Raw genomic sequence first — 230686 nt, forward strand, 5'->3', positions numbered from 1 at the left:
GGTATAGTAGACAACCGTGGCTTTGACCTCCAGATCCGTCACAATAACACTATCGGCAAACTGGAATACAGCCTTACCGGTAACTTCAACTGGGCGAGGAACAAGATCATCAGGCTGGATGAAGTAGGATCAACGCCGGAATGGATGCGCCGTGTGGGCAAACCGATGGGCACCAAATTCGGCTTTATAGCAGACGGTTTCTACCAGGATTGGGATGAAGCCGCCAATGCTCCCTCGCCCAGCGCAGGTGTAGTAGCCCCCGGTTTCTTCAAATACAGGGACATTAATGGAGATGGCCGCATTACCCGCGCCGAAGACTTCGCTGTGATTGGCCGCAGCAACCTTCCCGAGATCATGTATGGCCTTAACATCTACCTGAAATACGGCAGCTTCGATTTCTCTACGCTCCTGCAGGGTGCTGCATTGAGCAGCGTATCGCTGGCTGGTACGTATGAAGGTTCCAGCGGCACCTCCGGTGTGGATGATAATACACCCTTTACCCGCACCTTCTACGGATACGGTAACTCTCCGTACTTCCTGGTTGAAAACGCCTGGAGGCCCGATAATCCGAATGCAGAGTTTCCCCGTCTTTCAGCATACAAAGCCCAGTTAACGGCTCATAACGCTCACATCAACTCCGGGTGGATCAGGAACAATGGCTATCTGCGTGTAAAGGCGATACAGCTGGGTTATACCGTGCCCAAAAAAGTACTGGACCGCGCCAAGATCCAGCAACTGAGAATATATGTTTCCGGCTCCAACCTCTTCACTTTTGACAAGCTGAAGTACCTGGACCCCGAAATGCCGAACGTGAATAACGGATTTTATCCCCAGCAACGTATGATGGCCGCTGGTGTAAACCTTTCATTCTAAAAAGTACAACGATGAGTAAAGCAACTTCAATTATAAAAAGATCAATCGTGCTCGCCGGCATCGTGGTGGCTGCACATGGTTGTAAGATAGATGTTACGCCAACAGACAAGTATACGGAAGAGGCCATTTTCAGGAACCCGGCAAACATGGAACTTTATGTGGCCGGCCTGTACGCAGAGTTCCAGACCTTTCAATTCGGGCAGTTTCCTATTGGCTACAGCAACGCCACTGATGCGCTGACCGATATTGAAAAATATACGTCCAGCGCCTCCGGCAACGGTACGGTAAACGTGCTGGCGGTAGACGCCGGCCGCGTAAATGCTGCCGGCCCCCAGCTGAACTACTGGAATACAGGGTATGCCCGCATCCGCCGGATCAACGAATTCCTCTTCGGTTTATACAAATATGCCAAGCTGTCTGATACAGAGAAGGAAATGTATGAAGCGGAAGCCCGTTTTGTACGCGGCTATACCTACTTCTGGTTGGTAAAACTCCATGGCAGCGTGGTACTGATGCCCGGTATTGAAGAATATAACAATAACAGCCGCCAGCGTTCCAGCGAAGAAGATTGCTGGAAATACATAGCCGCAGATTTTGAGTACGCTGCTGAAAGACTGCCTGTTACGCAAACCGCTTCCCGTACCGGCCGTGCTACCAAAGGCGCCGCCTACGGCATGCTGGCCCGCACCTGGCTGTACGCTGCATCAATTGCGGAATACGACAGGAAACAGTTTAACCAGGACGCGCTCACCGGTGTGAATGCTGCCAACGCAACGGCTTATTATGAAAAAGCCGCCGCCGCCGCCACAGAGGTGATCAAGCTGGGAGAAGAAGGACATTATGGGCTGGAAGCAAAATTTGCTGATGTTTTCCTGAAAAAAGACAGTAAGGAAGCCATTTTCAAACTGGATTACATAGCTCCCCAGTTCACGCACCAGTACGATTTCGGTTTTACCCCTCCGGGAGACATTCCCGGTCAGGGCATGGTATATGGTGTACCCACCGCCGAACTGGTGAACGAGTTCCAGATGGCAGACGGTTCCAAATTCAGCTGGAGCAACGCAACGCATGCTGCTAATCCATACAAAGACCGCGAGCCGCGTTTCTATGCCTCCATCCTGTACAACGGCGCATCCTGGAAAGGCCGTACCATTGACTCCAAGGAAGGCAACGGTATAGAGAACTTCACAGAATACGGCATTTCTACAGAACCCAAGCGGACCGTTACCGGCTATTATATCAAAAAAATGCTGGACTCCACCAACATCAACTTTATGCAGAACAAGAGCGTACAAAGCTGGCTGGAGTTAAGGTATGCTGAAATACTGCTGATAGCGGCTGAAGCGCGCGCCAAATCCAACAACATTCCCGGTGCGCAGGATGCCCTCAACACACTGCGCAAGGCCCGTTATATGCCGGAAGACGCTCCGGCAGACGTGCCCGGCCTGATGAAAGCCATTGAGCACGAACGCATCGTAGAGCTGGCGTTTGAAGGCCACCGCTACTGGGACCTCCGCCGCTGGCGCAAGGCGCACACCGTGCTGAACGGCGTACGTTTCACCGGCCACAAGATCACACCTGACGGCACCGGCTGGAAATACACCGTAGTATCTGCAGATAACGCAGACCGTCAGTTTACACCGGCACTGTACTACATACCCATCCCGCAAGACGAGATCATGAGGAACAGCGCCATCACCCAGATCCAGGGCTGGTAAACCTGTATTCACCAAAATCAGCAACAAAAACATTAACGGATGAAACGTAACTCATTTATCATATTATCCCTGGCAGCCGGCGCCTTCCTGGCCTCCTGCCGTAAAGCGGACGTGATCCAGCGTAACACGGCCAACCTCCTGAGCGACATCTTTGCCACCAACGATGGCAACGGGGGCAAGCGCCTGTTCGAACCCAGGTACAGCAACGATACCATCTATTTTGACATACCGTATTTCTACCCGGAAGACTCTGATGACGAAACAGACCTGTCCCGCATCATTCTCCGCGGTACCATTCCGGCAGATGCCAAGCTGACGCCTGCCATCGGCGGCTTCACAGACCTCAACCAACCCTTCCACTTTTCCGTGGTATCAGGTACAGGTGAGAAAAAGGACTATGTGGTAATGGGCAAGAAGGTAGGTAATGTGACCATCGAGAAGATCGCTATCAGCTTTAAGGACGCAGACAATACGGAACAACTGGTAGAAGGCGTGGTACAACCTTCCGGTGAAGTGCTCTTCTACATAATGCCCGGCACCGTCATGAACGGAACAACGCTCACCTACGAGATCAACAAACACACCACCGCTTCCCTTGGCCAGAACGCTGCCATAGATCTGGCGCAGCCGCAACCTTTCACCCTTACCGGTAAAGACGGGGTAGCCAAAACCTACACCCTCAAAACCGCGGAGCCCGTGAAGCTGGACTACGGTTTCGGCATCAACCGCAAACTCTGGAGCAAAACCGACGCGGAAATGGGCTTCACCGCCAACAATGAAGTGAGCCTTGCCGTAAGTGGAGACCACCTGGTGCTCACCCGCAGAACATCACCTTCCAAATACAGCGTTTACAACCGTTTCACGGGTACGTTCGTACGCGAGATGGTGAACCCTACCAACGGGGTGTCTTTCCAGATGGTGAACGATAATCAGGGCAACCTGCTCAGCGCCTCCTGGGCGCCGAAGAATGCCAAGTTCATCCTCTATAAATTCAAAAATGCACTGGACGATGCGCCGGTGAAGCTCATCGACTGGACAAACAACAACCCCACCGGCAGCACTGCTGACGCAGGCGTGGGCAGAAGGGTGAACGTGTATGGGGACCTGAATGGAGACGCCGTGATCATGGCGCCCGCGGGTTTCACCAACGTGATTTACCGCTGGTATATCAGGGGCGGTGTGGCTACCAGCCAAACGCCGGAAGTGATCAGCTATCCTTCCCTGGCCAACGGCGCCACGCACCTCGGGTATTATGCGGAAGTGCAGCCTGTTTCTGCAGAAACCAATGCCAACTACTGGATCAACTACCAGCAGGACATTGCCCTGGTAAACGGCTCCTCTCACCAGCGTATAGCAGCGTTTACCAGCGATGCGCGTATCTACGGCATCTTCCACATGCCTACTTCTTACGTGACGTTTAATAACGCTACCTACCTGGCCATCCTCAAATATGTGAATACGTACAACCTGAACCAGGTGCATATGTCCATATTTGACGTAACCAGCAGCTCAAAGATCAGTTTGCCTTTCACCGATCCGGCCTACGGTACTTTCAATGTGTTCAACTCCGAACAGATGACGGCGCCTAACAATGGCAACGGCACCGGCGACGTGGCAGTCGGGTTCTCTGACAACAATGAGAGAATGCAGGTATACTATCTTCTCACCAACGGCGGCGTAAGGGCACACGAGTTCACCACTTACGCTCCGTAACAAATCCTGAACACACATGAAACGCAATATTCTTTCCATATGTGCCATACTGGCGGCTATCATAACAGCCACCGTGGCCTGTAAAAAAGACAGTGCATCACCTCCGCCGGTTAACCCCGGTGGTGGTGATACCACGCCCACACCAAAACGGGACGTGATTGCCTGGGTAGATGCCCGCTCCAACGTGTTCGGCACCTACGGCCGCCTGAGCGATACCAATGAACTGAAAAAAGTGCTGGACACGCTGAAACTGGTGGGCGTGAACGGATTGGTGGTAGACGTGAAAGGCAGCAGCGGGTTCACCATGTACCCCAGCAGCATTGCCAAACAGATCACCTCGCTTGACGGGAAGTCGCTGCCCGCCAATGTAGACTATGCGGACTACATGCTCAAACAGGCCCGTGCCCGCGGCTTCAAGGTATATGCTTCTATTGTTACCATGGTAGAAGGAGATGGCGGCCGCAGAATAGGCACCATTTTCGAAGACCCGAACATGGCGCAGTACGAGTCTATTGTATGTGACATCAACGGTAACCGCAAGAAGGTAACGGAAACCGGCCGCAACGCCTTTGTGAACCCCGCGCAGCCTGCCGTGCAGGAGCGCGCGCTCAACATCATCAAGGAAATTGCCACCAAATATGATTTTGACGGGCTGATACTGGACTATTGCCGGTATACCGACATTGATGCGGACTTTTCCGATTTTTCCAAAAACGAGTTTATCAAATACCTGGAAACGAACTTCAATGATGACAAGGCGAAAGCCATGAAGTTCCCGCAGGACATTGTAGCCACCTGGAGGAGCAATGCCGGGCAAACGCTGCCCGCTACCACCGGCAAGTATTACAATAAATGGCTCATGTACCGCTGCTCCGTTATCCAGCAGTTTTTCATCAAAGCCAGGGAAACGGTGAAAGCCGCGCGCCCCGGCATGAAGTTCGGTACATACGTGGGCGCCTGGTACACCACCTATTACCAGGTGGGCGTAAACTGGGCCAGCAACGAGTATGATCCCTTCAACGACCAGGAGGTACGCTTTGACTGGGCCTATCCCAACTACGGCAAAACCGGTTATGGCGAGCAGCTTGACCTGCTGATGACCGGCAACTATTTTACCCAGATACGCCTGGCAGACAACCCTGCTACCGCACACCTCAAATACCACTGGTGGAGTGTGGAAGGTTCGCTGAACGGCGGTATGTACATCACCCGCAACAAAATGCCGCTGTACGGCAGTATAGATATGGGCAACGTAGACTGGGCAAATACCGGGGAGATCACCAAAGCCATTCAATACATATTGGGCAAAGCCAGCGGCGGCATTATGCTGTTTGACGTGGTGCATGTTTACGCACCGCAGTACAACCGCCTCAAACAACCGCTGTGGGACGCTGTGAAGAATGGGTTGAAGAATTAAGCATGCATACAGTGAAAATGATAACGGGGCCGGCAACAGCCGGCCCCTTGTTGAAAAAAAGCACATGAACCGTAGTAACAGTCTGGACGCGCTTCGCGGCTTCGCCATATTGGCAATGGTGCTTTCAAGCAGCATTGCTTTCGGCATTTTGCCTGACTGGATGTACCACGCGCAAACGCCTCCGCCATACCACAAATACAACCCGCAGCTGCCCGGCATTACCTGGGTAGACCTGGTGTTCCCTTTCTTCCTTTTCAGCATGGGGGCTGCCATTCCCCTGGCGCTGCAAAGGAAAATACGGGAAAACGCACCGGCTCTTCAGTTGTTTTGGCAGGTGGCGCAACGTTTTGCGCTGCTCATCTTTTTCGCCATATTCACCCTGCACGCCAGGGCCTGGGTACAGGCAAAACCTGCCGGAGCGCAGGAGCACCTGATTTCCATGGGCTGTTTTGCCTTGCTGTGCTTCATGTTTATCAGGATGAAGCCGCTCTGGCCTAAAATAGCGGCCTTTGCACTGGGCATCGGTTTCCTCTTTTACCAGCGGGTAGATATATACCAGAGTGATGTGATCATCATCGTATTGGCCAATATGGCCTTTTTCGGCACCATCATCTGGTACCTGACCCGCCGGCAGCCGCTGTGGCGTATAGGCGTGCTGCCTTTTGTGGCAGCGGTGTTTATTGCCGGGCAAACGCCGGGCGCCTGGGCGGAAGCAGTATACAACTGGTCTCCCGTACCCTGGATGTACAAGTTCTATTATCTCAAATACCTGTTTATCATCATTCCCGGTACCTTTGCCGGTGAATGGCTGCAGCAACCGGTTGCCGCCCCTTCTGCAACAGACAGGCGCAACTGGTTGCTCATTGCAGCGGGTACTTTGGCGCTGGTATTGATCAACGTTATTTTTCTCTTCAGCCGGCAGGTGGAGCTGAACCTGGTGCTGTCGGCCGGGGTAGGCGCCGCCATGCTGGTGTTGTGCAATAGAATGAAAGTGGCCGTGCTGCCCTGGAAAAATTATCTGCGGGCCGGTTTGTACCTGCTCTGGCTGGGCCTTTTCTTTGATTGTACGGAGGGCGGTATCAAAAAAGACCCTTCCAACTATAGTTATTATTTTGTAACAGGGGGCCTTGCATTCCTGGTGATACTGGGCTTTTGCGTGCTGGAGTATTACGGCTACGCTTCCCGCATCATCGGGTACCTGGCCAAAAACGGGAGAAACCCCATGGTGGCATATGTGGCAGGCAACCTGTTGCTGCTGCCGGTATTGCACCTCACCGGCGCCATCAGGCTATTTAGCGCCATGGAAAATAATGTGTGGCTGGGCATAGGGAGAGGATTGTTGTTCACAGGCATCGTATCTCTCGTTACCATATTTTTTGTGAACAGGAAATGGTTTTGGAAAACATAAAAAAGTATAAATGTCATTAAGCGTTCTCGACATCGGGATAATCATCGGGTATATTATCGCCATTTTGTTCCTTGGTTTTTATATTGCCAGAAAGGCCTCCAAAGACCTGCAAAGCTACTTCCTGGGCGGCAATAAAATGAAGTGGTATATGCTGGGGCTGAGCAATGCATCGGGCATGTTTGACATTTCAGGCACCATGTGGACGGTGAGCATCCTCTTCATTTACGGCCTCAAAAGCGCTTTCATTCCATGGCTGTGGCCCGTATGGAACCAGGTGTTCGTATTTGTGTACCTGGCCATCTGGATGCGGCGCTCCAACGTAATGACCGGCGCGCAGTGGATCACCTTCCGTTTCGGGGATGGCAAGGGCGCCCGCCTTTCGCACATCATCATCGTGATCTTTGCCGTAGTGAGCGTGATAGGTTTTATTGCCTACTTCTTTGAAGGCATCGGCAAGTTCTGTACCTCCATTCTGCCGTGGGACCTGGCCGTGAACATCGGCAGCTTTCATCTCTCTTCCGAAAGAAGCTACGCCCTTATTCTCTGCATTGCCACTACCCTTTATACCATCAAAGGCGGCATGTACAGCGTGGTGGCCACGGAGGTGATGCAGTTCCTCATCATGACCATTTCCTGCTTCGTGATCGGCTACATTGCCTATACTTCCGTAACGGCAGAGCAGGTGCAGGCCGCCATCCCTTCCGGTTGGGGAGATCTTTCCTTCGGCTGGGACCTGGGGCTTGACTGGACAAATACGCCCTTTCCCGCCGTAAACGAAAAAATAGCGGCAGACGGTTTCGGCCTGTTCGGCATCCTCATCATGATGATGCTGTTCAAAGGCATCTTTGCTTCCATAGCGGGCCCCGTGCCCAGCTATGACATGCAGCGCGTGCTCTCTACCCGCACGCCTGGAGACGCCGCCAAAATGAGCTTCACCACCATCTGGGTAATGTACATTCCCCGTTATCTCATGGTGGCTGCCTTTGCCGTGCTGGCGCTGGTGTACATGCAAACGGAGCTGGGCGCCCAGGGCAGCAGCATAGATTTTGAAAAGATTGCCCCGCTGGCCATCGCCAAATTTGTGCCTGCGGGCTTTAAAGGATTGCTGCTGGCGGGCCTGCTGGCCTCTTTCATGGGCACATTTTCCGCCTTTGTGAACTCCGCACCAGCTTACATCGTGAACGACATCTACAAAAAATACATCAACCCCAACGGTACCAACGAAAAATACATCCGCATGAGCATCATTTCCTCCTGTGTGCTGGTATTTGTGGGCATCCTGTTCGGGTTCATGGGCGCTTCGCTGAACAAGCTCACCCTCTGGATCACCTCCGCCCTGTACGGTGGCTACGCCGCTGCCAACTTCCTGAAATGGATCTGGTGGCGCTTCACCGGCTACGGCTATTTCTACGGTATGCTGTTCGGGCTCATTGCGTCTACCATCAAACTCTTCGTATTCCCTGATATTGTAGACATCTATGTATTCCCGCTCATTCTTGTTTTCTCCTTCATTGGCTGCATTGTGGGCACGTACATGTCGCCGCTGGTGAACAGGGAAGCGGTGAAAGCGTTTTATAAACAAACCAATCCCTGGGGCTTCTGGGGCCCTATCCGTAAGGAGGTGCTGGCAGAAGACCCCGGTTTCAAACCGAACAAGGATTTCAAACGGGATATGTTCAACATTGTGATAGGCATCATCTGGCAAATGGCCCAGGTAGTGATACCCATCTACTTCATGATCCGTGAAAACTACCAGATGCTGGGCTGGGTGATCATCTTCATTGCCACCACATGGCTGCTGAAGAAAACCTGGTGGAACCGGCTCGGGCAGGCAGATGAGAACTTTCAAAAACAAAATGCATGATAAAAAAGGCAACCATGGCTGCGCTATTGCTCGCTACCGGCTTTACGGCCGGCGCGCAGGCGGTAGACAGCACGTATGATAACAATCACTACAAGGAGCGGCTGGCGCTGTTTGCCAAAATGCCGAAGCAGAAAAAAGCCATCGTGTTCCTGGGAAACAGCATTACGGAAGCGGGGAAGTGGAATGAAATACTGCCCGGCCAGCCGGTACAGAACCGCGGCATCAGCGGAGATAATTCCTTTGGTGTAATAGCCCGCCTGCCGGAAATAGTTGCGCAGAAGCCTTCGAAAATATTTTTAATGATAGGAGTGAACGACCTGAAGCGTGAAGTGCCCGTACCGGTTATCATCAACAACTACCGGCGTATAGCCGGCATCATCAAACAAGGCTCACCCAAAACAAAAGTGGTGCTGCAGAGCGTGCTGCCGGTAAATGATACGATCCTGATAGAGGCGTTCAAAAAAGTGACCAATGCCAACGTGACCCTGTTAAATAATGCGCTGGAACAAATTGCAAGGGAAAACGGTTACACTTACGTAAACCTGCACGAAGCGTTTGCGGATGAAAAAGGGCAGCTGAAAAGAAGGGAAACGCCTGACGGGCTGCACCTCAAGGTAAGCTCCTATCCGCAATGGGTTGAATTTCTCCGCAGCAAAAAATTGTTATAATGAAAAGGATGATATTACTGGCCGCCTGCGCTATACCGGCTTTCGCCTTTGCACAAACGGTCCCGAAAATAGACAGCAGCTACGCCAACTGGTACTATGAAGGGCGTATGGAGCTGTATAACCAGCTGAACAACAAACCGGCAGACATTCTTTTCCTGGGCAACAGCATTACGGAAAGAGGGGAGTGGCATGAACTGCTGCCAGGTAAGAAGATTGCCAACCGCGGCATTGGCGGAGACAACACCTTCGGCGTGCTGGCCCGGCTGAACGGCGTGATACAACAAAAACCGAAGAAACTCTTCCTGCTCATCGGCATCAATGACATCGGGCGCGGCCTGCCCACAGAGGTGATCCTGAACAACTACAGGCGCATCCTCACTCAACTCACGCAAGGCCTGCCCAAAACGAAGATCATTGTGCAGAGCGTGCTGCCCATGAATGAGGCCAAACTGCCGTACGCCTACCTGAAGAACAAGGCGGATAAGATAAAGGCGCTGAATGAAGGCATTGTACCGCTCGCGAAAGAGTTCAATCTCACCTATCTCAACCTGCACGAGCTGTTTGCAGATGAAAAAGGAGAGCTGAAAGCAGATTATACAAAAGATGGCATTCACCTGGAGCCCGTGGCGTATGTAGATTGGGTGAACTGGCTGAAACAACATAAACAGTTATAGTATGAAGATCACAGGCACTTTCCTTGACGAGATCAGTCACGATATACCCCACCAGAACTGGGGCCGCGAAGAATGGGACCGTGACTTCGCTTACATGAAAGCCGTGGGCATAGACACGGTGATACTCATCCGCAGCGGTTACCGCCGCTTCATCACCTACCCGTCTGCCTACCTGCAAAAGCAGTTTGGTTGCTACGAGCCGCCGGTAGACCTGGTAAAGATGTACCTGGAGCTGGCGGACAAACACGGCATGCAGTTCTACTTCGGGCTGTATGACAGCGGGCATTACTGGGATACGGGCAATATGCAATCTGAAATAGATGCCAACCGCTACGTGATAGATGAGGTATGGCAGCAATATGGCCATTACAAGAGCTTCAAGGGCTGGTACCTGAGCATGGAGATCAGCCGCCGCACCAAGGGCGCGGTGGAAGCCTTTTCCACCCTGGGCAACCAGTGCAAGAGCATGAGCAACGGCCTGCCTACTTTCATTTCTCCCTGGATAGACGGGAAAAAGGCGGTGATGGCCGCTTCTGCCAGTCTTACGAAAGAAGACGCCGTGTCTATACAGGAGCATGAAAGAGAATGGAGCGAGATATTTGACGGCGTAAGAGGAGCCGTAGATGCCATTGCTTTCCAGGACGGTCATATAGACTATCACGAGCTGCCGGAATTTTTTGCAGTGAACAAAAAGATGGCAGACAAGTTCGGCATGCAATGCTGGACCAATGCGGAATCTTTTGACCGGGACATGCCCATCAAATTCCTGCCCATCAAGTTCGAGAAGCTGCGCCTCAAGCTGGAAGCCGCCCGGCTGGCCGGTTACGACAAAGCCCTGACGTTCGAGTTTTCTCATTTCATGAGCCCGCAATCTGCCTACCTGCAGGCCGGGCATTTATATAACCGTTATAAAGAATACATCGGAGCACTGAAATAACTCCTGCCAATTTTTAAAGAACAAACCTGATGAAACATTTAGCTGCTTTATACAAGCAAGAACTGCTGGAAAACGTGTTGCCTTTCTGGATCCAAAATTCTAAAGACGAGAAAAACGGAGGTTTTTTTACCTGCCTGGACCGCGAGGGGAAAGTATTTGATACAGACAAGTTTATGTGGCTGCAGGGCCGGGAGGTGTGGATGTTTTCCATGCTGTACCACAAAGTAGCACCTAACGAACAATGGAAAGAAATGGCCCTGCATGGCGCCGCATTTATGCAGAAGTATGGCCGGGATGCGCAGGGCAACTGGTATTTTTCCCTGACGGAAGATGGCAGGCCCCTGGTGCAGCCATACAATATATTTTCAGACTGCTTTGCCGCCATGGGCTTTGGCGCCTTGTACAAAATAGACCCTAAACAGGAGTACTATGATATTGCCAAAAACACTTTTGAAAATATCCTGCGCCGCCGCAACAATCCCAAAGGCCAGTATACCAAACAGATACCCGGCGCCCGCAACCTGAAGAATTTTGCCCTGCCCATGATACTCTGCAACCTTTCCCTGGAGCTGGAGCACATTCTGGGCAGCGAAAAGGTGAACGAGTTCATCCCGGAAGTGCTGGAAGAGGTGATGGAAGTATTTTACCAGCAGGAACAAAACCTGATCCTGGAGAACGTGCTGGAAGACGGCAGCTTTTCAGACTCCTTTGAAGGCCGCCTCATCAACCCCGGCCACGCCATAGAGGCCATGTGGTTCATTATGGACCTGGCCGTGCGCCTCAACGATCCCGCGCTGGCGCAAAAAGCCACAGACATAGGCCTGCGTATGCTGGAATATGGCTGGGACAAAAAGTACGGCGGTATCTTCTATTTTATGGATATCTACAACCACCCGCCCCAGCAGCTGGAGTGGGACCAGAAGCTCTGGTGGGTACACCTGGAAACGCTGGTGTTCCTGGCCAAAGGCTGGCAGCTCACGGGTAGCGAGGCCTGCAAGGCCTGGTTTGACAAGGTGCATGAATACACCTGGAAACATTTCAAGGATGCGGAATATCCCGAATGGTTTGGCTATCTTAACCGCCAGGGAGAGCCGCTGCTGCAACTGAAGGGCGGTAAATGGAAAGGTTGTTTCCACGTGCCGCGCGCCTTGTTCCAGGTATGGCAAACGCTTGAAAAGGCGCCCGCCTTCAGCGGTACGCCCAGTATTGTTTAAAATGGAACGTATGAAGAGATTATTAGTATTATGCTGCCTTTTATGCTGCGGCCTGGCGCAGGCCCAAACCCGGTTCTATTACAAGGATTCCCTGTATGCTGACCATTACGCCCCACAGGGCAAGCCTAACGGCATATCTGTTATGTTCATCCACGGCGGTGGTTTCTCCGGCGGAGACCCTGCCAACCAGCGGCCCTTTGCCGAAGGCATGAGCAAACGCGGATATAATGTATTTGTGATCTCTTACCGCCTTTATATGAAAGGCCGTACCTACAATTGCAGTACGGTAACGCACGAAAAGCTGAAGGCTTTTGAAGTGGCTGCCGAAGATGGTACTGACGCCGCAAGGTTCATACTCGACCGGGCAGATTCACTGCAGGTAGACCCGCAGAAATTCTTCCTGGCCGGCAGCAGCGCCGGTGCGGAAGCCGCCCTGCAAATGCTGTACAATCCCTTTTCCGCTGCAGGCAAAGGCCGTTACGCCTACTTCAGCGAACGCCCCCGTTTTGCCGGCGTGCTCCTGTTTGCAGGCGCCCTGGTAGATATCAACGCCATGCGGCCTGATAACTGGGTGCCCACCTTCCTCATGCACGGCACTAAAGATGCCACAGTGCCTTATGGCACTTCCGCGCACCACTCCTGCAAGGCAGATGCGCCGGGCTGGCTGATACTCTTCGGTTCCAAAACCCTGTACGAAAAAGGGAAGGAGTGGAATAAACCGGTAGTGCTCTACAGTTATAAAGACCGGCAGCACGAGGTTTCCAATTACATGTTCCGCGAGTTTGACAAGATGGACAAGTTTATGCGGGATGTGGCGGCTAAGAAGAAGATAGGGGCGAAGGAGGAAGTGATAATTTATTAACTATCAGTTATTTAAGTAGTAGTAAAAAGGCAATGTGCATTTTTTGCACATTGCCTTTTATATATTATTCTTTATTTTGATAATGATAAATGGACGTTTTACTATAGTTGTTATTCTAGTTAAACGCATTAATCAGGTTTACCACTACTTTGGTCATTACATCCTTTTCTTCCGGCTTGCTTTCTGCTATCATTAATGTAAGTGCCACCAGAGCGTTATCTGCAATACGTTTGCTACCGTCTTGCCGGTACAACAGGTGGTTTTTTTCGAGAAACCATACAAACAGGAATGCGGCAATGCGTTTGTTGCCATCGGAAAAGGAATGGTTTTTTATGGTGAAGTACAGAAGATGAGCTGCTTTCTCCTCCACGCTGGGATATAATTCTTTCCCATCAAACGTCTGGTAAATGACAGACAGAGAGCTTTTGAACGAATCATCCTTTTCATTGCCGAATAGAATACTGCCGCCGAATTTTTGCTTCAGTCCATGTGAGTTTTTTGCACATGCTTCTTTGTTAAATATAAAATGGGCATATCACCCTTTCTTCACCTCCACCTTCAACTCGCCCTTTACCTCATTCCCCAATCCTTTCAGCGCAATCCTGTTCAGTCCGCCGGGCCAGCTTCTTTCCAGCCGCGGGTCATTGTTATCGATATGCTCCACGCCGGCTTCCAGTTTCTTTGCATCGTAATGCAGCGTGAGCGTGAACCCGTCACCTTCCAGCTTGATCTGGCCGGGGCGGGTTACGGTAGCTTTGCAGGCGGTGAGCAGATGTAATACCGGCGGTGTCTGGAGTGCCTCAAGGGTATAATTGTCCGTAATCACAAAGCTGCCGCCGCGGTTCATGCGGTAGCCTCTTTTCCATGATTTCACCTTGGCGGCTTCGGGGTATGCCGAGGCAATGTCTGCGCTGAAGGTGACGGCTTTAGGTGTGGCGGAGAAAGCTGCCGCCGTGGCCTTGTAATTGCGGCCGGCGTGTTGGGCGGTGCCGTTGATCTCCGGCAGGTTGTGGTAGGAAGACTGCATGGTCCAGATCTTGTAACGGTCAGGGCTGAACGTCTGGCGGGTATAGGTGCCTACGCCGGCGTCTACCAGGCAGGGTTTGCCGTCATAATAAAGAATGAAGGTGCCTACGTCGTTATGATTGTGAGACTCCGCATTGTGGCCGCCTTTTGCCGCAAAATAGAAGCCGCGCTGGCTGCCGGGGTATTCCCGCGCAATGGCCACTTCTGTTTGCGGGTACCAGTGTGAGTTGATCAGCGGCTCGCGGGGCGTGTAGGCCATGATCTCTTTCAGGTTCATGAGGTCTGCGATCACGGCCTCTATGGTACCGGAAGGGGGATGCGTGTCCATACTGTCCTGGTGAGCGTACCAGGAGCCGAAGCCCATCATCACATCATCCCCGATGGCTTTGCCGTAGCGGTATACCATGCCTTCATTCACGCCGCCTTTGGCGCTGGCGTCGGCAAAGTTTACGTAGTAGGGTGCGTTGATGTATACATTGCTGATGTAGTTGCCCATGTTCTTGATCAGCGGGTGGCTGAATACGTTGAGCTTACCGCCTGTGGCGTGCTGCAGCAGCTCCAGGCACTCAAAGTATTTGCCGCCGGCATGGCTCCAGTAGGAGGGGCCTTCGTCACAGGCGCCGTCAGCATGGTAGGAATTGGTGAATTTGTCGATAGAGGTGATGGCCTTGTAGATGTATTTGCTGCGCCGGGCGGCGTCATCTTCCAGCAGCAGGATGCACTGCATCACGTTGTAGTTCACCCAGGGGTTCCAGTTGTTCATGGGCCTGTCGCTGAAGCCCATCCACCAGAAATCGTTGCGCGTGTAGTAGGGCTCCAGTATTTTTTCCCGCACTTCGTGCCGGATGCGGGCAGAAACCAGCGGGTTCACCTTGTCCAGCAGCGGCCTGAAATAATAATGCACCCAGGAAAGGAGGGCGCCGGCATCTGCGGAGCCCAGGTCTATCACCGGGCGGGTGATGTCTGGCAGCAGGTCTGCATTTTTGGTAACGGGCAGGTGAGCGGAGAGCGCCCAGCTGCTTTGTTCGCTGATGGCCCATATGCCGTTGATCAGCTGGTCTGTGAATCGGCCCTTGCCTTCCGCCAGTTCTGCCAGCGCCAGGTTTTGCAGCGCTTTTTTCCGGGCGCCGTTAGGGTTCTGCATCACATCCCGGTTGCCGGTGCGGGTAAAGGCCATGAAGTCAGTGGCTTTTACTACGTCCCAGTTGAATTTCAAAGCTTCTTCGCCTCGCTGGATGAGTTCCGTGCGGATGGCGGGCGGCAAGTTGTTCCAGAAATTGCGGTCACTGTAGGCGGGGAGGCTTACCCAGGACTGGTCTTTAATCAACATGGCGTCTACCTGCTGCGGCGTATAGCGGCTGGTGAGCAGGTTTTTGTGATCTTGCGCCAAAACGTGGAATGATAGCTGCACCAGCAAGGTGAGCGTAATGAAAATAGTTTTCACGGTATAAATGTTTTCCTTAAAAATAACATCTATTCCGTTGGGATCAAACCGGTTTTATTTCTGCTTCAGCTTGTTGAGATTGATCTTGAAGGTCTGGCCTACGGGCAGGCTTTCATCCAGTATCACCACGTGGCGCGGGCCCCATTCCTCCACCTTGTCTGCCGCAATGATGTAGGATTTATGGATGCGCACAAAGCAGCTGGCGGGCAGCAGCTTTTCCATTTCGGCGGTGGTGGCGTTCACGATGAGGCATTTGTTTTCCAGGTATACCTTCACGTAGTTGCCCATGCTTTGTACGTAGTAGATATCTGCCGGGTCTACCGCGGTTTGCGTGCTGCCGGTTTTGAGCAGCAGCGGCTCTTCCGGTGGGGCGCTTACCGGGGCTTCCTGCTGCAGTATCTTGTTGACGGCTTTCAGGAAACGGGGAAAGCTGATGGGTTTCAGGATGTAGTCTACCACGTCATACTCATAACTTTCCAGTGCAAACTCGCTATATGCGCTGCAAAGAATGATGCGGGGGTGGTTGTTGTTGAGGGTTTTCAACAGGTCAAGGCCGCTCAGCTCCGGCATGTTGATGTCCAGGAACACCACGTCTACCTTCTCCCGGTGCAGGAAGTTGGCGGTTTCCATGGCATTATAGCAATGCCCTACTATCTGTAAAGCCTGTACCTTTTCAATATGGGCTTCCAGCACATAATGCGCCCCGGGTTCATCATCTACGATCAGGCAGCGGAGTACTTGCATGTCGGTCTAAGGTTAAGATCAGTTCTGTATAATAAATATTGTTCTCTTCATTGGTGATGAGGGTATGCCGCTTGGCATACGCCAGCGCCAGGCGTTGCTTCACGTTATTCAGGCCAACGCCCGTCGAAGATACGGATTGTTTATTGTCCGGCACCGTATTGCGGATCTTCATATGCAGCACTTCACCCTTTATTTCCAGCTCTACCTTGATGTAGGAGGCGGACATGGAGGAGGGGGCGTATTTGAAGGCATTTTCCACGAAGGCGATCAGTATCAGCGGGGTGATCATCAGGTCTTTTTCATGCCCTTTTTTCTTGAAGTTCACCTGGCAGCGCTGCCGTACCCTGGCCCTTTCCAGGTGTACGTAATTGCGGATGAACTGCAGCTCGTCTTCCAGCGGCACCAGCTGCTTGCGGGAGCTTTCCAGCTGGTAGCGCATCAGCTCTGAAATGCTCAATATCAGCTCCGGCGTTTTATTGGGATAGCGGAGGCTCACCCCGTACAGGTTGTTGAGGGTATTGAAAAAGAAGTGGGGGTTCAGCTGGCTTTGCAGGTATTGCAGCTCCTTTTCCCGCAGCAGCAGCGAGTTGCGCAGCTCATGCGTTTGGAAGGTGGCGCCCCGGTACAGGAACCAGAGGCCGATGCCTATCAGCAGGGCGGCGGCGGCAAACACCAGGTCTCCTACCCATATCACGTTGCGGTCAGACTGGAATACATTCGTCCGCAGCAAGTAGGTCACAACAGTGTTAAGTGTCAGCCAGCCCGCCAGCAGTGAAAAATAGCGCCAGTACCGGCCGTGCATCAGTATCTGGAGCATAAATTTGTTATGCAGCGCGCACATCACGTATATAAAGGCCAGGGATACACTCTGGCAGAGGTACAGGCGGGTGTTGGTGATAGGTTCATATTGCAGGTTGATCAATACGTTCACGGTGATCAGCACTATCAGTAACAGGATGTTCACCACCCAACTGTTATTGAATATGTTCTTCAGGCTCATACGCCCGGCAATTTAAGACGATCCGCGCGGAAAGGGCCCGTTTTTGTGATATCCCGCATTCGTCAGGGGATAAAGCGGGCTCAATTAGAAAATTTCAAAAAACAGGCCCCTTTTGCGGTTTTTTTGCAATAAAATGGGGTTTGGCCAAAAATTAGTTTGATTATCCGGATTAGTTCCTAAATTTGCACTCGAAAATTATGAACATTCACGTACATACACATCATCACCATACTTGCCAGCGCGGTAAGCAGGGAATGCTGTAGTATGCATGCAACAGATATTCACCATAGAAGGCTTACCGCATCCCGGTAGGCCTTTTTTGTTTCAAACCGCTGAAAAAAAAGAACAAATGAAACTGCGAATCGCCATTCAAAAGTCAGGCCGCCTGCACGAAGATTCTATCAAGCTGCTGAAAGAATGCGGCATAGACATCAACAACGGCGTGAACAAGCTCAAGACAGAAGCCTCCAACTTCCCGCTGGAAGTGTTTTTCCTCCGCGATGACGATATTCCGCAGTACGTGGAAGACGGCGTGGCAGACATTGGCATTGTTGGTGAAAACGTAGTGCTGGAAAAGAACCGCCCCCTGCGCACCGTAGAAAAGCTGGGCTTCGGCAAATGCCGCCTGGCCATGGCCGTGCCCAAAGGCATGGAATACACCTCCATCCGCGATCTGAACGGGCAGCGCATTGCCACCAGCTATCCTGTTATTCTGCAAGACTTTCTCAAAAAGATGGATATCACCGCCGAAATACACGAGATCAGCGGTTCCGTTGAAATAGCGCCCGGCATCGGGCTGGCTGATGCCATCTGCGACCTGGTGAGCAGTGGCTCCACCCTGTTCATGAACGGCCTGAAAGAAGTGGAAACCATTCTGCGCTCCGAGGCCGTGCTGGTGAGTCACGACCGGCTTACTCCCGGCCAGCAGCAGTTGCTGGACAAGCTCCTGTTCCGTATACAGGCGGTGAAAAAGGCCAAGAACAATAAATACGTGCTGCTCAACGCGCCCAATAACAAGCTGCCGGAGATCATAGGCCTGCTGCCGGGCATGAAAAGCCCCACCGTGCTGCCCCTGGCGGAAGCCGGCTGGAGCTCCGTGCATTCCGTGCTCAATGAAAATGATTTCTGGGACATCATCGAAAGCCTGAAAGCCGCCGGTGCGCAGGGCATACTGGTAGTGCCCATTGAAAAAATGGTGGTGTAACTCAAAAACGTTCGTTATGCAAGTGATCCGATACCCGGAAAAAAATACCTGGAACACGCTGCTGCGGCGCCCTGTGCTGGACACGCGGCAGCTGGAGGCCACCGTGTCCGCCATTCTTGACGATGTAAAAACCAATGGCGATGCGGCCGTACTGAAATACACCGCCCAATTTGATAAAGTGGAGCTGGCGGACCTGCGGGTAGACGCCGAAGAGTTTGCCGCGGCAGACGCTGCGCTGGACGAGCCGCTGAAAAACGCCATCCGCCAGGCGGCGGCCAATATTGAGGCCTTTCACCGGGCGCAGGTGGAAGAAGTGACGATGATCGAGACCATGCCCGGTGTGCAATGCTGGCGCAAACCGGTAGGCATAGAAAAAGTAGGCCTCTACATCCCCGGCGGTACCGCCCCGCTGTTCTCCACCATCCTGATGCTGGCTATCCCCGCGCGCCTGGCCGGTTGCAGCGAAATAGTGCTGTGTACCCCTCCCGGCCGCAACGGCCGCGTTCACCCCGCCGTGCTCTGGGCCGCGCACTACACCGGCATCACCCGGGTGTTCAAAACCGGCGGCGTTCAGGCCATTGGCGCTATGGCCTTCGGTACAGAAAGCGTTCCCAAAGTATACAAGATATTCGGCCCCGGTAACCAATATGTTACCTGCGCCAAACAGCTGGTGAACAGCGCCGGCACGGCTATAGACATGCCCGCCGGCCCCTCTGAAGTGGCCGTGTTCGCTGATGAGGCCTGCGTGCCTGCCTTTGTGGCGGCAGACCTGCTCTCGCAGGCGGAGCACGGGCCAGACAGCCAGGTGCTGCTGGTGAGCACCTCGGAAACCGTCATTGCCGCCGTGCAGGCGGAGGTAGAAACCCAGCTGGAGCAGCTGCCCCGCAAAGACATGGCCACCCAGGCCCTGGGCAACAGCCGCCTGGTGCTGGTCAAAGACCGGGATGAGGCTATGGACCTGCTGAACGAGTATGCGCCTGAACACCTCATCATGGCCTGCGAGAACGATGAAGCGCTGGCCACCCGCGTGGTGAACGCCGGCTCCGTGTTCCTGGGCAATTACTCCCCTGAAAGCGCGGGAGACTATGCCTCCGGCACCAATCACACCCTGCCTACCAACGGCTATGCCACCGCCTACAGCGGCGTCAGCGTAGACAGTTTCGTGAAAAAGATCACCTTCCAGCGCCTCACCCGGGAAGGCCTGCAAGCCCTGGCCCCCGCCATTGAGGCCATGGCTGCGGCAGAAGGGCTGGAAGCGCACAAAAACGCAGTAACCATCAGAATAAACCCGTAATTGACCGTCATGTTCGACCTGAATAATATCTTAAGAGACAACATCAAACGCCTGGTACCTTACTCCTCCGCCCGCGACGAGTTTAAAGGCGAAGCCTCCGTATTCCTGGACGCCAACGAAAACAGCTTCGGCTCCCCCTTGCCGGTGGCCTATCATCGTTACCCGGACCCTATGCAATGGAAGGTGAAGTACCGCATAGCGGATATCAAAGGCGTACCGCCGCAGAACATTTTTCTCGGTAACGGCAGTGACGAAGCCATAGACGTGCTGTTCAGGGCTTTCTGCCGCCCCGGCGTGGATAACGTGGTACTATGCCCGCCCACCTACGGCATGTATGAAGTGAGCGCCAACATCAATGATGTAACCATCCGCAAAGCCACGCTCACGGAAGACTTTCAGCTAGACCTGGAAGCCATGGAAGCGGCCATAGACGGGAACACCAAGCTCATTTTCATCTGTTCCCCCAACAACCCCACCGCCAACGCCATCCGCAAGGAAGACATTGAAATGGTGCTGAACAACTTTGACGGCATTGTGGTGGTAGATGAAGCCTACATCAACTTCTCCAAACAGAAAACCCTCATACAGGAGCTGATGGAGTACCCTAACCTGGTGATACTGCAAACGCTGTCCAAAGCCTGGGGCCTGGCCGCTTTGCGCGTGGGCATGGCCTTTGCCAGCGAAGACATCATCAACGTGTTCAACAAGGTAAAGCCGCCCTATAACATCAACCAGGCCTCACAGGAGCTGGCGCTGGAAGCCCTGAACAATATAGACCAGGTGAACGCCTGGATCAGGGAAACGGTAGAAGAGCGGGGCAAGCTGGAAGAAGCGCTGCCGCTGCTGCCCATCGTGGAAAAGGTATACCCCAGCGATGCCAACTTCCTGCTGGTGAAAACCACGGATGCCAACGGCATTTACAACCAGCTGGTAGAACAGGGCATTATTGTGCGCAACCGCTCCAAGGTAGAGCTTTGCGCCGGCTGCCTTCGTATTACCGTAGGCACGCCGCAGGAAAATATTGAATTGCTCAACGCTTTAAAATCCATTGCCGCAAAATGAAACGCGTATTATTCATAGACAGGGACGGTACCATGATCAGGGAAGTGCCGCCCACGTACCAGATAGACAGCCTGGAGAAAGTGGAATTCTACCCCAAGGTATTCACTTACCTGGGCAAAATAGCGCGGGAGCTGGATTATGAGCTGGTGATGGTCACCAACCAGGACGGGCTGGGCACGGACTCTTTCCCCGAAGCCACCTTTGTAGCGCCCCACCAGCACATTATGACCTCCTTTGCCAATGAAGGCGTTCATTTTTCCGCGGTGCACATAGATAAAAGTTTCCCTGACGAGAACAAACCCACCCGCAAACCCGGCACGGGCATGCTCACGCAGTACTTCTCGAAAGATTATGACCTGGCCAACTCCTTCGTGATAGGAGACCGCATCACAGACGTGAAGCTGGCGCAGAACCTGGGCGCAAAGGCCATCTGGCTGAATGAAGGCACCTCCCTGGGCGCGGCCGAAGTAACGGACGAAGGCGGCCTGAAAGACGTGGTAGCCCTGGAAACCACAGACTGGGCAAAGATCTACGAGTTCCTGAAAATAGGCCTGCGCACGGTCAGCCATACCCGCACCACCAAGGAAACAGACATCCGTATCGACCTCAACCTGGATGGTACCGGCAAGGCCAGCATCCACACCGGCCTGGCCTTTTTTGACCATATGCTTGACCAGATTGCCCGCCACGGCAGTATAGATCTCAGTATTGAAGCCAAGGGAGACCTGCATATAGACGAGCACCACACTATAGAAGATACCGGCATTGCCCTGGGAGAAGCCTTTGCCATGGCCCTGGCGGATAAAAAAGGCACGGAGCGGTACGGCTTCTGCCTGCCTATGGATGATTGCCTGGCGCAGGTAGCCATTGACTTCGGCGGCCGCAACTGGATTGTGTGGGATGCGGAGTTCAAGCGGGAAAAGATAGGGGAGATGCCCACGGAAATGTTCTTCCACTTTTTCAAATCCTTCTCTGACGCCGCCAGGTGCAACCTGAACGTGAAGGCGGAAGGGCAGAACGAGCACCACAAGATAGAGGCCATCTTCAAGGCCTTTGCCAAAGCGGTGAAAATGGCCGTAAAACGCAATCCGGACAATATGCAGCTGCCCAGCACCAAAGGGGTGCTGTAAACATTTCAGTAATATGATCAAAATAAAATTTGCATTTTCCGGGAATTCGCCTCATATTTGCGATCACAATGCAAATGATCAATACATACAAACTTTGGTGGCACGCAGAAGGTCTTTCCGCTGTGTAGCAGTGCCGCGTTTGTATTTGAAATACTTGAAGAAGGCTCGCTGTACACAGCGGGCCTTCTTCTTTTTATGCTTTTAACTGATTTTATACTTAAAGATGAAACGCATCCAGGTAAAAACAAGATCGAAACATATGCTGGCAGACGTGTTCACCCCCGTGAGCATCTACCTCCGCATTCGCGACAAGTTTCCCGGCTCCATACTGCTGGAAAGCACAGACTCCCATGCCAGCGAGAACAGTTTTTCCTTCATCGGCATCAAGCCGGTGGCCGGCATAGAAGTGACCTCTACAGACGTGTTTGAGTTCAAATACCCCGGCCAGCCCGTAGAGCGGAAGCAGCTCAAGAGCCGCCAGGAGGTGCTGCGCGAAATGGATGCCTTCCTGAAAAGTTTCTCCTTTAGTGAAAAATCTCCCCTGCCTTTTGCAGAAGGCCTGTTCGGGTACAGCACCTATGATTCCGTTCAGTTCTTTGAAAAGATCGCTTTTCAGAAAAGGGGCGCCGCCGGCAACACCATCCCGCTGATGCGTTACCGTTTTTACCAGTACGTGATCGCCATCAACCACTTCAAGGACGAGATGTACCTCATAGAGAACCAGGTAGACGGGCTGGAGAGCGAGTTTGACTACGTGGAATCGCTCATCCGCAATAAAGACTTCCCCAGCTATCCCTTCCAGGCCAAAGGCCAGGAAGAAAGCAACCTGACAGACCAGCAGTATATGGATATGGTAGAGAAAGGCCGCCAGCACTGCTTCCGGGGAGATGTGTTCCAGATAGTGCTGTCACGCGCGTTCAACCGCGGTTTTTCCGGGGATGAGTTCAACGTGTACCGCGCCCTCCGTTCCATCAATCCTTCCCCTTATCTTTTTTATTTTGATTATGGAGATTATAAGCTGATGGGCTCTTCTCCCGAAGCGCAGCTCATCATCAAAGACCGCAAGGCGGTGATCCACCCCATAGCCGGTACTTTCAGGCGTACAGGTAACGATGAGCAGGATAAAGAGCTGGCCGCCCGCCTGCTGGAAGACCCCAAGGAAAACGCGGAGCACGTTATGCTGGTAGACCTGGCCCGTAACGATCTCAGCCGCCATGCCACCAACGTGGAGGTGGAAACCTACCGGGAAATCAAATACTACTCCCACGTTATTCACCTGGTGAGCGAAGTGACCGGCCAGCTGGAGCCCGGCAGCAGCCCCTTTGACATACTGGCGGCCACTTTCCCCGCAGGCACCCTTTCCGGCGCGCCCAAATACAAGGCCATGGAGCTGATAGACGCCTATGAGCCTACGGCCCGCGGCTTCTACGGCGGCTGTGTGGGTTTTGTAGGGTTCAACGGCAACTTCAACCACGCCATCATGATCCGCTCCATCCTGAGCAAGAACAATACGCTGTACTACCAGGCCGGCGCCGGCGTTGTGGCCCAGTCTGTGGCCAGCTCCGAGCTGCAGGAGGTGAACAATAAACTCAATGCATTAAAACAGGCCATAGAACTGGCCCAAAATATATGATATGAAGATTCTGGTGTTTGATAATTACGACTCCTTTACCTATAACCTGGTACACCTGGTGGAAAAGATCATCGGGGAGAAAGTGACCGTGGTGCGTAACGACGAGATCAGCCTGGATGAGGTAGACGCCTATGACAAGATCATTCTTTCACCCGGCCCCGGCATTCCTGAAGAAGCAGGCTTGCTGCTGCCGCTCATCAAACGGTATGCGCCCTCCAAATCCATCTTCGGCGTGTGCCTGGGCCAGCAGGCCATAGGCGAGGCGCTGGGCGCAAAGCTCACCAACCTTTCCGAAGTATACCATGGCGTAGCTACGCCGGTAAGCATTGTATCCCGCAGCGGCCGCCTGTTCAGCAACCTGCCTGATACCCTGGAAGTAGGCCGCTACCACTCCTGGGTGGTAGATGAAAAAACGCTGCCCGCGGAGCTGGAAGTGACCGCCCGTGATGAGCACGGCTACATCATGGCGCTGCAGCATAAACAATACGATGTAAGCGGCGTGCAGTTTCACCCGGAAAGCGTGCTCACGCCGGAGGGAGAACGGATATTGCGCAACTGGTTAGGCCTCTGAAAGCAACCGGTCCCTGTCTTTAAAAAATAACGAGATGAAAAAGATATTAAACTACCTTTTTGAACATAAAAGTTTCAGCCGCCAGGCTGCCAGGGAAATACTCACCAGCATTTCCAAAGGCGCGTACAACGAAAGCGAGCTGGCCGCCTTCATGACGGTGTTCCTGATGCGCAGCATTACCATTGAAGAGCTGCTGGGCTTCCGCGATGCGCTGCTGGAGCTGTGCGTGCCGGTAGACCTGAACGGTCATAATGTGCTGGACATTGTAGGCACCGGCGGAGATGGCAAGAACACCTTCAACGTCTCCACGCTCTCCTGCTTCATTGTGGCCGGCGCGGGCGGCAAGGTAGCCAAACACGGCAACTATGGCGTATCTTCGATCAGCGGCGCTTCTAACGTGATGGAATCTGTAGGGTACAAGTTCAAGAACGATAACGCCAAGCTGAAACAGGAAATTGAAGAAGCGGGCATCTGCTTCCTGCATGCGCCGCTCTTTCACCCGGCCCTGAAAAACGTGGCCGGCGTGCGCAGGCAGTTAGGAGTGCGAACTTTCTTTAACATGCTGGGCCCCCTGGTGAACCCCGCTTTTGCGCAACACCAGCTCATTGGGGTGTACAGCCTTGAAATGGCCCGCATTTACAACTACCTGTTCCAGCAAACAGACAAACGTTTTGCCATTGTGCACGGGCTGGACGGTTACGATGAAATTTCCCTCACGGGAGATACCCGCATCATCACCAATGAAGGTGAGCAGGACTGGACGCCCGAAGCCCTCGGCAAACGGCAGGTGCACGCGCAGGATATTTATGGCGGCAATACGCCTGATGAAGCGGCGAAGATATTTATGAAAGTGCTGAAAGGAGAAGGCAGCTGGGCGCAGCATTCCGTGGTAATGGCCAATGCCGCCATGGGGCTGTACTGCCTGGAGAAGTATCCCACTTACGATGAGTGTTTCCAGGCCGCTGTAGAATCCCTGGAATCAGGCGCCGCGTACAAGGTGTACGAAAAACTGATAGCCCTGCAATAGCACTGTTTTTAAAAGAGGAAAATAAGACCATGAAGGACATACTGGCTGAAATAACAGCCCATAAAGTAAAGGAAGTAGCGGAAAGAAAAAAGGTACGCAGCGTGGAAGAGCTGCAGCGCAGCGCCGCATTCAGCCGAGATGCGCTTTCTCTCCGCAGCTTTCTCAAACAGCCGCACCGTACCGGCATCATTGCCGAATTTAAAAGGAAGTCGCCCTCCAAAGGCATCATTAACGACACCGCCGCCGTACAGGAGGTAACCGCCGCTTACGCCCGCAACGGCGCCTCCGGCCTCAGCGTGCTCACAGACCAGCAGTTCTTCGGCGGGTCTATGGATGACCTGCAGCAGGCGCGCGCCGTGAACAACATCCCCATTCTGCGGAAAGACTTTGTGATAGATGAATACCAGGTGGTAGAAGCCAAAGCCATTGGCGCAGATGTAGTGCTGCTCATTGCGGAATGCCTTACGGCGGAGGAGGTGAAGCACCTGGCCGCCTTTGCCCATAACCTGGGGCTGGAAGTGCTGCTGGAAGTGCACAGCGGAGACCAGTTGGAGAAGATCACCCCGCATACGCATCTCATCGGCATCAACAACCGCAACCTGAAAACCTTCCAGGTAGACATTCACCGCTCCATGGAGCTGCTGAAGCAGATACCCGCGGAATACAGCAAGGTGGCGGAAAGCGGCATGGACGATCCCGCTACCATCGTAACACTGAAACAGGCCGGCTTTGACGGTTTCCTGATCGGTGAGCACTTTATGAAAGCGGAAGATCCCGGCAATGCGTTCGAGCAATTTTCCCGTTCCCTGAAAGAAAAACTGGCGCAGCTATGAACCTGAAAGTATGCGGTATTACCCGGCAGGCAGACCTGGATGCACTGGTGCAGCTGGGGGTGAACTATGCGGGTTTTATCTTCTACAATAAATCCCCGCGTTTTGCCGGCAACAAGCTGCCCGGCCGCAGCGTGCGGGAAACGAAGAACATTGCCAAGGTAGGCGTGTTTGTGAATGCAGACCCTGCGCAGGTGGTGCAAACGGTGAAAGATTATGGTCTTGACCTGGTGCAGCTGCATGGAGAAGAATCGGTAGCCGTGTGTGAGCAGCTGCGTTTAACAGTGCCGGTCATCAAGGTATTTCACGTGGGCGATACCGAAGCCCATCTGCAGGCAGCACCCTACATGGCCGTGAGCGACTATTTCCTGTTCGATACCGCATCAAAGGAATACGGCGGCACCGGCCGCCAGTTCAACTGGGAGCTGCTGAACAGCTACGCGCTGGAGCAGCCCTTCTTTCTCAGCGGCGGCATTGGCCCGGCAGACGTGGACGCGCTGGCCCGGTGGCAGCACCGCTCCCTGTTTGCGCTGGACGTGAACAGCCGTTTTGAACTTTCTCCCGGCGTCAAAGACATGGACAAGGTAGCCGGTTTTCTACAATCAATAAAAAAATGAACAGATCATGGATATAGCGGTGAATACTTCGCAATCTAGGTATCATGTAAACAACAAAGGATATTTCGGCAACTTCGGGGGCGCATACATTCCTGAAATGCTGTACCCCAACGTGGAAGAGCTGCGGGAGCAATACCTGCAGATCATGGCAGACCCTGCTTTCCAGCAGGAGTTTGAACAGCTGCTGAGAGATTATGTAGGCAGGCCTTCCCCCCTGTATTTTGCCAGCCGCCTGTCCCAGAAGTACGGCGCGCAGATCTACCTGAAGCGGGAAGACCTGAACCATACCGGCGCGCACAAGATCAACAACACCATTGGCCAGATATTGCTGGCCAAACGCCTGGGCAAAAAACGCATCATTGCCGAAACCGGCGCCGGCCAGCACGGCGTGGCCACCGCTACCGTTTGCGCCCTGATGGGGCTGGAGTGCGTGGTGTACATGGGCAGCGTAGACATCCAGCGTCAGGCGCCCAACGTGGCCCGCATGCAGATGCTGGGCGCTACCGTAGTGCCCGCCACCAGCGGCAGCAAAACGCTGAAAGACGCTACCAATGAAGCCATCCGTGACTGGATCAACAACCCCGTAGATACGCATTACATCATCGGCTCCGTAGTGGGCCCGCATCCGTACCCTGATATGGTGGCCCGCTTCCAGTCTGTGATCAGCGAAGAGATCCGCAAGCAGCTGCTGGAAAAAACCGGTAAAGAAACGCCCACCTACGTGATAGCCTGCGTAGGCGGCGGCAGCAATGCGGCCGGCGCCTTTTTCCATTTTACGGACGAGGACGAAGTGGAGCTGATAGCCGTGGAAGCCGCCGGTAAAGGCGTGCATAGCGGGTTTTCAGCCGCCACCTCCCAGCTGGGCCGCCCCGGCGTGATACACGCCAGCAAAACCCTGCTGATGCAAACGGAAGACGGGCAGATCGTAGAGCCGCATTCCATTTCAGCCGGGCTGGACTATCCGGGCGTAGGCCCCTTCCATGCGCATCTGTACGAAAGCGGCCGCGCCGTGTTCCTCAGCTCCACAGACAATGAGGCCCTGGCCGCAGGTTACGAGCTGAGCCTGCTGGAAGGCATCATTCCCGCGCTGGAATCCGCCCATGCGCTGGCCAAGCTGGCAGACCTGCCCCTGAAGAAAGATGAAGTAGTGGTAGTGTGCCTCAGCGGCCGCGGAGACAAAGACCTTGAAACCTATATCAAACACTTAAAGTAAGGAGACCATGAACCGCATAGACCAATTATTCAGTACCAAGGGTCAGAACATCCTCAACATATATTGCACCGCCGGTTTCCCCGCCCTGAATGATACCGTAGCCGTTGTAGAAGCGCTGCAGCAGAGCGGGGCAGATATGGTGGAGCTGGGCATGCCTTTCTCGGACCCGCTGGCAGACGGGCCGGTGATACAAGACAGCAGCACCCGCGCCATTGCCAACGGCATGCGCCTCAGCGTGCTGTTTGAACAGCTGAAAGATTTCCGCAGCAAGGTGACCATCCCCGTTATCCTGATGGGCTACCTCAACCCCGTACTGCAGTTCGGCGTGGAGAACTTCTGCAAGGCCTGCGCCGCCGTAGGCATAGACGGCCTCATTCTACCTGATTTGCCGATGGACGAGTACGAGAACGAATACCGCCCGCTGTTCGAAAAATACGGCCTGCACCTCATTTTCCTCGTAACGCCCGAAACAACAGAAGCCCGCATCCGCAAAATAGACAGCCTGAGCAAAGGTTTTGTGTACGCCGTGTCTTCCTCCTCCACCACCGGCAAAAACAAAGACATGGCCGGGCAGGAAGCGTATTTTGCGCGGCTGAAGGCCATGGGGCTGAAAAACCCCGTGCTGGTAGGCTTCGGCATACGTGATAAAAGCACCTTCCAGGCCGCCTGCGCCAGCAGCAACGGCGCAATTATAGGCAGCGCTTTTGTGAAAGCCATCGAAAACAGTACTAACTTGCAGGCTGATATTGCAGGGTTTGTAAAAGGTATTCTTGCATAAGCGGCAAAAGAACGAAACAACATGAAAACAGCCATTCTCAAATACAACGCCGGCAACATCCGTTCCGTGCTCTTTGCCCTGGAAAGACTGGGAGTGGAAGCTACCGTGACGGACAACCCGGAGGAGCTGCGCAGCGCTGACAAGGTGATATTTCCCGGGGTGGGGGAGGCCAGCACGGCCATGAGCTACCTCAAAGAGCGCCGGCTGGACGAATTGATCAAAGACCTGAAGCAGCCTGTGCTGGGCATTTGCCTGGGCATGCAGCTCATGTGCAAACATTCCGAAGAAAATGACACGGCCTGCATGGGCATCTTTGACCTGCCCGTGAAAAAGTTCGAATCTCCCGTCAAAAACCTGCTCAAGATACCGCAGATAGGCTGGAACAACGTGGCCGGCCTGCACAGCGTCATCTTCGAGCATGTGCCTGAAAACGCCTACATGTATTTTGTGCACAGCTACTATGTGGCCCTGGGCCCTGAAACCACGGCCATTGCCAATTATATCATCAATTACAGCGCTGCATTGCAGAAAGACAATTTTTATGCGGTGCAGTTTCACCCTGAAAAATCGGCGGATGCCGGCCAGCAACTCATTGAGAGCTTTTTGAAATTGTAAGCGTGGAAATAAAACAGATCACTACAGACGAAACCCTGCGCCTGCGCAGGGATGTAATGTACCCGCACTGGAGCCTTGACCAGGTAAAGATGCCGCATGACGCGGAAGGGCTCCACTACGGCCTGTTCATGGACGGTGAGATGGTGTCCGTAGTATCCCTTTTCATCAGCGGCAGCTCCGCGCAGTTCCGCAAACTGGCTACCGCCGCGCATCACCAGGGAAAAGGCTTCGGCAAGGCGCTCATGCAGCACCTTACAGACGTATGCCGCCAGCACGGCGTGGCCACCCTCTGGTGCAACGCCCGCGCCAGCGCGGAAACCTTCTACCTGCGCCTGGGCTTCAAACGCATCAGCGAATTATTTTACAAAGACAATATTCCCTTCTATAAAATGGACATCAGCCTGGATGCGCCGCCCGCGCAGCGCTTCACCATCATTCCCGCCATAGACATCATTGGCGGCAAATGCGTACGCCTCACCCAGGGAGACTATGCGCAAAAAACCGTGTACAACGAGCAGCCGCTGGAAGTAGCCAAGGAATTTGAAGACGCCGGCGTAAAACGCCTGCACCTGGTAGACCTTGACGGGGCAAAGGCCGGTGCGGTAGTGAACTGGAAAGTGCTGGAGGCCATAGCCGGTAAAACCTCCCTGGTGGTGGATTTTGGCGGAGGTATCAAAAAAGACGCAGACCTGCGCATCGTGTTCGAATCAGGCGCCGCCCTGGCCACCATTGGCAGCGTGGCGGTAAAACAACCCGACCTGTTTTTCCGCTGGCTGGCTGCTTACGGGGCAGACAGGATATTCCTGGGCGCCGATGTGAAGGGAGAGCAGCTGGCCGTTGGCGGCTGGCTGGAAACCACGGATACCAGCATTTATGACTTCCTGCGCACCAACCTTGACAAAGGCGTGAAGGAAGTGTTCTGCACAGATATTGCCAAAGACGGACTGTTGCAAGGCCCGTCTACCGAATTGTATAAAAAGATCATTGCCGCCGTGCCCGGCATTCACCTCACCGCCAGCGGCGGCGTCAGCAATATGGCAGACGTAGAGGAGCTGCAGCAGGCAGGCCTGGCCGGCGTTATCATAGGCAAGGCCATCTATGAAGGAAAGATCACCATGGCCGAACTGAAAAAATTGTTATAACGCATGCTCACAAAACGCATCATACCCTGTCTTGACATCAAAGACGAACGCACCGTAAAAGGCGTGAACTTCGAGAACATCCGCGACGCCGGAGACCCCATTGAGCTGGGCGCCCTCTATGCCGCGCAAGGGGCGGACGAGCTGGTGTTCCTTGACATCACCGCCACTAACGAACGGCGCAAGACCCTCTCCGAACTGGTAACCCGTATTGCCCGGCACGTGAACATCCCCTTCACCGTAGGCGGGGGCATTGCTTCCGTAGAAGACGTTAGCGTATTGCTCAACGCCGGGGCAGACAAGGTATCCGTTAACACCGCCGCGTTCCGCAACCCGCCCCTGCTCAACGAGCTGGCCCGCGAGTTCGGCAGCCAGTGCATCGTACTGGCCATAGATACGCGTTTTGAGGAAGGAGACTGGTTCGTGTACCTCAACGGCGGCCGCGTGAAAACGGATGCCAGAACGGAAGACTGGGCCAGGGAGGCCGTAGACCGCGGCGCAGGGGAAATATTGCTCACCTCCATGAACAATGACGGTACCAAGCAGGGCTTTGCGCTGGACATTACCGGCCGCCTTTCCCAAAACCTCAACGTGCCCGTGATCGCTTCAGGCGGGGCAGGCACCATGGAGCATTTTGCGGACGTGTTCGAAAAAGCGCAGGCAGACGCCGCCCTGGCCGCCAGCATTTTCCATTACAAGGAAATGGAAATCCCCGCGCTGAAAAATTATCTTTACCAGAAAGGGATACAGATCCGTTTCTGATTATTATATATTTATTATATTTAAAGTGTTTTTGCCGATGCAGGTCAATTTTTCCAAGTCACCAGACGGGTTAGTGCCCGCCATCATACAGGATGCCATTACGTCTAAAGTGCTGATGCTGGGCTATATGGACCAGGAAGCGCTGGAGAAGACGCTGGCGGAGAAGAAGGTGACGTTTTACAGCCGTTCCAAACAGCGGCTGTGGACGAAGGGGGAGGAAAGCGGCAATTTCCTCCACCTCGTAAGCGCGGCGCTGGATTGCGACCAGGATACCCTGCTGCTGAAAGTGCACCCCGCAGGCCCTGTTTGCCACACCGGCGCAGACACCTGCTGGAACGAAGAGAACAAGGAACAGCAGGCCTTTCTGACCCGGCTGGAGCAGGTGATCCGTGACAGGAAAGCCCATCCCACGGAAAAATCCTACACCGCGTCTCTCTTTGCCAAAGGCATCAACAAAATTGCCCAGAAAGTAGGGGAAGAGGCCGTGGAAGTAGTGATTGAAGCGAAAGACAACAACAGCGAGCTGTTCCTCAACGAGTCTGCAGACCTGTTGTTCCATTACCTGATCTTGCTCCAGGCAAAAGATTTTACCCTGGAAGACGTTATAAACGTATTGAAAGAACGGCATAAATAGCAATATCCAATGAGAACTTTTGTGTGCATAGCGCTTTGTATGGCAGCCGCTTCGGCGGCACAGGCCCAGTTGAAGGTGAGCGGGAAAATTACATCGGCCGCGGAAGGGCAGAAGGTGTACTTTATGAGTGAAGATGGTAATACCAGGGATTCTGTGGCGCTGCCCGGCAGCGGTCAGTTCTCATTTGCTACCAAACACAAACCCGCCGCGGAAGATATGTTTGCCCTCTTCCTGGAAAACAAGCCATACCCCCTGCTGCTGGTGGCAGACAAGCCGGAAATTGAGGTGCAGGCCGGGGCGAAAGATTTTCCCGTGGCCAGCGCCGTAAAAGGCGGCCAGCAAACCCTGTGGATGCAGGCCTACCATAAAGCTTTCCAGCCCGTGCTCAGGCGCGTAAACGAGCTGAATGCCGAAGCAAAGAGCATTAACCCTGACGATGAGAACGCCAAACAGGCTTTCCGGGAAAAGGCGCTTGAGTTTGATGAAATGGTGGTGACCACCGGCGCCGGTTTTGTAAAACAACACCCCGCCGCCCAGGCCAGCCTCTTCATATTGAGCGGAGACCTGCGGGAACGCCTCAGCGTGGAGGAATTAGACCAGCTGTACCAGGGCCTGCAGCCGGCGCTCAAAAATACCCGTGCCGGCAAAACCATTGGCAGCAACATTGCCGAAGCCAAAAAGGAAAAAGCGGAAGCCGGCGTGGCAAAAGACTTTGAACAGAAAGACCCCTCCGGCAAGCTGGTAAAGCTCTCCTCTTTCAGGGGCAAATACGTGCTCATAGATTTCTGGGCCAGCTGGTGCGGCCCCTGCCGGGCGGAGAACCCCAATGTAGTACGGGCTTATAACAAATTCAGGAACAAGAACTTCACTATACTGGGTGTATCGCTTGACAAGAGCCGCGCAGACTGGCTGGAGGCCATCAAGCAGGACAATCTCACCTGGACGCAGGTATCTGACCTGAAAGGCTGGGCCAACGAAGCGGCGCAGCTCTACCGCGTGCAGGGCATCCCCCAGAACTTCCTCGTAGACCCCCAGGGCAAAATTGTAGCCGCCAACCTGCGCGGCAGGGCGCTGGAGCAAAAGCTGGCCGAAATATTGCAGTAGCCAACCGCCTATCAAAATGGGCTTGCTTTTCCCGGTGGGAATAGGCAAATTTGCCAGAGACTAGAAAAACAGTAATCAAGCATGAAGAAATTGTTGATGGCAGCGGTGCTTTTTAGCCCCGGTGCACTGTTTGCGCAGGGCAAGGTGAAGGAAGTTCCCTACCAGGTGGTAGGAAGCATCGCGCAACAGGAGAAACCGACCAAATTGTATTTCAGGGTGAGGAAAGACGGGAAGTGGGCTACAGACAGCGTGACCACCCCAGACGGCAGGTTCCTCTTTGCCGGTACCGTTCCGGAGCCTATGACCGCCCAGCTTTTTGCTTCCATCCCCTCTACGCCAGACAACCCCCTGGGCAGAAAAGAACTGGCCGTGCTCTTCCTGGGCCCCGGGGAAACAACCGTAAAGCTGGATAATATTGCAGACAAGCCGGAAGCCGGCGGCACCAAATACCAGGAAGCCTTTAACCAGTTAAACAGTCTTACAGATAACGTAGTGCGCCAGAGCATTGCGCTCAGCAAGGAGTACAGGGTGCTGTACAAGGCCAAGGACGAGGCCGGCATGAAGAAGCTGGAAACCCGCTTTGACGAGCTGGAGGCCAGCCGCAAGGCCATTATGCGCAAATACCTGGCAGACAATCCCAAATCACCCATAGGCATGTACGTGCTCACGCAGGTGGCAGGTTATGAGCTGGATGCTGACGAAGTGGAGCCCATCTTCAAGTCGCTGGCAAAAGACGCCCGCAACACACCCTCCGGCAAGCAGTTTGCCTACCGGCTGGAGCTGGCCAAGAAGCTGGCCCCCGGCCAGCCGGCTATTGACTTCAGCCAGAACAACCCTGAAGGCAAGCCTGTTACGCTGGCTTCTTTCCGCGGTAAATACGTGCTGCTGGATTTCTGGGCCAGCTGGTGCGGCCCCTGCCGTGCAGAGAACCCCAACGTGGTAAACGCTTTCAACAAGTATAAAGACAAAGGCTTCACCGTACTGGGCGTTTCTTTTGACGAAAGCAAGGAAAAATGGGAAGAAGCCATTGCCAAAGACCAGCTGAACTGGCCGCAGGTATCTGACCTGAAAGGCTGGGCCAATGAAGTGGGCAAGCTCTATGGCATCCGCGCCATTCCCCAGAACCTGCTGCTGGACCCGCAGGGCAAGATAGTAGCCAAAAACCTCCGCGGTGAGGCGCTGGAAAATAAACTCGCGGAACTCTTTCATTAATACCGTTGCATTTTAAAAATAGGGGGCCGGACGTATAGCGTCCGGCTTTTTTATTGATTTACAGGCTTTTACATGCCTTAGTGCGTCAAATTAAGGGTCATTTCTTCAAAATTGGCGTATAAGTAATTGAATATGTGTTGCTTGTAAAATCGCTAAAACGGCGTTTATGCCTAAAACACGCACTCCCTATGCACTATCCTGGGAGTATCCTGGGAGTAAGGTGGGAGTAACTACGGAGTAAGGTGGGAGTAACTACGGAGTAACGCTGGGGCAGCCATATGGCTGCCTCCTGGTATCCTGTGGGCGGCCTTATTTTCATAGTACGTTCTCCGCAGGTGTGCAGTACGTATGTAGTACCTATGTAGTACCCCTATATAAGAGGTACTACAAACGTACTGGAAAGGTACTGCAAACGTACTGCAAACGTACTGCAAATACCTTGGCGCCACCTTAGGGGATACCGCCTGCCTACAGGCTGCCTGCCGGCTGGCGCCTTTTGCCGGAAAGTCCTGGTAAAACTTTACAGGGGCAGGGAGCTCGTCCTGGAACAGGTTGACACCTTTGTCAGAAAGTCCTGGAAAAACTTTACAGGATATGGGGGCTTATCCTGGAACAGGTTGACACCTTTTGTCAGAAAAATTTATTTCCCTAAATATTTTGCATTTCTACGAAACATTCGTAGATTTACGACAGACTCGTAATTATGAGATGGTTTACAGGATGTTTGGTGTGGCTGCTGGTGACTTATACCGCAACGGCACAATACAGGATCACAGGCTCGGTAAAAGACGAAAAAGGCAAACCCTTGCCCTTTGCCAGCGCCTTCCTGAACCAGACCACCCTGGGAGACCGCACGGCGGAAAACGGGCAGTTCAGCATCAGCAATGTGCCGCCGGGTAAATACGAGCTGATCGTGTCTTATTTGGGCTATGAGCCGCAATTATTGCCGGTGGAAGTGAAGGCAGACATTACAGGCGTTGCCATTACGCTGAAGCCCAAGGCAGATGTGCTGAAAGAGTTTGTGGTTCGGCGGAATGTGGAGCGGGAACGCTGGCTGAAGGTGTTCGCAAACTTGTTTGTGGGTGAAAGCAGTTTTGCCCGGCAGTGCAAATTGTTGAACAGCGAGGTGATAGACCTGCAGTATGATGATTCGAAGCGTTTGCTCACCGCCAGTTCTGATGATTTTGTGGTGTTGGAGAACAGGGCGTTGGGGTACCGGGTGAAGTTTTTGCTGATCAGCTTCCAGTACAACATGAAATCAGGTTATTCGCTATACTACGGTAATCCGTTGTTTGAACCCATGAAAGCAAAGAACGCCCGGCAGCAGAAGCAATGGGAGAAAAACAGGGAAGCCGCCTACCTTGGCTCTACCATGCATTTTTACCGGAGCATGGCCGGCCGGCAGCTGGCGCAAGACGGGTTCAGCGTGCAGAAAATGGTGAGGAAACCGCGGGTAAAGGATTTTGTGCCGCCATCCCTGCCAGACAGCGCTGGTGTAAAAGTGCAGCCACCGCGCTTTTTTGACCGGGAGGTCAGCTATCTTTATACGGCGCAGCTGCCGTATGACAGCCTGATCAAACCCAGCGGCAACGGTCATTCTCTCATATTCAGGGATTACCTGTATGTGGTGTACACAAAAGAGAAGGAAGACCGGTTGTACGTGGAAAAGCACAAGCCCGGCCAGAAAACGCGGCCAAAAGAGCAGGTGTCCGTCATGCACATGCTGGCGCCGGAAGTGCCGCTGGATGAGAACGGCAACATTGGTTCACCGGTAGATATAGTAGTGGAGCAATATTGGGGCTGGGAAAAAATGGCGGAGATGCTGCCGCTGGATTATAAACACTGAATAATTTTTAATGTAAACATATGGAAAAGCTGACCAAACAAGAGGAAGCTGCTATGCAGGCTATCTGGAAAACGGGCAACGGGTTTGTGAAAGATTTCCTGGAAGCGCATGCGGCGCCCAAGCCTCCTTATACCACATTGGCGTCTACCATCAAGAACCTTGAAAAAAAGGGTTACCTGGAAGCCCGTAAAATAGGCAATGTGTATGAATACACGGCGTCCATTCAGGAGGGTGAGTACAAGAAAAAATTCATGAACGGTTTTGTGAAAGACTACTTCGAAAACTCCTACAAGGAGCTGGTCACCTTCTTTGCGAGGGATAAAAAGATCAGTCCGGATGAGCTGAAAGAGATCATCAGGATGATAGAGAAAAAGTAACAACGCCTGTTTATTCACGTTCATAATGCTTGCAGCATGCCTGAATTAATCATTTATCTCATCAAAGCCAATATAGCGCTCTGTCTTTTTTACCTGGCCTACCGGCTGGGGCTGCGCCGGCTTACGTTCTATACGCTCAACCGTTTTTTCCTCCTATCCGGTATCGTTTTCTCGTCTCTCTTTCCGTTGGTAGACGTGAATGATTTCTTTTCCCGGAATGAAGCGCTGGCCCAGCAGGTGATCACCTATGTGCCTGACCTCAATACCTGGCAGGCCACGCCAGACCCTTTCTCTCCCTGGGCCCTGCTGGAATGGGTTTTCTGGGCCGGGGTGGGCGTGATGTTCCTGCGGCTGATGATGCAACTGGCCTCCCTGTTGCTCCTGCACCGCAACACCGCGCCGGGAACAATGTTGCGCCACAACGTTCGCCTCATGGGAAAACCTATGAACCCCTTCTCATTTTTCCGGAACATATATATCAACCCGTCCCTGCATACAGAAAAAGAGCTGAAAGCCATCCTCGATCATGAGGCCGTTCACGTAAAAGAATGGCATTCTGCAGATGTGATGCTGGGAGAGCTGAACAATGTGTTCTACTGGTTCAACCCCGGCGCGTGGCTCATGAAAACTGCCATCAGGGAGAACCTGGAGTTTTTGACAGACCGCTCCATCCTGCGTTCCGGCATGGACCCCAAGGCGTACCAGTATAGCCTCATACAGGTCAATACTTCGCAATACGCCGCAGGCATTGCCAATAACTTCAACTTTTCGCACCTGAAAAACCGTATCAGGATGATGAATAAAAGAAGATCGTCCCGCCTGCACATTTACCGTTATGCCCTGCTGGCCTGCCTGGTGTGCGGGGTGCTGCTCTCGCTGAATTTCACCAAACCGGGCGCCGTGGTGGTGAACAACGTGGTGACAGACGTGAGAACGGCTATCACCGGCTCCGGCGCGGCAGTGAACGAAATGGTAACGGGCGTGGTAAGCGAAGTGAGAACGGCCATCAGCGGCCCGCAAAAAGATACTACCCCGCGCGGGAAGGAAGTATTGGAAGTGAGGGTAGTGAAAGATACGGTGAAGAAGGTGATGAATACCACTATTGTTGAACGCCGTACAGACGGAAAAATAGATACTGTGCAGTTGAGCTCTTCCGCAGCGGACCTGGACCTGAAAGAACACGATATTGTAGTTATCGGCAGAGATACGGGCGTGAGTATATTCAGCGGCAAAACCGCGAAGCTTGCAGGTAAGACGGCAGCCGTTGTGGTTACCGGGCGACCCCGCAATTTGTCCGGCGTGACGGCAAGTGACCAGCCTGCAAAAGCCCATGCAACAGCCGGCAGCTTGCAGGAAGTAACAGTAACAGGCTACGGTACCAGAACGTTGGCCGCAAAGCCTGCAACGGGCCATAGCGCCAGCGGAGGCAAGGTAACGGGTCTTTCCTTCAGGGGTGTTGCATCAGAAAACAAACCACTGGTAGTGCTGGACGGGGAAATTTATGAAGAAGAGCTCAACAACGTCAAGCCGGAAAATATTGAATCTATCAGCGTACTGAAAGGCTCTTCCGCCACCGCCCTCTACGGCAATGCGGCTGAGAACGGGGCAATCCTCATCACCACCAAAACCGGCAGAAAACGCAGCCCGCAGGAAGTTACCGCGCTTACCCTAACGCCCGCAGACCCGAATGCGCCGGTGGTAGTAGAAGGAAGGCGCAGGAACGGCATGCGTGTGCTGACCTTGAACACTACTACCGTTACAGCGGATTCTGTAAGAACAGTAACAGGCAAGCCCTCCCTGGAAGCAAAAGGCGCAGAAACTGTATCAGCCGTTTACCCTAACCCTACCAGCGGACTCGTAAATGTATCGTTCTATGTACCGAAAGAAGGGAACGGTTTTATGGAAGTGCGTGACATGGAAGGGAAGCAGGTATATTACAAATCCCTGCAGGGTTTTTCCGGTACCTACCGGGGCAGCATAGACCTGAAAAGGCGGCCTGCGGGTACTTATGTGCTGAATGTTTCATTGCCCGGCAACACCCGCATGACCTCCAAGATCGTGAAGCAATAAATTTCCGGAAACGGATTATTACGGCCGCCAGGTAATACATCCCGATCTATATTAATAAAGGGCTGCCCCGGCAAAGGGCAGCCTTTTTTGCTGCCGGCCTTTGCAAAAGTTACCTGTGCGCCCTGAACACACTGCGCGCGCAGCGGAAGCCCAGGTTAGACAGCCCCGAGGTGGGGCTGGTTTTCATTCTTGCGGAAACGCGGTAACCCCTGCAATATTCGTCGCTGCACATGAATGAGCCGCCGCGGATCACGCGTTTGGGCTCCGGGTCAAGCGGGTCGTGCGGCGCGTTGGCGCCCTGCGGGTTGAGGCGGCCCGGTGTTTCCTGTGCGTAATAATCACTGTTGTACCAGTCTGCCGTCCATTCCCACACGTTGCCGGCCATGTCATACAGCTGGTAGCCGTTAGGCGCAAACGATTTGACGGGGGCGGTGCCTTCAAAGCCGTCTTTCTTCGTGTTTTCGTAAGGGAAATGCCCGCTCCAGATGTTGGCTTTGGATTTACCCTCCTGCGGGATTTCGCTGCCCCAGGGGAAAGGCTGCCCTTTGAGCGCGCCTCTGGCCGCAAACTCCCATTCCGCTTCCGTGGGCAGGCGTTTGCCGGCCCAGGAGGCATAGGCCTGCGCATCGTTCCAGGAAACATGTACTACGGGGTAATTGTCTTTTCCTTCAATACTGCTGTTGGGGCCGTTGGGATGCCGCCAGTCTGCGCCGCGTACAAAGCTCCACCACTGGCTTACATCATTCAGGTCTACCGCCTCCTGCGTGGGAACGAACACCAGGGAGCCGGGCAGCAGCATGGCGCTGTCTGGCTCGGGGGAGCCGGGAGGCAGGGTTTGCATCAGCTCTGCTTTGGAAATAGGCTGTTCCGCGGTGGTAACGTAGCCGGTGGCGGCCACAAAGGCGCTGAACTCGGCGTTGGTCACTTCATGCCCGTCTATCCAGAAAGAATCCAGCTTTACCAGGTGGCGGGGGTACTCGTCCGGCATGCCGGTATCATCATCCGCCCCCATTTCAAATGCGCCCCCCGGTATCAGCACCATGGGGTTCAGCTTTTCCACTACGGGCGGTATGTCTTTTTCGTCTGTTGGGTGGCTGCCCGGCTGGCAGGCAGAAAAAATAATGGCCAGGGATATGGTAAAAAGAGTAGAAACCTGTTTCATACGGCGCAAAGGTACAACGCTGATTGTTAAATTGTTAAATTCCTGCCGGAAGTTCGGTGATGTCGGCTACATGTTACATATTACAGGAAGAAAACAACAAAAGGGCATCCGTATTGGACAAATTCAGCCGTAGCGATTTTGGGCCCGCGTTTAAATGGGGCGTGGCCATTTCGGCCTTTCAGAATGAAGGGGCGCATGATGCGCAGGGGAAAGGCATGTCTATCTGGGACGCTTTTACCGCCCGCAAAGGCAAGATCAAAGACGGCACTCACGCCCGCCATGCCTGCAATTTCTTTGAGCTGTACGCGGAAGATATTGCGCTGGCCAAACAGATGGGTTTTAACGTATTCCGTTTTTCCCTTTCCTGGTGCCGCATTATGCCCAACGGAACAGGGGCGGTTAACCAGGCCGGCATTGACTTCTACCACCGGGTAATAGACGCCTGCCTGGCCGCGGGCCTGGAGCCTTATGTAACCCTTTACCACTGGGACCTTCCCCAGGCGCTGGAGCAGAAGGGCGGCTGGTGTCACCGGGGCACGGTGTTCGCGTTTGAGGCTTTTGCCGCGCTTTGCGCGCGTACCTACGGGCACAAGGTGAAGAACTGGCTGGTGCTGAACGAGCCTTTTGGTTTCACCTCCCTGGGTTATATGCTGGGCGTGCATGCGCCGGGCAAATTCGGCCTTTCCTACTTTTTGCCGGCGGTACATCATGTGGCGCTGGCGCAGGCGGAGGGCGGCCGCGCCGTACGCGCGGAGACGCCGCAGGCCAGGGTGGGCACTACCTATTCCTGCTCACAGATCATTCCCTACACTACCAATAATAACGACCTGCAGGCGGCCCGCCGCGCAGACGCACTGTTTAACCGCCTGTTCATAGAGCCCGCACTGGGCATGGGGTACCCGGCAGACGCCTTCCCGCTGCTGAAACGCATAGAACGCCGCTACGCCCTCTGGCGGGATTGGGAGAAGCTGCCTTTCAGCTTTGATTTTATTGGCCTGCAGAATTATTTCCCGCTGGTGGTACGGTACAATGCGTTCATGCCGTATGTGCAGGCCTCCGAAGTGAAAGCCCGCTACCGCCAGGTGCCGCTCACCGGGCTGGGCTGGGAAATCAGCGGGCAGGGCATGTACAGCATCTTGCAGCAGTTTGCCGCCTACAAAGGCGTGAAGGAAATAATGGTAACGGAAAGCGGCGCCGCCTTTGATGATGTATTGCAGAACGGGGAAGTGAATGACAGGGCGCGGGTGGCATATTTTAAAGAATACCTCTCCGCTGTGCTGCTGGCAAAACGTAGCGGCGTACCCGTTACCGGTTATTTTGCCTGGACGCTCACAGATAATTTTGAGTGGGCGGAAGGGTACAAGGCCCGCTTCGGCCTGGTGCATGTAGATTTTGAAACACAGCGCAGAACTATGAAAGACTCCGGCAAGTGGTTCCGGGAGCTGCTGGCGCAGCCTGTGCAGCAGGGCGCAAAAGAGGTGCAGCGGTGAGTGGCGCCATCTGCAAAAATAAACCGGCGGGTAAAGGAAAACCGTTTTTTGGGGGAGAATGTATAAAGGTTTTGCAGAGCTCCGGTTCCCCGTTTACCCGCCGGCCTGTTATAGTTCCCTGCGTTTGAAGAACCAGTTGTCACGCAGGGAAAGGTGCAGCACCACGTTCAGGTAATTCTCTTTCACCAGTCCTTTCACGGCGCGCCCGCGCTGCCCGCCTTCCAGACCAATGTAATACCGCAAATGCCCTGTTCTGCTGGGCAGCGAGGCGCCGGCCGTAACGCCGAAATCTGTCAGCGGTTCGCCTTTCACGCGCAGGTAGCCGGTGGAGTAATTCACGCCGGCCTGCAGTATCAGCCCTTCCATGCGCGTGTTGAAATAATCCCGGTAAAAGGTGTATTCCATACCGCCGGCATATCTTTTGGCGGTGATGTATTTGTAATCTGATTTGTTCTCGTTCAGCCCCTGCCAGTTTTGCTGCCGGTAGTCCGCGAGCCAGGCCAGCTGCCCGTTGGAAATATGAATGCCCGCGCCTATCTGCTCCGGCAGCCGGTAGTCAACCGCCTTCCGCGTTTCTGTGTAAAGCACGTTCTGATCTGCGTCTTTCAGCGAGAAGTCCTGCGAGTTGACCAGCTGGCTTTGTAGGCGGTAGGTAAGGCCTGCGCCCAGCTGCCATTCACCCACCTGGCCGCTGTACTGCAGGCCGGTGTTGAGCTCAAAGCTGCGGTAAGCATTGTTTACTTCGGAATATACATCTTCCGTAGTGCCGCCGCCGCCCAGGCTGTCTGTGGTAGACACAGGGCCAAACAGCATGGCGGCAGACGCGCCGATGGAAAAGTTTTTGGTGAGCTGCACGGCGTTGGAAAAATACAGGCGGTTAATGCCGCCGCTGCCCTCCACCGCGTTGCGGATGGAAGAGCCGGTGCCTTCTATGGTGCGGGTGTTCAGCAGCTTGTAGTCTACGCGGCTGTAAGGCATCAGGCCCAGGCTCATGCCCCAGCGTTTGTGCGCTTTAAAACCCAGGGCAAATCTTTTGAACCCGATGTCTCCCGCGGTTTGATAGGAGGTGCTGGTATTGTACTGCACCGTTTTGCCGGCTACGGAGGCCTCAAAGAAAAACGTTTCCATGGGCAGGCGGCTATAGGAGGCCGGGTTCAGCTCGTTCAGGAAATTGTTGGAGCCGCGGCCAATACCGGCGCTGCCTACGCCAAAGCTGCGGCTGTAATCTTTTTCTTCCAGGTCGCCAATGCCGAAGGCGGAGTAAAGAGAGTTCACGCCTTTCTGCGCCTGTGCGTACAGGGTCAGCAAAAGAAGGCATCCGGTGGTAAAAAGTCGCATGGCTATTGGTATAAAAGGTAATAGATCTTTAGTTGGGCGCGGTGCTGGCTGTTTTTTCCATTGCCCAGCACCAGGCGGTTGAACTGCGTAACATATTCCCCGGCGGGGGGAGAAAGCAGCAGCCCGCGGTAGGTATAGCTGTCTGCGTTCATCATGGATTTGCAGTAGGTGGTTACATCGTACACGTAGCTGGTATTTTCAGGGTTCAGCTTGTCTGTTACCAGGCTGCCGTATTGAGACATGCCCAGCGCGGTGAGCAGGGTATCTCCCGAGGCCACCCGGTTTTTGCTGTCTGCCAGGCAAAGCGCCAGCCGCGGCGGCAGGGCTTCCCGCACATAAGTGCCGCTCACGGGCCGCAGCACCAGCTCCGCCCGCTGTATGCGGCCGTACCGCCCCAGCTCCTGCAGCGCGGAAAGAGAGGGGAAGTCCATCCGGACGAGGGCGCCGCTCAGCGCCTGCAGGTAAGCGCGGTTGCCTGTAGCTTCACTCGCCAGGCCGGCGCCCGGTTGCAGGCCTTCCAGCGGCGTGCCGCCGCGCTCCCGCTGTATGGCGTTGTATTGCAGCTCGGGCGTGGTCATTAAAAAATCCAGGTACTTTTCTTCTTTCTCATGCGTTACCACATGGTAGTGCAGGCGCAGGTAAAGGCTGCTGTCTGCCGCGGTGAAGCCGAACACCGCCGTGTTATTGCTGCCCCTGATGTGCAGGCCTTTAAAATATTCGCGGAAAAAATCTTCGGAAGATACTTCGGTGGCCTTGTTCTTCAACAGTGTAAACAGCTCCGCGCCTTTGGCATCGTTGAGCCGCAGGTGCAGCAGGTTACCCGCTGTGGGCGTTATCAGCACGGGCTGCGAGAACAGCGGCGTGCTGCTGTAAGAGAATTGCTGGTGGCTGAACAGCATGGTGTAATTCTCCGGCAATACCAGCGGCTGCTGCAGCTGGTATACCTGCAGGGTCTGCAGGGGCAATGTATCCCCATAGGCGTACCCGTTGGGTTTCATCACCAGCTCTATGGAATCATACACGGCGTTGTCTGCCAGCGTGCGCTCTGTGGGCAATGCTACGCGGAAGTAGCTGCCTGCGCTGATCTTTCCGAAGTATTCATCCGTATACACGCCGGCCAGCGCTATGCCGGTGCCGGAGGTGGCAATGGAATCAGGCTGCACGGTACGCATCTGTATCTCCAGCGTGTCCAGCAGCGTATACTGCACATGGCCGCCGTCCGTCACGTTATCATAGGTAAACCCCGCTTTGTCACACGCCGCGAAGCTGCACGCGGCCGCTACTCCCAGTAATATTTTTTGTACTTGCATAACGGCGCAATGATAATCAGCCTGCATGGGCTGCATACGGGTATTATGCCAGTGTGGGATATTTATCGATGAGTGCAGGCATATGGCCGGTGGTTGCCATTTTAAGGCCGTTTACAGGCCTTTTGCGGTAAAAGGATAAAACCCCGGTGTTGGCAGATGAAAAGGCCGTATTCATCCCCGTATGCCTCCTTTCCGTCTATTTTATCATACCTGTAACAGTTACCCCGATAATTTTGAAACCGTTAAAAAAAACAATTGTATGCACATTGCAAGAAACTATGGATGGATACTGGTGGGCCTGCTGGCAGCTTGTTCCAAAAGCGATTCTACGGACGATGAGACGGGTAACTGGGTGGAGGTATCGGAAATGAGCGGCAAGCCGCGTTCCGAAGCGGTGGCCTTTACCATTGGGGATACGGCTTACATCGGCACCGGGTACGACGGGGAAAAATATCTCCGAGATTTCTGGAAGTACACACCTTCCCGCGGCTGGAGCCAGATCAACGATCTGCCTGAACAGGCGCCTGTGCGCAGCAGCGCTACCGCCTTTGTGATCAACAATGTGGCTTATGTGGGCACGGGCTTTGACGGCCTGAACCGCCTGAACGATCTCTGGGCGTATTCTCCGGCTACGGGCAACTGGGCGCCCAAAGCGCCGCTGGCAGGGCCCAACCCCGCCATCAGCCTGGCGCGCCGGGATGCCGTGGGTTTTGCCCTGAAAGGCATGGGCTACATTGCCACGGGGAATGACGGCGGCGCGCTGAAAGACGTATGGCAGTATGACCCCGTGAAAGACGAGTGGAACGAGCGCCAGTCTTTCGGCGGTTCCAAACGCACGGAAGCCGTGGCCTTTGTAATTGCGGACAAGGCTTATATAGTGACCGGCACCAACAACGCCGAATACAAAACAGACTTTTACGTATACGATGCGGATGAAGACAACTGGACGCCTAAAAGACAGATCGCCAACCTGAGCGATGAAGATTATGACAACGACTATGATATTGTGCGCAGCAATGCCGTGGCCTTTGTCATGAACAACAAGGGTTATGTGGCCACCGGTTCCAAAGGCGGCCTTTCTGCCCACACCTGGGAGTATGACCCTGTTGCAGACCTGTGGACCAAGCGGCGTGATTTTGAAGGCGTGGCCCGTACCGGCGCCTGCGCCTTTACGCTGGGCGGCAAAGGGTATGTATTGGCAGGCCGCACTTCCAGCCTGCCGCTGGATGATATTTACAGGTTTGAACCGGACCAGGAGTACAATGAAAATGATTAAACGATTCCATCGCCTGGTGATGTTCACCGTGCCACCGGCCGCACTGTTTTTTTCCTGCCAGGGAAAGAAAGAAGGGCTCCGGCTGGCACCGGTGCACACCGGCAGCAGCTGGGGCTACCGCATCCTGCACAACGGCCGCCCCGTTATCTACCAGGCAGAAATTCCGGCAGTGGCCGGGCATCATCCATTCAGCAGTAAAGAAGAAGCCATGCGTGTAGGCAGCCTGGTATTGCATAAACTGCGGCACGGCCAGTCTCCCGCCGTAAGCCTGCGTGAGCTGGACAGTCTTCACATCCGGCCCCGTTAACTTTAACACTTAGTTAAGACTCGCACAGGGTGTTTTAACACTTGCTTAAGAGTATTGTGATGTATGTTTATCGCCGATTAGCGCCTATGGTCAGCATCAGGAACATATTCAGGAACAGGCTGGTAATTATCTCTATGCACATTGCTGCATGGACATGCATTTTCCTCTTTCCTTTCTTTGCTTACCGCATACAGGTGGCAGACCGGTCTTTCTTCATCAAGGAAGCCATCAACACCTTGTTCCTCGTTGGACTGTTCTACCTCAACGTGTACGTGCTGATACCGAAGTTCTTTACGCTCAAGCGCATCGGTATTTACATTGCGTGCGTGCTGGGGCTCATTATTTTTATTGCGATACAACAGGCGGTGGTAGAATACCGGTTCATGACCGCCATCATGGACCGGCCGCCTTTTTTTATAGCGGAAGGCGATTCTTCTTTTGTGCCCGCCCCGCCGCTGGAGATACCGCTGCCGGAAGGGGAAGACAGCGCGGTGTTGCAAACGGTGGCCTTTGGCGGCCCCGGCCCGGCGGTTGTTTCTAATGTTATATACCATGCAGATGACGAGCGTGGGCCCGGGCCTGCAATGGCCATCCGTACCGCGCGTGGAGACATTGTGGTAGCAGGCGGTGCGCATGTGATGGCGTTCCGTGACAGCATGCTGAGAAGAAACCCCATGCACTGGCGCAAGCGCCTCTACCGCAGCTGGCGCAGCCATGGAGCGGTCATAGACAGCGGTGTGGCCATCAGGGCCGTGCCGGCAGCTTTTACGGAAGCCATGCCCGCAAGGCCCTTCCGTGACGGGGTGTTCATGATGCATTTTTTCTTCCCTGAAATGCTCCGGAGGTCTGGCACCTTTGCCTTGCTCATGCTGTTCATGAGCGGCTTTATAAAGATTGCCATGGAGTGGTTCAAAAGCGAAAAGCAGCGCGAAGCGCTGAAGGTGGCTAACCTCAACGCAGAGCTGAAGTTCCTGAAGTCCCAGATCAACCCGCATTTCCTGTTCAACAGTCTCAATACCATCTATTCCCTGGCGCACCGCCGCTCCCCTGAAACCGAGCATGCACTCGTAAAGCTCTCCACCATTATGCGTTACATGATCTACCAGAGCAACGAAGACAAAGTGCCCCTGCAAACGGAGCTGCGGTATTTGCAGGATTATATAGACATACAGCGCCTGCGCATGGCGCGCAGCATACCCGTTGAAGTAACGGTGGAAGGAGAAGACGGCGCAAACCTTGAAATTGCGCCCATGCTGCTGATCCCCTTCGTGGAAAATGCTTTTAAACACGGCATCAGCTATACGGAGCCGTCTTACATACACATCCGCATGCACATCGGGCAAGACGGCGTATTCCAGCTGGTGGTACGCAACCGCCTTTTCAGGCAGCGCATGGCCGAAAAGGGCGGGGTAGGCCTCAACAACGTGTTGAAGCGCCTGAGCCTGCTGTACACAGATGCACATACTATAACTGTCAGAGAGCATGGAGAAGAATTTATTGCTGACCTTAAAATTGCGCTGAAACATGATGAAGTGTTTAGCTCTTGATGATGAGCCGCTGGCGTTGGAGATCATCGAGGACTTTGTTGCAAAGGCACCTTTTCCCATGCAGGTGAAAACATTCGAGAACGCCGCCCTGGCCCTCCGCTATTTGCAGGAAGAGCCGGTAGACCTGTTGTTCCTGGACATTAAAATGCCGGACATCACAGGCATCCAGTTCCTTAAATCGCTGAAGCACCCGCCTATGGTTATTTTCACCACGGCGTACGAAGAGTATGCCATGGACGGTTTTAACCTTGACGTGGTAGACTACCTGCTCAAGCCCATCCCCTTTGAGCGCTTCCTGAAAGCGGTTACCAAGGCGCAGGAGTACCAGCAGGTATCCCAGCCCAAAAGCATGGAGTACGATTATATTTTTGTAAAAACAGAGTACAAGATCATCAAGATCAACCTGGAAGACATCCTGTACATAGAAGCATTGAAAGATTATATCAAGATCTACACCAACAACCAGCCCGTGCTCACCCTCAAGAGCCTGAAGGCTTTTGAAAGCCGCCTGCCGAAAGACAAGTTCATGCGCGTGCACCGCTCTTACCTGGTGGCCATGAACAAGATCAATTCCGTAGAGCGCAACACGGTGATGATAGCCAACCAGAGCATTCCCATCAGCGAAGGCTACCGGGACAAGTTCTATGACGTGATCACCAAGTATTCATAAACAGCAATAGCAAAATTTATATACCTGATACCGGCATTTTTGTACTTTTATGTACCGGGCAATGGCCCGTTGTTATAAAAGTCAACCAAAAACTTGCCGAAAGAAGTACCACATAATGAAAGGGAGCTGTTGCAACGGGTAGCGGCCGGAGATGAAGGCGCTTTCCGCAGTCTGTTTGACGCCTACCGCAACAAGATATACTTTTATATTCTCCGCATGACCGAATGCCGCCAAACCGCGGAAGACGGGCTGCAGGACGTATTTATAAAGGTATGGCTGGAGCGCGCCGCCCTGGCGGAGGTGAAGAACTTCAACGCCTGGGTGTACCGCCTGGCGTTGAACCACACTATCAACGGCCTGAAGCGCCTGGCGCGGGAAACCGTTGTGCTCACAGAACTCGGCAGGCAGGAGCCCGCGGTGCAGGCGGCAGATGAGCAGTTTGCCCACCGGGAGCTGAAGCAGCTGCTGGACAGCGCGGTAGAAAAACTGCCGTCCCAACAGAAGCTGGTATACCACCTTAGCCGGGTAGAAGGCCTCAAACACAAGGAAATTGCCAGCCGCCTCAATATATCCCCCTTCACGGTAAAAAAGCACATGCAGCAGGCCCTGCACTTCATCCGGGAGCAGTTTGGCCATCACCCCGTTTCCCCCGTTGTTATCTGTATTGTCTTCAACTTGCTGGGAAAATAAAAAAATAGTTCCCGCTACTACTCCCAGGGTCATTTTCATTTGTCATACACTATAAGGGCCGCTGTACGCCGGCCGCTAAAGTATGTTGTATGCCTGTATCAAAACTGAAATATTTACTGGAAAAGCATTTCAATAAAAGCAGCACACCCGCTGAGAAGGAAGAGCTGGCGGCACTGCTGTTGCAGGCAGAGCAGGATGAGGAGCTGAAGGCCGCCCTGGAAGAAGCCTGGCAAAGCTATGCGCCGGCGGAGGAGTTGCCTGAAACAACGGCAGACCGTTTGTATGCCGGCGTGCTTGAACAGGCCGGCGGGCAACCGGTTATCCGCCGTTTGCCGCTGCTCCGGCGGCGTTGGCTGCGCTATGCCGCCGCGGTTGTTATGCTGCTGGGGGTGGGCGCCTTTTTCTGGCTGCGGCCGCAAAAAACAATGCAGCTGGCTACCCGCCACTCCGCCCCGGCCCGTACAGATGTGGCGCCCGGCAGGCCGGGCGCGGTGCTCACCCTGGCAGATGGTACCGAAGTGGTGCTGGACAGCCTGGGCAATGGCCTCATTGCCACCCAGAGCAGCAGCAGCGTGGTGCTGCAGAACGGGGTGCTGGCCTACAATACGGCCAATGCCGCAGATGGCCCCGCTGTATATAATACCATGACCACCCCGCGCGGGCGGCAGTTCCGTTTGTTGCTGCCAGACGGTTCCCTGGTGTGGCTCAATGCAGACAGCAAAATAAAATATCCCGCTGTTTTCGCGGGCAATGAACGGAAAGTGGAGATCACGGGCGAAGCCTATTTTGAAGTGGCCAAAAACGCCGCCATGCCTTTCAGGGTGCAGATCAACGAGCGTACGGAAGTGGAAGTGCTGGGCACGCATTTCAATATCAACAGCTATGAGGGAGAAGCCGGCATCAACACCACCTTGCTGGAAGGTTCCGTGAGAGTAACGGCAGGAGGGGAGCAGGCGGTGCTGCAGGCAGGAGAGCAGGCGCAGGTAAACAGCCGGCAACTGCGGGTGGTGAAGCATGTAGACGTAAACAGGGTCATGGCCTGGAAGAACGGCTACTTCCAGTTCGGCGGCATGGACCTGCCGGCCGTGATGCGCGAAATTTCCCGCTGGTACGATGTGGAGATCACCTACAAAGGCAAGGTGCCGCAGAAAGAATTTGCGGGTGAGATACCCCGCTCCATTTCATTGAAAAATCTGCTGCGGCTGATCGAGTTTGGCGATGTGCGGCTGGAAGTATCAGGCAACCAGGTAACCATTATAGGGCAATAGAACAGCACATAAAAAAACCGGGCTTCGATTGGCGTCTTGACCCGGTTACAATGTTCTGGCTACATGTAGACAATGCTACCCGTTTTCAGACTGGCATCCGGAACGGGATAGCAGATTTATTAACCAAAACCGTACAGCTAAACTATGAAATTTAATCTGTTCTTGCGGCCGGAAGCCATTTTTATGCCTTCTGACGGACGTGCCATGCCCCCATGGGCGGCTAAAATGTTCTTAGTTATGAAATTGACCTTCATCTTCTTGACTGTTGCATTTCTCCAGGTATCCGCCAGCGGGGTGGCCCAAACGGTTACCTTGTCTGAACGGAACGCTACCCTGGAAAAACTCTTTTCCCAGGTCAGGAAACAAACGAGGTTCAGCTTTTTTATTACAGACAACAACGCGCTGAAAGCCGCAAAGCCCGTCACCATCCACGTAAAGGGCGTACCGCTGCGGCAGGCGCTTGACATGATGCTGGCCGGGCAGCCGCTCACGTACCAGATATTTGACAGCGTGATTGCCATCAAGCGGCGGCCGCTGCCGCCGGAGCCTGCCGCCCCGCAGCCGGAAGCCATCCGGCAAAAGAAGCCGGTAAAAGGCCACGTAACCGGGGAAGACGGCAGCCCCATACCGGGCGTGTCCGTTCAGGTGAAAGGCACCTCCAGGGGCGCGGCCACAGATGCTGCAGGCAACTTTACGCTGGAGGTAGACAATGACGCCGTGCTGATCGTTTCGTTCATCGGCTACCAGACGCAGGAAATACCCGTGGCCGGTAAAAGCGATCTTAATATTCAGCTCAAAACGGCCACCTCCGGCCTCACGGAAGTAGTGGTGGTTGCCTACGGCAGCCAGAAAAAGGTAGACCTCACCGGCTCGGTGGCCAGCGTGAGCGGCAGCGAATTGAAACATACGCCTGCCGTGAGCGTTTCCAATGCCATCACGGGCCTGCTGCCCGGGCTGGTCACAAAAAACGTTACAGGAGAGCCGGGCCGGGATGACGCCACTATTCTCATCCGCGGCAGGAACACCACGGGGAACAACAACCCCCTGGTGGTGGTAGACGGTATACAGAACGCTTCCGGCTGGCAGCGCATCAACCCGAACGACATTGAGTCCATCTCCGTGCTGAAAGACGCTTCCGCAGCCATTTACGGGGCGCAGGCCGCCAACGGCGTTATTCTCATCACCACCAAAAGAGGCAACACCGGCAAGCCGACCATCAGCTACACCTACAACCAGGGCTTCACCCAGCCCACGCAAATACCTGAAATGGGCAACTCCGCCACGCTGGCGGGCTACTTCAACGAAATGCTGATCAAACAAGGCCAGCAGCCGCAATTCACGGAAGAAGAGATCAGGAAATTCGCAGACGGCTCAGACCCGGTGAACTATCCCAACGTAAACTGGTTTGATGAAGTGCTGCGGAAATTCAGCCCGCAAAGCCAGCATCACCTCAATGTAAGAGGCGGCAACAAAGACATCCGCTACCTGCTGTCCGGCTCGTACTCCAACCAGAACAGCATCTTCAAAAAAGGCAGCCACAACTTCAAGGTGTATTCCCTCCGCTCCAACCTGGATGCGCAGATCAACAAATACATCAAGGTAAGCCTTGATCTCAACGGCAATATAGATGAAGGCAATTATCCCGCCTTCAATACCACCGCTGCCGCCGCTACCCGGCAAATTTTCCAGGCGCTGAACAACAACCTGCCTTTCATGCCGGTGTATTACGCCAACGGCCTGCCGTCTGCCGGCGTGGAGCGCGGAGAGAACCCGGCCATCATGGCCTCGGATGCTACCGGCAACAGCAATAGCCGCATACAGCGCTTCTTTGCCAAAGCCGGTTTTGATATCAGCATCCCCTGGGTGGAAGGCCTGGGAGCGGACGGTTATTTCAACTACCGCAACGTAACCAGTATCGGGAAAAACTGGCAAACGCCGTGGACGGTGTATAACTACGATAAAGCCAATAATACCTACCTGCCCGTAACAGGCGGCGGCATTGTATTACCGCAGCTGACGCAGACCGTGGGCGTAGACAGGAACACGCTCATCAACCTGCGCCTGAAATATGAAAGGCGGTTCAATGAGCACTTCGTGAACACCTTTGTGGCCGTAGAACAATCAAAGGGGCGGAGTGACGATCTTTCCGCTTTCCGCCGCAACTTTATTTCCACCGAAATAGACGAGCTGTTTGCCGGCAGCCTCATTAACCAGGAAGCAGACGGTACGGCGCTTGAAACCGGCCGGCAGAACGTTTTTGGCCGCCTGCATTACGACTTCAGGGAGAAGTACCTGCTTGATTTTAATTTCCGGTACGACGGGTCTTCCAACTTCCCGGAAGGCAGACGGTTCGGCTTCTTCCCCGGCGTTGCGGTGGCCTGGCGCATTTCAGGAGAGAACTTTGTGAAAGAACGGTTCAGTTTTATAGACAACCTCAAGCTGCGCGCATCCATTGGCCAGATGGGGAATGACCTGATTGATCCCTTCCAGTTCCTCACTTTGTACACGCTGGGCAACAAGGGGTATAATTTCGGCCTGCCCGCCAGCCAGTCACTCGGCCTTACCGCCGGCGTTACGCCCAACCCCTTCGTAACCTGGGAAGTAGCCACCCTCAGCAACCTGGGCCTGGACGGTATTTTCTGGAACGGTTTGCTGGGCTTCACGTTCGATGTGTTCAAACAACGGCGCTCCAACATCCTGGCCACCCGCAACCTGGCCGTGCCTTCCTTTACGGGGCTTTCACTGCCCAACGAGAACATTGGCGTGGTGGAGAACAAAGGTTTTGAGCTGGAGCTGTCTCATGCCGTGAACAAAAAAACGTTGTCTTACCGTGTAAGCGGCAACCTGGCATATGCCGCCAACAAAGTGATAGAGATCAGCGAAGCCAGCAACGTGCCGGTATGGCAGAAGCAGGAAGGGCATGCCATTGACGCCGGCCGGTATTACATCAGCAAAGGCATCATCCGCACCAAGGAAGCGCTGGACAATATACCCGTAGTGCCCGGCACCAAAGTAGGAGACCTGCAATACGAAGACGTGAACGGAGACGGTACCATTACCGCCGCAGACCAGGTACGGCTAGACAGAACGAGCACGCCGCAGATCACCTACGGCGTGAACTTTTCAGTAGAATACAAAGCGTTTTCCCTCTTCGCCAATTTTGCCGGCGCCGCCAAATCGTGGCAGCCCCTGCGTTTCCAGGCGCTGCTGGGTTACAACGCCTTGCAGGAACTGCTGGAGAACCGTTATACGGAAGGCAGCATGAGCTCAAAGTATCCTACCCTGCCTTTACAGTCAGGCGTTAACTCGCTGGCCTCCACCTTCTGGCTCTACAACACATCATTCATGCGCCTCAAAACGCTGGAGATCGGCTACTCGCTGCCCGCGGGCCTGCTCAGCAGCCTGAAGATAGCCACCGCAAGGGTGTACGCCAACGGCAGCAACCTGTTCACGCTCTCCCGCATGAAGCTGGTAGACCCGGAAGGCACCAACGGAGACGGGTTCTTTTACCCGCAAAGCCGCATCTATAACCTGGGCATCAACGTTACGTTCTAAAAGCAATGATCATGAAATACATACAGCGATATATTCCAAAAGCCGCCATCCTGTTGCTGGCCCTGCACCTGCTGGCCGCCTGCAACAACAACCTGCTGGATACCCGGCCGCTGAACAAGTTTTCAGACAAGGTAGTATGGCAGGATGCGGCCCTCATAGAAACCTTCATCAACAACACGTACCGCGTGATGCCGCATGGTTTCCAGTTCAACTCCCGCCGTCTCTTCTGCCTGTCAGATGAAAGCAAGCCCCGCGGCAGCGCTTCCTACAGCGTGATCAACGCGGGCAATATTTCCCCGTCTGCCCTGGGCCCACTTGATTATTGGGTGGGCACTTCCGCAGATCCCGGCTACTATAAATGCATCACGCAATGCAACCTGTTCCTGGCCAATACCGCCAGCTCACCGATAGACAGCGCGGTGAAAAAACGCATGACGGGCGAGGTCAAAGCGTTGCGCGCCTATGCCTACTTCGGGCTCATCAGCTTCTTTGGCGGCGTGCCGCTCATTACCACGCCCTTTTCACTGGACGATGATTTCAACCTGCCCCGCAACAGCTATGATGAATGCCTGAATTTTGTATTGACGGAGCTGGATGAGGCCATTAGCATGCTGCCCCTGGAGTACGATGCCAAAAACCAGGGCCGCCTCACCAAAGGCGCGGCCATGGCTATCAAGGCAAGGGCTTTGCTGTATGCCGCCAGCCCGCTCAACAACCCGGAGAACAACCGGGAGAAATGGCAGAAAGCCGCGGATGCCGCCAAAGCGGTGATTGACCTGCGCGAGTACCAGCTGTACCCGAACTATAAAGACATGTTCACGGCCGCGCATGCCTACAACAGTGAAATGATATGGGTACGGCCCTTTAACCATGCGGTAGACCAGGAGAACGTGGGCATTGAGCTGCGCTTCTATCCCAACGGCTTTAACGGCTTTGGCCAGATAGACCCGCTGCAGAACCTGGTAGATCAATATGAAACGCTGAACGGCAAGCTGCCCGCGGAAGATCCGGCTTACAACCCGCAGCAGCCTTATATTAACCGGGACCCGCGTTTTTATGCCACCATCCTGTATGATGGCGCGCCATTCAAAGGCCGGGAAATAGAAACTTTTCTGCCCGGCGGCAAAGATTCAAAAGAAGGCCCGCTCTCTCCCTGGAATGCCAGTGAAACCGGCTATTACCCCAGGAAGTATATTGACGAGTCTGTCACCGATCCTAATTACAACAACGCCAGCGATCCGCCGTGGCCGTTTTTCCGCTACGCGGAAGTGTTGCTCAACTATGCGGAGGCCAGTTTCTTCCTGGGCCGGGAAGATGTTTGCCGGGAGTACATCAACCAGGTGCGGAGCCGGCCGGGCGTAAACATGCCGCCGGTTACCGAAAGCGGAGACGCGCTGCTGAAGCGCCTGCAGAACGAACGGTTCATTGAGCTGGCGTTTGAGGCACACCGGTACTTTGACGTACGCCGCTGGAAAATTGCGCCGCAGGTGCTGAACGTGCCGGCCAAAGGCATATCCATCCGGAAAGATGCCGGGGGTAATAAAACCTACAGCGTGTTTACCGTAGAGGAACGGCATTTTTATGACAAGAATTACCTGGTGCCCATACCGCAGGCCGAAATAGAAAAAGACCCGGCGCTGGTGCAGAACCCGGGGTATCAATAAAAAAAACCGGTGCAGTAAGTGCACCGGTTTTTTTTATGCAGAAGATGTTGTATCAGATCAGTTCTTTCAGCTTCGCTACTACTTTATCTACTTCCGCTTTGGTGTTGTGGCGGGAGAAGGAGAAACGCACCGCTACCTTGTTGGGATCGTTGTTGATGGCGCGGATCACGTGAGAGCCTGCATCCGCACCGGAGGTACACGCGCTGCCGCCGCTGGCGCAGATGCCGTTGATATCCAGGTTGAAGAGCAGCATTTCGCTCTTTTCTGATTTCGGGAAAGAGGCGTTCAGCACCGTGTAGAGGCTGCGGCCAAAAAGGTCTCCGTTGAAGGTGACGGAAGGGATTTGCTCCTGCAGCTGCGCCGCCATGTACATGCGCAGGTCATTGATGTAGCGGCTGTGCTCTTCGTGGTGTTCAGTAGCCAGCTCCAGCGCTTTGGCAAAGCCTACAATGCCGTACAGGTTTTCCGTGCCGGCGCGCATGTTGCGCTCTTGGGAGCCGCCGTGCACGTATGGCGTGATCTTCACGTTCTCGTTGATGTACAGGATGCCTACGCCTTTGGGGCCATGGAATTTGTGGCCGGCGCCGTTGATGAAATGCACGGGCGTGTTGCGGAGGTCAAAAGGATAGTGACCTACGGTCTGCACCGTGTCTGAATGGAAAATAGCATCGTATTCCTTGCAGAGGTTGCCCACCGCAAAGAGGTCCAGCAGGTTGCCTATTTCGTTGTTGGCGTGCATGAGGGATACCAGGCATCTTTCTTTGGAGCCGGCCAGCAGGGCGCGCAGGTCATCCATGTCTACATGCCCGTTGGGCAGCAGCTTCACCCAGGAGAGTTTGATCTCTTCCTTGCAATGCATATGCTCTACGGTGTGCAGGGTGGCATGGTGCTCAATAGGGGAGCTGATGATGTGGCGGCAGCCCAGGTCGCGGATGGCGGCTTGTATGGCCGTGTTGCTGCTTTCCGTTCCGCCGGAGGTGAAGAAGATCTCGCCGGGGTGGGCGTTCAGGATCTTTGCCACGCTTTTGCGTGCGCTTTCTATGCCCAAACGGGATTCGCGGCCGTATGAGTAAATAGAGGAAGGGTTACCGAACTTGTCGGTCATGTAAGGCAGCATGGCGTCCAGCACTGCTTTATCAAGCGCGGTAGTGGCCGCATTGTCAAAATAGATACGTTCCAAGATCGTGGTGGTTTGGTTTTTGATATAAAAGCGGCACAAATTTACGGAAAAGCGGTAAAAAAACAGGAACCGGTGAGGACGGGAGAAATGCCGTTTGTAATATTATTTTAACACTTCTCATTTTTGCTTCTCCTTCGCTTCTCCTTCGCTTCACGTTCGCTTGAGGTACCTTCAGGACAACTGTTAATATAGTATCATAAAAAAAGGCCCGGCCCGAAAGTAACGTACTTCCGGGCCGGGCCTTTATAAGCTGCAGTAAAGTTAAATAAATTCCTTGATATCCTGCATGATCTTCCGGGCTATGTTGTCTGCCGTGGTTTCGTTGTGGCTTTCAGCATAGATGCGGATGATGGGCTCCGTATTGGAGGTGCGCAGGTGCACCCAGTCTTTGTCGAACTCGATCTTGAGGCCGTCTTCCGTGTTCTGCGGCTGCTTTTTGTACTTGCCCTTGATCTTCTCGAAAATGGTCTTTACGTCAATGCCTTTGTCCAGCTCAATTTTATTCTTGGAAATAAAATAGTCGGGGTAGGAATTGCGCAGCGCTTTCATCTTCTTTTTGCTCTGGGCCAGGTGGCTGAGGAAGAGGCCGATGCCGATGAGGGCATCACGGCCGTAGTGCAGGTCAGGCACAATAATGCCGCCGTTGCCTTCGCCGCCTATAACGGCGTTTACGGCTTTCATCCTGTTCACCACGTTCACTTCGCCAACGGCGGAGGGGTGGTACTCGCCCCCGTTCCTGAGGGTAATATCTTTCAGCGCCTGGGTGGAGCTGAGGTTGGAAACGGTATTGCCCTTGCGGTGTTTGAGCACATAGTCTGCCACGGCCACCAGGGTATATTCTTCCCCGAACATGCTGCCGTCTTCACATACAAAGCAGAGGCGGTCTACGTCAGGGTCTACGGCAATGCCGAAGTCTGCTTCAGACTTGTTCACTTCATTGGAGAGCGCGGTGAGGTTTTCCGGGAGGGGTTCCGGGTTGTGGGAGAACTTGCCGTTCACTTCCCCGAAGAGCACTTCCACTTCCTTTACGCCCAGGGCTTTCAGCAGCGCGGGCACGTAAATGGCGCCGGTAGAGTTTACGGCGTCTACCACTACCTTGAAATTGCAGGCCTTGATGGCTTTCACGTCTACCAGCGGGTAGTTCACCACCAGGTCTATATGTTTCTGCAGGTAAGAATCGTCACGGCGGTAAGCGCCCAGCTTGTTCACGTCTGCAAATACAAAGTCTTCATTGGCGGCCAGCTCCAGCACTTCCGCGCCGTCTGTGCCGGAAATGAACTCGCCTTCCGCGTTCAGCAGCTTCAGCGCGTTCCATTCCCTGGGGTTGTGGCTGGCGGTGAGAATGATGCCGCCGGCGGCCTGCTCCATTTTCACGGCTATTTCCACAGTAGGCGTGGTGCTGAGGTCCAGGTCTACCACGTCTATGCCGAGGCCGTTGAGCGTAGATACCACCAGGTTCTTCACCATTTCTCCGGATATGCGCCCGTCACGCCCTATTACTACCTTTTTGTTGTCAGCGTTCTGCCGCAACAGCCATGTACCATACGCGGCGGTGAACTTTACCACGTCCAGCGGAGACAAACCTTCTCCCGGCCTGCCGCCGATTGTTCCACGAATACCAGAAATTGATTTGATCAGTGCCACAATTGTTGGATTTTTTTAGGAAGGCAAAGATAATCGATTCAATCTTTAATCAATCTGTTAATTTACATGTTCATGCTTCAAACCGCTTGTTGCGGCAATTAGACTATATTTGCAGCTACGTATAAAATTTTAAGAGAATATAATGGGTCATATTTGGTCTCGCATTCCCAGGTACATACGGTATATATTCATGCAAACCTTATACCTGTTTTGTTTCCTGGTGCTTTTCAGGCTGATCTTCTTCCTCTTCTTCTTTTCCAGCACCATTAAAGAACCGGGCGTAATAGCCAGGGCCTGGTACCTGGGCCTGAAGTTCGATATGCGGCTGGCGCTCATTATCATGATACCCGTGGGCCTGCTGGCCGTTATTGCGCGAGACAGGCTGTTTGGCACCGGCGCGTTGCGGCGGCTCAACTTCTGGTATTTTTTCACAGTATACCTGGTGCTGACCCTCTTTTATGTGGTAGACCTGGGGCATTACAGCTACCTGGGCCTGCGGCTGGAGCCGTCGGTGACCCGTTTCCTGGCCGCAGGGGAAAGAGCTACCAATGCGCGCATGATGTGGGAAAGTTACCCCGTGGTGTGGGGAGGGCTGGGCATTATTTTGCTCATGGCCTTTGTGCGTTTCTCTTACCGGAGCATTTACCGGCGTTATGCCGGCAAGGAAGGCACGCCCGTGCGCCCCTGGGGCTACGCCGGCTGGGTGATGGTGCTGGTACTGCTGTTTGGCGCCGGCATTTACGGCAACTTTGCCTGGTTCCCCCTGCGCTGGAGCCAGGCCATGTTCACGCGGGATAACGCGGTGACCAGCCTGGCCCTCAACCCTGTGCTGCACTTCGTTTCCAACATGAACCTGCAGGCAGACACCTTTGACGAAACCGCCACCCGCAAATATTACCCTTACATGGCCGGGTACCTGGGGGTAGACCAGCCGGATGCGCAAGCCCTCCACTTTGCGCGCAGCTTTCCGGGAGACAGCTCCAGACCGCGGCAGAACGTGATCATAGTGATGCTGGAAAGCGTGGGGGCCTCCATGACCAGCATGTTCGGCAACCCTATGCAGGCTACGCCCAACCTGCAGCGGCTGGCAGACAGCGGGGCGCTGTACCGCAATTTTTACGTGCCCGCCATGAGCACCGCCCGCACCGTATTTGGCGTTACCACCGGCCTGCCTGACGTGGTGAAGGTCAAAACCGCCTCCCGCCACCCGGCCATTATAGACCAGCGGGTGATCATGGACCAGTTCAGGGGCTATGAAAAATATTACCTCCTGGGCGGCAATACCAACTGGGCCAACATCCGCGCTGTGTTCACCAACAACGTGGAAGGCCTGCAGATCTTTGAAGAAGGCTACTTCAAGGCCCCCAAGGCTGACGTGTGGGGCGTGGCGGACTATGACCTGATCACTGAAGCAGACGAGATATTCAAAAAGGCGCATGACAGTAAAAAGCCGTTCATCGCCTTCCTGCAAACAGCAGATAACCACGAGCCCTATACCACTACCAGCGGGGCGGGAGACTTCAAACGCCTCACCGCCAAAGACGTAGACATGAAGCAGCTGAAGGCTTCCGGCTTTGTGAACATAGACCAGTTCAACGCCCTCCGTTACCTGGACTATAACGTGGGCCACCTCATGCAGCTGGCAAAAAGATCAGGTTACCTGGACAATACCATTTTTGTGTTTTTCGGAGACCACAGCGCCCGGCTGGACGCATATAACTTCATGCCCTACCCGGAGTTCGAGATGGCCACCTACGTCACGCACGTGCCCTGCATCATCTATAACCCCAAAACCATGGCGCCCCGGCAGGTGGAAACCGCGGGCAGCCTGCTGGACGTGTACCCCACCGTGGCTGAAATGACCGGCGTGCCCTACACCAACTACACCCTGGGCAAAAGCCTGCTGGATACCACCGGGGCCGCGCAGCGCTTTGCGTTCATCCAGTACGTGCGGGGCCTTAACGGCTATATAGCCGCCGTTAACGGGCAGTATCTTTACGAAATAGATTCCAAAACCGGTGCAGCGGGGCTGTATGACCTGGGGGCAGACGCCCAGAAGAACGTACAGCATCAAAACCCCGAACTGTCACGCCAAATGGATAACTTAACGCGCGGGTTTTATGAAAGCGCCCGATATTTGATGTTCAATAACAAGAAGCAATAGCGAGATGGAAGTTGCGAAACAATGGTTCAAAGACTGGTTCAATTCTCCTTATTATCACCTGCTGTACAGCAACAGGGACGAGAAGGAGGCGGCATCATTTATTGACAAGCTGGTGGATTACCTGCACCCCGCCCCCGGCGCTGCCATGCTGGATGTAGCCTGCGGCAGGGGCCGCCATGCCAGGTACCTGGCAGACAAAGGTTTTAACGTAACCGGCATAGACCTCTCCGAAGAGAGCATTGCCGCGGCCCGCAAGCTGGAGAACGATCACCTCAGCTTTTTCCAGCATGATATGCGGCTGCCTTTCCGCATCAACTATTTTGATGTGGTGTTCAACTTCTTCACCAGCTTCGGTTACTTCGAAACACGGCATGAGAACGAGAACGCGCTGCGTACCCTGGCCAACGCGCTGAAGCCCGGCGGCCGGCTGGTGCTGGACTACCTCAACAGCGTATACGTAGCCGCCCACCTGGTGGTGGACGAAGTGAAGGAAAAAGATAACGTGGTGTTCGACATCAGGAGGGAAATGGACAAAGGCAAATTTCTCAAACAGATCAATATACTCGACAAAAAGCAGCTGCTGCGCAGCGAATACACGGAGAGCGTGAGCGCCTTTACGCGGGAAGATTTTGAAGAGATGTTCGCCAAACAGGGGCTGCAGATCACCGATGTTTTCGGGGACTATCATTTTAACGCGTTTGACCGGCAGCATTCTCCGAGGCTGGTGCTCATTGCGCAAAAACCGAAAGGCTAATGGAAAACCTGCTGACCTGGGACCTCAAGCTGTTCTTTTATATCAACGGCAAATGGAACAACGGCTTCCTCGATTTTCTGCTGCCCTGGCTGCGGGAGCCCTATCTCTGGGCGCCGCTGTACCTGTTCCTCGCCATTTTTGTGATCTACAACTTCGGCTGGCGCGGCTTTTTCTGGATCGTGCTCTTTATTGTCACCTTTGCCATTACAGACCAGGCCAGCATGTTCTTTAAAGACGCCGTGGCGCGCCTGCGGCCCTGCCGCGATCCTCTCATTGCCCCATACGTAAGGGTGCTGGTGAACTACTGCCCGCAAAGCGGCAGCTTTACCTCCTCCCATGCCGCCAACCATTTTGGCCTTGCAATGTTTTCTTTCATAACTTTAAGGCCACGGATAGGGAAGTGGGCCTGGCTGTTTTTCCTTTGGGCAGCCGTGATCTGCTACTCCCAGGTGTACGTGGGCGTGCACTACCCGCTTGACGTGGTGGGCGGCGCATTGCTGGGTATGCTGGCCGGGTTGCTGAGCGGCGGATTTTTTCAAAGAAGGATCAGACTGGAACTGGACAAAACAACATGAACTTTACATACCTGATACTCATACTGGCCGCAACCATCGGCGGGGGCATGATTCCCATGCTGGTCAAACGGGTACATCCCAACCTGCCTATTTACCTGCTGGCATTCACCGGCGCTTTCCTTTTCGGCATCACTATCATGCACCTGCTGCCGGAAGTGTACCACGAGCTGGGGCACTCCGCCGGTATTTACATAGTGCTGGGCTTCTTTTTGCAGGTGTTCCTGCAGCAGCTCAGCCACGGCATGGAGCACGGGCATACCCACCTGCCCGGCGGCAACCATCATCACGTAGCCGTAATGCCGCTGCTCATCGGCCTTTCCATTCATGCTTTTATGGAGGGCATACCGCTGGGTTTTCATTATGAAGACAAATCCGCCCTGCCTTCCCTCATGCTGGGGGTGATGGCCCACAAGGTGCCCGAAGCGCTCACGCTCATCACCGTGATGATGCATGCCCATCAAAGCAAGGCGCAGCTGTGGCGCATCCTCCTGATCTTTTCCATTATCACTCCCTTATCAGCCATATTGGCCGCTACGCTGGGCCAGCAATTCCACGTGGTGACGGATTCACTCGTGTACCTGGTGGCGCTGGTAATAGGGGCCTTCCTGCACATTTCCACCACCATTTTCTATGAAAGCGGCACCAAACACCACGAGCTGAGCCGCAGGAAAATAACCGCCATTGCCGCAGGCATCGCTTTGGCATTTGTTACGCTGATATTTGAATAATTTTTTATTTTTAGGCTTATAATTATGGAAGTCGTCATTATCCTCGTCCTTATTTTGCTCAACGGTATCTTCTCAATGGCGGAGATAGCCTTGGTGTCCGCCCGCAAAGTGCGGTTGGAAAACGCAGCCAGGCAAGGGGACGAAAAAGCCAAAGCAGCACTGAAACTGTCTAACAACCCGGATACGTTCCTCTCTACGGTGCAGATCGGCATTACGCTCATCGGTATCTTAACGGGTTTGTACTCCGGAGAACAATTGAAGGAAGACGTAAGGGGGTATATCAGCACCATTCCTTTACTGGCGCCCTACAGCAACGGCATTGCTACCGCCCTGCTGGTAATTGTGATCACCTACCTCACCCTGGTACTGGGTGAGCTGTTCCCGAAACGCATCGGCCTGGCCAATCCCGAAAAGATAGCCAAAGCGCTGGCCCAGCCCATGCACCTCCTTTCCCGCATCACCTTTCCCTTTGTATGGCTGTTAAGCCGTTCTACCAACGTGCTGGTACGTATTTCCGGGCTGAAACGCACTTCGGAAAGCAATGTAACGGAAGAAGAGATCAAGGCCATCATCAGTGAAGGCACCTCTTCCGGCGCCATAGAAGAAACCGAGCAGGAGATCATTGAACGCGTTTTCCACCTGGGAGACCGCAACATCACTTCCCTCATGACCCACCGTACAGATATTGTATGGCTGGACGTTACGGAAGAAGGAGAGAGCTACAAACGCAAGATCAAGGCTTCCCCCCACTCCGTATACCCGGTATGCGAGGGGCAGATAGACCACATCAAGGGCATTCTCACCATCAAAGACCTGTACGCGGCCGGCAACCTGGCCGTGCTGAAAGACGTGATGAAGAAACCCCTTTTCATCCCGGACAACAATACCGCCTACCAGGTACTGGAAAAGTTCAAGGAAACCCAGATACACGCCGCGTTCATTGTAGACGAGTACGGCACCTTCCTGGGCATGATCACCCTGAATGACATCCTGGAGGCCATTGTGGGAGACATGCCGGAAACCGGGCAGGATGACTACAACATGGTGAAACGGGAAGACGGCAGCTACCTTATAGACGCGCAGATACCGTTTTATGATTTCCTCAGCGAATTTGACATGGAAGACCTGATGGCGGAATTTGAGCAGGAATTTGACACCCTGGCCGGCTTCATCCTCCATCACTTGGAACATATTCCCCAAACAGGTGAAAAGCTGGAATGGCGCAATTTTACCTTCGAGATCGTAGACATGGACGCTCACCGCATAGATAAAATATTGGTTACGCCCCCTGAAAATATAGCCGAAGAGTAATACTTTTACACCGGAGAACGCTGCCTGTATGCCAACGGGTGGCGTTTTAAGGTTTTTATACTAACTTTGGGCACTTTTTTATATAAACAAATAATTTAATCTAACATAATGGTCGTACTAGGAAGTAAGATGCTTTCCCTGGAAGAAGTGCATCGGGTGCTGTTTGAAGGCGAGGAGCTGGTGCTGGACGAAGCTGCTGTAGAGCAGGTGAACGAGAACTTCAGGTTTCTGAAACAATTTTCCGCAAAAAAGCTTATTTACGGCATTAACACCGGTTTTGGCCCGATGGCGCAATACCGCATTTCCGAAGAAGACACTTTTCAACTTCAGTATAACCTCATCCGCAGCCACAGCAGCGGGGCCGGCAAGTGCCTGGCGCCGGTGCTCACCAAAAGCCTCATGATTGCCCGCCTCAGCAGCTTCATGCAGGCCCACTCCGGCGTGCATAAAGACGTGGTGTACCTGCTGCGTGACCTGATCAACCATAACATTTACCCCTGCATATACGAGCACGGCGGCGTAGGCGCCAGCGGAGACCTGGTGCAGCTGGCCCACCTGGCCCATGCCCTCATTGGCGAAGGCCACGTGCTGTACGAAGAAGAGATACGCCCCGCCGCGGAAGTGTACAAACAGCTGGGCCTCAAGCCCATGCAGGTACACGTGCGGGAAGGGCTGGCCGTTATCAACGGCACTTCCGCCATGACGGGCATTGCCCTGGTGAACATCATTGAGGCCCGCAAGCTGCTGATGTGGAGCTGCGCCCTTTCCGCCATGATCAACGAAGTGGTGGAAGCGTTTGATGACCACCTCAGCTATGAGCTGAACATCGTGAAAAAACACGCCGGCCAGAACGCCATTGCGGAGCTGATGCGCGCCATGCTCAAAGGCAGCAAGATGATCCGCCACCGGCCAGACCACCTGTACAAAGAGCTGGAAGAAGAGATATTCAAAGACAAGGTGCAGGAATATTACTCCCTGCGCTGCGTACCGCAGATACTGGGGCCTATTTATGATACCCTGGCCCATGCGGAAACCATTGTGGTGGGAGAGCTGAACTCCGTGAGCGATAACCCGGTGGTAGACCACCATCACAAAAACGTGTACCATGGCGGCAACTTCCACGGGGACTATATTTCCCTGGAAATGGACAAGGTGAAAATTGCCATGACCAAGCTGTCCATGCTCAGCGAGCGCCAGCTCAACTACCTGCTGAACGACAAGCTGAACCACAAGTTCCCGCCCTTCATGAACCTGGGCAAGCTGGGCTTCAACTTCGGCATGCAGGGCGTGCAGTTCACCGCCACCTCTACCGTGGCGGAGAACCAGACGCTGAGCTTCCCCATGTACATCCACAGCATTCCCAACAATAACGATAACCAGGACATTGTGAGCATGGGCTGCAACGCCGCGCAAATGACCTACAAGGTAATAGAGAACACGTTTGAAGTGCTCACGGTACAGATCATGACCCTGCTGCAGGCGGTAGATTACCTCAACTGCCAGGACAGGCTCTCCGGCTTCTCCCGCAGGATCTACCAGGATGTGCGGGCTATTTTCCCTAAATTTATAGATGACGCTCCCCGGTATGCAGACGTACAGCAGATAAAGGCTTACCTGATGCGCCATGAACCCTCTGTGGTAACGGAGCCCAAAACCGGCAAACGGCAGAAAAGTTCCGTGCAGTAAATTGGCGGGCAAACGAAAAGAACAAATAACGAAAGATGATACGATGTGCATTGATAACAGGCGGTTCCCGCGGCATCGGCAGGGCGGTATGCGTTAAACTGGCGGAGCAGGGGTACCACATCCTGATCAATTACAAAGGCAATACGGCCGCGGCGGAAGAAACGCTGGCCGCCGTAAGGGCGAAAGGGGCAGACGGCGTCCTGCTGCAGTTCAATGTAGGCAGGGAAGAAGAAGTGCAGCAGGTGCTGGGCGCCTGGCTGGAAGCCAATAAAGACAAACAGATCGAGGTGCTGGTGAACAATGCCGGCATCAGGGAAGATATGATGATGTTCCAGATGAGCGCCGAAAAATGGAAAGGCGTGCTGGAATCCAGTCTTGACGGATTTTTCTACGTTACCAAGCAGGTGCTCACCGGCATGTTGCTGAAGCGCTACGGCCGCATCATCAACATGGTGTCTCTCTCCGGCCTGAAAGGCACGCCGGGGCAGGTGAACTACAGTGCCGCCAAGGCGGGCCTGATAGGCGCTACCAAGGCGCTGGCGCAGGAAGTGGCCAAGCGGAACGTAACCGTGAACGCCATTGCGCCCGGTTTTATCAGAACAGACATGACGGAGGGGCTGCCGGAAAAAGAGCTGTCTGCCATGGTGCCCATGCAGCGCTTCGGCACGGCGGAAGAAGTGGCGGAAGCGGTGGCCTTTTTTGCGTCAAAAGGCGCTTCCTACATCACCGGCGAGGTGCTGAACATCAATGGCGGCCTTTATTCCTGATGTATAAAATAGGGGTCATTCCCCGAAACAACGTTACAATTATTGTTTGGCCCGCATCCAAATTAGCGGTAAACAAGTTTATAAGCACATGAACAGAGTAGTGATTACAGGCATAGGTATTTACTCCTGCATTGGCAAAGACCTGGAAGAGGTACGGGAATCCCTGTTCCGCGGCCGTTCCGGTATTGTGCTGGATGAGGAGCGCAAACAGTTCGGCTACCGCTCCGGGCTTACGGGCGCATTGCCCCGGCCCGAGCTGAAGGGCCTGCTGGACCGCCGCGCCCGGCTCATGATGCCGGAGCAGGCGGAATATGCCTATATGTCTACCCGCGAAGCGCTGGCCAACGCCCGCATGGACCAGGATTACCTGGACAGCCGGGAGGTAGGGCTGCTCTTCGGGAACGACAGTTCCGCCCGGCCCACCATAGAAGCAACAGACATCATCCGCGAAAAGGGAGATACCATGCTGGTAGGCTCCGGCTCCGTGTTCCAGACCATGAACTCTACCGTGAACATGAACCTGGCCACCATTTTCAAGCTGAAGGGCGTAAACTTCAGCGTGAGCGCGGCCTGCGCCAGCGGCAGCCATGCCATTGGCCTGGGGTACATGTTCATCCGCAACGGCCTGCAAGACGCCGTGATCTGCGGCGGCGCGCAGGAAGTGAATAAATACGCCATGGGCAACTTTGACGCTATTGCCGCTTTTTCCGTGCGGGAAAACGAGCCCGCCAAAGCTTCCCGCCCCTTTGACCGTGACCGTGACGGGCTGGTGCCCAGCGGCGGCGCGGCCACGGTGATACTGGAAAGCCTTGAATCAGCACAGCGCCGCGGCGCGCCCATTTTGGGAGAAGTGTTGGGCTACGGTTTCTCCAGCAACGGCGCCCACATCAGTAACCCCAGCGTGGAGGGCCCCCGCCGCTCCCTGGAAATGGCCCTGAAAGAGGCCGGCCTGCAGGCTGCCGAAATAGGCTACATCAACGCCCACGCCACCTCCACCCCGGCGGGAGACGCCAGCGAGGCCAGGGCCATTCATGAAGTGTTCGGTGAGGCCCAAACCCCCGTCAGCTCCACCAAAAGCATGACGGGCCACGAGTGCTGGATGGCCGGCGCCAGCGAGATCGTTTACTCCATGCTGATGATGCAGCACGATTTTATTGCCCCCAATATTAATTTTGAGAACCCCGATGAGGATTCCGCCAAATTAAATATCATCAGCAGTACAATTAATAAAAACTTTAATATATTTTTGTCTAATTCCTTTGGCTTTGGGGGTACAAATTCCTCATTGATTGTAAGGAAATGGCAGTAAATCCTTATATGAGCATCCTGTAAAGGATTTTGTATAATTTTGCCGGAGCAAGCCCCATCAGAGGAAAACGGAGCGTGCTGTATTTGCTAATCAACCTATATCTGGAACACACTATTTATGGACATTAACGAGATTATCAAAAAAACGAATGCTTTTTTAGCGGAGGAATTTGAGGTTGCTCCGGAAAGCATAACCCCCGGGGGAGACCTGAAGTCTACCCTGGAGCTGGATAGCCTGGACTATATAGACCTGGTGGTGGCCATTGAAAGTAACTTCGGTTTTAAAGTGAAGCCGGAAGACTTCCAGGGTATCATTACCTTCCAGGATTTCTATGATTACGTAATTGCCCGTGTTAAACAAAAAGAGTTGGTATAATGCCTTCCTGGCAGGGTAAGTCCAAAGGAAATAAGCTGGGGTACAGGATCTTTATTGGTGTATTGCGGTATGGAGGAGTGCGGCCCGCTTATTTTCTCCTGGGTTTTGTTGTGTGCTACTACTGCCTGTTCTCCTGGCGCTCTACCCGGTCCATATTTCAGTATTTTCGCTATAAGATTGGCCAGCCCCGCATGCAAGCGCTGTTTAGCGTTTACCGTAACTATTACGTGTTCGGGCAAACGCTGATAGACAAAATTGTGGTGATGGGAAATATACCGAACCGTTTCACCTTCGAGTTTGACGGGGAGGAAAACCTGCATGGCCTGGTATCAGGGCAGCATGGTGGTATTATGCTGAGCGCGCACCTGGGCAACTGGGAAGTGGCCGGCCACCTGTTCACCCGCCTGAACACACGCATCAACATCGTGATGTTTGACGGGGAGCATGAGCGCATCAAAAGTTACCTGGCCGGCGTAACGGGTGGGCGGAATGTAAATGTCATTGTTTTAAAGGACGATTTGTCGCATATTTACGCCATCCACGACGCTTTGAGCAAGCGTGAGCTGGTGTGCATGCATGCGGACCGTTTCCTGGAAGGGAACAAAACCATGGAAATGCCTTTCCTGGGAGAAGCGGCCCGCTTTCCCATGGGGCCTTTTCTGCTGGCCGCCACGTTCAGGGTGCCGGTTTCATTTGTATTCGCATTCAAGGAAACCGCCACCCATTATCATTTGTACGCCACGCCGCCAAAGGTGTACCCCGGCGCCAAACAGGGCGGCCTGGAGCAGTCAATGGCGGATTTTGTGCAGGTGATGGAAAAAAAAGTGAAGCAGTATCCCCTGCAGTGGTTCAATTATTACGATTTCTGGTCTAAGGACTGATATGCATAACAACATGATCAATACAGAACATATTACGGAGTACATTCCGCAACGCCCTCCCATAGTGATGATCAGCCGCCTGCTGGAGGCAGGGGAGAAGAATATCCGCACCGGTTTTGATATTGCTGCGGATAACGTGTTTGTGGAAGACGGCCTGCTGCAGGCTCCCGGCCTGGTGGAGAACATTGCCCAAACCGCCGCCGCGCGTATCGGCTACCTGGCCAAAAAGAACAACACGCCGGTGCCCCTGGGTTTCATTGGCGCTATCCAGAACCTGGAAGTACTGGAGCTGCCCGCAGCCGGCAGCAGCCTGGAAACGGAGATAGTGATAGAACACGAAGTGTTCAACGCCACCGTGGTACATGGGGCCGTAAGGCAGGAGGGGAGAATAATGGCGCAGTGCGATATGAAAATTTTTGTTTCCCAATCAAAATAAACAATACAATGAAGAAAATCGTAATGCCCCTGCTGGCACTGGTAGTAAGTGTTTCAGCCGCCAGCGCACAAACCGCCAAAGACGTGTTCGACAGGTCAGTGAAGCTTACCTACCTGGGCCTCGACTTTACCAAAGCCCGTATTGTAGGTGACGCAGCCGCCAAAGTGGACGAGATCATTGACAACCACTACCCCAATATCAATCAGAAAGTGGTGAACGAAGCCAAGAAATTTGACATTGCCGGCGCGTTCAGAAGGGAAGAAGTGTCTACAGACATAGGCCCCGTGAACAAACGCAACGCTAAAATAGACCCTGACAATGTAAAGTCAGACAACTCTGATGATTACCAGGCCATGAAGCCTGAAGACGTGGCCGCTCTCGTGAAAGGTTTTGACTTTGCCGGCAAAAGCGGCATCGGCATCCTGATCGTAATGGACGGTATGAACAAAACCAAGAAGGAAATATCCGGTTACGTAACCCTGGTAGATATGAAAGCCAAAAAGGTGCTCTTCACAGAACGCGTGGAAGGCGGCCTGGGCATGGGCTTCGGTTATACCAACGTGTACCTCACCGGTATCAAGAAAATGATAGATGCCATTGAGAAGAAGAAATACACCGAGTGGAAATCTACCTACGGCGGGTAATTTGATCAAACTTTAAAATAATACATGCAACCTGTATTGAGCGACAGTGCGGAGGTAGTCATCCGGTTCAACGAAGCAGATCCCCTGGGTATAGTATGGCACGGCCACTATATCCGGTATTTTGAAGACGGGCGTGAGTCTTTCGGCGCTAAATACAGGTTGCGTTACCTGGATATTTTTGACCACGGGTTTACCGTGCCGGTAGTGAACGTGGAGTGCAATTACAAAAAGCCCCTGCGCTACGGGGATACGGTGGTGATAGAAACCAGGTACGTGAATACGGAAGCCGCCAAGATCCGCTTTGAGTACACCCTGTACAACAAGGCCACGCAGGAAGTAGTATGTACCGGCGCATCAGTGCAGGTGTTCCTGGACAAGGAGGCTTCTATGTTACAACTGACCATACCCGCCTTTTTTGCGGCATGGAAAAAACAGTGGGGAGTGGAATGATGGACGTATTTGCAGCTGCCGATAACATTATTTCGCCGCTGGGCGTTACCACCCGTTCAAACGTTGAGCAGGTGCTGAAAGGCGCCAGCGGTATCAGCCGCCAGCCCGGCGGCTGGTTTGGGGCGGTAATGCCCCCCGGTACCGTGGAGCCCCTGGCAGATGCCGCGCAGCTCCATGCCTATACCCGGTTTGAACAGCTGCTGATACTGAGTGTGAAAGACGCCCTTTCCCGCACGCACATCAGCCTGCAAAACGAGCGCACGGCGTTCATTGTATCTACCACCAAGGGCAACATTGCCCTGCTGGAAGAAGGAGATGTGCCCACCCTCCGCCTGCACAACACGGCGGAAAAAGTGGCCGCTTACTTTGGTGCAAAAAGCAAACCCCTGGTGGTCAGCAACGCCTGTATATCCGGGCTGCTGGCCATTCTCATAGGCCAGCGCCTCATCCGCTCCGGCAAGTTCGACCACGCGGTGGTATGCGGCGCAGACCTGTTCACCCCATTTGTGCTCTCCGGCTTCCAGTCTTTCCAGGCCGTAAGCGACGAGCCTTGCCGCCCTTTTGACGCCGCCCGTAAAGGCGTTACACTGGGAGAAGGGGCCGGCACAGTGGTGCTGACCAGTCAGACAACATCACTCGCAGGCACGGTGGCCCGCCTTGGCGAAGGCGCCTCCTGCAACGATGCCAATCATATTTCAGGCCCCTCCCGTACCGGTGAGGAGCTGGCGGGCGCCATCCGCAGAGCGGTGGCCGGCAGCGGCCTGCAGCCGGAGAACATCGGCTTTGTATCCGCCCACGGCACGGCTACGCTGTATAATGACGAGATGGAGGCCAAGGCCTTTCACCTGGCCGGCTTGCAGCAAACGCCGGTGAACAGCCTCAAAGGTTATTACGGCCACACCCTGGGTGCGGCCGGCCTCATTGAAGCCATTGTGGGCATGCACTGCATGTTTGAGGGCATAGTGCCGGCCACGGCCGGTTTTCAGCAGCCGGGCACCAGCCTTCCGCTGGCGGTGAGCGGCCAGCCGCAGCAGCGCCCCATGGAGCACTACCTCAAAACCACTTCCGGTTTTGGCGGGTGCAACGCCGCCATGGTGTTCAGCAAGATCAATTTGTAAATCATTTTTAAAAACGCATACCGCAAATGAATTTTTTTACCAAGGAAACAAAAACCGCGCTGCAGGCCAAGGAACAGGCCCTCTGGCTGGCATTTGCCCCTATTGCCTTCCAGGCCTCCAAAGCCCTGCGTGACCTGGGCATTCTGAAAGTAGTGGCAGACAGCGGTACCCAGGGTGTTACCATAGAAGAAATTCTGGACAAGGTACAGCTCTCCCGCTATTCCGCCCGCGTGCTGCTGGAAGCAGGCCTGGGCCTCGAAATGCTGATTGTCAACAATAAAAGATATACGCTCACCAAAACTGGGTTCTTTATCCTGAACGACCGGCTGACCCGCATCAACATGGACTTTTCCGCAGATGTTTGCTACAAGGCCATGTACCACCTGCAAGACAGCCTGGTGGAAGGCAAGCCCCGCGGCCTCCAGGAGCTGGGTACCTGGGAAACCATTTACCCCGGCCTTTCCCTGCTGCCGGAGCCGGCCCGCACCAGCTGGTTCAACTTTGACCACTATTATTCAGACCTCGCTTTCCCGGCCGTATTGCCCATTGTATTTGAGCAGAAACCGAAAAAGCTGCTGGACATTGGCGGCAACACCGGCAAATGGTCTATGGCCTGCGCCAATTATGACCCTGACGTGCAGGTAACTATTGTAGACCTGCCCGCGCAGGTGAACGTGGCCAAAAAGAATATTGAAGAAGCCGGCCTGCAGCACCGCATAGATTTTTACATCACCAACATACTGGACGAAAGCCAGCCTTTTGCGCAGGGGTATGACGTGATATGGATGAGCCAGTTCCTGGACTGCTTCTCCGAAGCGGAGATCATCAGCATTCTGCGGCGCTGCCGCGAAGCGCTGAATGACGGCGGCAGCATTTTTATACTGGAGCCTTTCTGGGACCGGCAGCAGTTCAAGTCTGCCGCCTTCTGCCTGCAGCAAACTTCGCTGTACTTCACGGCCATTGCCAACGGCAACAGCCAGATGTACCATACCGATGATTTCTTCAGCTGCATCCGCGCCGCCGGCCTGGAAGTAGTGCTGGAAAACAATGACGTGGGGCTGAGCTATACCTTGCTGAGATGTGTAAAAGCATAATAAATCATTCAAAATCCCAAAACATATGCAAACTGAAAAGGTGGATGTACTCGTAATAGGCGCCGGCCCCTCCGGAACGGTTGCCGCGTCCATAATCAACAAAGCCGGCTATAAGGTAAAGGTTGTGGAGAAACAGAAATTTCCCCGCTTTGTGATAGGGGAAAGCCTGCTGCCCCGTTGCATGGACGCACTCACGGAAGCCGGCTTCATTGAGGCCGTGGCCGCCCGTGGTTTCCAGAAAAAAACCGGTGCCAAGTTTGTCAAGAACGGCAAAATTTGCGACTTCACCTTTGAAGACCAGCACACCCCCGGCTGGACCTGGACGTGGCAGGTGCCCCGTGCAGACTTCGACAAAACCCTGGCAGACACCGTAGAGAAAATGGGCGTGCCGGTGGAATATGAAACAACCGTAACAGACATCAAATTCTTTGGCTCCGATTCTGTAACCACCGTGGAAGACATTCACGGCAATAAAAAGCAGATAGAAGCCCGTTTTATAGTAGACGGCAGCGGTTACGGGCGCGTTATTCCCAAGCTCTTCGGGCTGGATAAACCCTCCGTGCTGCAGCCGCGCAAGGCGCTCTTTGCGCATACCAACGATGTACGCCGCGCGATGGCAGACGAGCCTAACCGCATCACCGCCGTGGTGCACCAGAAAGGCGTGTGGATATGGATCATTCCCTTTTCCACCGGCGTTACCTCCGTGGGTTTTGTGGGAGACCACACCTTCCACGGCCAGTTTTCCGGTTCCAACGAAGAGCAGTTCCGCGCCATGCTGGAAGCGGAACCCCATACCCGTGAGCGTTTCAGGGACGTGGAGCTGGTGTTTGAGCCGAGAGTGCTGGAAGCCTGGTCTGCCACCACAGACCGGTTTTACGGAGACGGTTTTGTGCTCACCGGCAACGTAACAGAATTTTTAGACCCTATTTTCTCATCCGGCGTAACTTTGGCCACTGTATCCGCCCAGAAGGCGGCCAACCTGGTGGTGAAGAAGCTGCAGGGCGGGGAAGTGAACTGGGAGAAAGATTATATGGAGCCCACCATGCAGGGCGTGAACGTATTCCGTTCCTACGTGCTGGCCTGGTACGAAGGTACGCTGGACACTATTTTCTTCAGCAAAAACCCGGACCCGGTCATCAAACGGCAGATATGTTCCGTTTTGGCAGGGTATGTGTGGGACCAGAGCAACCCGTACGTGCAAAATCACGAAGAGGGGCTGAAACGCCTGGCCAGGCTCATTGAAGTAACAGATAAACTAAATTCACCGGCTTGAGTAACGTCAGCGCCTATATCAACGCATCCTGCATCGTCCGCGGCAATACCGTGGTGAAAAACGGCGTGCGTGCATATGAAGCGCCGCCGGGAGAAACGCTGCCGGAGTTTTTGCGCAGCCTGTATGACCGTTACAGCGGGCAGTATCCCAAATTCCATAAAATGGACCTGCTCAGCAAGCTGGGCTGGGCCGCTACGGAAATACTATTGCAGGAAGTGCCCATGGAGCAATACGCGCCGGAAGACACCGGCGTGATACTGGCCAACACCAGCAGCAGCCTGGATACGGACGAGCGGTACGCGGAAACGATGAAGGAGATAGCCAGTCCGGCGTTGTTCGTATACACCCTGCCCAACATTGTGATAGGGGAGATCAGCATACGCCACAAATTCAAAGGAGAGAACGCCTTTTTTGTGGCAGATGCTTTTGACATTCCTTTCATGACGGGCTACGTGCAGCAGCTGCTGAACGAGGGTACGCTGCAGGCGGCCGTTTGCGGCTGGGTGGAACAGTACCACAGCGGGCACGATGCGGCGCTGTTCCTGGTAGAAAAGCAGCCGCGCAACGGTTCGCTGCCGTTTACGGCCAACGAAGTAGAAAAATTGTACAGATAATTATATGGAAAAGTTGATGGCAGATCTGAAAGTACAGATCATTCAGCAGTTGAATTTGCAGGAAGTAAAACCGGAAGACATCGGAAATGACCAGCCCTTGTTCAAAGAAGGCCTGGGGCTTGATTCCATTGACGCGCTGGAGCTGATAGTACTGCTGCAGCAGCATCACAACATACGCATTGCCAACCCGGAAGACGGCCCGGAAATTTTTTATTCCGTACGCACCATGGCGGAATATATCACCGCAGAAAAAAGTAAACAGGGATGAGTGAGCAGGTGTGGATAGCAGGCGGCGAAGTAATTTGCGGCATAGGCCTCAACCTGGCGCATTGCCTGGACGCATTTGAAAAAATGCAGCCGGGCATGGGCGCCATGCAGCACCTGCGCTCTGCACACGCCAGCACTTTTCCCGTAGCCGAAGTAAAGGCAGGCAATGAAGAGCTGGCCGCCATGGCCGGCATGCCCGCCCACTGGAGCAGGACCGCCCTGCTCAGCATGATAGCCGCAAAGGCCGCCTGGAACAGCACCGGCCTGGGGCCCATTGCCCATTACAGGGTAGGCCTGGTATCTGCCAACACCGTAGGCGGCATGGACAAAACGGAGCATTTTATGGAGGCCTTCCTCCAGGACAATACCACCGGCCGCCTCCGCGAAGTGGTGCACCACGAGTGCGGCAGCATTACGGAACTGGTAGCTGACGCGCTGGGCGTCCGCCGCCACGTAAGCACCATCAGCACCGCCTGCTCTTCCGGCGCCAACGCGCTGATGTACGGCGCCCGCATGATACGCGCCGGTATGCTGGACGCGGTGATAGCCGGCGGCACAGACGCCCTCACCCGTTTTACACTGAACGGCTTCAACACGCTCATGATACTGGACCAGCAGAAATGCCGGCCCTTTGACGATACGCGCACCGGCCTCAACCTGGGAGAAGGCGCGGGGTACGTGGTGCTGGTGTCTGAGCGCCTGGCGGAGCAAACCGCCACCTGGTGCAGGCTCAGCGGTTTTGCCAATGCTAATGACGCCTACCATCAAACCGCCTCCTCACCGGAAGGCACCGGTAATTTTATAGCCATGCAGGGCGCGCTGAACATGGCCGGGCTGCAGCCTGCAGACATCGGCTACATCAACCTGCACGGCACGGGCACGCAAAACAATGACAGTTCGGAAGGCCTGGCCATTGTACGTTTGTTTGACGGGCAATACCCGCCGGTAAGCTCCACCAAAAGTTTTACCGGGCATACGCTGGGCGCCAGCGGCGGCATTGAGGCAGTATTTTCCGCCTATGCCCTGCAGCAAGGCATCATTTACCCGAACGCGCAGTTCACCACACGCATGAAAGAGCTGCCCTTTGCGCCGGTAATCACCTTTTCACGGGGTAACGCGCTGCGGCATGTGATGTCCAACTCATTCGGGTTTGGGGGAAATTGTTCAAGCCTGGTGTTTTCGAAGTAGGGAGGAACATAAAAAAAGTAGTCAAGCAAAAGGGAGGAACGCAAGTTTTTCTCTTTTACATTTTAATATGAAAGCATTCATACAAGGCACAGGCAGTATATCCGCACAGGATAGCACCGTATTTCCCGCCACCATACGGGAATACGAAGGCAACCGCCTGCCCGTTGCCGACCCTGATTACAAGCAGTGGATAGACATAAAGCAGATCCGCCGCATGGGCCGGGTCATCAAAATGGGCGTGGGCGCTTCTCACATCAGCCTGCAGGATGCCGGGCTGGCCATGCCTGACGCCATCATTACCGGCACGGCCTACGGCTGCCTGGCAGATACCGGCGTGTTCCTGAACAAGCTGGTTACCCAGCAGGAAGACATGCTCACCCCCACCGCTTTTATTCAAAGCACACACAACACCGTGGCCGGGCAGATAGCGCTGATGCTGGGCTGCCATGGCTACAACAATACATTTGTACACGGCGCTTTTTCCCTGGAAAACGCCTTGCAGGACAGCCTGCTTTTCCTGCAGGAAAACCCCGCGCGCAACATACTGGCCGGCGCGCTGGATGAGATCACGGAATATTCCCACACCATCCTTTCCCGCTTCGGGCTGTATAAAAATGCGCATACGCAGCAGCTGCTGCGCTCCGGTACGCCCGGCACCGTGGCCGGAGAAGGCGCCGCGTTTTTTGTGCTGGGCGCTGAAAAGAACGCACAGTCCAAAGCGGAGCTGACGGGCGTTGAAATGATCTACCGCCCCGCGTCTGTGGAAGAAACCGCCGCGCATATCAGCCAGTTCCTGCAGCGCCACGGCCTGCAGCCGGCAGATGTAGACCTGCTGCTCACCGGCAGAAACGGTGATGCGCATGGAGACGCTTATTACGAAAATATAGAAGGCACCCTGTTTGCCCGGCAGCCCGTGGCCGCCTTCAAACACCTCTGCGGGGAATACCCGACGGCCGCGGCCTTCGGGATGTGGATGGCCGTACAGGCCTTGCATACCGGGCAGGTACCGGCGGCAGCCATGTTCAAAGGCAATGCCCCTGCCGCGCTGAAACGGGTGCTGATCTGGAACCACCAGCATACCACCCATCATTCACTCATATTATTAACGGCATGCTGAGGTACTGGGTGGTCATATACATCAGTATTGCCGTAGCAGGCATGTTGCTTTTGCTGGGCTTCAGCCTCTGGGAAGCGCTGGTGCCCGTGCTGCTGCTCAAACTGGGTGCAGACGCCTGGGGCGCTATACGCGTAGATTCCAATTATTACATGAAGGTGCTGTGCAAAGCCCCCGCCACAGAAAAGGCCGTGGCCTTGTCTTTTGACGACGGGCCGGTTGACAGCTTCACCCCGCAGATACTGGACATTCTGAAGGAGCACCAGGTGCCCGCCGCTTTTTTCTGCATTGGGCGGCGCGTGGAGGAAGCGCCCGGTTTGGTGAGGCGGGCGCAGGAAGAAGGGCACCTCATCGGCAACCACAGCTACTCCCACCACACCCTGTTTGACCTTTACCCTGTATCTAAAATGAAGGATGACCTGCAAAAGGCCAACCGCGCCATAACAAGCGCCGCCGGCGTTCAGCCCATGTTGTTCCGCCCGCCGTACGGGGTTACCAACCCCATGCTGGCCCGCGCGGTAAAGGCTGCCGGTTACACGCCGGTGGGCTGGAGCATCCGCTCGCTGGATACGGTGATCAAGGAAGAAGACAAGCTGTTTGAAAAAGTGACCCGCAAGATAGCTGCGGGAGATATTTTCCTTTTTCACGATACGGCTGCGGCCACGGTGAAAATTCTGCCCGCCCTCATCAAACAGCTGAAGCGGGAAGGGTTTGCCATCAAAAGAATAGATGAACTGTTAAACATACCGGCTTATGCGTAGATGGATATTTTTAGGATGTTGTTTAATACTGGCGCTGCAAGCCGCGGCGCAAAAGGGTTTTACGCCCGTGGCCAATATGGAGCTGTTCAAACAGCAGTTCACAAAGGCCGCGCAGCAGACCCAAACCATCAAAAGTGATTTTGTGCAGGAGAAGAACCTGAGCATGCTGTCTGAAAAAGTGGTGAGCAAAGGGAAGTTCTGGTTCAAGAAAGAGAACAGGGTGAGAATGGAATATGCATCGCCCACCTATTACCTGATGGTGATCAACGGAAAGAACTTCCGCATCAAGGATGCACGGACGGACAAAAACATTTCCGCCAGCGGTAACAAACTGTTTGAGCAGATCAGCAAAATAACAGCAGACTGCGTGCAGGGCAATGTGCTGGGCAACAAGGATTTCACCGCCAAAGTGCTGGAAAACCCGCAGCACTACCTGTTGCAGATGACCCCGGTAGCCAAGGGCATGAAAGACTTTTTTTCCGGCATTGAGCTGCTGGTCAACAAAAAAGACCTGGCCGTGATCAGGATCACCATGCAGGAGCGCTCTGGAGACAATACCGTGATCAGCTTTTTACAGAGAGAAGTGAACGTAGCCATACCAGATGAACTGTTTGCGCTTAAATAGCCTGTTGCCTGCCTTGCTGTGCCTGCTGGCCTCCTGCGGCTCCGCCTACCGCCATTTGCAGCGTGCGGAGGGCAGCGCGGACTGCCTGGCGCCGTTCCGCCCGCGGTTTGATACCACCGTGCTGTACAATACGCAGGTAGACGTGCTGCAACATCATTTCTCCGGGCTGCTCTTGTTCAAGCCGATGGACAACGGCAGCATGCGGGTGGTGTTCCTGACGGAAACAGGCCTGAAGTTTTTTGATTTCGAGTTCGGGGAGAACGGCAGTTTCACCAAACACTACGTGCTTCCGAAGATGGATAAAAAAGCCGTGGTGAAAACGCTGCGGAAAGATTTTGAGATGATACTCATGCGCCAGCCGCCGGCCGGCGCCACCGTGTTAACAGACGGGCAGCACCGCTACACCGCTTTCCCGCTGCAGAAAGGGCAGATCTACTATATTACTGATATGAGCTGCAAAGAGCTGGTACGGGTGGAGAACGGAGGGCGGCAGCCGGTAGTGGAGGTGTTCATGAAAGAGTATAAGAACGGCTTGCCAGACAGTATACTGGTGCAGCATAAAAAAGTAACATTCAATATTTCATCACAACGCGTGTATCAATAATGTTAGCAGGAAAATTTTATACCATTGTTGCGCAGCAGCAGCCGGCAGAACAGGCGGTGCATACCACCATTGCCTGGAACGCAGACCATGATATTTTCAAGGGCCACTTCCCTGACCAGCCGGTGGTGCCGGGCGTATGCATGATGCAAACCATACAGGAACTGTTAAGCGGCGCCTCCGGTAAAAAGCTGGTGGTGAAAAAGGCCGCCAACATGAAGTTCCTGAACATGATAGACCCGCGGCAAACACCGCAGGTAACTGTTGAAATTACTTACACGGAAACGGAGGAAGGCTATAAGGCCAATGCCGTGATCAGGCACGATGCCACTGTTTTCCTGAAATTCCAGGGGCTTTTCCGGCAGTCATGACACAAGCGCCGCCATATGACCAGCAGTGCAGCATACAGAAGATCTGTGTGCTTATACCCACGTACAACAATGCCGGTACGCTGGGCGGCGTATTGCGTGACGTGCTGCAGTATACCAGCCATGTGATAGTGGTGAACGATGGCGCTACAGACCATACGGCCAGTGTGCTGGCGGAGTTCCCGGAGGTGAGGGTGGTGGCTTACGCGCCCAACCGCGGCAAGGGTATTGCCCTCCGCAGGGGCTTCCGGTATGCGCAGGAGAACGGGTATGATTATGTGATTACCATAGATGCGGACGGCCAGCACTTTGCCAGTGACCTGCCGGCGTTTTTCGATGCCGTGCGGCAAAAGCCCCGCGCCATCCTCGTAGGCGCGCGCAACCTGGAGCAGGAGAACATGCCCGGCAAAAACACCTTTGCCAACAAGTTCTCCAACTTCTGGTTTTACGTGGAAACGGGGCTGCGGGGGCCTGATACACAATCTGGCTACCGCCTGTACCCGCTCCATGCCATGAAGAAGATGTGGTTCATCTGCACCAAATACGAATTTGAGATTGAAGTGCTGGTGAAGAGCGCCTGGCGCGGCATCAAAATAGAATGGGTACCCGTGCAGGTGTATTACCCGCCCGCGGAGGAGAGGGTGTCACACTTCCGGCCGTTCCGCGATTTTTCACGCATCAGCGTGCTGAATACGGTACTGGTCACTATTGCATTTTTATACATCCACCCCCGCAACTTCATCCGTTTCCTGTTTTCCAAAGGCGGTTTGAAACAATTGCTGCGGGAGCAGCTGCTGATACCGGAAGAAAGCAATGCCACCAAGGCGCTGTCTATCGGCTTCGGGGTATTTATGGGCATAGTGCCCATCTGGGGTTTCCAGATGCTGACGGCGCTGGTGCTGGCGGCGCTGATGCGGCTCAACAAGGCGCTGGTGATCATTGCGGCCAATATCAGCATTCCGCCCATGATACCCATTATTGTGTACCTCAGCTTTTTGACCGGCCGCATGTATGTGCAGGAAGACGCTACCTGGGTGCTGTTCAGTAAAAACCTGAGCATAGCCGCCATGAAGCAGAACCTGTTCCAGTACGTGACCGGCAGTATTACGCTGGCGGCAATAGCTGGCGTGCTGGCCTGGGCGTTGGCTTACGTGCTGCTGGCGGTATTCAGGAAAAAACGTATTTCATAATTGAGACCATGGGAGTTTTTTTTATATCCATCTACAATTTCTTCAACGCACGCAAATGGCTGCTGTGGCTGTTCACGCTGAGCTGCTTTGTGCTGTGCGGCTGGCTGGCCTCCCGCATCCGGCTGGAAGAGGATATAACCCGCATTCTCCCCCGCGATAAAAAAATAGACCACCTCCAGCAGTTCATGCAGAACTCGAAGTTTGCAGACAAGCTGGTGGTAATGCTGGCCCAGCAGGACACAACCGCCCCCGCGGAGCCGGACAGTCTGGCCGCATTGGCGCAAGCCTTCACCGAAGGCCTGCAGCAGGCGCCCTTGCAGCCTTACATCAAAACCGTGCAGGGCCAGGCAGATGATGCATTGATGATGGAACTGGTACAGGCGGTGCAAAACCACCTGCCCCTGTTCCTGGAAGAAAAAGATTATACCGCTATAGACTCGCTCATTACCCCGCAGGCGCTGCAGCAGAAAATGGCGGACAACTACAACACGCTGCTTTCTCCCGCCGGGCTGGTGCTGAAACGGATGATCCAGGCAGACCCCACCGGTATTTCCTGGCTGGGCGTAAAGAAACTGGAACAGCTGCAGGCGGGCGGCCAGTTCGAACTGTACAACGGCTACGTGATCTCCAAAGACCACCGCAACATACTGCTCTTCATTACCCCGCAATACCCGCCCAATGAAACGGGAAAGAACAAACAGTTCCTCACCGGGCTGGACGCGCTGATAGATTCCCTGCACGCACAATACCCGCGGCAGCAGCTCAGTTACTTCGGCGCCACGGCCGTTTCTGTGGGCAATGCGGAACAGCTCCGGCAAGATACCTATTTCACGCAGGGCATTACCGTACTGCTGCTGATAGTATTGATAGCCCTGTTTTTCCGGAAAAAACGCGCGCCCCTGTTGGTGATGCTGCCGGTGGTGTTCGGCGCCCTGTTCTCCCTGGCCATGGTATACCTGCTGAAAGGGCAGGTGTCTGTCATAGCGCTGGGCGCAGGCTGCGTAGTGCTGGGCATTGCCGTGAACTATTCCCTGCATGTGTTCAACCACTACCGCCATTTGCCAGACATCAGGCAGGTGATCAAAGACCTGGCCATGCCCATGACGGTGGGCAGCTTCACCACCGTAGGCGGTTTCCTCTGCCTGCAGTTCGTGAAATCTCCCATGCTGCAGGATATTGGCCTGTTTGCCGCTTTCAGCCTTGTGGGGGCTTCACTGTTTTCCCTTATCATATTACCGCATTTGATTGCCGCCGGTAAAGCCGCGCCGGTGCGGGCAAAACATAATGTCATAGACCGGCTTTCCAGCTGGCGGCCGGAGCGCAACAAATACCTCGTATACGGCATACTGGCCCTGACGGTGCTGTTCTTTTTCACCGCCCGCCACGTAACGTTCGAGAGTGACATGATGCGCATGAACTTTATGCCGGAGCGCCTGCAAAAGGCAGAAGCACAGCTGAACCGCCTGAACGCCTTTGCCGCGCAGTCTGTTTACATGATATCTGAAGGCGGCACGCTGGGCGAGGCCTTGCAGCACCGCGAAGCCGCCGCATCAGCCATCAGCGCGCTGGAGCAAAAGGGCATTGTAAAACAGGTGAGCGGTACCGGCGGCCTGGTGTTGTCTGAACAGGCGCAGGCAGAAAAGATCGCGCGCTGGAAGGCTTACTGGACGCCGGAGAAACAAACCCGCCTGCTGCAGCTGCTGCGCGCGGAAGGAGCGCAATACCGCTTCCGGCCGGAGGCCTTTGACAACTTTGCCGCACTGCTCTCAAAAGATTACGCCCCCATGCCGCCAGAACAGTCCGAGCTGCTGCAGGTAAGCGGCATCAGTGATTATGTAACGCTGAAGCCCGGCGCCGCCTCCGTGATCAGCCTGCTGAAGGTAGACCCGGCGCAAAAAGCCGCCGTGTATGCCGCGCTGGAGCAACAGCCCGGCACCGTAGTGTTTGATAAACAATACACCGCCAACCGGCTGGCCGAAATTATCCGTGACGAGTTCAACACCATTGCCTGGATGACCTCACTGCTGGTGTTCTTTGCCCTGCTGCTCTCTTACGGCAGAATAGAACTGGCGCTCATCACCTTCATTCCCATGCTCATCAGCTGGGTGTGGATACTGGGCATTATGGGGCTCTTCGGCATCCCCTTCAACATTGTCAACATCATTCTCTCCACCTTCATATTCGGCCTGGGAGATGATTACAGCATATTCACCATGGACGGGCTGCAGCAGGAGTACAAGAACGGCAGCAAACACCTGCCTTCCTTCAGATCGTCTATCATCTTTTCCGCCATTACCACCATCCTGGGGCTGGGCGTGCTTATTTTCGCGAAGCACCCTTCCCTGCGCTCCATTGCGCTGATTGCGGTAATTGGCATCATGAGCGTAGTGCTCACATCCCAGGTGCTGATACCGCTGTTCTTTAACTGGCTCATCACCAACCGCGTGAAAAACGGCCGGCCGCCATGGAAGCTCTGGAGCTGGAGCAAATCCATGTTCGCGTTCACTTACTACGCCATGGGCGCGGTGTTGCTGACTATACTGGGCGTGTTGCTCACGCGCATCAATCCTTTCAATATTGAAAAAGGGAAGAAGATCTACCACCGCATTCTCAGCTCGTTTACCTGGAGCCTGCTGCATATCATGGGCAACATCCGCAAACGCACGATCAACACCACCGGTGAAGACTTCAAAAAACCGGCGGTGGTGATCAGCAACCACCAGAGCTTCTTGGACATACTGATGTCTACCGCCATGCATCCCAACGTAGTACTGCTCACCAACCAATGGGTATACAACTCGCCGCTGTTCGGTTATGTGGTGAAAATGGCGGATTATTATCCCGTGGCGGAAGGGGTGGAAGGCAGCATAGATAAGCTGCGCAACCGCGTGGAGAACGGCTATTCAATTGTGATCTACCCGGAAGGCACCCGCTCAACCGATACCAGCATTAAACGTTTTCATAAAGGCGCTTTTTACCTGGCGGAGCAACTGCAGCTGGACATTCTGCCCGCTGTGATACATGGTACGGCCTACACCATGTCCAAAAACGATTTTCTGCTGAAAGACGGTATTGTTACCATGAAGTACCTGCCCCGCATCAAGCCTGACGACAAGCGGTGGGGGGATAACTACAGCACCCGCACCCGCCTCATCAGCCGCTATTTCAAGCAGGAGTACGAGCAGCTGCGCCGGGAGATAGAAACGCCTGCCTACTACCGGGAGCAGCTGATTTACCAGTACCTTTACAAAGGCCCGGTGCTGGAATGGTACATGCGCATAAAAACGAAGCTGGAAAACAATTACGACCTCTTCCACGAGCTGCTGCCCAAAAGCGGCAAGATCATGGATATTGGTTGCGGCTACGGTTTCATGAGCTATATGCTGCACTTCCTGTGCCCGGAGCGGCAAATATTGGGAGTGGACTATGACGAGGAAAAAATTGCCGTGGCGCAGCACTGTTACCTGCGCGGCACGCAGCTGCGCTTTGAAGCGGCAGATATTACGCAGTACCCGCTGGAGCACCAGGACGCGTTTGTGATGCTGGACGTGCTGCATTACCTGCAGCCCAACGCGCAGGAGAAGCTGCTGCAGCAGTGCATCAGCAGGCTCAACCCGGGCGGCGTGATCATTGTAAGGGACGGGGATGCAGACCTGGCGGAACGCCATAAAGGCACCCGCCTGACAGAATTGTTCAGCACGCGCCTGCTGGGCTTCAACAAAACGGGCAACCGGCCGCTGTCTTTCTTCTCTTCCACTGCCCTGCGCAGTATTGTAGAGCGCAATGGCGCTACCATGGAGCGGATAGACAACACGCGGTACACATCTAACGTGATTTTTATTATCAAACATTCACTCAGCGAGCAGTATGCATAATTACGATGTAGTCATAATCGGCAGCGGCCTGGGCGGTTTAACCTGCGGAGCCATTCTGAGCAAGAACGGCTACAAAGTATGCGTGCTGGAAAAAAATAAACAGATAGGCGGCTGTTTGCAGACCTTCAGTCGTGACAAGACCGTGTTTGACTCCGGCGTGCATTACGTGGGCGGGCTGGAGCCGGGGCAGAACCTCCACCAGGTGTTCAAATACCTGGGCATTATGGACAAGCTGAACCTGAAACGCCTGGACATGGACTGTTTTGACCGCATTGCTTTCCACGATGACCCGAAGGAATACAAGATGGCCCAGGGTTACGAACACTTCATCCAGGGCCTGCTGCAAGACTTTCCGGGAGAAGAGAAGGCGCTGCGCGAATATTGCCGCATGCTGCGCCATATCTGCGACAAGTTTCCGCTCTATAACCTGCGCATGGGCGGTTTTGAAGAAAAGGAGTCGGTACTGGGCATAGACGCCGCCGAGTTTATCAACAGCCTCAGCAGCAACCGCCGCCTCACCGAAGTGCTGGCCGCCAACAATGCCCTGTACGCCGGGGTGGAAGGCAAAACGCCCATGTACGTGCATGCGCTGGTGCTCAACAGTTACATAGAAAGCTCCTGGAAGTGTATAAACGGCGGCTCGCAGATAGGGAAATGGCTGGCCAGGGGCATCCTGGAGAACGGCGGCACTATCCTGAAACACCAGCAGGTGAAAAGGATAGTGGCAGACGGGCCGGCGGTACAGTATGTTGAAACCGCCGCCGGCAAACGTTTCACCGCATCACACTTTATTTCCAACGTACATCCGGCCGCTACGCTGGACATGCTGGAGAGCGACGCCATCAGGCAAGCCTACCGCACCCGCATCAAATCTCTCGAAAACTCCAACTCCGCATTGATGGTGAACGCCGTGCTGAAACCCGGCATGTTCCCGCATATGAACTATAACTATTACTACCATAGCGCAGACAGTGTATGGGGCAGCCATGACTATACGCCAGACACCTGGCCCGGCAGCTATGCCATGTTCATCTCCCCGGAGCCGAAAGACCACCGCTTTGCCAATGCCCTTTCCATTATGTCTTATATGCACATCAGCGAAGTAGAGCAGTGGAAAGACACGTTCAATACCGTGTCTAGCGAAGCCAGCAGGGGAGCGGATTATGAGGCGTTCAAGAAAGAGAAGGCCGAGAGGGTGCTGGATATGGTGGAACAGCGCTTCCCCGTGCTGCGGCAATGCATACAGAGCTATTATGTGGCCACACCACTCTCTTTCCGGGACTACATCGGTACGGAAGACGGCTCCATGTACGGCATTATGAAAGACAGCACAGACCCGCTCCGTACTTTCATATCGCCGCGCACCAAACTGTCCAACCTGTACCTTACAGGCCAGAACCTGAACATGCACGGCATATTGGGCGTGAGCATGAGCGCGTTGGTAACCAGCGCTGAACTGCTCGATTTTGAGAAATTGTTGCACGAGATCAAGACAGCATAATATGGCGAACGGGAAAAAAACAGGGAAACGGATATTCAAAGGCTTTTTATACTTCACAGGCTTCCTGGCCTTGCTGCTGGCAGGCCTTTTCATTTATTTGTATATAGTGGCCCGCATGCCGCCGCCTGAAATTGCGGACAAGGGCGCCCTGGCCTGGCAGCGCCATGCGTTGGACAGTACGGCCTTTACGCTGGGCAACAGCTGGTTCCGCAAAAGCCGCAGCGGCCTGTATGAAATGTACGTGGAAGGCAAACCCTTTGAACGGGGCGTGGTGTATGGCAAGCTAGCGCAGGAGCTGGTACAGCGGCAGGAGGATCATTTTACGGAACAGATCGGCAAAATGGTCCCTTCAAAAAGTTACCAGCATTTCCTGAAATACCTCATTGGCTGGTTTAACCGGCATATGGACGAGAACGTGCCGGAAGAATATAAAGAAGAGATCTACGGTGTATCCTTTGCCGCGTCTGACGAGTATGACTACATCGGTTCCAACTACCAGCGCATCATGAACTACCATGCTGCGCACGATATCGGGCATGCCCTGCAAAACCTGGCGCTGGTGGGTTGCACCTCCTTCGGCACCTGGAACGGAAGGTCTGCAGACAGCAGCCTCATCATAGGCCGCAACTTCGATTTTTACGTGGGAGACAAATTTGCGGAAGACAAGATAGTGGCTTTCTACCGTCCCGAGAAAGGCCATCCGTTCATGATGATCACCTGGGGCGGCTTTACCGGCGTAGTGAGCGGCATGAACGCGCAGGGCCTCACCGTTACCATCAACGCCGCCAAGTCAGATATTCCCTCCGGCTCCGCCACGCCTGTATCACTGGTGGCGCGGGAAATACTGCAATACGCAAAAAATATTGAAGAGGCTTATGCCATAGCGCAGCGGCGAAAAATGTTTGTGTCGGAATCTTTCCTGATAGGCTCCGCTAATGACAACCGCGCCGCCATCATAGAAAAAACGCCTACGGAGCTGGCGCTGTATGACCCGAAGGGAGATGAAATATCCTGCGCCAACCACTTCCAGAGCAACAGCCTGGGCGCTTCCGCTTCCAACCAGGCGCAGCTGGCGGAAAGCGCATCCCCCTACCGCTATAAACGCCTGCAGCAGCTGCTGGAACGAAATGGCAAAAACACTGTAGCCAAAACAGTGGCCATTCTCCGTGACCAGAAAGGGCTGAATGATGCAGACATCGGCATGGGTAACGAAAAAGCGCTCAACCAGCTGATTGCCCACCATGCCGTGGTATTTGCGCCGCAGGAGCTGAAGGTATGGGTGTCTACCGCGCCCTGGCAGCTGGGTGAGTTTGTGGCCTATGACCTGCATAAAGTGTTTGCCATGAAAGGCCTGCCGGCCGATGTGGAGATATGTGACAGCACGGCCATCATTCCCGCAGATACTTTTTTGCAAACGGACAATTACCGGAAATTCGTAGATTTCAGGCGCTGGAAGGCCGCCTTTATGGATAAACAGCCGGTAGATGTGGAGCAGATGGTGGCCGATAACCCGCAGTATTACCATGCGTACGTGATGGCGGGAGATTACCTGTACCGGCAAAAACAATACGCGCAGGCTAAAACATATTACCAGCAGGCGCTCACAAAGGAAATTGCCACCAAAGCCGAAAAAGACCATGTGCTGGAGCGTTTGGCGGCATGTGATAAAAAACAATGACGGGCATAGGAACAGATATTGTGGAAGTAGACCGGATAGCCTCTAAAATACAGAAGGGGCAAGGCTTCCGGGAGCTGGTGTTTTCACCGGACGAGATTGCCTATTGTGAAAAACAGGCAGATGCCTACCAGAGTTATGCCGCCCGCTTTGCCGCCAAAGAGGCTTTCCTGAAAGCCCTGGGCACCGGCTGGGGCGGAAGCGGCATGCAGTTTAACGAAATAGAGATCAGGAACAATGAGGCCGGCAAGCCGGAAATTCACCTCAGGGGCAACGCCGCCGGCCGGCTGGACGGGCGGCAGGTATTTGTATCCCTTTCCCACGTGAAAGCCGTGGCCATGGCCACCGTTGTGATCCTGTAAGCCATACAATATGTACATACCAGATATAGAACTGCAGCCGGCCGCGGCTATCAGGCAGTTCCAGGCAAAAGAACTGCAGCACCTGCTGGGCTACCTCCGGCAGTTTTCCCCCTTTTACAAGGAATGGTTTGCCCGCCACGGGGTAAATACAGACCAGGTGCGCAGCATTGAAGACCTGCGCAACATTCCTACCGTGGGCAAGGAAGAGCTGCAGGAGCGGAACTGGGATTTTCTCTGTGTAGACAAAAGCAAAATAGCCGAGTACACCACCACCTCCGGCACCCTGGGCCGCCCCGTCATTATCCCCCTCACGGAAAAAGACCTGCAGCGCCTTACGTACAACGAGTTTATTTCTTTCAGCTGTGCCGGTGGTACAGATGAAGACATTTACCAGCTGATGCTCACGCTTGACAGGCAGTTCATGGCCGGCATGGCCTATTACTCCGGCATCCGCCGGCTGGGCGCGGGCGTGCTGCGCGTAGGGCCGGGCGTGCCTTCCCTGCAATGGGAAAACATCCGGCGCATACAGCCCACCACCATTGTGGCGGTGCCTTCTTTCATTCTCAAGCTCATTGCCTTTGCGGAAGAGCATGGCATAGACATCAATGCATCATCAGTTAAAAAAGCCGTGTGCATTGGCGAGAACATCAGGAATACAGATTTTTCCTATAACGTGCTGGGCAAAAAGATCACAGACAAGTGGAACATCCAGCTTTTCTCCACCTATGCCTCCACGGAAATGCAGACCGCGTTCACGGAGTGCAAGGCGGGGAAGGGCGGTCATCACCACCCGGAGCTGCTCATCGTGGAGCTGCTGGACGAGCGGGACCAGCCCGTGCCGCCCGGCGCGGCGGGAGAGGTGACCATCACCACCCTGGGCGTGGAAGCCATGCCCCTGCTGCGTTACAAAACAGGAGATATTTGCCAGTACATTGAAGAGCCGTGCAGCTGCGGGCGGCAGACCATCCGCCTTTCTCCCGTAATTGGCCGGCGTAAGCAAATGATCAAATACAAAGGCACCACGCTATACCCGCCCGCCTTATATGATCTGCTGAGTGAAATGGAAGAAGTGAAAGAGTTTATTGTGGAAGTGTTTTCCAATGAAATAGGTACGGACGAAATACTGCTGCACCTCAGCCCGGCGGAAGAATCAGAAGAAACAGACCGTAAAATAAAATCATACCTGCAGGCCAAGCTCCGCGTAATACCGCAGGTGAAATACTGCAGCATGCAGGAGATACTGAAAATGCAATTCCCGGAAGGGAGCCGCAAGCCGGTGAAGTTTATGGATAACAGGGGGAGTTAGAAGCTGAAGCCCGCCGCCGCATTCGGGTTGTCTATTTTGGTGCTCTGGCGCTTGTTGTTCACAATGGCATGTATCATATGGCTCTGCGTGGCATGCTCTTTATAAAGAATATCGTTCCGCAGGTCCAGCTTTTTAATGTCAGGCACACCGGTAATTTCCAGGAAGCACCAGGTGGCGTCTTCCTCAATACGGTAGCCCAGGTACCGCAGGGAAAGCGGCTTGCCGTCTGCCCTGATCTGCAAATGCCGGCCTATGTACTGCGCAATCATGGAATCTACGGCAGGCCTGTTTTGTGGCTTGATGATGTCAAAACTGGTGTTGTAGTGCTTTTTCAGCGCATTCTCCAGGTCGTCAGAGAAGATGCGGCAGCTGATTTCCAGCGTTTTACGCGGGGCGTTGTGGCGGATTTCCGTTACGCTCAAATAAAAAGGGTGTACTGCACTGATCCATAGCGGTAAAAACCATTTGCATAATAATAAACCCATTTGCCCCAAAAATTTTTATTATTAACTTTCCTTGATTATCATTACGAAGTTACAAAAATCTAGGCCATGCAGGAGTTCAGCTTGTATTTTCAGGAAGGCTGGCAACATATTCTTGATCTGAACGGGTACGATCATATACTTTTTGTGATGGCCCTTTGCGCCATCTACCTGGTCAACGACTGGAAGAAGGTGCTCATACTGGTCACCGCATTTACCATCGGGCATTCCATCACCCTGGCGCTGAGCGTGCTCAATATCATCCGTGTACCGTCGGCGCTCATTGAGTTCCTCATACCGGTTACCATTGTGATCACGGCGTTCAGCAACGTGCTGCGGAAGAGCCAGCCTGCGGGCAATATGCAGCTGAACTATTTCTTTGCCCTGTTTTTCGGCCTTATTCACGGTATGGGCTTTTCCAACTACCTGAAAAGCATGCTGGGCTCGCAAACCAATATTGTACAGCCTTTGCTGGCCTTTAACCTGGGGCTTGAAGTGGGGCAGATCATCATTGTGATCATTGTTCTGCTGCTGGCCCAGCTGCTGGTGAGCTTCACCACGGTGAAGCGGAGAGACTGGGCGATGTTTATCTCCGCCGCCATTTTCGGCATTGCCTTTATGATGAGTATTGAAAGAATGAAAAATTTAATAGATTGAGTATGCAACCAAAGATCCTGCTCTGCTGCCTGTTGTTGGCAGCGCCCATGCTGCTGCAGGCGCAGAACCCCGGTTCCAACCATGGCAACCGTTTTGAACAGCTGGGGTACCTGCTGGCAGACCCTAACATGTACCGCTCCGCCTCCGGCGTGCCGGGGCCAAAATACTGGCAGCAGCGCGCGGATTATGACATCAGCGCAGAGCTGGACGATGAAAAGCAGCGCCTCACCGGCTCGGAAACCATCACGTATTATAACAATTCCCCTGACCCGCTGACCTACCTCTGGCTGCAGCTGGATGAAAACGAGCACAACCCGAAAAGCGATAATAACAGTTTTGACGGCAGCAGCATGTCTGACAAGATGAGCGGCCGCCAGGTAAACAGTATACTGGGCCTGGAGCCCGGCAAAGGCGTGAACATCACCAAGGTGACAGACGCCGCTGGCAAGGCGCTCCCTTACACCATCAACCAGACCATGATGCGCATAGACCTGCCCAAAACGCTGATGCCGGGTGAGAAGATGAAATTCAATGTAGACTGGTGGTATAACATTGCAGACCGTATGACCTATGGCGGCCGCGGCGGTTTTGAGTACTTCCCGGAAGATAAGAACTACCTCTACACCATCACCCAGTGGTACCCGCGCATGGCCGTGTATTCAGACTTCCAGGGCTGGCAGAACAAACAGTTCACCGGCCGGGGAGAGTTTGCCCTTACCTTCGGCAATTTCAAAGTGCGCATGACGGTGCCGGCAGACCATATTGTGGGCGCCACCGGGGAATGCCGCAACTACAAAGAAGTGCTCACACCCGCGCAGTTCCAGCGCTGGCAGCAGGCGCAAAACGCCAGCGAGCCGGTTGAAGTGGTGCCCCTGGCGGAAGCGCAGCAGGCCATGAAAAGCAAGGCCAGCGCCAAAAAAACATGGGTGTACGAAGCGGAGAACGTGCGTGATTTTGCCTGGACATCCAGCCGCCGCCTTGTTTGGGACGCCATGGCCACCAACATTGAAGGCAAAAAGGTGATGGCCATGAGCTATTACGGCCAGGAGGCTTACCCCCTTTACCGCCGCTACTCCACCAAAGCGGTGGCCCACACCCTCCGCGTATATTCCAAACACACCATTCCTTATCCCTACCCGGTAGCCATCTCGGTAGAAGCAGCCAACGGTATGGAATACCCCATGATCTGCTTCAACTACGGCCGCGCGGAAAAAGACGGCACCTATTCCGAAGCCACGAAGTACGGCGCCATCAGCGTGATCATTCATGAAGTGGGGCATAACTTCTTCCCCATGATCGTGAACTCTGACGAGCGCCAGTGGACCTGGATGGACGAAGGCCTGAACACTTTCTGCCAGTTCCTGGCTGAGCAGGAGTGGGACAACAATTATCCTTCCCGCCGCGGTCCCGCCCACAAAATAGTGGAGTACATGAGCCTGCCGAAAGACCAGCTGGAGCCTGTGATGAGCAATTCAGAGAACATCACGCATTTTGGTCCCAACGCTTACGCCAAACCCGCCACTGCGCTCAACATCCTGCGTGAAACAGTGATGGGCCGCGAGCTGTTTGACTATGCGTTCAAGGAATATTCCCGCCGCTGGGCCTTCAAGCACCCTACGCCTACAGACCTCTTCCGCACCATGGAAGACGCCTCCGCCGTAGACCTGGACTGGTTCTGGCGCGGCTGGTTCTTTGGTACGGAACCGGTAGACATTTCGCTGGACAGTGTGAAGTGGTACCGCATGGACACTAAAAATCCAGCTGTAGAGAACAAGCTGTCAAAATCCGCTGAAGAGAAAGACGCCAAACACATTGCGCAAACCCGCAACCGTGAAAAAGGCGTGAAGTTTGCCATAGAGCAGGATACCAGCCTGCAGGACTTCTACAACAAATGGGACCGCTATGCCGTAACACCTGACCAGCAGGAGGCTTATCAGAAAATGCAGGCCTCCCTCAGCCCGGAAGAGAAGCGCCTGTATGAGAGCAGGAAGAACTTTTACGAGCTGCATTTCAGGAACGTGGGCGGTAACGTGATGCCGCTCATCATTGAGTGGACATTTGCAGACGGTACAAAGGAGATAGACCGCATTTCCGCCTACATCTGGCGGCATGATGAAAACAAGGTAACCAAGGTGTTCGCGAAAGACAAAGAGGTAACCGCCATCCGGCTGGACCCTTACCGCGAAACAGCGGACATAGACGAAGGCAACAACGCCTGGCCGCGGGAATCCACGCCTTCCAAGTTTGAATTGTTCCAGCGGGAGGTGCGCGCACGCGGCACATCTACCGGCGGCAACCCGATGCAGAAGGCACAGCAGCAATAAGATCATGCATTGCATAAAAAAACCGGCGCAGGAGCAACTGCGCCGGTTTTTTTATGCCGGTAGTTTGAGAATGGCCTCAAGGTTTTTTATCCTTCCCTTTTTTATCCCTGCCAGCCTCACGCAACGCCTTGGCAATGATCCATTCCATTTGCCCGTTCACGCTGCGGAACTCGTCTGCCGCCCAGCGCTCCAGCGCATCATAGGTGGCCTGGTCTATTCTCAGTACAAAACTTTTTTTCTCCTTGCCGCTCATGTTTTATTGATATAAAGACCCGGTGTTCAATACAGGCGTAGCTGCTTTCTCACCGCACAATACCACCATGAGGTTGCTCACCATGGCGGCTTTTCGTTCCTCGTCAAGCGTTACGATCTGTTTGCGTGACAGGTGCTCCAGCGCCATTTCTACCATGCCCACAGCGCCTTCCACTATTTTGGAGCGGGCGGCAACAATGGCGGTGGCCTGCTGGCGTTGCAGCATGGCGCCCGCAATTTCAGGGGCATAAGCCAGGTGGCTGATGCGCGCCTCCCGCACGGTGATGCCGGCGGCGGCCAGGCGCTCATTCAGTTCCTGCTCCAGCAGCTCATTCACCTTTTCTCCGCCGTCTCGCAGCGTAATTTCAGCCGTCTCGTCTTCCAGGCGCTCATAAGGGCAGCTGGTAGCGAGGTGGCGCACAGCAGCTTCGCTTTGCACCTGCACATATTGCTGGTAGCCTTCCACCTCAAAGGCGGCCCTGTAGGTATCACTCACCTGCCATACTATCACGGCGGCAATTTCTATGGGGTTGCCCATTTTGTCATTCACCTTCAGGGTTTGCCCGTTCAGGTTGTTGGCGCGCAGCGAAATTTTCTGTGAGCCGAACAAGGGGTTCACCCATAAAAGACCGTTCTGTTTGATACTGCCCACATATTTCCCGAAGAAGGTCAGCACCAGTGAATGGTTAGGGTTCACGATCTTGATGCCTTTAGCAGTAAATACAAAAGCAATGAACAGGAGACCGGTTATTATTGACCAGCCGCCGCTCAGCTGCACGGCATTATAAAAAGCCAGTATGCCGAAGAGGCCGATGAGAATGCAGAGCACAAAGGCCAGGTAGCCGCTCATAGGTTTATTGATCTTTTCCATCTGATATCAATTTGATATCAAATATAATCTTCTTCCGGGAATAAAAAAATAGCTTAGTGTAAGAGTTACGCTAATTAATATTTTGGATTTGCCGGGTAAAAAAGTTTTAATTTTAGGTGGATTTGTTATTTTCATCCCCGCTTAACCGGCTGGAGAACACGTTAGAAGAATACAGGAATTACAGCGAAATCCCAGGTCACCGGCCATTTTATCAACCGAAACTTTGTATGTTCAACAGTTTTTCTGACGAGCAACTGCTATCCCTCCTGAAAGATAGCAACATCACGGCGTTCAACACCATTTACGACCGTTACAGCCGCCCTTTATACCTTTACATTCTCAGCAAAACAGACCGCGGGGAAACCAGCAAAGACCTGCTGCAGGACCTCTTTACCACCCTTTGGGAAAAGCGCTGCCAGCTCGATGTACAGCAATCCCTCCGTTCCTATCTTTACCAGAGCGTACGCCACAAGATCATAGACCTGTACCGCAAAGATGTTACCTACCGCAAGTACCTGCAGCAGCTGATAGAGCATTTTGACGCGCAGCCGCACAGCATTTCGGAAACCTATGACTACAAGGCCAAAGCCACGGAGGTGTTTGAGGCCATCAACCGCCTGCCCGCGAAAATGAAGGAGATCTTCATGCTGAGCCGCTTTGAGAACCTCAGCATAGAACAGATTGCCAACCGGCTTGACCTTTCCCAGCAAACGGTGAAGAACCAGATATCCAAAGCCCTGAAAATACTCCGCAGCCACTATACCCAAACAGACCTGCTGGCCCTGGCCGTAGTGCTTTCCATTGTTTAGCCGATAGCCCTTATCTATCAACGCTTTCCCGCAATTTTCTAACCCCGATGGTACTTTTTTGCCGCTGAAACGACTCCCTTATATCAGCAACCAAAAAATTACCGCAGTGGATATTGAACAGATCAAAAAAGTACTGGAACGGTACACCCAGGGCAAGTGTACGGAAGAGGAGGTACAGATCATTGAGCAATGGTTTGCCAGTGTGAACCAGCACCGTTCCGCCATGATCGATGACGAATTTTTGCAGGCGCAGCTGGAAGAAGTGCGCTCTCACATTCACGAACAGATAACGGTACCTGTAGTGGACATGCCCGCCCGGCGAAGGCCCTGGCGCAAATGGCTGTACACCGGCGCAGCCGCCATGCTGGCCGGCCTCATCATATTTTCCCTGGTACACAAACAGGGGCCTGCTGCTCCTGCCGGCAGCCCCGGCCACCTGGCGGTACAATCTGCTGTGGTAAAAACCAACAAGGTGGTGAGGAACGGTTATGTAGAAATTTCCACCACCAAAGGCGCTACGGAAAAGATCGTACTGGCCGACGGGTCTACCATCAGCCTCAACGCCTCATCCCGCCTGCGTTACCCTGAAAAGTTCGGCCCCTCGCAGCGCAATATTTACCTGGATGAAGGGGAGGCTTTTTTCAAGGTAGCTGCTGACCCTGCACGGCCGTTTATTGTGCACTCCGGAGATGTGGCCACAACCGCGCTGGGCACCTCCTTCAACATCCGCGCCTACTCACGGGAAAAGAAAATTACCGTAGCCCTCATTACGGGCAAGGTGAAGGTAGACCACGCCCAGAAACCCAAACCGGTAATACTGCTGCCCAGCGAGCGGGTAAGCATAGACCGCGAGTCTGCATTGATGGCAAAAACAACATTTGAGCGGGAAGATGATGTGGTAGGGTGGAAGCAGGGCTTTATGGTGTTCAAAGACGCATCTTACAACGAAGTGGTAGCGGAAATAGAGAACCGCTACAATGTAACGGTGATCAACGAAAGCGGCAAGAACGAGTGGCGTTATACAGGCTTCTTCAAAGACGAGAATCTCCAGGATATTATCGAAACCATTTGTTTAACCAAAAACATCCACTACACCATCTCGAACGACACAATTTTCCTAAAAAGCAAAAACTAGATGTATGAAAAAATGCCTACGCCTGATTTCCCTGGTATTACTTGCATCTGGCATTGCGCTGGCGGCTCCTTACACCGCCAGTGCCAATGCCGGGTCGCAGGACACTAAAAATGTCAGTATCACCATCCAGGTCAAGAACAAGAACATGGAGGACGTGTTTACTGAAATTTCCTCGAAAACGGGTTTCAGTTTCCATTACGACAAATCCGATCTGAACCTCCGCAAGAAGGTAACCCTGAACTGTGTGAAGCTGCCTGTAGACGAGGTGCTTCAGCAGCTGTCAGAACAAACCGGACTGAAATTTACAAGAAAAAACAATAAAATCATAGTGAACCAGGAAACACATACCGGCGGCTCCTTAACGTCTGTAAACCTGGTAAACGCCGCCTCCCTGGCAGACAAGGAGGTGAGAGGCACCGTGCGTGACGGCAGGGGCGTTGCCCTTCCCGGCGTAACCGTGATGGTCAAAAACACCAACCGCGGTACGCAAACTGGCGCCAACGGCGCGTACCTGCTGAGCGCCAACCCCGGAGATGTGCTGGTGTTCCGTTTTTTGGGGTTTACCACCAGGGAGATAGCGGTGGGCACAGCAGATGTGTATGACGTGGTGCTGGAAGAAAGCGCCCAGTCCCTCAGCGAGTTTGTAGTAACGGCGCTGGGTATCGAAAAAAAATCAAGGGAGCTGACCTATTCCACGCAGCAGCTGACCAATAGCGATCTTAGCCGCGTGAAAGACGCCAACGTGATCAACAGCCTGGCCGGTAAAGCCGCCGGCGTTACCATCAGCAGAAGCGCCTCCGGCCTGGGCGGCACGGCCCGCGTAATTATGCGCGGCAACAAGTCTACGCGGGAAAACCAGCCGCTCTACGTGATAGACGGGGTGCCCATGGCCAACTTCTCCCCCTCGCAGCCGGCCAACGTATACGGGCAGTCTTCAGACATACAATCCGGCGCCGGCCGTGACGGTGGTGACGGTATCTCCAACATCAACCCTGACGATATTGAGACCATCAACATCCTCAAAGGCGCTTCTGCCGCGGCCTTGTACGGCAGCCAGGCGGCCAACGGCGTGATCATCATCACTACCAAAAAAGGCCGCGCCGGCAGAACGCGCATCGATTTTTCTTCTGATGCCACCTGGGAGTCTGTGCTCAAAAAACCTGACATGCAGTACCGCTATGCACAATCTCCCTCCACGTCAGAGCCCGGCAGCAACCAGAGCTGGGGGCCAAAAACAAATGTGAAAGATCATACCAAAGACTTCTTCAACACCGGCGCCACCTACACCAACAGCCTGGCGCTCAGCGGCGGTAATGAAATAGCGCAGTCTTATTTCTCGTACTCCAATACCAGCAGCAAAGGTATTATACCCACCGCCAAATTCAACCGCCATACGTTCAACTTCCGCGAAACGCTGAAGCTGCTGAACGACCGGCTGACGGCAGACGCCAACATCACCTTCGTTACCCAGAAAGCGCATAACAGGCCCGGCAGCGGCTTTTATTTCAACCCGCTCACCGGCCTCTACCTGTTGCCCCGCGGCATTGATTTTAACACGTACAAACACAACTACACTTATTTTTCCACCACCCGCAATACTGACCTGCAAAACTGGTGGAACATCAATCATGACAAAAACTGGCAGGGAGACCCTGAGCAGCAGAACCCTTACTGGATACTCCACCGCAACACCCGTGATGAAAAAAGAGACCGCGCCATGGCCTCCCTTTCCCTGCGCTACCAGCTGCTGAGCTGGCTGAGCATACAGGCGCGCGGCAGCTTTGACAAGAGTTATGACGAATATGAACTGAAGGCTCACGCCAGCACCCAGTCTTCCCTGGCGCCCTCCAACGGCCGCTACACACTGGAGCGCGAGTTCAATACGCAGCTATACGGAGACCTGATACTCACCGCCAATAAACAGCTCAGCGAACAACTGAGCCTCACGGCCAACCTGGGTACCAGCATCACCGATCTCAGAACGAGAGACAGGAACCTGACGGATGTGAACTTCAACTCCGAGCCCGGCCTCATTTACCCGAACAAGTTCCAGCTCACCAACATTGACCCCCGCTCGCTCACACAACTGCAGGGTGTAGACAGGCGGCAGCTGCAGGCGCTGTTCGGCAATGCGCAGCTGGGGTTTAAAGACTTTCTGTTCCTTGACCTCACGGGCCGTAACGACTGGTCAAGCACCATGGCCTTTACACCCGTAGCCAGCAAAGGGTTCTTTTACTACTCCGCGGGCATTACCGGCGTGATCAGCGAAATGGCGAAGCTGCCTGAAGTGATCAGCTTTGCCAAAGTGCGCTTCTCCTACGCCAAAGTGGGGAACGACATTGCGCCCTACAGCTCCAACCAGCCTGACTTTACCGTGCGTATAGTGGGCGGCGCGCCGCAGTTGCTGGTGAACACCCGCGGCCCCTTCCCCGGCACTTACCTGAAGCCGGAAGACAACCGCTCCCTGGAAGCCGGCCTGGACGTTCGTTTCTTTAAAGACCGCCTGTCTCTCGACCTCACTTTCTACAAAAACAACAACTACCGCCAGTATTTTGAAATACCGGTGTCTGGCGGCGCGGACGATAATATCAAGACCAACTTCGTGAACCTGGGCAACATCCAGAACAAGGGAATTGAAGGCATGCTCACCGTAGTGCCCGTAAAAACCAGCGCCCTCACCTGGACGTCTAACATCAACTTTGCCGCTAACCAGAACCGGGTGGTGAAACTGTCTGACGACAAGATTGACGGCGCGGATGCTACCAACCGTTTCACCCTGACGGAGTTCGGCTCCAACATGTACGGCTCCTTCATACAGGAAGGAGGGCAGTGGGGCGATATTTATACCAACCGCTACCTGCGCTACACAAGAGACGGCGCGCTGATAGTAGACGCAGACGGCAAACCTCTTGACAGCACCAGCGGCTTTTACAACATCGGCAATCCCAACCCCAGGTTCAACCTTGGCTGGAACAACACGATAGACTTCAGGAATTTCTCCCTGAGCTTTTTGATAGACGGGCGCTTTGGCGGCAAGGTGATGAGCATGACGCAGGCCGTGCTGGACCAGTATGGCGTGAGTGAAGCCACTGCACAGGCGCGTGATGCCGGCGGTGTGAACGTAAGAGCGGTGTATGAAGACGGCAAGCCGGCCGGCCGGCTGGATGCCCAGACGTACTACCAGGCCGTGAGCGGCCGTGCCGGTGCAGGCGCCCTGTACATGTATGACGCTACCAACATCCGCCTGCGCGAGCTGGCCATCAGCTACAAAATACCCGTAAAGTCGAAGGTGGTGCGCAACCTGCAGGTAGGCCTGATTGGGCGCAACCTGCTGTTCTTCAAGAACGATGCGCCCTTTGACCCGGAGGTAAGCGCCGGTGGAGACAACCGCCTGCAGGGTATAGACGTGTTTGGCCAGCCAGCTACCCACAGCGTAGGGGCCAGTTTGAAAGTAGGCTTCTAAACCATGACCAAAAAAACTTACAATGATGAGAACCATTAAACTTGAACATATAAGGAACCTGGCGGCAGCTGGTCTTGGCGCGTTGATGCTGGCCGCCTGCACAAAGGGTTTTGAAAGCATCAACACAGACCCTTACGGGCTGAGCGAAGAAGACCTGAAAGCAGACTTCCGCCTGATAGGGGAGCCCTTCAGGCAGATACAGACCAATATTTACGCCGTGTCTCCCGGCTGGGTGATGCAGGTGCAGCAAAACCTGCAGGGCGATATTTGGAGCGGTTACATGGGCGTGCCCGGCCCCTTCGGCAACGGCGGCAACAACAACTCCACCTATAACCTGATAGACGGCTGGAACGAAGTGATGTGGGGCTGCGCATACGGCTCCTATGCCCCTGCGCCCAACGTGGCCGTAATGCCCGTGGCCAGCACCATTAACCGGCTGGCAGGCGAAGAGTTCAAGGACTTCAAGGCCTGGATGCTGATACTCAAAGTGCTGGTGATGCACCGCGTAAGTGATGTATACGGCCCTATTGTATACACCAAGTACGGCAAGCCTAACCCTGACAAGAGCGTGGATTATGACTCTCAGAAAGATGCCTATTATGCATTCTTTGAAGACCTGAACACCGCCATCGGCACGCTGACGCCGCTGGCCAACTCCCCGCTGAAACCTTTCGAGCGTTTTGACCTGGTGTATGACGGTACCTATAAGTCCTGGTTGCGCTTTGCCAACAGCCTGCGGCTGCGCCTGGCCATCCGTATTGCCAAGGCAGACCCCGCCAAAGCGAAAACAGAGGGAGAGGCCGCGCTGGCCCATCCCGCAGGGCTGCTGGAGCTGCCGGCAGACGATGCGGCGGTGGATATTTCCCCCACGCCCAACCCGTACAACACGTACACCAACAGTTACAACGACATCCGGATGGGCGCGCCCATGGAATCCCTGCTCACCGGCTACAACGATCCGCGCATCAGCAAATACTTTGTGCCGGCCACCGCGGTACCGGGCGGCGTGTATAAAGGTGTGCGCACCGGCATAGCGCTGCCTGACAAGATCTATGCAGACTATTCCAAGCTGGCAGACATGCCCGGCCGGATGCAGCTGATGACGGCGGCGGAAGTGTGGTTCCTCAAAGCCGAAGCCGCCCTGCGCGGTTGGGCGGGCGCCGGCAACGCCAAAGACAATTACGAAAAAGGGGTGCAAACCTCCTTTGCGCAGCGCGGCGCAGGAGATGCCACGGCCTACCTGGCCAACGGCACCAGCAATGCTGCGCCTTATACAGATACCAAAAATGCAGACAACAACGTGCCGGCAGGCAACCCTTACCTCAGCACCATTACCATCCGCTGGGAAGAGGGAGACGCTTTCGAGAGAAAACTGGAACGGATCATCACACAGAAATGGATTGCGATGTTCCCGGACGGGCAGGAGGCCTGGAGCGAGTTCAGGAGAACAGGTTACCCGAAACTGTTCCCGGTGGTGGTGAACAACAGCGGCGGGAAAATACCCACCGCTACCTTCATCCGCCGCGTCAATTTCTCGCAGACGGAATATGCCACCAACCCGAAAGGAGTGGAAAAAGCAGTGACTTTACTAGGTGGCCCGGACACCGGAGGTACCCGCCTCTGGTGGGACAAGCCATAAACCCATCATAGACATAGCTCATCTATAACAATGAACGGCCGGCCCTTTTGGGCCGGCTTTTATGCATTGCCGGCATTGCGGCGGCCATAAAAAAAGGCCGCGCAACGGCAGCCTTTCGCAAATAATATATTCAGCTTCAAGCCTCTTTCAGCCGCAGCTCGTTCTTGTATTCTTTCGGTGTTTTCCCCACTATCTCCTTAAAGAAGCGGTTGAAGTTGGAGAGGTTTTTGAACCCGCAGGAGTAGGCTATTTCCGCAATAGACCAGTCTTCTTCCGTAAGGCGCTTGCAGGCATGGCCAATGCGTACCTCATTAAGGAACTGCACGAAAGACTTTTTAGTGCGGTTCTTGAAAAACCGGCAGAAAGACTGCGGGGAAAGGTTGGTGATGCTGGCTACGTCCTGCAGGGAAATTTCCTTGGAGAAGTTGTTCATCACGTATTTGAACACCTCGTCTATCTTGTGGTTATCCTTCACATTGTAGGCATGGGAATAGCCCGTGCTGGCCAGGTAATAGCAGTCTTTGGTCTCAGACAACGTTTTCAGTATCTGCAGCAGGGATATGATCCTTTCCAGGCCTTCTTTTTTTGGAAGGGCAAGTATTTCATCTTTCAACGCTTCCTGGGTAGCGCCTATGATCTTCATGCCGCGCTGCGCCCGGTGAAAGAGGTCTGTCAATGCCTTGGTTTCCGGCAGGCCGTAGAACTTGTCCCCGAAAATATCTTTCGGGAAGTAGATCACAACGGAACGGGCTTTTAATGACTCATCGTTGCGGTGGTACGCTTCATCATTGTACCATACATGCGGTATGTTAGGCCCCAGAAATACCATATCGCCCACATCAAAGCTCTCGATGCTGTCACCTACAATTCGTTTGCCCTGGCTTTCAGTAACGTACACCAGCTCACATTCAGGGTGAAAATGAAAAGGTGTATTGAAGTACGGATCGCAACGCTCAATGATGGTGATCTGGTTGTCGGCAAAGGCTCCCACTTTTATAAGAATGGGTTTCATACTTGCTTCCTTGGTTTGTTTAGTCCTATGAAAAGCTGGCAATAAAACATCTGCCATTTTAAATTCTATTTTGGCAAATTATTAAATTTAAGTTAAAAAAATACTAGTTTCTCCGAAAATCACGGAATATTTGTCTAGTGCCGGAATTCTTTCCCGGCACCTGCCCGAAGGGGGCCGTGCGGTAGCGGTTTTGGCCGGAAAGCCTGTAGAAACAGGGGCTTAGGCCAGGAAATTCTTTTTTGTTTCATATTATTTTCCGTACCTTGTCAATGCTAAATCGATTAAGCACGCACCACCTATCACAAAGTATGAAGGGCATATCAATCAAAGACATCGCAAAACAGGCGGGGGTATCACCAACTACAGTTTCTTTTGTGCTCAACGGCAAAGGCCGGGAAAAACGGATCAGCGAGCAGGTCAGCAAGAAAATACTGAAGCTGGCGGCCAAGCTGAAGTATAAACCCAACCAGCTGGCAAGAGGGCTGCGCACGGGCAAGACCAAAACCATCGGGCTGATCGTGGAAGACATTGCCAACAACTTCTTTGCCAACGTAGCCAAAATAGTGGAAGAAGAAGCAGACAAGTTCGGGTACAAGGTGTTGTACGGCAGCACGGAAGACAACCTGGTAAAGGCCCGCGGCCTCCTGGAGGTGCTGGAGTACCGGCAGGTAGACGGGTATATCATTACCCCCACGCCCAATCTCGACAAGGAGATCGAGATGCTGAAAAACGCGCGCAAGCCCATGGTGCTGATGGACCGTTACCTTCCGCAGATACCTACCAACTACGTAATGGTGAATAATTTCCAGGGCGCTTACGATGCGGGGGAGTACCTGCTGAAGCTGGGCCATTCCAAAATTGCCCTCATTACCACCACCTCCGAACAGATACAGATGAAGGAACGCCTCAACGGCTTTACCGCCGCCATGAAGGCCCACCGCGCCTCTTTTCCGCGCAAGTTCCTGAAAAAGATACCTTTTGCCGCTTCAAAAGACGAGGCCGTGAGCCAGATCAAGACGTTCCTCGAAAGCAACCCTGACCTGGACGCCATCTTCTTTTCCACCAACTACCTGGGCGTATACGGCATAGAATGTTTTAAAGACCTGGGCATCAAAATAGGGGATGATATTGCCATGGTCAGTTTTGATGACCACGATCTCTTCCGCCTGCACACGCCGGGTATTACCTGCGTGGCGCAACCTATTCACGACATTGCCCGCAACCTGATACAGGTGCTGATGAACGAGCTGAACCACAACAACCAGCAGATCAACCAGGTGGTGCTGCCGGCTACGCTGGTGAAGCGGGAAAGCTGCAAAAAAAGGAAAAAGCTCACTGTTTAACGATACCCGCTGCGCCGCAGGCCGCAGCAGATATAAAAAGGTGATGCGCCGCAACCGGCGCATCACCTTTTTTTGTTGGCGCAGGCAGGGTTACCGCCCCGTCCACCACACCGGCGTGGTATAATTATTCTGCTGTTTTACCGCCTGGAATTTTTCCCCGTTGTTCAGCTCTTCGCTGGTGGGGTACACGGTTCTCTCCATCATTCTCACGTTACTGGGGCTTTTGCGTACACGGGCGCCCAGCTCTTTCATCAACCTGCGGGTATCGGCCCACAGCTCGTACGGTTTGAGCATGTTAAAATGCACGTACTTCTGATCATACATCAGCCCCATTTTTTCTGCTGCCGCTGCTGCGTTGAACTCGTTCACCATAGCGTCCAGGAAGGCGTTGATGGTGGCCTGCGCCGGTTTGGTGGCCTTGGCGGCGCTGATGAAGCCGTTATAGCTGCTGTCTTTGGCAATGCCGTTGATCTCGTAATAGATATCTATAGATTCTTGCATGGCGGCCCTGTACTCGTCTGCCGCGTTGATGCCCAGGTCTGGCCAGCGGAGGGCGGCTTCCACCTTCAGCAAGTGTACTTCAGAGGAGGTAATGATCTGGTATGGCATGCCGAAGTTCCGTTCAAAGGTGAAGCGGTTGTAAAAGGAGGGGAAGGTTTTGGCCATGTTGGAGGTGGTGATCTGCGGTGAAATGGCCGTTACGTCTGCCCCTTCAGCCGGCATGGGCGTATAGTTGCCGTCTTTGTCAGGCTGGAACAACACCTTGATGCGCGGATCTTCGGGGAAGCCGGCCTTCCGCATCACCTTCATCATATTTTGCGGCGCCCACAGCATTTGCGGCAGCCTTTCGGAAATGGAGCGGAAAATCAACAGCTCCATGGCTTTTTCAGGTTGCCGGTCTACCAGCGTAATGGAGGTAGCCCGGTCTTTTGCGTATACGCCATCTGCCAATACCTCCTGGATGGTGCTTTTGCTGAGAGCCGGCTCCACATTGGTCAAACGCATGGCCAGCCGCATGCGCAGGCTGTTGATGAATACCCGCCAGGTGTTGATGTTGCCGGCAAACCAGATATCGTTGCGCGGGAACTGCTGCTGGATGAAGCTGGTATTGAGGGCGTAGCCCTTCAGCTTGCCGGATACATCCTTGAGATCGTTCAGTATGGCGTGGTAGATGTCCTGCTGTTTGTCAAAAGACGGGAAGAAGTTCAGGTCCTGCGCCTGCATGGCCTCAGTGAAAGGTACGTCGTTGCAGGCATCTGTAAGATGATAAAAGATGTAATCGCGGATCACGGAAGCCGTCCACATGAATATTTCGTAGTTCTTTTTATCCTCTTCAGGCAGTTTGTTGAACATGTCCTGCATGGCGCGCAGGGAGCGCAGCTTGCTGTAGGAGTCGCTGTACGGGTTGTGCACCCAGGAGAAATTGGAGGGGGAGCCGTCATTGGCATACCCGCCGGAGCCCAGCATGGGGCCGAAGGTATTGAAGTTGTGGAACATTTCCCCGTAAGAGTACCTGAAAATACCGAGCTGCTGCTGTGCGTTGGCATAAAAGCCTTCTATGGTGGGTGAAGTGAAGCCGTTCGGGTCAAGGTAGTCCTCTTCCAGCTTTTTCTGGCAGGCCGCCGCCAGCAGCAGGGTGGTACCCAGTATGATATTGAATATTTTCCTTTTCATGATATGCCGTTTTAAAATGAAGCCCTGATACCTAAGCCATAGCTCCGGGTGGAGGGGAAGGCGTTGTTCTCGAAGAATACGTTGGTGCCGTTAAGCGCCTCCGCATCTACGTTGGGCATGGTTTTATGAATGTACCAGAGGTTATTGGCAAATGCGGAAATAGCCAGTCTGTCGAAATGCATTTTATCCGTCAGCCGTTTGGGGAAGTTGTACGTGAGCACAATGTTCCGCAGCTTGATGTAATCGTTCTTGTAAACGATGTCCGGCTGAATGTCCATGAACGTTTGCCAGTAATAGGAGTGTTTGTCTGCGGCGGTAATAATGGTTTCATTGGGCTTGCCGTCTGCTTCCACGCCGGGCAGTATCACCCCGTCATGCATAATGAACGGGTACTTGGAATCTGCCGGCACGGGAGCGGTGTGGCTGGGCAGCTTCACAAATGCGCCGGCATTGTTGATGTAATAGGGCAGGCCGCCATGCGCCTCATCCCGGTAGGCTACGGTCTGTTTGGCGGAGCCGTTGCCTACCATGTACATATTGGTTTGGGATACCAGGGTGGAACCGAACTGGAAGTCTATGTTGAAATTCAGCTCCAGCCCCTTGTAACGGAGGGTATTATTGAAACCGCCCAGGATGTCTGGCAGCACCTTGCCCACAATTTCTTCCTTGGTGGGGTCTGTAGAGTAATAACCGCCTTCCGTGATGCGCACGCCCTGTTCGTTGGTACGGTAAGGCCTTACAATGATCTGCCCCCAGGGCTGCCCTTCTTTGGCTACCACAGAAGCGCCAGACATGCCCCAAAGGCCCTGGGAGGTAATGCCCTGCGCCAGTTTTTTCACCATGGGCTTGTCGTTATGGAAGTTGAGCACCGTTTCCCAGCTAAAGTTTTTGGTTTGTACCGGCGTACCGGTGAGCATCACTTCCAGGCCGCTATGACCGATCTGGCCGGCATTGATGCGGGTGGTGCCCACGCCGCTGGCCTGCGCCACGCTGAGGCCCATGATCTGGTCATACGTATTGCCGTTATAATAGTTCACTTCCAGCCCGAAGCGGTTGTTGAACATTTTGCTTTCAATGCCCAGCTCCAGCTCACGCTTGCGTTCCGGCTTCAGGTCGGCCGGAGGCAGGTCTCCCCGCGGCGAGTAGGTGATCACCCCGCCATAGCTGCCGATGTCATACACCGTGTTGGCAAAGTATTCAGGCCCTGGGCGCCCTACGTCTGCCCATGATACCCTGAACTTGCCGAAGTTGAGCCAGGCCGGTTTGGGCAGGGCTTCGCTGAATATCCAGGACACGCTGGCGCCGGGGTAGAAGTAGGAGTTGTTTTCCGGGGGAAGAATGGAAGACCAGTCGTTACGCCCCTGCAGGTCCAGGTAAAGCCAGCCTTTCCAGCCAAACTGCACGGAGCCGAAGAGACCGTACAGGCGGCTGTAGCGGCGGGTATCGTCACTCAGCACCGGCGTTGTTTTGGCATTGCGGAAGGAGAACCAGTCACGGGTGATGAACCCGTCACCAGGCGTGGTCCTGTTGGTAGACTCGCTGGTGCGGCGCTGAATTACACCGCCTACAAAAGCGTTGATATCAAAGTTGGGGTTCACCTGCTTTTCGTAGCTGAGCACTGCCTGGCCGTTGTAGAAGACGTCTGTGCTGTTAGACAGGTAATAGCGGCCGCCGTTGACCACGGAAAGCGGGCGTCGCACCTTCTCTTTCTGCTCGTTCTTGTTGGTGATCCAGTCAAAACCGCCCAGCAGCTCCAGCCGGAAGCCGTGGCCGATGTCTACGCCCACCGTGGCGGAATTGATGAAGTGGTTGCGGGTGTTATCATAGTCGTTCTGCGTCTGGTTCCAGAGGTAGTTGCCTGCCAGCCCGTCACGCACAATACCGCCCACAGGGTAGCGGGTGTTGCGGTCGTTCATGTACCACCAGAAATAATTATCGTTCTCTTTGTCTACGATCTGCGTTCGCAGCAGGTCTACGTCCAGCTGCCGGGGAACGCCGTAGGTCACGAACACGTCCTGGTTGGTGGGCGGGGCGTTGTGGTTGAAGGTGGTGGCGTAAGTGCTCACCAGCTTGAAGTTCACGCGGTTGGTGATCTTGATATTGCCGTTGAAGTTGAAGTTGTCGTCATGCAGCTTGAACCCTTCAAATATGCCTTTATAGTCCCGCCGGGTGTAGGAGATGCGGAACCCGCCTATTTCGCTGCCGCCCTGGAGGGCCACGTTGGCGGAGTTGGTGAAGCCGTTGCGGTAAAAGCTTTTGATGTTATTGGGCTGTGCCACGTAAGGCCGCATCACACTGTCGTACCAGAGTATCTGCCGCCCGTCCATTTTAGGCCCGAAGTTATAGTTGGTAGGGTAGTAGGCCTGTTTGCCGAAACGTTGATAGAAACCTTCCGCATCTACGGTGCCAGGGGTTACCCAGGCAGCGGGGAAGCCGGAGCCGAACTCGTTCTGGAACTCCTGCATGATCCACACATTATCCCGGGAGTGGCTGAGGTTCACGTCTACCCCGAAACCTCTTTTTTTGCTGCCGCTTTTGGTGGTGATGAGTATCACGCCGTTGGCGCCCTGTGAGCCGTAGAGCACGGCGGCTTTGGCGCCTTTCAGCACTTCGAAGGAAGCAATATCGTCCATGTTCAGGTCATTGAGACCGTTGCCCGTGCTGCGGTTGATGTCTGTCTGCCAGTCCAGCATGGGAATGCCGTCTATCACAAACAGCGGGCGGTTGGTGGAGCCTTCGTAGAGCGATACGGCGTTGCGGATGTTGATAGACATGCCGCCGGCCGGGCCCAGGGCGGTGGAGGTGATCTTCAGGCCGGCCACCTGCCCGTACAGGGCGCCGAAGGCGTTGATGGGGCTGCCGATGTTCTCCAGCCTCTCCGTGTTGATGGTGCCCTGGGAGTAGCCCAGTGATTTTTTGGCGCGGTTGATGTTCAGCGCGGTTACCACCACTTCATTGAGGCCTGTAACATCTTCACTGAGCGTGATGTTGTAGACAGACTGGGCGGAAACCGGTACTTCCCGGCGGGTGTAGCCGATGAAGTTGAATACCAGGGTGGCGTTGGGCGCGGTGCTGAGGCGGAAGGAGCCGTCTGCCCCGGTAATGGTGCCGTTGCTGGTGCCTTTCTCTGAAATGGTGACACCAGGAAGCGGGGCGCCGGTGGCGCTTTGGACGGTGCCGGTGATGGCCTTCTTTTCCTGCGCGCGGGAGGCTTGTGCGCACAGGGTCAGCAAGACCACCATGAGGAGTAGCGTTCTTTTCATTGTTCAACTGTTTTAGATAAAAAATGGCCTGTAGGAGTGAAGGCACTCCTGATTGTACTTGTTGGATAAAAAATAGTGTCTGAAGAAAGATACTGCAGGGCACACGTTAGTGCAGGGTACCCCCAGGTTGATGTTCACTGTTCGTTTTAAGTTTTAAATAACGTTTGTTCTCTTTTGGTTGAATGTGGCCGTGCTGGTGATAAACGATGCTGTTTTTCGGGACATTGGTGCCTTCCGGTAGTGTATATTAGCCGTTCTGGTATCAGGCAAGTTTAGCAGGGAAGAGTAAAACGTTTTAGCGATGCCGGTTAAAAAAAAGAAACGGCCGCTTGCAGATCCCTCTCTTCCCCCGTTTTTCTTCTGGTTGTACATATCAAACTTAGCGAGTTTTTTGTTAAAAACAATGCCATTTATCAATTAATTGGGCGATCTGTCCTTACAAGAGAAGTTGATTGTTCCGCGGGAAAACGTGCAGCCTTGCCCGCGAGATGGCGAAAGGGCGGCAAAGGAGAGTGGGAGCGGGTTTCCTCCTGATGCGCGTTGTAACGTATATCATATTCGCGCAGAGTGATAGTATTTTCAGGAATGTGAAGGCTATGTGAACCCTTCATCAAAAAAAAGTTAAATTTTGCTTTGTGTGTTAACCAACTTTGACTAAGTTGCAGACGTTCGTTTTTCGGAACACAAAACTTGTGCGTGAAGCAGAAATTTGAGAGCGCTGGGTAATTCACAGGTTTTTTTTATTGCATATTGCTAAATCGTTTTATGCATTAAAAAATATCTGCGGGCCGGCGCCGGGTGCGGATCACACAGGTTTTTAAAAGGGAGGATCGCTAAAACGATTTATTCCCTTTTTGTATGTTCCGGAACAACGGAGTATAGTGAACAACGCTGACAGAGATACGCCACGCATTTAGGGTAGCAGGAAATCATCTCTCCGTTTTTATCAGCCGTTTCTATGTAGCCGGAACTGCCGGGGCAGGCCGGGCGTGCTGCGTATTGCAGTGAACGCCGCCGCCGGAATGCCGCAGCCGGAAATTGCCGCCCCGCGGGCGGACAGGAATTGTATTGTTTTATAGTTGATGCCTTGAGATCAACTATCAACCAATAAAGGGATAACTATTTACAGGATCAGTTCAAATTAAAATCTAAGGAAGCTATGCGAAGAATTCTGCTGCTCGCCACGTTGCTGTCTTTCTGCTTTGCCCCCCTCTCATGGGCGCAGGAAAAGAAAGCAGTTACCGGCACTGTAAGGGATGCCAACGGCACCCTGCTGCCCGGTGTTACGGTAAAAGAAAAAGGTACGTCTAACGGGGCTATGACCACCGCTGACGGCTCGTTCAAGATCAGTGTGCAACCCTCCGCAACACTGGTTTTTTCATTTATGGGCTACCTTACCCAGGAAACACCTGTTGGTACGGAAGCGCTCAACATTGTGCTGAAAGAAGACGCCAAAAACCTGAATGAAGTGGTGGTAACCGCGCTGGGTATCAAACGTGAAGCACGCAAGCTGGGCTACGCCATGACGGAGCTGAAGGGTTCCGAAATCGCCAAAACCAATGCCATCAACCCGGTGGCTGCCCTGCAGGGTAAAGTAGCGGGTGTAGACATCTCCGGCGCGGCCGGCGGCCCGCAGGCTGCCAACCGCATCGTGCTCCGCGGCGCAAAATCGCTGGACGGTAAAGACCAGCCCATCTTCGTAATAGACGGGGTGATCTTCGAAAACGACATCTCTGACAACGCGGTAAACTTCGGTAACGTGCTGAAGAACTTCAACCCTGACGAGTTTGAGTCTGTATCAGTACTGAAAGGTGCAGCGGCCACTGCGTTGTACGGTTCCCGCGCTATCAACGGCGCCATCCTCATCACCACCAAAAAAGGCCTCACCCGTAAAGGCCTGGGCGTGGAAGTGAGCCAGACGGTACAGTTCGAAAAGGCTTACCGTACGCCCATTGCGCTGCAGAACGTATATGGTGCGGGCACCAAAAATTCATTTAACAAAGACACCCAGGGCAACAACGTGGTGGAAGCCGGCGGCAACAGCTTCGGCCCCCGCATGGAAGGGCAGATGGCCAAACTGGTGAACGGAGACATTGTTCCTTACGCCGCCATGCCTAACAACGCCCTGGATGGCTACCAAACGGGTAAATATTATAATACCAACGTAGCGGTAGAAGGCGGCACGGAGAAATCAAACTTCCGCTTTTCCTACTCCCGCCTGCAGAACAACAGCGTAATGCCTAATAACGACTTTAACAGGAACTCCCTCTCCCTCAAAACCTCTACGGTATTGAACAAGTTCCTGTCTGCTGAAGGCGGCGTTACCTACGCGTTCTCCAATGCTCTGAACCCTACGCGCCAGGGTGGTGACTATACCAATCACAACATTGGCCGTAAATGGATCTACATCTTCCCCCGTAACTACGATCCGGCTTACTGGAGCGCCCGATACCTGGGCCCCAACCCCGGTTTGAGCAACATGGATGATTACCTGGGCCAATACCCCGGTGCAGACTACTGGTTCAGCCTGAAGCACGACCGCTGGGAAAGGAAAGAGAACCTGTTCATGGGTAACCTCTCCCTCACGGCTACCGCTACAGACTGGCTGAAACTGTTACTGCGCGGTACTTTCAGTAACGAACAAAATAAAGATGACCGCCGTGAGCTGGGCTGGGGCCCGAACTTTGGCGGCGCCCGCGGTCTTTACGCCATCAGCGGCGTGAACAGAACACAGTATACCTTCACCGGTATGGCTATGTTCTCTCCCAAAATGAAGGATGACTTCACGCTTAACTTTAACCTGGGCGCAGAAACCTGGCGCTCCGGCCTGGGTAATGAATACAGCGCCCGCACTACCAACGGTTTGCTGATACCCGGTCAATTCACCATCAGCAACAGCATAGGTACGGTAGATGCCCGCGGCAATAAAAAACTGGCGGAAAAACAGATCAATTCCATCTTTGCATCTGCCAGCCTTTCCTACAAGAACGCTTTCTTCCTGGATGTGACCGGGCGTAACGACTGGTCTTCCGCACTGGCTTACCCCCAGGGTGGTGGTAACTACTCCTACTTTTACCCCTCTGTGAGCGGCGCCTGGGAGTTTACCGAAACCTACAAGAACGCGCTGCCTTCCTGGATCACCTATGGTAAAGTGAGGGCCTCTTACGCTATAGTGGGTGGCGATACCGGCCCCTGGCAGCTTAACTCCGGTTATACCATGGAAGAGCTGTGGCAGGGCGGCATTAACCCCGGCTACCTCTATTATCCGTTCAACAAGGAAACCTATCCTAACGATAACCTGAAACCTTCCATGTCTCACTCCTATGAAGTAGGTGCGGACGTAAGGTTCTTCAACAGCCGCCTGGGCTTTGACGTAGCACTCTACCAGTCAGACATCAAGAACCAGATACTCCGGCTGGAAGTGCCCATTGAATCCGGTGTGAAAAACAAGATCATCAACGCCGGCCACTTCCGCAACAAAGGTATTGAGCTGGCCATCAACGGCCGCCCCATCCAGGGTAAAAACTTCCAGTGGGACGTGCAGCTGAACGGCACGCGCAACACCAACAAGATCATTGCGCTGACCCCGGGCATTGACATCTATGAGATGGGAAACGACCAGGATGTGAGGGTAGTAGCGCAGGTAGGCCGCCCGTATGGCGTGCTGGTAACCAACTACGGCTATACGCCATACGTGTCTGACGATCCGTCCAAGAACGGCAAGCCCGTTATCGAAAAATCATCCAGCTTCCCGGTACAGTTCAAACGCAGCTATGCCGAAGTAGGCAACATTACGCCAGATTTCAACCTGGGCCTGAACAACAACTTCTCTTACAAGAACTGGTCTCTGAACGTGCTGCTGGACGCGCGCATGGGCGGTGACATTTTCTCCGCTTCCCACCAGTACGGTACCGGCCGTGGTACTATTGAAAGCACACTGCCCGGCCGCGATGCGGCTTCCGGCGGCATTGCCTGGACAGACAAAGACGGCGTGCAGCATGATGACGGCATGATCCCTGACGGTGTGTTCGGCGCCGGCATGAAAGGTACCACCGCTACCGGCCTCAGCCAGGACATCAGCGGCATGACCTACCGCGAGGCGTATGAAAAAGGGTACGTAACACCGCTTTCTCCCTATCAGTATTACAGCATGGTGGGAGAATGGGGTATCGGCATCCGCCAGGCTTCCGTGTTTGACGCATCTTATGTGGCCCTGCGCGAGGTTTCTCTCGGCTATTCCTTCCCCACTAAAATGGTGGAACGCTGGAAGCTCACCAAAGCCAGGGTATTGCTGACGGGCCGCAACCTGGGTTACCTGTTCAACAACCTGCCAGACCACATCAACCCGGAAAGCCTGCGCAACAACAGCACATTTGCCTTCTCCGAGTATGGCGGTGCGCCCTTTGTGCGTAACATGGCCTTCACTATCCAATTAGGTTTCTAATTATTAAAAAGGACGATGATGAATATCAAACATAAATTAGGCATCGGCGCCCTGGCAGTGGCAACGCTGGCCAGCGCCTGTACCAAAGACTTCTCGGAAAAGAACTCCAACCCGGAAGTGTCTCCCGCCATTCAGCCGGAAACCATGATCACCAGCTCCCAGAAAGCTATGGTGGACCGGGATTTTGACTGGTATTACGATAACTACGGCTTCCTGATGCGCTGGATGCAATTCAGCGTGGCTGCGCCGGAAGGCAACCAGCCGGGTATGTTCGGCGGACAGAATACCAATAATTTTTACAGCGCTTTTTATACCAACATCGGGCGTAACCTGGTAGAAATGGAGAAGCTGATCGCCAACATGCCTGAATCAAACAAGCTGCTGTACCGCAACATTGGCGCCATTACAAAGATCCACAAGGTGTACGCCGCCTTCCGTGTATCTGACGCCAATGGTTCCATTCCTTACTCCGAGGCCCTGCAGGCGCGTGAAACGGCTAACTTCACACCGGTGTATGACAGCCAGGAAAAATTGTTCGATATCTTCAATGAAGAGCTGAAGGCAGCGGTGGATTCCCTGCTGAAGCCTTCCACCGGTCAGATAGGACTGGCGAAGTACGATATGTTTTACACCAACGCTGCTACTGCCACGGCCAACTACGCTAAAACAGCCAACGTGCTGCGCCTCAAGCTGGCGGTGCGCCTGCTGAAGCGTAATGCTGCCAAGGCTAAACAGATCATTGATGAGGTAATGGCGAGCCCCGCTGGCCTCTATGCCAGCAACGATGAGGAGTGGAAGTTCATTTCCAGCACCCAGTTTGCACGCGGCGGTAACTGGAACCCCCAGGGTAACAATGCCAGCGCTGTCAGCATCAATATGCTTGACTTCCTGAAGTCTAACGCAGACCCGCGCCTGGCGTTGTTCTATAAAAAGAACGCCATGACGGAGGCGGAGTTCAATTACATCAAGGCCGGCGGAGGCTTCCCTGCGTCTGCCGTGTACAACCCGGAACGTTATGTGGGCTTGCCGGTAAGTCCTGACAGCAGAAACCTGCCGCAATACGCCAGCCTGTTCGGCACCAAAACCTACTCCCTGGTGGTGAACGGCAAGGCGGAACAACGCACGGTAGACACGCTCAGCCGTTTCCAGAACCGCCTGTTTGACCTCAGCCAGGATGGCGGCGCCAACGGCCAGTACACCCAGCCGCTGGTGAGTTATGCAGAACAATGCCTTATGCTGGCGGAGCTGGCGGTACGCGGACTCATCAGCGAAGATGCGGCAACGTGGTACAACAAGGGCGTAACCGCTTCCATACAGGCGTATGAGGCTATGGGCAAAATTGCCGGTATTGTTGATTTTGCGCCGGTAAGCGCTGAAGCCATCACCACCTACCTGCAGAAACCGGAGATAGCCTTCACCGGCGGCACGGAAGAGAAGCTGGAGAAAATAGGCGTGCAACTGCTGCTGCATCACTTCAAATCTCCCTGGGAAGCATGGGCCAGCTGGAAAAGGCTTGGGTATCCCAAAGCTGGCGGCATCCTGTCTCTGGAGCCGGTAATGATCGGCGGCACCGTGGCTGCAATTCCGCGCCGCTGGCAGTTGCCCATTCCCAACTCCGCCAATATGACCAATTATAACAATGCTATTGCAGACATGCAGGCAACAGGAGAATATGGCAGTCCCAACGAGCTTACGGGCAGAGTATGGTGGGACAAGCAGTAGCGTTTTTTGAATTTGTGCTGATGTGAGAAAGCGGCTCAGGGCGAAAGCTCTGGGCCGCTTTTGTTTTTTGGGAAACAAAGGGATGAACTATTGATTCTCATTGAGCTAAAGGCAATTACGGTATTCCCCGTGCAGGTCCCCGCGTGTTTGCTCCTGGCCAAAAGTATTGCTGGTATTGGGTTTCAGGTAGGATATCTTACCCATATCATACTCATATTCTAAGGATATCCCATCCATATCTCACCTCTATATAAGGGTAAGATATCTCTGTCTTATTCTTAAGTATACCTTGAAAGAACCTTGTCATAACCTGTGGCCCCCATACCGGCAGCATGCTTCCCTGCATGAAGCAGGAAGGGCTGAGCCAAAAGCAGATCACTGCTTTCGGTTCAGCCCTTTTGATGTAAAGTATGATCCGGTTACTGCAACAAATCCTTGATCTCACCCAGCTTCAGCAGCGCTTCTACCGGCGTTAGCCGGTTGATGTCTACAGAAGAAAGCTTTTCCCGGATGGCCTGGAAGGTGTCACTGTGCGCGTCAAAAATGCTGAGCTGCACTTTGTGCGTGGGCGCGGCAATTTGCTGCATGGGCGCTTCAATGTGCTGGCTTTCCAGCTGGCTGAGTATTTCGTTGGCGCGGTTAATGAGCTGCGGGGGCATGCCGGCAATTTTCGCTACGTGAATGCCGAAGCTGTGGCGGCTGCCGCCCTGCGCCAGCTTGCGGAGAAATATGATCTTGTTGCCCACTTCCTTGTTGGTGATGTGGAAGTTCTTCACCCGGCTGTGGGTGTTTTCCAGCTCGTTCAGCTCGTGGTAGTGGGTGGCAAAGAGGGTTTTGGGCCGGTGGGGCGTCATGCTGTGCAGGTACTCCACAATGCTCCAGGCAATGGAAATGCCGTCGTACGTGCTGGTGCCGCGGCCTATCTCGTCAAGGATGATGAGGCTGCGGGGCGTAATGTTGTTGATGATGCTGGCGGTTTCGTTCATCTCCACCATAAAGGTACTTTCGCCGCCGCTCAGGTTGTCTGAGGCGCCCACTCGTGTGAAGATCTTGTCTGTAAGGCCGATCTCCGCTGCGCTGGCGGGAACAAAGCTGCCCATGTGGGCCATGAGCGTAATGAGGGCGGTTTGCCGCAGCAGGGCGGATTTACCGCTCATGTTGGGGCCGGTGAGGATGATCACCTGCTGCTCGTCCTGGTGCAGCAGTATGTCATTGGCCACATAATTTTCTCCCGGCGGCAACCCCTGTTCTATCACGGGGTGGCGGCCGTCTTTGATGTCTATATGATGTGCTTCCGTTACCTGCGGGCGGCGGTATTTGAACTGCACGGCGTTGTGGGCAAAGCAGAGCAGGCAATCCAGCCGCGCCAGCGCCTGCGCGTTGCGTTGCACGGGTTGAATGAAATCTTGCAGGGTGAGCAGCAGCGCATCATACAGCTGCATTTCCAGCGCCAGTATTTTTTCTTCCGCGCCGGTGATCTTTTCTTCGTATTCTTTCAGCTCCGGGGTGATGTAGCGCTCTGCGTTGGCCAGGGTCTGCTTCCGTATCCAGCTGGCGGGCACCTTGTTCTTGTGCGTGTTGGTCACCTCCAGGTAGTAGCCGAACACGTTGTTGAACGCCACTTTCAGGGAAGGGATGCCGGTGGCTTCAGATTCCTGCTGCTGTATACGCAGCAGGTATTCTTTGCCTGAGCTGGCAATGGCCCGCAGATCGTCCAGGTCTTTGTTCACCCCTTCGCGCACCACGCCGCCTTTGTTGGCCAGCACGGGCGGGTTGTCTGCCACCTCGGCCAGGATGCGCTGCAGGATGCTGTCGCACGGGTCCAGCTGCTCCTGGAGCTGGCGCAGCAGCGGGTTGGTGGTATTCTCCAGCAGTTTTTGTATTTCGCACACCTGCTGCAGGGCTTTGGCCAGCTGCATCACTTCGCGCGGGTTGATCTTTTTCAGGGGAATTTTGGATACCACTCTTTCCAGGTCTCCCACGGCTTTGAGATGCTGCCCCAGGGTAATGCTGCGGTCAGCTTCGCGGATGAGGTCTTCTACCGCGTCCAGCCGCTCGTTGATCTGGCGGATGTCTCTGAGCGGGAACACGATCCAGCGTTTCAGCAGGCGCGCGCCCATGGGGGTAAGCGTATGGTCAAGCGTGCCCAGCAGGGTTTTGCCCTGCTCCACGGTGCTTTGCAGCAGCTCCAGGTTGCGGATGGTAAAGCGGTCCATCCACAGGAAATCTTCCTGGTCTATGCGCTGCATGCTGGTAATATGCTGCAGGTTGGGATGCTCGGTGTCTTTCAGGTAGTGCATGGTGGCGCCGGCGGCAATCACCGCCTCCGTCATGTCTTCCGTTCCGAACCCTTTCAGGGAATGGGTCTCGAAATGTTTATGCAGTATTTCACGGGCATAGGTGTTGGTGAAGATCCATTCTTCCAGCGTATAGGTGTAAAAGCGGCTGCCAAAGTTTTGCCGGAAGTTTTTCTGCTGCTGCCGGGCAAATATCACTTCCGCCGGGCGGAAGCTTTGCAGCAGCTTGTCTATGTACTCCAGGCTGCCCTGCGCCACCAGCAGCTCTCCCGTGCTGATGTCCAGGAAGGCCACGCCGGTCAGCTCCGCGCCAAAATGTACGGCGGCCAGGAAATTATTATGGCTGTTCTCCAGCAGCTTGTCGTTCACGGCCACGCCCGGCGTCACCATTTCCGTGACCCCGCGTTTTACAATGCCTTTTACGGTTTTGGGATCTTCCAGCTGATCGCAGATGGCTACGCGATGGCCGGCTTTTACCAGTTTGTGCAGATAGGTGTCAAGCGAATGGTGGGGGAAACCCGCCAGGTCAATAAATGCGGCGCTGCCGTTGGCCCGTTTGGTGAGCACAATGCCCAGCACCCGGGAAGCTATCACCGCGTCTTCGTTGAATGTTTCATAAAAGTCGCCCACCCTGAAGAGCAGCACCGCATCGGGATATTTGGCCTTGATGGCTTTGTGCTGCTGCATTAAGGGCGTTTCTTCGGATTTACTTTTAGCCATGCGGCAAATATAAGAAGCCGGCGGCTCCGTTCGGTAATAAAAAAATTATCTTTGCAGGCATGCGGAAGTTAAATATGCATGAGCTGGGCCGGAAAACGGTGGCCGAGTTCAAGGCGGCCAACAAAACGCCGCTGGTATTGGTGCTGGATAATGTGCGGAGCATGCATAACGTGGGTTCCGTGTTCAGAACGGCAGACGCTTTCCTGCTGCAGGGCATTGTTTTATGCGGCTACACGCCCGTGCCGCCGCACCGGGACATTCAGAAAACCGCCCTGGGCGCCACGGAAACGGTAGATTGGCAGTATGCTCCCACTACCATGGAGGCAGTGCTGGCGCTCAAAGAGGAAGGGTACACGGTAATGGCCATTGAACAGGCGGCGCAGAGCGTGATGCTGCATGATTTTCAACCCGCGGGCACGCCCCTGGCCCTGGTGTTCGGCAACGAAGTATCAGGCGTAGACGCGGAGGTGATGAAAGTGGCAGACGGTTGCATTGAAATACCGCAGCTGGGCATGAAGCATTCGCTGAACATTTCCGTAAGCACCGGCATTGTAATATGGGACCTGTTCTGTAAACTAAAAAAGTAAATGTATACCATGTCCACCACCACAATCAGGAACTATCTTTCACTTGTGAAGTTCAGTCACACTATTTTTGCCATGCCCTTTGCCATGATCGGTTTTTTCATGGCAGTATCCCTGGCGGGGCATGCGTTTGACTGGACAAAGCTGCTGCTGGTAGTACTTTGTATGGTTTTTGCCCGCAGTGCGGCCATGGCCTTCAACCGCTGGCTGGATGCGGATTTTGATAAAAAGAACCCGCGTACCGCGCAGCGGGAGATACCGGCGGGCATCATTTCTTCCGGCAACGCGCTCTATTTTGTGATCGGCAACGCGCTGCTGTTCATGGCCACCACCTGGTTCATCAATCCTCTTTGTTTTTTCCTTTCGCCCGTGGCGCTGCTGGTAGTGCTGGGCTACAGCTATACCAAACGTTTTACCGCCCTGTGCCACCTGGTGCTGGGCGTGGGCCTTTCCCTGGCGCCCGTGGGCGCTTACCTCGCGGTAACCGGGCAGTTTGCCCTGCTGCCGGTGCTGCTGAGCGTAATGGTGTTGTGCTGGGTATCAGGCTTCGACATTATTTATGCCTTGCAGGATGAGGAGTTTGACAAGTCTCAGCAGCTGCACTCCATCCCCGCATGGCTGGGCAAAGCGGGAGGCCTGCGTTTTTCTGAAGGGCTGCACCTGGCCGCCGCCGTGCTGGCCGTTACCATTGGCCTGCTGGGCGCGTTCCACTGGCTGTACTGGATAGGAGCGGGGGTGTTCATACTGATGCTGTTCATGCAGCACCGGCTGGTGAAACCTACAGACCTCTCCCGCGTAAACCTGGCGTTCATGACCACCAACGGCGTTGCCAGCGTGGTGTATGCCCTATTTGCCATTGCAGACATGCTGTTTTAAATTAATAGAATGGGCAGGATATTAGCCATCGATTACGGGAAAAAACGCACCGGCCTGGCCGTTACAGACCCGCTGAAGATCATTGCCAGCGGGCTGGGCGCCATTCCCTCGCACGAGCTGGTGCCCTATCTCAAAAAATACCTGGCCGCTGAGGCGGTGGAGCTCATATTGATAGGCCTGCCCCGCAACCTGGACGGCAGCGCTACAGACGCCACCGCATTGGTGGAGGAGTGTGTGCGCATCCTGCATAAACATTTCCCGCAGGTACCCATCAAAAAAGTAGATGAACGCTTCACCTCCAAAATGGCCTTCCAGAGCATGCTTGACAGCGGCCTGAAAAAAAAGGACCGGCAGCAGAAAGGCCTGGTAGACGAGATCAGCGCCACCATTCTGCTGCAGGAGTACCTGCAATATCACGCCGGGTAAAGGCTAAAATTCCTATTTTTGCATTTTCCTGTTACGAAATTATAACATGATATTACCAATAGTAGCCTATGGCGCCCCGGTTTTAAGAGAGGTAAGCCAGGACATTACGCCGGATTACCCCGGTTTGCAGCAACTGATAGACAATATGTGGGAAACCATGTATGCCTCCAGCGGGGTAGGCCTCGCCGCTCCGCAGGTAAACAGGCCCATCCGCCTGTTTGTGGTAGACAGCGAGCAGATCATCAATAACCTGGAAGAAGACGAAACAAACGCTTATCCCGGAGACCATGGCATCAAGCAGGTATTCATCAATGCCCGCATTATTGATACGGATGGCGATGAATGGCCCTACCAGGAAGGCTGCCTCAGCATTCCCAAGATCCGTGAGGACGTGAGCCGCCCCGAAAAGGTGAAGATCCGGTATATGGACGAGCAGTTCAAGCAGCACGAACGCACTTTTCACGGCATTACCGCCCGTGTTATTTTCCATGAATATGACCACATAGAAGGCAAGCTGTTCATAGATTATTTAAAACCGCTCAAAAAACGCCTGCTGAAAGGCAAGCTGGACGATATTTCAAAAGGAAAGGTGAAAGTGGATTACAAAATGAGCTTTCCCAAATAATGCAGAAGGGGCCTTGAAAAAGGCCTCTTTTTTTTGCCTTTCTTTAACAATTATAAAAAATAATTATGCCTAATAATTTCATATTGTAACATTTTTCATTATTTTAGTGCCGTTATTTTCTGACGTCTATCTTTTGAGCACCGCTAATACATACACTGAACAGGAACTGGTACAGGGACTCCAAAACCATGACCAGCAGATTTTCGGTTATTTGTATGACCACTATTCTCCCGCCTTATATGGTGTTGTCCTTAAAGTCCTTAACGATGAAACTGCGGCCAGTGATGTTTTGCAGGAAGTGTTCCTGAAGATCTGGCGTGGAATAGGTAAATATGACACAGAGAAAGGGCGTCTGTTCACCTGGATGCTCAATATTGCCCGTAACACTGCAATAGATGCGCTTCGTTCCAAGACTCACAAGCTGGACCAAAAAATCCAGGAGCTGAGCAATGACGTATATGCACATACAAGTCAGTTAACGGTTCACCCTTCAGTAGACCACCTTGGACTCACCAAGGTGATAGAAAAGCTCAACAAAGAACAGCGGACTATTATTGACCTAGCTTACTATAAAGGCTGCACCCAGGAAGAAATTGCCAGGGTATTGGATATTCCTTTGGGCACTGTGAAAACCAGAATGCGTAATGCCATCATTCAACTGAGGAACGTTCTTAAACAGATCTAGTAAAAAAAAGTGGACGTACAACGTTACATATCATCCGGAATAATTGAAAGCTACGTGGTTGGCTTGGCTACGGACCAGGAGGTCCGCGAGCTGGAAGCTGCGATGGCCCAGAGCCCGGAAGTGAAAACCGCAGTAGATGCGGCCCAGCTTGATATGGAGCGGTATGTGCAATTCTTTTCCGTAGCGCCGCCGGAATCTGTAAAGGAAAGCCTTTTTCAGCGCTTGGCCACGGAAGGTGCTGAATCGATTGTGCCCGCAGGAAGCTCTGCAGATGAAGGTTACAGCTACCCCGAAGAAGAAGTGGTGAAAGAAAAGAGGATGGTGAGCGCCGCCTGGCAATACATTGCCGCTGCCGCCATTCTGGGGCTTGCTGCAAGCATTGCCTTCATTTTCAATTACCGGAAGAGCGTAGACGAGTGGAAAAATAAATACCAGGCGCTGCTGTTTGACCAGGAGAAAATGGTGGCGCAGCAAGGCGTATTCCAGACTAAAATGCAGCAGGCAGAGCAGATGCTGGAGCATTTGCGCCAGTCCGATATGAAGATGGTACGCATGTACACAGCCTCCAAAGCGCGCGCCGGCCTGCTGGCCACTGTTTATATGATGCCCAAATCGGAAGATGCCTACCTCACTATCAGCAACCTGCCGGAGCCGCCTGCAGACCAGCAGTACCAGCTCTGGGGCATTGTGAACAACAAACCTGTAGATGCCGGCGTGTTTGACATGGGAGATGCCGCCAAGGGCTTCCAGAAAGTGAAATACGTGCCCGGCGCACAACTCTATGCCGTTACCCTTGAAAAGAAAGGCGGCAGCCCCACACCCACCCTCACTGAAATGTACGTAGCCGGCAAAGTAGGCGGCTAATTTCCTTACATTTGCCAGATGCGAAGAACCCTGCTACTGTTATTCCTGTTTTCCGGCTTTTCCGGTTTAGCGCAGGACACGGCTATTTATAAAGGCATGACCATTAACCTGGATGAGGTGGTGATCAATGCCAAACGTATAGGCTTTGACGTGAACGGCTTTATCAAGCGGGTAGAAGACGATACTACTTTTTACCGCGCGTTCAAGAACCTCCGCATTGTTGGTTTTACGGGAGATAATGATATCCGTATTACAGACAGGGCCGGCGGCAAAACGATTGCTTCCCTCAAATCCCGCACCCGGCAGGTGATGACCGGCAACTGCCGTAAAATGGACGTGCTGGAGGAAAAGACCACCGGCGACTTCTATACCCGCAAAGGAGATTACAACTATTACACCGCTGAATTATACGCCAACCTCTTTTTTACCAAAGGCACAGTATGCAATGAGGAAAGCGGGGAAGCGCGGGGCAGCCTGGCCCGGCACAAATCCCAGCTGAAGCAGCTCATCTTCAACCCCGGCAAACCCATTACCGGCGTGCCTGTAGTGGGCAGCAAGGTGGCCGTGTTTGACCCCAACCTGATGCGGTATTACGATTTTTCCATCACCGCCGCCAACTTCGCCGGCGCGGAGTGTTATGTGTTCAGCGCCGTAATGCGCAAAAACCTCGGCGCTATGGACAGGGCGGAAATTGTGTATGACGAGCTGATCACCTACTTCAACAAGGAGACCATGGAAATTGTAGGGCGCAGGTATTCCCTGTCTTATAAAACCCTCATTTTTGACTTCAATGTGAAAATGAACGTGCAGATGACGAAGATGGGAGATCTGCTGCTGCCCGCGCTCATTACTTATAACGGCACCTGGAACGTGCCTTTCAAAAAGCGGGAAACCGCTGTGTTCACGGCCAGGTTTTCAGACTTCTCGCGGTAATGTCTTCTTTCCTGTTGCCCGGCATTTACCGTATCAGCGTGATAGTGCCGGTTTTATGATACTTTTTCAGGTTCAGCTCATCAACGTATTCCAGCGTCCACACATAGGTGGCCATGGCGGCGGGAGAGCCGTTGTAATGCCCGTTCCAGCCCACCCTGGGGTCTGTGGTGTGGAAAATGAACTCTCCCCAGCGGTTGTAGATGCTCAGTTTGTATTGCCCTATCTGGCAGCGGTACACGGGCCTGAAATAATCGTTGCGCCCGTCTCCGTTCGGGGAAAAGGCCGTGGGGAGGAACACGGTGCAGTCACAGTTCTGGTAATAGATATTCACTGAATCCGTAGCCCGGTTGCACACATTTTGCGCTACAATGGCATAAATGCCCGGCTGCGTTACAAGGAAGGTGGCAGTAGCCGTACTGTCTTGCCACTTGAAATTATTGCCGGCCCCCCGAGGCACCAGTTGCAGCGTTTCGCCAATACAGAGTGTGGAGTCTTCTCCGAGTGATACGCGCAGGCTGTCCTGGAAGTCAACCCGTATGGTGTCAGACTCCATACACCGGCCTATCTGTACCTGCACGTAATAATACCCGGAACTGTCTACATGGTAAGTGGCCTGGTCAGACCCATCCTGCCAGAGATAGTTGCCGGTGCCATGGTCTGCGCTGAGCACCAGGAAGTCACCGTAACAAAGCGTGGTGTCATTACCCAGGCTGAAAGGCCCCAGGCGGCTGTAGTTCACCTCCATGGTATCTACTACGTCACAGTCTCCGTTGATGGTCACAAATACAGCGTAGGCGCCGCCGCGGTTTACCGTGATCTGCGGGTTGCGCGAGCCGCCGTTCCACTGGTAGGCCGTGGCTTCCGGCCGGTAGGCGTCAATGATCACGGTTTCCCCGGGGCACAGGAGCGTATCCCGCCCGAGGCTGAAGGGGTAGGGCGTGCCGCGGAAGGTAATGGTGACGTCGTCCGTATACACACCGCAACCGGCCACATCTACAGATACGCTGTAAGTTTGCGTGGCGCCGGAGGCTACTATGGTAGGGGAGGTTTCTCCCGTGCTCCAGAGGTAAGTGGCGTTCTGGGCCGTGGCATCCAGCGTGAGCAGTTCATCTGTACACAAAATGCGGTCAGGCCCCAGGTCTATGTCAGGGATGGGGGAGTGGAAAATATTGATGGAATCCAGCTCTTTACAGCCGTTGTAGGCCACGTAGTAAGTGCCCGGTTCCGTAACGGTATGGGTGTTGGTGCCGGTTACCGTGTCTTCCGCAAAATACCAGGTGTAGGTAGCCGCCGCATCGTAGGGCACGGTAAGGGTGTGGGTGGCATTTTCGCAAATGGTCAGGTTAACAGGTCCCAGGTCTACGCCCCGGCGGTCTACAATGGCAATAGGAACGGTGGTGATGTCTTCCACCCCGTTCCTGTAAACTTTCAGCGTAACAGTGTAGGTGCCGGGTGCGGCGTAGGTGTGGATGGCCCCGGTAATAAGGTCAGAGGAGTCTTCCGGCAGCGCCGGGGGGCTCACAAAATACCATTTTACGGAGTCAATGTCGTTGATGGGGTCTGTAATGGTAAATTCTACTTCTTCGCCGGTACAGGTAGTATTGTAGGTAAAATTGGTCAGCAGGGGGCGGGTGCCTGCACGGGCGGCAAGGGTGGCCACCAGCAGCATGCCCAGCAGAATAGTAAGGAGGTTTTTCTTCGGAACCATGGCGCCTCTAAATTAGCAGAAATATTGATATGTAGAATGTTTTTAATAAAATAATTAACCCGGATTTAAGGTACAGTGGCGCCGGGCGGGGTTTCGCCGGCATGGGGTGTTACCCTTCAATGTTCAGAAACGGCAGAGGGATAGAATTTATTACAGTTGCCGGCTGATTTTAAATTGTGCCGGAGCAGCTGGAGGCAAGTCTTGAGGCGCCCGCACCCGGTTCCTCATTCATCATCTTTCCGCCGGTACCTTCTCCATTTTTCCAGCACCCCGCTGAAATCTGCCGGCAATTCGCTTTCAAACAGCATCGGTTTGCGCGTACGGGGGTGGATGAAGCCCAGCGTTTGGGCATGCAGGGCATGCCGGGGCATTATTTCGAAGCAGTTTTCCACAAACTGCTTGTATTTGGCGAAAATGGTTCCTTTTACAATGCGGTTGCCGCCATAGGTATCGTCATTGAACAGCGGGTGGCCTATATGCTGCATGTGCACACGGATCTGGTGGGTGCGCCCGGTTTCGAGCCGGCAGGCAATGAGGCTCACGTAGTTGAAGCGTTCCAGCACCTCATAATGAGTAATGGCCTCCTTGCCGTATTCCCCGTCAGGGTAGGCGTCCATGATCTTGCGGAAGCGCTGGTGACGGCCAACGTGGGCTACTACCGTGCCTTTCTCTTCTTCAAAATCTCCCCAGACCAGCGCCATGTAGCGGCGTTGCACGGTATGGTCAAAAAACTGCTTGGCCAGGTCTGTCATGGCTTTTTCAGACTTGGCCACTACCAGCAGGCCGCTGGTGTTCTTATCTATGCGGTGTACCAGGCCAAAGCGGGGAATGGCCGGTTCTGCGGGGTTTACCTTGTCGTCCCCCAGGTAGTAAGCGAGGGCGTTCACCAGGGTGCCGGTGTAGTTGCCGCAACCGGGGTGTACCACCATGCCGGGCGGTTTGTTGATGATGAGGATGTCTTCGTCTTCAAAAACAATATTGAGGGGGATGTTTTCCGGCTTTACTTCCGTGCTTTCCGGGTTTTTGGTGGAGTACACCACCAGCCGGTCGAGCGGGCGCACCTTGTAATTGGATTTTACCGGCTTGTCGTTCACCAGTACCATGCCGGCCTCTATGGCCTGCTGCACTTTATTGCGGGTAGCGCCTTCAATACGGTTCTGGATAAACTTGTCAATGCGCAGGGGCTCCTGGCCCTTGTCTACCACAAGGTTCACCCTTTCGTATATTTCCTCACTGCCTTCCCCGTTCTCCAGCTCGTCTTCCAGCAGCTCCTGCATTTGATCGCTCATCGGTAAAAATTTTTGCAAAGATAGCTTATAGTTATCTTTGCAGGGCGAAATGAAGAACGAATAGTATGCGGGTAAAACAACAAATAAGCGTGAAAGACCTGGGGCAGATGCCCTATCAGGCCGCCTGGGACTACCAGGAGCGGCTATTGCAGGAAAACGTGCAGGCAAAGGCGGCGCAACGCAACGGCGTTGCCCCTATGGCCGTTACGCAGCATTATTTGTTGTTCTGCGAGCATCCGCCCGTGTACACGCTTGGCAAAAGCGGGCATATGGAAAACCTGCTGGTCAGCAACAGCCAGTTGCAGGAGCGGGGAATAGACTTTGTGCAAACCAACCGCGGGGGAGACATCACTTTTCACGGCGAAGGCCAGGTGGTAGGCTACCCCATCATAGACCTGGAGCGGTTTTTTACAGACATCGGCAAATACCTCCGTTTCCTGGAGGAAGTGATCATCCGTACCCTGGCGGACTATGGCCTGCAGGCCGGCCGCTCCAAAGGCGAAACGGGCGTATGGCTGGATGCGGAAATACCCGGGCGGGCCCGGAAAATATGCGCCATGGGCGTGCGTTGCAGCCGGTGGGTTACCATGCATGGTTTTGCCATCAATGTCAATACAGATCTCAGTTACTTCAATCATATCATTGCCTGCGGCATTGCAGACAAGCAGGTAACCTCCCTGGAGCGGGAAATTGGCCGCAAAGTGCCCATGGAAGAGGTGAAAGCAAAGATCACCCGTTACTTTTCAGCAGTATTTGATGCTGAAATGCTGAAGGAAGGCCTCAGTTCCTGTAGTTCAGCGGTATGAACAGGCTCCATTTTTCCAGCAGTTTCCCTTCTTCGTAGATCTCGAAGTTGAACCAGCCTGCGTGCATGAAGGTGGCCTTTTCCAGTATCAGGAAGGGCTCCAGCACCTGCTCCACTTCAAACAGGAAAGTACCGGCAGGCTCAAAGAACTTAATGCTGTATTTTTTCTGTGGCGCTTGCGGCAGGCGGATGTTCACGTTGCCGTCTGCCGTGGTATAGATATAGGTGGAGGGCCTCCAGGGAACGGTAGATTGCGTGCCGGTAGCGCCTTGCGTGGCGCCGGTCACGTCTCCCGCGCCCAGCAGGGCATTGGCCGCAATGGTAGAATCCGGGACGGCCAGCACCGTTTTACTGTACATGTAACGGTTATCGTTAAAGAGAATAAAAAGGCGGTAGTAGTTTTTACCCGGCAGCGGTTTGTTGTCAAGATACGCGTTGCGGCTTTCTTTGGGGTAGCTGGCGTAGCCGATGGTGGTGAAGTTCAGCACGCTGTCAAGCGAGCGCTGTATACCTATCTGTGCTGCATTGGGGAAACCGGAAATCCAGTCCAGCTGGATCTTTCCGGGCTTGATCAAAGCCTGGAAATCCGGCAGTACGGGAACAGTGGGAACTTGTTGTGCTTTGGCAGTGGTGATGGTACCTATAAAAATCACTACGGCAATGATACGTCTAACAGTCTGCTTCATACAGTACATCCAATATGCTTAAGTTGGCAAAAATACGTTCTGTTGTTCAAATATACGGCGCTGCTTTTTATTTAATAACATAGAACGCCGGGCGGCAGGGATTCATTGCCCTGCAGGCCGCCGGAGTGCAGCAGCAGCAGGTTGCTGCCCGGCGGGAAATACCCTTGCTGCAGTAACTGCTGTACGGCCAGCGCCATTTTGCCGGTGTACACCTGGTCTAGCGGAATGGCGGTTTGACGGTAGAAGTCGTTCATAAAACTGATCAGCCGTTCGCTGCGTTTGCCATAGCCGCCTTCGTGAAACTGGTGCAGTATTTCCCACGGTGTATGAAGGCCGGGTTTCAGCAGGCTCTCCGTGGCGGTTTGCAGGGAAAGGGCGCCTTTCAGTACGGAGATGCCGGTAAGCTGTTGGGTGGTGGCGGAGTTGATGAGGCCTGCCAGTGTGGTGCCGGTGCCCACGGCGCAAATGATGTGTGTGCAGGCAGCGGTGTCTGCCAGGGAGAGGATTTCTTCGCAACCCTTTGCCCCCAGCGGATTATGGCCGCCTTCGGGGATGAGGTAAGGGGCTTCGCCGTGCAGCTGTTCCAACACCGGTCTTACGGCTGCTTCATTACCCTCCTGCGTTATTTGCCGGTATTCTTCCCGGCTCACAAATACCAGCTCCATGCCCAGTTCCGCCGCATGCTGCAACGTAGGGCTCAGCCCGGCCGGCCGCTCTCCCCTGATGATGCCGGTGCAGGCAATGCCTTTCATATGGCAGGCCGCGGCGGTGGCTATGATGTGATTGGAGTAAGCGCCCCCAAAGGTGACCACCGGGCGCCCGCCCGCCGCTTCCAGGTTGTATTTCAGCTTGAACCACTTGTTGCCTGACACCAGCGGGTGCAACCTGTCCAGACGCAACATGGCTGCCCGTATATTTGCGGGCAGCCATGTGGTATGAAAAGGTTGCAGTATGTGATCAGTAGAAAAGTGCATTCCGCAAGTTAACGCTTTGTTTGCCTTTCAGCCCAAAGCTTACCTGCAGCAGCTGGTCTCCGCCCGCATCGAAATATTGCAGGCGTATTTTGTGGAAACCCCTGCGCAGCGGTATCAGCCCGGCCTTTTCAACTGCTCCGTGCTCGCCGTCGTTATCGGTCACCAGCTCATCATCTATATAAACCACGGAGCCATCGTCTGAAGTGGTCCTGAATTCGTAGATGCCGTCTTCCTCCACTTTCACATATCCTTCGTACACTACGCCGAACGTCACTTTGGCAATAAAGGGCCTGATATCGGGCAGGGGCAGCACGCCGGTGGTATCTGCCTTGCCGTGTACCTGTTTGGCCTGCGTAAATGTTTTGTAGTATGCGCTGAAGCGGATGCCTTTTTGAGACGGGTTGACAGGCTGGGCGCTTTTGTAGTTTTTACGGATGTACGTTCTGGTATACAGGGCGCTGCTGCGGCCGTCTGGCAACACCACTACGTATTTTAGCGTGAGCGGCTGGGTGATGTTAATCGGTTTGCTGTACGGCGTGCTGCTGGCGGAAGGCTCTTTGCCATCCAGCGTGTAGTACACTTTTGCGCCGGCCACCATGGGGCTGAGATCTGCCAGGGCCGTGCCGTTGGTGGTCAGCACCATGGTCTCGTCTCCCCGGGATTCCGGTATACGGAAATTGACGCCGCGCTCCTGCAGGGCCGCCAGGCGCCGCGGCAGGGCTCCGGTGAAGCGGTCATAATTCTTTTTGTGCGCGGGGCTCCAGGCAATTTCCGCCAGCGCCAGCGCGCGGGGATAAGCAAAGTAGTCTGCCGTTTTGCCGTCGGGGATGTACTCTGTCCATACATTGCCCTGCACGCCTTTGATGTATCGTTTCTCGGTGGCTGTCAAAGAGGAAGGGTAGGGCTCGTAGCTGTACACTTTCTCCAACGGCAGGTAACCGCCAATGCCCAGCGGCTCGGTGGCGGGAGCGCCTTGCAGGTAATCAAGGTACAGGTAGGTGTTGGGAGACATGATGACGTCATGTTTCTGTTTGGCGGCGGCTATGCCGCCGGTTTCGCCGCGCCAGCTCATCACGGTGGCGTCAGGCGCCAGGCCGCCTTCCAGTATCTCGTCCCAGCCAATGATCCGCTTGCCTTTGCTGTTCAGGAACTTTTCCATGCGCTGTATAAAATAGCTCTGCAGCTCATGCTCGTCTTTCAGGCCCAGCGCCTTGATGCGCGCCTGGCATTTGGGGCAGGCCTTCCAGCGGTCTTTGGGGCACTCGTCTCCGCCAATGTGTACGTATTTGCCGGGGAAGAGCGGCAGCACTTCGCTGAGCACATCTTCCAGGAAGGTAAACACCTTGTCGTTGCCGGCGCAGTACACTTCTTTATGCACGCCCCATTTGGTAGACACTTCATACGGCCCTCCCGTGCAGCCCAGCTCCGGGTAAGCGGCCAGCGCGGCCTGTGCGTGGCCGGGCATCTCAATTTCTGGCACTACGGTGATGTGACGGTCTGCGGCGTATTGCACAATGTCTTTCACTTCCTCCTGCGTGTAATAGCCGCCGTGAGGTTTCCCGTCAAACTTCCCTTCGCGCAGGTGGCCCTTGCTGGTCTCTCTCCGTTGGGAAGCCACCGTTTGCAGCCGGGGATATTTTTTGATCTCTATGCGCCAGCCCTGGTCTTCCGTGAGGTGCCAGTGAAAGCGGTTCAGCTTGTAATGGGCCATTACGTCTATGAACTGTTTCACATAGGGCGCAGGCAGGTAATAGCGGCCCACGTCCAGCATCATGCCGCGGTAGGCAAAGCGGGGCGTGTCTTTGATGATGAGGGCAGGCACGGCTATGCGGTTCTTTACGGCCGGCGGCAGTATTTGCTGCAATGTTTGCACGCCATAAAAAAGGCCGGCGGCGCGGCCCTGCAGCACTATCTTGTTGCGGGCTACGGTCAGCTGGTAACCTTCATCTCCCAGCGCGGGGTCTTGCGAGAAAATGAAGGTGCTGTTCTGCATGGTGCCTTTTGCCAGTGCAAAACCGTAGTTGGCCTTCAGGAAAATGTTGAACAGGTCTGCGGCCTTTTCAGCGCCGGGACTGTTGGTGAAGTACTTCATCTGCGGGGTGATGTACACCTGGCCTTGCAGCATTTCCACAGATTGCGGTTCAGGTATCAGGGATAGTAGCGGTTGCTTTTGCTGCGCCGGCGCAATAAAAAAAGCCAGCGCGGCAAAAGCGGAGAGAAGTGTTTTTTTCATATCTGGTGTTGTGCTTGTTGTCTTATCCGTTCAGGCCGCCCTTGCCCCGGTAGAGCTTCACCGGCTTGTCCAGCTTCAGCTCCAGCACTGTCATATATTCATCCTGCACGTTGGCGGGTACGGGAATGTATACCAGTCCGGGTACGGGGCTCCAGGATATTTTGCCTACTATTTTGTGGCTGAGCCTGGCGCCGTTCCCTACTACGGTAATGTCCTGTATTTTATTGTCCAGTCCTTTGATCATGATGTTTCCGCTCACCTTGCCCGGTAAAAAGAGGAAGAGTGATGTGGAGTCTTTGGAAAGGGTGGTAGGCCCGTAGAAGTGGCCTTGCGGCAGGCCGCCCACGGTGCTGAAGATAGCCTTTTCGTGCTTTTTATTCCATTTTCCCAGCTCTTTCAGCACATGCACCTGCTGTTCGGGTATGGTGCCGTCTTCTTTGGGCCCTATGTCAAGCAACATGTTGCCGCCGTTGCTGATGGCGTCCGCAAAAATGGTGATCACCTCATAGGGTGTTTTCCAGTTGGTATCTTGCGGCTGGTAGCCCCAGTTATTATTGATGGTCATGCAAAGCTCCCACCAGTGGAACTGGGGGCGCTGTACCGGGAAGTTCTGCTCCGGCGTGTCATAATCCCCGTAGCCGGTGAGGCGGCCGTTGATGATGGTATTGGGGTTATGGTCCGTAAGCATTTTGCGCACTTTTACGGCCTGCCATTCTTCCGCAGTATGTTCCCAGTCCCCGTCAAACCACCACAGGTCAGGGTTGTAGCGGTTCATCACTTCAGCCATCTGGCCCTGGTAAAATTGCTGGAATTTGGCCCAGCGTTGCGGTTGCTCGCTGATCTTGTAGCGGCTGCTGTCTTTCAGGAAAGCCGGGTAGTAAGGGTGGCTCCAGTCAAGCAGGGAGAAGTAGGCGCCCGCCTTGACGTTTTCCTTGCGCAGGGCGTCAAAGAAGGGCGTAAGCACGTCCCGTTTGGCCGGCGTGGCGCGGGCGGTGCTGAGTTTATTGAACCTGGTGTCCCACAGGGCCACGCCGTCATGATGTTTGGTGGTGATCACAGCGTAGCGTGCGCCAGATTCCTTTACCAGTGCGGCCCAGGCCTGAGGGTCATATTTGGAGGCGGTGAAGCCTTTCAATTGGGCCATGTAATCAGGATAGGAAATTTTTTTGTTGTGAAAGCTCCAGCTTTCGTCAACCCCTTTCACGGCGTAAATGCCCCAGTGGATGAAAATGCCCAGCTTGGCGTCTGCAAACCATTGCATTTTGTTTTTGATAGTTTCGGGGTCTGTTTTCTGCTGCGCTTGTACAGGCATGGCCAAATGCAATGCCATGGCTCCCGCCACTGCAATTCTCTTGATCATCGTTATTTAGTTTATTATAAAAAAGCGGCAAAAAAATAAAGTACTGAAAGAAGTATTTTTTATGCCGGCCAAAACCGGCAACTTTACCGCTTCAGGCACCTGGTTTTTGCCTTTGTTCACTGTCTGTATTGAATGGTCAGCCGCAACAATAACGAAAAAATAAAAACTACGGGAAAAATTTAATCATTAAATTTAGCCCCCGATATTAATTCGAGTGAAAATTATAAACTAATATCAAGAAATGCAACCAACATTACTGATCCTTGCGGCTGGAATGGCCAGCCGGTACGGAAGTCTGAAACAGATCCAGCAGTTTGGCCCCAGCGGAGAAACGATTATCGATTATTCTATCTATGATGCTATCCGTGCGGGTTTCGGAAAAATTGTGTTTATCATAAGAGACAATTTCGCGGAAGAGTTCAAAGAGATATTTGAGCCCAAGCTCAAAGGCAAGGTAGAAACCGCCTATGTGTTCCAGAACATGGACGCGTTCGTGAACGGCCATGCCGTACCGGCAGACCGCACCAAACCCTGGGGTACCGCTCACGCCGTGCTCTGCGCAAAAGATGCTATCAACGAGCCTTTTGCCGTGATCAACGCGGACGATTTTTATGGCCGTGACGCATTTGAGAAAATGGCCGCTTTCCTGAAAGGCGAGTGTAAAGAAGACAAGTACAGCGTGGTAGGCTACGAGCTGGGCAAAACCATCAGCGAGCACGGTTCCGTCAGCCGCGGCGTATGTGAAGTGAACGGCAACGGCAACCTGGCCGGCATCACCGAAAGAACAAAGATCTATCTGGATAACGGCAAAATAGTGTACGAAGAAGGAGAGAAGAAAGTGGAGCTGGGCCCGAAAACCCCGGTATCTATGAACTTCTGGGGCTTTGCGCCCTCCGTGTTCCCGATCAGTGAGAAGATGTTCGACAAATTCCTCACAGACAATATCTCCAACCCGAAGTCGGAATTTTTCATCCCGATAGTGGTAGACCAGTTTATTGCAGGCGGTATGGGAGAAGTGAAGGTGATACCCACCAGCTCACAATGGTTCGGCGTAACCTACAAGGAAGATGCGCCGGGCGTACAGGCCAGCCTTTCCGCCCTGGTAAAGAACGGCGAATACCCTGATAATCTCTGGAAGTAATGGTGAACGAAAGCATTGTCCGCGCTTTTGGATTGGAACCCGGTGCTTTTGAGGTGAAGAAGTTTGGCAGCGGCCACATCAACAATACCTTTCTGCTGAGCGGGGAAAAAGGGCAATACATCCTGCAGAAGATCAATACCTATGTGTTCAGGGAACCTGAGGTGATAGCCCGCAACCAGCGGCTGGCGGCAGATTACCTGGCCACCCGCCACCCGGGGTACCTCTTCATCAACCCCATTCCAACGGTGAACGGGGAAGAGCTGTACGTACACGAAGGTGAATACTGGCGGATGATCCCTTTCATACCTGACTCCACTTCGGTAGACCAGGCAGATACGCCGAAGCAGGCCTATGAGGCGGCGCGGCAATTTGGTAAAATGGCACGCCTGCTGCATGGCATTGACCTGCATGGGTTCAGGGCCACCATTCCCAACTTTCATAATCTCACCCTGCGTTACTCCGCCTTCCAGGAAGCCATCAGGCAAGCCAAGGAAGACCGGAAGCAGTTTGCCGAAGAGCTGATAGAACGGTTCCTGCGGCATTCAGACATCGCCGTTACCTTCGAAACGCTGAAAACCAACCCTGCCTTCAGTGACCGCCTGATGCATCACGATACCAAGATCAATAACGTGCTGCTGAACAAGCACACCTTTGAAGGTATTTGCGTGTGTGACCTGGATACGCTGATGCCGGGGAAGATCATTTCCGACCTGGGAGACATGGTGCGCACCTACGTGAGCCCTGTATCTGAAGAGGAGCGTGATTTCAGCCGCATTGAAGTACGTGACGAGTATTTTGAGGCGCTGATGAAAGGTTATCTTTCCGAAGTAGGCAGCACCCTTTCCGATGCAGAGCGGGCGCATCTCTTCTACGCCGGCAAGTTCATGATCTACATGCAGGGCATCCGGTTTTTGACGGATTATCTGAACGGGGATGTTTATTACCCCATCAAATACCCGGAACACAACTACAACCGCGCCATGAACCAGCTCACGCTGCTGGAACGGCTGATAGAGAAGGAAGATAAGCTGCAGCAGGTGATAGACGCCTGTTTGAAGAACTGATTTGCACAAGTTCAAGATACATGTACAAAAAGGGGGGTGCCGGCCGGCATCCCCCTTTTTGCGTGCCGGGAATGCCGGGTTCCCCCGGCCTTTACCCTGTTCTGACCCTGCTTACACCCTGTTTACAGCGCATAAACAGGGTGTAAGCAGGGTCAGAACAGGGTGAGAACAGGGTCAGAACAGGGTGTAAGCAGGGTGTGCCCAGGGCAGGGACCTTTCGCCCCCGCCATCGACCCTGTTAGACAGTATCCCCGGCAACTACTGTTTTTATGGATTTCATTTAAAGAATGTCATTCTTTTTTCGATATTTTCAAAAATTTTGCGCTGCTTTAATTTTTCTCAAAATATTACCGCCTGTATTGTTTTTTATTTTAATCACCAATACATTTGTAGTGATAAACAAATCAACTGTACCTCCATGTGGGTAAACAAAGACAATAACAAGATCAGTCACATCGTGCCGCAGCTCAACTGGGCTATTACGCTCGTCGTGATCGTCGTTGTCATTATTACCCGCCAGCCGATTGGAGGATAGAAAAGCGCGTGTATAGTAACAACTGAAAATAAAACGCCTTCCTCCACAGGGAAGGCTTTTTTTATGTGCAAATTCCAAATATATGTATAGCTATTACAACGAAAACACGATTCTTTACTTTGACGGGGCTTATCAGAAAGCCACGGAAGCCAAAATTGACCTCTACGGTCAGTCGCTCCACTATGGTTACGCAGTTTTTGAAGGGATCCGCGCCTATAAAACGGCCAGCGGTGAAGTGAAGATCTTCAAGCCGAAAGAGCATTTTGACCGTTTCAAGCGCTCCTGCGAATTAATACACATACCTTATAAATATAACAACGACGAGCTGATTGCCGCCTGCTACAAGGTACTGGAACTGAACAACATGGAAGAGGCTTACATCCGCCCGCTGATCTTTTGCCCTCCCAACATGACCCTCAAGGCCGCCCATGATACCCACGTCCTGATCTGCGCCTGGGAATGGGGTGCTTACCTCGGTGAAAAGCTGCTGCGTGTAATGGTATCTTCTTACCAGCGCCCGAACCCGAAAGCCTTCAAGATCGAGTCCAAAACGGCCGGCCTGTACGTGAACTCCATCCTCGCTTCCCAGGAAGCCAAGGAAAAAGGGTATGACGAAGCCCTGCTGCTGGATATCAACGGTTTTGTAGCAGAAGGCCCCGGTTCCAACCTCTTTTACGAAAAAGACGGCAAGATCTATACGCCGGCCCCCGGTAACATTCTGCCCGGTATTACCCGCGCTACGGTAATTGAGATCTGCGGAGAGCTGGGCATCCCCCTGATCGAAAAACAAATTACCGTGGAAGAGCTGAAACAGGCAGAATGCGTGTTCTACTGCGGTACCGCCGCTGAAATAGTCGGATGGGACTCGCTGGACGGTCAGGGCTTCTCCAAACCCTGGGCATCGTCTCTCGGCAAGGTCATTCAGCAGGCCTACAAAGCGAAAGTGCTGGAAAAAGAATTCAAACGCGAAGCCATTCCGGCCTAGTGTAAGCAAATAGCTGGGTGGCGGGCCGGGCTATCAGCGGGGCCGCCACCCTTTTTTTTACCTTTGAATGGCGTAACCGCTTTCCCCCCTAATCCCCACTCATAGCGGATTTTGGCTGCAAAGCCCACCTTTTGAAGACCGGGAACCGGCAGATTATAGGTTTGAATATGAAAACACCCGGCAATAACTTGTACAATAATTGGAAATTAAGCTAATCAGCACCCGGAACTAACTGATTGAATTATATGGAATTAAACAAATACAGCAAAACGATCACGCAAGATCCCACGCAGCCCGCCGCCCAGGCCCAGCTGTACGGGATAGGGTTAACGGAAGAAGATCTGAAAAAGGCACAGGTAGGCATTGTGAGCATGGGGTATGACGGTAATACCTGTAACATGCATCTCAATGATCTTGCAAAGGAAGTTAAAACAGGCGTATGGGCCAACGATCTGGTAGGCCTCATGTTCCATACCATTGGCGTGAGCGATGGTATCAGCAACGGTACGGAAGGCATGCGGTATTCTCTCGTGAGCCGCGATCTGATTGCCGATTCCATTGAGACCGTTTGCGGCGCACAGTATTACGATGCGCTCATCACCGTTCCGGGTTGCGACAAGAACATGCCCGGCTCCCTGATGGCCATGGGCCGGCTGAACCGCCCCTCCATCATGGTATATGGCGGCAGCATTGCGCCGGGCAAATACAAAGGACAAGACCTCAATATTATTTCCGCTTTTGAAGCGCTGGGCCAGAAAATAGCCGGCAACCTCAGTGAGGCAGACTTCAAGGGCATTGTGCAGAACTCCTGCCCCGGCGCCGGCGCCTGCGGCGGTATGTATACCGCCAACACCATGAGCTCCGGCATAGAGGCCCTGGGTATGAGCCTGCCATACAGCTCTTCCAACCCTGCGCTGAGCAAGGAGAAAAAGGAAGAGTGCCTGGCTGCGGGCAAAGCCATCCGCCTGCTGCTGGAAAAAGACATCAAGCCGAAAGACATCATGACCTTCAAGGCGTTTGAGAACGCCATTACCGTTGTGATGGCCCTGGGCGGCAGCACCAACGCCGTACTGCACTTCACGGCCATTGCCAAAGCAGTGGGCGTGCCGTTCACCATGGCAGACTTCCAGCGCATCAGCGATAAAACGCCGCTGATTGCAGACCTGAAGCCAAGCGGCAAATACCTGATGGAAGACCTCCACCATATTGGCGGCGTTCCCCTGGTGATGAAATACCTGCTGAAAAAGGGTATGCTGCATGGAGATTGCCTCACCGTAACCGGCAAAACCCTGGCAGAAAACCTCGCCAACGTACCTGACATCGACTTTACCACTCAAAACATCATATTCCCCCTGGAGCAGCCGCTCAAAGCCACCGGCCATATACAAATACTGTACGGCAACCTGGCAGAGCAGGGTTCCGTGGCCAAGATCACGGGCAAGGAAGGAGAGAAGTTCACCGGCCCCGCCCGCGTGTTTGACGGCGAATTTGAACTGATTGCCGGCATACAGTCCGGCCGCGTGAAAGCAGGAGACGTGGTGGTGATCCGCTACGTAGGCCCCAAAGGCGGCCCCGGCATGCCCGAAATGCTGAAACCCACCTCCGCTATCATGGGCGTAGGGCTGGGCAAAAGCGTAGCGCTCATTACAGACGGGCGTTTTTCCGGCGGCACCCACGGTTTTGTGGTGGGCCACATTACGCCGGAAGCCTATGAAGGCGGCACTATTGCGCTGGTGAAAGACAATGACGAGATCGAGATAGATGCCGTGAACAACATCATCAGGGTGAATGTAAGCGAGGATGAACTGAAAGCCCGCAAAGCTGCCTGGAAGCAGCCGGCTTTGAAGGCTGAGAAAGGAATATTATTCAAATACGCAAAACAAGTAAAAAATGCAACAGAAGGATGTGTTACCGATGAGGACTGAGTCTGACAAGCGGGCCACAGCACCCGCTACGGAGATCATTACCGGCGCGGAAGCCGTGATCCGGTCACTGATTGCAGAAGGCGTGGATACCATTTTCGGTTATCCCGGCGGCGCCATTATGCCCATTTATGATGCCCTGTACGATTTTCAGGATAAAGTCCATCATATATTGGTCCGTCACGAGCAGGGTGCCACGCACGCTGCTCAGGGCTACGCACGTGCAAACGGGCGGGTAGGCGTAGTGTTTGCCACCTCGGGCCCCGGCGCCACCAACCTGGTGACCGGCCTCGCCGATGCGCATATGGACTCTACTCCGATGGTCTGCATCACAGGCCAGGTAGCAGCATCCCTGCTGGGCACCGATGCCTTCCAGGAAACGGACGTGATAGGCATCACCATGCCCATCACCAAATGGAACATACAGGTAACCCGGCCGGAAGATATCCCCGGCGCCATTGCCAAAGCGTTTTATATTGCCCGCAGCGGCCGCCCCGGCCCTGTACTGGTAGATATTACCAAAAACGCGCAGGTGACCAAGCTGGACTTCCAGTATAAGGCCTGCGAATACATCCGCAGCTACCACCCGCACCCGGCGCTCAATGCCGATGCCGTGAAAGCCGCGGCGGAACTGATCAACAACGCCAAAAAACCGTACATCCTCTGCGGCCACGGCGTATTGCTGGCCGGCGCGGAAAAAGAGCTGATCGCCCTGGCGGAAAAGGCAGACATTGCCATTGCCTCCACGCTGCTGGGCCTCTCCGCAGTGCCGGTAGATCATCCTAACTACGTGGGCTATACCGGCATGCATGGTAACTACGGCCCCAACATCAACACCAATGAATGCGATGTGCTCATTGCCGTGGGTATGCGCTTTGACGACCGTATTACCGGAGACGTAAGCGTGTTTGCCCGCCAGGCGAAAGTGATCCACATCGAGATAGATAAAGCGGAGATCAACAAGATCATCCCGGCAGACGTGGCTGTTCATGCCGATGCAAAAGAGGCCCTGACCGCGCTGCTGCCCCTGGTGAACAAAGCCAGCCATCCCGAATGGCTGCAGCAGTTCAAGGACGCAGACCGCAAGGAAGATGAAAAGGTGAGGAACCGGGAGCTGTACCCCACTGAAGGCCAGCTGAAAATGGCCGAAGTGGTCCGTGTGATCTCCGAGCAGACCGGCGGCAAAGCCATCCTGGTAACAGACGTAGGCCAGCACCAGATGATCGCTTCCCGCTACTATCGCTTCCAGGACCCTAACACCAACATTACCAGCGGTGGCATGGGTACCATGGGCTTCTCCCTGCCGGCAGCCATGGGCGCCAAGGTGGGAGCACCTGAAAAAGAAGTGGTAGCCATCATTGGGGACGGTTGCTTCCAGATGACCCTGCAGGAGCTGGGCACCATCTACCAGTCTGAAATAGGCGTGAAGATCGTGATCCTCAACAACAACTTCCTGGGCATGGTACGCCAGTGGCAGCAATTGTTCTTTGACAAGCGCTATTCTTCCACGGAAATGATCAACCCTGACTTTGTTCAGATAGCCAAAGGGTTTTTCATACCCGGCCGCAAGATCACGGAACGTGCCGAACTGGAAGGCGCCGTAAGGGAAATGCTGGACACCAAGGGGGCCTACCTGCTGGAATGCGTGGTAGAGCAGGAAGACAACGTATTCCCCATGGTACCGGCCGGTGCGCCCATTTCAAGCATCCGCCTCGAGTAGCAGTTCTTTATCATTAATCGAATTAACGTCATGCAAAAAGAATATACCGTAACGGTGTACACGGAAGACAGGATCGGGATCACCAACCGCATTTCCGTGATCTTCACCCGCCGGGGCATCAATATCACCAGCTTAACCACTGCTGAAACCGAGATACCCGGTGTATACAAGTTCATCATCACCGTATTGTCCGAAAGGGAGCGGCTGGAGAAAGTGGTGGGCCAGATAGAAAAGCTCATCGAAATTCACCGCGCGTTCGTACATGATGAGGACGAAGTGGTGTACCAGGAACTGGCGCTGTACAAGATCTCTACCAAGAGCCTGCACACTGGTGACATTGAGAAGATCATCCGGGACAATAACGCCCGCATCCTCACCATTACGCCAGATTATTTTGTGATCGAAAAAACGGGCCACCAGCAGGAGCTGATTGCCATGCTCCAGAAGCTGGAACCGTATGGCCTTATAGAATATTCCAAAAGCGGTCGCGTAGCGATTGTGAAATGGAGCCGCCGCTTCCACGAACATCTGAAAGACCTTTCGCTCATTGAAGCGGATAATCTGAAAGACTGATCCGGCGCATACATTTAAAACCTAGACTTTTAACAACTTTTAAACAAACACTATCAAAACATGGCAACCATCAATTTTGGCGGAGTACTGGAAGAAGTAGTAACCAGAGAAGAATTCCCCATGGAAAAAGCAAGAGAAGTTCTGAAGAACGAAACTATTGCTATCATTGGTTATGGCGTTCAAGGTCCCGGCCAGGCGCTGAATCTGAAGGATAACGGCTTTAACGTGATCATCGGTCAGCGGAAAAATTCCAAAACCTGGGATAAAGCTGTAGCAGACGGCTGGGTTCCCGGTGAAACACTGTTCGAGATCGAAGAAGCGGCACAGAAAGGCACCATCATCCAGTACCTGCTCTCCGATGCTGGCCAGATTGCCCTGTGGCCCACGCTGAAGCCTTACCTGACCAAAGGCAAGGCCCTGTATTTCTCTCATGGTTTTGGTATCACTTATAAAGAACAGACCAATATTATACCGCCCGCAGACGTAGACGTGATCCTCGTAGCTCCCAAAGGCTCCGGCACTTCCCTCCGCAGGCTGTTCCTGGCGGGCCAGGGGCTGAACTCCAGCTACGCCATCTTCCAGGACGCCACCGGCCGTGCAAAAGAAAGAGTAGTAGCGCTGGGTATCGGCGTTGGCTCCGGTTACCTGTTCGAAACAGACTTCAAAAAAGAAGTGTTCTCTGACCTCACCGGCGAACGTGGTTCCCTGATGGGCGCCATCCAGGGCATCTTTGCCGCCCAGTACCAAACCCTGCGCAACAACGGCCACTCACCCTCCGAAGCTTTCAACGAAACTGTTGAAGAGCTGACCCAATCCCTGATGCCGCTGGTAGCAGAGAACGGTATGGACTGGATGTATGCCAACTGCTCTACCACTGCACAACGTGGTGCGCTTGACTGGTGGAAAAAATTCAAAGACGCTACCCAGCCTGTATTTGACGAGCTGTATGCCAGCGTTGCCGCCGGTAAGGAAGCTGCCCGTTCTATCAACCTGAACAGCCAGGCAGACTACCGCGAAAAACTGAACGCTGAGCTGGAAGAGCTGCGTAACAGCGAAATGTGGCAGGCAGGCGCCGCCGTTAGAAAGCTGCGCCCCGGTAAATAACCAGTTTTTAAAGTAATAAAAAGAGGGAAATGATGAACAGGAACAGATTGAACGGTGTTGGATGCGGGGGAATGTGTTACATTCCATGAGGGTTCCTGATAGTCATTTCCCTTTTTATTTTACTTTTTAACCGGTTACAACAATGTCTGAAGTTTTGAATACAATAGATACCCGGCGGATACGCGAAGCGGCTGAAAAGCTACAGCCCGTGGTGGTACGCACCCCGCTGATGTACAATGCCAACCTCTCCCGCCGCTATAACTGCGATGTTTACCTGAAAAGAGAAGATATGCAGGTGGTGCGCTCCTACAAACTGCGCGGCGCCTACAATATGATGAGCAGCCTGGACGCCGGGCAGCTTTCCAGAGGGCTTACCTGCGCCAGTGCGGGTAACCATGCCCAGGGCTTTGCCTACTCCTGCAAAAAGCTCAATGCAAAAGGCGTGGTGTTCATGCCTATTATCACTCCCAAACAAAAGGTGAACCAGGTAAAAATGTTCGGCGGGGACGCTATAGAGATCAGGCTGGTGGGCGATACGTTTGACGATTGCTCCGCCGAAGCCCAGGCTTATACCCGGGAACATAACATGACCTTCATTCCACCCTTTGATGATGCGCGCATTATTGAAGGGCAGGGCACGGTAGGCGTGGAAATACTGGAAGAGCTGACGGAAGTGGATTACCTGTTTATGCCAGTGGGCGGCGGCGGCCTGGCCTCAGGGGTGGGCGCTTACTTCCGCACTTACAGCCCTGGTACTGTTATAGTAGGCATTGAGCCGGAAGGTGCGCCCTCCATGCAGCAGGCGCTGGCCAAGGGCGGCCCGGTTACCCTGCAGGAAATTGACCGTTTTGTAGACGGGGCGGCGGTGAAGCGGGTAGGAGACCTGACCTACGCTATCTGCAAGGATGTGTTGGATAAAATGAGCCTGGTGCCGGAAGGCCGGATATGCTCCACCATCCTGAAGTTGTATAATGAAGACGCCATTGTGGTGGAACCCGCCGGCGCATTGTCTATTGCGGCTTTGGAAGACTATAAGGAACAGATCAAAGGCAAGCGGGTGGTGTGCGTAGTAAGCGGCAGCAATAACGATATTGACCGTATGCAGGAGATCAAGGAACGTTCCCTGCTGTACGAAGGCCTGAAACATTATTTTATTGTGCGTTTTGCTCAACGGCCGGGCGCCCTTCGTGACTTTGTGAACCACGTGCTGGGCCCGGGTGATGATATTACCCGCTTCGAGTTCATCCAGAAGCACAACAAGGAAACAGGCCCTGCCCTGGTGGGTATTGAGCTGAAAAACAGGGAAGATTATGATGTGCTGATTGCCAACATGGGCAAATTCAACGTGCACTACACGGAGCTGAATAAGGATGACAACCTGTTTGGATACCTGGTGTAGTATTGGTCCAACCTATAGTAATGTTCAAAGCCGCTGTCGTAAAGACGGGGCTTTTTTGTTTTTGGGGGATATTTTGCCTGGTGGGCTTTACTGGCATGCTGCACCAGTTGGGCTGGTACAGGTGGCATGAACAATTCTCTGCGCCAGCCGCCTTATACTATACTTCCACCAGCCGCCGCTCCGCCCGGGCTGCCTGCGCTTTCCTGGGCTTCGGCGGCTGCCAGCGTTTCAGCTTCAGCTTGTCAATTTTAGGTTTGGCTTCCTGCAGGTCATAGGCGGTCTGCAGGCGCTGCCAGATTTCTGCGGTACCACCGAATACGGCTGCAATGCGCAGGCTCATTTCTACTGAAACGGCAGCCTTGCCGTTAAGAACATTGGACAGTGCAGGCCGGGTTACCTTGAGCAGCCTGGCGGCTTCGGTAACGGTGAGGCCAAGCGAGGTAATGACTTCGTCCTTCAACATAAGGCCGGGGTGCAAAAAACGCATTTTACGTTCCATAGTAATTGTTTTATTATTACTCTTTATCATCTTCCTACATTTATCTGATAAGATAAACGTCAAAGAAGTTTCGGGTGAAGACCTGAAAAATTATCGGATCCGTATAGTGTAAAGTTACACATTACACCTAAACCTCCCAAATTTTTCCTAAATTGCCTTCATGCTCAGCTACTGGGAAAAACAAAGTTTGCTCCATTATGACTGCATCCTGCTGGGAAGCGGGATAGTGGGCCTTTCTGCCGCCATCAGCATCAAAGAGCGGTTTCCCCGCAAGCGCATCCTGGTGCTGGAACGCGGCCTGCTGCCGGCAGGCGCTTCCACCCGTAACGCAGGTTTCGCCTGCATCGGCAGTCTTACCGAAATCCTGGACGACCTCCGGCATATGTCGCAGCAGGATGTGGTGAACCTGGTGCAGATGCGCAAAAAAGGCCTCCAGCTGCTGCGCTCCCGCATCGGTGACGACCGTATGCAGTACCGGGAAAATGGCAGCTACGAGCTGATCAGTGAGGCGGAAATATCCGCCCTGCAGCAGATGGACGCCGTGAACGCCCTGCTGTTCGACATACTGCCCGGCCCCGCCTTCTCCATGGCGGATGACAAGATAGCCGCATTCGGCTTCTCACCTTCCCGTGTACGCCACCTGGTCAAAAATAATTTCGAAGGAGAGCTGCATACCGGCATGATGATGCGTACCCTCATAGACCTGGCTTTTGAGCGGGGTATAGAGATCAAGACCGGCTGCGAAGTGACCTCCTTTGAGGAAGACGCCACGCAGGTGCATGTAACCGTCAACAATTCACTGGTTTTCAGCGCAGGGCAGCTGGCCATCTGTACCAATGCCTTCACCACAGATTTCTTGCCGGAGATCGACATTGCCCCCGGCCGCGGGCAGGTGCTGGTAACGGCGCCCATCAAAGGGCTGCCCTTCAAAGGTATTTTTCATTTCGACGAAGGATATTACTATTTTAGGGAACTGAACGGCCGCGTGCTCTTCGGCGGCGGCCGCAACCTGGATTTCAGCGGAGAGGCCACCACAGACATGAGCACCAGCACGCGTATTCAGCAGCACCTGGAAGAAAAGCTCCGCACCATCATCCTACCCCATCATCCGTTTGTTATTGAAGACCGCTGGGCGGGCATTATGGCCTTCGGCCACAACAAGCAGCCCATTGTGCAGGCTTATTCAAAACGCATCTACCTGGCCGTACGCATGGGCGGAATGGGCATTGCCATCGGATCTGAAGCAGGGCGCCTGCTGGCTGCGCTGATGCATGAATAAAGAATAATAGCATTTGCTGGTATGGAATTAACAGCTGCTTGTATCCCAGGCAGCCAATGTTTATATTTAGTTCATCATCGTCTTACAGTTATGAAAAAGATCCTTATCCTGTTTCTGCTGCTTGGCAATGTAGTGCACGGCCAGCAGCCCCTTTGTCTCTGGTATAAACAGCCCGCCCTCAGATGGGAAGAGGCGCTGCCCGTTGGAAATGGCCGCCTGGGCGCTATGGTCTTCGGAAAGGCGGATAAAGAAATATTACAGATCAATGAGGAAAGCGTATGGGCAGGCAATAAATTCAATGACGCCAATCCCAATGCCTTCAAAGTGCTGGATACCATCCGCCAGCTGCTTTTTGCCAACAAGAATGATGAGGCGCTGGCTATTGCGCAACCTAACTTTGTAGCAGTAGACGGAGAAAACTCCACGCAGATTGCCCGCAACTTCCGCTCCAACCAGACCCTTATGAACGTGAACATCGATTATGGGTTGCAAGGATATACTGACTACCGGCGGGAGCTGAATATAGAAAACGGTATTGCCACCACCACATTCACTGTAAACGGCATTGAATACAAGCAGGAAGTGCTGGCCTCCGCACCGAACAACGTGATCGTGGTAAGAATTACGGCCACAAAACCCGGCGCTCTCAACGCCTTTATTACGCTTGACAGGCCTGACCCGAAAGATACCGCCTCCCGGTTCACAGACTGCAAGGTAACCGCCAGCGGCAGCAGGCTGCTGGTGCTCAGCGGCCAGATCAATGATAAGGAAGGGAAGGAGAGGAGGGGCCCTGCCGGCTTGCACATGCGTTTTGCAGGCATGTTGCAGGCAGCGCCCACAGGCGGTACCATAAGTGCTTACCAGAACGGCCTGCAGGTAAAAAATGCCAATGCCGTTACCCTGTACATCCAGGGGGCCACCAATTACAATGCGGTAAAGCAGGATGTTGACCCGGGCGCCACCGTAGCCCTCAACAAATGCCGCAAGCTGCTGCAGCAGGCCACCCTGCGGAGCTACGCACAGATTCACGCAGCGCATCTGAAAGATTTTGAACCGGTAATGAAAAAGGTGCAGCTGCAGATCAATGAAGCGGTGGCAGATGAAATACCAACAGATGAAAGGCTGCAGCAGGTGAGGCAGGGAAAGGAAGATCTGCACCTGGTGGCGCTGTATTTCCAGTACGGGCGCTATCTGCTGCTCTCCAGCTCCCGCCGTCCCGGTGTGTTGCCCGCCAACCTGCAGGGTATCTGGAACCGCCATCTGGAGGCGCCATGGAATGCTGATTTTCATACCAACATCAATCTGCAAATGAACTACTGGCCGGCGGAGGTATGCAACCTCTCGCAAACCACCGCGCCGCTGTTTGATTTTATGGACTACCTCCGCCCGCAGGGCCGTATCACCGCCAAAAAAATGTACAACGCCCGCGGCTGGGTGGTACATCACTGTACAGATGCCTTTGGCAAAACGGGTGTGCAGGCCAACGCGGCCTGGGGCACTTTTCCCATGGCCGCCAGCTGGATGTGTCTGCATTTCTGGGAACATTATGCCTTCACGCTGGATTATGCTTTCCTCAAAAACAAGGCATATCCCATCATGAAAGAGCACGCTTTGTTTGTAGAAGACTTCCTGGTGAAAAGCCCGGAAGGGTACCTGGTGTCTTCTCCCGGCAGCTCGCCTGAAAACCGTTTCATCCACCCCGTTACCGGCAAGCCTACCGGTCTTACTTACGGGCCTACGATGGACAGCCAGATACTCCGCGAGTTTCTCTCCAAATGCATTGCTGCCGCCAACCTGCTGAGAACAGACTCTGTGGATGCCGTCCGCTGGCAGGGCATCATAGCCCAGCTGCCGCCCACCAGAACAGGGAAAGATGGCCGTATACTGGAGTGGATACAAGAATATGAGGAAGCGGAGCCCGGTCACCGGCATATTTCACATTTATTTGGCCTGCATCCCGGCACGCAGATCACGGAGCAGTCTCCCTCATTGTTTGACGGGGCGCTTAAAACGCTCACCGGCCGCCTCAGCAAAGGCGGCGGCCATACCGGGTGGAGCCGCGCATGGATCATTAATTTCTATGCCCGCCTGAAACAGGCAGACAGCGTACGCAGCCACCTGCAGGCATTACTGGCCAAATCCACCCTGCCCAATCTCTTTGACAACCATCCGCCTTTCCAGATAGATGGTAACTTCGGCGGCACGGCCGGCATAGCGGAAGCCCTGCTGCAAAGCCATGGGGATTACGTGGAGGTATTGCCCGCCCTGCCCGCAGCCTGGGCCAACGGCTCTGTTACCGGGCTTTGCGCACGCGGCGGTTTTGAGCTGGACATCTCCTGGAAAGACGGGGTGCTCTCCGGGCTGGTGCTGCGTTCTACCACCGGCCGCAACATTGTATTGAAATTCCGCCAGCACCTGCTGCCGCTGTCCATAGAGAGGGGAAAAGAAGTGGTAGTACCGGTGCAGCAGCTTTTATAGGAAGCCAACGAAGAGGATAAGATTGAAACTGAAGCATTTGAAGGAGCCCGCGCCAGGGCTCCTTTTTTTATGCCAATTTTTTTAACTGTTAATTTTACAATTAAAAATTGTTTGCTATCTTGACATGTTATAAGATTCTCACGTTATACTGATCAATATGAACAACACGAGCTTACTGCCACTGGACTACCTGGTTTTCGCGTTTTACTTTGTTATTGTAGCCGGTTACGGTTATTACATCTATCAAAGAAAGAAGAAAGCCTCAACGGATACGAAAGACTTTTTCCTGGCGGAAGGCTCCCTTACATGGTGGGCCATTGGCGCTTCGCTGATTGCGTCTAACATTTCTGCGGAGCAGTTCATCGGCATGTCTGGCTCCGGTTTCAAGATGGGCCTTGCCATTTCCACATATGAATGGATGGCCGCCGCCACCCTGCTGGTGGTAGCTATATTTTTCCTGCCTATTTACCTGAAGAACAAGATATACACCATGCCGCAATTCCTGCTGCAGCGGTATGACGGGCGGGTGAGCACGGCCATGGCGGTGTTCTGGCTGTTGTTGTACGTGTTTGTGAACCTCACGTCTATCCTGTACCTGGGCGCGCTGGCCATTCAGACCATTTCAGGCATTCCTTTCTGGACCTGCGTAATGGCGCTGTCTGTTTTTGCAATATTTATTACGCTGGGTGGTATGAAGGTGATCGGCTATACGGACGTGATACAGGTGTTTTTCCTGATACTGGGCGGCCTGGCCACTACTTACCTGGCCCTCAACCTGGTGTCTGACCACTTTGGCGGCGGCGGTATGTGGGACGGGCTGGGATTGCTGCGCCAGAAAGCGCCCGAACACTTCCACATGATATTTGAGCCTTCCAGTGAACACTATAAAGAGCTGCCGGGCCTGGCGGTGCTGATAGGCGGTATGTGGATCGTGAACCTGAACTACTGGGGCTGTAACCAGTATATCACGCAACGCGCGCTGGGCGCAGATCTCAAAACAGCCCGCAACGGCTTGCTGTTTGCCGGCTTCCTCAAACTGCTGATGCCTGTGATAGTGGTATTGCCGGGTATTGCGGCCTATGTGCTGTACAAGAACGGTATGTTCCAGCAGGAAATGATGGACGCCGCCGGTACCGTAAAGCCAGACCACGCTTACCCCGTACTGCTCAACCTGCTGCCCGCCGGCTTGAAAGGTTTGTCTTTTGCGGCGCTCACCGCGGCCATTGTCGCTTCGCTGGCCGGTAAAGCCAACAGTATTGCCACCATTTTCACGCTGGATATTTACAAACACTTCTTCAAGAAAGACGCTACTGAACAAGACCAGGTGAAGGTAGGGCGTTACACCATCATCGTTGCCATCATCATTGGCGCGCTGGTGGCGCCTGCGCTCAAGAGCCTTGATCAGGGTTTCCAGTTCATACAGGAATATACCGGCTTTATTTCTCCCGGTGTGTTTGCCATATTCATCATGGGTTTCTTCTGGAAGCGCACTACCGCCAACGCAGCGCTGGTGGGCGCCATATTGGCCATTCCGCTGTCTGTGGCGCTGAAGTTCGGCATGCCTGAGCTGCCCTTTATTAACCGCATGGGCTGGGTATTTATTATTATTGTAGTGATAATGGGCATCATCAGCCTGCTGGACCCGAAGAGCAAGAACAACCCGAAAGGCCTGGAGATAGATGCTTCCATGTTCAAACTCAATCCCGCGTTTACCGTAGGCGCTATCATCATCTGCGGTATACTGGCGGCTTTATATACAGTATTCTGGTAACAGTGAATAATTATTTTTTCCATGTCTGCATACCTGATCGGCTACGATATTGGTTCTTCGTCTATTAAAGCCACCCTGCTGGATGCCGCTACCGGCCGCTGCCTGGCCGCCGCTACCGGTTCTGCCGCAGAGCTGGCCATAAAGGTACCACGTGCGGGCTGGGCGGAGCAAGACCCTGAAATGTGGTGGCAGGAAGTGGTGAAAGCCACGCATGCCCTGCAGCAACAACACCCTTTTGATGCGGCTGCCGTAAATGCTATCGGCATTGCCTACCAGATGCATGGTTTGGTATGCGTGGATGAGCAGCAGCAGGTATTGCGGCCTTCCATTATCTGGTGTGACAGCCGGGCCGTCAGCATTGGAGATGCCGCAGCCGCTGCATTGGGCCAGGGCTACACCCTGCCGCACCTGCTCAACTCCCCCGGCAATTTCACCGCCTCAAAACTGCGCTGGGTACAGCAGCATGAACCGGACGTATACGCAAAGATCAGGCACATCATGCTGCCGGGAGATTTTATAGCCATGCGCCTCACCGGTGAAGCCTGCACCACTTTGTCCGGCCTGTCTGAAGGCATCTTCTGGGACTTTGCTGAACAGAAGGTATCTGCCCCTTTACTGGAACAATACAACATAGACCCCGCCCTGTTATCCCGCGTGGTGCCTACTTTCGGTGAGCAGGGCCGCCTCACGGCCAAAGCCGCGGAGCTGCTGAAGCTGCGCGCAGGCATCCCTGTTACTTACCGCGCGGGAGACCAGCCCAACAACGCTTTTTCGCTCAATGTGCTGGAGCCGGGAGAAGCCGCCACTACCGCCGGTACCTCCGGCGTAGTGTACGCTGTGCACAACCAGGTAGCCTACGATGAGCAAAGCAGGGTCAACACCTTCATCCATGTCAACCACCGGCCGGAAGCCATCCGCAACGGGGTGCTGATGTGCCTCAACGGCACCGGCATTCTCAACAGCTGGCTGCGTTCCATTGCCGGCGGCATGGACTATAACAGCATGAACGAACTGGCCGCCATGGCGCCCATTGGAGCAGAAGGCCTGCAGGTATTCCCCTTCGGCAACGGTGCGGAAAGGATACTGGCCAACCGCCTGCCCGGCGCCAGCATAGAAGGCCTGGCCTTCGGCGTGCACCAGCAGGCGCACCTGCTGAGGGCAGGGCAGGAGGGCATTGTGAACGCGCTTACTTACGGTGTGAACATTATGCGGGATATGGGCCTGCAGATCAACCGCGTGAGGGCGGGCAAAGCCAACATGTTCCTCAGTCCCCTTTTCCGGGAAGCCTTTGCCAACACCGCAGGCGTTACCATTGAGCTGTATAATACAGACGGTGCCCTGGGCGCCGCGCGCGCCGCAGGTGTAGGCAGTGGCTATTATGCTTCTATGAAAGACGCGTTCATCGGCATGGAATGCCTGGCCACCATTGCCCCGGAAAAAGAAAAACAGCAGGCCTATACAGCAGCCTACACGAAATGGGACGCCCGTCTGCAGCAGATTTTGTCAACAATGTAAAAACCTGTTATTATGAATATCATCACCGGTAACAAAACTTATTTTCCTTCTGTCGGAAAGATCCAGTATGAAGGTCCCAAGTCAGACAACCCGCTTGCCTACAAGTGGTATGACGAAACCAAGCAGATCAACGGAAAATCTCTCCGCGAGCTGTTCAAGTTTGCCGTAAGCTACTGGCATACCTTCTGCGGCACCGGCGGAGATCCCTTCGGCCCGGGTACCAAAGCCTTTCCCTGGCTTACTGCGGCAGACCCCGTACAGCAGGCCAAAGACAAGATGGACGCCGCTTTTGAATTTATCACCAAACTGGGCGTACCGTACTATTGTTTTCATGATATAGACCTGGTAGACGAAGGCAGCAGCCTCACCCAGTACGAAAGCCACATGCAGCAGATAGTGGAATATGCGAAGCAGAAGCAGCAGGCCAGCGGCGTAAAGCTGCTCTGGGGCACCGCCAACGTGTTCAGCAACCCGCGTTACATGAACGGGGCGTCTACCAATCCTGATTTTGCCGTGGTAGCCTATGCCGGCACACAGGTGAAAAATGCGCTGGACGCTACCATTGCCCTGGGCGGTGAGAACTACGTGTTCTGGGGCGGCCGTGAAGGTTACATGACGCTGCTCAACACCAACATGAAAAGGGAGCTGGACCACCTGGGCCGTTTCCTGGGCATGGCGCGTGACTATGCGCGCAAACAAGGCTTCAAGGGCACTTTCTTTATTGAGCCCAAACCCTGCGAGCCTACCAAACACCAGTATGACTATGACAGCGCCACGGTGATAGGTTTTCTCCGGGAATATGGGCTGGACAAGGATTTCAAGCTGAATATCGAAGTGAACCACGCAACCCTGGCCGGCCACACCTTCCAGCATGAGCTGCAGGTAGCCGCCGATGCCGGCATGCTGGGCAGCATAGACGCCAACCGCGGAGATTACCAGAACGGATGGGATACAGACCAGTTCCCTATGAACCTGAACGAGCTGACGGAAACAATGCTGGTGATACTTGAAGCCGGCGGTTTTGCCGGGGGAGGCGTTAACTTCGATGCCAAAACCCGCCGCAACTCTACAGACCTGGAAGACATCTTCCACGCCCACATTGGCGGCATGGACGCATTTGCCCGCGCTGCTTTCATTGCAGACCGCATACTGCGCGAATCTCCCTATAAAAAGTTCCGGGAGGAACGTTATGCTTCTTTTGACAGCGGCAAAGGCAAGGAATTTGAATCAGGAAAACTGACGCTGGAAGACCTGCGCAGCTTTGCAATGGCCAACGGCGAACCGAAGCAGACCAGCGGCAGGCAGGAGTGGCTGGAGAACCTGGTGAACCAGTATATTTGATGCAACACAACTATCAACTGATACAACAAGGGCAGGCTGTACATAGCCTGTCCTTTTTAATTTGCTGAACGTAGCGCTTATTTTACTTCCCCTCCTCCGTGCCTTTTTGTATTTTGCGCGGAAAAAAGATGGCATTCTCCATACAACACCTTTCCGAAAACGGTTTTGATATTATTGAGCTGGCTGATGACGATGGCGCCCGCGTACAGGTAATACCTTCACTGGGAGCGCTTTTGCATGGTTTTATCATTCCGCGCGGCAAGGGCCCTCTCAATGTGATAGACAGCTACGGCAGCATGGATGAGTATAACAACCGTATACAAGACAGCTTCAAAAGTGTAAAGCTCAGCCCTTTTGCCTGCCGCATCAAAGACGCCACCTACCAGTGGAACGGCGTGGAAAGGAAAATACAGAAATCGCCCATACACGGCCTGCTGTATGACCAGGCTTTCACCCTTATACTGGAAGAGGCCGGCAGCCAGGATGCCGTGATAGATCTTGAGTACCACTACAAAGGCTGGGATCCCGGCTATCCCTTCCCGTACACCTGCAACGTGCGCTACCGGCTGCAGGCGGACAATACGCTGGAGATTTCCACCTCCATTCTCAACCACCACGGAGAAACCATCCCGGTGATGGACGGCTGGCATCCGTATTTCACCACCGGCGGCACGGTAGACGAGCTGGAGCTGCAGTTCTGGTCAACAGAAATAGTGGAATTTGACGAAAAACTGATACCCACCGGCAAACTGCTGCCCTATACATCGTTTACGAAAGCTAAAAAGCTGGAAGGGGTGGAGCTGGATAATTCTTTCCTGCTGGACTTCAAGCAGTCCTCCCCGTTATGCACCCTGCATGACCCGCGGGAGCAGGTGACCATAGAATTTTATCCTTCTACCGGCTACCCCGTATTGCAGGTGTACACGCCTCCCCACCGCAGGAGCATTGCCATAGAGAACCTCACCGGCGCGCCCAATGCCTTCAATAATGGCCTGGGACTGGTAAAGCTGGCCCCCGGAGAAAGCCTGCAATTCAGTACCACACTGCGTGTGAGGGGATAACAGCCGTTTTGGCACAAACTTTGAATTTCATACCGCAGACCCCTTATTATTCACAATTAAATCTGATGGTATGGACATCCTGATGATCAAGGACCGGTGGAACGAGATCAAAGAAAAGCTGAAAAGCATGTTTGCGGATTTGTCGGATTCCGATCTACGCTACGAACATGGGAAAGACGACAGGCTGATAGGCCAGATCCAGATAAAGCTGGGCAAAAGCAGGGATGAAGTGATATCACTCATCCGGTCTTTGTAAAAAAAAAGCAAAAAGAACAGCACTATGGCCGTTTCCGGTGGTACCTCGCATGGTGCGCCGGAAACGCTATTTTAGGATACATTTAACAGGCTGCTGTAGTACAGAACAGACTTGCTTAACTATTTTGGTGCATATTTGTTAATAATCATATGCAATCCACCAGACTGTTCCTCTTCTTCGCACTAGCCTGCCTGCTGGCAGGAGGCATTACCAACACGGCCCATGCTCAATTTGAATCGCCAGTGCTTGTGCGCGGCCAGATCACTGACGAGTCAGGGAAATTGGTGCTGTACCCCGCCACCATCCGCAACAAGACCACCGGCGCCCGTACGTTTTCAGACAACGGCGGGTATTACCGCATTAACGCCAATATGGGAGACGAAATACTGATCTCCTTCATCGGTTATGTGCCAGACAGTTTTAAAGTACGCAATACGGCGGGTACGGAGGTACATGACGTCCGGCTCAAGCTCCGGGAAAGTTTCCTGCAGGAGGTGGAGGTGTCCGGTAAATGGAACCCTTACCAGCTGGACTCCATTGCCCGGTACGAAGAGTTCAAGCCCTGGCTGGAAACGCGCAACCGCACGCTGGTAGACACTTCCAAGAGAAGCACGGGCGGCTTTGGCCTGGTGTTCAGTCCTTTTACCCGCGGTTCCCGCAAGGAAAAAGACCTGCGCAAGTTCAAGAAGCTCTTTGATGAGCATGAGAAGCAGGCATATGTGGATTACCGGTATTCCAAATCATTTGTGAGCCGGGTAACCGGGCTTGGCGGAGATTCCCTCCTCCGGTTTACGCAAAAGTATACGCCTACATATGAAATGCTGCGGGGTATGAACAATGAGACCCTTATTTTCTGGATATCGGTAAGGGCCAAACAGTGGAGAAAAGACCCGAACGTTACATTGAAACCTGACGTATTACAATAAAAAACGGAAAGGGGGAATACGATGCAATTTTCGTATTCCCCCTCTCTTTTGTCCATGCTTCCCGTAAAGGCATAAAACGGAAAAGCCGGATCATCTCCGGCTATTTCCTTTATTTTTCATTTCTAATTTCGCTGTGTGGCTGCTTAGTTATACACCTTCACCATATATACGAAATCTTCCAGCTTTTTTAATTGATCTACACGGCTAAGGCCTATGAGCTGGCTTTTGCGTTTCAGGTCATTTTTTGAATACTTGTCTTTCGGCAATTCGTCCAGCAGGCGTTTCAGGTGGCCTGATTTCACCGCAAACGCAATACCGTCTGAAGAAGACTGTTTGCCGGTGATGATGCCTATTACTTCACCATTTGCATCTAGCAGGGGGGCGCCGCTATTGCCGGGGTTGACGGGTATGGATACCTGGTAGGCCAGGGTATCTCCGTTGAAACCGGTTTGGGCGCTGATATAGCCTTTGCCGTATACAATTTCATCTCTCGGGAAGCCCATGCTGAACACTTCTTCACCCGGACGGATGGCTTGCTGTTTCAGGGCATAGGGCAGGGGCGCGGAGCGGAAGGTGGAGTCTGCAATGCGCAGCACCGCCAGGTCGCTGGAAACGTCTTCGAAAATGCTGACGGCCTTGAAGGCTTCGCCTTTGTTGTTCTGGATATAAATGGAGTCAGCCCCTGCAATTACATGATAATTGGTAACCATATAACCGTTCCGGGAAATGGCGAAGCAGGTGCCGCCATAGGTGCCGGGGTTGAGGGGAGCCTTGTTATTGCTTTTGATATCTCGGATAAGGGCGTTCTGGGAGCGCTGCATGTTGTTGAGCACCCTTCTCACGTCTTCATACTGGGCAGAAGAGGAATTTTTGACTGCGCGCTGCATCACGGCCATGGTAGCCAGGGAGGTTACCAGGGCAATGCAGGCGGCTGCGGCCAGGTTCAGCCAGGTACGCCGGCTGCGCATATTGATAACCGGAGCGGATGGTTTGGTTACCACCGGCATCTCCGCTTTGGCATGGATGGCGTCCATGCGGCGGAGCAGGTCTTTCCGCGCGGCATTGGCGCGCATTTGCTGCAGCAGCAAACGGTGCTCGGCCACCTGCTGGTCAATGGCAGGATTGTTGCGGCAGAGGGCCTCAAAGGCCTCCCGTTCCGGAACGCTCATTTCGCCATCGAGGTAGCGCTCTATTTCCTGTATTAAATGTATATCGTTCATTTCAGCCTCCTCCGGGACTTATTTATGTTGAGCAAAGAATAATTTTTTCAGCCGCATCAGGCACTTGTACTTCTGGTTCTTGGCGTTTTCCGCATTCGTATAACCGAACCGTTCCGCAATCTCCTGCATAGACCTGCCTTGTACGTAATAATCTTCCAGAATGGTTTTGCAGGGCTCTCCCATTTTGCCCAGCGCCTCCTCCATGAGAGTAAACTGCTGGTCTTTTTCCACCTGGGCCTCCAGGGCCTCTTCAGCTGCGGCCGTTTCCTCCAGTTCCTCGTAAATAGGCCCCTGGATGGCCGATTGTTGCAGCTTTTTCAGCCAGATGCGCCGGCAAACCGCGTAAAGAAAGGTTTTTAGCCGGCTGGAAAGAATAAAATTGCCCTCCTGCACCTTCTCATACAACACTATCATACTCTCCTGGAAAACGTCCCTTGCATCATCTTCTGACCCGTTATTCTGTAAAACCATTCTGGCAATCACCGGAAAATTCTCTAAGTAGATGGTTTCCAGTGATTTGTCGTCATTGGCTGCCAATCCCAGCAACAGCTCCTTGTCCCGTTCTATTTGCAAAAGATTATTCACTTATTAATACGATTAACGTCTTTTAGTAACCCAAAGTAACCAAAAAAATTTTTTTCAAAACGGCGGGTTACCTTTTTGCCGGGCCGGGTATAAAGTATAAATCTCATTTCAAAAACCTTAAAAACGATTAAAATGAAAAAAGTAGGTTTCCTGGCTCTCGCCCTCGGTCTTTTCGTAGCAGCTTGTAACAGTTCTTCTACCAGCAACAATAGTGATTCTGCTTCTATCGACAGCGCTGTAAACACTGCCGCTCCTGTTGATTCTGCTGCTGTTGTAGATACTGCTGCTGCCGCAGTTGATTCTGCTGTTGTAGCTCCTGCTGACTCTGCTAAATAATTATAGGCAAGCAATCAAGGATATTTATCCGGTCCCGGCCCCTTCGGCCGGGACTTTTTTTGGTATATAAATATTTGCTATAGCATACAATCAGCCCTTCCGATATTCATATTCGCGCAGAAGGGGATGGTTGTTGAATAAATTCTATTGAAAACTATATTTTGTTTGATGAAATATATTTTTTCATACTCCTGTTTGAATAATTGAAACCCTGCCTTACTTTTGTACCATCAAACAATAAAGCAAACAAGCAATGCAACAACGCACCTTTGGTTACTTTTACGGCTTTTACTTTTTCTGGTTCCAGGAATAGGAGGTTCGTTGTTGTTTAAATAGCTGAAAATATAACGGGCCTCCTGAAAAAGGGGGCCTTTCTTATTACAATGAATTACAATAAACTGAATATATGTCACAAAAGAGCTTTAGCCTTTATTTCTTTTATTTTTTCTTTTACCAGGAAGAAAGCGGGACTCTCTTGTAACAACAGTTTATCATAAACGTACACATTGAAGGGTCCCGGCTCGCGGGGCCCTTTTTTTATACAAATACGAACCAGTTTTTATGCACATAGCAATTCAGGGATTTGAAGGAAGTTTCCACCAGATAGCCGTACAAAAGTACTTCGGCAAGCAGCATACCATTGAAGCCTGCGCTTCCTTTCCGGAGCTGGTGCGAAAGGTAAAGAACGGTGAGGCCGGTGTGGAAGCCGGTATGATGGCCATTGAAAACTCCATTGCCGGCAGCATCCTCCCCAATTACAGCCTGCTGAAGAACTCCGGGCTGCACATCATCGGGGAGCTGTACCTGCAAATTAACCAGCAGCTCATGGTGCTGCCGGGGCAAACCATTGAAGACATCCGCGAGGTGCATTCCCACCCCATGGCCCTGTTGCAGTGTATGGACTTCCTGGCCCAATACCCGCAGATCAAGCTGGTGGAAACGGAAGACACGGCCCTCAGCGCCAAGCATGTGCGCCAGAAGAAGCTGAAGTCCACCGCGGCCATTGCGGGCCAGCTGGCGGCAGAGATCTTTGAGCTGGACATCATCGCCCCCAACATTCACACGGCCAAAAATAATTATACCCGCTTTTTGGCCATTTCCCGGAACGGGGTAGAGGCGCCGGCAGATGCCAACAAATCTTCCGTATATTTCCAGACTTCCAATGAAAGGGGAAGCCTGGCCAAAGTGCTCACCAAAATAGCCGCAGAAGGCATCAACCTGAGCAAGATCCAGAGTTTTCCCATACCGGCAAGGGAGTGGCATTATTATTTTCACGCAGATATGGAATTCGACACCCTCGCTCATTTCCAGCAGGCGCTGAAAAAAATTACACCGCTCACAGAACACCTGACGGTGCTGGGCATTTACAAAAAAGGCAAAACGCACAATTAATCATACACTCATGCAACCAACTGTAGCCAAAAGATTACAACACACCGAAGAGTACTACTTTTCACGCAAGCTGCGGGAAATAGACGAGATGAACAAAGCGGGTGCAAATGTGATCAACCTGGGCATCGGGAGCCCCGATCTACCGCCGCATCCCTCCGTGGTAGCGGCACTGAATGAGCATGCCGCCAAACCCGGCACCCATGCTTACCAGGGCTACAAAGGCATACCCGCCCTCCGGCAGGCCATGGCCGCCTGGTACGGCCGCTTCTACGGCGTAACGCTGGATGCGGAGCGTGAAGTGCTGCCCCTCATCGGCTCCAAGGAAGGGATTATGCATATCTGCATGACCTTTTTGCAGGAAGGTGATGAGGCGCTGATCCCGGACCCCGGCTACCCTACCTACCGCTCTGCCGTGCAGCTGAGCGGCGCCACGCCGGTAACGTACTCCCTGAGCGCGGCCAACGCGTGGCAGCCAGACCTGGAGGTGCTGGAAAGAACAGACCTGAGCCGGGTGAAGCTCATGTGGGTGAACTACCCGCATATGCCTACCGGCGCGCAGCCCCTGGCCGGCACTTTTGAGAAACTGGTGGCCTTCGCCAAAAAACATCATATACTGCTTTGTCATGATAACCCGTACAGCTTCATCCTGAATGACCAACCGGCTAGCCTGCTGGCTACGCCGGGGGCCATGGAAGTGGCGCTGGAGCTGAACTCCCTCAGCAAAAGCGGCAATATGGCCGGCTGGCGCGTGGGCATGCTGGCGGGCCGCGCGGAATTGCTGAACGATGTATTGCGCTTCAAAAGCAATATGGACTCCGGCATGTTTCAGCCCGTACAAATGGCCGCGGTAGCGGCGCTTGAGCTGGGGCCCGAGTGGTATGCGGAGCTGAACGGTATTTATGCCGGCCGCCGCAAAAAAGTATTTGAACTGCTCAACCTGCTGGGTTGCCGTTACGATACCGCGCAAACCGGCATGTTCGTTTGGGCGGAAATTCCGGCCGGGTATAAAGACGGTTTTGCGGTGAGCGATGAGGTGCTGCAGAAGGCTCATGTGTTCATTACGCCTGGCGGCATCTTTGGCGCCAATGGCAACGGTTACATCCGCGTAAGCCTCTGCCGCAGCGAGCAGGTGTTTGAAGAGGCCATCAGCCGGGTGCAACAATCCATCCCTGTATCCCAAACTGTGAAAATATGATAGCAACCGTAGTAGGAGTAGGATTAATAGGCGGCTCGCTGGCCATCAGCCTCAAGGAAAAGGGGGTGGCCAACTGGGTGATCGGTGTAGACTTTAACGAAGAGAACCTGAAAAGGGCGCAGGAGCTGAACATCATTGATGAAGGCTCCAGCCTGGAAGATGCCATGAGCCGCAGCCAGCTGATCATACTGGCCATACCGGTAGATGCCCTGCTCCAGACCCTTACCTCTATTCTTGACAAGGTGGGCCCGCAGCATGTGATCATGGACGTAGGCTCCACCAAACAGAAACTATTGCAGCTCGTTGCCGGTCATCCCAAACGGGGGCGCTTCGTAGCCGCCCACCCCATGGCCGGCACGGAGTATTCCGGGCCGGAAGCTGCCGTACGCAACCTGTTTGCGCAAAAAACAATGGTGCTCTGTGATGTGAAGAACAGCGATGAAGATGCGCTGGAGCTGGTAGAGGCCATGGTAGACAAGCTGAGCATGCGCACTGTGTACATGAACGCGGAAGAGCATGACCTGCACACGGCCTACGTGTCTCACATCTCCCACATCACCTCCTTTGCCCTGGCGCTGACCGTGCTGAAAAAGGAAAAGGAGCAGGGCCGCATTTTTGAGCTGGCCAGCGGTGGTTTTGAATCTACCGTGCGCCTCGCCAAAAGCTCGCCTGATATGTGGGTGCCCATTTTCAAGCACAACCGCAACAACGTGCTGGACGTGCTGGAAGAACATATTCACCAGCTGGAGCAAATGAAAAAGCTGCTGCAGGAAGAAGACTACGATACTTTTTACAAGCTGATACAGAAAAGCAACAAGATCAGGAAGATCCTGAAATAAACAAGATTCAGTAATTTATTAACACGTCATATTACAATGGAACAGATCTTAGCAAAAACAAAATTCGCCGATCCGGCTTCAGACAAAAAGCCGCTGATCATTTCCGGGCCTTGCTCCGCAGAAACAGAAGAGCAGGTGCTGGCCACAGCGCTGGCGCTGTCTAAAACAGGTAAAGTGGATGTGCTGCGTGCAGGCATCTGGAAACCCCGCACACGCCCCGGTTCTTTTGAAGGCATTGGCCCCAAAGGCCTGCCCTGGCTGCAGAAAGCCAAAGAACTGACCGGTATGCCGGTTGCCGTGGAAGTAGCTACCGCCAAGCAGGTGGAAGACGCGCTGCACTTCGGCGTAGACATTCTCTGGATAGGTGCCCGCACCACAGTAAACCCCTTCTCCGTGCAGGATGTGGCCGATGCGCTGAAAGGCGTGAAAGTGCCCGTGCTCATCAAGAACCCCATCAACCCTGACCTGGAGCTGTGGATCGGTGCGGTAGAACGCATCCAGAAAGCCGGCATTGAAAAGCTGGGCCTCATTCACCGCGGCTTCTCCAGCTACGGCAATACTGAATACAGGAACGCTCCCATGTGGCACCTGGCCATTGAGCTGAAACGCCGCCACCCTGAGCTGCCCATGATCTGCGACCCCAGCCACATCAGCGGCCGCCGCGATATTCTGCAGGCTGTTGCCCAGGAAGCAATTGACCTGGATTACGATGGCCTGATGCTGGAAACGCACGTAGACCCTGACAACGCATGGAGCGATGCCAAACAGCAGATCACCCCGGAAAAATTCGGTGAGCTGCTGGACAACATCACCTGGAGGCACGAGCGTACAGACCAGAAAGAGTTCAACACCGCCCTGGAAAAACTGCGCAACCAGATCAACGGTATTGACGATGAAATTATGCTGCTGCTGGGCAACCGCATGAAAATCGCTGAAAAGATCGGCCTGTACAAAAAAGAGAACAACATCACCATTCTGCAGACCAACCGCTGGAACGAGATACTGGACCGTGGCATCCGTGCCGGTGAAAAGCTGGGCCTCACCAAAGATTTCGTACTGAAATACTTTGATGCGGTACACCTGGAATCAATCAACCGCCAGAACAAAGTGATGAACGACTAAGCCTATTTTTTCAGTATAACATATGATAACGCAATCGCACCGCTTTCAACATTCCACCACGAAGTATTACCTGGGCGAAAGCCTGGCCAACCTGGCGGAATATGTCAATAAAGACCGTACCATTCTGCTGCTGGACGAGAACGTAGACCATCACTATGCTGAAGTGCTGCCCGGCTGGAAAAAGCTGGTAGTGCCTGACGGCGAAGAAAACAAGACGATGGACGTGGTGGAACAGATCATCAACGGCCTCATTGAGCTGGAAGCAGACCGGAAAACCATGCTGGTAGGCATTGGCGGCGGTATGCTGACAGACCTTACGGGCTTTGCGGCCAGCATTTACATGCGGGGCATTCCCTTCGGGTTTGTGCCCACCACACTGCTGGCCCAGGTAGATGCTTCCATTGGCGGCAAGAACGGGGTCAGCCACGGCATGCATAAAAACATGCTGGGCACCATCAACCAGCCCGCCTTCATCCTGTTCGACTACAGCCTGCCGGCCACCATGCCGGAAACGGAATGGTGCAACGGCTTTGCAGAGATCATCAAGTATGCCTGCATATATGATGCGGAATTGTTTACCTACCTGGAAAACAATAAAGACAAGGCCATGGAGCAGGACGTCAGCATACTGCAATACCTGGTGGAAAGATCGGTGGCGATCAAAACCAAATTTGTACTGGAAGATGAGTTCGAAAGCGGTGTACGCCGCTGGCTGAATTTTGGTCATACCCTGGGGCACGCGGTTGAAAAGCTGGAAAACATTGCACACGGCCAGGCGGTGGCCATCGGGATGGTAGCGGCTGCTAAGATCTCCGAAAAAATAACCAAGCTGCCATCCGAACAAACCAACCGGCTCATCCGTTTGATCAATGACTACCGCCTGCCGGTAACCATGCAGTCAGACAAGGATGAGGTGTTCAATATTTTCAGGCTGGACAAAAAGCGAGAGAAAGACCATATTCACTTTGTACTGCTGGAAGAGATCGGGAAGGCTACCACCCACCCGATCCCTCTTGAAGAGCTGAAACAAATATTAAAAGAACTGTAACAGTCAATTATGAGAGTTTCCATTTCACCTTCCGCCATCAACGGCTCCGTTACTGCCAACCCCTCCAAGAGCGCTATGCAGCGTGCGGTGGCAGCGGCGCTGCTGGCGAAAGGGAAAACCATCATACACAACCCCGGGCTGAGCAATGACTGCCTGGCCGCGCTGGAAGTGGCGGAACACCTGGGCGCTATGGTGAAGCGGGTAGATGAGTCTATCCACATCACCGGCAAAGGCGTACAGCCTTTCTATGACGAGATCAACTGCGGAGAGTCCGGCCTGGGCATCCGCATGTTTACCCCCATTGCCGCGCTGGCAGACATGGCCATCACCATCAACGGCCACGGCAGCCTGGTAACCAGGCCTATGCATTTCTTTGAAGAAGTGCTGCCGCAGCTGGGCGTACAGATCAAAAGCAGGGAAGGCAAGCTGCCGCTGGAAATCAAAGGCCCCCTGCAGGCCAACAACATTACCATAGACGGTTCTCTTTCCTCCCAGTTCCTGACCGGCCTGCTGATGGCCTTCGGAGCCGTGGCAGACAAGGCGGCCATTACGGTGAAAGACCTGAAAAGCAAACCTTACATTGCCTTAACGCTGCAGATCATGGAGCATTTCGGGGTGAAGGTGCGCGAAGAGAACTTTGAAGTGTTCCACTTTGACGGCAAACAGGAATACCGCCCGGTAGAATACACCGTGGAAGGAGACTGGAGCGGCGCCGCGTTTCTGCTGGTAGCCGCCGCCGTAGCCGGTAAAGCGGAAGTACATCACCTCAATACGCAAAGCGCGCAGTCAGACAAGGCCATTATGGAAGCGCTCGAAAAAGCCGGTGCGGAAATACTGCCGGGCATGTTCACCATGATCATTGCCAAAAAGGAGCTGAAGCCGTTTGAAATAGACGCTACAGATTGTCCGGACCTGTTCCCCCCGCTGGTAGCGCTGGCGGCCAACTGCAACGGTGTTACGCGCATCAAGGGCGTAAGCCGCCTGGCGCACAAGGAAAGTGACCGCGGCCTCACCCTGCAGCAGGAGTTCGGGAAAATGGGCATCCGCATAGACCTGGAGGGAGACATCATGCTGGTACACGGCGGCACCGGCATCAAGGGCGCCTCCGTACATTCGCATAACGACCACCGTATTGCCATGGCCTGCGCCGTGGCGGCCCTCACGGCCAGCGGCCCGGTAACGATAGACAATGCGGAGGCCATCAATAAATCCTACCCGGAATTTTATGACCATATTGCCGCGCTGGGCGCTGCAGTTACCAAAGAAGAAAAAGTACAATCATGAACAGCTTCGGAAGAATTTTCAGGGTAAATGTTTTTGGCGAGTCTCACGGAGAAAGTGTGGGCGTCAACATAGACGGGGTGCCGGCGGGTATTCCTTTAAAACAGGAAGATTTTCTGCCGGACCTGGAGCGGCGTAAAGCCGGCGCCAAAGGCACCACCCCCCGCAAGGAGGATGACCTGCCTTTCCTGAAATCCGGCGTGTTCAACGATCATACTACGGGCGCACCCGTTACCATCCTGTTCGAGAACAACAACACCCGCAGTGCCGACTACGCCAAGCTGCGCGAGTTTCCCCGCCCGGGCCATGCAGATTTTGTGGCTACACAGAAATACGGCGGTTTTGAAGACTATCGCGGCGGCGGCCATTTCAGCGGGCGCCTCACTCTCAACCTGGTGGCAGCCGGTGTTATTGCCAAAAAGATTCTGGGCAGCAACATCCAGGTAAAGGCCGTGCTGAAAGAAGTAGGCGGCTACCCGGATGCAGAGCAAGGCCTGGAAGCGGCCATTGCCGCCAAAGATTCTGTAGGCGGTATTGTAGAATGTACGGTAGACGGGTTGCCTATTGGTCTGGGAGAGCCTTTCTTTGATTCTGTAGAGTCCAACCTGGCGCATGCCGTATTTGCTATCCCTGCTATCAAAGGCATTGAATTCGGCGCCGGTTTTGCCGCCGCCAAAATGAAAGGCCTGGAACATAACGACGCCATTATTGACAAGAGCGGCAAAACCGCTACCAACAACGCTGGCGGCGTGGTAGGCGGCATCACCAACGGCAACCCGCTGGTATTCCGCGTGGCGGTGAAGCCCACCTCCAGCACGCCCAAAGTGCAGGAAACGCTCAATATCGTAAGCGGCCAGGTGGAAGAATTTTCCGTAAAAGGCCGCCATGACCTTTGCATTGCCCTGCGCGTGCCGGTAGTGCTGGAAGCCGTAACGGCTATGGTGCTGGCGGATTTTATGCTGCTGGAGATGCGCGCGCCAAGGGTGTGGAAGTAGATGGGAATAGTTGGATAAAACTATAAAGGGCTGACCTGGTTTACATACCGGTCAGCCCTTTTCGCTTTAAATATGTTTCTTCGCTTTACTCCTTCACAGGCGGCGGTGCAGGTTGCGCCGCAGGCGCCTGCGCCGGAACGGCCGCTTCAATGTTCAGCAGCTCCACGTCAAAAACCAGCGCGCTGTTGGGTTTGATCTTGGGCCCGGCAGACCTTTCGCCGTATGCCAGCTGGGCAGGGATGAAGAGCTTCCACTTGCTGCCCACAGGCATCAGCAGCAGCGCTTCCGTCCAGCCGGGAATAACGCTGGTTACCGGTATGGTCAGCGGCTCGCCGCGGTCTATGGAACTGTCAAACGTTGTGCCGTCTATCAGCATGCCGTGGTAATGTACCTTCACCTTGTCTCCCGTGGTGGGTTTGGGGCCTGTGCCGGTTTTAAGCACCTGGTACTGCAGGCCGCTGGGCAGCGTTACCACGCCGGCTTTCTTTTTGTTGGCCGCCAGGAATTTTTCACCCTCCGCCTTGTTTTTGTTCAGGATGTAGTCCCTCACCAGGGTAGTGCCCTGCTCTGCGGAAAGGATGGGCGCTTTGCCCTTGTAATGGTCTTCAATGGCTTTGAATAACAGTTTCAGGTTCAGGCTGTCAAGCCCCTGGCCTTTGAGCATCTGCCCCAGGTCGTTACCAATGGTGTAACTAACGGAGTCCAGCGTGCTCACCAACAAGGGTTTGGTGGCCGCTGCAGGTTTGGCGGCCGGTTTCTTCTGGCTGTAGGCCCCTTGAGCCGCCAGCATGCTGAGTGCGATAAACAGGGATTTTCTGATCATACCGGGTCTGTAAAATTTGAAGCGCAATATAGGGCACATTATTCAATCCTGCTCCATATTTCGCTGATTGGGTCACCCTTGGAGCTTTTGCCGCTATGGTGCCACTGTTTGCCGTCTACCTTGCCGTTGAAGCCCAGGCTCATGCCTACGCGGCTGTTATCGCGGCTGAAGAAGGTGATGGTTTCCGTGTATTTGCCGTTCTCAAAAGTATAGGTGCCGCCCCCCGTGCCGAAAAACTCTTTGGTTTCCGGGTTGATGGCCGCCCACTGGAAGCGGGTGCCGGAAAGTATTTTCAGGGTTTTGCGGGGGCCGGGGCGCATGGGGTCCATTTTCCCGTTATTTTCACGGGCGGTGATGCGCCAGGTGCCTGCCAGCGGGGCTTTGCCTTCATCTATGCGCTGCCAGGTGGAGGTTTTGCCGGCGCAGTTAACGGTGAGCTGGTTGCCTTCCAGTTTGTAAGTGCAGGTGTTGGTGGCGCCAATATTCTCCTTGTCAGCCGTGTTGAACTCTATCACTTCCGTAAGGTTGCCGCCGGAGGCGGTAAGGCGGCCGCCCAGGGTGCTTACGAATTTTTTGCCGGCCTGGTCAAACAGGGTTTGCATAAAATACCCGTCTTCAATAATGCGTACGGTTTGCGGTTCGCTGCCGGTAGGCGTTAGCTGCCAGGCGCCCGTCAGCTCGCCCTGGGCAAAAGAAAGATGCGTAAGCAGCAGCAGTGCTGCTGAAAATAAGTGTTTCATATTGCGTACTTTTTAACGTGGTTAAAATCAATGCAGCACAGGCAGAACGATTTTTGAAGGCCTGTTTGCATCGTGAAATATCCTGATGTTCGATTTGATAAAGTCTTTGTCTTCCGCCTTGTAAATATCGGTGAACTGCTGCGGATTACGGTCTACCAGCGGGAACCAGCTGCTCTGTATCTGCACCATCAGCCGGTGGCCTTTTTTGAACGTATGCGCTATGTCCGGCAGCGTAAACTTCACCTGCGCGGGTTTGCCGGGTACAAAGGGCTCTGGCTTTTCAAAGCTGTTGCGGAACTTGCCGCGCATAGGCTCGCCCCGCACCAGCATCTGGTAGCCGCCCATGGGGTAGTAGCCTGCCGGCGTGTAACGCGGGTGGGAGGGGGGAACGGGCGGGGCTCCATAGCTGAAATCGTCAGGGAACACATCTATGAGCTTCACTACAAAGTCAGCGTCTGTTGTGCTGATGCTGACCTGCAGGTCTGCCACCAGCGGGCCGCCCAGCGTAAGGTCTTCTTCCAGCGGAGCGGTCTGGAACACCAGCACGTCCGGCCGCCGCGCTGCAAAACGCTGATCGTCCGTCATGTAGCTGATGGTACGTACAAAATGAACGTCTTCTGTATAAGGCACCGGTTTGGCCGGATCGCTGAGGTATTCCGTGTAGGCATTGGCGGTAGCGGGTTTGCTGAAATCCAGCTTGCCGGCAGGTTGCAGGTAAATAGCCTTTTCCTGCATGCCGGGGGCCGGCCAGGAAGGGAATTGTTTCCACTGGTTCTCCCCGGTGAAAAATATGGCGGCCTCCTGCATGTTAGGGCCTTTGCCTTTCCCTTTCAGGTAAAAATCAAAGAAGGGGATCTCTATATTCTCCTGGTACCATTGCGAGGTGTTGCTGCCAAAACGTACGTTGCCCATGAAAGTACCGTCTGCCGCGGCCCACTGCCCGTGGTACCAGGGGCCCATTACCAGCCGGTTATTGGTTTGGGGACTTTGTTTTTCAATGGCCTTGTAAGTGGCCCAGGCGCCAAAGCAGTCTTCCGCGTCAAACGTACCGCCTACAACCAACGATGCTGGCTGTATGTCCTTTATAAAATTGCGTACGTTCCGGGCTTTCCACCAGTTATCGTACGTAGGGTGGGCGTACAGGTCTTTCCAGAACTGGATGCTGTCTCCTATCATGGCGGCCACGTTTTTGAGGGAACCGGCTTCGAGGTAGAACTTGTAATTGTCCTCCACCTCGAAATCGTACCCCGTGGGCGGCACGGTGGTTGGTTGCGGACGCGGCTTGCCAAAGGCGTTATAGAAAGCGAAGGCATCATTGAGGAAAAAAGCGCCGTTGTGATGAAAGTCGTCTCCGATGAACCAGTCAGACACCGGTGCCTGCGGGCTCACTGCCTTCAGGGCCGGATGCCCGCTGAGGGCGGCCATGGTGGAGTAGAAGCCGGGGTAAGAAATACCGAATACGCCCACGTTGCCGTTGTTATTGGCCAGGTTCTTCACCAGCCAGTCAATGGTATCATACGTGTCACTGGCTTCATCTATGTCCGTTTTACTTTTCTTGTTGGGGTTGAAGGGCCGCACGTTCACAAATTCCCCTTCGCTCATCCACCTTCCCCTTACATCCTGCAGCACTATAATATACCCTTCCCGGAAATAATGCATGTAGTAGGGAGATTTGCGGAGGAAGGGCCTGTATTCCTTTTCACCATAGGGTGCGCAGGAATAGGGCGTTCTGGTCAGCAGCACGGGGTGTTTCTCCGCATTGTTCCGGGGGGTGTAAATGGACGTGAACAGCTTCACGCCGTCACGCATGGGTATCAGCACTTCTTTTTTGGTGTAATTTTCCAGGAACCAGGTGGAGTCTGCCGCGTTTTGCGCAAAGAGGGTTACCCGGGCGCAAATGCATAGCAGCAGAACAAGGCTTGTCTTCATATTTCGGCAATTGGTCAGTTATGTTAAATATAACCGATCTGCCGTAACTTAGGGTTAAAATTTTGATATATGGCAAGACCCCTGGCTTCGGAATATGGTGAATTTTACCACGGTTATATCAGCAAGGTAAAGGAAGATGATCTGCTGACGGCTTTCCGCAATCAAACGGCCGTTTCTTTACAGTTCTGGCGCGAGATTCCGGAAAACAAGCTGAACCATGCCTATGCTACCGGCAAATGGACTATCAAACAGGTGCTGCAGCACATCATTGATGCGGAGCGCATCTTTGCCTACCGGGCGCTGCGTTTTGCAAGAAGAGACACAACGCCGCTGGCCTCCTTTGATGAGAACAGCTACGCGGAAGAGGCGCGGGTAGATGACCGCAGCTGGACAGACATGCTGGAGGAATTCCAGGTGGTGCGCATTGCCTCTGAACACCTGTTCCGTTCTTTGGACGGAGAGGAAATGGAGCGCAGCGGCATAGCCAGCAACAAACCCATGAGCGTGCGCAGCCTGGGGTATGTGATTGTAGGCCACGCTATGCATCACCAGGATGTTATAAAGGAACGGTATCTATAAAACTCCCTGAAACCAAAAGGCTGTACCGCGGGTACAGCCTTTTATATTCATGCTGGTGACTGGTTGTTACCAGATAATAAACCCGCCTCCCTGGCCGCGGCGGTTGCTGCCTTTGGCCTTGGCGCCGAACACGCTGATGTTGTAGCTGAAGGTGAGCATAAAATATTGCTCCACGATCATGGTCTGCGAATCATCAATGGCGTACTCTGTTACGTTGCGCCGAACGGAATTGCTTTGGCGCAGCAGGTCATATGCATAGAGCTTCACCTGCGCCTTTTTGTTTTTCAGGAAGTCATACGCCAGGCCCATGTTCCATATGGCCACGCCCTTCTGGAAGCCGGGGGTAATACGGCCATTATAGTTGTAGACAATATCGTTCTCCCAGGAGAAATTGCCCGGCCAGTACAGGGTGCTGCCGAAAGATATGCGGTGCATAACGTAGTTGCCCTGGGTGGTGATACCGGCAGGGTATTTTGTAAGGCTGATGGTGGGGCGGTAATTGAGCGTGATGTCAAACAGCTCTTTGTAAGAGTAAGAGCCGTAGGCTCCGGTATAAATCCACCAGTTAAAGGTCTCATTCTGGCGAATGGTGGTATCTCCCTTGGGGTTGTTGATGTTGGAAAAGTTCACGTTCTTGCTGCCGTTACCGCCCAGGTTCACCATTACGCGCCACTGGTAGTCTTTCGCTTTTTTGTTTTTGCTGAGGGTCATGTTGCCACCCATGTTGTAAGTGCCGTCTACGTTCACGAACTGCGTTTGCTGGCTGCCATCTGGCCGCGCCTTTACCATGGTGGTGATCCTGTTCATCACGGGGCTGAAGTTGAGGTTGGAGAAAATACCGATGCCGGTGGGCGAAAAGCGGTTATACCCGAAGTTCACCCGGTGGGAGAACGAAGGTTTCAGGTTGGGGTTACCAATGCGCTCGCTCAATGTATTGGTATTGTCTTTAATGGGCTGCAATTGCTCCAGTGTAGGCTGCTGCATGTAGCCGCTGTAGCCCAGGTTCCAGTTGGCGTTCTTTTTTGTTCTGTAGCTGATGCGCGAGTTGGGCGCAAAGTTGGTCTGGTGCTGGCGGAAGGTAGTGCTGGTGGTGTAGGAATAATTGTCCAGTACGTTGAAATAGGCCATGCCGCCAATGGTGGCAGACCATTGTTTGTTATTGTAGTTGAAAGACAACTGCGGGTTCTGGGAAGTGAAAACGGTTTTGAACTTGTTGGTATAGTTGCTGTCCAGGTCGGTATAGCCTTTCTCCAGTTCGTCAAAGTTGTAGGTTTGCCGGTTAGAGCGGCTCTGGCTGTACTGAAAGCCGTAACCCACCGTCATCTTCCATGTTTTGGACAAAGGCTCGGTGTATCTCAGTGTGGCCTCATAATTCTCAACGGTGTTAGACATGGTGCTACGCTGGTCTGTGAGCGCGGTGGAATCTATCACATCATGCAGAAAGAAGTTGCGTTCTGAATAGTTGAACGCATAACCGTCCTGGTTGCTGTTATTATTGGAGAAATTAAACCCTATGCTGCGGCCTTTCTTTTTCAGCTGGCGGGTAATGTCCAGCCGGCTGGAGAAGTTAACGCGGCTGCTGGAGTTGCGGTTGCGGGTGGTGTTGTTATTCAGCAATGCGCCGTCTGCCCATGTGGTATCCAGGCTGCCGGCGTTGGTGCTGATGTCTGTATAGTCGAAAGAAGGAGCAAAGGTCAGCTGCGTCATGCTGTCCAGCTCGGTTTCCAGTGTAAAGTTGAAGCGGTGGTTGGCATTGCGGCCGTTGCCGCTGCGGTTGCTGCGTATCAAACGCCCGTCGTTATACTGTGTGTTCCTTTGCGTTATGAAACGGGAGTCTGTGTTATTGTAGAAATAGTTGTTATTGACACTGAGTTTTTTCGTCCACTGGTCGTTATAGTTATAGCCGGCCATGGTAGCCGTGCGGATACCGTCTCCGCCGCTGCCGAAGGAGATACCGTTCATGTTGAAGGCGCCGTTGTCTGAAAAAGAAACAGACATGCCGCCGCCTTTTCTTTCCGAGGCGGAAGACATTTCACTTTGCGTGAAGCCGATCTTGTTGAGGTTGTTGGAAGAAGCCAATACGCTCAGCTGGCGAGGCCCGTCAAAACCGCTTACAATGCCGGTCAGCTCAAAACGCTCGTCAGTGCCGCCACCGGCCGCCAGGCGGCCGAACACGCCTTTTTTCTTGTCTGCCTTCAGCGTTACGTTGATGGTTTTATCTTCTCCGTCTTTCTCCACGCCCATGCGCGCTTCCTGTTTTGTTTTGGTATCTACCACCTGTACTTTGTCTACGATAGCGGAAGGGAGGTTCTTGGTGGCCAGCTTGGGGTCGTTACCAAAAAATTCGCGGCCGTCTACCAGTACGCGGGTTACTTTTTTGCCGTTCACGGTGATGTTTCCCTCATCGTCTACATCTACGCCCGGCAGTTTTTTGAGGAGGTCTTCTATTACCGCGTTGGTGCGGGTTTTAAATGCGGAGGCATTGAACTCGATGGTATCTTTCCGGATGGCGATGGGCGGCCTGTCCCCTTCAATCACCACCGTATTCAGTTCCCGGGGCGCCGGCGCCAGCATAATGCGGCCCAGGTCTGCCGCGTGGCCCGGCTGCAGCACCCTGATATAGGAACGGTAACCGGTGTATGAAATGAGCAGGCGGATGGCCTTGTTGGCCGGCAGGCCGGTGAGCTTGAAGGCGCCGGCCTTGTCTGTAAGGGTATAGGTGATAAGGCTGCTGTCTTTAGCGTCTTGCGCCGCTACGGTGGCCATTTCCAGCTGGTCTTTACTGCTGGAGTCAGCCACGCTGCCGGTGAGGGTTTTTTGCGCGGTGGCGGCAAAAGAGATCATACATAAAAGGGACATGCATATAATTCGGATCATGGAAACCTGGGTTTGAATCATCAATATACGAATAGTTCGTAGAAAAACGAATAAAATAGTTAAATCTGTTATGAAAGGTGGAAAATGTGATGTGAATGGTGGCTGGCGCGGGATAGGGTGGGTGTTACAAGGTGAGTTTTCAGGGGCCGTGCCAGCTGCCGGTAGTGCAAAAAAGAAGCTGCACCGTAAAGGATGCAGCTTCTTCATGTATAATTCTTTATTCGGAAAATCAGGCTTCAGCGTATGCGCTGGCCGGCTCGCAGGTGCAGATCAGGTTCCTGTCTCCGTAGGTATTATTGATACGGCTTACAGAGGGCCAGAATTTGTTCTGCTTCACGTACTCCAGCGGGAAAGCGGCCTGCTGGCGGGTGTAGGGGCGGTCCCACTCATCAGCGGTTACCACGGCCTGGGTATGTGGCGCATGTTTCAGCACGTTATTGGTTTTGTCTGCACGGCCTTCTTCAACAGCGCGGATCTCTTCACGGATAGCCAGCAGGGCGTCGCAGAAGCGGTCCAGCTCGGCTTTGTCCTCACTTTCAGTAGGCTCTATCATAATGGTGCCGGGCACGGGGAAGCTCATGGTAGGAGCGTGAAAGCCGTAGTCCATCAAACGTTTGGCCACGTCTTCCGCTTCTACGCCGGCGGTGTTCTTGAACGGCCGCAGGTCTACAATGAACTCATGTGCACAGGTACCGCTTACGCCGGTATACAGTATTTCAAATGCATTCTCCAGGCGCGCCTTCATGTAGTTGGCGTTGAGGATGGCATATTCCGTAGCCTGGCGAACGCCGTGGCGGCCCAGCATGCGGATGTATGCGTAGGAAATGAGCAGGATGCTGGCGCTGCCATAAGGCGCGGCAGACACAGCGTGGGCCTGTTTGGTGCCGTTGCCGGAAGCCTGCAGGAACACGTGAGAGGGCAGGAAGGGCGCCAGGTGTTTGGCCGCACAAATGGGGCCCATGCCGGGGCCGCCGCCGCCATGCGGAATGGCAAAGGTTTTGTGCAGGTTCAGGTGGCAAACGTCTGCGCCGATGAGGCCGGGAGCGGTGAGGCCCACCTGTGCGTTCATGTTGGCGCCGTCCATATATACCTGTCCGCCGTTTTCGTGAATAATGCTGCAGATGTCTTTTACACCTTCTTCATATACACCATAGGTGGAAGGGTAGGTGATCATCACACCGGCCAGGTTATCTTTATATTGCTCCGCTTTTGCTTTCAGGTCGGCAATATCTATATACCCGTTTTCCAGCGCTTTTACGATCACCACTTTATACCCAACCATTACCGCGCTGGCAGGGTTGGTGCCGTGTGCGGAAATAGGAATGAGCATGATGTTGCGGTGCGCTTCCCCGCGGCTCTCGTGGTAACCGCGTATGGTGAGCAGGCCGGCGTACTCGCCCTGGGCGCCGGAGTTGGGCTGCAGGCTGCAGGCGTCGAAAGCAGTGATCTTGCAGAGGTATTCACCCAGCTCTTTCACGATCTGCTCGTAGCCGCCCACCTGTGCCAGCGGCGCAAAGGGATGTATCTTGCTCCAGTGGTTCCAGCTCAGCGGTATCATCTCGGAAGCCGCGTTCAGCTTCATGGTGCAGGAGCCGAGGGATATCATCGAGGTGTTAAGGGAAAGGTCTTTGTTTTCCAGCATCTTCAGGTAACGCATCATCTCCGTTTCGCTGTGGTGGGTGTTGAACACGGGGTGCAGCAGGTAGGAGGAGGTACGTTGCAGCGCGGCGGGAATGCCGTTGGCCGCCTTTTCTACATCTGCTTCGGTGATGCTGCCCGCGCCGAACACGGCCAGGATGGCGTTCACGTCTTCCACACCGGTCGTTTCATCCAGCGAAATACCCAGCAGCTGGGCGCTGATGCGGCGGAAGTTGATGCCGGCCGCTTCTGCTTTGGCGTGAATGGCGCTGGCGTCCGCGGTTTCCAGTGTAATTGTATCAAAGTGGCTGCCGTTACGCAGCTGAATGCCGGCGGCTTTCAGCTTGGCGGCCAGCGAGGCTGTTAACAGCGTGGTTTTGAGGGCAATGTTTTTGAGGCCCTGCGGACCATGGTACACGGCGTACATGGCGGCCATGTTGGCCAGCAATGCCTGCGCCGTGCAGATATTGGAAGTAGCTTTTTCGCGTTTGATGTGCTGCTCGCGGGTCTGCAGCGCCATGCGCAGCGCGCGCTGGTTTTGTGCGTCTATGCTCACCCCTATGATACGGCCGGGAATGGCGCGTTTGAATTCGTCTTTAGTAGCAAAGAACGCGGCGTGCGGCCCGCCGAAGCCCAGGGGTACGCCAAAGCGCTGTGCGCTGCCCACGGCGGCGTCTGCGCCCAGCTCTCCCGGAGGGGTCAGCAGGGTGAGCGCCAGCAGGTCTGTAGCCATGGCCACGTAAGCGCCGGCGGCATGTGTTTTTTCTATGAATGCGCGGTAGTCTGCTACGGAACCTTCGGCATCGGGGTATTGCACCAGCGCGCCGAAGTAGTCCGCTGTGATGTCTGCCTCGGCAAAATTGCCGAACACCACCTCAATATGCAGCGGGGTGGCGCGGGTCAGCACCACGTCTTTGGTTTGGGGGAATACACGCTCGTCTACAAAGAACTTGCCGCGGGTAATATGATCGTGGTCTTTGTTGAGGGCATTGAAGAACATGGTCATGGCCTCTGCCGCAGCGGTAGCCTCATCCAGCAGGGAGGCGTTGGCAATAGGCAGGTCTGTAAGGTCGCTCACCATGGTCTGGAAGTTGAGCAGGCTTTCCAGGCGGCCTTGTGAAATTTCAGCCTGGTAGGGGGTATACTGGGTATACCATCCCGGGTTCTCAAATACGTTCCGCAATATCACGCTGGGCGTAATGGTATCGTAATACCCTTGCCCGATGTAGTTTTTGAATACTTTGTTTTTCAGGGAAACATCTTTCAGCTGGCCCAGGTAGGTGTGCTCGCTCACCGCCTCGGGAATGTCCAGCTCATTTTTCATGCGGATGGCCGCAGGTACCGTTTTGTCGATCAATTCCGCGAGTGACCCGATGCCGATCTTGCCCAGCATCTCACGGCTCTCCGCTTCATTGGGCCCGATGTGCCGGCCAATGAACTCATTCTTGAAAGTATTCAAAAGATTCATGATATAAGCAGGTATTTAAGAAAAGAATGCGCAAAGCTATGATGTTTTTAAGCAATAGCCAAACTGCTGCTGCAGGGGGGATACGGGGCTGATATTCCGGCCGTTTCGGGCCATTGTTTTGTCATGGCACCATCATGCTTGTGGCCGGCTGTTTTTGTCAAGGCCCTCGTGGGTAATGCAGGCCGGCCCTTTGTCCGCCGCCATCTTTCCACTACTTTTGCACAAATTTACCGCCGCATGTCAGACTTACTCTCCGACTGGGAGAAAAAGGCCAGGGAGCAACAGAAATCAAACAAGCAGTTCCTGCAGAAAATGCAGACCAAGAAAGGGAAAGGGGCGGAGCGCCACCTGCCGGAGCTGCATGAGGAGGCCTTTTCGAAAATAGACTGCCTGCAGTGCGCCGGTTGTTGCAAAACCATCAGCCCGCGTTTCAAAACCCCCGATATCAAAAAGGTATCCCGCTTCCTGGGCCTGCGGGAGTCCGTTTTTATTGATACGTACCTGCGGCTGGATGAAGATGGCGACTATGTAGTGAAACGCAGCCCATGCCCCTTCCTCGGGGCGGACAACTATTGCAGCATTTATGAGGTGCGGCCGGGAGACTGCCGCAACTACCCCTATACAGACAGCGGCGAGTTCTTCAAACGGCCCAATACCACCCTGCTGAACGCCACTATTTGCCCGGCTGTTTATTATGTGCTGGAGCGGTTAAAGACGGTTATCGGGGGGTAAGCCTGCTGAATATCCCTGTTTGCCGGTGCCCGGTACCACCTGCCGGACGGCGGAAATCCGCTGCAGTTGCGGGAATCGGCCGCTGTCAGTCCTGTTTTCGGTACCGGAGTGCGTCAAAATAAGGGTCATTTTGCGAAAAAACGGGCGTAATTGATTGATAATGTGCTGGTTGATTGTTTCCCTTTTTTGTGTTTATGCCTAAAACACGCACTCCCTATGCACTATCCTGGGAGTATACTGGGAGTATGGTGGGGGTTACTACGGAGTAAGGTGGGAGTAACCACGAAGTAACTACGGAGTAACCATGGAGTAACCGGGCAGCCATCACGCCTTCAGCTCCAGTTTCCGCATAGCCGGGGAAATAATGTAAGTGGTGATCACCACCCCAAGCGTCATACAGCCGCCGAACACCACGGAGGCCACCGGCCCCATGATCTTGGCCGCCACCCCGCTTTCAAAAGAGCCCAGCTCGTTGGAGGAACCCACAAATATGGAGCTGACGGAAGATACACGCCCGCGCATGTCGTCCGGGGTTTTCAGCTGCAGGATGGTTTGGCGGATAATAACGCTCACGCCGTCAAAAATACCGCTGAAGAACAGGGCGGCCAGCGAAAGCACGAAGTTTTTGGAAATGCCGAAAATGATGATGCACAGCCCGAAACTGAAAACGGCCGCCAGCAGCTTTATGCCGGGTTTGGTCACAATGGGCCGGTATGCCAGCAGGAAGAGGGTGATGAAAGAGCCCACGGCGGGCGCGGCGCGCATCATGCCAAAACCCACGGGGCCCACGTGCAGGATGTCATTGGCATAAATGGTCATCATGGCCACGGAGCCGCCGAACAGCACGGCAAACATATCCAGCGCCATGGCGTTGAGCAGCACCTTGGTGTTCCATACAAACTGCAAGCCTTTCAGCAGCCGTTGCCGCACGGTTTCGCCTATTTCCTTGTAGTGAACGGGTTTGGGCGCTATCTGCAGAATGCAGAACAGGGCTACCAGCACAAAGAACAATACCAGCAGCATAGACCAGTGTACGCCCAGCCAGTGCATAGACAGCCCGCCCAGCGCAGGGCCGGCAATGGCGCCAATTTGCCAGGCGGAAGTGCTCCAGGTAGTGGCGTTGGCGTATAGCCGCCGGGGTACCAGCAGCCCCAGCAGGGAGAAGTTGGACGGACTGGTGAACGCGCGGATAATACCGCCGCAGAACACCAGCAGGTAGATCATCAGCAGTACGCCGGTTTTGGGAACATGGGCCATCAGCGCGTCCCAGGTGAGGAGAAACAGCCCCGTTCCGGTGAATATGTAACCGGCAATGCATTTCATCACCATGCCCCTCTTTTCCTTTTTATCCACAATATTGCCGGCAAACAGCGCCAGGCCAATAGCGGGCACAAATTCCGCCAGGCCTATCAGGCCCAGGTTCAGCGGGTTTTTGGTCAACATGTACACCTTCCATTCCACTATGGAGAATTGCATGGCCAATGCAAAGATGAGGGCAAAGCGTATTACCAGGAAATACTTGAACTCTCTGTACCGGAGTGATGCATATGGATCATTGGCGGGTAAAACAGTTTCTTCCAATCTGGTAGTTTTTTATGCAGGTCAAAAATAAAATATATTGTATTGCCCAGATCATTATTTTTAAGCCTTTAAAATTCCAACACACGTATGAAGCTAGTTTATCTTGCATTGGCCGGCTCCCTGTTCGCATACAGCGGAAGCACGGCGCAGGCCCCGAAAGTAAAGCTGCAGCTGGTCACTGACCAGGTGCAGTCACCCGTATGCATGGCCGTACCGGGAGACGGTTCCAACCGTCAGTTCATTGTTCAGAAAGAAGGAAGGGTATGGGTGGTGCAGAACGGGAAACTGCTGCCGGAGCCGTTTATTGACGTAAGCAGCGAAATGGTGAAAGTAAACCCCGCGTATGATGAACGCGGCCTGCTGGGCATGGCCTTTCACCCGCAGTTCAAAACCAATGGCAAGTTCTACCTGTATTACAGCGCCCCGGTGCCCAAACCCGCAAAAGGCCTCAACCACAAGAGCGTACTGGCGGAGTTCAGGGTGAACAAGGCGTCTGACAACCAGGCGGCGCTCAGCTCGCAAAAAGTGCTGCTGCAGTTTGACCAGCCGGAGTCTAACCACAATGGGGGAGACATTGTTTTCGGGCCTGACGGCTACCTCTACATTGCCTCCGGAGACGGCGGCGGCGGGGGAGACAAGCACGGCGCCACCGGTAACGGCCAGGACCTTGGCACCCTGCTGGGCAAAATTTTACGTATAGACGTGAACGCGAGCCCCTACCGCATCCCGAAAGACAACCCCTTTGTGAATACGGCCGGCGCCCGCGGTGAAATATGGGCCTACGGGCTGCGCAACCCCTGGCGCATCTCCTTTGACAAAGGCACCCGCAAGCTGTTTGCCGGTGATGTTGGGCAGAACAAGTATGAGGAGGTAGACATCATCACCAAAGGCGGCAACTACGGCTGGCGCATCATGGAAGGCTACCATGAGTTCAACGTGCCTTCCGGCGCAGACAAAAGCAAGCTGATAGCGCCCATTCATGAGTATGACCATGATGACGGCATCAGCATTACCGGTGGTTACGTATACAGGGGAAAAGCCATTCCCGGCCTGCAGGGCCAGTACGTGTTCGGGGATTATAACGGCAAAACGTGGACGCTGCAGCAAAAAGGCGGTAAATGGCAGCGGAACGACCTTGCTTTCGAAAACAAACCCCAGGGCAACGTACAGTTGTTGAGCTGGGGGCAGGATGAAGCGGGCGAAATTTACATGCTGGTGACCATTCCCCAGGGCGGTGGCGCTGTGAAAGGGCTGGTGTACAAGCTGGTGAAATAAAAAAAAGGGGAAATCCGGTGACGAATGGTGAATGTGCAGGGCTAACGGTAGTTGTATATTTGCAGCACGGTATTTGCCAGTAATATTTTGTTAAAACGCCCGTTGGGCCTTAGTAGCTCTGCCTGAATAGGCTTATATTTGAGAAACGGATGCGCGGCCTGAGATCCGCAGTTCGTACTTGTTAGCGCGCTGGATGAATTTCAACAATGAAGAGCTCATGAAGGTGGCGCATTTGGTAATTCGTAATTGATTGTTATGCGGATGAAACTGAAAGTGATAATACCGGTAATGCTGATCAGCATTTCTGCCGGTATATTTGCATTTGCAAAAATAGGCGGTAAAGAAGACCCCCCCGGCAGATATGAGGCCATTATCACCCTGGTAGGGCAGATCCTGAAAGAAGGGCACTACCAGCCAAAGCCGATAGATGACAAATTCTCCAAAGAAGTATTTGCCAAATACCTGAAAAACCTTGACGGTGAGAAGAAATTTTTCCTGAAAAGCGATATTGAGGCCCTGCGGGCGTATGAAACGCACGTAGATGATGAACTGAACGGCGCCCCGCTTGACCTGTTCAATAAAACCAATGAACTGATCCGCAAGCGGGTGGTGGAAGTGGCCGCTATTTACCCGGTCATCCTGCAAAAGCCGTTTGATTTCAACCAGAAGGAAACAGTGGTGATCGATCCGGAGTCTATGGACTGGCCGGTTGATAACGCTGGCCGTACGGAAGCCTGGCGCAAGTCTCTCAAGTTCCGCACCCTGGAAAAGTACGCGGAGCTGATAGAGCAGCGTGACAAGGAGAAGAACGGCAAAACAGACGCCGTGCTGGAAGCGGAAGCCCGCCAGAAAGTGAAAAAGATCTACGACAAGTATTTTGACCGCCTGAAAACGCGCATGAAAGACGATGACCGTTTTTCCATGTACGTGAATGCCATCACCACCACAATGGACCCCCATACGGACTATATGCCCCCCATCGAAAAACGCTCTTTCCAGGAGCAGATGAGCGGGCGCTTCTACGGCATCGGGGCGCAATTGCGGGAAGATGAAGGGCGTATCAAGATCGTCAGCATCGTAACCGGCAGCCCCAGCTGGAAAAACGGCAAGCTGAAAGCAGACGACGTGATCCTTAAAGTAGACACCACAGACATTGGCGGCTACGCGGTAGATGAAGCCGTAACCCTCATCCGCGGCCAGAAAGGCACGCCGGTGAGCCTGACCGTGAAAAGCGTAGACGGCACCACTAAAACGGTATCCCTCATCCGTGACGAGATCAAGCTGGACGATACCTTTGCCAAATCTGCCATTATCAGCGGAGAGCACCGCATCGGCTACATTTACCTGCCTGAGTTCTATGCAGACTTCAATGACCGCCAGGGCGCGTTCTCTTATGACGACGTGGCGGAAGAAATAAAGAAACTGAAAGCGGAAAAAGTGGAAGGCATTATTCTTGACCTCCGCTTCAACGGCGGCGGCTCACTGCCTGACGTGATCAAGATGGCCGGGCTGTTTGTGCCCGAAGGCACCATGGTGCAGGTACGCTCCCGCGGGGGAGAAACCCAGCAGCAGAAAGACCGGGACAAAGCGGTGCAGTACGATGGGCCGCTGGCCATTATGGTGAACGAGTTCAGCGCCTCCGCTTCTGAAATTATGGCCGCCGCCATGCAGGATTACAAGCGTGCGGTAATAATAGGCAGCCCCTCCACTTTCGGGAAAGGTACCGTACAACGCCTGCTTGACCTGGACAATTTTGTACGGGGAGACCTGGGCGGCAGCCTGGGCGCCATCAAGCTCACCGTGCAGAAGTTCTACCGCGCCAGCGGCGGCTCCACGCAGCTGAAAGGCGTAGAATCTGACGTAGTGCTGCCTTCTCCGTATTACGAAGTAGGGGAGAAGAAAGACAAAGACGCCCTCAAATGGGACGTGATCCCGAAAGCGGACTTCACGCCCTGGGCAGACCCGGTAGACGTGGCTTCTCTCAAACAGAAAAGCGCAGCCCGCGTGGCTAACAACGAAGCGTTCAAGATCATCAACGAAAACATAGCTACCCTCAAAAAGCTGGACGAGCAGAAGAATTACCCGCTTGACCTGGCGTCTTACAAGGCAGACCAGAAGAAGAACGCCGCCGCCCTCAAACGGTACGATGCGGTGAATGAAAAAGTAAAAGACATCAACATTGCCAGCCTGAAGGTAGACCTGTCCAAAATGGCGGGAGATACAGTGAAGCTGGCGCGTAATAAAGACTGGCTCAAGGCCCGTGTGAAAGACGCCTACCTGAGTGAAGCGGTGAACGTGATGAATGATTTGATTATGCAGTCTTTCCCGAAGCTGAAGAATAATTATACCGAAGCTAACAGGCCTAAAGAACCGCGCTGATCAACTGATCACTCATTATAAAAAAGGAACAGGGGAAACGGTTATGTTTCCCCTGTTCCTTTTATTTCTTTTCCAGCAGAATATCTACCACCTTCCTGGTTTTCTTCGCTTTCATTTTTTCCGGTACGCTGGCCAGTATTTCTTTCTTGAACGCCTCAATCACGCCCTGTTTGATAAAATGGCGGTGTGTAACCAGGCTGATTTCCCGCACGGGCTCAGGCGTTTTGAAGAAACGCACCATGTTCATCTGTTTGGCGGAAAGGTCTTGCAGGGAAAGCTCCGGCAAAATGGTGTAGCCCTCATTCAGCTCCACCATGCGTTTAAGCGTTTCCACGCTGCCGGTGTTGTATTCCAGGTTCTTGAACTCGCCGCCAAGGCCGAATTTGTCCTGGCAGATGTTGAGCACCTGGTTGCGCATGCAATGCCCTTCGTTCAGCAGCCAGATATCTTTGCTGTCAAGGTCTTCCGGCAAGATCACTTTTTTGTCTGCCAGTTTATGGCTTTTGGCCGCAAAGATCACGAAGGTCTCATAAAAGAGTGGGTGTTCCTCCAGGTGGGGGTTATGCAGCGGAGTGGCCAGCAGCCCGCAATCCAGCTGCTCCTGCCGCAGCAGCTGGATGATCTGCTCTGTGGAGTATTCCCATACTTCCAGCTTCACCTTGGGGTATTTTTTCATGAAGGCCGTGAGCACGCGGGGCAGCAGGTAGGGCGCCAGCGTGGGTATTATGCCCACTTTAAGGGTGCCCTGTATCTCCTTCTTCTGGTCTGCAATGATCTCCCTGATGCGCGCGTTCTCTTTCAGGATGATGCGCGCCTGGGCAATTACGGCAACGCCAATTTCAGTAGGCACTACGGGCAGTTTGCTGCGGTCAAATATCTTTACGCCCAGCTCGTCTTCCAGCTTCTGGATCTGCATGCTCAGCGTGGGCTGTGTTACGAAACATTTATCTGCGGCGGTAACGAAGCTGCGGTAGGTGTCTACCGCCACTACGTATTCGAGTTGTACGGTGGTCATTATTCCGGATTACGAATTAAAGGAAGTACGAAATTAGGGTAAAAGGGGGGAATAAACGTTAAACGGGAGCAGATGCCCTTCCGGGTGTCAGAACTTCAGGGTGAAGTGCTGCTTTACCTTGAAATCAGGGCTGATGAACACCAGGCCTATAAAAAAGAGGTCTATGGTAAGGGTAACCGCCGGGTGCGCCTGGATAGCGGCCCAGGCGTTCTCCATGCCTTCCGTCCAGTGAATGTCATCAAAGATCAGCACGGAGGAGGGTTTCATTGCTGGCAGGCAATCCAGGAAATACTGAACAGTGGGCCCTTCCCGGTGGTTGCCGTCAATATATACAATATCCGGGGAAGGGATGGCCGCCAGCACTTTCGTTAACTCCGTATCAAAATTACCGATGTACTGATGTATGTTTTGCAGCCCCAGGCTGTCAAAATTGGCTTTGGCCCGTGCGGCAATATTGGGGCAGCCTTCAATGGTGTGTACCGTAGCGCCTGCCGTGGCCATATAGGCGGTAGAAAGGCCCATGGAGGTGCCCAGTTCCAGCACGGTGGCCGCGTTCAGGTGCTTGACCAGGCGGTAAAAGAGCTGCCCGAATTTGGCCGGTTTGGCGGCATGGCGCACAATGTCACGTATCTTGCGGGTATTGGTGGCGCCCATGAGAGAGCCGGCGCCCAGGTCTGTTACCTCAATGACGTCTGTACTGGCCAGCAGTCGGGTACGGAGGGCCTCTAAGGCCTCATAGGCAGGCTGGTGGCCGCGGTTGTTCAGCACCTCTTCCAGCAGGGTATATACAAAGGGAGAATGCACATCGTGCCGGTTGCCCGCTTTGAAATAATACCGGATGTATTTTTTTGCCAATGCCGCCTGGTGCCGTAAACTCACTGTTAATAGATTTTTGCCTTGATCAATCCCCATTTATGCAGCCGGTGCTGTACAGACACGCGCAGTACGCCCAGCCCGTATATGCTGCTCCGTTTGAAGTTGATGCTGGAGGCTTCTTCAAAATACTTGGTGGGGCAGGTCACTTCCGCAATTTCAAAACCTTTCATGAATACCTGCGAAACCATTTCATTATCGAAAATAAAATCGTCGCTATTAGCCATGAAATTGATGTTCCGCAGCACCTCCGCCGAAAATGCCCGGTAACCCGTATGGTATTCGCTCAGTTTCTGGCCTATGAGAATATTCTGGGTGAGGGTCAGAAAACGGTTGAAAATATATTTATATAAAGGCATGCCGCCCTTCAGCGCGCCTTTGCCCAGGATGCGGGAACCGAAAACGGCCGGGTACACTTCGTTGGCAATGATGCTGCTCATGGCCACGATCAGCTTGGGGGTATATTGGTAATCCGGGTGTACCATTATCACAATGTCTGCCCCCAGCTCCAGCGCCTTGTTGTAGCAGGATTTCTGGTTGCCGCCGTAACCCTTGTTGGCATCGTGCCGTATAATGTGCTGAATGCCAAGCTTCCTGGCCACGCCAATGGTGTCATCCTTGCTGGCGTCGTCTACCAGCACCACTTCATCCACCACGTCCATCGGTATTTCAAGGAAGGTCTTTTCCAGTGTTAAAGCAGCGTTGTAGGCAGGCAGCACCACCACTACCTTTTTGTTATTCAGCATGAAAGAAGGGCAATTTAGGGTGCAAAGGTATAAAAAAGTATAATGCGTGAGTACCCTTTTACAATTCTTATGATTATGCAGTAGAATTAATCATTATCTTTGTTCCTTGGGAAATTTTTGGCATTATATTTTCTTAAGGTTTTCTTAACATAAAAAAAAGGACATTCAAGCATGCTCAAGCTAATCAGATGGATGATGCCATTGTGGATGACAGGTATTGTGACGTTGACTGCCTATGCGCAGGACCCAGAGACCAAGCCGCCTCAGCCGCAGCCTCAGCCTCAGCAGGATATGAAGCCCGGGCAGGTGCGTACGGCAGACACCACCATCAAGAAGATCATGGACGAACTGCAGAAGGTGGCAGACAGTGACCGGCAGAACGCAAAGAACATTGAAGAGCTTTCCCGCGGCCGGGACCTGGACAATAGCGCTAAGTACGATCTTATTAAGAACAACCTGATCTACGCATCAGAAACCTACTATCTGCTGAACAAAAAGATCATTGACCTTAAATCAAGGACCACCACCAGTAACCTGGACGTGTTCATCACCTCGCTCAACAACCCGGAAAGCAAGGAACTGGGTTTCTCGCTGAGTGACAGGGTGGTGGAGCTGGTAGAAAAGATCATCCTCAAAGGCAAATCAGACAAAAACGAAAGGAATACCAAGCTGGTGGAATCTACCAAGTCCATCATCAACAGCCCTATTTTCAAAAGCTTTACCTCTCTCACGCCGCCCCTGGCCATTGCCAGCTCTGTGATGAACTTCCTGCACAGCGTAAGCCAGAGCAACAAGGCCATTAACCACAAGCTGCTGCAGGAGTTTGAGAAAGAGCTGAACAAATATGTGATCTATTACACCGCCCTGAACGATGCCAACCAGAAGTTCGAGTTCGGGCTGAACTTTAATAAAGACCAGCTTTCCCTGCTGCAGGACAATATGTACGATCACCTGGCCTTTACCGCCAATGTGCTGAAAATGCCGCTGCCCGCGCGGGGCAATAAAACCATTGCAGAATCGCTGAACGAATACTTTTTTGACTTCAGGAAAGAAAAGGTGATAGACTTTTTCAATAAGATGGAGGAGAAGTACACCGTCGGCAAAAAGATAGACTACGAAAAGCTGCTGAGGGAAAACCCGAACCTGAAAGAGGCCAACAACCAGCTGGAAGACCTCATTCTTCAAACCAAACGTTTCGAGAACCTGTATAATGAGTACTTCAGCCTGCTGGATTCCTACTACACCAAGGTGAACCACTCCCTGCGGCTGGCACAGGATAATGCCCTGGCTGAAAAAGGCATCGTAGAGGCCAAACAGGCGGAGTTCCGCCAGCTGAAAGATGAGGCCGTAAAAGAGATACAGGCTTCCATCAACATGCGGGAGCTGACCATGAACGTAGAAAAAGTGAAATACCGGTACAGGATATTTTGATCCGTTAAATAAACTGGAAATGACGGGTTACGGGAGACCGTAGCCCGTTTTTCGTTTTTATGCCCCTTCCTCTTCCTTCTGATCTTCACTGCCCAGGCTGTGGGTTTCCTTGTTATACTGCCCCTTCAGCTCGTCCAGCACAGAGCCTTTCCATAATTTAGTGCCGGTAAAGTAAGACGCCCTGCCGATCATGTGCCCTGCCACCGGCGCCGTGAGGAACAGGAAGAAGATGATGGCCAGCACTTTGGTGCTGATGGAAATATCTGCAAAGAATACCGCCGCGGCGGCCAGCAGCAGTCCTATGCCCAGGGTGGCGGCCTTGATGGTGACGGAGAGGCGCAGGTAAAAGTCAGGCATGCGCACAATGCCAACGGCCGCAATCAGTACCGTAATGCAGCCCAGCGTGCTGAGTATCATGATCAGTATATCGCTCATTTTTCTTCTTTTTTTTCCAGGTAATAAGAAAAGGCCACTGTGCCCAAAAAGGCTATCAGCGCCAATATCATGGCATCGTCCAGGAAGGTGGACTGTTTGGTCATAATGCTGTATATGGTGATGATGCCGATGCCGATGGTGATCAGCAGGTCTAGCGCTATCACCCGGTCTACAATACTGGGGCCCTTGAAGAAACGGTAGGCCACCAGTACAACGGCCAGGCACAGCATGGGCAAAATCACGTAAAACAGGTAGTTGTTCAGGCTCATCGTAAAATATCTAGCAAACGTTTTTCCAATCCGCCCTTGATCTGCTTGATAAAGGCGTCTTTATCCGTGAGGTACATCACGTGGATGTACACTACTTTTTTATCGTCGCTCACGTCCAGTATCAGGGTACCGGGCGTAAGGGAGATCAGGTTGGTGAGAAAGGTGATCTCCAGGTCTGTCTTCGCGTCCATCGGGTATTGCACAATGCCCGGCTTCATGAAGAACTTCGGGGTGATCACATCGTACGCTACCTGGAAGTTGGCGCGCAGCATTTCGTAAAAGAAAAAGAAAACGAAGCTGATCACGGCCGGTACCCGGCTGAAGTAACGTTTCTGCTCATTGTCTGCCGTTACCAGCCACAGTGTCATGTAACTGAGCAGGAAGCCGAACACAAAGTTGAGGAATACCAGCTCCCCGGTAAGCATCACCCAGATGAAGGTGAGCATGATGTTCAGTAATAGTTGTTTGATCATGATCTTCGCTATTACGGTTTAACAATTTCGCGGCCCAGCACTGCTTTGATGTAGGGGGCCGTGTCTTTCAGGTCTGCCGCAATTCTTTGAGACAGGGTGGCTATATGTTCCGCACAGAAACCGACGTAGAGGGAAATAATGGCCAGCATGATCACGGGTACCACCAGCAAGGCACGGTGGTAACGCTTCATGGGCGCAAAATCATCTTCCACATTGGCCTCTTCCGCCGGCTTGTCTTTCCAGAACACGTCTGCCCACATTTTGGCGATCACGTACAGCGTTACAAAGCTGGCAATGATCATGGCTACCACCAGGTACCAGGCATGCGGCGTGGCCAGGCCTTCCCGGAAGAGATATATTTTGGGCCAGAAGCCTGACAGGGGCGGAATGCCCACCAGTGAAAAGAACACAATGGCCATCAGAAAAGACAGTTTCGGGTAGTCTGCATACAGGCCGCCCAGCTTGTCCATATTCATGGTGCCGCGTATTTTATAAATGATGCCACTCACCAGGAAGAGGTTTGTTTTCACGATGATGTCGTGTATCAGGTAAAATATCACCCCGGCCAGCGCCAGCGGCGTGTACATGCCCAGCCCGCCTATGAGGTAGCCGATGTGGCAAACTATCAGGTAAGAGAACATCATGCGCATGTTGCGTTTGATGACCGCCCCGAAAGCGCCGGTGAGCAGGGTGAGCGTGGCCACCGCCATCAATACGGTGCTGGTAAATTCATCCGGTATAAAAATGAGGGTGAACACCCGCAGCAAGGCATACACGCCTACTTTGGTGAGCAGGCCGCCGAATATGGCGGCTATGGCCGATGGCGGCGTATGGTAGGAGGAGGGCAGCCAGAAATAAAGCGGGAACACGGCAGACTTGATGCCGAAGCCCAGGAAGAACAGCAGGCCGGTTACATTTACCAGGCCGCGGTTATCGATCTCCGCCATTTTCAGGGAAAGGTCTGCCATGTTGAGGCTGCCTGTAAGCCCGTACAGGATGGCCACGGCGGTGAGGAACATCACCGAGGCCAGCAGGTTGAGGGTTACGTATTTGATACCCCCTTCTATCTGCGGTTTTTTACCACCCAGCGTCATCAGCACAAAGGAGGAAATGATGATCACCTCGAACCATACATAGAGGTTGAAAATATCTCCCGTCAGGAAAGCGCCGTTGAGACCCAGCAGCAGAAAATGGAAGATGGGAAAATAACCGTACTGTATGCGGTGGCGGCTGATGCCAACGGTAGAGAAGATACATACGGCCAGCCCCGCAATGCCGGCCAGCAATACCATGGTGCTGCTGAACACGTCAGATACGAAGGTGATGCCGAAGGGCGCCTGCCAGTTGCCCGCCTGCATGGTGAGGTAGCCGGCATGCCATGTTTTGATGAACAGCCCGATGCTGAGGCCCAGCACCAGCAAACTTCCCAATACGCTGATATACCGCTGTATCTGCACCTTTCTCCAGAAAAATATCAGCAGCACGGCAATGGCCAGGTGGGCAATGATCGGTAAAATGATGTAGTTATCTGTCATATGTCGGTATCGGGTGTATTAAGATCATTCAGGTCATCCGTTTGTATCAGCACGTATACTCTTTTCAACAGCACAATGGCAAAAGACTGTAGGCCGAAGCTGATCACAATGGCCGTCAGTATCAGAGACTGTGGTATAGGGTCTGCGTACAAACCGCTGAGTATTTTCTCGCCTTCGCCGATGATGGGCGGTTTGCCTTTGGTGATGCCGCCCAGCAGGAAGATGAGCATGTTGGCGCCGTTGCCCAGCAGAATAAGCCCTATCAGCAACTTCACCATACTGCGGCGCAGCATCATGTAAATGCCGGTGGCGTACAGGATGCCTATGAGTATAATTAGTAATAGCTCCATACTTATAAAATGTTTTCGGAAATGTTGAACAGGATGGTGAGCGTAATGCCGATCACTACCAGGTACACCCCTATGTCAAAGAACAGCGGCGTGCCTACCAGGCCAATAATGGGCATGGGAGCTGAAAACCACAGGGCCGTCATGAACGGGAGGCCGGCAAATACCGGCGCCAGCCCGCTGAGCAGGGAAACGGCCAGGCCCACCGGAATAAGCGCGCCGGGCGGGTAACGCAGCAGCTTGCGGGTATTTTCCAGCCGGTTGGCAAACGCATGCAGCACAAAGGCAATAGAGGCAATCAGTCCCCCTACAAACCCTCCGCCGGGGTTATAGTGCCCCCGCAGCAGGATGAAAACGGAAAATAATAACAGCAACGGCAGCAGGTAATTGGATGCCGTTCTCAGGATAACACTTTTCATACCTATTCTTTTTCGGATGAACTGATTCTTAGTTTAAGCAGGCTGTACACGCCCAGCGCGGCAATTACCAGTACGGTAATTTCTACCATGGTGTCAAACCCGCGGAAGTCTACCAGCATGACGTTGACCACATTTTTGCCTTTGGCCAGCAGGTATGCGTTTTCTGCATAGAAGCGGCTGGTTTCCTTGTTGGTAGGCTCATTCATTACCTCCAGCGCTATGATGGCTATCAGGATGCCGAACAGGCCGGAAATGATGGAATCCCTGACAATCACCTTCCGGTCGTTGATCCGCAAAAAGCGGGGCAGCCGGAACAGCACCAGTACAAACAGCACTACGGTGAGCGTGTCTATGGTAAACTGCGTCATGGCCAGGTCTGGTGCGGAGTAGATCACAAACAGGATGCAGATGCAATACCCCACTACGCTCATGCTGGCCACCGCGGTGATGCGGGAGGAAGTGGACACCGTTTTCCATATGGCCACCAGTATGATGCCGAACACGGTAACGTCATATATGGTAATGGGCGCTACGTTGGTGCGGATGTCGAAGTACAGGTGCACGCCCGTAATGAGTTTATAGGCCAGCAGTACGGTAATGAAAATGATAATGATGTGGATGTAGGAGCGGAGGTTGCCGTTGTGCAGCCGGTTGGTATACCAGGTGGAAAACCGGGAGAAACCCCTGGCGCTTTGCACCACCAGCGTTTCCGGGCTGAGATGGGCAAAGCGGTCTACCGCCAGCTGGTGCCTGGCGGACGGGTTGCGCATAAAATACAGGGCGAAGCCTGCGGCCAGCGTAACCCCGCTCAGCAGCAGCACCAGGTTGAACCCGTGCCATATTTTGAGCGGTGCGGGTGCGGCCGCGCCCAGCGCCTGTACAACGGGCTGCACCAGTGACGCATCTGCAAGAGCGGGTACAATGCCGTATAGCAAACCCAGCGCCGCCAGTATCAATGGCGGCACCCACAGGCGCAGATCAGGCAGGTGTACGGAGCGGAAACCTTCCGGCAGCGGCCCCGCAAACGGTCGGATGCCCGCCTGGAAGCCGGCGTATAACACCAGTATATTGGTGAGCACGGCAATGCCTGTGAGTAGGTAGCCATAGGCCTGCGCGTGCAGGGTAGCTTCATATATCAGGTCTTTTCCTATGAAACCGAAAGTAAGCGGCAGGCCCGCGCTGGAGAGGGCGGCCAGCATGCCGGCCACCGCCACCGGCATCATCACTTTCCGCAGGCCACGCAGTATGGTCACATCCCGTGTACCGGTTTCATGGTCCAGTATGCCCGCAATCAGGAAGAGAGCCGCTTTGTACAACGCGTGCACCAGTATGAACACGGCTACTGCCACCATGGCTTCCGCCGTGCCCACGCCCAATAGAAATACCAGCGTGCCCAGTGCGGCAATGGTGGAATAGGCCAGTATGCCTTTCAGGTCTGTACGCTGAATGGCGTGCCAGGCGCTGTACAGCATGGTGATAGCGCCGGCGATCAGTAAGGTGGTGTTCCAGAATGGATGCCCGCCCAATACCGGCGTAAACCTGGCCAGCAGGTACACGCCCGCCTTTACCATAGTGGCGGAGTGCAGGTACGCAGATACCGGCGTGGGCGCTTTCATGGCGCCGGGCAGCCAGAAGTGGAATGGAAACTGGGCTGATTTGGTGAAGGCGCCGCCAAACAGGAAAAAAAGTACCCAGCCGTACCAGGCATGGCCTTTTAACATGTCTGCACTGGAAAGCATGGCGGAGATGGAATACCCGCCGGTGAGCGAGCCCAGCAGCACAAAACCCGTCATCAAAAGAAAACCGCCCCCGCCCGTAATGGCCAGGGCCATCAGCGAGTTGCGCCGCGAAGCGGCGTCGTCATTATTAAAACCGATCAGGAAAAAAGAAGTAATGCTGGTCAGCTCCCAGAACACAAAGAGGAGCATAACATTGTCAGACAGCACCAAACCCAGCATAGACGCCATGAAAAGGCTGAGGTAACAATAGAAGCGGTCAAGATAGCGGTGCCCCTTCAGGTAGTAGGAGGCGTAAGCAAATACCAGTGTACCAATGCCGGTGATGAGCAGGCTGAAGAGCAGGGAAAGGCCGTCAAGCTTGAAGTTGAGGTCTATGCCCATAGAGGGTATCCAGCGGTAGCTGAAGAGCAATGGCTGCGTTTGCACTGCAGGCAGCATGCCCAGAAAATAGACAAAAAGACTTAAAGGTAACAGGGTGGTGAGCACCGCAGGCTTTCCCTTCACATACTTGCCAAAAAGCAGTACAAGCATCGCAAACAAAAACCCGGAAAGCACAGCAGATATCATTAACAACGGTTTTGGTGATGGTGCTAAATATAGCAAAAGAGCGGCAGAACGTGGCAGGAATGGAGGAAAAAATGTGTGATTTTTTTTGAGTGGCGCTGAGAAAATATGGGCGGGGCTTTAAAAAAAGATGGATGTGTATTAATATTATGTATTCTTTGCAACAAGGAAATTTTACCCCAAATCAATTTTATTTATTACTTTTTCGCCACTACTACTTATGTATGAGTGCCACCCTTTCACAACACGTTGATAACTGGTATGCATTGTTCCATGTTCACCTGGTACGCCTGGCCTTGCGTTGGGGCTATGGTGACGAAGAAAGCAGGGACCTGGTGCAGCAGTTCTTTCTTGACCTGTTGCAGAAAAACCTGGAGCCGGCCACTATCCAGAACCCCAAGGCCTTTCTCACCAGCGCTTTCAGCCGCCGCCTCATAGACCACTACCGTACCGCCCGCCACCGCAAAAAGCAGGAAGAACTGGCGCCCAGCGCAGGTTATGAGCCTTCCGTGCTGGAAAGCCTGGTACAGGTGCAGGCCAATGAGGAGCTGATGGCAGCTATCAGGGCCGCCTACAGCCGTCTGCCCGCCCGCTGCCGCAAGGTGATACAGCTCAAGTATTATGAAGGCCTCACCACGGAACAGATAGCCGCGCGCACCGGGCTGCATGCCAGAACGGTGTACAACAATCTCTACGAAGCCATTAAAGCCCTGCGGCAGGAACTGCATAAAACTCATCCGCGCCTGAAATTTGCGGCGGTTTTCTCCATCTTGCCGCTGCTGTAGACAAATGCCTTTCGCCCCCATTGCGCCTTAAAGAGGCCCTGTCTGCCGCCATTTCCCGCCGCCTCATTAAAGGGCAGGCCCCTTTCCCTTTCCCATAAAAAAAAGTTCAAGAAAAGTTGGTAAACCGGCGCAGGCTGTCCGTCTATATTGTAAAACAGCTGCGTATGCCGGATCGTTTTGAGCTTGAACAACTGGTTATAGATGATTCTTTCATCAGCTATTGTTTCCGGAGAAACGAAGCAGACATCCTTTTCTGGGAGAACTACCTCCGCCAATACCCTGAAGAAGCCGCTACCATGGCCGAGGCGCGGGAGCTGGTAATGGGCATTTCCCTGATGCTGCATCAGGAGCAGGCAGAAGAAGCGCCCGCAACGCCCGTGGTGCCGTTGCGCACCGGCGGCCTGAAAAAAGCGCTCGCCATAGCGGCCACCGTTCTGCTCATGGGCGCCGCCGCCTTTTTCCTGCTAAGACCCGGCAAAGCACCGGCCCCCGGCATTACACAGGCAGCGGAAGAGCCGGTGGTCTACATTACGGCCATGGCGGAAAAGAAGACCGTGCGCCTGCCAGACAGCTCTACCGTTATTCTCAATGCCGGTTCCAGATTAACGGTCAGCGAGGCCTTTGGTAGTGACAACCGCAAAGTTTGCCTGAAGGGGGAAGCCCTCTTCAACGTAGAGCCCAATGCAGGCCTGCCTTTTATTGTGAAGGTGGAGGGCTATGATGTAAAGGTGCTGGGTACGGTGTTCAACGTAAAAGCCTACCCCGGGGAGAAAAAAAGCGAAACGTCGCTCATCAGCGGGAAGGTGGAAATTTACCTCCGCCACGGCGTTACGGCGTATAAAGTGCTGAAGCCCAGGGAAAAGTTCGTTATTCATAAAGACATTCAACCTGTAAACGCTACCGGCGAGCCGAGGTCAGGCAGAGCTCCGCAGGTGGCGGATGTAATGCCCCTGTCTTACAACCGCAAGAACGTGAACGTAGAAACGGCCTGGTCACAAAACCGGCTGGTGTTTGAAGATGAGGCCTTCGGGGAAATGCGGGAAAAGCTGGAGCGCTGGTTTGATGTCAAGATCGTATTTGAAGACCAAATGATTGAACAATATCGCTTTACGGCCACATTTGAAAAAGAAAACATCGTACAGGTTATGAAAGCGCTGCAGGCGTCCTATCCGTTTACCTGCCGCATAGAAGGAAAAATCGTTAAAATAAGTCATCAGCATTCACGTCGTTAGCAACGTTCCGACATAAAAAAGGGAAAGAACAACTGGTACTTGTTCTCTCCCGGTTAAAAACAGGAGCATGTTGTGCATGGGATCACCATGCCCGGTAGCTCCGTATTCCTAACATTAAAACGTACTCTAAGGTATGAAAAACACCCGTATTAAACTGCCCTCCAAAAGGACGTTTAAAAAGATTCTACTTATGAAACTGACAATTGTATTGTTGCTCTTCACTACATTGCAGGTTACGGCGTATGAGGGAAATTCGCAAGACAGGGTCAGCGTGGATTTCCGGAATACGAAACTTACCCGGGCGTTGAAAGAAGTGGAGCGGAAAACGCAGTACCGCTTTGTGTTCAGCAACCAGGTGCTGGACGAGCACGTGAAAATAACGGTAGATGCTACCGATGTGCCCGTGATGGACCTGCTGAAGAAGATGCTGACCGGTACCGGGCTGGTATTTAACCAGATGGAGAACAACCTGGTGGTGATCAAGCGGGAAGAAGCGCCTGCAGGCACCATTGTGGTAAAAGGCCGTGTAACGGACCCGCAGGGAGACCCCCTGCCCGGCGTAAGCATCATGAGCGGCCCCCGCAGCGGAACTGTTACCAACGAGAACGGGGAGTACCAGCTGCGGGTAGACGAAAAAGCCACGCTCACTTTCAGTTACATAGGTTATGCCCCGCAAACTATTGCCGTGAACGGGCAAGCCACCATCAACGTTACGTTGGCGCTCAGTAAAGACACAGACCTGGGAGAGATAGTGGTAGTAGGTTACGGCACCGTTGCAAAAAGAGACCTCACCAGCGCCGTGAGCAAGCTGGGTCAGAAAGACCTGATTGCCGGCGCCGTATCACCGCTGCTGGCCATCCAGGGCAAGGTACCCGGCCTGTCTGTTGTTTCCAGCAATGGTACAGACCCCAATGCCGGCGTTTCCCTGCAATTGCGAGGGGTTAACTCCATCAACGCCACCCAGGGCCCGCTGGTGGTGATAGACGGCATCCCCGGCGGCAGCATCAACTCCGTGGTGAAAGAAGACATTGAGTCTATCAACGTGCTCAGAGATGCCTCCGCGGCCGCTATTTACGGTACCCGCGCCTCCGGCGGCGTTATTCTCATCACTACCAAAAAGGCCAAGGCCGGACAGGTGAGCGTAGGCTTCACCAGTGAGCTTTTCCTGGAAACCATCCGCAGGCGCCCGGAGTCACTGAACGCAGACGAGTTCCTGGCCAATAAAATGGGGACCGACTTTGGGCATAAAACAGACTGGTACAAAGAAGTGACCAACAAGTCCCCCATCAGCCAGCGCTACGTGCTCAACCTCAACGGCGGCACGGAAAATGCGCAGATATATTCTTCTTTTATGGTGAGAGACGCCATCGGTATGGCCGTAGAATCAAAGAGAAAAGAGGTGGCCGGCCGCATCAACTCCAATTTCCGCTTCCTGAACGGGCTGGCCGAGCTGAGCACCAACATCAGCTATATGCAGGCCAACGCCAGCTTCAGCAACAACGATATTTTCAACATGGCCCTGGTGATGAACCCCACAGAGTCTCCCTACAACGCCAATGATGTTACGGGTTACAACGTGCTCACCGGCGGCTATGACTATTTCAACCCGCTGGCGGAAGTGAAGCTGCGGAAAGATGAAGGGCAGTACAAATACCTGCTGGCCAGCACCACGCTGAAGCTCAACATCACCAAAGATCTGTATGCCTCCGGTATGGTGGCCCTCAAGAACAATACGGAGCACAAGAACTTTTACCGCTCTTCGCAGCACCGCATTTCCCGTAACGACAAGGTAGACGGCAACGCCAGTCAGGAATACAAACGCTGGGACGACCGTACGCTGGAGCTGACGCTGAACTATAACAAGGATTTCGCCCGCCACCGCATCAACGCCGTAGGCGGTTATACCTACCAGGATTTCAACGGACAGGGCTTCAATGCCGGCAACTCCAACTTCCCGGTAGACGGGGTGGAAGACAACGCCATGGGCACCGGCACCTGGCTGGCAGACGGGCGCGCCTCCATGGGCTCCTGGAGAGACCCCTCCGTGAAGCTCATTGCCTTCTTCGGCCGGGTAAACTATTCCTTTAAAGACCGCTATATGCTCACCGCCTCCCTCAGGCACGAAGGTTCCTCCAAATTCGCCAAAGGCAACCAGTGGGGCACCTTTCCCGGCCTTTCCGCCGCCTGGCGCATTTCGGAAGAGTCTTTCCTGAAAAACTCCGGCTTTGTGAACGACCTCAAATTACGCGGCGGCTACGGCGCCACAGGCAATGAAGGTTTCAACGCAAACGTAGCCACCCGCATGTACGGGGCAGATACATGGTGGCTCGTAAACGGCGTGTGGATGCGCACTTACGGCGTACTGCACAACCAGAACCCCAACATCCGCTGGGAAGTGAAAAAAGAATACAACCTTGGACTCGACTTCGCATTGTTTGATAACCGCCTCTCCGGCCGCTTCGATGTGTACAAACGCAAGGTAGAAGACATGATCTATGACGTGAGCGTGTCACAGCCGCCGGCCATTCACGATAAAACATCGGTGAACGTAGGTAACATGGAAAACAAAGGCTATGAGTTTGAGCTGAACTGGAACGCCGTGCGCAACGAGACCTGGAACTACACCACCGGCATTGTGGCTTCCAGCAACCGCAGCACGCTCACCACGCTCAACGGCGGGCAGACCTTTGCAGACCGCAAGTCTTTCCCCGCGCCCGGCAGCCCCGGTACGGCCGTGCGCCTGTACCCCGGTGAAGACATCGGCCAGTTTTTCATCTGGCGTTTTGCAGGGTTCACAGAAGAAGGCAACTGGATGCTGTATGATAAAACCGGCAAACCGTTCGATGTGACCAAACAGGCCAAGAAGATAGATGACAAGGCATTTGTGGGCAACGCCATCCCCAAGATCATCCTTTCCTGGAACCATTCCCTCAGCTGGAAAAATTTTGACGCCTCCGTGTACCTCCGCAGCTGGGTGGGGCACGATGTATTCAACATGATCAACATGTACTACAGCATGCCCAAAATAAACGGGCAAAACGTGCTGCGCGATGCGTTCACCAAACACAAAGACGTAAAGGGAGAGAAGGAACTGTCTGACTACTGGCTGGAAAAAGGCACCTTCGTAAAAATGGATGCGCTCAGCATCGGCTATTCTTTCAACCAGCAACGGATCAAACCGTTGAAGGGCCTGCGCCTTTACGCCACTGTGAGAGACCTGTTCGTGATCACCAAATACAGCGGTCTTGACCCGGAAGTGAACATCAACGGGCTGGAGCCCGGTTTTGAAGAACGGAACGTATATCCTGAAACCCGCACCTTCATGTTTGGCCTGCAGGCAAACTTCTAAAAACACGTAACTATGAAAAAGATAATAGGCATCAACATACTCACAGCCGCGCTGATATTGGGCGCAGGCTGCACCAAACTGGACCAGACCTTTTATGACAAGGTAACGCCGGAAACTTTCTTCAAGAGCGAAAAAGACATCAAGGCGGCGCTTTACCGCCCCTTTACCCACGCCCGCTGGTACATGGGCGCAGACCGCTGGAACCTGCAGGAGTATACGGCAGATCATTTTGCCATTACCACCAAAGGCCGGCACTGGTACAACGGAGGGGAAAACGAACGCTTCCACTACCACCGCTGGACGCCGGACGATAACTGGGTATGGGGTACCTGGCGCGGCACGCTCATGGGCGTGGCCCTGGCGCTTGATGCCAAGAGTGACCTTGAGAAACTGGATTACACAAAGTTTGCGCTCACCCAGGCAGACAAGGATGATCATGTGAACCAGCTCAATACCCTCATTGCTTACTTCTACCTGCGCGGCCTGGATTATTTTGGCGGCCTGCCGGTGTTTGAAACGCTGGAAGGGGAATCCCTGCCCCGCAATACAGACAAGGAAACATTTGACCATATTGAAAAGCTGCTCAAAACAGCGCTGGAAAAACTGCCGAAGAAGAAGGCGGGAGATGCGGAAGAAGGCGCCCTGCGCCAGGCCGCGGCCGCAGCTTTGCTGGCACAGCTGTATTTTAACGCGGAGGCATACATCAACAAGCCCATGTTCGCAGAATGCAAAAAACTCTGTGAAGACATACTGGCCAAACAATACGGTGAATACAGCCTTGATCCCACGTGGTACGGGCCGCATTCATTCACTAACGACAAATCGCCGGAAATTATCTGGTCTATTCCTTCGGAGTTCAACAAGCTGCAGTACGACTGGTTTTACGCTACCTACTATCATTATAACACCAACAAGTATTTTGATATGGACGGCGGCGCCAACAATGGCGCGCACTTGCAGCCTTCACAAAAGCCGACAGGGGAATCTTATACAGCAGATTTCAGGCTGGGCGCCCCTTACGGCAGGCTGAATGACCAGGACCTCCGCAAAAAGCCTTACAAATACCTGGGCAGCGGCCGGTACGAAGGGATGTTCATTGTGGGCCCGCACCTTACCCCGGCCGGCGCGGCCATCACCGGCGGTGAAGAGTACAAGGGCCTGCCGCTGGTGTTTGTAGACCAGGTGGGGCGTTTTTCTGAAGTAGGGCCAGACAAACGTTTCAAGTCCGTTGCGGAGCTTCCCTCCAAAATGTCTGAAGGCGAAGAAAATACCGGCGTGCGCCTAGTGAAAGTGCCCATGCCCAACAATGCAGACAAAAGCCTGCGCTGGGGCGCAGACAATCCCGCTATTCGTTTAACGGAAATACAATATATGCTGGCGGAATGCCTGCTGCGCGAAGGAGATAAAGGCACCGCGGCCACGCTCATCAACGCGGTAAGGAAACGCAACTTTACCAATGGCGCAGACCCTGACCCCGCAACGGTAGGCAACCTGGATGAGTACCGCATGCTGGACGAGTGGGGCATTGAGTTCCTGGGCGAAGGCCGCCGCCGTACAGACCTCATCCGCTGGAAGAAATTCACAACCGGCACCTGGTGGGACCACGCGCCTTCCGCGCCGCATTACAACCGCTTCCCCGTGCCTACGCAGGCTATATCAGGCAACAATAATTTGAAGCAGAATGAAGGATATTGAGAAACCCCTCGTATTTCAATCATAAAAGAATGACAACCGGTAATTTTTACCGGTTGTCATCAACAAAAGCTATTCATCTCAATTGAGCGTAAATGTCGGGTCATCAGTCATCGTTGATGGATCTACATCCGGTTGGGGCAGATTGAGTCTGGCGATCTCGGTATACACCGCTTCATCTTTAAATCCCCATTTACGGAAAAAGCCGGTAAGGTCCTTTCCGGATATATTGCATGCCTTGAGCATAAAATAGCGATACTTGCTTGCAGCGGTTGGTAAACTGGGCCTTTCTGATCTTGTCCGTTTGTGCAGTTCATGGTAAAAAGTATCTCCAAAAGCCAGTTTAAGCTGAATGAGCATAGCCGATCCCCTGAACCTGTGCCCGGAAGCAATACGGTTGCCATCCCAAATTTTGCTATAATCTCTGTCAGCATCAGGCAAGTTGAAATACTCATTCACCGCTTTCCATACATTCAGCCAACCACCATCACGCGTAATCTTCTTCCCCGGCAACTTCCAATCCATCCCGGTAGCAGTAGCATAAAAATCCGCCAGAATTTCCGCATGCCAATGCCAAGCCTGTTGATGGTGATGCCCTGCTTCGTGGCGTTGGTACCATGCATCATTTGCATAAGCAGCAGCAAATGACGACAGGTAACTATAAGTAGTAGCATAGGGCCATGCAGCACCCCCTGCATAATTTCTGTTTACCATTAAATGAGGGGTGCCTAATGGTTTGTGAACAGGCTGGGAGCCATCTAAACCACTCAGTTTATCTTCGGTATCCCAGATGTTATCGCAGGCATTCAGAATGGAGTTGTTATCCTGGGTTTTCAATGCGGTAAAACTGGTTGGTAAAACGATGCATACCCGCTGCCCGATTAGTAATACGTCATGAACGGCCGTGTCTGCCTGTTCAAATTGACGCAACCATTGATCTGCTGTAGTTGTATTCTTGACAAAAGTAGGAACGGCCTTATGACCACTAATGAAGGTCAATTTTGCCTTGCTGACAGGCTCAAGGTCATCATGATACCGGACCCACAGAATGCCTCCATTTTTATTGGCCACAATTTCATTTAGCCCGGGCTTCAACTGGACCACCTGAGGGTTTACATTTTCATACCGCTGATAAGTTCCGATTAACAATTGGGGCAGCGATGTTCCACTAACAGCTTCTGCTTCGATCTTTAATGTGCTGAAAGGCGCTAACCAAAAGCCTGTTGGATAAAAATCAGACGGAATGAAAGAATTCATGAGCCTGGATTTTTCCGATTCAGCACTGGGAGATTCAGTAACGAATTGAACGCTCCGCCCAAGGGAATCAACCTCATAATACGCGTTTGTTATTGCGGAACGATTGGGGCTTTGCGTACGGGGACCTGGTTTTTGATAACCTTGTAAGCTTTCCGGTTCAGGTTTGCTGCACGAATAAATTAGGCTGGTGACCACTAAAACAATGGATAAAGCAAGATAGTTGCTGTTGTTTTTCATAACGATAGATATTTATGGTTTAGTACATGCATTTGGTTGCTTAAAATAAGCTCCGAAGCCACCCATTGGCTTTCTATCACAGGCTTTATATCTACCATGATACCTTAGGCCGGGTTTTTTACCCTTCATACCGCATAAAAAATTGAAAATTTATTTGTTTAAAAAGGAAGGCCGGCTAAAAAGCTCCTTTTTGCTTTTTAACCGGCCTTGTATGCCTTGGCAGTGTACTCTTCTAAAACACCGGCGCCGCCTGCGCTTCCAGGCTGGGCTGTGCGTTTTTGATCTCCGGCCAGCCATCTACCCACTCAATCTTGTCCAGCAGCATTACGCGTCCCCGCTTGTCATCTTCCCGCCTGAAGGCATGGTAAAGCATCCATGTCTGTCCGGCCTTGTCCGTAATAATATCCCCATTGTGGCCGGGGCCGGTAAAGCGCGCATCACCCTTATTGCCCTGCAGCAACAGGGTGCCGCCGTTTTCCAGCAGCGGCTTGCCAGCTTTGTCTACATAAGGCCCTTTCAATGAAGTGGAGCGGCCCACCAGTACGCGGTAGGTGCTTTTGGCACCTTCGCAGCAGGTGCCTGCGGAGCCGAAGTAATAATAGTACCCGTCTTTTTTATAAATATAGCTGGCTTCATAAGCCGTACCGGCAATACGGAAAGTATCACCTTTTAATTGCAGCCCGTCTTTAGACAGCTCTATGCCATAAATGCCGTGAAAGCTGCCCCAGAACAGGTAAGGCTTATTCTTGTCTTCATAAAAGAATGCGTCTATGGAATTTTTAACGCCCACTTCTTTGCTGAGAAAAAGTTTGCCTTTGTCCTCAAAAGGGCCCTGTGGTTTGGAGCTTACCGCTACGCCAATGCCAGGATTGGGGTCTCCCCAGGTTGATATGGAGTAATAGAGATAATACTTGCCGCGGTACCGCACTGCATCAGGCGCCCAGATGCCGCCTTCTTTTTTCCAGGTGGGGCGCCGGGAAAGTGCCGCTCCCTGCGGCTCCCAGTTTACAAGGTCTTTGCTGCGCAGAATGGGAATAATATAAGGGCCGCCCGCATTGTAACGCTTCCAGTTGGCTTGCGTGGAATACGCGTAATAATAGCCGTCCTTTCCTTTCACCAGGTTGGGATCGGGAAAATCATAGTTGAATACCGGGTTGGTATACGTAGCCTGGGCAAGTGATTGCTGGGCAGCGCTCAGGCAAAGGAGGGCGGCCAGTAAGGGTAAAAATTTCTTCATGTGGAATATTGCCGTGTTTGGGACTAAAATAATAAAAAATATATGGGGAAGCGTTAAAAATACACTTGTGGCAAAACGGGCGGGGGAGCGGCTTGGCGGCACCAATGGGAAACAAAGGGCATAAAAAAGACTCCGGCCTTCTAAAAGGTCGGAGCCTATCATTCCACTTCTTCTCTTTTCCTACGCCGGCATTACCCGGATCAGGTTCTAAGGTGTAATCTCAGGCTCCGAAAAGCCACCCTTGAAGAAAAGAGGAAATAATTATTTTTTCAGCTTGTCCTGTTCTTTTTTCGCCATGTCCAGATGCTCTCTTAACTCCGGCAAGGCTTTCGTGAATAAAGCCTTAATGTCCGGGTCTGTTGCATCGTTCGCTACTGTTTCAAACAATTTGATCGCTTTCTCGTGTTTGTCTACCAATTCGTCTACATAAGCTTTATCAAAATCGGTGCCTGATTTATCTGTGATCTGCTGAATATCTTTCACTTTGTTATCTTCCAAAGCTGTTGGAATGGTAATGCCTTTTTTAGCGGTAAGGTCTGCCAGTTCCTTATTCAGTTTTTCGTGTGCCTTCAGCATGTGGCCAGACATCTTTTTGATGTCCGCGTTCGTAGTCTTGGCCTGTCCGTCCTGCAACAATTTTACTTCGTAAAGCCCGTCCTCTGCGGCTTTCGAGATGTTATCCGCCGCGGAGCGAACGGAATCGCCTTCCATGTTTTCCTTGTTGATATCCTGTGCCATGTCCTGCGTCATACCGGTATCCTCTCCTGATAAAGTGTCCTGCGCATTACGGCTGGCATTGTTGTTACAAGCAACGGTGGCAACGCATGCAATAGCAAATGGCAATAATATCTTTTTCATATAAACGAGTTTTCAGTTCAGGTATTAGTAACGAAAAGATTATGCCACAGTGATGCCAGTGCTGTTGCTGCCGCAAATGTGGAATTGAATGCCCGCATTGTTTATTGAATTAAATAAAAACGTTATATTTATGAGGAATTATGACCCTGTTCCTATGAAACTCAAATGCCTGCTGCCTGTATTGCTGTTGATACAAACGGCCTACGCGCAAAAAAGTACTGCATTCCTTTCTGAAACATTTAACCGTCAGCTGGAAACCGCCCGCTGGATGGTGGAGTACGATTCCACGGCATGGCGCCTTTCAGAGCTGGTTACCACGGTTAGCTGGGAAGAGCTGGGCCGCATGGGCCGGGAGTGGTTTTGTTACAAGAGTGAAGACAGCCTGTGGAACGGTGTGTACGGCAAATATAAAAACGGTGTGTACGATGTGGTGCTGCATTACAAGATATGGCCCGGAGACAGTATAGACGTGGTGTGTGACCCGCTGGACACGGCCATGCTGGGGGGTATTTCCCGCGCTGTCAATGCCGCCTACCGCGAAGCAGGTTTTGTATTGGGCAGGTCTTATGTGAAGTTCAACAAGTTTGTTCGTTACCATGCGGACAAAACGGTGTCAGTGTGGCTGCTGCCGGCCCTGCAGCCTAATGAAATAGCCATGTACGGCGGTGAGTTCTATTACCTGTTTGATGAAACAGGCACACGCATATTGGGCCGGGAGGAGTATTACCAGGGCAGCTTCAAGGGGTTCAGGCTGGGCAAGGCAAGGGAAGTGCAGCTGCATTATAACGATGCGGACGCTCCCACGCAGGGCGCCGTATTCTTTGCCCTGAAATACGGCCGCCATTTTTCCGGTATATACATCAACACACGCCGCAGTACCAGCCTCATGGCTTTCAGCCGGGAAAAGGGCTATTATTGGCAACATGCTGACAAAGCGAAAACAAATCCCTAAGATAGTGGCAGCGGGAACGGGTAATTTGAAGCCGAATGCGTAAATTGACGTAAGAATTGACCCTTATGCGTAAAATCCTTTTCCTTCTGCTGATGGCATCCCCTGTTTTAACATACGGCCAGGACTTTGAGGCCCGTACTTTCCAGCGCAATGCAGATACGCTGCCCTACCGCATTTTGCTGCCTGAAAACTATAACCCCGGCCAGAAATACCCGCTTATCGTCTTCATGCACGGGGCAGGGGAGCGGGGGAACGATAACCGGAAGCAACTCACGCATGGGAGCAAGCTTTTTCTCAGCGACACGGTGCGGAAGAACTTTCCCGCCATTGTAGTGTTCCCGCAGTGCGCTTCAGGCGCCACCTGGGCCGTAATGGAATTTGCCCGGGATAGCTCCGGGAAGATCACCGCAGTGAAGTTCCCGGCAGACGTGCCGCCTACCAAACCCTCCGCCCTGCTGTACCAGTTGCTGGACAGCCTCATTGCCTCCGGCACGGTAGACAGCCGGAAGGTATATGTAGGCGGCCTTTCCCTGGGCGGTATGGGTACTTTTGATATACTGGCCCGCTTTCCCAACCGCTTTGCCGCCGCCTTCCCCATTTGCGGGGCCGGTAATGAAGCGCTGAGCAGCCGTTATGCCAAAAACACCGCCGTATGGATCTTCCATGGCAGCGCAGACCCTGTAGTGCCGCCTCAATCTTCCCGGCTGTTTTACAGCCTGTTGCAGAAAGAAGGGGCGGATGTAAAATATACGGAATACCCCGGCGTAGGGCACAACAGCTGGGACAATGCCTTTGCCGAGCCCGGCCTGCTGCCATGGCTCTTTTCACATACCCTGAAACAATAAAAGGCCCATTCATCACTTTTTGAGGCTTACTGCTGTTAGATTAACGTTAAATTCGCAGCAAATCTAAACCACCGTTACATGCAACGTTTCTACACCATGTTGCTGCTGCTGGCTACGGGTATCACCGCCAGCGCGCAACAGAAAAAAGACCTGTCTCCTGACGACTATGCCAAATGGCAATCCCTGGCCGGCACCGCCCTGTCTTACAACGGCAGCTGGGTGGGCTATCAGATTGCTGTGCAGGAAGACAATGATACCCTTTACCTTGTGAACCACAACAATGGCAAACGGTATGCGCTGGAGTTTGGCAGCGCGCCGGAGTTTTCTAAAGATAACCAGTGGGTGGCTTACAAAATAGGCGTATCCTACCAGGAAGGAGAGAAGCTGCGGGAACAGAAAATGCCCGTCAAAACCAATATGGGCCTGCTGAACCTCAACACCGGCAAAAAGGAAGTGATAACGGATGTCAGCAATTTCGGGTTTTCGAAGAACGGGAAATTCCTGGCCGTGCAGCTGAACCCTCCCAAAGAGAATAAAGACAAGGGTTCTGTAGTGCTGCTGCGCAACCTGGCAGACAGTAGTACCCGTACCATAGGCAACGTTACCGAGTTTGAGTTCAACAAAAAGAGTGATCATCTGGCCTATGTAGTAGCGTCTGCCAACCAGGCGGGCAATTCTGTGGAGCTGTTCAACCTCGCCAGTTATTCCCTGAAAGTACTGGCCAGCGATACTTGCCGTTTTTCTAAACTGGCCTGGGCTAAAGAAGGAGACGGGCTGGCGTTCTATAAAACGGTGAAGAACGATAAGTACGAAGAAGAGAATGCACAGGTATATGTGTATGCCCCGTTGTACAAGAACCCTTCCCTCAAAATATTTGACCCGCAGCAACACGCCGGCTTCCCTGACAGCATGCGCATCAACCCCGGCTCCACGCTGCGCCTGGGTGACGACCTGGCATTAGCTTATTTCAGCATCAAAGGCTGGACGAAGAAAAAGGAAGCGCCTAAAAAGGACACAACCAAAGCTGCTGCCAAGGCAGATACCACCAAAGCACAGGTAGCCAAAGCTGACACCACCAAAAAAGCCCCCGCCGCCGCGCCCAAAAAAGAAGACAAGCTGGCCGCAGTGGATGTATGGCACTGGAAAGATAAAGAGATACAGCCCCGCCAGAAAATCACTTACGCGCAAGACAAGGAGCGCAGCTTCCAGGCAGTGTGGAACCCCTCTACCGGCAAATACTATCAACTGGCCAATGACAGCACGCCCGGCGCCCTGATGGGAGCCAACCAGCACCATGCGCTGCTGCCTACTGATAAAAAGTACAAACCCGCCTTCAAGGAGGATTATGCTGACTATTACATCATGAACGTGCGCACCGGGGAAAAGAAGCTGTTTGGAGAAAAAATAGTGCAGGCTTTCGGCCATGCTCCGCAGCTTTCTCCGGAAGGCCGCTTTGTGTTTTATTATAAAGACAAGCACTGGTTTACTTACAATACCGCCACCGGCGCCACTGTCAACCTCACGCAAAACGTTGCCGAAACCTTCGAGAATTATAAAGATGACCACCCTGCGGTGAAACCGCCATTTGGTTATGGCGGCTGGATGAAGGGAGACAAGGAAGTGCTGCTGTACGATGAGTTTGACATTTACGCCGCCAAACCGGATGGTAAAGGCATCCGCAAGCTGACAGACGGCCGTAAAGATGAAATTGTGCACCGCATCACCCGCGTTGAAACAGAAGACCCTTACCACGACGATGCCAAACCGCTGTTTGTGACCCTGTATGGGGATAAAAGCAAGTTTTCAGGTTTCGGCAAAATTGAGAAAGGGAAGTTCAGCAGGCTGGTGTACGAAGACGTTACCCTGTACGGCCTCAACAAGGCAAAAGATGCAGACGTGTTCTCTTACGTAAAAATGAACTACGACCGTTCTCCTGAGCTGTACATTACCAAAGGCTTCCAGGGAGAAGAGAAAATAGCGTCTACCAACCCGCAGCAGAAAGATTACAAGTGGGGCAAGAGCGAACTGGTATCTTTCACCAACAAGAAAGGCAAGAAAATGCAGGGCGCGCTGTTTTACCCGGCAGACTACCAGCCTGGTAAAAAGTATCCCATGGTGGTATACATTTACGAAACCCTGTCTAACACGGTACACTATTACACGCCGCCTTCCCGCAGGAGCGCGTACAACACCACCAACTTCACCACCGGCGGCTATTTTATTTTCAGACCTGACATTGTGTATGACATCAATGACCCCGGCATGAGCGCGGTAGACTGTGTGGTACCGGCCGTGGAAGAAGTGTTGAAAACAGGCATGATAGACAAAGACAAGGTAGGCCTCATGGGCCATAGCTGGGGCGCTTACCAGACCAGCTTCATCATCACGCAAACAGACCTTTTCAAAGCAGCCTGCGCCGGTGCGCCGCTTACCAACCTGATCAGCATGTCTCTGGCCATTTACTGGAACAGCGGCTTCCCCGACCAGAAGATATTCGAGACCAGCCAGGGCCGCTTTGATGGCCCCTGGTACGAGCGCATGCAGGAACATATGCGCAACTCGCCCATTTACCAGGCGGCTAACATCAAGGCGCCACTGCTGGTAGCCTTTGGAGATAAAGACGGCGCGGTAGACTGGCACCAGGGTATTGAAATGTACGGCACCATGCGCCGAATGGAAAAACCGCATGTAATGCTGGTATATGCAGACGAGAATCACGGCCTCGCCAAAAAAGAGAACCAGATAGATTACCAGCAGCGCCAGCGCGAGTGGTTTGACCACTACCTGCTGGGCAAGCCGGCTCCCAAATGGATTACCGAGGGAGTAACCTACCTGGAGAAGATGCAGGCGCAGGAGAAGGAACAGAAAAAATAAACCTGCGCTTCAAAATAAAAAAGCTGCCTGGAAAGGCAGCTTTTTTACTGTTACAACTCTAGCAATCATTCGAAGCCGTTGGGCTTCAGCAAGGGATTAGCGTTCAAAGCGCGGGCGGGAATGGGAAATACAGACCGGTCTTTTGAGTCTACTCCTTTATCCCACCAGGCTTCACCGAACCTGTTCCAGCGCACCAGGTCTGTTCTGCGGTGGCGCTCGCCCAGGAACTCGCGGCCCAGTTCGGCTACAAATTCATCATCAGTAAGGGTGCCCAGATTTTGCACAAAGCTCACCGCTGGCCATGCGGCATCCGGGAAGTTCCTTTTGCGCACGGCGTCCAGCAGTGCTGCCGCTCCGGCTTTATCTCCCGCGCGGTATTTGCATTCCGCCAGGGAATAGTAGATTTCCGCAAGGCGGATCTCAGGGGCGGAATTGAACTGGAAGAAACCTTGTGACATGGGCAGCCACGGGAATTTCAGCAGCCGCACCCCGGAGTTTTCTTCACCGGTGATCACATGAGAGCCTTCAGCCCAGCGCCCACCGGGCTTTTCAGAGAAGCGGGCCACCTGGTCTACAAAAATCAGCGGCTTGCCGTTGTACTCTTCCGTGCCGTTTACCGGCTTGGTGCTGTCAAAGCCGAAGCCCGCCGTTTTGTTCCAGGTGTACTGTTGCCCTATGAGGAAGAAACCTTCGTAGTCTGCATCTTTAGATGTAGTGCGGAAGGGTTGTTTGCGTTTGTCGGTTGCATGGAAGCGCTCGTAAGGCATGCCCAGTTTGTAGGTGTACAGGTTGCCGTTCTCGTCCCGCGAAGGGGTGAGGTGTACGCCGTTCCAGGAACCCCAGTCGTTGTCAAGCGAGAACTTGGCCTGGTAGTGCATGCCGGAATTGTATATCCAGCTGAACTCGTAGAAGTTTTTGGCGTGGGGGAACTCAAAAATGTTCTCCGGAGAGCGGTAACCCTTGATGCCGGAACGGAAGGGGCCGCGGTAGTCTGTGTCAATGGAGTAGGTGCCGTAAGTACCGTTGATGATATCCTGGGCAATGGTGGCACACTCCGTGTATTTGGCCGTGCCTATCCATTTTTCTGCATTGAGGTAGAGGCGCACCAGCAGCGCTGCCGCGCCGGCCTGGCCCCAACGGCCTACTTTCGGGTCTTTCGGCAGCCCCGGCAGGGCTTCCTTGATCTCTTTTTCGATGTAGTCAAACACTTCCTGCGGGGTAGATTGTGCTTCCAGCTTTTGTACTTCCGTGTAGATAGGCACATTCCTGAAATAGTCTATGAGGAAGAGGTAGAACCAGGCGCGCAGCGTTCTGAGCTCTGCAACGTGCTGTTGCTGCTCCGGTTCGGTGAGGCCCAGGTCAGGATAGTTCAGCGTGGAAATGTCTTTGATGATGGCGTTGCATTGGCCAATGCCCTGGTAGGGGCCTACCCATCCGCCGTTCACATGGCCGTCGTCAGGCGTCCAGGTATGGCCGTGCAGGCGCACCCAGTCACCACCGTCGTAGCCGTGCTTGCCTTTTTGCGTCCATACAAAATTGTCTGCGGTCAATTCAGACAGCAACCACCGGTCTCCGTCCCAGCCGCACCAGTGCGCATGTTCATAAGGGCGCAGCACGGCTGCTATCACGGAGCTTTTATTCTGGTAATAACCTTCGGCAGGCGCTACGTCAAACGGCTCTTCATCCAGCTTGGTGCAGGATGTGGCGGTGACTACAGATAGCAGCAATATGCCGGTCAGTTTCTTCATATTCATGTTGAACAAGTTTAATGGTGATGATTAAAGTGTAAGCTGGGCGCCCAGGGTGAATGTTCTGGTTACCGGGTAAACGCTCAGGCTGCCATAACCGGGCGTAAGGCCAGTGATGCCCACCGTGGTGGGGTCAAGCCCGGAGAAACCGGTGAGCGTAAACACATTGCGTACACTGCCGTAAAGGCGCAGGTTCTTTATAAAATTGGTGTTGAATTTGGGAGACCAGCCCAGCGTGATATTGTCCAGCTTGAAATAATCCCCTTTCTCCAGGAAGTAATCTGTGATCACCTTGCCTGATTTGATGTGGCCGTTGCGGGCGTAGGCGTCTTTCAGCAGGTTGATGCCGCTTTCTGCCTGCAGGCCGTAGTACATCTGGTAGAGGTTCAGAATGTCGTAATCAAACCGGCCGCGGAAGAACAGCGTGAGGTCAAAGTTTTTATAGGCCAGGCTGTTGCCCCATGCCAGCTCATACCGCGGGGCGCCATGGCCAATGTAGGTTCTGTCTTTTTCACTGCCCTGGCTGGAGGCTACGATCTGTTCCTTGCCCACAATCCCGTCTTTCCAGATCAGTATTTCACCGTTGTCGTTCACGCCGGCATATTTGTAACCGAAGAAACTGCCCAGTTCGGTGCCCGGTTCAAGGCGGTACGCTTTACCAGGGTTGCCGGGGGAGGGGAGGTCTTGCAGATCGCGGTAGTTGCCCTGGAACTCGTTGTTAGACCAGGTTACCAGCTTGGCCTTGATGTAGGAGCCGGTGATATTGGTGTTGTAGGTAAAGTCTTTCCCGTTCACCACTTTCCAGTTGGCGGTCAGCTCTATGCCTTTGGAGCTGGTGGTACCCACGTTCACGAACATTTCCGTATGCAGGTAGGCGCCCACGGGTACTTCATAATTGGCCAGCATGTCTTTGCTGCGGCGGTCAAACACGTCCAGGCTGCCGCTCAGCTTGTTGTCAAGCAGGGAGAAGTCAAGCCCTATGTTGTAAGCCACGGCCCGTTCCCATTGCAGGTTGGGGTTGAAGTTGTTGCCGGGGCCGTATACCCTGATCCATTCGTTATTATCATCCAGGTACATGCCGTATGGCGCATACTTGGCCAGCGAAGTATAGCGGTCAAAACCGGAGCGGCCCGTTACGCCGTAAGAGGCGCGCAGCTTCAGATCATTGATCACCCTGCTGTTGCTCAGGGCCGGCAGGTTGGAGATACGCCATGCTGCGGATACGGCGGGGAACATGCCCCACTTGTTGTTTTTCCCGAATTTGGTATTGCCTTCGTAACGGAAAGAAGCCGTCAGGAAATAAGTGTTGTCGAAATTATAGTTTACGCGGCCCAGGAAGGCAATGAGCTTTTCCTTGCTCTTCCAGGAGTCCATGCCCAGGCGGCCGTCTTCCTTGTTCCAGGCGCCGGCGTCCAGGTTGTTGTACCAGAAAGCATCGGAAAGGAAATCCATGTTCTCGGCCCAGTTGCCCTGCGTGTTGAACTCCTGGTAGGAGTAGCCGCCCATCACGGCAATGTCGTGCTTGTTGATGCGCGTGTTGTAATTGTTGATCCACTCCAGGGTATAATCCTGCCACTTTTCATTCTGCAGCCGGGCGCGGCCGGTGCGGTTGTTCTGGATGGATTCTGCGGATTTGGAGGTGTAGTATTCCCTTCTGAGCATTTCATGCCCCTGGCGCGCCAGTTTCAATTCAGATGAAAGGTTGGGCAGAATGTTCAGCTTGGTAGTGATGTCTATGATAGAATAGTTCTGGTCTGCGCCGTTTTCACGGGCCAGCAGGTCCTGCACAGGGTTCCAGGTATCATAGCCCTGCAGGGTATTGTATTCCCTGGGATTGTTGGGGTTCATCACCGGCAGGGTAGGGTTGAGCTTGATGGCCTGTTTGAACGCATCATAGTTGGTATATTCTTCTTTGGCAATGCGCTGAGACAGGTTGCCGGTGAATTCCAGCAGCCCGTTGAGCGCTCTTTGCTGGAAGTTGGCCCGGTAGCCGTATTCCTTGCGTTCAGTGGCAATATCGATAGCTGTTTTGGAGCGGTAGTTGCCGGAAAGGCGGAAAATGGTGTTTTCGTTACCGCCGGATACGGTGAGGTACTGGTTCTGGCCGAAGTTGTTTTTCCGGATCAGCTCATCATACCAGTTGGTGCGCGCGCCCTGGTCTGCATCCCGCTGGTGGGCCAGGAATTCGTCTGCAGAAAGTATTTCGGGTTTTGCGGCTACCACGTCATGCTCAACGTAGCTGTCATACGTTACGGCTACGGCGCCTTTTTTCCCTGACTTTGTTTGTACCAGCACCACGCCGTTTGCGCCGCGCGAGCCGTAGATGGCGGCCGCGGCGGCGTCTTTCAGCACGGAGATAGACTCAATGTCTTGCTGCGCAATATTGCGGAGATCGCCGCCGGGCATGCCGTCAATCACTATCAGCGGGCCGTTGCCTGCATCCAGGGAGCTGGCGCCGCGTATCTGCACGTCTGTTCCCCGGTTGGGATCTGCGCTGGCGGGGTTGGAAATAGTGACGCCTGCTACCTTGCCTTCTATTTGCTGCAGCGGACTGTTGAAGCCGCCCTGCAGAAAGTCTTTGTTGTTCACTGTGGTCACCGCATTGGTGAGGTTCTTTTTCTGTACGGTGCCGTACCCCACTACCACCACGTCTGTTAGCTGGCTGACAGATTGCTGCAGCACAATTTTCAGGTCAGCCGCGTCGCCTACCGTTACTTCCTTGTCGTGATAACCCACGTAGGTTACCACCAGCACGGCGTCGTTACCTGGTACGTTGAGCTTGAACTTGCCGTCTGTTCCTGTGAAAGTACCGCTGGTGGTGCCTTTGATGCGAAGGCTTACATTGGGCAGTGCTGCCCCGGTGCTGTCCGTAATGCTACCTGTTACGGGCCTTCCCTGTCCGAAAGCAAGTGTGCAGATAAACATGGAAAGTGTGGCAAGGGCGGCCACTTTCTTCCCGAAGTGCTTACTAAATCGATTTAGCAAACAAAGCTGTTTTTGCACCTGATTGTAGATCAGATTTTTCATGATTATGAGTTTTGATTGATGAGAGAAGTGCTGTTTAAATGATTGCCCGTCTCGAAAGCTGAACTTATGATTGCTTTAAACGTTTAAGCCGGCTGAAACAGGCATGGGCGGATTAGCTCGTTCAGCACGGATGATTGCCGGAAATAACGTGTACATTTTCATCGTTAGCGGGTCCACACGTGGATTTAATAAGTGGAACAATTTGTTTGGTCTCGATTCAGTTTTTCAGTTGGGCTACGCTGGCGGGCGCGTAGTTGCCGGTTTTCGTTGTTTTTTTGTAGGGACTGCGCTCGTTTGCACAGCCGCCGGGTTCTTCACTGTTTTTAATAAGGAGGCGATGCTGGCGTGGATACATCGCATCCAGGTTTTCACTGTTTAACGGAACTATGCTGGCGTTGACATAGCGTCCAGGTTTTTCAGATCCGGGTACAAGATAAAAATTTAATTCGATTTACAAATAAACTTTTCTTGACCGTTAAAGAATTCGGGCAAGGGAAACAGCTGTAAACGGCTGAAAGGAATACTATAAATAGATATGTTTAATTAACAATTGAATGTTAAACACATCTTGATATCTATAAATACAAAAAGCTGCCCGGAGGCAGCTTTTTTCACTCACACATAAAACTGGATTGATCGTTAACGTCTTTATTTGATAGCCTGCATGGATGCTTTGGCGGCTTCTATGGTAAATTCAATGTCTTCCTGGCCCAGTGCATGGCAAATAAACCAGCTTTCAAATGCGGAAGGCGGCAGGTATACGCCTCTTTCGAGCATGGCATGGAAGAAGCGGCGGAACAGCTCATTGTTGGCGCCTGAAGCGGCGGTGAAATCTACAATGGGGTATTCGGCAAAGTGTACGCTCATCATGGAACCGATGTGGTTGATCTGGTGCACCACGCCCGCGGCGCCCAGTGCGCCACGGAGGCCGGCTACCAGTTGGCCGGTTTTTTCTTCCAGCTGGGTGTAAATGGAAGGATGCTCATTCAGCGTTTTCAGCAGGGTGTAACCGGCAATCATGGCAATGGGGTTGCCGCTAAGGGTACCGGCCTGGTATACTTTACCGGCGGGAGCTACATGCTCCATTATTTCTCGCCGGCCGGCAAATGCACCTACGGGCATGCCGCCGCCAATGATCTTGCCAAAGGTTACCAGGTCTGCCTTGATGTTGAACAGCTCCTGCGCGCCGCCTTTGGCCAGGCGGAAGCCGGTCATCACTTCGTCCATAATGAACACAATGCCATGCTGGTCACACAATGAACGCAGGCCTTCCAGGAAACCGGGCTGGGGAAGAATGCAGCCCATATTGCCTGCTACCGGCTCAACAATAATGGCGGCAACCTGTTCAGGGTGTTCCGCAATCAGCTGCTCAACAGCAGGCAGGTTGTTGTAAGGCGCGGTGAGCGTATCTTCTGCCACCGTAGTGGTTACGCCGGGCACAGCCTGTATGCCAAGGGTGGCCACGCCGCTGCCGGCGCTTACCAGGAAAGAGTCTGCATGGCCGTGGTAGTTACCTTCAAATTTGATCACCTTGTTTCTGCCAGTGAAGCCGCGGGCCAGCCGCAGTGCGCTCATACAAGCTTCCGTGCCGGAGTTCACCATGCGCACCATGTCTATGTTCGGCACCATGCTAACGATCAGTTCGGCCACCTCCACTTCCAGCCGGGTGGGCGCGCCGAAAGAGGTAGAGTAGGTGGCATATTCCTGGATGGCCTTTACCACGGGCTCATAGGCATGGCCGAGTATCATGGGGCCCCAGGAGTTGATATAGTCAATGTAGCGGTTGCCGTCTACATCGTACATATAAGCGCCCTTGGCATGCTGCATGAAAACAGGCGTGCCGCCTACGCTTTTGAATGCACGTACGGGAGAGTTCACACCACCGGGTATTACGTTGCCGGCTTGTTCAAACAGGGCTTTGCTTTTTGTAAACATGCAGATGAAATTTTTTATTTGTTCAGTAAATGGACAGCGTCTTTGGCAAAATAGGTGGCAATCAGGTCTGCACCGGCGCGTTTGATGCTGGTGAGACTTTCCAGCACGGCCTTTTCTTCATTGAGCCATCCCATTTTGGCCGCTGCCTTGATCATGGCGTATTCTCCGCTTACATGATATGCGCTGACAGGAACGGTAACACTGTCTTTAACCAGCCTGATAATATCGAGGTAGGCCATGGCAGGTTTCACCATCACAATGTCTGCTCCTTCTTCCACGTCCATCAGGGTTTCTTTCAGCGCCTCGCGGGCATTGGCGTAATCCATCTGGTAGGTTTTCTTGTCCCCGAAACCGGGCGCAGAGTCCAGCGCATCACGGAAGGGGCCATAAAAGCAGCTGGCATATTTGGCACTGTAGGCCATAATGCCGGTTTTGGTGAAATGGTTGTCTTCCAGCGCTTCACGGATGGCCAGTATGCGGCCGTCCATCATATCACTGGGCGCTACTATGTCTGCACCGGCCTGCGCGTGGCTCACGCTCATTTCCGCCAGTACGTTCACCGTGGCGTCGTTCACGATCTCTTCTCCTTCCACGATACCGTCGTGGCCAAAAGAAGAATAAGGGTCCAGCGCCACGTCTGTCATCACCACCATGCCGGGCACGGCGTCTTTCACGGTTTTGATGGCACGTTGCATCAGCCCGTCAGGGTTGAGGGCTTCGGTGCCTTTATTATCTTTCAGCTCATCCGCACATTTAATGAACAGCAATACGCTTTTGATGCCCAGGGCCCAGAGCTCTTTCACTTCTTTGGCCGTGAGGTCAAGCGAGTGGCGGTAGTAGCCGGGCATGGAGGTAATTTCTTCCTTCACGCCTTTGCCTTCCGTTACAAACAGCGGCGCAATAAAATTGGCCGGCGTCAGTATGGTTTCCGCTACCATGGCTCTAATGGCGGGTGTGTTGCGTAAAATCCTGTTTCTTCTGATCATCTTCTTCTGATTTTATGTTCAACAAATTTTATGATTCGTTTACCCAGTTCCGCGGCTTCAGGTATTCCAGCAACTCCGCTTCCGGGCTGCCGGGGGCGGGGTGGTAATCATACTCCCAGCGGGCCTTTGCAGGCAGGCTCATGAGTATGGACTCTATGCGGCCGTTCGTTTTGAGGCCGAAGAGGGTGCCCCTGTCATGAATGAGATTGAACTCCACGTAACGGCCGCGGCGGTATTCCTGCCAGTGTACCTGCGCTTCGGAGTAAGGAAGGTCTTTCCGTTTCTCCACCAGCGGAAGGTACGAAGGAATGAACGCATTTCCGTTGGATACCTGGAACTGCAGCAGGTCTTCCGCCGTGCGGCCGGGCTGGGGGCGGAGGTAGTCGTAAAAGATACCGCCTATGCCGCGCGCCTCATTGTTCCGGTGCTTATTCACAAAATACTCGTCGCAATGTTTCTTGTATTGCGGGTACAGCTCTTTCCCGAAGGGATCACAGGCTTCCTTGAAGGTGCGGTGAAAATGCGCGCCGTCTTCCTCAAATATATAATAGGGCGTAAGATCAGCGCCGCCGCCAAACCAGCAGTCTGCTATGGCGCCGTTTTCCCCGTACAGTTCAAAATACCGGAAGTTGGCGTGTACCGTGGGCACGTAAGGGTTTTGCGGATGTATCACCAGCGAGATGCCGGCCGCCAGAAAACGGCTGTTGTCAGCTACTTTGAACTGCTGGGCCATTACCGGCGGCAGCTGGCCATGTACTACGGAGGTGTTGACGCCGCCTTTCTGGAACACGTTGCCGTCTGCAATGACACGGGTAATACCGCCACCGCCGCCTTCGCGCTCCCATTTGTCTTCCCTGAATTTTGCTTTCCCGTCAACGCCTTCCAGTGCAGCGCAGATCTTGTTCTGCAGCTGGTGTATGTAGGGAATGAATTGATCTTTAATGCTCATGCGTACACTGGTTTATGCAAAACTCTTTACGGCTTCCACAAAGGCTTTGGCATGGTCTACCGGTATGTTGGGCAAAATGCCGTGGCCCAGGTTGGCAATGTAGCGCTGCGGGCCAAAGGCGGTGATCATTTCCTTCACGGCCTTCTGGATGTCAGGGATGGGTTTCATCAGCTGCGCAGGGTCAAAGTTGCCTTGCAGGGTAACGGCAGGGCCGGCAAACTGGCGGGCCAGCTGCGGTTTGATGCACCAGTCAAGCCCAAGGCCCTGCGCGCCGGTGGCGGCCATTTCTTCCAGGGCAAACCAGGCGCCTTTGGCAAACACGATCACGGGGCAAACGCCCTGCAATGCGGCCACTATGCGGCGGATGTATTGTAAAGAGAATTCTTCAAAGTCCTGCGGACTGAGCAGCCCGCCCCATGAGTCGAAGATCTGCACTACATCTGCCCCGGCGGCCACCTGTGCTTTCAGGTACAGGATGGTGGTTTCCGTGAGGCGGTGGAGCAGCTCGTGGGCTACGGCAGGCTGGGTATAGCAGAAGGCCTTGGCCTCATCAAAGGTTTTGGAGCCTTTGCCTTGTACCATGTAACAGAGCAGCGTCCATGGCGCGCCGACAAAACCTATGAGGGGCACGCGGCCGGCCAGGGTCTGTTTGGTGAGGCGCAGGGCGTCCATCACATAATGGAGGCGGTCTTCCACGTCAGGGATCACGATGCGCTCCAGGTCTGCGGCAGATTTTACCGGTTGCGGCAGCAGGGGGCCTACTTTTTCCACCAGTTGCACTTCCATGCCCATGGCCTGCGGCACCACCAGTATATCTGAGAAAATAATGGCGGCGTCTACGCCTACCTGGTCTACCGGCATGACGGTGATTTCAGTGGCCAGCTCAGGTGTTTGGCAGCGCTCAAAGAAAGAGTATTTATCGCGCAGTTTGATATAGTCAGGCAGAAAGCGCCCGGCCTGGCGCATCATCCATACCGGCGGGCGGGGTACGGGTGAGCCCGCCAGCGCTTTTAACAACAAGTCATTCTGTAATCCGCTCATTCGTAGCAATTGATATTGTCAAAGTAATAAATAGCTGTTCCTAGCAGGGCGTCTGCAGATGGTTCAATGCTGGTGATCACCCTGTTGTCCGTCACGTCCCGGAGGGCGGCGGCGGTAGTTTCTCCAATGGCGAAACAAACCGTGTGCCTGGGCGGGGTATTCACGGAGAAAAAGCTCCGTACTCCGCTGGGGCTTGTAAAGAGGATGCCGTCATACTCTTTTTCCACTACCGCAGGTGTTTCCGTGGTGTTGTACACCACTATTTCCTGCACGTCAATATGGTGTGCCCGCAGTATGTCCGGCAGTTCTCCCCGGCGCATGTTGCCGCAGAAGAAGGTTACGGCCGGCACCTGGTCTTCAATGATCCTTTGCGCCAGCGCTGTTGCATTGGCGGCCGTGCCGGCTATCAGTACACCCGGTATGTTCTCTTCCACGGCCTGGCGGGTTGCGCCTTGCAGGCAGTATACCTGCACATCTTGCAATGGAGAGCCAGGGAACAGCAACCGGTGCTCACCAACGAAGGATCGCAGCACATTGCTTACCGCGCCTACCGCATGCCGGCTGGTGAATACCACTACGTTGCATTTCCAAATGGATGACATTATCCGGTGCTCTATCTCCTCTGTGATCGCGGTAGTAACGTCAATAAAAGCCCGGTCTTCCACCGCAATACCATGTCCCGCCGCTTCTTCCACAAGGTCTGGCGGCAATGCTTTGGTGCTGAGTATGGTATATTTAGCGTTGGGCATTCCTGATGGCTTCGATCACTGCGCGGCCGCCGTTTGCCAGCACCTCTTCCGCCGCATCCTTGCCCATGCCTTGTGTGGCGCCGGTGGCGCCCTGGCGGGTTACGGTAATGGAAGCGTCTCCGTTGAGGCTGCAAAGGTTACCTTCAAAGTGCAGCTGCCCTTCCCTGATCTCCGCATAGGCGCTGATGGGAGTAGTGCAGCCACCCAGCAAGGTGCGCAGGAACTCGCGTTCCACGCCGGTGCAAAGGGCAGTGTCTGCATGGTGCAGGGGGGCCAGCGCCTCCCTGATGTAATCGTCATTTTCACGGCAGGCGGCCACTATAGCACCTTGTGCGGGTGCGGGCAGCATCCAGTCCAATATCACGGATTGTTCGGGGCGCACATTAATGCGTTCTACACCGGCCGCTGCAAAAATAGCGGCATCCCAGTTTTCGGCCGCCAGCTTCTCCAGCCTTTTGATCACGTTGCCGCGCAGGTTGTGCAGCTGGTGGCGCGGGTAGCGCCGCAGCCACTGCGCCTTGCGGCGTATGCTGCTGGTGCCGATGTGGGCGGTATATGCAGTATCGTCTAAAAAGTCAGTATTGTGTTTGTAAACCAGCAGGTCTTTCACCGGGCCGCGTTTCAGCACGGCCGCGTTGATGATGCCCTGCGGCAGCTGGGTAGGCACGTCTTTAAAGGAGTGAACGGCCACGTCTATCCTGCTGTTCAGCAGGGCAAGGTCAAGGCTTTTGGTGAAGATGCCCTGCACGCCTATCTCGTAAAGGGGGGTGACCAGGTCTATATCGCCTTCGCTTTTGATCGGTACCAGTTCTACCGTATGCCCGTTGCCGGTTAAAAGATCCCTTACCAGGGTGGCCTGCCACATGGCGAGCTGGCTGTCCCGGGTGCCTATCCTGATAATTTTTTCCATCGTTTATTCCTGATTAACGCCGGCTTCGAAAATGTCGCTGATCATGGCAATGTAATCATCGCCTTTATCTGTTTCCCTGCGCACCTTGCCGGCCATCAAATTGATCATTTTCTGGATGATGCGGGAAGAAACTTCCTCCAGGTCTTCCAGGTTATAATGTGCGCCGTTCTTTTGTTCCTTTATTTCGCGGGCGTGGATCTCCGTGAGCTTTTCCTTCACCGCTTTCAGCACCACGGCATGTTTGCGCATCTTGAACCAGTAAAGGAACTCTTCCATATGCTCATCTATAATAGCCATGGCTTTGGGCACTTCACTGAGGCGCATCTGCAGCGTTTCATCCTGTACCTTGCTCAGGTCGTCTACGTTGATCACTTCCACATGCTCCAGTTCCCGTACTTCAGGGGCTACGTTGAAGGGGATGGAAAGGTCTATGATGAGTTTGCGGCTGGCGCCTTCCATGTGCGAGGGCAAAATAGTAGGTTGCGGGGCATTGGTGGCCACCAGTATCACGTCTGCCTGCTGCAGCGTGCTGTCCATCTGCTCATACGGCGTGTATTGCAGGCCGTGCTGGCCGGCAAACTCTTCGGCTACGGCGGTGGTGCGGTTGATGAGCGTAATATTGCGTACGCCCAGGTATTCCATCATGTTCTTGCAGGTGTTGCGGCCTATTTTGCCTACACCCAGCAGCACAATGTGCTTGTTATGGCAAATGTCCGGCACTTTCTTTTCCAGCATGCGCACGGCGGCAAAAGCCACTGATACGGTGCCGGAGCTGAGGCCGGTTTCGTTCTTGATGAGTTTGGAAACCTGCAGCACGCTGTTTACCAGCCGCTCCAGGAAAGTGCCTATGGAGCCATGCGCTTTGGCAAACTTGGCGGCGTTCTTGATCTGGCCTATGATCTCGTAGTCTCCCAGTATCTGGGAATCCAGCCCGGTGCCTACATGGTACAGGTGGCGCACGGCCTCTTCTCCTGATTTCTGGTAGGCCAGTTCCGCAAATACCTCCGGATCACCGCCGGCGGCGCTGCACAACAGCTCTCTCAGCACGGCGGCATCTGCGGCAAAACCATAAATTTCAGTGCGGTTACAGGTGGAGAGCACAAACAGGTCTGTGAGGCCGGCCCCGCGGGCGGTCTCTAACAGTTGCTGGTATTGGTCCTGGTTAATTGCGTATAGTCCCCGGATCGCAGCGTCAGTTTTCTTATAGTTGATTCCAACAATATGAAAGTTTGATATGTCTTTGGGCTGATTGACCTGCATGTTTTTCTTAAAAGCTTCCGGGTGCAAAAATACTGGCATACGCTTCAAAACCGCGCCCTTAGCTGTCACTAGTGTGTCATTTCTACCCCTGTTCACAGGGGTTTCCAAAAAATGATTTTCATCATGTTTCATCATATGCGGCATGTGCATGCGTTTACAGGGATGTACACCCGCAAGTTACTGATAAAATAGCGGATGATGAGTGACCGGAATCATGCACCGGGCAACGCCTCCGGCCCTTTTATTCTAACAATTTAATGACAGAACATGCCTGATATAGCATGAAAAGCGCTTACTTTTGCAACAATTTTACAGGATTATGGTCGCAAAATCTGATACAGCCATCGTATTGATGAACCTGGGCTCACCGGATTCCACGGAAGTGCCCGATGTGAAAAAGTATTTGCTTGAATTTCTGATGGACAAACGGGTGATAGACTACCCCTGGCTGATGCGCAAGCTGCTGGTGGGCGGTGTTATTGTGCCGCGCCGGGCGGAAAAGAGCGCCGAAGCGTACAAAAGCATCTGGTGGCCGGAAGGCTCACCCCTCATTGTGCTCACCAAACAATTGCAGAAGGCGCTGCAGCACGACCTTGAGATGCCGGTAGAGATCACCATGCGGTACGGCAACCCTTCTCCCGCCGCTACGTTCGACAAACTGGTGAAAGAACACCCCGGCCTGAAGGAAGTGGTGCTCGTGCCGCTCTACCCGCACTACGCCATGAGCAGCTACGAAACGGCGGCAGAATACGCCAAAACCGTTTACCAGCGTAAACAATACCCTTTTGAACTGAAAATAGTGCAGCCCTGGTACCGCCGCGAAGAATACATCCACGCGCTGGCGGAAAGCATGCGCCCTTATGTGGAGCAGGATTTTGACTACCTATTGTTCAGCTACCACGGGGTACCGGTAAGGCATATACGAAAAGGTGACATCACCGGCTCTCATTGCCTGAAAGTGAACGATTGCTGCCATGTAGATTCCAAAGCCCACACCCAGTGTTACCGCCACCAGGTGATCATCACCTCGGAGCTGGTGGCTGCCAGGCTGGGCATTCCCAAACACAAGTGGGGCGTGGCTTTCCAGTCAAGGCTGGGCCGTGAGGAATGGATCAAGCCCTATACGGCGGAGCGTTTTGAAAGCCTGCCGAAAGAAGGTGTGAAGAAGTTGCTGGTGGCCTGCCCGGCTTTTGTGTCTGATTGCCTGGAAACGCTGGAAGAGATTGCAGTGGAGGGAAAACATACGTTTATCAACGCCGGGGGAGACAGTTTTACCATGATCCCCTGCCTGAATACGCACCCCTTGTGGGTACAGGCCGTCAGCACGCTGTGCCGTGAAGTGATGGAGCCGGTATCCGCATAGCGGAGCGGGAATATTTCTGAAAGGCGCAACCGCAGAGCGTTGCGCCTTTTTTATGTACTGCCGCCCGTTTTTTCCGCTTTTTTTCGGTAAATTCATTCAGCAAAATTCCATCGCTGATGATCTTGGCCGTTCTTAAAGAAAAAGCAGGAGAAAACAGGGTATCGCTCGTTCCGGAAGTCGTTAAACAGATTGTGCAGCAACAGGTAACAGTGTGGGTGGAAGCAGGCGCCGGCGCACAGGCATTTTACCCGGATGAAGCATACCGGGAGGCCGGTGCGGATATCAAAACCCGCGCAGAGCTGCTGCAGCAGGCGGATATGTTGCTGAGCATCCGCCCGCCCGCCCCGGAAGAATGGAAAAACACGCCGCCCGGCAAAATATGGCTGGGCATCTATCAACCCCTCTACAACCCAGCCCTGATGCAGCAATGGGCGGAAAAACAGTTCACCGTATTCAGTCTTGACACCATTCCCCGCACCACCCGCGCGCAAAGCATGGACGTGCTCAGCTCGCAGGCCAATATTGCCGGCTACAAGGCCGTGCTGCTGGCTGCGTATACCTATTCCCGGTATTTTCCCATGTTCATGACGGCCGCCGGCAGCATTCCGCCGGCCAAGGTGCTGATACTGGGCGCCGGGGTGGCCGGTTTGCAGGCCATTGCTACCGCCCGCAGGCTGGGCGCCGTAGTGGAAGTATTTGATACCCGCCCCGCCGTGAAAGAGGAAGTGATGAGCCTGGGTGCAAAGTTCGTAGAGGTAGAAGGTGCGGCAGACGCTTCGAAGGCCGGCGGTTACGCCGTAGAACAGTCTGCAGAGTATAAGCTGAAGCAGGAACAGAAAATAGCAGAAAGCGCCGCCAAAGCGGATATTGTGATCACCACCGCGCAGATTCCCGGAAAACCTGCCCCCATCCTGATCACAAAAGAAACGGTGGGCCAAATGAAAAACGGCTCCGTGATCATTGACCTGGCCGCCGCCACCGGGGGCAACACGGAAGTGACAAGAAATGCGGAAACTATTGTGCACGGCGGCGTAACGGTGATAGGCAACTCAGACCTGGCGGGCACTGCGCCGGCAGATGCCAGCAAGCTGTATGCCCGCAACGTGCTGAACTTCCTGAAGCTCATCATCAGCAAAGAAGGCCAGGTGAACCTCAATTTTGAGGACGATCTGGTGAAAGGCACCTGCATCACCCACCAGGGAGAAATTGTGAATGACCGCGTGAAGCAGCTGCAGGCCGCTGCCGTATAATATTCCAACAAAATCATAACTCTTTGCATATGAGCGCAGTACTGGACTTTTTACAACTGCATATCGAGATGGTGTACATCGTGATACTGTCTGTTTTCCTGGGTATCGAAGTGATCTCCCGCGTACCTTCCGTGTTGCATACACCCCTGATGAGCGGCGCCAACGCCATTCACGGCGTGGTGATCATAGGCGCCATCATTGTGATGGGCAAGGCGGAGGCAGACAATTACCTGGCGCTGGTGCTGGGCTTTTTAGCGGTGATATTGGGTACGCTCAACGTGGTAGGCGGTTTTGTGGTGACAGACAGAATGCTGGAAATGTTTAAAAAGAAGAAATAATGGAAGCAAGTCTCTTATCCATCGCTTACCTGGTTGGCTCTGTTACATTTATTGTTGGATTGAAAATGCTCAGCAATCCCGCCACTGCCCGCAGAGGCAACCTGGTGGCAGCGGTGGGCATGTTTGTGGCCATTGTGGGCACTATTTTCCTGTACGAAGAAGGCGGGCGGAAACTGCATAATTACGGATGGATATTCGGCGGGCTGCTGATCGGAACGGTAATTGGCGTGGTGGCGGCACGGAGGGTGAAGATGACGGCCATGCCTGAAATGGTGAGCATGTTCAACGGCATGGGTGGGGCTTGCGCCATGCTGATATCTATTGTGGAGTTTAATCATTTGTCTCATTCTCTGCCGCTGGGTGGTGATGGTGGCTGGACAAGCTTCCCGCCCGGTTTTGATTTTGGTAAGTACCTGTTGGGGAATGTACAGGCAGCCGGCAAGCTGCTGATCATATTGCTGGGCCTCATCATAGGCACTGTATCTTTTGCAGGCAGCATCATAGCCTGGGGTAAGCTCAATGGCAAAATAAAGGACTTCGCGTTCAAGGGCCAGCATATTGCCAACCTCACTGTGCTGGCCGTTATAGTAATATTGGCAACCTATCTGGTTGTTGTCATCAATGATAGTTACATAGTGCGTATAGACAACGGCAGGGATATAGGAAGCATTATTGCCAACGGCACCTTGTTTACCGTCAAACCCGCCATCACCATTGCCTTTTACATCATCCTCGCACTATCCGTAGCTTACGGCATTCTATTCGTAATGCCCATCGGCGGGGCAGACATGCCCGTGGTGATCTCCCTGCTCAACTCCTTTACCGGCGTAGCCGCAGCCTGCGGCGGTTTCCTGTACAACAACCCCGTGATGCTCACCGGTGGCATACTGGTAGGCTCAGCAGGCACTATCCTCACTATTCTGATGTGCAAGGCCATGAACCGTTCTCTCAAAAACGTGCTGATCGGCTCCTTTGGCGGCACGCAGTCGGGCGGGGCCGCCAGGGAATATGGCAGTTACAAGGAGATCAGCTTGTCTGATGCGGCGGTGGTGCTCCGTTATGCCAACCGGGTAATGATAGTGCCCGGCTATGGCCTGGCCGTAGCGCAGGCACAGCACGTATGTCATGAACTGGAGAAGCTGCTGGAAGAAAAAGGAGTGGAGGTGAACTATGCTATTCATCCCGTGGCCGGCCGCATGCCTGGCCACATGAACGTGCTGCTGGCCGAAGCGGACGTGCCGTATGAAAAGCTGCAGGAAATGGAGCAGGCCAACAGTGAAATGAATACAACTGATGCGGTGCTGGTGCTCGGCGCCAACGATGTGGTCAACCCCGCGGCCAAGAATGATCCCGCCAGCCCCATTTACGGCATGCCCATACTGGAAGTGGAGAACGCCAAAATGGTGATCGTGAACAAACGCAGCATGAAACCCGGCTATGCCGGCATTGAGAACGAATTATTCTTCCAGCCCAAAACTTCCATGCTGTTCGGTGATGCAAAATCTGTGCTGCAGCAGCTGGTAGCAGAAGTGAAAATGTTGTAGCTGGCGCTCCGCCCACAATTCACTAAATTTGCGGAAAAAGTACAATTTGCCTTCTTTACCGCCAGCTTTTACAGATACGTTGCAGGGCCTGCCGGGCTACCGCCCGGGGCCATTCATGGAAGTACATGCGTCCGGTGAGCGCATTACTTCGGTGAGGCTGCAGCCACTGAAAGCAGCCAATGCAGCGGTGCTTTTTCCCAGGCTCACCGTAACGCCCGTGCCCTGGAGCCATAATGGTTACTACCTTTCCAGCCGTCCTTCCTTTACGCTCGATCCGCAATTTCATGCCGGTGCATATTACGTGCAGGAAGCCTCGTCCATGTTCCTGGAAGAAGCCTTGCGGCAAACGGCCAGCCTGCAGCAGCCGCTCAAGGCGCTAGACCTCTGCGCCGCGCCCGGCGGCAAAAGCACGCTGATGCAAGCCATACTGCACCCGCAGAGCCTGCTGGTGGCCAATGAAGTGATCAAGCCGCGCGCCGCGTTGCTGGCGGATAACATAGCCCGCTGGGGCGCGGAGAATGTGGTGGTCACCAATAATGACCCGCGTGATTTTGCACGTCTTGAAGAATATTTCGATGTAATAGTGGCAGACGCTCCCTGCTCCGGCTCCGGACTCTTTCGCCGCGATCCGGAGGCCATCAACGAATGGTCGCAGGAAAATGTGATGCTCTGTTGCCAACGCCAGCAAAGGATTCTGGCAGATGTGCTGCCCGCGCTTAAACCGGGTGGTGTACTCATTTATTCTACCTGCTCCTACGCGCGTGAAGAAGATGAAGAGGTGATGGACTGGCTGCTGGAGAATTTTGAGCTGGAAAACTGTCCGCTGCAACTGCAGCCGGATTGGCATATTGTGGCAACCGTTTCCCCGCAGCACCGCTCGCATGGTTACCGTTTTTACCCGGACCAGGTGAAAGGCGAAGGCTTTTTTATTGCCTGCTTCAGAAAAAAGGGCAGCGCCGTGCCGCCAAAGAAAAACCGTGCGCACCTTAGCCTGCTGCCTTCGCGTGAGGCTGCCCGCATTACGCCCTGGTTGAAAAAAGATGGAGAATATATGATGATGCCGCACAATGGTGAAGTCATCGTTCTCACGCCCGCCATGGCGGAAGAGCTGCCGCTGCTGCAGAAGAACCTGTACATCCGGAAAGCCGGTGTGAAAGCCGGGCAACTGACCGCGAAAGAGCTGGTGCCAGACCATCAGCTGGCACTGAGCACCTGCATAGCAGCTGATTTGCCTGCTATTGAACTGGGGCTGGAAGATGCGCTGCGTTATCTGCGCAAGGAAGACCTGCAGCTGGGTGAAACAATAAAAGGCTGGGCCCTGATGAGATATAGCGGGATGAATATAGGCTGGGCCAAGATTTTGCCGAACAGGATCAATAATTATTATCCGAAAGAAATGCGCATTCTGAAGGCCGGAACACCGGAACCTTGAGCCGGTAACGGTTGCGGCGTAACAACAAATTTGATTTTTTGTCGTTTCGATATAAATGAAAATTCGTTTTTAACACATATATTCGTTCCCTTAAAGTATTAGAAATTATGTTAAAGTCAGTTTTGTTAGGTGTAATGATGGCCAGTGCAATGAGTGTAGCCGCGCAGGACACGCTCCTTGTACAGGGCAATGCTCCTGATCTTTATTTGACGCATACGGTGAAGAAAGGGGAAACATGGTACAGCCTTGGCCGTGCGTATGGTTTGAGCCCGAAAGATATTGCGGCGAAGAACAGAATGCAGATGGATCAGGGACTCAGCTTAGGCAAGCAGATCACGATCCCTTTAAATAAGAACAATTTTATTCAGTCCAAAGACGCGCAGAGCGGCGCGGGCGTTCGTCCGGTATACCACAAGGTGGCCGAAAAGGAAACGCTGTACCGCATTCATGTGCGCTACGCCAAAGTGCCGCTGGACAATGTGCGTCAATGGAACCATATTACCGGTGACGGGGTACAGAAAGATGCCTACCTGGTTGTAGGCTTTGTGAAAGGCAACGGGCAGTCTGCTGTGCTGGCATCTGCCGCGCCCAGGACCGAAGCCGTTTCCCGCCCGGCCGCTACAGAGCCGGTAGCCAGCCAGCAGCAGCCTTCGGCACCGGTAGCTACCAGGTCACAACCCGCGGAACCTGAAACCCGCCCTGCGCCCCCGTCTCAGCCTGCTCAACCGGAATCCAAACCGGTGGCGTCTACACAGCCAATAGAGCCTGAAACCCGCCCCGCACCCAGGTCACAAGCCGCGGAGCCCGAAGCCCGCCGTGAAACCAGCCTGGGCCGCACACCTTCCATTCCGGAAGGAGGTTTTGAGCAGATCTATATGCAGCAAACCAACAACGGCAGAAACACCGTTACGGAAAAAGGGCCCGGCACCTGGTTCAGAAGCAACGCGGTAGTAGGCTCCGGCAAGTATTACGCGCTGCACAACAGCGCTCCGCGCGGTACTATCGTGAAAGTGACCAACCCCTTAACCGGCCGTTCCATCTATGCAAAGGTGCTGGACGCCATCCCGCAGCTGAAGGCCAATGCCAACCTGATCATCAAGCTGAGCGATGCAGCGCAGGATGCGCTGGGGATTACGGAAGGAAGATTTTATTGTGAATTGAATTATGATGAAAAATAAAGAGAAAGGCGCCGGTTGAGGCGCCTTTTTTATGTTGTTTCAAACCTGAACCCCCTCAAAAACTCCACTACCCCCATCTTCTTCTTCCCCTCCAGCTGCAGTTCCTCTACCCTGATATAACCCCCGTCTGCCGCAAATTTCAGGTAAGTTTTATGATCTGAGTGCACGCTGCCCGGTGCGTGATCGTGTTGAGCCAACTCTTTCCCCGCCTTGAAGATCTTCAGCGTTTTGCCTTGCAGGCTGGTGAAAGCAGTAGGGTAGGGGCTGAGGCCGCGGATGAGATTATAGATACGGTCAACAGGCTGCTCCCAGTTGATCCGGCAGTCTTCCTTGAATATTTTGGGTGCATGTTTCAGCTCTTCAGCAGGAACGTTGTTTTGTATGGTGCCTTCAATACCGCCGCTGGAAAGGGCTTCCACGGTTTTTATCAATACCTCTGCCCCGGCTTTCATCAGCTCGTCATGCAGCTCTCCGGCCGTTTCATCTTCGCGGATGGCTACTTTGGAAGCAAAGAGAATATTGCCGGTATCAATTTCGTGCTGCAGTCTGAAGGTGGTAACGCCTGATTCTTTTTCACCGTTGATGATGGCCCAGTTAATGGGCGCTGCGCCGCGGTATTGCGGCAGCAGTGAGGCATGCACGTTGATGGTGCCCAGCGGCGGCATGTTCCACACCAGTTCCGGCAACATGCGGAAGGCTACTACCACCTGCAGGTCTGCCCGGTAAGAGCGCAGCTCTTCCAGGAAAGCCGGGTTTTTCAGTTTTTCGGGTTGCAGCACCGGTATCTGTTTGCTCACGGCATATTGTTTTACCGCGCTTTGCTGCAGTTGCAGGCCCCTGCCGGCGGGTTTGTCTGGCGCGGTGATAACGGCCACCACGTTGTAACCATGCTGTACCAGCGCATCAAGGGAAGCCACGGCAAAGTCTGGCGTGCCCATAAAAATGATTCTCATGCTGCAAATGTATCGAATTAGAAATCCTTATATAACAGGTACTTCTTCCTGATCTCCCTGAACGCTTTCAGCCCGGGTTCCCAGCTTTGGCGGATGGCGGCGGCAGATTGTCCGGCTTTTATCTGGGCCTGCAGCGTGCTGTTGCCGGCCAGCTTGTTGAAGAAGGCGTTAAAAAATTTGTTCTTGTCAGGGAACAGCCTGTATGCGTTGATCACATACTCCAGGTTGATCTGGCGCACGGTTTCTTTGGAGGGCGCGCTCAGGTCATAGCCATAGCAGGTCTGGTTCATCAACACGGGATTTTTGGCGCCGGGCATGCTGCGCGGCGTGAAGGAGAACAGGTGTTTGGGCAGCGAAGGGTGCCCGTATACCTGGAAGGGTTTATCCGTGCCGCGCCCCAGGCTGAACGCCGTGCCCTCAAACAGGCAGGTGGAGGCGTAGAGGTAAATGGAGCGCATATTGGGCAGGTTGGGAGATGGTTTTACGGGCAGGCTGTACAGCGTGTTGTGATCATAGTTTTCACAGGTGATGACCGTAAGCCGGCACTGCACGCCTCCTTTGAGCCAGCCTTCGCCATTGAGCATCTTGGCGTATTCGCCCACCGTCATGCCGTGTACCGTGGGGATGGGCTGCATGCCTACAAAGGAGCGGAAGGCAGTGTCAAGCACCGGCCCGTCTATGTAGTGGCCGTTGGGATTGGGGCGGTCCAGCACAATCAGCGGTTTGTTGAATTCAGCGGCAGATTCCATCAGCTCCTGCAGGGAAGAGATGTAGGTGTAGAACCGCGTGCCCACGTCTTGCAGGTCAAACACAAGCAGGTCTACATCTGCCAGGTCTGCACTGTCTGCCTTGCGGTGTTTGCCGTAGAGGGATACAATGGGCAGGCCGGTAGCAGGGTCTGTGCTGTTGCCCAGTTTCTCGCCGGCATCTGCCTGCCCGCGGAAGCCGTGTTCCGGACTGAATATCTTCACAATATGCACGCCGCTTTTCAGCAGGGAATCTACCAGGTGAGAAGGTCCCAGTATGGAGGTCTGGTTTACCAGCATGCCTACCCGTTTGCCCTTCAGCAGCGGCAGGTATGTGGCGGTACGTTCTGCACCGGTGATAACGGTTTGCTGTGAAAAAGCAGGAAAACAGCAGCATAGCAGCAGCAGTATGCATACAAGTTGTTTCATATACCATTGAGTTGAACGCAACAAATTAACGAGCCATGGCCAGAAATCAAAAACAAAATCTGTACCTTCACCTTCTATTATCTCATTTTAAATTATTTATATGCAACAGGTAAAGACCGGAGATACCGTACGGGTACACTACCACGGCCGCTTGAACAACGGTAACACCTTTGATTCCTCAGAAGGCAGAGACCCGCTGGAGTTCACCGTAGGCGCCGGTATGGTGATAAAGGGCTTTGACAATGGCGTGCTGGACATGAAGCCTGGAGACAAAAAGACCCTGAACATTCCTATAGAGGAAGCTTACGGTCCCAAGAACGATGAGCTGATCATGGAGTTCCCGAAAGCCAATATCCCGGCAGATCTGAACCCCAGCGTAGGCATGGAGCTGCAGATGAGCAACCCGCAGGGCCAGGTGTTCCCTGTGAAAGTAGCGGCTATTGGCACGGAGTTCATCACCCTGGATGCCAACCATCCCCTTGCCGGTGAACCGCTGATCTTTGATATTGAACTGGTTGAGATCGTTTCAGCCTAAAAAATAGAAATATTAGTCAAGTGAAAAAGTAAAAATCGGGGCATCCTGCTTTTTACTTTTTCTTTTTTACGCAAGCCCATGGAATATACTGTTAAAGAACGCTTTCTGCGTTATGTGCAGATAGATACCCAGTCAGACCCGCAGAGCAATACTTTCCCTTCCACCGAAAAGCAAAAAGACCTGGCCCGCCTGCTGGTGCAGGAGTTGCAGGAAGCCGGCATCACAGATGCGGAAATGGATGAGCATGGGTATGTATATGCCACCATACCCGCCACTACCTCCAAACAGGTGCCCGTGATCTGCCTTTGCGCACATATGGACACGGCGCCTGATTGCAGCGGCACCGGTGTAAAACCCATTGTACATGAAAATTTTGACGGGAAAGACATTGTACTGCCGGATGACCCTTCACAGGTGATCAGCGTGCAAAATCACCCTTACCTGGCCGGCAAAACCGGGCATGACATTATCACGGCCAGCGGAACCACTTTGCTGGGCGCAGACAATAAAGCCGGCGTGGCGGAGATCATGGACGCGGCCAGGTACCTGGTGCAGCACCCGGAAATAAAGCACGGCACCATCCGCCTGCTTTTCACGCCAGATGAAGAAGTGGGCCGCGGGGTGGAGCACGTGAACATGGAGCGCCTGGGCGCGCAATTCGGATATACCATGGACGGCGGGGAGCTGGGCTCACTGGAAGACGAGACCTTTTCCGCAGACGGGGTGCAGATTTCCATCCAGGGGGTAAGTGTACACCCCGGCGCCGCAAAAGGCAAGCTGGTAAGCGCCATTAAGGTAGCGGCAGCCATTATAGATGAATTGCCGAAAGACATCCTTTCCCCCGAAACCACGGAAGACCGCCAGGGTTTTATTCACCCGGTGCGCATACAGGGTTCCGTAGAAAGCGCTACTATAGACTTTATAATACGTGACTTCACAGTGCCGGAGCTGCAGGGCCACGAGTTCTACCTCCGCAAGATCATGGAAACCGTGGTCAGCCAACACCACGGCGCCACCGCTTCCTTCAGGGTAACGGAGCAATACCGTAACATGAAAGAAGTGCTCGATAAACACCCGCATGTAGTGGCATATGCAGAAGAGGCCATCCGCCGCGCAGGCGTGGAGCCGCTGAAAATGAGCATCAGGGGCGGTACGGATGGTTCCAGGCTTTCATTCATGGGCCTGCCCTGCCCCAATATCTTTACGGGAGAAATGGCGCTGCACAGCAAGCAGGAGTATATCAGCGTGCAGGACATGGAAAAGGCGGTAGACACTATTATTCACCTCGTGCAGGTATGGGAGGAAAAGAGTTGATAATAATTTATACAGCATTGCGTTTTTATTATTACTTTAACCCCTTATATTTCATGAAAAAGGTTAAAATTTAATTCATGTTAGGACTCGTTACGTTTATGCAGGACTCGCTTTTACTGCCCAAGGCCGACACTGTGGCCGCCGGCGCGGGTGCTGCTACTGCCGCGGCGCAGGAGATCAGGTTGTGGGACATGATCCTGAAAGGGGGCCCGCTGATGATACCGCTGGGCATTCTCTCCGTTATTGCCGTGTATGTTTTCGTGGAAAGATATATTACTATTTCAAGGGCGGGCAAGCTGGAAAGCAATTTTATGCCCATGATACGGGACCATATTACCTCCGGTAATATCAATGCCGCCCGTTCGCTCTCCAAAAATACCAACAGTCCTATTGCGCGCATGATAGACAAAGGCATTCAGCGCATTGGCAAACCCATAGAGAACATTGAAAAATCTATGGAGAATGTGGGCAAGCTGGAGATCTACAAAATGGAAAAGAACCTGGCCATACTGTCTATCATAGCCGGTATAGCCCCCATGTTCGGCTTCCTGGGCACCATTGCCGGTATGATCCAGACCTTCTTCAACATTTCCCAAACGTCAGACATTACCCTCAGCACCATTGCCGGCGGTATTTACGTGAAAATGGTGACGTCTGCAGCCGGCCTTATCATAGGCCTGGTAGCCTACATCGGCTACAGCTTCCTGCAGGCGCAGATAGATAAGGTGATCAACAAAATGGAAGGCTCCTCTGCAGAGTTCATAGACGTGCTGCAGGAACCCACCAAATGAAATTCCTAATTCGTAATAGTTTATTGTATGAATTTGAGGAGGCGAAAAAAAGGACATGCGGAAATGCATAACGGCGCGTTGAACGACATCCTGTTCATCCTGCTGTTATTCTTCCTGATCGTGTCTTCCCTGGCCAATCCCAACGTCATCAAACTGATGTTGCCGAAGGCCAAGAGCAATACCAAGGCAAAACAGACCGTGGTGGTGAGCATAGATGCCGGCCAGCAGTTTTATGTAGGCACGCAGAAGGTGAACTTTGAACAGCTGCGTGAAGCGCTGGTACCCAAAATTCCGGTGGGAGAAGTAGACCCCACCATTGTGATCAATGCGGAGGAAACCGTACCCATCAGCGCGGTGGTAAGCGTGATGCAGATAGCGCGGGAGCTGGGTGCCAAAACGGTGCTGGGCACTGCCAACCCGCAAAGCGCGGCGGCTAACAAGAAGTAACACATCGTTACATACATTGAAAAGGGCTGTATCAGTAAAATGATACAGCCCTTTTTTATCTTGTTGCCAGTCCGTTATTTCTTCGTGGCCCTCACCATCCTGTCTTTCCCGAACATGTCCTGCTTCAGCTTCACGTCCGCAAACCCTTTCTGTTTCAGCATGTCTACCACATCCGTGCCGTAAGACTCATGTATCTCAAAATACAGCCTGCCGCCCGGTTCCAGCTTTTCAAGCGCCAGCAGGGCAATGGCCCGGTAAAAGCGCAGCGGGTCATTGTCCGGAACAAACAGGGCAATGGAAGGTTCAAAAGCTTCCACCTGTGTTTGCATGCCGGCCCTTTCCTGTTCGGGAATATAGGGGGGATTGCTGACGATGATGTTCAGGGAAGGCAGCACCTTGAAGGCATCGGGGGAAAGCACGTCCTGGTGCAGAAAGCGGATGGGCGTATGTTGCAGGCTGGCGTTGCGGGTGGCAATGGAAATAGCGCAGGCGCTGATGTCCATGGCCCAGACGTCTGCCACGGGCCATTGTTTTTTCAGGGCAATGGGAATACTGCCGCTGCCGGTGCCCACGTCAAGCAGGCGGAGCGCCGGTTTGGAAGGATGATCAAGCAATATCCATTCTACCAGCTCTTCTGTTTCAGGGCGGGGTATCAGCACCTGGTCACTCACTATCAGTTCCAGCCCGTAGAACCAGCTTTTACCGGTGATGTGTTGTACGGGGCGGTGTTCCAGCAGTTGGGCCATAGCCTGCTGATATTGGGTTTCCTGTGCGGGAGAGAGGTCGGCGTCTTTATGCACAATACGGTCCAGCTTACCCAACCCGGTAATATGTTCCATTACCAGGTGCGCAACGTTTGCGGCTTCACGGGCATCGTAAATGGGTCTGAGGGCTGTTACGAGGCCGGCAAATGCGGATTGAATGGTCATGTTCTTCAGATCATCAGCGGAAAATAGCCGCCGAAACAATATTTTTGCAAACATAGCTATTTCAGACGCATTCATGGAACACCCGCCGCACGAATTTTTTATGCAACGCTGTTTGCAGCTGGCCCGCCTGGGAAACGGCCATGTGGCCCCTAACCCCATGGTGGGGGCCGTGCTGGTGCATGAAGGCCAGATCATAGGGGAGGGGTACCACCGTGTGTACGGCCAGGCGCATGCGGAAGTGAACTGCGTGAACAGCGTGCCGGAGGGTTTGCGGGAACTGATCCCGAAAGCTACCATGTACGTTACGCTGGAGCCTTGCGCGCACCACGGCAAAACACCGCCCTGCGCAGACCTGCTGGTAGCACAGAAAATACCTCGCGTAGTAATTGGTTGTGTAGATACTTTTTCTGCTGTTGCCGGCCGTGGTATTGCCAAACTGGAGGCGGCAGGGGTGGAGGTGACTACCGGTGTGCTGGAAGCCGCGTGCCGCCGCATCAACCGCCGTTTTTTTACATACCATGAGAAAAAGCGGCCCTATGTGGTGTTGAAATGGGCACAGTCTGCAGACGGGTATATAGCTCCGGAAAACGGTTTGCCGGTACGTATCTCAAACAAGTTTGCCAACCGGCTGGTACACCGCTGGCGCAGCAGTGAAATGGGCATTATGATAGGCACGCAAACGGCACTGACAGACAATCCCCAGCTTACCACACGCCTCTGGCCGGGTAAAAGCCCTGTGCGCCTGGTAATAGACCGGGAGCTGAAAGTGCCGCCGCATTACCACCTCTGGAATAATGAAGCCCCCACTTTTTTCATTACCGCAGTAGCCGGCCGCCCGCAAACCATCACGTTGGACTTTGAGAGCGGTAACCTGCTGCCGGCGCTGCTGGCGGAATTGCACAATGCCGGCATCCAGAGCGTAATGGTAGAAGGCGGGGCAAAACTGCTGCAAAGCTTCATCAACGGCGGCCTGTGGGACGAAATGCGGGTGATCACCGGCTCCACACTGCTGGGTGGCGGCCTGAAAGCGCCCGTTCCGGGACATGTACAATTACTGGAAGAAGAGAATGTAATGGGCGATCATATCGCCATTTATATTCCCCGTTCTTCATCAACC

Annotated in this window: 191 protein-coding genes and 1 riboswitch (2 of these 192 only partly in view); of the genes, 133 read left to right on the top strand and 58 right to left on the bottom strand. The window is 53.6% G+C overall.

Annotated elements, in window-relative coordinates:
* From ABDW36_RS10175 to ABDW36_RS10225, 11 genes are all read left to right on the top strand, one after another.
* Positions 1 to 873, top strand: partial view of a TonB-dependent receptor gene (locus ABDW36_RS10175; RefSeq protein WP_343701786.1) — the 3' end only. The gene continues 2328 nt to the left of window position 1, outside the view; only the last 873 of its 3201 coding nucleotides appear in the window; its start codon lies beyond the left edge, outside the window; the stop codon is at positions 871 to 873.
* 47 nt (positions 874 to 920) lie between these two features.
* The gene (locus ABDW36_RS10180) at positions 921 to 2591 is read left to right on the top strand and encodes a RagB/SusD family nutrient uptake outer membrane protein (protein ID WP_343701787.1); all 1671 of its coding nucleotides are present in this window, start codon (positions 921 to 923) and stop codon (positions 2589 to 2591) included.
* A gap of 39 nt (positions 2592 to 2630) precedes the next feature.
* Positions 2631 to 4304 (top strand): DUF5018 domain-containing protein, encoded by a 1674-nt coding sequence (locus ABDW36_RS10185; protein WP_343701788.1) that lies wholly within the window; start codon positions 2631 to 2633, stop codon positions 4302 to 4304.
* 16 nt (positions 4305 to 4320) lie between these two features.
* On the top strand, positions 4321 to 5721 hold the full coding sequence (locus ABDW36_RS10190) for an alpha amylase family protein (protein WP_343701789.1): 1401 nt from the start codon (positions 4321 to 4323) through the stop codon (positions 5719 to 5721).
* Positions 5722 to 5785: 64 nt separating this feature from the next.
* Entirely contained in the window at positions 5786 to 7129 is a 1344-nt protein-coding gene (locus tag ABDW36_RS10195; RefSeq protein WP_343701790.1) for a DUF5009 domain-containing protein, read from the top strand.
* 10 nt (positions 7130 to 7139) lie between these two features.
* Positions 7140 to 8993 carry a sodium:solute symporter family protein gene (locus tag ABDW36_RS10200; RefSeq protein WP_343701791.1) on the top strand — a complete coding sequence of 618 codons (1854 nt, stop codon included), beginning with the start codon at positions 7140 to 7142 and terminating at the stop codon, positions 8991 to 8993.
* Complete coding sequence (locus ABDW36_RS10205) at positions 8990 to 9661, top strand: GDSL-type esterase/lipase family protein (RefSeq protein ID WP_343701792.1); 672 nt, start codon at positions 8990 to 8992, stop codon at positions 9659 to 9661. Before ABDW36_RS10200 ends, ABDW36_RS10205 begins: the two co-directional genes overlap by 4 nt.
* Positions 9661 to 10335, top strand: a complete 675-nt coding sequence (locus ABDW36_RS10210; RefSeq protein ID WP_343701793.1) for a GDSL-type esterase/lipase family protein — start codon at positions 9661 to 9663, stop codon at positions 10333 to 10335. Before ABDW36_RS10205 ends, ABDW36_RS10210 begins: the two co-directional genes overlap by 1 nt.
* Before the next feature lies 1 nt (position 10336).
* Complete coding sequence (locus ABDW36_RS10215) at positions 10337 to 11272, top strand: DUF4434 domain-containing protein (protein ID WP_343701794.1); 936 nt, start codon at positions 10337 to 10339, stop codon at positions 11270 to 11272.
* A 29-nt stretch (positions 11273 to 11301) separates the two neighbouring features.
* Positions 11302 to 12486, top strand: a complete 1185-nt coding sequence (locus tag ABDW36_RS10220) for an AGE family epimerase/isomerase (RefSeq protein WP_343701795.1) — start codon at positions 11302 to 11304, stop codon at positions 12484 to 12486.
* A gap of 10 nt (positions 12487 to 12496) precedes the next feature.
* Positions 12497 to 13348, top strand: a complete 852-nt coding sequence (locus tag ABDW36_RS10225; RefSeq protein ID WP_343701796.1) for an alpha/beta hydrolase fold domain-containing protein — start codon at positions 12497 to 12499, stop codon at positions 13346 to 13348.
* Between the two features lie 115 nt (positions 13349 to 13463).
* Here the strand turns inward: ABDW36_RS10225 and ABDW36_RS10230 are convergent, their stop codons facing one another.
* From ABDW36_RS10230 to ABDW36_RS10245, 4 genes are read right to left on the bottom strand one after another with little or no spacing between them, the layout of a single operon-like run.
* Positions 13464 to 13871 carry a Fic family protein gene (locus tag ABDW36_RS10230; protein WP_343702329.1) on the bottom strand — a complete coding sequence of 136 codons (408 nt, stop codon included), beginning with the start codon at positions 13869 to 13871 and terminating at the stop codon, positions 13464 to 13466.
* A 12-nt stretch (positions 13872 to 13883) separates the two neighbouring features.
* The gene (locus ABDW36_RS10235) at positions 13884 to 15818 is read right to left on the bottom strand and encodes a heparinase II/III family protein (protein WP_343701797.1); all 1935 of its coding nucleotides are present in this window, start codon (positions 15816 to 15818) and stop codon (positions 13884 to 13886) included.
* 54 nt (positions 15819 to 15872) lie between these two features.
* Positions 15873 to 16562, bottom strand: a complete 690-nt coding sequence (locus tag ABDW36_RS10240; RefSeq protein WP_343701798.1) for a response regulator transcription factor — start codon at positions 16560 to 16562, stop codon at positions 15873 to 15875.
* Positions 16531 to 17562: a histidine kinase gene (locus ABDW36_RS10245; protein WP_343701799.1), complete on the bottom strand. Its 1032-nt coding sequence runs from the start codon at positions 17560 to 17562 to the stop codon at positions 16531 to 16533. Before ABDW36_RS10245 ends, ABDW36_RS10240 begins: the two co-directional genes overlap by 32 nt.
* Before the next feature lie 349 nt (positions 17563 to 17911).
* On the opposite strand from ABDW36_RS10245, the gene hisG reads away from it, so the two are divergent.
* From hisG to ABDW36_RS10345, 20 genes are all read left to right on the top strand, one after another.
* Positions 17912 to 18766 carry an ATP phosphoribosyltransferase gene (hisG, locus tag ABDW36_RS10250; protein ID WP_343701800.1) on the top strand — a complete coding sequence of 285 codons (855 nt, stop codon included), beginning with the start codon at positions 17912 to 17914 and terminating at the stop codon, positions 18764 to 18766.
* 16 nt (positions 18767 to 18782) lie between these two features.
* The gene (gene hisD, locus ABDW36_RS10255) at positions 18783 to 20060 is read left to right on the top strand and encodes a histidinol dehydrogenase (RefSeq protein ID WP_343701801.1); all 1278 of its coding nucleotides are present in this window, start codon (positions 18783 to 18785) and stop codon (positions 20058 to 20060) included.
* A 9-nt stretch (positions 20061 to 20069) separates the two neighbouring features.
* Entirely contained in the window at positions 20070 to 21122 is a 1053-nt protein-coding gene (hisC, locus tag ABDW36_RS10260) for a histidinol-phosphate transaminase (protein WP_343701802.1), read from the top strand.
* Entirely contained in the window at positions 21119 to 22252 is a 1134-nt protein-coding gene (gene hisB, locus ABDW36_RS10265; RefSeq protein ID WP_343701803.1) for a bifunctional histidinol-phosphatase/imidazoleglycerol-phosphate dehydratase HisB, read from the top strand. The genes hisC and hisB overlap by 4 nt, the downstream gene beginning before the upstream one ends.
* Before the next feature lie 223 nt (positions 22253 to 22475).
* A complete protein-coding gene (locus ABDW36_RS10270) occupies positions 22476 to 23885 on the top strand; it encodes an anthranilate synthase component I family protein (RefSeq protein WP_343701804.1) in 1410 nt (469 codons plus the stop codon).
* Between the two features lies 1 nt (position 23886).
* The gene (locus ABDW36_RS10275) at positions 23887 to 24456 is read left to right on the top strand and encodes an aminodeoxychorismate/anthranilate synthase component II (protein WP_343701805.1); all 570 of its coding nucleotides are present in this window, start codon (positions 23887 to 23889) and stop codon (positions 24454 to 24456) included.
* 34 nt (positions 24457 to 24490) lie between these two features.
* Positions 24491 to 25483, top strand: a complete 993-nt coding sequence (gene trpD / locus ABDW36_RS10280; RefSeq protein ID WP_343701806.1) for an anthranilate phosphoribosyltransferase — start codon at positions 24491 to 24493, stop codon at positions 25481 to 25483.
* 29 nt (positions 25484 to 25512) lie between these two features.
* Complete coding sequence (gene trpC / locus ABDW36_RS10285; RefSeq protein WP_343701807.1) at positions 25513 to 26316, top strand: indole-3-glycerol phosphate synthase TrpC; 804 nt, start codon at positions 25513 to 25515, stop codon at positions 26314 to 26316.
* The gene (locus tag ABDW36_RS10290) at positions 26313 to 26930 is read left to right on the top strand and encodes a phosphoribosylanthranilate isomerase (protein ID WP_343701808.1); all 618 of its coding nucleotides are present in this window, start codon (positions 26313 to 26315) and stop codon (positions 26928 to 26930) included. The genes trpC and ABDW36_RS10290 overlap by 4 nt, the downstream gene beginning before the upstream one ends.
* A 7-nt stretch (positions 26931 to 26937) precedes the next feature.
* Complete coding sequence (trpB, locus tag ABDW36_RS10295; RefSeq protein ID WP_343701809.1) at positions 26938 to 28143, top strand: tryptophan synthase subunit beta; 1206 nt, start codon at positions 26938 to 26940, stop codon at positions 28141 to 28143.
* A 7-nt stretch (positions 28144 to 28150) separates the two neighbouring features.
* Entirely contained in the window at positions 28151 to 28921 is a 771-nt protein-coding gene (trpA, locus tag ABDW36_RS10300; RefSeq protein WP_343701810.1) for a tryptophan synthase subunit alpha, read from the top strand.
* A gap of 21 nt (positions 28922 to 28942) precedes the next feature.
* The gene (gene hisH / locus ABDW36_RS10305) at positions 28943 to 29536 is read left to right on the top strand and encodes an imidazole glycerol phosphate synthase subunit HisH (protein ID WP_343701811.1); all 594 of its coding nucleotides are present in this window, start codon (positions 28943 to 28945) and stop codon (positions 29534 to 29536) included.
* 2 nt (positions 29537 to 29538) lie between these two features.
* On the top strand, positions 29539 to 30678 hold the full coding sequence (gene hisA, locus ABDW36_RS10310; protein WP_343701812.1) for a 1-(5-phosphoribosyl)-5-[(5-phosphoribosylamino)methylideneamino]imidazole-4-carboxamide isomerase: 1140 nt from the start codon (positions 29539 to 29541) through the stop codon (positions 30676 to 30678).
* A gap of 3 nt (positions 30679 to 30681) precedes the next feature.
* Positions 30682 to 31437, top strand: coding sequence for an imidazole glycerol phosphate synthase subunit HisF (hisF, locus tag ABDW36_RS10315; protein ID WP_343701813.1), 756 nt, complete (start codon positions 30682 to 30684; stop codon positions 31435 to 31437).
* 37 nt (positions 31438 to 31474) lie between these two features.
* On the top strand, positions 31475 to 32071 hold the full coding sequence (gene hisIE / locus ABDW36_RS10320) for a bifunctional phosphoribosyl-AMP cyclohydrolase/phosphoribosyl-ATP diphosphatase HisIE (RefSeq protein WP_343701814.1): 597 nt from the start codon (positions 31475 to 31477) through the stop codon (positions 32069 to 32071).
* Positions 32072 to 32080: 9 nt separating this feature from the next.
* On the top strand, positions 32081 to 33175 hold the full coding sequence (locus tag ABDW36_RS10325) for a TlpA disulfide reductase family protein (RefSeq protein WP_343701815.1): 1095 nt from the start codon (positions 32081 to 32083) through the stop codon (positions 33173 to 33175).
* Positions 33176 to 33256: 81 nt separating this feature from the next.
* Complete coding sequence (locus ABDW36_RS10330) at positions 33257 to 34387, top strand: TlpA disulfide reductase family protein (RefSeq protein WP_343701816.1); 1131 nt, start codon at positions 33257 to 33259, stop codon at positions 34385 to 34387.
* A 703-nt stretch (positions 34388 to 35090) separates the two neighbouring features.
* Positions 35091 to 36233, top strand: a complete 1143-nt coding sequence (locus ABDW36_RS10335; protein ID WP_343701817.1) for a carboxypeptidase-like regulatory domain-containing protein — start codon at positions 35091 to 35093, stop codon at positions 36231 to 36233.
* Between the two features lie 20 nt (positions 36234 to 36253).
* Entirely contained in the window at positions 36254 to 36610 is a 357-nt protein-coding gene (locus tag ABDW36_RS10340; RefSeq protein WP_343701818.1) for a BlaI/MecI/CopY family transcriptional regulator, read from the top strand.
* A 36-nt stretch (positions 36611 to 36646) separates the two neighbouring features.
* Positions 36647 to 38680 (top strand): TonB-dependent receptor plug domain-containing protein, encoded by a 2034-nt coding sequence (locus ABDW36_RS10345; RefSeq protein WP_343701819.1) that lies wholly within the window; start codon positions 36647 to 36649, stop codon positions 38678 to 38680.
* 109 nt (positions 38681 to 38789) lie between these two features.
* Here ABDW36_RS10345 and ABDW36_RS10350 read toward each other — a convergent pair whose 3' ends face one another.
* The gene (locus tag ABDW36_RS10350; RefSeq protein ID WP_343701820.1) at positions 38790 to 39842 is read right to left on the bottom strand and encodes a formylglycine-generating enzyme family protein; all 1053 of its coding nucleotides are present in this window, start codon (positions 39840 to 39842) and stop codon (positions 38790 to 38792) included.
* Between the two features lie 113 nt (positions 39843 to 39955).
* On the opposite strand from ABDW36_RS10350, the gene ABDW36_RS10355 reads away from it, so the two are divergent.
* Complete coding sequence (locus ABDW36_RS10355; protein WP_343701821.1) at positions 39956 to 41332, top strand: GH1 family beta-glucosidase; 1377 nt, start codon at positions 39956 to 39958, stop codon at positions 41330 to 41332.
* A gap of 108 nt (positions 41333 to 41440) precedes the next feature.
* Here ABDW36_RS10355 and ABDW36_RS10360 read toward each other — a convergent pair whose 3' ends face one another.
* Both ABDW36_RS10360 and ABDW36_RS10365 read right to left on the bottom strand, forming a co-directional pair.
* Positions 41441 to 42670: a hypothetical protein gene (locus tag ABDW36_RS10360; protein WP_343701822.1), complete on the bottom strand. Its 1230-nt coding sequence runs from the start codon at positions 42668 to 42670 to the stop codon at positions 41441 to 41443.
* Positions 42671 to 42672: 2 nt separating this feature from the next.
* On the bottom strand, positions 42673 to 43980 hold the full coding sequence (locus ABDW36_RS10365; RefSeq protein WP_343701823.1) for a DUF4270 family protein: 1308 nt from the start codon (positions 43978 to 43980) through the stop codon (positions 42673 to 42675).
* A gap of 259 nt (positions 43981 to 44239) precedes the next feature.
* Between ABDW36_RS10365 and ABDW36_RS10370 the strand changes: the two genes are divergently transcribed.
* The 8 genes from ABDW36_RS10370 (at position 44240) to ABDW36_RS10405 (ending at position 54957) form a co-directional block, all read left to right on the top strand.
* Positions 44240 to 45256, top strand: coding sequence for a hypothetical protein (locus ABDW36_RS10370; RefSeq protein ID WP_343701824.1), 1017 nt, complete (start codon positions 44240 to 44242; stop codon positions 45254 to 45256).
* Entirely contained in the window at positions 45249 to 45563 is a 315-nt protein-coding gene (locus ABDW36_RS10375; RefSeq protein ID WP_343701825.1) for a DUF4907 domain-containing protein, read from the top strand. Before ABDW36_RS10370 ends, ABDW36_RS10375 begins: the two co-directional genes overlap by 8 nt.
* An 86-nt stretch (positions 45564 to 45649) precedes the next feature.
* Positions 45650 to 47110, top strand: a complete 1461-nt coding sequence (locus ABDW36_RS10380; RefSeq protein WP_343701826.1) for a sensor histidine kinase — start codon at positions 45650 to 45652, stop codon at positions 47108 to 47110.
* The gene (locus ABDW36_RS10385) at positions 47088 to 47780 is read left to right on the top strand and encodes a LytTR family DNA-binding domain-containing protein (protein WP_343701827.1); all 693 of its coding nucleotides are present in this window, start codon (positions 47088 to 47090) and stop codon (positions 47778 to 47780) included. The genes ABDW36_RS10380 and ABDW36_RS10385 overlap by 23 nt, the downstream gene beginning before the upstream one ends.
* A 93-nt stretch (positions 47781 to 47873) precedes the next feature.
* The gene (locus ABDW36_RS10390; protein WP_343701828.1) at positions 47874 to 48470 is read left to right on the top strand and encodes an RNA polymerase sigma-70 factor; all 597 of its coding nucleotides are present in this window, start codon (positions 47874 to 47876) and stop codon (positions 48468 to 48470) included.
* An 89-nt stretch (positions 48471 to 48559) separates the two neighbouring features.
* Positions 48560 to 49738, top strand: coding sequence for a FecR domain-containing protein (locus ABDW36_RS10395; protein WP_343701829.1), 1179 nt, complete (start codon positions 48560 to 48562; stop codon positions 49736 to 49738).
* 237 nt (positions 49739 to 49975) lie between these two features.
* Positions 49976 to 53293, top strand: a complete 3318-nt coding sequence (locus tag ABDW36_RS10400; protein WP_343701830.1) for a TonB-dependent receptor — start codon at positions 49976 to 49978, stop codon at positions 53291 to 53293.
* 11 nt (positions 53294 to 53304) lie between these two features.
* The gene (locus tag ABDW36_RS10405) at positions 53305 to 54957 is read left to right on the top strand and encodes a RagB/SusD family nutrient uptake outer membrane protein (protein WP_343701831.1); all 1653 of its coding nucleotides are present in this window, start codon (positions 53305 to 53307) and stop codon (positions 54955 to 54957) included.
* 52 nt (positions 54958 to 55009) lie between these two features.
* On the opposite strand, the gene ABDW36_RS10410 is transcribed toward ABDW36_RS10405, so the two are convergent.
* Both ABDW36_RS10410 and glmM read right to left on the bottom strand, forming a co-directional pair.
* Positions 55010 to 56137: a cysteine desulfurase family protein gene (locus ABDW36_RS10410; protein ID WP_343701832.1), complete on the bottom strand. Its 1128-nt coding sequence runs from the start codon at positions 56135 to 56137 to the stop codon at positions 55010 to 55012.
* 261 nt (positions 56138 to 56398) lie between these two features.
* Positions 56399 to 57781, bottom strand: a complete 1383-nt coding sequence (gene glmM, locus ABDW36_RS10415) for a phosphoglucosamine mutase (protein WP_343701833.1) — start codon at positions 57779 to 57781, stop codon at positions 56399 to 56401.
* 190 nt (positions 57782 to 57971) lie between these two features.
* Between glmM and ABDW36_RS10420 the strand changes: the two genes are divergently transcribed.
* From ABDW36_RS10420 to ABDW36_RS10565, 30 genes are all read left to right on the top strand, one after another.
* The gene (locus ABDW36_RS10420; RefSeq protein ID WP_343701834.1) at positions 57972 to 59945 is read left to right on the top strand and encodes a sulfatase-like hydrolase/transferase; all 1974 of its coding nucleotides are present in this window, start codon (positions 57972 to 57974) and stop codon (positions 59943 to 59945) included.
* A 4-nt stretch (positions 59946 to 59949) separates the two neighbouring features.
* A complete protein-coding gene (locus ABDW36_RS10425) occupies positions 59950 to 60699 on the top strand; it encodes a methyltransferase domain-containing protein (RefSeq protein ID WP_343701835.1) in 750 nt (249 codons plus the stop codon).
* Positions 60699 to 61274: a phosphatase PAP2 family protein gene (locus ABDW36_RS10430; RefSeq protein WP_343701836.1), complete on the top strand. Its 576-nt coding sequence runs from the start codon at positions 60699 to 60701 to the stop codon at positions 61272 to 61274. Before ABDW36_RS10425 ends, ABDW36_RS10430 begins: the two co-directional genes overlap by 1 nt.
* Complete coding sequence (locus ABDW36_RS10435) at positions 61271 to 62002, top strand: ZIP family metal transporter (RefSeq protein ID WP_343701837.1); 732 nt, start codon at positions 61271 to 61273, stop codon at positions 62000 to 62002. Before ABDW36_RS10430 ends, ABDW36_RS10435 begins: the two co-directional genes overlap by 4 nt.
* Before the next feature lie 24 nt (positions 62003 to 62026).
* Complete coding sequence (locus ABDW36_RS10440) at positions 62027 to 63313, top strand: hemolysin family protein (protein WP_343701838.1); 1287 nt, start codon at positions 62027 to 62029, stop codon at positions 63311 to 63313.
* A 108-nt stretch (positions 63314 to 63421) separates the two neighbouring features.
* Complete coding sequence (locus ABDW36_RS10445) at positions 63422 to 64999, top strand: aromatic amino acid ammonia-lyase (protein WP_343701839.1); 1578 nt, start codon at positions 63422 to 63424, stop codon at positions 64997 to 64999.
* Between the two features lie 35 nt (positions 65000 to 65034).
* A complete protein-coding gene (gene fabG / locus ABDW36_RS10450) occupies positions 65035 to 65766 on the top strand; it encodes a 3-oxoacyl-ACP reductase FabG (RefSeq protein WP_343701840.1) in 732 nt (243 codons plus the stop codon).
* Between the two features lie 88 nt (positions 65767 to 65854).
* Positions 65855 to 67075, top strand: a complete 1221-nt coding sequence (locus tag ABDW36_RS10455; protein ID WP_343701841.1) for a beta-ketoacyl-[acyl-carrier-protein] synthase family protein — start codon at positions 65855 to 65857, stop codon at positions 67073 to 67075.
* Positions 67076 to 67192: 117 nt separating this feature from the next.
* Positions 67193 to 67450: a phosphopantetheine-binding protein gene (locus tag ABDW36_RS10460; protein ID WP_343701842.1), complete on the top strand. Its 258-nt coding sequence runs from the start codon at positions 67193 to 67195 to the stop codon at positions 67448 to 67450.
* A 191-nt stretch (positions 67451 to 67641) separates the two neighbouring features.
* Positions 67642 to 68331, top strand: a complete 690-nt coding sequence (locus ABDW36_RS10465; protein ID WP_343701843.1) for a lipid A biosynthesis acyltransferase — start codon at positions 67642 to 67644, stop codon at positions 68329 to 68331.
* A gap of 13 nt (positions 68332 to 68344) precedes the next feature.
* A complete protein-coding gene (locus tag ABDW36_RS10470) occupies positions 68345 to 68767 on the top strand; it encodes a 3-hydroxyacyl-ACP dehydratase (protein WP_343701844.1) in 423 nt (140 codons plus the stop codon).
* Positions 68768 to 68775: 8 nt separating this feature from the next.
* The gene (locus ABDW36_RS10475) at positions 68776 to 69411 is read left to right on the top strand and encodes a hypothetical protein (RefSeq protein ID WP_343701845.1); all 636 of its coding nucleotides are present in this window, start codon (positions 68776 to 68778) and stop codon (positions 69409 to 69411) included.
* Between the two features lie 24 nt (positions 69412 to 69435).
* Complete coding sequence (locus tag ABDW36_RS10480) at positions 69436 to 69861, top strand: acyl-CoA thioesterase (protein WP_343701846.1); 426 nt, start codon at positions 69436 to 69438, stop codon at positions 69859 to 69861.
* A complete protein-coding gene (locus ABDW36_RS10485; protein ID WP_343701847.1) occupies positions 69858 to 70979 on the top strand; it encodes a beta-ketoacyl synthase N-terminal-like domain-containing protein in 1122 nt (373 codons plus the stop codon). Before ABDW36_RS10480 ends, ABDW36_RS10485 begins: the two co-directional genes overlap by 4 nt.
* A 26-nt stretch (positions 70980 to 71005) precedes the next feature.
* A complete protein-coding gene (locus ABDW36_RS10490; protein WP_343701848.1) occupies positions 71006 to 72073 on the top strand; it encodes a class I SAM-dependent methyltransferase in 1068 nt (355 codons plus the stop codon).
* Between the two features lie 25 nt (positions 72074 to 72098).
* Entirely contained in the window at positions 72099 to 73346 is a 1248-nt protein-coding gene (locus tag ABDW36_RS10495; protein WP_343701849.1) for an NAD(P)/FAD-dependent oxidoreductase, read from the top strand.
* Positions 73343 to 73960 (top strand): hypothetical protein, encoded by a 618-nt coding sequence (locus ABDW36_RS10500; RefSeq protein WP_343701850.1) that lies wholly within the window; start codon positions 73343 to 73345, stop codon positions 73958 to 73960. The genes ABDW36_RS10495 and ABDW36_RS10500 overlap by 4 nt, the downstream gene beginning before the upstream one ends.
* Positions 73961 to 73964: 4 nt before the next feature.
* Entirely contained in the window at positions 73965 to 74228 is a 264-nt protein-coding gene (locus ABDW36_RS10505; RefSeq protein WP_343701851.1) for a phosphopantetheine-binding protein, read from the top strand.
* The gene (locus tag ABDW36_RS10510; RefSeq protein WP_343701852.1) at positions 74225 to 75415 is read left to right on the top strand and encodes a beta-ketoacyl-[acyl-carrier-protein] synthase family protein; all 1191 of its coding nucleotides are present in this window, start codon (positions 74225 to 74227) and stop codon (positions 75413 to 75415) included. Before ABDW36_RS10505 ends, ABDW36_RS10510 begins: the two co-directional genes overlap by 4 nt.
* A gap of 67 nt (positions 75416 to 75482) precedes the next feature.
* Positions 75483 to 76532 (top strand): beta-ketoacyl synthase N-terminal-like domain-containing protein, encoded by a 1050-nt coding sequence (locus ABDW36_RS10515; RefSeq protein ID WP_343701853.1) that lies wholly within the window; start codon positions 75483 to 75485, stop codon positions 76530 to 76532.
* Positions 76526 to 77290, top strand: a complete 765-nt coding sequence (locus ABDW36_RS10520) for a polysaccharide deacetylase family protein (RefSeq protein ID WP_343701854.1) — start codon at positions 76526 to 76528, stop codon at positions 77288 to 77290. Before ABDW36_RS10515 ends, ABDW36_RS10520 begins: the two co-directional genes overlap by 7 nt.
* Positions 77283 to 77915, top strand: a complete 633-nt coding sequence (locus tag ABDW36_RS10525) for an outer membrane lipoprotein carrier protein LolA (RefSeq protein WP_343701855.1) — start codon at positions 77283 to 77285, stop codon at positions 77913 to 77915. Before ABDW36_RS10520 ends, ABDW36_RS10525 begins: the two co-directional genes overlap by 8 nt.
* Positions 77902 to 78519: a hypothetical protein gene (locus tag ABDW36_RS10530; protein WP_343701856.1), complete on the top strand. Its 618-nt coding sequence runs from the start codon at positions 77902 to 77904 to the stop codon at positions 78517 to 78519. The genes ABDW36_RS10525 and ABDW36_RS10530 overlap by 14 nt, the downstream gene beginning before the upstream one ends.
* On the top strand, positions 78519 to 78887 hold the full coding sequence (locus ABDW36_RS10535; protein WP_343701857.1) for a 3-hydroxyacyl-ACP dehydratase: 369 nt from the start codon (positions 78519 to 78521) through the stop codon (positions 78885 to 78887). The genes ABDW36_RS10530 and ABDW36_RS10535 overlap by 1 nt, the downstream gene beginning before the upstream one ends.
* The gene (locus ABDW36_RS10540) at positions 78884 to 80074 is read left to right on the top strand and encodes a DUF2062 domain-containing protein (RefSeq protein ID WP_343701858.1); all 1191 of its coding nucleotides are present in this window, start codon (positions 78884 to 78886) and stop codon (positions 80072 to 80074) included. The genes ABDW36_RS10535 and ABDW36_RS10540 overlap by 4 nt, the downstream gene beginning before the upstream one ends.
* Before the next feature lie 8 nt (positions 80075 to 80082).
* Positions 80083 to 83949, top strand: a complete 3867-nt coding sequence (locus ABDW36_RS10545) for a 1-acyl-sn-glycerol-3-phosphate acyltransferase (RefSeq protein ID WP_343701859.1) — start codon at positions 80083 to 80085, stop codon at positions 83947 to 83949.
* Positions 83942 to 85450, top strand: a complete 1509-nt coding sequence (locus ABDW36_RS10550; protein WP_343701860.1) for an NAD(P)/FAD-dependent oxidoreductase — start codon at positions 83942 to 83944, stop codon at positions 85448 to 85450. The genes ABDW36_RS10545 and ABDW36_RS10550 overlap by 8 nt, the downstream gene beginning before the upstream one ends.
* 1 nt (position 85451) lies before the next feature.
* The gene (locus tag ABDW36_RS10555; RefSeq protein ID WP_343701861.1) at positions 85452 to 87128 is read left to right on the top strand and encodes a C45 family peptidase; all 1677 of its coding nucleotides are present in this window, start codon (positions 85452 to 85454) and stop codon (positions 87126 to 87128) included.
* Positions 87125 to 87487, top strand: coding sequence for a holo-ACP synthase (acpS, locus tag ABDW36_RS10560; protein ID WP_343701862.1), 363 nt, complete (start codon positions 87125 to 87127; stop codon positions 87485 to 87487). Before ABDW36_RS10555 ends, acpS begins: the two co-directional genes overlap by 4 nt.
* A gap of 10 nt (positions 87488 to 87497) precedes the next feature.
* Entirely contained in the window at positions 87498 to 88793 is a 1296-nt protein-coding gene (locus tag ABDW36_RS10565; RefSeq protein ID WP_343701863.1) for an AMP-binding protein, read from the top strand.
* Here ABDW36_RS10565 and ABDW36_RS10570 read toward each other — a convergent pair.
* Positions 88790 to 89278, bottom strand: coding sequence for a DUF6702 family protein (locus ABDW36_RS10570; RefSeq protein WP_343701864.1), 489 nt, complete (start codon positions 89276 to 89278; stop codon positions 88790 to 88792). The genes ABDW36_RS10565 and ABDW36_RS10570 overlap by 4 nt on opposite strands.
* A 66-nt stretch (positions 89279 to 89344) precedes the next feature.
* On the opposite strand from ABDW36_RS10570, the gene ABDW36_RS10575 reads away from it, so the two are divergent.
* Together ABDW36_RS10575 and ABDW36_RS10580 are read left to right on the top strand one after the other, a co-directional pair.
* On the top strand, positions 89345 to 89932 hold the full coding sequence (locus ABDW36_RS10575) for a HupE/UreJ family protein (protein WP_343701865.1): 588 nt from the start codon (positions 89345 to 89347) through the stop codon (positions 89930 to 89932).
* Between the two features lie 2 nt (positions 89933 to 89934).
* Positions 89935 to 92256: a M1 family metallopeptidase gene (locus tag ABDW36_RS10580; RefSeq protein ID WP_343701866.1), complete on the top strand. Its 2322-nt coding sequence runs from the start codon at positions 89935 to 89937 to the stop codon at positions 92254 to 92256.
* Between the two features lie 76 nt (positions 92257 to 92332).
* Here the strand turns inward: ABDW36_RS10580 and ABDW36_RS10585 are convergent, their stop codons facing one another.
* A complete protein-coding gene (locus ABDW36_RS10585) occupies positions 92333 to 92509 on the bottom strand; it encodes a hypothetical protein (protein WP_343701867.1) in 177 nt (58 codons plus the stop codon).
* Positions 92510 to 92512: 3 nt separating this feature from the next.
* On the bottom strand, positions 92513 to 93379 hold the full coding sequence (locus ABDW36_RS10590) for an SPFH domain-containing protein (RefSeq protein WP_343701868.1): 867 nt from the start codon (positions 93377 to 93379) through the stop codon (positions 92513 to 92515).
* Between the two features lie 227 nt (positions 93380 to 93606).
* Here ABDW36_RS10590 and ABDW36_RS10595 point away from each other — a divergent pair, with 227 nt between their 5' ends.
* The 4 genes from ABDW36_RS10595 to ABDW36_RS10610 all read left to right on the top strand — a co-directional run bounded on the left by ABDW36_RS10595 (position 93607) and on the right by ABDW36_RS10610 (position 100425).
* Complete coding sequence (locus ABDW36_RS10595; RefSeq protein WP_343701869.1) at positions 93607 to 94188, top strand: RNA polymerase sigma-70 factor; 582 nt, start codon at positions 93607 to 93609, stop codon at positions 94186 to 94188.
* 106 nt (positions 94189 to 94294) lie between these two features.
* A complete protein-coding gene (locus ABDW36_RS10600) occupies positions 94295 to 95323 on the top strand; it encodes a FecR domain-containing protein (RefSeq protein ID WP_343701870.1) in 1029 nt (342 codons plus the stop codon).
* Positions 95324 to 95327: 4 nt separating this feature from the next.
* Positions 95328 to 98786, top strand: a complete 3459-nt coding sequence (locus ABDW36_RS10605; RefSeq protein ID WP_343701871.1) for a SusC/RagA family TonB-linked outer membrane protein — start codon at positions 95328 to 95330, stop codon at positions 98784 to 98786.
* A gap of 22 nt (positions 98787 to 98808) precedes the next feature.
* On the top strand, positions 98809 to 100425 hold the full coding sequence (locus tag ABDW36_RS10610; protein ID WP_343701872.1) for a RagB/SusD family nutrient uptake outer membrane protein: 1617 nt from the start codon (positions 98809 to 98811) through the stop codon (positions 100423 to 100425).
* Positions 100426 to 100561: 136 nt separating this feature from the next.
* On the opposite strand, the gene ABDW36_RS10615 is transcribed toward ABDW36_RS10610, so the two are convergent.
* Positions 100562 to 101437: an AraC family transcriptional regulator gene (locus tag ABDW36_RS10615; protein WP_157986527.1), complete on the bottom strand. Its 876-nt coding sequence runs from the start codon at positions 101435 to 101437 to the stop codon at positions 100562 to 100564.
* 308 nt (positions 101438 to 101745) lie between these two features.
* On the opposite strand from ABDW36_RS10615, the gene ABDW36_RS10620 reads away from it, so the two are divergent.
* Positions 101746 to 102780, top strand: a complete 1035-nt coding sequence (locus tag ABDW36_RS10620) for a LacI family DNA-binding transcriptional regulator (RefSeq protein WP_343701873.1) — start codon at positions 101746 to 101748, stop codon at positions 102778 to 102780.
* A gap of 90 nt (positions 102781 to 102870) precedes the next feature.
* On the opposite strand, the gene ABDW36_RS10625 is transcribed toward ABDW36_RS10620, so the two are convergent.
* Complete coding sequence (locus tag ABDW36_RS10625; RefSeq protein ID WP_343701874.1) at positions 102871 to 104454, bottom strand: SusD/RagB family nutrient-binding outer membrane lipoprotein; 1584 nt, start codon at positions 104452 to 104454, stop codon at positions 102871 to 102873.
* A gap of 11 nt (positions 104455 to 104465) precedes the next feature.
* A complete protein-coding gene (locus ABDW36_RS10630) occupies positions 104466 to 107717 on the bottom strand; it encodes a SusC/RagA family TonB-linked outer membrane protein (RefSeq protein WP_343701875.1) in 3252 nt (1083 codons plus the stop codon).
* A 1159-nt stretch (positions 107718 to 108876) separates the two neighbouring features.
* Between ABDW36_RS10630 and ABDW36_RS10635 the strand changes: the two genes are divergently transcribed.
* Both ABDW36_RS10635 and ABDW36_RS10640 read left to right on the top strand, forming a co-directional pair.
* Positions 108877 to 112161: a SusC/RagA family TonB-linked outer membrane protein gene (locus tag ABDW36_RS10635; RefSeq protein ID WP_343701876.1), complete on the top strand. Its 3285-nt coding sequence runs from the start codon at positions 108877 to 108879 to the stop codon at positions 112159 to 112161.
* Positions 112162 to 112176: 15 nt separating this feature from the next.
* Complete coding sequence (locus ABDW36_RS10640) at positions 112177 to 113883, top strand: SusD/RagB family nutrient-binding outer membrane lipoprotein (protein ID WP_343701877.1); 1707 nt, start codon at positions 112177 to 112179, stop codon at positions 113881 to 113883.
* A 419-nt stretch (positions 113884 to 114302) separates the two neighbouring features.
* Here the strand turns inward: ABDW36_RS10640 and mutS are convergent, their stop codons facing one another.
* Entirely contained in the window at positions 114303 to 116900 is a 2598-nt protein-coding gene (gene mutS, locus ABDW36_RS10645) for a DNA mismatch repair protein MutS (RefSeq protein ID WP_343701878.1), read from the bottom strand.
* A gap of 59 nt (positions 116901 to 116959) precedes the next feature.
* Here mutS and ABDW36_RS10650 point away from each other — a divergent pair, with 59 nt between their 5' ends.
* From ABDW36_RS10650 to ABDW36_RS10680, 7 genes are all read left to right on the top strand, one after another.
* Positions 116960 to 117487: an RNA methyltransferase gene (locus tag ABDW36_RS10650; RefSeq protein ID WP_343701879.1), complete on the top strand. Its 528-nt coding sequence runs from the start codon at positions 116960 to 116962 to the stop codon at positions 117485 to 117487.
* A gap of 9 nt (positions 117488 to 117496) precedes the next feature.
* A complete protein-coding gene (locus ABDW36_RS10655; RefSeq protein ID WP_343701880.1) occupies positions 117497 to 118360 on the top strand; it encodes a UbiA-like polyprenyltransferase in 864 nt (287 codons plus the stop codon).
* Between the two features lie 9 nt (positions 118361 to 118369).
* Complete coding sequence (gene ruvX, locus ABDW36_RS10660; RefSeq protein WP_343701881.1) at positions 118370 to 118786, top strand: Holliday junction resolvase RuvX; 417 nt, start codon at positions 118370 to 118372, stop codon at positions 118784 to 118786.
* A 46-nt stretch (positions 118787 to 118832) separates the two neighbouring features.
* Complete coding sequence (gene def / locus ABDW36_RS10665; RefSeq protein WP_343701882.1) at positions 118833 to 119411, top strand: peptide deformylase; 579 nt, start codon at positions 118833 to 118835, stop codon at positions 119409 to 119411.
* A 133-nt stretch (positions 119412 to 119544) separates the two neighbouring features.
* Positions 119545 to 120096 (top strand): sigma-70 family RNA polymerase sigma factor, encoded by a 552-nt coding sequence (locus ABDW36_RS10670; protein WP_343701883.1) that lies wholly within the window; start codon positions 119545 to 119547, stop codon positions 120094 to 120096.
* 54 nt (positions 120097 to 120150) lie between these two features.
* Positions 120151 to 120960, top strand: a complete 810-nt coding sequence (locus ABDW36_RS10675) for an anti-sigma factor (RefSeq protein WP_343701884.1) — start codon at positions 120151 to 120153, stop codon at positions 120958 to 120960.
* Positions 120961 to 120978: 18 nt separating this feature from the next.
* Positions 120979 to 121893: a hypothetical protein gene (locus tag ABDW36_RS10680; RefSeq protein ID WP_343701885.1), complete on the top strand. Its 915-nt coding sequence runs from the start codon at positions 120979 to 120981 to the stop codon at positions 121891 to 121893.
* 25 nt (positions 121894 to 121918) lie between these two features.
* Here the strand turns inward: ABDW36_RS10680 and ABDW36_RS10685 are convergent, their stop codons facing one another.
* Both ABDW36_RS10685 and ABDW36_RS10690 read right to left on the bottom strand, forming a co-directional pair.
* The gene (locus ABDW36_RS10685; RefSeq protein WP_343701886.1) at positions 121919 to 123601 is read right to left on the bottom strand and encodes a gliding motility-associated C-terminal domain-containing protein; all 1683 of its coding nucleotides are present in this window, start codon (positions 123599 to 123601) and stop codon (positions 121919 to 121921) included.
* A gap of 224 nt (positions 123602 to 123825) precedes the next feature.
* Positions 123826 to 124890: an RluA family pseudouridine synthase gene (locus ABDW36_RS10690; RefSeq protein WP_343701887.1), complete on the bottom strand. Its 1065-nt coding sequence runs from the start codon at positions 124888 to 124890 to the stop codon at positions 123826 to 123828.
* A 65-nt stretch (positions 124891 to 124955) separates the two neighbouring features.
* On the opposite strand from ABDW36_RS10690, the gene lipB reads away from it, so the two are divergent.
* Entirely contained in the window at positions 124956 to 125696 is a 741-nt protein-coding gene (lipB, locus tag ABDW36_RS10695; RefSeq protein ID WP_343701888.1) for a lipoyl(octanoyl) transferase LipB, read from the top strand.
* Here lipB and ABDW36_RS10700 read toward each other — a convergent pair.
* The 4 genes from ABDW36_RS10700 to ABDW36_RS10715 form a co-directional block, all read right to left on the bottom strand.
* Positions 125671 to 126381 carry a hypothetical protein gene (locus tag ABDW36_RS10700; RefSeq protein ID WP_343701889.1) on the bottom strand — a complete coding sequence of 237 codons (711 nt, stop codon included), beginning with the start codon at positions 126379 to 126381 and terminating at the stop codon, positions 125671 to 125673. The genes lipB and ABDW36_RS10700 overlap by 26 nt on opposite strands.
* 71 nt (positions 126382 to 126452) lie before the next feature.
* Positions 126453 to 127283 (bottom strand): pyridoxal-phosphate dependent enzyme, encoded by an 831-nt coding sequence (locus ABDW36_RS10705; protein ID WP_343701890.1) that lies wholly within the window; start codon positions 127281 to 127283, stop codon positions 126453 to 126455.
* Between the two features lie 55 nt (positions 127284 to 127338).
* Positions 127339 to 129588: a family 20 glycosylhydrolase gene (locus ABDW36_RS10710; RefSeq protein ID WP_343701891.1), complete on the bottom strand. Its 2250-nt coding sequence runs from the start codon at positions 129586 to 129588 to the stop codon at positions 127339 to 127341.
* A gap of 22 nt (positions 129589 to 129610) precedes the next feature.
* On the bottom strand, positions 129611 to 130948 hold the full coding sequence (locus ABDW36_RS10715; RefSeq protein WP_343701892.1) for an alpha-L-fucosidase: 1338 nt from the start codon (positions 130946 to 130948) through the stop codon (positions 129611 to 129613).
* 241 nt (positions 130949 to 131189) lie between these two features.
* Here ABDW36_RS10715 and ABDW36_RS10720 point away from each other — a divergent pair, with 241 nt between their 5' ends.
* Positions 131190 to 132089, top strand: a complete 900-nt coding sequence (locus ABDW36_RS10720) for a sugar phosphate nucleotidyltransferase (protein ID WP_343701893.1) — start codon at positions 131190 to 131192, stop codon at positions 132087 to 132089.
* A complete protein-coding gene (locus tag ABDW36_RS10725) occupies positions 132089 to 133153 on the top strand; it encodes an aminoglycoside phosphotransferase family protein (RefSeq protein ID WP_343701894.1) in 1065 nt (354 codons plus the stop codon). The genes ABDW36_RS10720 and ABDW36_RS10725 overlap by 1 nt, the downstream gene beginning before the upstream one ends.
* A gap of 310 nt (positions 133154 to 133463) precedes the next feature.
* Here the strand turns inward: ABDW36_RS10725 and ABDW36_RS10730 are convergent, their stop codons facing one another.
* The gene (locus tag ABDW36_RS10730; RefSeq protein ID WP_343701895.1) at positions 133464 to 133766 is read right to left on the bottom strand and encodes a hypothetical protein; all 303 of its coding nucleotides are present in this window, start codon (positions 133764 to 133766) and stop codon (positions 133464 to 133466) included.
* 4 nt (positions 133767 to 133770) lie between these two features.
* On the opposite strand from ABDW36_RS10730, the gene ABDW36_RS10735 reads away from it, so the two are divergent.
* The 6 genes from ABDW36_RS10735 (at position 133771) to ilvA (ending at position 141391) form a co-directional block, all read left to right on the top strand.
* Positions 133771 to 134673, top strand: a complete 903-nt coding sequence (locus ABDW36_RS10735) for a branched-chain amino acid transaminase (protein ID WP_343701896.1) — start codon at positions 133771 to 133773, stop codon at positions 134671 to 134673.
* 245 nt (positions 134674 to 134918) lie between these two features.
* Positions 134919 to 136598 carry a dihydroxy-acid dehydratase gene (ilvD, locus tag ABDW36_RS10740; RefSeq protein WP_343701897.1) on the top strand — a complete coding sequence of 560 codons (1680 nt, stop codon included), beginning with the start codon at positions 134919 to 134921 and terminating at the stop codon, positions 136596 to 136598.
* The gene (gene ilvB / locus ABDW36_RS10745) at positions 136564 to 138315 is read left to right on the top strand and encodes a biosynthetic-type acetolactate synthase large subunit (protein WP_343701898.1); all 1752 of its coding nucleotides are present in this window, start codon (positions 136564 to 136566) and stop codon (positions 138313 to 138315) included. Before ilvD ends, ilvB begins: the two co-directional genes overlap by 35 nt.
* A 30-nt stretch (positions 138316 to 138345) precedes the next feature.
* On the top strand, positions 138346 to 138888 hold the full coding sequence (gene ilvN, locus ABDW36_RS10750; RefSeq protein WP_123848426.1) for an acetolactate synthase small subunit: 543 nt from the start codon (positions 138346 to 138348) through the stop codon (positions 138886 to 138888).
* Positions 138889 to 138948: 60 nt separating this feature from the next.
* A complete protein-coding gene (ilvC, locus tag ABDW36_RS10755) occupies positions 138949 to 139992 on the top strand; it encodes a ketol-acid reductoisomerase (RefSeq protein WP_343701899.1) in 1044 nt (347 codons plus the stop codon).
* Positions 139993 to 140134: 142 nt separating this feature from the next.
* The gene (ilvA, locus tag ABDW36_RS10760; RefSeq protein ID WP_343701900.1) at positions 140135 to 141391 is read left to right on the top strand and encodes a threonine ammonia-lyase IlvA; all 1257 of its coding nucleotides are present in this window, start codon (positions 140135 to 140137) and stop codon (positions 141389 to 141391) included.
* A 157-nt stretch (positions 141392 to 141548) separates the two neighbouring features.
* On the opposite strand, the gene ABDW36_RS10765 is transcribed toward ilvA, so the two are convergent.
* Positions 141549 to 141890 (bottom strand): HigA family addiction module antitoxin, encoded by a 342-nt coding sequence (locus tag ABDW36_RS10765; RefSeq protein ID WP_343701901.1) that lies wholly within the window; start codon positions 141888 to 141890, stop codon positions 141549 to 141551.
* A 160-nt stretch (positions 141891 to 142050) separates the two neighbouring features.
* Here ABDW36_RS10765 and ABDW36_RS10770 point away from each other — a divergent pair, with 160 nt between their 5' ends.
* The 8 genes from ABDW36_RS10770 (at position 142051) to ABDW36_RS10805 (ending at position 152517) form a co-directional block, all read left to right on the top strand.
* On the top strand, positions 142051 to 143169 hold the full coding sequence (locus tag ABDW36_RS10770; RefSeq protein ID WP_343701902.1) for an FAD-dependent oxidoreductase: 1119 nt from the start codon (positions 142051 to 142053) through the stop codon (positions 143167 to 143169).
* Between the two features lie 90 nt (positions 143170 to 143259).
* A complete protein-coding gene (locus ABDW36_RS10775; RefSeq protein WP_343701903.1) occupies positions 143260 to 145647 on the top strand; it encodes a glycoside hydrolase family 95 protein in 2388 nt (795 codons plus the stop codon).
* 157 nt (positions 145648 to 145804) lie between these two features.
* Positions 145805 to 147418 carry a sodium/sugar symporter gene (locus ABDW36_RS10780; RefSeq protein ID WP_343701904.1) on the top strand — a complete coding sequence of 538 codons (1614 nt, stop codon included), beginning with the start codon at positions 145805 to 145807 and terminating at the stop codon, positions 147416 to 147418.
* Positions 147419 to 147439: 21 nt separating this feature from the next.
* Positions 147440 to 148933, top strand: coding sequence for an FGGY family carbohydrate kinase (locus ABDW36_RS10785; protein WP_343701905.1), 1494 nt, complete (start codon positions 147440 to 147442; stop codon positions 148931 to 148933).
* 12 nt (positions 148934 to 148945) lie between these two features.
* Positions 148946 to 150274: a xylose isomerase gene (xylA, locus tag ABDW36_RS10790; RefSeq protein ID WP_343701906.1), complete on the top strand. Its 1329-nt coding sequence runs from the start codon at positions 148946 to 148948 to the stop codon at positions 150272 to 150274.
* 128 nt (positions 150275 to 150402) lie between these two features.
* Positions 150403 to 151335, top strand: coding sequence for an aldose 1-epimerase (locus ABDW36_RS10795; protein ID WP_343701907.1), 933 nt, complete (start codon positions 150403 to 150405; stop codon positions 151333 to 151335).
* Positions 151336 to 151405: 70 nt separating this feature from the next.
* Positions 151406 to 151591 carry a CsbD family protein gene (locus tag ABDW36_RS10800; protein ID WP_343701908.1) on the top strand — a complete coding sequence of 62 codons (186 nt, stop codon included), beginning with the start codon at positions 151406 to 151408 and terminating at the stop codon, positions 151589 to 151591.
* A gap of 149 nt (positions 151592 to 151740) precedes the next feature.
* Entirely contained in the window at positions 151741 to 152517 is a 777-nt protein-coding gene (locus tag ABDW36_RS10805) for a carboxypeptidase-like regulatory domain-containing protein (protein ID WP_343701909.1), read from the top strand.
* Positions 152518 to 152660: 143 nt separating this feature from the next.
* Here ABDW36_RS10805 and ABDW36_RS10810 read toward each other — a convergent pair whose 3' ends face one another.
* The 3 genes from ABDW36_RS10810 to ABDW36_RS10820 are packed head-to-tail and all read right to left on the bottom strand — an operon-like array spanning position 152661 to position 154672.
* Positions 152661 to 153737 carry a trypsin-like peptidase domain-containing protein gene (locus ABDW36_RS10810; protein ID WP_343701910.1) on the bottom strand — a complete coding sequence of 359 codons (1077 nt, stop codon included), beginning with the start codon at positions 153735 to 153737 and terminating at the stop codon, positions 152661 to 152663.
* Between the two features lie 18 nt (positions 153738 to 153755).
* Entirely contained in the window at positions 153756 to 154310 is a 555-nt protein-coding gene (locus ABDW36_RS10815; RefSeq protein WP_343701911.1) for a sigma-70 family RNA polymerase sigma factor, read from the bottom strand.
* 8 nt (positions 154311 to 154318) lie between these two features.
* On the bottom strand, positions 154319 to 154672 hold the full coding sequence (locus ABDW36_RS10820) for a hypothetical protein (protein WP_343701912.1): 354 nt from the start codon (positions 154670 to 154672) through the stop codon (positions 154319 to 154321).
* Between the two features lie 547 nt (positions 154673 to 155219).
* Here ABDW36_RS10820 and ABDW36_RS10825 point away from each other — a divergent pair.
* From ABDW36_RS10825 to ABDW36_RS10855, 7 genes are read left to right on the top strand one after another with little or no spacing between them, the layout of a single operon-like run.
* Positions 155220 to 156050, top strand: coding sequence for a prephenate dehydratase (locus ABDW36_RS10825; RefSeq protein ID WP_343701913.1), 831 nt, complete (start codon positions 155220 to 155222; stop codon positions 156048 to 156050).
* A 10-nt stretch (positions 156051 to 156060) separates the two neighbouring features.
* A complete protein-coding gene (locus tag ABDW36_RS10830) occupies positions 156061 to 157245 on the top strand; it encodes an aminotransferase class I/II-fold pyridoxal phosphate-dependent enzyme (protein WP_343701914.1) in 1185 nt (394 codons plus the stop codon).
* Entirely contained in the window at positions 157242 to 158084 is an 843-nt protein-coding gene (locus tag ABDW36_RS10835) for a prephenate dehydrogenase (RefSeq protein WP_343701915.1), read from the top strand. Before ABDW36_RS10830 ends, ABDW36_RS10835 begins: the two co-directional genes overlap by 4 nt.
* Before the next feature lie 36 nt (positions 158085 to 158120).
* Complete coding sequence (locus ABDW36_RS10840; RefSeq protein WP_343701916.1) at positions 158121 to 159206, top strand: chorismate mutase; 1086 nt, start codon at positions 158121 to 158123, stop codon at positions 159204 to 159206.
* A 22-nt stretch (positions 159207 to 159228) separates the two neighbouring features.
* On the top strand, positions 159229 to 160254 hold the full coding sequence (gene aroB / locus ABDW36_RS10845; protein ID WP_343701917.1) for a 3-dehydroquinate synthase: 1026 nt from the start codon (positions 159229 to 159231) through the stop codon (positions 160252 to 160254).
* 9 nt (positions 160255 to 160263) lie between these two features.
* Positions 160264 to 161538 (top strand): 3-phosphoshikimate 1-carboxyvinyltransferase, encoded by a 1275-nt coding sequence (aroA, locus tag ABDW36_RS10850; protein ID WP_343701918.1) that lies wholly within the window; start codon positions 160264 to 160266, stop codon positions 161536 to 161538.
* Positions 161535 to 162530: a chorismate synthase gene (locus ABDW36_RS10855; protein WP_343701919.1), complete on the top strand. Its 996-nt coding sequence runs from the start codon at positions 161535 to 161537 to the stop codon at positions 162528 to 162530. The genes aroA and ABDW36_RS10855 overlap by 4 nt, the downstream gene beginning before the upstream one ends.
* Positions 162531 to 162615: 85 nt before the next feature.
* Here ABDW36_RS10855 and ABDW36_RS10860 read toward each other — a convergent pair whose 3' ends face one another.
* The 3 genes from ABDW36_RS10860 to ABDW36_RS10870 are packed head-to-tail and all read right to left on the bottom strand — an operon-like array spanning position 162616 to position 166022.
* A complete protein-coding gene (locus ABDW36_RS10860) occupies positions 162616 to 163353 on the bottom strand; it encodes an FKBP-type peptidyl-prolyl cis-trans isomerase (protein ID WP_343701920.1) in 738 nt (245 codons plus the stop codon).
* 38 nt (positions 163354 to 163391) lie between these two features.
* The gene (locus tag ABDW36_RS10865) at positions 163392 to 164093 is read right to left on the bottom strand and encodes a hypothetical protein (protein WP_343701921.1); all 702 of its coding nucleotides are present in this window, start codon (positions 164091 to 164093) and stop codon (positions 163392 to 163394) included.
* 27 nt (positions 164094 to 164120) lie between these two features.
* On the bottom strand, positions 164121 to 166022 hold the full coding sequence (locus ABDW36_RS10870) for a CocE/NonD family hydrolase (RefSeq protein ID WP_343701922.1): 1902 nt from the start codon (positions 166020 to 166022) through the stop codon (positions 164121 to 164123).
* 69 nt (positions 166023 to 166091) lie between these two features.
* Here ABDW36_RS10870 and ABDW36_RS10875 point away from each other — a divergent pair, with 69 nt between their 5' ends.
* A complete protein-coding gene (locus ABDW36_RS10875) occupies positions 166092 to 166601 on the top strand; it encodes a DinB family protein (RefSeq protein ID WP_343701923.1) in 510 nt (169 codons plus the stop codon).
* A 66-nt stretch (positions 166602 to 166667) separates the two neighbouring features.
* On the opposite strand, the gene ABDW36_RS10880 is transcribed toward ABDW36_RS10875, so the two are convergent.
* Together ABDW36_RS10880 and gcvP are read right to left on the bottom strand one after the other, a co-directional pair.
* Positions 166668 to 169478 carry an outer membrane beta-barrel protein gene (locus ABDW36_RS10880; protein ID WP_343701924.1) on the bottom strand — a complete coding sequence of 937 codons (2811 nt, stop codon included), beginning with the start codon at positions 169476 to 169478 and terminating at the stop codon, positions 166668 to 166670.
* Between the two features lie 229 nt (positions 169479 to 169707).
* On the bottom strand, positions 169708 to 172584 hold the full coding sequence (gcvP, locus tag ABDW36_RS10885) for an aminomethyl-transferring glycine dehydrogenase (protein ID WP_343701925.1): 2877 nt from the start codon (positions 172582 to 172584) through the stop codon (positions 169708 to 169710).
* A 237-nt stretch (positions 172585 to 172821) separates the two neighbouring features.
* On the opposite strand from gcvP, the gene ABDW36_RS10890 reads away from it, so the two are divergent.
* Positions 172822 to 173316: a YkgJ family cysteine cluster protein gene (locus ABDW36_RS10890; protein ID WP_343701926.1), complete on the top strand. Its 495-nt coding sequence runs from the start codon at positions 172822 to 172824 to the stop codon at positions 173314 to 173316.
* 324 nt (positions 173317 to 173640) lie between these two features.
* Here the strand turns inward: ABDW36_RS10890 and ABDW36_RS10895 are convergent, their stop codons facing one another.
* Positions 173641 to 174897 carry an MFS transporter gene (locus ABDW36_RS10895; protein WP_343701927.1) on the bottom strand — a complete coding sequence of 419 codons (1257 nt, stop codon included), beginning with the start codon at positions 174895 to 174897 and terminating at the stop codon, positions 173641 to 173643.
* Positions 174898 to 174984: 87 nt separating this feature from the next.
* Here ABDW36_RS10895 and ABDW36_RS10900 point away from each other — a divergent pair, with 87 nt between their 5' ends.
* Together ABDW36_RS10900 and ABDW36_RS10905 are read left to right on the top strand one after the other, a co-directional pair.
* A complete protein-coding gene (locus tag ABDW36_RS10900; RefSeq protein WP_343701928.1) occupies positions 174985 to 176172 on the top strand; it encodes a PQQ-dependent sugar dehydrogenase in 1188 nt (395 codons plus the stop codon).
* 255 nt (positions 176173 to 176427) lie between these two features.
* Positions 176428 to 178551: a carboxy terminal-processing peptidase gene (locus tag ABDW36_RS10905; RefSeq protein WP_343701929.1), complete on the top strand. Its 2124-nt coding sequence runs from the start codon at positions 176428 to 176430 to the stop codon at positions 178549 to 178551.
* 61 nt (positions 178552 to 178612) lie between these two features.
* Here the strand turns inward: ABDW36_RS10905 and ABDW36_RS10910 are convergent, their stop codons facing one another.
* The 3 genes from ABDW36_RS10910 to ABDW36_RS10920 form a co-directional block, all read right to left on the bottom strand.
* Positions 178613 to 179566, bottom strand: a complete 954-nt coding sequence (locus ABDW36_RS10910; protein ID WP_343701930.1) for a LysR substrate-binding domain-containing protein — start codon at positions 179564 to 179566, stop codon at positions 178613 to 178615.
* An 87-nt stretch (positions 179567 to 179653) separates the two neighbouring features.
* On the bottom strand, positions 179654 to 180445 hold the full coding sequence (locus tag ABDW36_RS10915) for a class I SAM-dependent methyltransferase (RefSeq protein WP_343701931.1): 792 nt from the start codon (positions 180443 to 180445) through the stop codon (positions 179654 to 179656).
* 2 nt (positions 180446 to 180447) lie between these two features.
* On the bottom strand, positions 180448 to 181185 hold the full coding sequence (locus ABDW36_RS10920; RefSeq protein ID WP_343701932.1) for a glycosyltransferase family 2 protein: 738 nt from the start codon (positions 181183 to 181185) through the stop codon (positions 180448 to 180450).
* Between the two features lie 171 nt (positions 181186 to 181356).
* On the opposite strand from ABDW36_RS10920, the gene ABDW36_RS10925 reads away from it, so the two are divergent.
* Positions 181357 to 182616, top strand: coding sequence for a hypothetical protein (locus ABDW36_RS10925; RefSeq protein ID WP_343701933.1), 1260 nt, complete (start codon positions 181357 to 181359; stop codon positions 182614 to 182616).
* A 57-nt stretch (positions 182617 to 182673) separates the two neighbouring features.
* Here the strand turns inward: ABDW36_RS10925 and mnhG are convergent, their stop codons facing one another.
* From mnhG to ABDW36_RS10960, 7 genes are read right to left on the bottom strand one after another with little or no spacing between them, the layout of a single operon-like run.
* Positions 182674 to 183051 (bottom strand): monovalent cation/H(+) antiporter subunit G, encoded by a 378-nt coding sequence (gene mnhG, locus ABDW36_RS10930; protein ID WP_343701934.1) that lies wholly within the window; start codon positions 183049 to 183051, stop codon positions 182674 to 182676.
* Positions 183048 to 183320: a cation:proton antiporter gene (locus tag ABDW36_RS10935; protein ID WP_343701935.1), complete on the bottom strand. Its 273-nt coding sequence runs from the start codon at positions 183318 to 183320 to the stop codon at positions 183048 to 183050. The genes mnhG and ABDW36_RS10935 overlap by 4 nt, the downstream gene beginning before the upstream one ends.
* Positions 183317 to 183793, bottom strand: coding sequence for a Na+/H+ antiporter subunit E (locus ABDW36_RS10940; RefSeq protein ID WP_343701936.1), 477 nt, complete (start codon positions 183791 to 183793; stop codon positions 183317 to 183319). The genes ABDW36_RS10935 and ABDW36_RS10940 overlap by 4 nt, the downstream gene beginning before the upstream one ends.
* A gap of 11 nt (positions 183794 to 183804) precedes the next feature.
* The gene (locus ABDW36_RS10945; protein WP_343701937.1) at positions 183805 to 185328 is read right to left on the bottom strand and encodes a proton-conducting transporter membrane subunit; all 1524 of its coding nucleotides are present in this window, start codon (positions 185326 to 185328) and stop codon (positions 183805 to 183807) included.
* On the bottom strand, positions 185325 to 185678 hold the full coding sequence (locus tag ABDW36_RS10950) for a Na+/H+ antiporter subunit C (RefSeq protein ID WP_119079032.1): 354 nt from the start codon (positions 185676 to 185678) through the stop codon (positions 185325 to 185327). The genes ABDW36_RS10945 and ABDW36_RS10950 overlap by 4 nt, the downstream gene beginning before the upstream one ends.
* A 2-nt stretch (positions 185679 to 185680) precedes the next feature.
* Positions 185681 to 186094, bottom strand: coding sequence for a Na+/H+ antiporter subunit B (locus ABDW36_RS10955; protein WP_343701938.1), 414 nt, complete (start codon positions 186092 to 186094; stop codon positions 185681 to 185683).
* 2 nt (positions 186095 to 186096) lie between these two features.
* The gene (locus ABDW36_RS10960) at positions 186097 to 188400 is read right to left on the bottom strand and encodes a putative monovalent cation/H+ antiporter subunit A (RefSeq protein ID WP_343701939.1); all 2304 of its coding nucleotides are present in this window, start codon (positions 188398 to 188400) and stop codon (positions 186097 to 186099) included.
* Between the two features lie 221 nt (positions 188401 to 188621).
* Between ABDW36_RS10960 and ABDW36_RS10965 the strand changes: the two genes are divergently transcribed.
* The 4 genes from ABDW36_RS10965 to ABDW36_RS10980 all read left to right on the top strand — a co-directional run bounded on the left by ABDW36_RS10965 (position 188622) and on the right by ABDW36_RS10980 (position 195458).
* Positions 188622 to 189182 (top strand): RNA polymerase sigma factor, encoded by a 561-nt coding sequence (locus tag ABDW36_RS10965; protein WP_343701940.1) that lies wholly within the window; start codon positions 188622 to 188624, stop codon positions 189180 to 189182.
* Between the two features lie 164 nt (positions 189183 to 189346).
* Positions 189347 to 190414 carry a FecR domain-containing protein gene (locus tag ABDW36_RS10970; protein ID WP_343701941.1) on the top strand — a complete coding sequence of 356 codons (1068 nt, stop codon included), beginning with the start codon at positions 189347 to 189349 and terminating at the stop codon, positions 190412 to 190414.
* Between the two features lie 190 nt (positions 190415 to 190604).
* Entirely contained in the window at positions 190605 to 193763 is a 3159-nt protein-coding gene (locus tag ABDW36_RS10975; RefSeq protein WP_343701942.1) for a SusC/RagA family TonB-linked outer membrane protein, read from the top strand.
* Between the two features lie 12 nt (positions 193764 to 193775).
* Positions 193776 to 195458, top strand: coding sequence for a RagB/SusD family nutrient uptake outer membrane protein (locus ABDW36_RS10980; RefSeq protein ID WP_343701943.1), 1683 nt, complete (start codon positions 193776 to 193778; stop codon positions 195456 to 195458).
* 78 nt (positions 195459 to 195536) lie between these two features.
* On the opposite strand, the gene ABDW36_RS10985 is transcribed toward ABDW36_RS10980, so the two are convergent.
* From ABDW36_RS10985 to ABDW36_RS10995, 3 genes are all read right to left on the bottom strand, one after another.
* Positions 195537 to 196949, bottom strand: a complete 1413-nt coding sequence (locus tag ABDW36_RS10985) for a M60 family metallopeptidase (protein WP_343701944.1) — start codon at positions 196947 to 196949, stop codon at positions 195537 to 195539.
* 232 nt (positions 196950 to 197181) lie between these two features.
* Complete coding sequence (locus ABDW36_RS10990; protein ID WP_343701945.1) at positions 197182 to 198186, bottom strand: family 43 glycosylhydrolase; 1005 nt, start codon at positions 198184 to 198186, stop codon at positions 197182 to 197184.
* Positions 198187 to 198345: 159 nt separating this feature from the next.
* A riboswitch (TPP riboswitch) is annotated at positions 198346 to 198439 on the bottom strand.
* Positions 198440 to 198447: 8 nt separating this feature from the next.
* Positions 198448 to 199044, bottom strand: coding sequence for a DUF4142 domain-containing protein (locus ABDW36_RS10995; protein ID WP_343701946.1), 597 nt, complete (start codon positions 199042 to 199044; stop codon positions 198448 to 198450).
* A gap of 154 nt (positions 199045 to 199198) precedes the next feature.
* Here ABDW36_RS10995 and ABDW36_RS11000 point away from each other — a divergent pair, with 154 nt between their 5' ends.
* The 3 genes from ABDW36_RS11000 to ABDW36_RS11010 all read left to right on the top strand — a co-directional run bounded on the left by ABDW36_RS11000 (position 199199) and on the right by ABDW36_RS11010 (position 203715).
* Positions 199199 to 199996 carry a hypothetical protein gene (locus ABDW36_RS11000; protein WP_343701947.1) on the top strand — a complete coding sequence of 266 codons (798 nt, stop codon included), beginning with the start codon at positions 199199 to 199201 and terminating at the stop codon, positions 199994 to 199996.
* 65 nt (positions 199997 to 200061) lie between these two features.
* Positions 200062 to 200841 (top strand): prolyl oligopeptidase family serine peptidase, encoded by a 780-nt coding sequence (locus tag ABDW36_RS11005; protein WP_343701948.1) that lies wholly within the window; start codon positions 200062 to 200064, stop codon positions 200839 to 200841.
* Positions 200842 to 200919: 78 nt separating this feature from the next.
* Positions 200920 to 203715 (top strand): prolyl oligopeptidase family serine peptidase, encoded by a 2796-nt coding sequence (locus ABDW36_RS11010; protein WP_343701949.1) that lies wholly within the window; start codon positions 200920 to 200922, stop codon positions 203713 to 203715.
* Positions 203716 to 203780: 65 nt separating this feature from the next.
* On the opposite strand, the gene ABDW36_RS11015 is transcribed toward ABDW36_RS11010, so the two are convergent.
* From ABDW36_RS11015 to hemA, 9 genes are all read right to left on the bottom strand, one after another.
* Complete coding sequence (locus ABDW36_RS11015) at positions 203781 to 205463, bottom strand: RagB/SusD family nutrient uptake outer membrane protein (RefSeq protein ID WP_343701950.1); 1683 nt, start codon at positions 205461 to 205463, stop codon at positions 203781 to 203783.
* Between the two features lie 30 nt (positions 205464 to 205493).
* Positions 205494 to 208448, bottom strand: coding sequence for a SusC/RagA family TonB-linked outer membrane protein (locus ABDW36_RS11020; protein ID WP_343701951.1), 2955 nt, complete (start codon positions 208446 to 208448; stop codon positions 205494 to 205496).
* Between the two features lie 690 nt (positions 208449 to 209138).
* Positions 209139 to 210425: a glutamate-1-semialdehyde 2,1-aminomutase gene (gene hemL, locus ABDW36_RS11025; protein ID WP_343701952.1), complete on the bottom strand. Its 1287-nt coding sequence runs from the start codon at positions 210423 to 210425 to the stop codon at positions 209139 to 209141.
* A 14-nt stretch (positions 210426 to 210439) separates the two neighbouring features.
* Positions 210440 to 211411 carry a porphobilinogen synthase gene (hemB, locus tag ABDW36_RS11030; protein WP_343701953.1) on the bottom strand — a complete coding sequence of 324 codons (972 nt, stop codon included), beginning with the start codon at positions 211409 to 211411 and terminating at the stop codon, positions 210440 to 210442.
* Positions 211412 to 211439: 28 nt separating this feature from the next.
* The gene (gene hemF / locus ABDW36_RS11035; RefSeq protein WP_343701954.1) at positions 211440 to 212360 is read right to left on the bottom strand and encodes an oxygen-dependent coproporphyrinogen oxidase; all 921 of its coding nucleotides are present in this window, start codon (positions 212358 to 212360) and stop codon (positions 211440 to 211442) included.
* A gap of 12 nt (positions 212361 to 212372) precedes the next feature.
* Positions 212373 to 213401 carry a uroporphyrinogen decarboxylase gene (hemE, locus tag ABDW36_RS11040; protein WP_343701955.1) on the bottom strand — a complete coding sequence of 343 codons (1029 nt, stop codon included), beginning with the start codon at positions 213399 to 213401 and terminating at the stop codon, positions 212373 to 212375.
* Positions 213398 to 214150 (bottom strand): uroporphyrinogen-III synthase, encoded by a 753-nt coding sequence (locus ABDW36_RS11045; protein ID WP_343701956.1) that lies wholly within the window; start codon positions 214148 to 214150, stop codon positions 213398 to 213400. The genes hemE and ABDW36_RS11045 overlap by 4 nt, the downstream gene beginning before the upstream one ends.
* Positions 214137 to 215060 carry a hydroxymethylbilane synthase gene (gene hemC / locus ABDW36_RS11050; protein WP_343701957.1) on the bottom strand — a complete coding sequence of 308 codons (924 nt, stop codon included), beginning with the start codon at positions 215058 to 215060 and terminating at the stop codon, positions 214137 to 214139. The genes ABDW36_RS11045 and hemC overlap by 14 nt, the downstream gene beginning before the upstream one ends.
* 3 nt (positions 215061 to 215063) lie before the next feature.
* Positions 215064 to 216320 (bottom strand): glutamyl-tRNA reductase, encoded by a 1257-nt coding sequence (gene hemA / locus ABDW36_RS11055; protein WP_343701958.1) that lies wholly within the window; start codon positions 216318 to 216320, stop codon positions 215064 to 215066.
* Positions 216321 to 216639: 319 nt separating this feature from the next.
* Between hemA and hemH the strand changes: the two genes are divergently transcribed.
* From hemH to ABDW36_RS11085, 6 genes are all read left to right on the top strand, one after another.
* On the top strand, positions 216640 to 217683 hold the full coding sequence (hemH, locus tag ABDW36_RS11060) for a ferrochelatase (protein WP_343701959.1): 1044 nt from the start codon (positions 216640 to 216642) through the stop codon (positions 217681 to 217683).
* Positions 217684 to 217799: 116 nt separating this feature from the next.
* Complete coding sequence (locus ABDW36_RS11065; protein WP_343701960.1) at positions 217800 to 218933, top strand: Re/Si-specific NAD(P)(+) transhydrogenase subunit alpha; 1134 nt, start codon at positions 217800 to 217802, stop codon at positions 218931 to 218933.
* 29 nt (positions 218934 to 218962) lie between these two features.
* Positions 218963 to 219271: an NAD(P) transhydrogenase subunit alpha gene (locus ABDW36_RS11070; protein ID WP_119079051.1), complete on the top strand. Its 309-nt coding sequence runs from the start codon at positions 218963 to 218965 to the stop codon at positions 219269 to 219271.
* Positions 219271 to 220815: an NAD(P)(+) transhydrogenase (Re/Si-specific) subunit beta gene (locus tag ABDW36_RS11075; protein WP_343701961.1), complete on the top strand. Its 1545-nt coding sequence runs from the start codon at positions 219271 to 219273 to the stop codon at positions 220813 to 220815. Before ABDW36_RS11070 ends, ABDW36_RS11075 begins: the two co-directional genes overlap by 1 nt.
* Before the next feature lie 46 nt (positions 220816 to 220861).
* On the top strand, positions 220862 to 222247 hold the full coding sequence (locus ABDW36_RS11080) for an RNA methyltransferase (protein ID WP_343701962.1): 1386 nt from the start codon (positions 220862 to 220864) through the stop codon (positions 222245 to 222247).
* A 107-nt stretch (positions 222248 to 222354) separates the two neighbouring features.
* On the top strand, positions 222355 to 223425 hold the full coding sequence (locus ABDW36_RS11085) for a LysM peptidoglycan-binding domain-containing protein (protein ID WP_343701963.1): 1071 nt from the start codon (positions 222355 to 222357) through the stop codon (positions 223423 to 223425).
* Between the two features lie 29 nt (positions 223426 to 223454).
* Here the strand turns inward: ABDW36_RS11085 and fmt are convergent, their stop codons facing one another.
* Both fmt and ABDW36_RS11095 read right to left on the bottom strand, forming a co-directional pair.
* A complete protein-coding gene (gene fmt / locus ABDW36_RS11090; protein ID WP_343701964.1) occupies positions 223455 to 224378 on the bottom strand; it encodes a methionyl-tRNA formyltransferase in 924 nt (307 codons plus the stop codon).
* A 17-nt stretch (positions 224379 to 224395) separates the two neighbouring features.
* The gene (locus ABDW36_RS11095) at positions 224396 to 225553 is read right to left on the bottom strand and encodes a DUF1343 domain-containing protein (protein ID WP_343701965.1); all 1158 of its coding nucleotides are present in this window, start codon (positions 225551 to 225553) and stop codon (positions 224396 to 224398) included.
* A gap of 100 nt (positions 225554 to 225653) precedes the next feature.
* Between ABDW36_RS11095 and ABDW36_RS11100 the strand changes: the two genes are divergently transcribed.
* The 4 genes from ABDW36_RS11100 (at position 225654) to ABDW36_RS11115 (ending at position 228640) form a co-directional block, all read left to right on the top strand.
* The gene (locus ABDW36_RS11100) at positions 225654 to 226088 is read left to right on the top strand and encodes a peptidylprolyl isomerase (RefSeq protein ID WP_343701966.1); all 435 of its coding nucleotides are present in this window, start codon (positions 225654 to 225656) and stop codon (positions 226086 to 226088) included.
* 78 nt (positions 226089 to 226166) lie between these two features.
* The gene (gene pepT, locus ABDW36_RS11105; RefSeq protein WP_343701967.1) at positions 226167 to 227402 is read left to right on the top strand and encodes a peptidase T; all 1236 of its coding nucleotides are present in this window, start codon (positions 226167 to 226169) and stop codon (positions 227400 to 227402) included.
* 77 nt (positions 227403 to 227479) lie between these two features.
* The gene (locus ABDW36_RS11110; RefSeq protein ID WP_343701968.1) at positions 227480 to 228193 is read left to right on the top strand and encodes a MotA/TolQ/ExbB proton channel family protein; all 714 of its coding nucleotides are present in this window, start codon (positions 227480 to 227482) and stop codon (positions 228191 to 228193) included.
* A gap of 27 nt (positions 228194 to 228220) precedes the next feature.
* The gene (locus tag ABDW36_RS11115) at positions 228221 to 228640 is read left to right on the top strand and encodes a biopolymer transporter ExbD (RefSeq protein WP_343701969.1); all 420 of its coding nucleotides are present in this window, start codon (positions 228221 to 228223) and stop codon (positions 228638 to 228640) included.
* 74 nt (positions 228641 to 228714) lie between these two features.
* Here ABDW36_RS11115 and prmC read toward each other — a convergent pair whose 3' ends face one another.
* On the bottom strand, positions 228715 to 229569 hold the full coding sequence (gene prmC / locus ABDW36_RS11120) for a peptide chain release factor N(5)-glutamine methyltransferase (protein ID WP_343701970.1): 855 nt from the start codon (positions 229567 to 229569) through the stop codon (positions 228715 to 228717).
* Positions 229570 to 229669: 100 nt separating this feature from the next.
* Here prmC and ribD point away from each other — a divergent pair, with 100 nt between their 5' ends.
* A protein-coding gene (gene ribD, locus ABDW36_RS11125) for a bifunctional diaminohydroxyphosphoribosylaminopyrimidine deaminase/5-amino-6-(5-phosphoribosylamino)uracil reductase RibD (protein ID WP_343701971.1) crosses the window boundary here: on the top strand, positions 229670 to 230686 show its 5' portion. It continues 3 nt past the right edge of the window; only the first 1017 of its 1020 coding nucleotides appear in the window; the start codon lies at positions 229670 to 229672; its stop codon lies beyond the right edge, outside the window.

It is taken from the genome of Chitinophaga sp., from assembly GCF_039596455.1.
Classification (GTDB): Bacteria; Bacteroidota; Bacteroidia; order Chitinophagales; family Chitinophagaceae; genus Chitinophaga.

Bases quoted from the DNA above. Each gene is read 5' to 3' on its own strand.
- ABDW36_RS10185 (WP_343701788.1), top strand. From the start codon at position 2,631: ATGAAACGTAACTCATTTATCATATTATCCCTGGCAGCCGGCGCCTTC.
- ABDW36_RS10190 (WP_343701789.1), top strand. From the start codon at position 4,321: ATGAAACGCAATATTCTTTCCATATGTGCCATACTGGCGGCTATCATA.
- ABDW36_RS10195 (WP_343701790.1), top strand. From the start codon at position 5,786: ATGAACCGTAGTAACAGTCTGGACGCGCTTCGCGGCTTCGCCATATTG.
- ABDW36_RS10200 (WP_343701791.1), top strand. From the start codon at position 7,140: ATGTCATTAAGCGTTCTCGACATCGGGATAATCATCGGGTATATTATC.
- ABDW36_RS10205 (WP_343701792.1), top strand. From the start codon at position 8,990: ATGATAAAAAAGGCAACCATGGCTGCGCTATTGCTCGCTACCGGCTTT.
- ABDW36_RS10210 (WP_343701793.1), top strand. From the start codon at position 9,661: ATGAAAAGGATGATATTACTGGCCGCCTGCGCTATACCGGCTTTCGCC.
- ABDW36_RS10215 (WP_343701794.1), top strand. From the start codon at position 10,337: ATGAAGATCACAGGCACTTTCCTTGACGAGATCAGTCACGATATACCC.
- ABDW36_RS10220 (WP_343701795.1), top strand. From the start codon at position 11,302: ATGAAACATTTAGCTGCTTTATACAAGCAAGAACTGCTGGAAAACGTG.
- ABDW36_RS10225 (WP_343701796.1), top strand. From the start codon at position 12,497: ATGAAGAGATTATTAGTATTATGCTGCCTTTTATGCTGCGGCCTGGCG.
- ABDW36_RS10240 (WP_343701798.1), bottom strand. From the start codon at position 16,562: ATGCAAGTACTCCGCTGCCTGATCGTAGATGATGAACCCGGGGCGCAT.
- ABDW36_RS10245 (WP_343701799.1), bottom strand. From the start codon at position 17,562: ATGAGCCTGAAGAACATATTCAATAACAGTTGGGTGGTGAACATCCTG.
- hisG (WP_343701800.1), top strand. From the start codon at position 17,912: ATGAAACTGCGAATCGCCATTCAAAAGTCAGGCCGCCTGCACGAAGAT.
- hisD (WP_343701801.1), top strand. From the start codon at position 18,783: ATGCAAGTGATCCGATACCCGGAAAAAAATACCTGGAACACGCTGCTG.
- hisC (WP_343701802.1), top strand. From the start codon at position 20,070: ATGTTCGACCTGAATAATATCTTAAGAGACAACATCAAACGCCTGGTA.
- hisB (WP_343701803.1), top strand. From the start codon at position 21,119: ATGAAACGCGTATTATTCATAGACAGGGACGGTACCATGATCAGGGAA.
- ABDW36_RS10270 (WP_343701804.1), top strand. From the start codon at position 22,476: ATGAAACGCATCCAGGTAAAAACAAGATCGAAACATATGCTGGCAGAC.
- ABDW36_RS10275 (WP_343701805.1), top strand. From the start codon at position 23,887: ATGAAGATTCTGGTGTTTGATAATTACGACTCCTTTACCTATAACCTG.
- trpD (WP_343701806.1), top strand. From the start codon at position 24,491: ATGAAAAAGATATTAAACTACCTTTTTGAACATAAAAGTTTCAGCCGC.
- trpC (WP_343701807.1), top strand. From the start codon at position 25,513: ATGAAGGACATACTGGCTGAAATAACAGCCCATAAAGTAAAGGAAGTA.
- ABDW36_RS10290 (WP_343701808.1), top strand. From the start codon at position 26,313: ATGAACCTGAAAGTATGCGGTATTACCCGGCAGGCAGACCTGGATGCA.
- trpB (WP_343701809.1), top strand. From the start codon at position 26,938: ATGGATATAGCGGTGAATACTTCGCAATCTAGGTATCATGTAAACAAC.
- trpA (WP_343701810.1), top strand. From the start codon at position 28,151: ATGAACCGCATAGACCAATTATTCAGTACCAAGGGTCAGAACATCCTC.
- hisH (WP_343701811.1), top strand. From the start codon at position 28,943: ATGAAAACAGCCATTCTCAAATACAACGCCGGCAACATCCGTTCCGTG.
- hisF (WP_343701813.1), top strand. From the start codon at position 30,682: ATGCTCACAAAACGCATCATACCCTGTCTTGACATCAAAGACGAACGC.
- hisIE (WP_343701814.1), top strand. From the start codon at position 31,475: ATGCAGGTCAATTTTTCCAAGTCACCAGACGGGTTAGTGCCCGCCATC.
- ABDW36_RS10325 (WP_343701815.1), top strand. From the start codon at position 32,081: ATGAGAACTTTTGTGTGCATAGCGCTTTGTATGGCAGCCGCTTCGGCG.
- ABDW36_RS10330 (WP_343701816.1), top strand. From the start codon at position 33,257: ATGAAGAAATTGTTGATGGCAGCGGTGCTTTTTAGCCCCGGTGCACTG.
- ABDW36_RS10335 (WP_343701817.1), top strand. From the start codon at position 35,091: ATGAGATGGTTTACAGGATGTTTGGTGTGGCTGCTGGTGACTTATACC.
- ABDW36_RS10340 (WP_343701818.1), top strand. From the start codon at position 36,254: ATGGAAAAGCTGACCAAACAAGAGGAAGCTGCTATGCAGGCTATCTGG.
- ABDW36_RS10345 (WP_343701819.1), top strand. From the start codon at position 36,647: ATGCCTGAATTAATCATTTATCTCATCAAAGCCAATATAGCGCTCTGT.
- ABDW36_RS10350 (WP_343701820.1), bottom strand. From the start codon at position 39,842: ATGAAACAGGTTTCTACTCTTTTTACCATATCCCTGGCCATTATTTTT.
- ABDW36_RS10360 (WP_343701822.1), bottom strand. From the start codon at position 42,670: ATGCGACTTTTTACCACCGGATGCCTTCTTTTGCTGACCCTGTACGCA.
- ABDW36_RS10365 (WP_343701823.1), bottom strand. From the start codon at position 43,980: ATGCAAGTACAAAAAATATTACTGGGAGTAGCGGCCGCGTGCAGCTTC.
- ABDW36_RS10370 (WP_343701824.1), top strand. From the start codon at position 44,240: ATGCACATTGCAAGAAACTATGGATGGATACTGGTGGGCCTGCTGGCA.
- ABDW36_RS10375 (WP_343701825.1), top strand. From the start codon at position 45,249: ATGATTAAACGATTCCATCGCCTGGTGATGTTCACCGTGCCACCGGCC.
- ABDW36_RS10380 (WP_343701826.1), top strand. From the start codon at position 45,650: ATGGTCAGCATCAGGAACATATTCAGGAACAGGCTGGTAATTATCTCT.
- ABDW36_RS10385 (WP_343701827.1), top strand. From the start codon at position 47,088: ATGATGAAGTGTTTAGCTCTTGATGATGAGCCGCTGGCGTTGGAGATC.
- ABDW36_RS10395 (WP_343701829.1), top strand. From the start codon at position 48,560: ATGCCTGTATCAAAACTGAAATATTTACTGGAAAAGCATTTCAATAAA.
- ABDW36_RS10400 (WP_343701830.1), top strand. From the start codon at position 49,976: ATGAAATTGACCTTCATCTTCTTGACTGTTGCATTTCTCCAGGTATCC.
- ABDW36_RS10405 (WP_343701831.1), top strand. From the start codon at position 53,305: ATGAAATACATACAGCGATATATTCCAAAAGCCGCCATCCTGTTGCTG.
- ABDW36_RS10420 (WP_343701834.1), top strand. From the start codon at position 57,972: ATGCAAACCTTATACCTGTTTTGTTTCCTGGTGCTTTTCAGGCTGATC.
- ABDW36_RS10425 (WP_343701835.1), top strand. From the start codon at position 59,950: ATGGAAGTTGCGAAACAATGGTTCAAAGACTGGTTCAATTCTCCTTAT.
- ABDW36_RS10430 (WP_343701836.1), top strand. From the start codon at position 60,699: ATGGAAAACCTGCTGACCTGGGACCTCAAGCTGTTCTTTTATATCAAC.
- ABDW36_RS10435 (WP_343701837.1), top strand. From the start codon at position 61,271: ATGAACTTTACATACCTGATACTCATACTGGCCGCAACCATCGGCGGG.
- ABDW36_RS10440 (WP_343701838.1), top strand. From the start codon at position 62,027: ATGGAAGTCGTCATTATCCTCGTCCTTATTTTGCTCAACGGTATCTTC.
- ABDW36_RS10445 (WP_343701839.1), top strand. From the start codon at position 63,422: ATGGTCGTACTAGGAAGTAAGATGCTTTCCCTGGAAGAAGTGCATCGG.
- fabG (WP_343701840.1), top strand. From the start codon at position 65,035: ATGATACGATGTGCATTGATAACAGGCGGTTCCCGCGGCATCGGCAGG.
- ABDW36_RS10455 (WP_343701841.1), top strand. From the start codon at position 65,855: ATGAACAGAGTAGTGATTACAGGCATAGGTATTTACTCCTGCATTGGC.
- ABDW36_RS10460 (WP_343701842.1), top strand. From the start codon at position 67,193: ATGGACATTAACGAGATTATCAAAAAAACGAATGCTTTTTTAGCGGAG.
- ABDW36_RS10465 (WP_343701843.1), top strand. From the start codon at position 67,642: ATGCAAGCGCTGTTTAGCGTTTACCGTAACTATTACGTGTTCGGGCAA.
- ABDW36_RS10470 (WP_343701844.1), top strand. From the start codon at position 68,345: ATGATCAATACAGAACATATTACGGAGTACATTCCGCAACGCCCTCCC.
- ABDW36_RS10475 (WP_343701845.1), top strand. From the start codon at position 68,776: ATGAAGAAAATCGTAATGCCCCTGCTGGCACTGGTAGTAAGTGTTTCA.
- ABDW36_RS10480 (WP_343701846.1), top strand. From the start codon at position 69,436: ATGCAACCTGTATTGAGCGACAGTGCGGAGGTAGTCATCCGGTTCAAC.
- ABDW36_RS10485 (WP_343701847.1), top strand. From the start codon at position 69,858: ATGATGGACGTATTTGCAGCTGCCGATAACATTATTTCGCCGCTGGGC.
- ABDW36_RS10490 (WP_343701848.1), top strand. From the start codon at position 71,006: ATGAATTTTTTTACCAAGGAAACAAAAACCGCGCTGCAGGCCAAGGAA.
- ABDW36_RS10495 (WP_343701849.1), top strand. From the start codon at position 72,099: ATGCAAACTGAAAAGGTGGATGTACTCGTAATAGGCGCCGGCCCCTCC.
- ABDW36_RS10505 (WP_343701851.1), top strand. From the start codon at position 73,965: ATGGAAAAGTTGATGGCAGATCTGAAAGTACAGATCATTCAGCAGTTG.
- ABDW36_RS10510 (WP_343701852.1), top strand. From the start codon at position 74,225: ATGAGTGAGCAGGTGTGGATAGCAGGCGGCGAAGTAATTTGCGGCATA.
- ABDW36_RS10515 (WP_343701853.1), top strand. From the start codon at position 75,483: ATGAAAGCATTCATACAAGGCACAGGCAGTATATCCGCACAGGATAGC.
- ABDW36_RS10520 (WP_343701854.1), top strand. From the start codon at position 76,526: ATGCTGAGGTACTGGGTGGTCATATACATCAGTATTGCCGTAGCAGGC.
- ABDW36_RS10525 (WP_343701855.1), top strand. From the start codon at position 77,283: ATGCGTAGATGGATATTTTTAGGATGTTGTTTAATACTGGCGCTGCAA.
- ABDW36_RS10535 (WP_343701857.1), top strand. From the start codon at position 78,519: ATGTTAGCAGGAAAATTTTATACCATTGTTGCGCAGCAGCAGCCGGCA.
- ABDW36_RS10540 (WP_343701858.1), top strand. From the start codon at position 78,884: ATGACACAAGCGCCGCCATATGACCAGCAGTGCAGCATACAGAAGATC.
- ABDW36_RS10545 (WP_343701859.1), top strand. From the start codon at position 80,083: ATGGGAGTTTTTTTTATATCCATCTACAATTTCTTCAACGCACGCAAA.
- ABDW36_RS10550 (WP_343701860.1), top strand. From the start codon at position 83,942: ATGCATAATTACGATGTAGTCATAATCGGCAGCGGCCTGGGCGGTTTA.
- ABDW36_RS10555 (WP_343701861.1), top strand. From the start codon at position 85,452: ATGGCGAACGGGAAAAAAACAGGGAAACGGATATTCAAAGGCTTTTTA.
- acpS (WP_343701862.1), top strand. From the start codon at position 87,125: ATGACGGGCATAGGAACAGATATTGTGGAAGTAGACCGGATAGCCTCT.
- ABDW36_RS10565 (WP_343701863.1), top strand. From the start codon at position 87,498: ATGTACATACCAGATATAGAACTGCAGCCGGCCGCGGCTATCAGGCAG.
- ABDW36_RS10570 (WP_343701864.1), bottom strand. From the start codon at position 89,278: ATGGGTTTATTATTATGCAAATGGTTTTTACCGCTATGGATCAGTGCA.
- ABDW36_RS10575 (WP_343701865.1), top strand. From the start codon at position 89,345: ATGCAGGAGTTCAGCTTGTATTTTCAGGAAGGCTGGCAACATATTCTT.
- ABDW36_RS10580 (WP_343701866.1), top strand. From the start codon at position 89,935: ATGCAACCAAAGATCCTGCTCTGCTGCCTGTTGTTGGCAGCGCCCATG.
- ABDW36_RS10585 (WP_343701867.1), bottom strand. From the start codon at position 92,509: ATGAGCGGCAAGGAGAAAAAAAGTTTTGTACTGAGAATAGACCAGGCC.
- ABDW36_RS10590 (WP_343701868.1), bottom strand. From the start codon at position 93,379: ATGGAAAAGATCAATAAACCTATGAGCGGCTACCTGGCCTTTGTGCTC.
- ABDW36_RS10595 (WP_343701869.1), top strand. From the start codon at position 93,607: ATGTTCAACAGTTTTTCTGACGAGCAACTGCTATCCCTCCTGAAAGAT.
- ABDW36_RS10605 (WP_343701871.1), top strand. From the start codon at position 95,328: ATGAAAAAATGCCTACGCCTGATTTCCCTGGTATTACTTGCATCTGGC.
- ABDW36_RS10610 (WP_343701872.1), top strand. From the start codon at position 98,809: ATGATGAGAACCATTAAACTTGAACATATAAGGAACCTGGCGGCAGCT.
- ABDW36_RS10615 (WP_157986527.1), bottom strand. From the start codon at position 101,437: ATGAAACCCATTCTTATAAAAGTGGGAGCCTTTGCCGACAACCAGATC.
- ABDW36_RS10620 (WP_343701873.1), top strand. From the start codon at position 101,746: ATGAAGGGCATATCAATCAAAGACATCGCAAAACAGGCGGGGGTATCA.
- ABDW36_RS10625 (WP_343701874.1), bottom strand. From the start codon at position 104,454: ATGAAAAGGAAAATATTCAATATCATACTGGGTACCACCCTGCTGCTG.
- ABDW36_RS10630 (WP_343701875.1), bottom strand. From the start codon at position 107,717: ATGAAAAGAACGCTACTCCTCATGGTGGTCTTGCTGACCCTGTGCGCA.
- ABDW36_RS10635 (WP_343701876.1), top strand. From the start codon at position 108,877: ATGCGAAGAATTCTGCTGCTCGCCACGTTGCTGTCTTTCTGCTTTGCC.
- ABDW36_RS10640 (WP_343701877.1), top strand. From the start codon at position 112,177: ATGATGAATATCAAACATAAATTAGGCATCGGCGCCCTGGCAGTGGCA.
- mutS (WP_343701878.1), bottom strand. From the start codon at position 116,900: ATGGCTAAAAGTAAATCCGAAGAAACGCCCTTAATGCAGCAGCACAAA.
- ABDW36_RS10650 (WP_343701879.1), top strand. From the start codon at position 116,960: ATGCGGAAGTTAAATATGCATGAGCTGGGCCGGAAAACGGTGGCCGAG.
- ABDW36_RS10655 (WP_343701880.1), top strand. From the start codon at position 117,497: ATGTCCACCACCACAATCAGGAACTATCTTTCACTTGTGAAGTTCAGT.
- ruvX (WP_343701881.1), top strand. From the start codon at position 118,370: ATGGGCAGGATATTAGCCATCGATTACGGGAAAAAACGCACCGGCCTG.
- def (WP_343701882.1), top strand. From the start codon at position 118,833: ATGATATTACCAATAGTAGCCTATGGCGCCCCGGTTTTAAGAGAGGTA.
- ABDW36_RS10680 (WP_343701885.1), top strand. From the start codon at position 120,979: ATGCGAAGAACCCTGCTACTGTTATTCCTGTTTTCCGGCTTTTCCGGT.
- ABDW36_RS10685 (WP_343701886.1), bottom strand. From the start codon at position 123,601: ATGGTTCCGAAGAAAAACCTCCTTACTATTCTGCTGGGCATGCTGCTG.
- ABDW36_RS10690 (WP_343701887.1), bottom strand. From the start codon at position 124,890: ATGAGCGATCAAATGCAGGAGCTGCTGGAAGACGAGCTGGAGAACGGG.
- lipB (WP_343701888.1), top strand. From the start codon at position 124,956: ATGCGGGTAAAACAACAAATAAGCGTGAAAGACCTGGGGCAGATGCCC.
- ABDW36_RS10700 (WP_343701889.1), bottom strand. From the start codon at position 126,381: ATGAAGCAGACTGTTAGACGTATCATTGCCGTAGTGATTTTTATAGGT.
- ABDW36_RS10705 (WP_343701890.1), bottom strand. From the start codon at position 127,283: ATGTTGCGTCTGGACAGGTTGCACCCGCTGGTGTCAGGCAACAAGTGG.
- ABDW36_RS10710 (WP_343701891.1), bottom strand. From the start codon at position 129,588: ATGAAAAAAACACTTCTCTCCGCTTTTGCCGCGCTGGCTTTTTTTATT.
- ABDW36_RS10715 (WP_343701892.1), bottom strand. From the start codon at position 130,948: ATGATCAAGAGAATTGCAGTGGCGGGAGCCATGGCATTGCATTTGGCC.
- ABDW36_RS10720 (WP_343701893.1), top strand. From the start codon at position 131,190: ATGCAACCAACATTACTGATCCTTGCGGCTGGAATGGCCAGCCGGTAC.
- ABDW36_RS10725 (WP_343701894.1), top strand. From the start codon at position 132,089: ATGGTGAACGAAAGCATTGTCCGCGCTTTTGGATTGGAACCCGGTGCT.
- ABDW36_RS10735 (WP_343701896.1), top strand. From the start codon at position 133,771: ATGTATAGCTATTACAACGAAAACACGATTCTTTACTTTGACGGGGCT.
- ilvD (WP_343701897.1), top strand. From the start codon at position 134,919: ATGGAATTAAACAAATACAGCAAAACGATCACGCAAGATCCCACGCAG.
- ilvB (WP_343701898.1), top strand. From the start codon at position 136,564: ATGCAACAGAAGGATGTGTTACCGATGAGGACTGAGTCTGACAAGCGG.
- ilvN (WP_123848426.1), top strand. From the start codon at position 138,346: ATGCAAAAAGAATATACCGTAACGGTGTACACGGAAGACAGGATCGGG.
- ilvC (WP_343701899.1), top strand. From the start codon at position 138,949: ATGGCAACCATCAATTTTGGCGGAGTACTGGAAGAAGTAGTAACCAGA.
- ilvA (WP_343701900.1), top strand. From the start codon at position 140,135: ATGTCTGAAGTTTTGAATACAATAGATACCCGGCGGATACGCGAAGCG.
- ABDW36_RS10765 (WP_343701901.1), bottom strand. From the start codon at position 141,890: ATGGAACGTAAAATGCGTTTTTTGCACCCCGGCCTTATGTTGAAGGAC.
- ABDW36_RS10770 (WP_343701902.1), top strand. From the start codon at position 142,051: ATGCTCAGCTACTGGGAAAAACAAAGTTTGCTCCATTATGACTGCATC.
- ABDW36_RS10775 (WP_343701903.1), top strand. From the start codon at position 143,260: ATGAAAAAGATCCTTATCCTGTTTCTGCTGCTTGGCAATGTAGTGCAC.
- ABDW36_RS10780 (WP_343701904.1), top strand. From the start codon at position 145,805: ATGAACAACACGAGCTTACTGCCACTGGACTACCTGGTTTTCGCGTTT.
- ABDW36_RS10785 (WP_343701905.1), top strand. From the start codon at position 147,440: ATGTCTGCATACCTGATCGGCTACGATATTGGTTCTTCGTCTATTAAA.
- xylA (WP_343701906.1), top strand. From the start codon at position 148,946: ATGAATATCATCACCGGTAACAAAACTTATTTTCCTTCTGTCGGAAAG.
- ABDW36_RS10795 (WP_343701907.1), top strand. From the start codon at position 150,403: ATGGCATTCTCCATACAACACCTTTCCGAAAACGGTTTTGATATTATT.
- ABDW36_RS10800 (WP_343701908.1), top strand. From the start codon at position 151,406: ATGGACATCCTGATGATCAAGGACCGGTGGAACGAGATCAAAGAAAAG.
- ABDW36_RS10805 (WP_343701909.1), top strand. From the start codon at position 151,741: ATGCAATCCACCAGACTGTTCCTCTTCTTCGCACTAGCCTGCCTGCTG.
- ABDW36_RS10810 (WP_343701910.1), bottom strand. From the start codon at position 153,737: ATGAACGATATACATTTAATACAGGAAATAGAGCGCTACCTCGATGGC.
- ABDW36_RS10825 (WP_343701913.1), top strand. From the start codon at position 155,220: ATGCACATAGCAATTCAGGGATTTGAAGGAAGTTTCCACCAGATAGCC.
- ABDW36_RS10830 (WP_343701914.1), top strand. From the start codon at position 156,061: ATGCAACCAACTGTAGCCAAAAGATTACAACACACCGAAGAGTACTAC.
- ABDW36_RS10835 (WP_343701915.1), top strand. From the start codon at position 157,242: ATGATAGCAACCGTAGTAGGAGTAGGATTAATAGGCGGCTCGCTGGCC.
- ABDW36_RS10840 (WP_343701916.1), top strand. From the start codon at position 158,121: ATGGAACAGATCTTAGCAAAAACAAAATTCGCCGATCCGGCTTCAGAC.
- aroB (WP_343701917.1), top strand. From the start codon at position 159,229: ATGATAACGCAATCGCACCGCTTTCAACATTCCACCACGAAGTATTAC.
- aroA (WP_343701918.1), top strand. From the start codon at position 160,264: ATGAGAGTTTCCATTTCACCTTCCGCCATCAACGGCTCCGTTACTGCC.
- ABDW36_RS10855 (WP_343701919.1), top strand. From the start codon at position 161,535: ATGAACAGCTTCGGAAGAATTTTCAGGGTAAATGTTTTTGGCGAGTCT.
- ABDW36_RS10860 (WP_343701920.1), bottom strand. From the start codon at position 163,353: ATGATCAGAAAATCCCTGTTTATCGCACTCAGCATGCTGGCGGCTCAA.
- ABDW36_RS10865 (WP_343701921.1), bottom strand. From the start codon at position 164,093: ATGAAACACTTATTTTCAGCAGCACTGCTGCTGCTTACGCATCTTTCT.
- ABDW36_RS10870 (WP_343701922.1), bottom strand. From the start codon at position 166,022: ATGAAGACAAGCCTTGTTCTGCTGCTATGCATTTGCGCCCGGGTAACC.
- ABDW36_RS10875 (WP_343701923.1), top strand. From the start codon at position 166,092: ATGGCAAGACCCCTGGCTTCGGAATATGGTGAATTTTACCACGGTTAT.
- ABDW36_RS10880 (WP_343701924.1), bottom strand. From the start codon at position 169,478: ATGATCCGAATTATATGCATGTCCCTTTTATGTATGATCTCTTTTGCC.
- gcvP (WP_343701925.1), bottom strand. From the start codon at position 172,584: ATGAATCTTTTGAATACTTTCAAGAATGAGTTCATTGGCCGGCACATC.
- ABDW36_RS10890 (WP_343701926.1), top strand. From the start codon at position 172,822: ATGTCAGACTTACTCTCCGACTGGGAGAAAAAGGCCAGGGAGCAACAG.
- ABDW36_RS10900 (WP_343701928.1), top strand. From the start codon at position 174,985: ATGAAGCTAGTTTATCTTGCATTGGCCGGCTCCCTGTTCGCATACAGC.
- ABDW36_RS10905 (WP_343701929.1), top strand. From the start codon at position 176,428: ATGCGGATGAAACTGAAAGTGATAATACCGGTAATGCTGATCAGCATT.
- ABDW36_RS10910 (WP_343701930.1), bottom strand. From the start codon at position 179,566: ATGACCACCGTACAACTCGAATACGTAGTGGCGGTAGACACCTACCGC.
- ABDW36_RS10920 (WP_343701932.1), bottom strand. From the start codon at position 181,185: ATGCTGAATAACAAAAAGGTAGTGGTGGTGCTGCCTGCCTACAACGCT.
- ABDW36_RS10925 (WP_343701933.1), top strand. From the start codon at position 181,357: ATGCTCAAGCTAATCAGATGGATGATGCCATTGTGGATGACAGGTATT.
- mnhG (WP_343701934.1), bottom strand. From the start codon at position 183,051: ATGAGCGATATACTGATCATGATACTCAGCACGCTGGGCTGCATTACG.
- ABDW36_RS10935 (WP_343701935.1), bottom strand. From the start codon at position 183,320: ATGAGCCTGAACAACTACCTGTTTTACGTGATTTTGCCCATGCTGTGC.
- ABDW36_RS10940 (WP_343701936.1), bottom strand. From the start codon at position 183,793: ATGATCAAACAACTATTACTGAACATCATGCTCACCTTCATCTGGGTG.
- ABDW36_RS10945 (WP_343701937.1), bottom strand. From the start codon at position 185,328: ATGACAGATAACTACATCATTTTACCGATCATTGCCCACCTGGCCATT.
- ABDW36_RS10950 (WP_119079032.1), bottom strand. From the start codon at position 185,678: ATGGAGCTATTACTAATTATACTCATAGGCATCCTGTACGCCACCGGC.
- ABDW36_RS10955 (WP_343701938.1), bottom strand. From the start codon at position 186,094: ATGAAAAGTGTTATCCTGAGAACGGCATCCAATTACCTGCTGCCGTTG.
- ABDW36_RS10960 (WP_343701939.1), bottom strand. From the start codon at position 188,400: ATGATATCTGCTGTGCTTTCCGGGTTTTTGTTTGCGATGCTTGTACTG.
- ABDW36_RS10965 (WP_343701940.1), top strand. From the start codon at position 188,622: ATGAGTGCCACCCTTTCACAACACGTTGATAACTGGTATGCATTGTTC.
- ABDW36_RS10970 (WP_343701941.1), top strand. From the start codon at position 189,347: ATGCCGGATCGTTTTGAGCTTGAACAACTGGTTATAGATGATTCTTTC.
- ABDW36_RS10975 (WP_343701942.1), top strand. From the start codon at position 190,605: ATGAAACTGACAATTGTATTGTTGCTCTTCACTACATTGCAGGTTACG.
- ABDW36_RS10980 (WP_343701943.1), top strand. From the start codon at position 193,776: ATGAAAAAGATAATAGGCATCAACATACTCACAGCCGCGCTGATATTG.
- ABDW36_RS10985 (WP_343701944.1), bottom strand. From the start codon at position 196,949: ATGAAAAACAACAGCAACTATCTTGCTTTATCCATTGTTTTAGTGGTC.
- ABDW36_RS10990 (WP_343701945.1), bottom strand. From the start codon at position 198,186: ATGAAGAAATTTTTACCCTTACTGGCCGCCCTCCTTTGCCTGAGCGCT.
- ABDW36_RS10995 (WP_343701946.1), bottom strand. From the start codon at position 199,044: ATGAAAAAGATATTATTGCCATTTGCTATTGCATGCGTTGCCACCGTT.
- ABDW36_RS11000 (WP_343701947.1), top strand. From the start codon at position 199,199: ATGAAACTCAAATGCCTGCTGCCTGTATTGCTGTTGATACAAACGGCC.
- ABDW36_RS11005 (WP_343701948.1), top strand. From the start codon at position 200,062: ATGCGTAAAATCCTTTTCCTTCTGCTGATGGCATCCCCTGTTTTAACA.
- ABDW36_RS11010 (WP_343701949.1), top strand. From the start codon at position 200,920: ATGCAACGTTTCTACACCATGTTGCTGCTGCTGGCTACGGGTATCACC.
- ABDW36_RS11015 (WP_343701950.1), bottom strand. From the start codon at position 205,463: ATGAAGAAACTGACCGGCATATTGCTGCTATCTGTAGTCACCGCCACA.
- hemL (WP_343701952.1), bottom strand. From the start codon at position 210,425: ATGTTTACAAAAAGCAAAGCCCTGTTTGAACAAGCCGGCAACGTAATA.
- hemB (WP_343701953.1), bottom strand. From the start codon at position 211,411: ATGATCAGAAGAAACAGGATTTTACGCAACACACCCGCCATTAGAGCC.
- hemF (WP_343701954.1), bottom strand. From the start codon at position 212,360: ATGAGCATTAAAGATCAATTCATTCCCTACATACACCAGCTGCAGAAC.
- hemE (WP_343701955.1), bottom strand. From the start codon at position 213,401: ATGAGCGGATTACAGAATGACTTGTTGTTAAAAGCGCTGGCGGGCTCA.
- ABDW36_RS11045 (WP_343701956.1), bottom strand. From the start codon at position 214,150: ATGCCCAACGCTAAATATACCATACTCAGCACCAAAGCATTGCCGCCA.
- hemC (WP_343701957.1), bottom strand. From the start codon at position 215,060: ATGGAAAAAATTATCAGGATAGGCACCCGGGACAGCCAGCTCGCCATG.
- hemA (WP_343701958.1), bottom strand. From the start codon at position 216,320: ATGCAGGTCAATCAGCCCAAAGACATATCAAACTTTCATATTGTTGGA.
- hemH (WP_343701959.1), top strand. From the start codon at position 216,640: ATGGTCGCAAAATCTGATACAGCCATCGTATTGATGAACCTGGGCTCA.
- ABDW36_RS11065 (WP_343701960.1), top strand. From the start codon at position 217,800: ATGATCTTGGCCGTTCTTAAAGAAAAAGCAGGAGAAAACAGGGTATCG.
- ABDW36_RS11070 (WP_119079051.1), top strand. From the start codon at position 218,963: ATGAGCGCAGTACTGGACTTTTTACAACTGCATATCGAGATGGTGTAC.
- ABDW36_RS11075 (WP_343701961.1), top strand. From the start codon at position 219,271: ATGGAAGCAAGTCTCTTATCCATCGCTTACCTGGTTGGCTCTGTTACA.
- ABDW36_RS11085 (WP_343701963.1), top strand. From the start codon at position 222,355: ATGTTAAAGTCAGTTTTGTTAGGTGTAATGATGGCCAGTGCAATGAGT.
- fmt (WP_343701964.1), bottom strand. From the start codon at position 224,378: ATGAGAATCATTTTTATGGGCACGCCAGACTTTGCCGTGGCTTCCCTT.
- ABDW36_RS11095 (WP_343701965.1), bottom strand. From the start codon at position 225,553: ATGAAACAACTTGTATGCATACTGCTGCTGCTATGCTGCTGTTTTCCT.
- ABDW36_RS11100 (WP_343701966.1), top strand. From the start codon at position 225,654: ATGCAACAGGTAAAGACCGGAGATACCGTACGGGTACACTACCACGGC.
- pepT (WP_343701967.1), top strand. From the start codon at position 226,167: ATGGAATATACTGTTAAAGAACGCTTTCTGCGTTATGTGCAGATAGAT.
- ABDW36_RS11110 (WP_343701968.1), top strand. From the start codon at position 227,480: ATGTTAGGACTCGTTACGTTTATGCAGGACTCGCTTTTACTGCCCAAG.
- ABDW36_RS11115 (WP_343701969.1), top strand. From the start codon at position 228,221: ATGAATTTGAGGAGGCGAAAAAAAGGACATGCGGAAATGCATAACGGC.
- prmC (WP_343701970.1), bottom strand. From the start codon at position 229,569: ATGACCATTCAATCCGCATTTGCCGGCCTCGTAACAGCCCTCAGACCC.